General features: G+C 42.2%; 174 protein-coding genes, 1 tRNA gene and 1 pseudogene (2 of these 176 cut by a window edge). 88 read left to right on the top strand and 88 right to left on the bottom strand.

Going from position 1 to position 230686, the window contains the following annotated elements; all coding sequences use genetic code 11:
- The 4 genes in view from F5613_RS12165 to F5613_RS12150 are tightly spaced (at most 24 nt apart) and all read left to right on the top strand, a layout consistent with a single transcriptional unit that may run on beyond the window.
- Positions 1-1385 carry the 3' portion of a S9 family peptidase gene (locus F5613_RS12165; protein WP_246303410.1) on the top strand. 769 nt of this gene lie to the left of the window's left edge, so the window shows 1385 of its 2154 coding nt (coding positions 770-2154); the start codon falls outside the window, past its left edge; it ends in the stop codon at positions 1383-1385.
- Between the two features lie 24 nt (positions 1386-1409).
- Positions 1410-2678, top strand: a complete 1269-nt coding sequence (gene purD / locus F5613_RS12160) for a phosphoribosylamine--glycine ligase (protein ID WP_179399945.1) — start codon at positions 1410-1412, stop codon at positions 2676-2678.
- Positions 2679-2680: 2 nt separating this feature from the next.
- The gene (locus tag F5613_RS12155; RefSeq protein WP_079684042.1) at positions 2681-3688 is read left to right on the top strand and encodes a hypothetical protein; all 1008 of its coding nucleotides are present in this window, start codon (positions 2681-2683) and stop codon (positions 3686-3688) included.
- Complete coding sequence (locus F5613_RS12150; protein WP_079684043.1) at positions 3673-4122, top strand: YqaA family protein; 450 nt, start codon at positions 3673-3675, stop codon at positions 4120-4122. Before F5613_RS12155 ends, F5613_RS12150 begins: the two co-directional genes overlap by 16 nt.
- A 71-nt stretch (positions 4123-4193) precedes the next feature.
- Here the strand turns inward: F5613_RS12150 and F5613_RS12145 are convergent, their stop codons facing one another.
- Complete coding sequence (locus tag F5613_RS12145; RefSeq protein ID WP_179399944.1) at positions 4194-5273, bottom strand: mannose-1-phosphate guanylyltransferase; 1080 nt, start codon at positions 5271-5273, stop codon at positions 4194-4196.
- A gap of 157 nt (positions 5274-5430) precedes the next feature.
- On the opposite strand from F5613_RS12145, the gene F5613_RS12140 reads away from it, so the two are divergent.
- The 4 genes from F5613_RS12140 (at position 5431) to F5613_RS12125 (ending at position 9030) form a co-directional block, all read left to right on the top strand.
- A tRNA-Leu gene (locus F5613_RS12140) sits at positions 5431-5517 on the top strand.
- A gap of 96 nt (positions 5518-5613) precedes the next feature.
- Positions 5614-6819 carry a hypothetical protein gene (locus tag F5613_RS12135; RefSeq protein WP_179399943.1) on the top strand — a complete coding sequence of 402 codons (1206 nt, stop codon included), beginning with the start codon at positions 5614-5616 and terminating at the stop codon, positions 6817-6819.
- A 263-nt stretch (positions 6820-7082) separates the two neighbouring features.
- Positions 7083-8471, top strand: a complete 1389-nt coding sequence (locus F5613_RS12130; RefSeq protein WP_068187175.1) for a C10 family peptidase — start codon at positions 7083-7085, stop codon at positions 8469-8471.
- Between the two features lies 1 nt (position 8472).
- A complete protein-coding gene (locus F5613_RS12125) occupies positions 8473-9030 on the top strand; it encodes a hypothetical protein (protein ID WP_068187173.1) in 558 nt (185 codons plus the stop codon).
- 38 nt (positions 9031-9068) lie between these two features.
- Here F5613_RS12125 and F5613_RS12120 read toward each other — a convergent pair.
- A pseudogene (locus F5613_RS12120) lies at positions 9069-9908 on the bottom strand (PDDEXK nuclease domain-containing protein); the annotation flags it as partial.
- 412 nt (positions 9909-10320) lie between these two features.
- On the opposite strand from F5613_RS12120, the gene F5613_RS12115 reads away from it, so the two are divergent.
- Positions 10321-11061: a protein-L-isoaspartate(D-aspartate) O-methyltransferase gene (locus F5613_RS12115; RefSeq protein WP_246303403.1), complete on the top strand. Its 741-nt coding sequence runs from the start codon at positions 10321-10323 to the stop codon at positions 11059-11061.
- A gap of 49 nt (positions 11062-11110) precedes the next feature.
- On the opposite strand, the gene F5613_RS16610 is transcribed toward F5613_RS12115, so the two are convergent.
- Positions 11111-11242, bottom strand: a complete 132-nt coding sequence (locus F5613_RS16610) for a hypothetical protein (RefSeq protein ID WP_262497024.1) — start codon at positions 11240-11242, stop codon at positions 11111-11113.
- Between the two features lie 198 nt (positions 11243-11440).
- Between F5613_RS16610 and F5613_RS12110 the strand changes: the two genes are divergently transcribed.
- Positions 11441-13060, top strand: a complete 1620-nt coding sequence (locus tag F5613_RS12110) for an RluA family pseudouridine synthase (protein WP_179399942.1) — start codon at positions 11441-11443, stop codon at positions 13058-13060.
- A 233-nt stretch (positions 13061-13293) separates the two neighbouring features.
- On the top strand, positions 13294-13890 hold the full coding sequence (locus F5613_RS12105; RefSeq protein ID WP_179399941.1) for an HU family DNA-binding protein: 597 nt from the start codon (positions 13294-13296) through the stop codon (positions 13888-13890).
- A 199-nt stretch (positions 13891-14089) separates the two neighbouring features.
- Here F5613_RS12105 and F5613_RS12100 read toward each other — a convergent pair whose 3' ends face one another.
- The gene (locus F5613_RS12100) at positions 14090-17098 is read right to left on the bottom strand and encodes an FAD-dependent oxidoreductase (RefSeq protein ID WP_179399940.1); all 3009 of its coding nucleotides are present in this window, start codon (positions 17096-17098) and stop codon (positions 14090-14092) included.
- Positions 17099-17274: 176 nt separating this feature from the next.
- Between F5613_RS12100 and F5613_RS12095 the strand changes: the two genes are divergently transcribed.
- Positions 17275-20076, top strand: a complete 2802-nt coding sequence (locus tag F5613_RS12095) for a TonB-dependent receptor (RefSeq protein WP_179399939.1) — start codon at positions 17275-17277, stop codon at positions 20074-20076.
- 89 nt (positions 20077-20165) lie between these two features.
- Positions 20166-21392, top strand: a complete 1227-nt coding sequence (locus F5613_RS12090) for an MFS transporter (RefSeq protein WP_179399938.1) — start codon at positions 20166-20168, stop codon at positions 21390-21392.
- A 35-nt stretch (positions 21393-21427) separates the two neighbouring features.
- Here the strand turns inward: F5613_RS12090 and F5613_RS12085 are convergent, their stop codons facing one another.
- Complete coding sequence (locus F5613_RS12085; protein ID WP_079684059.1) at positions 21428-22321, bottom strand: carbohydrate kinase family protein; 894 nt, start codon at positions 22319-22321, stop codon at positions 21428-21430.
- 92 nt (positions 22322-22413) lie between these two features.
- Positions 22414-23247, bottom strand: coding sequence for a helix-turn-helix domain-containing protein (locus F5613_RS12080; protein ID WP_179399937.1), 834 nt, complete (start codon positions 23245-23247; stop codon positions 22414-22416).
- A gap of 412 nt (positions 23248-23659) precedes the next feature.
- On the opposite strand from F5613_RS12080, the gene F5613_RS12075 reads away from it, so the two are divergent.
- From F5613_RS12075 to F5613_RS12065, 3 genes are all read left to right on the top strand, one after another.
- Positions 23660-24925 carry a tetratricopeptide repeat protein gene (locus F5613_RS12075; RefSeq protein ID WP_179399936.1) on the top strand — a complete coding sequence of 422 codons (1266 nt, stop codon included), beginning with the start codon at positions 23660-23662 and terminating at the stop codon, positions 24923-24925.
- 53 nt (positions 24926-24978) lie between these two features.
- The gene (locus tag F5613_RS12070; RefSeq protein ID WP_079684062.1) at positions 24979-25224 is read left to right on the top strand and encodes a GlsB/YeaQ/YmgE family stress response membrane protein; all 246 of its coding nucleotides are present in this window, start codon (positions 24979-24981) and stop codon (positions 25222-25224) included.
- Positions 25225-25336: 112 nt separating this feature from the next.
- Complete coding sequence (locus F5613_RS12065; protein ID WP_179399935.1) at positions 25337-26521, top strand: acyltransferase family protein; 1185 nt, start codon at positions 25337-25339, stop codon at positions 26519-26521.
- 276 nt (positions 26522-26797) lie between these two features.
- Here F5613_RS12065 and F5613_RS12060 read toward each other — a convergent pair whose 3' ends face one another.
- The 3 genes from F5613_RS12060 to F5613_RS12050 form a co-directional block, all read right to left on the bottom strand.
- On the bottom strand, positions 26798-27577 hold the full coding sequence (locus F5613_RS12060) for a radical SAM protein (protein WP_179399934.1): 780 nt from the start codon (positions 27575-27577) through the stop codon (positions 26798-26800).
- Positions 27578-27650: 73 nt separating this feature from the next.
- Positions 27651-29669: a helix-hairpin-helix domain-containing protein gene (locus tag F5613_RS12055; protein WP_179399933.1), complete on the bottom strand. Its 2019-nt coding sequence runs from the start codon at positions 29667-29669 to the stop codon at positions 27651-27653.
- Positions 29670-29683: 14 nt separating this feature from the next.
- Entirely contained in the window at positions 29684-30490 is an 807-nt protein-coding gene (locus tag F5613_RS12050) for a PorV/PorQ family protein (protein ID WP_179399932.1), read from the bottom strand.
- 218 nt (positions 30491-30708) lie between these two features.
- Between F5613_RS12050 and F5613_RS12045 the strand changes: the two genes are divergently transcribed.
- Positions 30709-31236 (top strand): DUF4294 domain-containing protein, encoded by a 528-nt coding sequence (locus F5613_RS12045; RefSeq protein ID WP_394333166.1) that lies wholly within the window; start codon positions 30709-30711, stop codon positions 31234-31236.
- Here F5613_RS12045 and F5613_RS12040 read toward each other — a convergent pair.
- Complete coding sequence (locus F5613_RS12040; RefSeq protein WP_068187140.1) at positions 31228-31758, bottom strand: RNA methyltransferase; 531 nt, start codon at positions 31756-31758, stop codon at positions 31228-31230. The two genes, F5613_RS12045 and F5613_RS12040, sit on opposite strands and share 9 nt — an antisense overlap.
- A gap of 721 nt (positions 31759-32479) precedes the next feature.
- On the opposite strand from F5613_RS12040, the gene F5613_RS12035 reads away from it, so the two are divergent.
- Both F5613_RS12035 and nadA read left to right on the top strand, forming a co-directional pair.
- On the top strand, positions 32480-34336 hold the full coding sequence (locus F5613_RS12035; RefSeq protein ID WP_179399931.1) for a biotin/lipoyl-containing protein: 1857 nt from the start codon (positions 32480-32482) through the stop codon (positions 34334-34336).
- 452 nt (positions 34337-34788) lie between these two features.
- Positions 34789-35775, top strand: a complete 987-nt coding sequence (nadA, locus tag F5613_RS12030; protein WP_179399930.1) for a quinolinate synthase NadA — start codon at positions 34789-34791, stop codon at positions 35773-35775.
- Positions 35776-35818: 43 nt separating this feature from the next.
- Here the strand turns inward: nadA and porZ are convergent, their stop codons facing one another.
- Together porZ and F5613_RS12020 are read right to left on the bottom strand one after the other, a co-directional pair.
- Entirely contained in the window at positions 35819-38137 is a 2319-nt protein-coding gene (gene porZ / locus F5613_RS12025) for a type IX secretion system anionic LPS delivery protein PorZ (RefSeq protein WP_179399929.1), read from the bottom strand.
- 24 nt (positions 38138-38161) lie between these two features.
- Entirely contained in the window at positions 38162-38749 is a 588-nt protein-coding gene (locus F5613_RS12020; protein ID WP_179399928.1) for a non-canonical purine NTP diphosphatase, read from the bottom strand.
- Positions 38750-38802: 53 nt separating this feature from the next.
- Here F5613_RS12020 and F5613_RS12015 point away from each other — a divergent pair, with 53 nt between their 5' ends.
- On the top strand, positions 38803-40350 hold the full coding sequence (locus F5613_RS12015; protein ID WP_179399927.1) for a phosphoethanolamine transferase: 1548 nt from the start codon (positions 38803-38805) through the stop codon (positions 40348-40350).
- Between the two features lie 14 nt (positions 40351-40364).
- On the opposite strand, the gene F5613_RS12010 is transcribed toward F5613_RS12015, so the two are convergent.
- Both F5613_RS12010 and leuS read right to left on the bottom strand, forming a co-directional pair.
- Positions 40365-41243 carry a YitT family protein gene (locus F5613_RS12010; protein WP_179399926.1) on the bottom strand — a complete coding sequence of 293 codons (879 nt, stop codon included), beginning with the start codon at positions 41241-41243 and terminating at the stop codon, positions 40365-40367.
- Positions 41244-41316: 73 nt separating this feature from the next.
- Positions 41317-44106 (bottom strand): leucine--tRNA ligase, encoded by a 2790-nt coding sequence (leuS, locus tag F5613_RS12005; RefSeq protein WP_179399925.1) that lies wholly within the window; start codon positions 44104-44106, stop codon positions 41317-41319.
- Positions 44107-45144: 1038 nt separating this feature from the next.
- On the opposite strand from leuS, the gene rsgA (F5613_RS12000) reads away from it, so the two are divergent.
- From rsgA (F5613_RS12000) to F5613_RS11920, 17 genes are all read left to right on the top strand, one after another.
- The gene (gene rsgA / locus F5613_RS12000; RefSeq protein WP_179399924.1) at positions 45145-46200 is read left to right on the top strand and encodes a ribosome small subunit-dependent GTPase A; all 1056 of its coding nucleotides are present in this window, start codon (positions 45145-45147) and stop codon (positions 46198-46200) included.
- A gap of 161 nt (positions 46201-46361) precedes the next feature.
- Positions 46362-49238, top strand: coding sequence for a ligand-binding sensor domain-containing protein (locus F5613_RS11995; RefSeq protein WP_179399923.1), 2877 nt, complete (start codon positions 46362-46364; stop codon positions 49236-49238).
- Between the two features lie 145 nt (positions 49239-49383).
- Positions 49384-52338: a SusC/RagA family TonB-linked outer membrane protein gene (locus tag F5613_RS11990; protein WP_179399922.1), complete on the top strand. Its 2955-nt coding sequence runs from the start codon at positions 49384-49386 to the stop codon at positions 52336-52338.
- Positions 52339-52350: 12 nt separating this feature from the next.
- Positions 52351-53868, top strand: a complete 1518-nt coding sequence (locus F5613_RS11985; RefSeq protein WP_068181199.1) for a RagB/SusD family nutrient uptake outer membrane protein — start codon at positions 52351-52353, stop codon at positions 53866-53868.
- 11 nt (positions 53869-53879) lie between these two features.
- Complete coding sequence (locus F5613_RS11980; protein ID WP_179399921.1) at positions 53880-55373, top strand: glycoside hydrolase family 30 protein; 1494 nt, start codon at positions 53880-53882, stop codon at positions 55371-55373.
- A 31-nt stretch (positions 55374-55404) separates the two neighbouring features.
- The gene (locus tag F5613_RS11975; protein WP_179399920.1) at positions 55405-56730 is read left to right on the top strand and encodes a DUF5125 domain-containing protein; all 1326 of its coding nucleotides are present in this window, start codon (positions 55405-55407) and stop codon (positions 56728-56730) included.
- 6 nt (positions 56731-56736) lie between these two features.
- Positions 56737-58203 (top strand): glycoside hydrolase family 30 protein, encoded by a 1467-nt coding sequence (locus F5613_RS11970; protein WP_246303402.1) that lies wholly within the window; start codon positions 56737-56739, stop codon positions 58201-58203.
- Between the two features lie 93 nt (positions 58204-58296).
- Positions 58297-60540, top strand: a complete 2244-nt coding sequence (gene bglX, locus F5613_RS11965; protein WP_179399919.1) for a beta-glucosidase BglX — start codon at positions 58297-58299, stop codon at positions 60538-60540.
- Positions 60541-60680: 140 nt separating this feature from the next.
- Positions 60681-63554 carry a helix-turn-helix and ligand-binding sensor domain-containing protein gene (locus F5613_RS11960; RefSeq protein WP_179399918.1) on the top strand — a complete coding sequence of 958 codons (2874 nt, stop codon included), beginning with the start codon at positions 60681-60683 and terminating at the stop codon, positions 63552-63554.
- Positions 63555-63698: 144 nt separating this feature from the next.
- Positions 63699-66854 carry a SusC/RagA family TonB-linked outer membrane protein gene (locus F5613_RS11955; RefSeq protein WP_179399917.1) on the top strand — a complete coding sequence of 1052 codons (3156 nt, stop codon included), beginning with the start codon at positions 63699-63701 and terminating at the stop codon, positions 66852-66854.
- A gap of 18 nt (positions 66855-66872) precedes the next feature.
- Entirely contained in the window at positions 66873-68375 is a 1503-nt protein-coding gene (locus F5613_RS11950; RefSeq protein ID WP_179399916.1) for a RagB/SusD family nutrient uptake outer membrane protein, read from the top strand.
- A gap of 27 nt (positions 68376-68402) precedes the next feature.
- A complete protein-coding gene (locus tag F5613_RS11945) occupies positions 68403-69857 on the top strand; it encodes a PKD domain-containing protein (RefSeq protein WP_179399915.1) in 1455 nt (484 codons plus the stop codon).
- A gap of 3 nt (positions 69858-69860) precedes the next feature.
- Positions 69861-70931, top strand: coding sequence for a family 16 glycosylhydrolase (locus F5613_RS11940; protein ID WP_179399914.1), 1071 nt, complete (start codon positions 69861-69863; stop codon positions 70929-70931).
- Positions 70932-70962: 31 nt separating this feature from the next.
- Positions 70963-73203: a beta-glucosidase BglX gene (bglX, locus tag F5613_RS11935; RefSeq protein ID WP_179400034.1), complete on the top strand. Its 2241-nt coding sequence runs from the start codon at positions 70963-70965 to the stop codon at positions 73201-73203.
- A gap of 162 nt (positions 73204-73365) precedes the next feature.
- A complete protein-coding gene (gene fsa / locus F5613_RS11930; protein WP_179399913.1) occupies positions 73366-74022 on the top strand; it encodes a fructose-6-phosphate aldolase in 657 nt (218 codons plus the stop codon).
- Between the two features lie 216 nt (positions 74023-74238).
- Complete coding sequence (mutS, locus tag F5613_RS11925; RefSeq protein ID WP_179399912.1) at positions 74239-76824, top strand: DNA mismatch repair protein MutS; 2586 nt, start codon at positions 74239-74241, stop codon at positions 76822-76824.
- Positions 76825-76977: 153 nt separating this feature from the next.
- Positions 76978-77814, top strand: coding sequence for a hypothetical protein (locus F5613_RS11920; RefSeq protein WP_179399911.1), 837 nt, complete (start codon positions 76978-76980; stop codon positions 77812-77814).
- A gap of 247 nt (positions 77815-78061) precedes the next feature.
- Here F5613_RS11920 and F5613_RS11915 read toward each other — a convergent pair whose 3' ends face one another.
- On the bottom strand, positions 78062-78520 hold the full coding sequence (locus tag F5613_RS11915) for a hypothetical protein (protein WP_068181229.1): 459 nt from the start codon (positions 78518-78520) through the stop codon (positions 78062-78064).
- Between the two features lie 191 nt (positions 78521-78711).
- On the opposite strand from F5613_RS11915, the gene F5613_RS11910 reads away from it, so the two are divergent.
- Positions 78712-79101 carry an HU family DNA-binding protein gene (locus F5613_RS11910; protein ID WP_079682288.1) on the top strand — a complete coding sequence of 130 codons (390 nt, stop codon included), beginning with the start codon at positions 78712-78714 and terminating at the stop codon, positions 79099-79101.
- A 9-nt stretch (positions 79102-79110) separates the two neighbouring features.
- On the opposite strand, the gene F5613_RS11905 is transcribed toward F5613_RS11910, so the two are convergent.
- The 7 genes from F5613_RS11905 to polA form a co-directional block, all read right to left on the bottom strand.
- A complete protein-coding gene (locus tag F5613_RS11905) occupies positions 79111-80010 on the bottom strand; it encodes a TolB family protein (protein WP_179400033.1) in 900 nt (299 codons plus the stop codon).
- Positions 80011-80136: 126 nt separating this feature from the next.
- Positions 80137-80787 (bottom strand): DUF6448 family protein, encoded by a 651-nt coding sequence (locus tag F5613_RS11900; protein WP_218858921.1) that lies wholly within the window; start codon positions 80785-80787, stop codon positions 80137-80139.
- 108 nt (positions 80788-80895) lie between these two features.
- Positions 80896-82044, bottom strand: coding sequence for a helix-turn-helix domain-containing protein (locus F5613_RS11895; protein WP_179399910.1), 1149 nt, complete (start codon positions 82042-82044; stop codon positions 80896-80898).
- 140 nt (positions 82045-82184) lie between these two features.
- Positions 82185-83189, bottom strand: coding sequence for an inorganic phosphate transporter (locus tag F5613_RS11890; RefSeq protein ID WP_079682292.1), 1005 nt, complete (start codon positions 83187-83189; stop codon positions 82185-82187).
- A 15-nt stretch (positions 83190-83204) separates the two neighbouring features.
- Positions 83205-83855 carry a DUF47 domain-containing protein gene (locus F5613_RS11885; protein ID WP_179399909.1) on the bottom strand — a complete coding sequence of 217 codons (651 nt, stop codon included), beginning with the start codon at positions 83853-83855 and terminating at the stop codon, positions 83205-83207.
- 161 nt (positions 83856-84016) lie between these two features.
- Positions 84017-85120, bottom strand: a complete 1104-nt coding sequence (gene ychF, locus F5613_RS11880) for a redox-regulated ATPase YchF (RefSeq protein WP_179399908.1) — start codon at positions 85118-85120, stop codon at positions 84017-84019.
- An 85-nt stretch (positions 85121-85205) separates the two neighbouring features.
- Complete coding sequence (polA, locus tag F5613_RS11875; protein WP_179399907.1) at positions 85206-87971, bottom strand: DNA polymerase I; 2766 nt, start codon at positions 87969-87971, stop codon at positions 85206-85208.
- Between the two features lie 98 nt (positions 87972-88069).
- Here polA and F5613_RS11870 point away from each other — a divergent pair, with 98 nt between their 5' ends.
- Positions 88070-89044 (top strand): polyprenyl synthetase family protein, encoded by a 975-nt coding sequence (locus F5613_RS11870; protein ID WP_079682415.1) that lies wholly within the window; start codon positions 88070-88072, stop codon positions 89042-89044.
- A gap of 178 nt (positions 89045-89222) precedes the next feature.
- On the opposite strand, the gene deoC is transcribed toward F5613_RS11870, so the two are convergent.
- The 8 genes from deoC to F5613_RS11830 form a co-directional block, all read right to left on the bottom strand.
- Entirely contained in the window at positions 89223-90086 is an 864-nt protein-coding gene (gene deoC / locus F5613_RS11865) for a deoxyribose-phosphate aldolase (RefSeq protein ID WP_179399906.1), read from the bottom strand.
- 2 nt (positions 90087-90088) lie between these two features.
- The gene (locus F5613_RS11860; RefSeq protein WP_179399905.1) at positions 90089-90421 is read right to left on the bottom strand and encodes a nucleotide pyrophosphohydrolase; all 333 of its coding nucleotides are present in this window, start codon (positions 90419-90421) and stop codon (positions 90089-90091) included.
- Between the two features lie 2 nt (positions 90422-90423).
- The gene (gene dtd, locus F5613_RS11855) at positions 90424-90876 is read right to left on the bottom strand and encodes a D-aminoacyl-tRNA deacylase (protein WP_079682297.1); all 453 of its coding nucleotides are present in this window, start codon (positions 90874-90876) and stop codon (positions 90424-90426) included.
- A gap of 8 nt (positions 90877-90884) precedes the next feature.
- Positions 90885-92702 (bottom strand): excinuclease ABC subunit UvrC, encoded by a 1818-nt coding sequence (gene uvrC, locus F5613_RS11850; protein ID WP_179399904.1) that lies wholly within the window; start codon positions 92700-92702, stop codon positions 90885-90887.
- Complete coding sequence (gene ade, locus F5613_RS11845; protein WP_179399903.1) at positions 92699-94336, bottom strand: adenine deaminase; 1638 nt, start codon at positions 94334-94336, stop codon at positions 92699-92701. Before ade ends, uvrC begins: the two co-directional genes overlap by 4 nt.
- 45 nt (positions 94337-94381) lie before the next feature.
- Positions 94382-96259 (bottom strand): tRNA uridine-5-carboxymethylaminomethyl(34) synthesis enzyme MnmG, encoded by a 1878-nt coding sequence (gene mnmG / locus F5613_RS11840; RefSeq protein ID WP_079682300.1) that lies wholly within the window; start codon positions 96257-96259, stop codon positions 94382-94384.
- A gap of 74 nt (positions 96260-96333) precedes the next feature.
- On the bottom strand, positions 96334-96768 hold the full coding sequence (gene ybeY / locus F5613_RS11835; protein WP_179399902.1) for an rRNA maturation RNase YbeY: 435 nt from the start codon (positions 96766-96768) through the stop codon (positions 96334-96336).
- Positions 96769-96773: 5 nt separating this feature from the next.
- Positions 96774-98012, bottom strand: a complete 1239-nt coding sequence (locus tag F5613_RS11830; protein ID WP_179399901.1) for a nucleoside recognition domain-containing protein — start codon at positions 98010-98012, stop codon at positions 96774-96776.
- Between the two features lie 98 nt (positions 98013-98110).
- Between F5613_RS11830 and F5613_RS11825 the strand changes: the two genes are divergently transcribed.
- From F5613_RS11825 to F5613_RS11805, 5 genes are all read left to right on the top strand, one after another.
- Positions 98111-99073 carry a 2-hydroxyacid dehydrogenase family protein gene (locus tag F5613_RS11825; protein WP_179399900.1) on the top strand — a complete coding sequence of 321 codons (963 nt, stop codon included), beginning with the start codon at positions 98111-98113 and terminating at the stop codon, positions 99071-99073.
- Positions 99070-99786, top strand: coding sequence for a DNA alkylation repair protein (locus tag F5613_RS11820; protein ID WP_179399899.1), 717 nt, complete (start codon positions 99070-99072; stop codon positions 99784-99786). The genes F5613_RS11825 and F5613_RS11820 overlap by 4 nt, the downstream gene beginning before the upstream one ends.
- 591 nt (positions 99787-100377) lie before the next feature.
- The gene (locus F5613_RS11815) at positions 100378-101619 is read left to right on the top strand and encodes an MFS transporter (protein ID WP_179399898.1); all 1242 of its coding nucleotides are present in this window, start codon (positions 100378-100380) and stop codon (positions 101617-101619) included.
- A 32-nt stretch (positions 101620-101651) separates the two neighbouring features.
- The gene (locus F5613_RS11810; RefSeq protein ID WP_079682306.1) at positions 101652-102098 is read left to right on the top strand and encodes a YhcH/YjgK/YiaL family protein; all 447 of its coding nucleotides are present in this window, start codon (positions 101652-101654) and stop codon (positions 102096-102098) included.
- 16 nt (positions 102099-102114) lie between these two features.
- On the top strand, positions 102115-102873 hold the full coding sequence (locus tag F5613_RS11805; protein WP_179399897.1) for a creatininase family protein: 759 nt from the start codon (positions 102115-102117) through the stop codon (positions 102871-102873).
- Positions 102874-102987: 114 nt separating this feature from the next.
- Here the strand turns inward: F5613_RS11805 and F5613_RS11800 are convergent, their stop codons facing one another.
- Positions 102988-105192: a beta-glucosidase gene (locus tag F5613_RS11800; protein WP_246303401.1), complete on the bottom strand. Its 2205-nt coding sequence runs from the start codon at positions 105190-105192 to the stop codon at positions 102988-102990.
- Between the two features lie 234 nt (positions 105193-105426).
- Between F5613_RS11800 and ruvB the strand changes: the two genes are divergently transcribed.
- Genes ruvB through F5613_RS11780 form a run of 4 tightly spaced genes read left to right on the top strand, consistent with a single transcriptional unit; the run spans position 105427 to position 111510 of the window.
- Entirely contained in the window at positions 105427-106455 is a 1029-nt protein-coding gene (gene ruvB / locus F5613_RS11795; RefSeq protein WP_079682417.1) for a Holliday junction branch migration DNA helicase RuvB, read from the top strand.
- Between the two features lie 47 nt (positions 106456-106502).
- Complete coding sequence (locus F5613_RS11790; RefSeq protein ID WP_179399896.1) at positions 106503-107996, top strand: lipopolysaccharide biosynthesis protein; 1494 nt, start codon at positions 106503-106505, stop codon at positions 107994-107996.
- Positions 107997-108002: 6 nt separating this feature from the next.
- Positions 108003-109361 (top strand): TIGR00341 family protein, encoded by a 1359-nt coding sequence (locus F5613_RS11785; RefSeq protein WP_179399895.1) that lies wholly within the window; start codon positions 108003-108005, stop codon positions 109359-109361.
- A gap of 7 nt (positions 109362-109368) precedes the next feature.
- Positions 109369-111510: a S46 family peptidase gene (locus F5613_RS11780; protein ID WP_179399894.1), complete on the top strand. Its 2142-nt coding sequence runs from the start codon at positions 109369-109371 to the stop codon at positions 111508-111510.
- A 100-nt stretch (positions 111511-111610) separates the two neighbouring features.
- On the opposite strand, the gene F5613_RS11775 is transcribed toward F5613_RS11780, so the two are convergent.
- From F5613_RS11775 to F5613_RS11760, 4 genes are all read right to left on the bottom strand, one after another.
- The gene (locus tag F5613_RS11775) at positions 111611-113389 is read right to left on the bottom strand and encodes a DEAD/DEAH box helicase (RefSeq protein WP_179400030.1); all 1779 of its coding nucleotides are present in this window, start codon (positions 113387-113389) and stop codon (positions 111611-111613) included.
- A gap of 126 nt (positions 113390-113515) precedes the next feature.
- Positions 113516-114571, bottom strand: coding sequence for a tyrosine-protein phosphatase (locus tag F5613_RS11770; protein WP_179399893.1), 1056 nt, complete (start codon positions 114569-114571; stop codon positions 113516-113518).
- Between the two features lie 65 nt (positions 114572-114636).
- The gene (locus tag F5613_RS11765; protein WP_179399892.1) at positions 114637-115566 is read right to left on the bottom strand and encodes a carbohydrate kinase family protein; all 930 of its coding nucleotides are present in this window, start codon (positions 115564-115566) and stop codon (positions 114637-114639) included.
- A 24-nt stretch (positions 115567-115590) separates the two neighbouring features.
- Entirely contained in the window at positions 115591-116202 is a 612-nt protein-coding gene (locus tag F5613_RS11760) for an SIS domain-containing protein (protein ID WP_179399891.1), read from the bottom strand.
- 96 nt (positions 116203-116298) lie between these two features.
- Between F5613_RS11760 and F5613_RS11755 the strand changes: the two genes are divergently transcribed.
- Positions 116299-117528, top strand: coding sequence for a M16 family metallopeptidase (locus F5613_RS11755; RefSeq protein WP_079682314.1), 1230 nt, complete (start codon positions 116299-116301; stop codon positions 117526-117528).
- A gap of 19 nt (positions 117529-117547) precedes the next feature.
- Here F5613_RS11755 and F5613_RS11750 read toward each other — a convergent pair whose 3' ends face one another.
- From F5613_RS11750 to F5613_RS11735, 4 genes are all read right to left on the bottom strand, one after another.
- Positions 117548-118264, bottom strand: a complete 717-nt coding sequence (locus tag F5613_RS11750; RefSeq protein ID WP_179399890.1) for a ComEA family DNA-binding protein — start codon at positions 118262-118264, stop codon at positions 117548-117550.
- Positions 118265-118308: 44 nt separating this feature from the next.
- Positions 118309-119673 carry a sodium-dependent transporter gene (locus F5613_RS11745; RefSeq protein ID WP_179399889.1) on the bottom strand — a complete coding sequence of 455 codons (1365 nt, stop codon included), beginning with the start codon at positions 119671-119673 and terminating at the stop codon, positions 118309-118311.
- 17 nt (positions 119674-119690) lie between these two features.
- Complete coding sequence (locus F5613_RS11740) at positions 119691-120344, bottom strand: ABC transporter ATP-binding protein (RefSeq protein WP_179399888.1); 654 nt, start codon at positions 120342-120344, stop codon at positions 119691-119693.
- A 140-nt stretch (positions 120345-120484) separates the two neighbouring features.
- On the bottom strand, positions 120485-122338 hold the full coding sequence (locus F5613_RS11735; RefSeq protein ID WP_179399887.1) for an endonuclease/exonuclease/phosphatase family protein: 1854 nt from the start codon (positions 122336-122338) through the stop codon (positions 120485-120487).
- 178 nt (positions 122339-122516) lie between these two features.
- On the opposite strand from F5613_RS11735, the gene F5613_RS11730 reads away from it, so the two are divergent.
- The gene (locus F5613_RS11730) at positions 122517-124760 is read left to right on the top strand and encodes an inorganic phosphate transporter (RefSeq protein ID WP_179399886.1); all 2244 of its coding nucleotides are present in this window, start codon (positions 122517-122519) and stop codon (positions 124758-124760) included.
- Between the two features lie 24 nt (positions 124761-124784).
- Here the strand turns inward: F5613_RS11730 and F5613_RS11725 are convergent, their stop codons facing one another.
- Genes F5613_RS11725 through dapB form a run of 4 tightly spaced genes read right to left on the bottom strand, consistent with a single transcriptional unit; the run spans position 124785 to position 128406 of the window.
- A complete protein-coding gene (locus F5613_RS11725) occupies positions 124785-125408 on the bottom strand; it encodes a WbqC family protein (RefSeq protein WP_079682320.1) in 624 nt (207 codons plus the stop codon).
- Complete coding sequence (gene lepB / locus F5613_RS11720) at positions 125408-126268, bottom strand: signal peptidase I (protein WP_179399885.1); 861 nt, start codon at positions 126266-126268, stop codon at positions 125408-125410. Before lepB (F5613_RS11720) ends, F5613_RS11725 begins: the two co-directional genes overlap by 1 nt.
- Positions 126269-126273: 5 nt before the next feature.
- Complete coding sequence (gene lepB / locus F5613_RS11715) at positions 126274-127674, bottom strand: signal peptidase I (protein ID WP_179399884.1); 1401 nt, start codon at positions 127672-127674, stop codon at positions 126274-126276.
- 15 nt (positions 127675-127689) lie between these two features.
- Entirely contained in the window at positions 127690-128406 is a 717-nt protein-coding gene (dapB, locus tag F5613_RS11710; protein ID WP_179399883.1) for a 4-hydroxy-tetrahydrodipicolinate reductase, read from the bottom strand.
- A 107-nt stretch (positions 128407-128513) separates the two neighbouring features.
- Between dapB and F5613_RS11705 the strand changes: the two genes are divergently transcribed.
- The 3 genes from F5613_RS11705 to F5613_RS11695 all read left to right on the top strand — a co-directional run bounded on the left by F5613_RS11705 (position 128514) and on the right by F5613_RS11695 (position 132638).
- Positions 128514-129779 (top strand): DUF2851 family protein, encoded by a 1266-nt coding sequence (locus F5613_RS11705; RefSeq protein WP_179399882.1) that lies wholly within the window; start codon positions 128514-128516, stop codon positions 129777-129779.
- A 107-nt stretch (positions 129780-129886) separates the two neighbouring features.
- Complete coding sequence (locus tag F5613_RS11700) at positions 129887-131794, top strand: Ig-like domain-containing domain (RefSeq protein WP_179399881.1); 1908 nt, start codon at positions 129887-129889, stop codon at positions 131792-131794.
- The gene (locus tag F5613_RS11695) at positions 131739-132638 is read left to right on the top strand and encodes a DUF3108 domain-containing protein (protein ID WP_179399880.1); all 900 of its coding nucleotides are present in this window, start codon (positions 131739-131741) and stop codon (positions 132636-132638) included. Before F5613_RS11700 ends, F5613_RS11695 begins: the two co-directional genes overlap by 56 nt.
- A 100-nt stretch (positions 132639-132738) precedes the next feature.
- On the opposite strand, the gene cysS is transcribed toward F5613_RS11695, so the two are convergent.
- Positions 132739-134217, bottom strand: coding sequence for a cysteine--tRNA ligase (gene cysS, locus F5613_RS11690; RefSeq protein ID WP_179399879.1), 1479 nt, complete (start codon positions 134215-134217; stop codon positions 132739-132741).
- A gap of 135 nt (positions 134218-134352) precedes the next feature.
- Here cysS and F5613_RS11685 point away from each other — a divergent pair, with 135 nt between their 5' ends.
- From F5613_RS11685 to F5613_RS11675, 3 genes are read left to right on the top strand one after another with little or no spacing between them, the layout of a single operon-like run.
- The gene (locus tag F5613_RS11685; RefSeq protein ID WP_179399878.1) at positions 134353-135255 is read left to right on the top strand and encodes a metal ABC transporter solute-binding protein, Zn/Mn family; all 903 of its coding nucleotides are present in this window, start codon (positions 134353-134355) and stop codon (positions 135253-135255) included.
- Positions 135239-136021, top strand: coding sequence for a metal ABC transporter ATP-binding protein (locus F5613_RS11680; RefSeq protein WP_179399877.1), 783 nt, complete (start codon positions 135239-135241; stop codon positions 136019-136021). The genes F5613_RS11685 and F5613_RS11680 overlap by 17 nt, the downstream gene beginning before the upstream one ends.
- Positions 136000-136203: a hypothetical protein gene (locus F5613_RS11675; RefSeq protein ID WP_068181352.1), complete on the top strand. Its 204-nt coding sequence runs from the start codon at positions 136000-136002 to the stop codon at positions 136201-136203. Before F5613_RS11680 ends, F5613_RS11675 begins: the two co-directional genes overlap by 22 nt.
- 190 nt (positions 136204-136393) lie before the next feature.
- Here the strand turns inward: F5613_RS11675 and ltrA are convergent, their stop codons facing one another.
- A complete protein-coding gene (gene ltrA, locus F5613_RS11670; RefSeq protein WP_179399435.1) occupies positions 136394-137650 on the bottom strand; it encodes a group II intron reverse transcriptase/maturase in 1257 nt (418 codons plus the stop codon).
- Positions 137651-137871: 221 nt separating this feature from the next.
- The gene (locus F5613_RS11665) at positions 137872-138201 is read right to left on the bottom strand and encodes a hypothetical protein (RefSeq protein ID WP_179399797.1); all 330 of its coding nucleotides are present in this window, start codon (positions 138199-138201) and stop codon (positions 137872-137874) included.
- A gap of 524 nt (positions 138202-138725) precedes the next feature.
- Here F5613_RS11665 and F5613_RS16455 point away from each other — a divergent pair.
- On the top strand, positions 138726-138929 hold the full coding sequence (locus F5613_RS16455) for a type I restriction-modification system subunit M N-terminal domain-containing protein (RefSeq protein WP_068181358.1): 204 nt from the start codon (positions 138726-138728) through the stop codon (positions 138927-138929).
- Position 138930: 1 nt separating this feature from the next.
- Positions 138931-140340 carry an RNA-binding domain-containing protein gene (locus tag F5613_RS11655; protein WP_179399876.1) on the top strand — a complete coding sequence of 470 codons (1410 nt, stop codon included), beginning with the start codon at positions 138931-138933 and terminating at the stop codon, positions 140338-140340.
- Between the two features lie 273 nt (positions 140341-140613).
- Here F5613_RS11655 and F5613_RS11650 read toward each other — a convergent pair whose 3' ends face one another.
- The 16 genes from F5613_RS11650 to F5613_RS11575 all read right to left on the bottom strand — a co-directional run bounded on the left by F5613_RS11650 (position 140614) and on the right by F5613_RS11575 (position 155673).
- Positions 140614-141822, bottom strand: coding sequence for a 6-bladed beta-propeller (locus tag F5613_RS11650; RefSeq protein WP_179399875.1), 1209 nt, complete (start codon positions 141820-141822; stop codon positions 140614-140616).
- Between the two features lie 139 nt (positions 141823-141961).
- Positions 141962-143089 carry a BF3164 family lipoprotein gene (locus F5613_RS11645; protein ID WP_179399874.1) on the bottom strand — a complete coding sequence of 376 codons (1128 nt, stop codon included), beginning with the start codon at positions 143087-143089 and terminating at the stop codon, positions 141962-141964.
- Between the two features lie 261 nt (positions 143090-143350).
- Positions 143351-144493, bottom strand: a complete 1143-nt coding sequence (locus F5613_RS11640) for a 6-bladed beta-propeller (RefSeq protein ID WP_179399873.1) — start codon at positions 144491-144493, stop codon at positions 143351-143353.
- The gene (locus F5613_RS11635) at positions 144490-144642 is read right to left on the bottom strand and encodes a hypothetical protein (protein WP_179399872.1); all 153 of its coding nucleotides are present in this window, start codon (positions 144640-144642) and stop codon (positions 144490-144492) included. The genes F5613_RS11640 and F5613_RS11635 overlap by 4 nt, the downstream gene beginning before the upstream one ends.
- 158 nt (positions 144643-144800) lie before the next feature.
- Positions 144801-145988 carry a hypothetical protein gene (locus F5613_RS11630; protein ID WP_179399871.1) on the bottom strand — a complete coding sequence of 396 codons (1188 nt, stop codon included), beginning with the start codon at positions 145986-145988 and terminating at the stop codon, positions 144801-144803.
- A 123-nt stretch (positions 145989-146111) separates the two neighbouring features.
- Entirely contained in the window at positions 146112-146933 is an 822-nt protein-coding gene (locus tag F5613_RS11625; protein ID WP_179398646.1) for an IS3 family transposase, read from the bottom strand.
- Positions 146930-147229, bottom strand: a complete 300-nt coding sequence (locus F5613_RS11620) for a transposase (RefSeq protein WP_179398645.1) — start codon at positions 147227-147229, stop codon at positions 146930-146932. Before F5613_RS11620 ends, F5613_RS11625 begins: the two co-directional genes overlap by 4 nt.
- 275 nt (positions 147230-147504) lie before the next feature.
- On the bottom strand, positions 147505-148608 hold the full coding sequence (locus F5613_RS11615; protein ID WP_179399870.1) for a 6-bladed beta-propeller: 1104 nt from the start codon (positions 148606-148608) through the stop codon (positions 147505-147507).
- A 110-nt stretch (positions 148609-148718) separates the two neighbouring features.
- Positions 148719-149888 carry a 6-bladed beta-propeller gene (locus F5613_RS11610; RefSeq protein WP_179399869.1) on the bottom strand — a complete coding sequence of 390 codons (1170 nt, stop codon included), beginning with the start codon at positions 149886-149888 and terminating at the stop codon, positions 148719-148721.
- A gap of 178 nt (positions 149889-150066) precedes the next feature.
- A complete protein-coding gene (locus tag F5613_RS11605) occupies positions 150067-150210 on the bottom strand; it encodes a hypothetical protein (RefSeq protein WP_179399868.1) in 144 nt (47 codons plus the stop codon).
- Positions 150211-150283: 73 nt separating this feature from the next.
- On the bottom strand, positions 150284-151348 hold the full coding sequence (locus tag F5613_RS11600) for a BF3164 family lipoprotein (protein WP_179399867.1): 1065 nt from the start codon (positions 151346-151348) through the stop codon (positions 150284-150286).
- A 302-nt stretch (positions 151349-151650) separates the two neighbouring features.
- Complete coding sequence (locus F5613_RS11595; protein ID WP_179399866.1) at positions 151651-151791, bottom strand: hypothetical protein; 141 nt, start codon at positions 151789-151791, stop codon at positions 151651-151653.
- A gap of 4 nt (positions 151792-151795) precedes the next feature.
- On the bottom strand, positions 151796-152875 hold the full coding sequence (locus F5613_RS11590) for a 6-bladed beta-propeller (protein WP_317171246.1): 1080 nt from the start codon (positions 152873-152875) through the stop codon (positions 151796-151798).
- 66 nt (positions 152876-152941) lie between these two features.
- Positions 152942-153085 carry a hypothetical protein gene (locus F5613_RS11585; RefSeq protein ID WP_179399865.1) on the bottom strand — a complete coding sequence of 48 codons (144 nt, stop codon included), beginning with the start codon at positions 153083-153085 and terminating at the stop codon, positions 152942-152944.
- Between the two features lie 16 nt (positions 153086-153101).
- Positions 153102-154208, bottom strand: a complete 1107-nt coding sequence (locus F5613_RS11580) for a 6-bladed beta-propeller (RefSeq protein WP_179399864.1) — start codon at positions 154206-154208, stop codon at positions 153102-153104.
- Between the two features lie 337 nt (positions 154209-154545).
- Positions 154546-155673, bottom strand: a complete 1128-nt coding sequence (locus F5613_RS11575) for a 6-bladed beta-propeller (RefSeq protein ID WP_179399863.1) — start codon at positions 155671-155673, stop codon at positions 154546-154548.
- A gap of 335 nt (positions 155674-156008) precedes the next feature.
- On the opposite strand from F5613_RS11575, the gene F5613_RS11570 reads away from it, so the two are divergent.
- Together F5613_RS11570 and F5613_RS11565 are read left to right on the top strand one after the other, a co-directional pair.
- Positions 156009-157112: a hypothetical protein gene (locus F5613_RS11570; protein ID WP_179399862.1), complete on the top strand. Its 1104-nt coding sequence runs from the start codon at positions 156009-156011 to the stop codon at positions 157110-157112.
- Between the two features lie 200 nt (positions 157113-157312).
- The gene (locus F5613_RS11565; RefSeq protein ID WP_246303400.1) at positions 157313-158845 is read left to right on the top strand and encodes an AbgT family transporter; all 1533 of its coding nucleotides are present in this window, start codon (positions 157313-157315) and stop codon (positions 158843-158845) included.
- Positions 158846-158923: 78 nt separating this feature from the next.
- Here the strand turns inward: F5613_RS11565 and F5613_RS11560 are convergent, their stop codons facing one another.
- The 5 genes from F5613_RS11560 to F5613_RS11540 all read right to left on the bottom strand — a co-directional run bounded on the left by F5613_RS11560 (position 158924) and on the right by F5613_RS11540 (position 166142).
- On the bottom strand, positions 158924-161737 hold the full coding sequence (locus F5613_RS11560) for a M16 family metallopeptidase (RefSeq protein ID WP_179399861.1): 2814 nt from the start codon (positions 161735-161737) through the stop codon (positions 158924-158926).
- A gap of 323 nt (positions 161738-162060) precedes the next feature.
- Positions 162061-163167, bottom strand: coding sequence for a DNA-processing protein DprA (gene dprA / locus F5613_RS11555; protein ID WP_179399860.1), 1107 nt, complete (start codon positions 163165-163167; stop codon positions 162061-162063).
- Between the two features lie 22 nt (positions 163168-163189).
- Entirely contained in the window at positions 163190-163597 is a 408-nt protein-coding gene (locus F5613_RS11550; RefSeq protein ID WP_068181428.1) for an acyl-CoA thioesterase, read from the bottom strand.
- Positions 163598-163681: 84 nt separating this feature from the next.
- On the bottom strand, positions 163682-164941 hold the full coding sequence (locus F5613_RS11545) for a peptidase U32 family protein (RefSeq protein ID WP_179399859.1): 1260 nt from the start codon (positions 164939-164941) through the stop codon (positions 163682-163684).
- 97 nt (positions 164942-165038) lie between these two features.
- Positions 165039-166142: an SGNH/GDSL hydrolase family protein gene (locus tag F5613_RS11540; protein WP_179399858.1), complete on the bottom strand. Its 1104-nt coding sequence runs from the start codon at positions 166140-166142 to the stop codon at positions 165039-165041.
- 290 nt (positions 166143-166432) lie between these two features.
- Between F5613_RS11540 and dusB the strand changes: the two genes are divergently transcribed.
- The 3 genes from dusB (at position 166433) to F5613_RS11525 (ending at position 169403) form a co-directional block, all read left to right on the top strand.
- Complete coding sequence (dusB, locus tag F5613_RS11535) at positions 166433-167446, top strand: tRNA dihydrouridine synthase DusB (RefSeq protein ID WP_068181436.1); 1014 nt, start codon at positions 166433-166435, stop codon at positions 167444-167446.
- Between the two features lie 290 nt (positions 167447-167736).
- Positions 167737-168585: a head GIN domain-containing protein gene (locus tag F5613_RS11530; RefSeq protein ID WP_068181439.1), complete on the top strand. Its 849-nt coding sequence runs from the start codon at positions 167737-167739 to the stop codon at positions 168583-168585.
- A gap of 26 nt (positions 168586-168611) precedes the next feature.
- On the top strand, positions 168612-169403 hold the full coding sequence (locus tag F5613_RS11525; protein ID WP_179399857.1) for a head GIN domain-containing protein: 792 nt from the start codon (positions 168612-168614) through the stop codon (positions 169401-169403).
- Here F5613_RS11525 and F5613_RS11520 read toward each other — a convergent pair.
- From F5613_RS11520 to F5613_RS11510, 3 genes are all read right to left on the bottom strand, one after another.
- Positions 169400-170413 carry an NAD-dependent epimerase/dehydratase family protein gene (locus F5613_RS11520; protein WP_179400027.1) on the bottom strand — a complete coding sequence of 338 codons (1014 nt, stop codon included), beginning with the start codon at positions 170411-170413 and terminating at the stop codon, positions 169400-169402. The two genes, F5613_RS11525 and F5613_RS11520, sit on opposite strands and share 4 nt — an antisense overlap.
- A 111-nt stretch (positions 170414-170524) precedes the next feature.
- A complete protein-coding gene (locus F5613_RS11515) occupies positions 170525-172600 on the bottom strand; it encodes a beta-galactosidase (protein WP_179399856.1) in 2076 nt (691 codons plus the stop codon).
- Positions 172601-172705: 105 nt separating this feature from the next.
- Positions 172706-174511 (bottom strand): Na/Pi cotransporter family protein, encoded by a 1806-nt coding sequence (locus tag F5613_RS11510; protein ID WP_179399855.1) that lies wholly within the window; start codon positions 174509-174511, stop codon positions 172706-172708.
- An 84-nt stretch (positions 174512-174595) separates the two neighbouring features.
- Here F5613_RS11510 and F5613_RS11505 point away from each other — a divergent pair, with 84 nt between their 5' ends.
- Positions 174596-176266, top strand: coding sequence for a nucleoside kinase (locus tag F5613_RS11505; protein ID WP_179399854.1), 1671 nt, complete (start codon positions 174596-174598; stop codon positions 176264-176266).
- Positions 176267-176268: 2 nt separating this feature from the next.
- Here the strand turns inward: F5613_RS11505 and F5613_RS11500 are convergent, their stop codons facing one another.
- On the bottom strand, positions 176269-178110 hold the full coding sequence (locus F5613_RS11500; RefSeq protein WP_179399853.1) for a lamin tail domain-containing protein: 1842 nt from the start codon (positions 178108-178110) through the stop codon (positions 176269-176271).
- Positions 178111-178256: 146 nt separating this feature from the next.
- Here F5613_RS11500 and F5613_RS11495 point away from each other — a divergent pair, with 146 nt between their 5' ends.
- A complete protein-coding gene (locus F5613_RS11495) occupies positions 178257-179267 on the top strand; it encodes an aspartate-semialdehyde dehydrogenase (RefSeq protein ID WP_079682345.1) in 1011 nt (336 codons plus the stop codon).
- Between the two features lie 558 nt (positions 179268-179825).
- On the opposite strand, the gene porW is transcribed toward F5613_RS11495, so the two are convergent.
- The 4 genes from porW to F5613_RS11475 are packed head-to-tail and all read right to left on the bottom strand — an operon-like array spanning position 179826 to position 185844.
- Entirely contained in the window at positions 179826-183329 is a 3504-nt protein-coding gene (porW, locus tag F5613_RS11490) for a type IX secretion system periplasmic lipoprotein PorW/SprE (RefSeq protein WP_394353468.1), read from the bottom strand.
- 43 nt (positions 183330-183372) lie between these two features.
- Positions 183373-184182 (bottom strand): metal ABC transporter permease, encoded by an 810-nt coding sequence (locus tag F5613_RS11485; RefSeq protein WP_068181460.1) that lies wholly within the window; start codon positions 184180-184182, stop codon positions 183373-183375.
- 3 nt (positions 184183-184185) lie between these two features.
- On the bottom strand, positions 184186-184608 hold the full coding sequence (locus F5613_RS11480; protein WP_079682347.1) for a phospholipase: 423 nt from the start codon (positions 184606-184608) through the stop codon (positions 184186-184188).
- Between the two features lie 12 nt (positions 184609-184620).
- Positions 184621-185844, bottom strand: a complete 1224-nt coding sequence (locus F5613_RS11475) for a 3-phosphoshikimate 1-carboxyvinyltransferase (protein ID WP_179399852.1) — start codon at positions 185842-185844, stop codon at positions 184621-184623.
- Between the two features lie 123 nt (positions 185845-185967).
- On the opposite strand from F5613_RS11475, the gene ribF reads away from it, so the two are divergent.
- Genes ribF through F5613_RS11460 form a run of 3 tightly spaced genes read left to right on the top strand, consistent with a single transcriptional unit; the run spans position 185968 to position 189263 of the window.
- Complete coding sequence (ribF, locus tag F5613_RS11470) at positions 185968-186900, top strand: riboflavin biosynthesis protein RibF (protein ID WP_179399851.1); 933 nt, start codon at positions 185968-185970, stop codon at positions 186898-186900.
- Between the two features lie 23 nt (positions 186901-186923).
- Positions 186924-187979 carry a M20 family metallo-hydrolase gene (locus tag F5613_RS11465; RefSeq protein WP_179399850.1) on the top strand — a complete coding sequence of 352 codons (1056 nt, stop codon included), beginning with the start codon at positions 186924-186926 and terminating at the stop codon, positions 187977-187979.
- A 3-nt stretch (positions 187980-187982) separates the two neighbouring features.
- A complete protein-coding gene (locus F5613_RS11460; RefSeq protein ID WP_179399849.1) occupies positions 187983-189263 on the top strand; it encodes a lipopolysaccharide biosynthesis protein in 1281 nt (426 codons plus the stop codon).
- A 53-nt stretch (positions 189264-189316) separates the two neighbouring features.
- On the opposite strand, the gene F5613_RS11455 is transcribed toward F5613_RS11460, so the two are convergent.
- The 13 genes from F5613_RS11455 to F5613_RS11395 form a co-directional block, all read right to left on the bottom strand.
- Positions 189317-190672: a murein hydrolase activator EnvC family protein gene (locus F5613_RS11455; protein WP_179399848.1), complete on the bottom strand. Its 1356-nt coding sequence runs from the start codon at positions 190670-190672 to the stop codon at positions 189317-189319.
- On the bottom strand, positions 190669-191511 hold the full coding sequence (locus tag F5613_RS11450) for a DUF4292 domain-containing protein (protein ID WP_179399847.1): 843 nt from the start codon (positions 191509-191511) through the stop codon (positions 190669-190671). Before F5613_RS11450 ends, F5613_RS11455 begins: the two co-directional genes overlap by 4 nt.
- Positions 191508-193259 (bottom strand): tetratricopeptide repeat protein, encoded by a 1752-nt coding sequence (locus tag F5613_RS11445; RefSeq protein WP_179399846.1) that lies wholly within the window; start codon positions 193257-193259, stop codon positions 191508-191510. The genes F5613_RS11450 and F5613_RS11445 overlap by 4 nt, the downstream gene beginning before the upstream one ends.
- A 33-nt stretch (positions 193260-193292) precedes the next feature.
- The gene (dut, locus tag F5613_RS11440; protein WP_079682354.1) at positions 193293-193727 is read right to left on the bottom strand and encodes a dUTP diphosphatase; all 435 of its coding nucleotides are present in this window, start codon (positions 193725-193727) and stop codon (positions 193293-193295) included.
- A gap of 40 nt (positions 193728-193767) precedes the next feature.
- Positions 193768-195603, bottom strand: coding sequence for a 4-hydroxy-3-methylbut-2-en-1-yl diphosphate synthase (locus F5613_RS11435; protein WP_179399845.1), 1836 nt, complete (start codon positions 195601-195603; stop codon positions 193768-193770).
- 83 nt (positions 195604-195686) lie between these two features.
- Positions 195687-196193, bottom strand: coding sequence for a 5-(carboxyamino)imidazole ribonucleotide mutase (gene purE / locus F5613_RS11430; protein WP_079682356.1), 507 nt, complete (start codon positions 196191-196193; stop codon positions 195687-195689).
- A gap of 3 nt (positions 196194-196196) precedes the next feature.
- Complete coding sequence (gene gcvH, locus F5613_RS11425; RefSeq protein WP_079682357.1) at positions 196197-196577, bottom strand: glycine cleavage system protein GcvH; 381 nt, start codon at positions 196575-196577, stop codon at positions 196197-196199.
- Between the two features lie 15 nt (positions 196578-196592).
- Positions 196593-197213 carry a phosphatase PAP2 family protein gene (locus tag F5613_RS11420; protein ID WP_079682358.1) on the bottom strand — a complete coding sequence of 207 codons (621 nt, stop codon included), beginning with the start codon at positions 197211-197213 and terminating at the stop codon, positions 196593-196595.
- 10 nt (positions 197214-197223) lie between these two features.
- Positions 197224-198681, bottom strand: a complete 1458-nt coding sequence (rpoN, locus tag F5613_RS11415) for an RNA polymerase factor sigma-54 (RefSeq protein WP_179399844.1) — start codon at positions 198679-198681, stop codon at positions 197224-197226.
- Between the two features lie 91 nt (positions 198682-198772).
- A complete protein-coding gene (locus F5613_RS11410) occupies positions 198773-200368 on the bottom strand; it encodes a S41 family peptidase (RefSeq protein ID WP_179399843.1) in 1596 nt (531 codons plus the stop codon).
- A gap of 63 nt (positions 200369-200431) precedes the next feature.
- Positions 200432-200890, bottom strand: a complete 459-nt coding sequence (coaD, locus tag F5613_RS11405; protein ID WP_068181506.1) for a pantetheine-phosphate adenylyltransferase — start codon at positions 200888-200890, stop codon at positions 200432-200434.
- Entirely contained in the window at positions 200887-202749 is a 1863-nt protein-coding gene (locus tag F5613_RS11400) for a DNA topoisomerase IV subunit B (RefSeq protein ID WP_079682361.1), read from the bottom strand. Before F5613_RS11400 ends, coaD begins: the two co-directional genes overlap by 4 nt.
- A gap of 14 nt (positions 202750-202763) precedes the next feature.
- Positions 202764-203894 (bottom strand): hypothetical protein, encoded by a 1131-nt coding sequence (locus F5613_RS11395; protein WP_079682362.1) that lies wholly within the window; start codon positions 203892-203894, stop codon positions 202764-202766.
- 279 nt (positions 203895-204173) lie between these two features.
- Here F5613_RS11395 and F5613_RS11390 point away from each other — a divergent pair, with 279 nt between their 5' ends.
- The 20 genes from F5613_RS11390 to rsgA (F5613_RS11295) form a co-directional block, all read left to right on the top strand.
- On the top strand, positions 204174-208196 hold the full coding sequence (locus F5613_RS11390; protein ID WP_179399842.1) for a glycoside hydrolase family 2 TIM barrel-domain containing protein: 4023 nt from the start codon (positions 204174-204176) through the stop codon (positions 208194-208196).
- A 174-nt stretch (positions 208197-208370) separates the two neighbouring features.
- Positions 208371-208934, top strand: coding sequence for a DUF2179 domain-containing protein (locus F5613_RS11385; RefSeq protein ID WP_079682365.1), 564 nt, complete (start codon positions 208371-208373; stop codon positions 208932-208934).
- Between the two features lie 83 nt (positions 208935-209017).
- Entirely contained in the window at positions 209018-209893 is an 876-nt protein-coding gene (locus F5613_RS11380) for a 3-keto-disaccharide hydrolase (RefSeq protein ID WP_179399841.1), read from the top strand.
- Positions 209894-210100: 207 nt separating this feature from the next.
- Complete coding sequence (locus tag F5613_RS11375) at positions 210101-210838, top strand: 3-keto-disaccharide hydrolase (protein ID WP_179399840.1); 738 nt, start codon at positions 210101-210103, stop codon at positions 210836-210838.
- Between the two features lie 217 nt (positions 210839-211055).
- Complete coding sequence (locus F5613_RS11370; RefSeq protein WP_179399839.1) at positions 211056-213782, top strand: substrate-binding domain-containing protein; 2727 nt, start codon at positions 211056-211058, stop codon at positions 213780-213782.
- 168 nt (positions 213783-213950) lie between these two features.
- Positions 213951-217061: a SusC/RagA family TonB-linked outer membrane protein gene (locus tag F5613_RS11365; protein ID WP_246303399.1), complete on the top strand. Its 3111-nt coding sequence runs from the start codon at positions 213951-213953 to the stop codon at positions 217059-217061.
- 11 nt (positions 217062-217072) lie between these two features.
- A complete protein-coding gene (locus tag F5613_RS11360) occupies positions 217073-218794 on the top strand; it encodes a RagB/SusD family nutrient uptake outer membrane protein (RefSeq protein ID WP_179399838.1) in 1722 nt (573 codons plus the stop codon).
- A 191-nt stretch (positions 218795-218985) separates the two neighbouring features.
- Positions 218986-220569: a glycoside hydrolase family 32 protein gene (locus F5613_RS11355; RefSeq protein WP_179399837.1), complete on the top strand. Its 1584-nt coding sequence runs from the start codon at positions 218986-218988 to the stop codon at positions 220567-220569.
- A 46-nt stretch (positions 220570-220615) separates the two neighbouring features.
- Complete coding sequence (locus F5613_RS11350; protein WP_179399836.1) at positions 220616-221470, top strand: carbohydrate kinase family protein; 855 nt, start codon at positions 220616-220618, stop codon at positions 221468-221470.
- A 37-nt stretch (positions 221471-221507) separates the two neighbouring features.
- Positions 221508-222653 carry an MFS transporter gene (locus tag F5613_RS11345; RefSeq protein ID WP_179399835.1) on the top strand — a complete coding sequence of 382 codons (1146 nt, stop codon included), beginning with the start codon at positions 221508-221510 and terminating at the stop codon, positions 222651-222653.
- A 162-nt stretch (positions 222654-222815) separates the two neighbouring features.
- A complete protein-coding gene (locus F5613_RS11340) occupies positions 222816-224078 on the top strand; it encodes a DUF2264 domain-containing protein (RefSeq protein WP_179399834.1) in 1263 nt (420 codons plus the stop codon).
- A gap of 249 nt (positions 224079-224327) precedes the next feature.
- The gene (locus F5613_RS11335) at positions 224328-224507 is read left to right on the top strand and encodes a hypothetical protein (RefSeq protein WP_179399833.1); all 180 of its coding nucleotides are present in this window, start codon (positions 224328-224330) and stop codon (positions 224505-224507) included.
- Positions 224508-224992: 485 nt separating this feature from the next.
- Positions 224993-225691, top strand: a complete 699-nt coding sequence (locus F5613_RS11330) for a hypothetical protein (RefSeq protein WP_179399832.1) — start codon at positions 224993-224995, stop codon at positions 225689-225691.
- On the top strand, positions 225681-227279 hold the full coding sequence (locus F5613_RS11325) for a hypothetical protein (protein WP_179399831.1): 1599 nt from the start codon (positions 225681-225683) through the stop codon (positions 227277-227279). Before F5613_RS11330 ends, F5613_RS11325 begins: the two co-directional genes overlap by 11 nt.
- A gap of 1 nt (position 227280) precedes the next feature.
- Positions 227281-227700, top strand: a complete 420-nt coding sequence (locus F5613_RS11320) for a hypothetical protein (RefSeq protein ID WP_179399830.1) — start codon at positions 227281-227283, stop codon at positions 227698-227700.
- A gap of 4 nt (positions 227701-227704) precedes the next feature.
- Complete coding sequence (locus tag F5613_RS11315) at positions 227705-227962, top strand: hypothetical protein (protein WP_179399829.1); 258 nt, start codon at positions 227705-227707, stop codon at positions 227960-227962.
- Between the two features lie 98 nt (positions 227963-228060).
- A complete protein-coding gene (locus tag F5613_RS11310) occupies positions 228061-228366 on the top strand; it encodes a YkvA family protein (protein WP_179399828.1) in 306 nt (101 codons plus the stop codon).
- Between the two features lie 10 nt (positions 228367-228376).
- Complete coding sequence (locus tag F5613_RS11305; RefSeq protein ID WP_179399827.1) at positions 228377-228595, top strand: DUF6140 family protein; 219 nt, start codon at positions 228377-228379, stop codon at positions 228593-228595.
- Positions 228596-228625: 30 nt separating this feature from the next.
- Positions 228626-229528: a WYL domain-containing protein gene (locus tag F5613_RS11300; RefSeq protein WP_246303398.1), complete on the top strand. Its 903-nt coding sequence runs from the start codon at positions 228626-228628 to the stop codon at positions 229526-229528.
- Positions 229529-229632: 104 nt separating this feature from the next.
- Positions 229633-230686: the 5' portion of a GTPase RsgA gene (gene rsgA / locus F5613_RS11295; protein WP_179399825.1), read on the top strand. It continues 53 nt past the right edge of the window; the window shows 1054 of its 1107 coding nt (coding positions 1-1054); the start codon lies at positions 229633-229635; its stop codon lies off the right edge, out of view.

The following is a 230686-nucleotide window of genomic DNA, read 5'->3' as shown; positions in this document are numbered from 1 at the left end:
TATTTCTACAGACTGGTACACCAAAGGACAAGTATCTGACCAACCTTGCCTGGAGTCCCGACGGACAAAGCATCTACCTTGCAGAGGTAAACCGCGAACAGAATGTGTGCAACCTGGTTCGTTACGATGCCAACACCGGAAAACGCGAAGTCATTCTCTTTACGGAAGAAGATTCCGCCTATGTGGAACCACAGAATCCCGTCTTGTTTTTACCTCAAAATTCCGATCGTTTTATCTGGCAAAGTATGCGGGATGGTTTCAACCACCTATATTTGTATGACATCAACGGTAAATTGGTAAAACAGCTTACCAAGGGTGATTGGATTGTGACGGATGTTGTAGGCTTTGATGCCTCAGGAAAGAATCTGTTCTATATGTCTACCGAGGTAAGCCCGATGGAACGTCATCTGTATAGTGTCAACCTGGCATCGGGAGTCATAAAGAAACATACCACCCTGGAGGGAACACACCAGATTAAACTGGCTCCCGGCGGAGAGGCTTTTATAGATCAGTTTTCAAGTCAGCATAACCCCCGTACCATACAGGTTACGACTGTTGCCTCGGGTCAATCGCTCGAATTGCTGAAAGCATCCAATCCTTACAAAGATTACGCATTTCCGGAAATTGTAACCGGCACCATCAAAGCTGCCGACGGCACGACCGATCTGTACTACCGACTTGTAAAACCGGTGGGAATGGACGAAACAAAAAAATACCCCGCTGTAGTTTATGTATATGGAGGTCCGCATGCCCAGCTGGTGAATAACACCTGGATGGCCGACGCACGGGGATGGGACTTATACATGGCTCAAATGGGATTTGTTGTATTTACGGTAGACAGCAGAGGTTCTGCCAACCGTGGTGCAGCATTCGAACAGGTGATTCACCGTAACCTGGGTGTAAATGAAATGGCCGATCAGATTAAAGGAGTTGAGTTCTTAAAATCGCTTCCTTACGTAGATGGCGACAAACTTGGTGTACATGGATGGAGTTACGGCGGGTTTATGACCACCAATCTGATGCTGAGCTATCCCGACATATTCAAGGTAGGTGTTGCAGGTGGTCCGGTGATTGACTGGCAATATTACGAAATAATGTACGGCGAACGCTATATGGACACACCCAAAGAGAACCCGGAAGGCTACAAAAATGCCAACCTGAAACTGAAGGCAGGCAACTTGAAAGGACATCTTTTGCTTATTCACGGAGATATTGATCCGGTGGTTGTATGGCAGCACAGCCTTACCTTCCTGAAAGCTTGCGTGAATGAGGGAACCTATCCGGACTATTTCGTCTATCCCGGACACGAACACAATGTGATTGGAAAGGATCGTCCGCATCTGTCGGAAAAGATCACCCGCTATTTTATGGATTATCTGAAATAATAAACCGAATAAATACATAGACAAATGAATATACTACTCGTTGGCTCAGGAGGTCGTGAACATGCACTGGCCTGGAAAATAAGTCAGAGTCCGAAAGTGGACAAATTATTTATAGCTCCCGGAAATGCCGGAACATCCACTGTGGGCATCAACGTACCGATGTCTGCAACCGATTTTCCTGCAATCAGGGAATTTGTATTGGCCAATCAGGTCACCATGGTGGTGGTTGGTCCGGAAGATCCGTTGGTAAAGGGAATCTACGACTTCTTCAAAAACGATCCACAACTGGTATCCATCCCGGTTATCGGCCCCAGTAAGGAAGGTGCCCAGCTGGAAGGTAGCAAAGACTTTGCCAAAGCCTTCATGATGCGCCATAACATTCCTACCGCAAAATATAAAAGTATTTCTGCCGGCAACCTGGAAGAAGGTTATGCCTTTCTTGAATCGTTGCAGGCTCCTTATGTGTTGAAAGCCGACGGACTTGCAGCCGGAAAAGGTGTGTTGATTATATCCGACCTGGCAACAGCCAAAAACGAACTGAAAGAGATGCTTGACGGAATGTTTGGCGACGCAAGTAAGACCGTGGTGATAGAAGAGTTCCTATCCGGAATTGAGTGTTCTGTATTTGTGCTGAGCGACGGCAATTCATATAAGATCCTTCCCGAAGCAAAAGATTACAAACGCATCGGAGAGGGAGATACGGGCTTGAATACCGGAGGTATGGGAGCTGTTTCTCCGGTACCTTTTGCCGATGAAGTATTCATGAAAAAGGTGGAAGAACGCATTATCATTCCTACTGTACAGGGACTTAAATCCGAAGGTATCGAATACAAAGGCTTCATCTTCATCGGTCTGATTAAAGTGAACGGCGAACCGATGGTTATCGAGTACAACTGCAGAATGGGCGACCCGGAAACCGAGGTTGTGATGTTGCGTATCAAGTCGGACCTGGTAGACCTGCTGGAAGGTGTTGGTCAGGGAAATCTGCAAGACCGTGTGCTTGAGCAAGATCCGCGCTCCGCTGTAACCGTTATGTTGGTATCCGGAGGCTATCCCGGAGACTACGAAAAGGGAAAAGAGATAAGCGGACTCGATAAAACTGCAGGCAGTATTGTATTTCATGCCGGTACAAAAGAAGCAAACGGACAAATAGTAACCAACGGCGGACGTGTAATTGCTGTTAGCTCTTACGGAGAAACAAAAGCTGAAGCTCTGGCACAATCGTTCGATGTGGCCAATAAAATCTCGTTCGATAAAAAATACTTCCGTAGCGATATCGGATTCGATTTATAAATATGAGAAGAGATACGATAAGAAGACGCAATAATATATGCGGACCGGTACTGTTTACAAGCACTTTACTGGCCTGTATTCTTTGTTGGGCTGTAGGTTATTATTTTGCCGTGGGGTTTCCGCTGACTATCAACAGCAGCGACACTCCCCTGTGGAAAGTAGTCTGCCAAAGCCTTACAAGTAAAGAATCTGCCTACCTTATCGGATTTATCCTTACTATTGGCGGAGCGTTTTTATTGCACCGGGCCAATTATGCCCTGGGACTCATCCGCGAGAAAACGCTCCTGCCTTTTCTGTTTTATCTGTTGTATGTAAGCACCAATCTGGGCTTCTTTCCGTTAAAGTCGAACTCATTGGCTGTATTCTGCCTGATTTTGGCTATCTACGAATTATTCACCTCGTATCATAACCCCGAATCAAAGTCAAAAGCTTTCAACATCGCCTTTGTACTCGGTATCGGAAGCCTGTTGTGGATCCAGATACTCTGGTACCTTCCGCTGTTTTGGTGGGGTATGTACCAGTTGCGCTCCATCAGCGGAAAAACAATCCTTTCATCCTTTATTGGTGTGATTTCCGTATATTGGTTTTTATTGGGATGGAGTGTCTGGCAGCAGAATATTACCCCATTTGTAGAACCATTCGGAGAACTGCTGGATATAAAGTTCTCGCTGGTGAAAAATGCCGGATGGATCGAGTGGACCGGAATAGGCTATGCTGCATTGCTCACTGCCATCGCATCCTTTAATATCCTTACCCACGAATACGACGATAATCTCCGTACCAGGCAGTTTCTTTCGTTTTTGATCGCCCTTTCGGTATGGTCGGCTTTCCTTTTCTTTCTGTACGACCACACGTCGGAAGAATTTATGGGAATGGCCTGTGTGCCTTCGGCCATACTCGTCTCTCATTATTTTACGGTTAACAAAGGCAAGGTGGTTAACTGGATCTTTTATGGCTCCATCCTGTTTTATTTTACCCTTATAAGCATCCAGCTATGGCAGAACTTATAGAATGGGGATACATCGGCGTCTTTATCGCCTCGTTTCTTGCAGCAACCGTACTTCCCTTCAGCTCCGAAGTGGTACTTACAGGCGTATTATTTGCGGGAGCCGACTACTGGCAATGTATGGTGGCGGCCACATTGGGAAACTTTCTGGGAGGAATGAGCTGTTACTATCTGGGTATGCTGGGAAAAATGGAATGGATTGAAAAGTACCTTAAACTGGATATAAAAAAGCTTGAAAAGGTACAGAACTGGATAAAAGGGAAAGGTTCCGTTATGGCTTTCTTCGTATTTTTGCCGGGCATCGGCGACTTTATCGCAGTTGCTTTAGGCTTTTTACGGGGTAACGTATGGATTGTTGCCATTTCCATGTTTCTGGGCAAAGCCATCCGTTATTGGGTATGGATGGAATTTGTATATAAAGTACAGGAATTCATATAAAAAACGTGAATCTCCAAAGCTACCCGGGTAACCTCGAAGATTCACGATTCTATTCAATAAAACAATGTTTCTTAGTTGTATTCTTTACCGAACTTCATCTGAGCATCGGCTACAAACTGTTTGATACGCTGTTCGTCTTCTTTTTTGCAAATCAGCAATACATTATCGGCTTCGGCCACAATGTAATCATGCAGTCCCTGTATTACAGCCAATTTACCCGGATCATCCAAAGCCACCACATTTCCAGAGCTTTCGTATAACAGAGCCCGGCTCTTCAATGAAGCATTATTCTGGTCATCTTTACGGGCAATATCAAATAAAGAACCCCAGGTGCCTAAGTCGGCCCAACCGAAATCCACACATAGCATAAACACATTATCGGCTTTCTCCATAATTCCGTAATCGATGGAGATATTGAGACAATAAGCAAAGTTCTCTTTAATGAAATCGACCTCCTCATCGGTGTTGAACTTGTCTTTACCCATATCAAAACGGGTGGCGATATCCGGAAGGTATTTTTCAAAAGCCTCCAGAATGGTATTTACATTCCATAAAAACAACCCCGAGTTCCAATAGAACTCACCACTTTCATAAAAGACCTTGGCAAGATCCAGGTTAGGCTTTTCTGTAAAAGTCTTCACCTTTGTAAAATCGTCGGCCATCACCCCGCTGCTCTGGATATATCCATACCCCGTTTCAGGTCTGCTGGGCTTGATACCCATGGTAACCAGTGCCCGGTTCTGTTTTACAAATTCCAATCCTTTGGAAACATCCTTCAGGAAGAGATCTTCCTTCAGAATTAAATGATCCGATGGAGCCACAACTATGTTGGCATTTGGATTACAGGCACGTATATGGTAAGCTGCGTAGGCAATACAGGGAGCCGTATTTCTGCGGGCAGGTTCAAGCAAAATCTGGCTGACAGACAATTCCGGCAGCTGTTCGTGTATTAGGGTTGCATATTGTTCATTGGTAACAATAAAGATGTTCTCCACTGGGATGATCTTGGCAAACCGATCGAAAGTCATTTGTAACAACGAACGTCCGGTTCCAAAGAAATCCAGAAACTGTTTCGGATAGCTTTCTCTGCTAAATGGCCAGAAACGACTTCCAATCCCGCCACCCATGATGACACAATAATTATCTTTCATGATTTAGGTTGATTTAATGTATTCAAACAGATACAAAGCTAAATAAATAATCTGTGATTTAATCTGCCTTTGAATTATATTTAAAAAAAAGTAATCAAACGTTTGCGCATTTAGAAAAAATCCATACCTTTGCCACGCATTTGAAAACAAATCAAATGCCCAGATGGCGGAATTGGTAGACGCGCTGGTCTCAAACACCAGTGGATTCACTTCCATGCCGGTTCGATCCCGGCTCTGGGTACCATAACCCAAAAAGAAAGCCTGTAAATGAAACATTTACAGGCTTTTCTTTTTTCAACCACCAGGTTTGATTTACAGATAAAAACTCAACTCAGATTCTATGAAAAAGGTCACTTTATTATTGATTTACCTCTTGCTGACAAGCCTATCTTACGGAAATTCAAGACCCCATCCCGATAAGATGTATGTAAAACGCTTAGGCGATACAATTTACATCGGCACAAAGTTCGATGAAAAATCCGATCTGCTAATTTGTTTCAGGAAATGCCTCAACAATAACCTGATGGGCTTCTATCAGGTAGGTATAGCAGCAAATACAACCGACAGCCCACTTACAGATGTAAGCAGAAATCCCGATAAGGTAATCAATCTTGCCTATAGCGACAACATAGGTCCGATCAGTATAGAAGGTAACTTCTGCGGGGCCAATCATTGCTACAAAGAAGATTATACCAAAAAGATCAAAACGGCCACATGCGATTGGTTCACTTTTACAGCAGACGGAAAACCATTGGATAATAATCGGTTGATTGCTTGCAACGAAGTACAAATAAACGTCGTAAATACCATCTACAATCCTCTTTTACCCACGTATGGTGCAGATGGGACGACTGTTATTTCGCTCGATTCGGTTTTATGTCTGGAAAAGGTGGAGTATAGAGTAGCAGGAGGAAGTATCTCTGTAAATACGGAGCACACATATGCTCAGAGGGACCCCGTAAAGGTCACAACTTATTATGGCATGCAGTCCATGGCGAAAGGAGACGAAATATACTTTCCGGGAGGAAGCACGGCCGATTTTGTTAAAAAACAGGCAGGCATCAACAACCCCAAATCCGCCTATCCCGAATTAAGCTCATGGATTCAGCGAGACAGCGCCGGAAGCTGGTATGAAGCCTGTTGGATGAATCCATCTTATGAACTGGGGAAAAGAGCGTTGATAACCGAAGACAACAATATGGCCTTTACCAGTGGCACTAAAGTATACCACCGGTTGATAAACGGTCAGGTAGCAAAAAAAGGCACAATCAATAAGTGGAGCGGTTGTTATACCTGGTTTACTCCTCTCATCGATAATGACCGGCTGTTGTGCTACGAAATGACATATAATGGCGGCAACTACCTTTTCATTCAGACCAAAAAAGCTGTGAGCACCGTGGTTGACTTACCTGCCGGGTACACTAACCACGTCTACTCTGTATGGCACACCGACAAAACACAGTCAGCAACCACACATTCCGGCAAAGCCCCGATAAAACTAGTATCCAAAGGCCCCGGCACAACTATCTTGAAAATAGAGAATTAATCAGTAGCAGATATGAAAACTGCCCTTCTTCTTTGACAGAAGATCAAGCTCTTAATAATTGAATACAAAATTACTCCATCTTTCGTTTCTCATATAACATGGAGTAAATATTCAGAATATGATAGTTTATTACTTCCTTTTTAACAAACAAACACTCTATTAATGATTATTAACCATATCATATGTTTATTATTAATCAACATAGGCAAATAAGTGTATTAATTGTTTATGTTTGCAATTATTAATTTAAAAACCCAACTCAAATGAAAAACCTCCTTTTACTATTAACCATGTTATTCTTAATTTCATGTACTGAGAATGAAGATTTATTTAATAAACAAAATAGAGTTTCTACGTCAGAATATTTCGACAAAAGACTAATAAGCAGAAGTACATCAAACATATCAAAGAATGATGCAGAAAATATTGCAAACATTTTTTTTTCTCCATCTATCACTAAGGCTCAACCATCAAATATTTCTATAAAAGAAGTTATTTGTATTAAGGATAAGGAAGATGAACCTGCTTTTTATATTTTAAACTATTTATCAAACAATGGATTTATAATTGTAAGTGCTACAAAAAACTATCCACCCATTTTAGCATACTCAAGCTCAGATAATATAAGTCTAAAAACAAATACTGCTGCAAGATTAATGATTGATGAGTATATAGGAAATATAGAAAGTATAAACTCAGGAACAATTGATAGTTTGAGAAATAAATATGCTATTGAGTGGTCTATATTTGAAGAAAAAGACCCCATTACAAAATCGGCAACACAATTAGCTCTTTCAGTAAATTACAATAAAGATGAGGAAAAAATAAAATGGCAACAACAAGGCTACGAATGCCATGACATATCTGCTATAAATTATTTTCTTACTCCAGAGGAAGCTCAAAAATTTATTCAAGATATTTGTTCTCATTCAGATCCCAATGTAAATTGTATGGATGCCTCCATTCTTCTTATAAAAAGATCAAATAGCAAATACGGACCTCTAATAAATACAAACTGGAATCAATCAGCACTACCCTTTAATATTGATGCATCAAACGGACATGCAGGTTGTGGCCCGATTGCGGCAGCACAAATTATGAAATTTCATCAATGGCCAAATACTTACAATTGGACTCAAATAGGCCTTAATCCATCTTCAGATAACTCATCAGCACAAAAAATGATTACTGATGTAAGAAATGCTTGCGATGCAAAATATAACGATGAAGGAACATCTACAACAATAAGTAATGTAAGTAGTGCTCTTGATAAAAATTTCAATTATTCAACTAGTATATACAACTACTATGGATTTTCAGAACGATTAAAGACTGCGAGAGAAATCCAAGCAAATAGACCTGTATTTATGAGAGGTACAAATATTTCTTCAAATGAAGGGCATGCTTGGGTGTGTGAAGGTTATGAAGAGAATATAACACTTTATGCCGCTGTTTATATATCAAATGAATTTGGCTTGGGAGAATATGAATATTATTCTGGCGTAAGAAAAACAAATAGTGAATATTTCTACATGAATTGGGGATGGGGAGCTGGTGCAGGGAATGGTTGGTTCTACTCAGATATGGTTTCTCCCAATAGTTACAACTTCAGTAAAGACAGAAAAGTATTAACAATTAACCCACGTAAATAACATGAAAAATTTAATTGCAATTTTAGCACTCTTATTGCTTGTTAGCTGTGATAAAATGAGTGATGGTAATTTTCCACCTCCATTACAAGTTCTTCAGGAAAGTATTTATATTAATAGATCTGGAACAAATATAATAGACAGCGTGGCATTTAGTGACATAGATCCTTTCCCTCATGGAAACGAAAAAAGCATTAGAGTAGTATCTAAAACAGAATATGAACTTATAGTTTATTTCGATGAAAAACAAGTCCCTTCATCAGAATGGCTTATCGAACATATTGTAATTAAAGAAGATAAGGATGGAAAAAGATACATTGTATTCAAAAATTCCTTAGAGTGGGGCTGTGATGTATATCAGAAAAAAGCAGAAAATCACAGTATTACATACGAATTAAAGTGTAAAACAATTTTTGGAGATGACAAGTTCCACCAAATTGTTTATAAGTTTATACGTGAAAACCGTAACATTCACAGAGAGAAACTTTTAATTGACGGTAAAAGTGGAGAAATTGTAAGTCAAAATAATTACGAATCTGTATCCATATTAACTATGCCATAGATCTCATTAGTACTTACGGGGTGTAAATTAAACGGTACAAGGTACATATTCAGTTTGGAGGCATATTCATGGTGGAATTTATCAATCTTTAATTCTACAATGACATGGCATTTTAAGATGCGATGATAGAAAACAAGGTCGGCAAAGAAATAATCTTCGTCTATCAATATACGTTTTTGCCGGGCTTCAAAGCAGAAGCCATGTCCCATTTCTAACAGGAGATGTTGCAGGTTATCGAGAATGGATTGTTCCAAATCGTTTTCTGTCAATAATGCACGTTCATTCAGTTCTAAAAACTCCAAGGTAACAGGGGTGTTGATAACGTCTTTAGGCTGTAATAAGGTCGCTTGCTGTTGTACTAAAGCGGAGAGGGCTTCTTTATTTTTGGATAGTCCGCTACGCTCGTAGTATAAAGAAGCTATTTGTCGTTCCAGCTCCTTTACCGACCAACAGCCACGAATAGTTTCCATTTCATAGAAAGCACGTTTTACCGGATTTTCAATTCCCGACATGGTATTTAAATGGGTAGAAGATAATTTGTTGAATAATCTATCAGCCGGAATCATCCATGTTTAGGTTTGTGGGTGTTCTGTTGATAGTTTCCAAACATCATTTTTAGATTCTTCGGTTGATGACTGCCGAATTGGTTCAGTGAATTCGGCGGTCAATGAATGCCGAATTTGAATTTGAGAGGTAATGTATTGTACAATAGGCTCTTTTAGTTGTGGATAAACAAGATACAATAGCCTAAATTCACGGAATCTACGCTCATTCAATCCTTTAGTTTTCAGTCGTTGTTCCAGTTTCTTCAATAACTGTTCACCGTATGCTGCACGCTCTTCTCCGTTTTGCTCAAACTCTACAATATAACACCCCATAAGCCAGTTACGGGAAGTCAGGGCTAAATTGACAGCGTGGGCAGCTTAATTTACATCCCCTTTGTCGGCTTTCAACAAAAAGTTTGCAAAAAAATCCTTCACATCCTTCACTTTAAGCGTTAATAAATTGATTTATAAGTCTTAACGATTTTAAAAAGTATAAATATCCTTCACTTTTACATCCAATTTTACTAAAACCAGACGATATATTCATCCGATACTATGCAAATGCGGATCGTTATCCATAACCTTATAACAAAAACGAAGATACTTATTTTCAGTAAAATCCTTTCTATTATACTTCTCATAAACTTTTGTCTCTTGAAATGAGGCTAATAAAATCGTAATAGCAACACTATTGAGTCTGTTTTGGACTCATTTGGAGGGCATTTACACTTATTATTTCCTTTAAATGAGCGATATTGCTTTCTCAATTGTTCTAAAGGAAACATACCGGATGAAAACGGACAAGATTCCGGTACCGGGTACTGTTTTTGAGAATAATTTGAAAGAAAGGCTTATGAATAGCTCGTTGGAAGATTTGGAAAGACAGCGTATGGTAAGAGAACAGCTGGAATGCAGGGGGATACGCAGCAGAATGGTTCTGGACGCATTGGCTAAAGTGCCAAGGCATCTGTTTGTTCCTGCGGATATCCGCCATCTGGCCTATACGGATCACGCCTTGCTTACCTATTGCGGACAGACCATCTCGCAACCATTTATTGTTGCAAAGATGACAGAGATGCTTTCCCTCGAACCCAACCACCGAGTACTGGAAATCGGTACTGGCACAGGGTATCAGACGGCTATACTTGCCGCACTGGCCGGCGAGGTTTATACAATGGAACGCATCAAAGAACTTCACGACCTTGCCCGCGAGAACTTAAGTCCGTTTCATTATTCAAACATTCATTATCTGTATGGAAATGGTTACAACGGTTACCCCGATGCCGCTCCATATCATGCCATTATCGTAACAGCCGCCCCGCCTTCCATTCCGCAAAGCCTTATCGACCAGCTTGCTCCGGGTGGACAAATGGTAATTCCTGTTGGCACAGACTTCCAGATTCTGTATCTGGTTACTAAAGATGCCGACGGACTGATTCATGAAATCCCCGTCTTCAGTGTAGTATTCGTTCCTATGGTTAAATAATACATTCAAAATAATAAGGATAAATCCATTTCAATCCTAAACAAATACTTTATTCCTCTTTTTTCCTGTATTCTTTAATGGCAAAGCGGATTAATGAACGAAGAGCCAGATACACTGCTCCAAGTATAATCAAGAAGGTAAACAAAGGGATAAAAATCATAGCAACACTAATATTACCCATGTTTTTCTTTTTTAAGGTTAATAAAATAATACAAAATCCCGGTTCCGTTTACGGGTCAGCTACAAATATACAATAAATTATTTAAGAACCTTCTGATAAAGAATATATTTTACAAATAATGCAGCCGGATGATCTTCCTTTTTTAAATTCGTATCTTTGCCGGACTTTTTTATCATACACAGCATAATGTTCCATGCAATGATACATCTTTTTCCCCGATCGGTTGAAACCTTTCCCTTACCGGAAAAGTTCACCTTCCCGTTCCATTATGAACCGCATCCGCTGTGTATTTCGGCGGCCAACGAGGTACAAGCTTACCTGAAGGAGCAGAAAGCGTGGACCGATGAGCTGCAGCAGGGAAAGATGTTCGGGGTGCTGGTGGTACAGACTACGGAAAATACGTTGGGATACCTGGCGGCCTTTTCGGGCAACCTGGACGGAAAAAGCCGTCACCCGTGGTTTGTTCCTCCCATCTGCGATTTTACAGATCCGGATGGTTTCTTCAGGGTGGAAGAGAGAAATATATCAGCGCTTAACAGCCGTATCGAAAGATTGGAGAATGACCCGAAGTTCCTGCAGCTCAAAACTCAACTTCAAGAAGCCATCGATGAGGCTGGCAACAAACTGGCTGATGCTAAAAAAGAGCTGAAAGCCGGGAAGGAGGCAAGGGATAAACGTAGAAAAGAGGGGTTGGATGAATGGAAAAACCATCAATTAATCCGCGAAAGTCAGTTTGCCAAAGCCGAATTTAAACGGTTAGAGCGTTTTTGGCAAGAAAAGATTGCGCTTCTGCAGCAGGAAGTGGGTTTGTTTGTTCAGGAGATCGAATCTCTATGTTCGGAAAGGAAGACGCGTTCGGCAGCGCTGCAACAGCAATTATTTGATTGTTTTGTATTGATGAATGCCTACGGAGAGAGGAGGGCCTTGCGAACCGTATTTGAAGATGCTACCGGAAAGATACCTCCTGCCGGAGCAGGCGAATGTGCCGCACCAAAATTGTTGCAGTTTGCTTATATACATTCGTTGAAACCGATTGCCATGGCCGAATTCTGGTGGGGTGACTCGCCAAAGACGGAGATTCGCCGCCATGGGAATTATTATCCTGCCTGCAGCGGCAAATGCGGACCTATTCTTAATTTCATGTTGCAGGGGCTCACGGTGGAAGAGAATCCGCTGACGTGCGACAAGCACCGCCATTCATCGCCCGAGGTTGTGTATGAAGATGCCTGGATGGTAGCGGTAAACAAACCGGCCGGCATGTTGTCCGTTCCCGGAAAGCAAGCCGTTTATTCGGTGTACGACTGGATGAAAAGCAGCTACCCCGATGCCGATGGTCCGCTTATCGTTCACCGGTTGGATATGGCTACATCGGGACTCCTGTTGCTGGCTAAATCCAAAGCGATTCACAAACAACTCCAAGCCATGTTCAAAAACCGCAAGATGGAGAAGCGTTACATCGCCATCGTGGATGGAGATTTGGTTTGTACACAGGGAACGATAGAGCTTCCCCTTTGTCTGGATCCGGACGACCGGCCCCGGCAAACCGTTAATTACCAGCATGGCAAACCGGCCATTACCCGATACGAGGTTGTTCAGCATGAAACACATGGTACCCGGGTGGCTTTTCATCCCCAGACGGGCCGTACTCACCAGTTACGTGTTCATGCGGCGCACCCTTCCGGGTTGAATGCTCCCATTGTGGGCGATTCCCTTTATGGGAAAGGGGGCGGCCGACTCTATCTTCATGCCGAGAGTCTTTCATTCAGGCATCCGGTAACCGGACAAGAGCTCTGTCTGCAAGCGAAAGCACCCTTTTAACGAATGCTTCTGTTTATTAGCCATTTCTATACGTATAAGTAAGGCAGATACAATAATTAATTGTATCTTTACAAAGCATACTTTTGTTATACTGCGGCTGTAGTATGATCATTCCACAGTTGGTGAATGATAATACCTCAACTGTAGAATGACTGTTTATCAGCTAAAGTATGACCAGCTTATGCAAGTATCAGAAAGAATTGTTCACCTTAAAACCAATAAAAAACAACTGTATGGCCGCAAATTATAAGTTAGTACGTAACCCAGACCCAGCTAATAGCGAAGAACTAAAACCATTACACCCCCGCATCAAATCACTTGGAACGCTTAGCATCGAGCAGTTGGCCGACCGCGCACAAGGCCGAAGCAGCCTGTCGCCTGCCACCATCAAAAGCGCCTTATTGGTTATTTCCGATCTTTTGCAGGAAACGCTGAGAGAAGGTTACAATGTAAATCTGAATAACATTGGCTATTTCAGCGTATCCCTTAAGTCGAGGCCGGTAATGGAGAAAAACGAAATACGGAGTGAATCCGTACACTTCAGTCACGTGAATTTCAGGTGCTCACAAGAATTGAAAGACAAGCTCTCAACCATGGAGGTTACCCGCGCCCAATCCGTAACAGTACCCAATCTGAGTCAGGCAGAAAAGGAGTTGCGGCTAAAAAAGCATTTCGAACAAAAGCTAAATCTCACTACCACAGAGTATATGAATCTTACCTATTGCAGCAGGCAAAAAGCCCTGAAAGAGCTGAAAAGCCTGGTCCAAGAAGATAAAATCACTAAGATAGGATCCAAAAACGCCACCCAGTACCTAAACAAGTCTCTGTGACAAAACAAGACATAAATGGCACACAAACGGCTGTTACATAAGCCATAAGCATTACATAACAGCCGTTTGCCTACATTTTTCAAAGCTGACAGATGACAGATCAAATTGCATCTATCACCCCCATCTGTCATTAAACATCACCCTGTCATACAACAATTTAACCCTAAAAATGATAGATAACAGATCAAATTCGAGAAAATCAGATTTGATCTTGTAAAATCTCATTCGCATAGCGGGCATAATGTCCCTGTAAACCTTCGGCATATTTTTTCAGTATCTTCTCTCCCATTCCATCTTGATCGCCACAACCGTACAATGCCCGGGCAAGATGCAGCTCCTTGAGCGCCCTGTTACGGGTACTAACATCGTCCGATCCCGGAACTACCCGGTTCCGGGCATCTTTTAAGTTGGCTATGTGATGGTACCTGATACCCGGTTTGGAAAGCAATTCGGCCAATACAGCGACTGCCTCTCCGGAGCGGATCGATTCAGTAGCCAAAGCAATAGCCCTAAAGTGAGAGAAATAGTCATCCGGCTCCAGCAATCGGGCCTTTTCCAGAATAACAGGAAGTGATGAGGTCTGTTTCGCTTTTCCCAAGGCGATGATAAGGGCATCGAGGGTGCTCATACTCATACCAAACTGCCCCATACCCGTATAATGCCATCCTTTATCCCATTGCGGGTAAGACTTGATTTTATCTTCCAACAAAGTAACATGACTGCTTTCGCCTAAGATACAAAGTATGCTTGCATATTTCACCTTAGCCTCGGCATCGGAGCATAGTGAAAGCTGTTTGTTTACCAATGGGATACATCGTTTGGTGTCGGTAAGCAGCTTTTCCAATCCTTTAAAATCATCGGGAATACTTTGTGCTGCAAGCTCCATCTCCTTATTGGAAAAACCTTTGAACTCCTTGTCGGTTAATACCCTTTGGGGTAAATTACCTATACCGACCAGATGACGTTGCACTTTCTTGAAGTCGACTTTCCGGACCGTCTTATTCTCTTTTGCGGCCAATGCGGCCAGATAACCTACGGCATACCCCTGATTCTGCAGGCACGATTGCATACGGATCACTGGCATGGCATCCCGATGGGCGCTGGCTCCTAATCCGGTAGTAAGAATGCCGTCCAACCCTGACGGAAGCAGACTACGCAACGGAACATCTGCTTCGTAAATGGTATGACGGGCCAAAGGCGGACTTAAAATAAAAAAGGGGTCAACAATCATCCCATGGGTATCGAAGGAACTTTTATGATACGAAATGGTATCCGGATAACGACGATGATTAAGTACATCGTAAACAGATACGATATGGTCGCCAATAACACGTCGGCGCTCTCTGGTTTGAGGAAGTTTTACAATATCGTATGCTCCCTCGTTCTTAACCTTGGCCTGTACAAACATACGAGTTACGTCAAGCATATCCGAATCATCGATAAAAGCCCAGTCGTTGTTATTGTAATAGTCGGTCGGAGATATATGAGACAATCCCGCACCCTGTACGGCAATACTTCTTTTTCCGGTATATTCGAATGGAGCCCCTGCAGCAATGGCAATATCAGCACTACCTGTACTGTCGATAACCGTACGGCACAAGATAACACCTCTGCCCCAAGGGGTAGCTACCACCACTCCGGTAATCACATTATTCTTTATCACTGCGCCACATCCAATGGCGCCGAACCAGATTTCGCCTCCGGCACGGCGTATTTCCCGGCGATACCACTCCTGCTTCCAATCGGAGTTGTAATCGTTTTTCCAGTTCTTTTGCTGACGGGGATGATCTTCTGGCGCCATATTCTTTACCCCCAAATCTATTTCGGAAGAGAACCCATCCCGGTATCCATCCCAATAGCGGCCTATCAATCCGAGCGTTCCCATACCTCCTAATCCGTGCAGTTGTTCAATAACCAATGTTCTGGCACCCTGACGGGACGCAGCTATACCGGCAGGAGCACCCACAGTTCCTCCGCCTAAGATAACAACGTCGTAAGTACCCAATACAGGCAATGCCCCCCTTTCCGATTGAGCAAATCCAAAACGCATGGAAGGCCGAAGCGGATTAAGCAATTCGCCCACCAGACCATAATCCGATGCCATGGCATTACTTTGTACCGTGTGCAGTTCTGATGGCATTGAAGTATCTGCTAACCGGGCCGCAACCAATTCACCCATAATATCTCCCAGAAGCAATGCGTTAACCGGTCGCATCAGTACCTCGGCAATCTTACGATCGGCATCCAGCGAAGGTCCCAGAATCCAGATATTTTTCTTGTTTTGAGGGGTAAAGGCTTGCAGCGGAATATCCCGTACAGATGTAAATGTATTAGTATAGGATTGCTGACCAATAATTTTCTGTTGCGGCACATACCACAGCAGATCGGAACTATCTCCCTGATCTGCGTCCCAGGTGATATCCCGGATCTTCTGCTCAACCTCCATAAGTGATGCATAAGTGTCACTTTTCAGTTCATGTTCAAACGCATAGTTTACAACCGGGAACTCCTTCCCCTTGGCTTTCATCTTATATGGTAAAAGTTCGGCCGACAGAAGTTCGGGAGCTTTTTTGATCGAGTTACCCACAACAGTAAATTCAAAACGTTGTTTGCCCGTAACAAACGGAGAGAATTGCAGTCCGAACATACGTGCAGCTACAGCCGTTAAAGTTGCATCGATCACTCCTTTGCAGGCAACCGCCTGCCGTCCGGATCGATTGGCAAAGACCACACCGGCTGCTGCATGGTTGTTATCCTGAAGCACATTGGTTAAGAAGCAATTATATAGAAAGACAACATCATTGTCTATCAGTTCATTTTCAAGGATTTGCTTAACATGCAACGGCGTTGGCTCCTTCTTTTGCACAAAGATTTTTTGAGAAAGAGCCGTCACCGGTTTTTCGTCCTTCTTAAGATGGTATTGAAACGAACCGCAAATATCGTCACCCAGATACGAAAGCGGGGTAAAAAGGAAAACCTTTCTTCCCGCTTTGGATGCTGCAGTCGCCGCAGCTACTGCAGCCGAGCTTCCACCAACCACAACCAGATCGACCTCGGCTATAACAGGTATTTTCTTTTCTGATTCATAACAATAAGCCGGATCGGGCACAATAGTCTTCACTGCTGCCTTTGCTTCCGGCATATCTCCCAACGTAGCCAAAGCCCCGCCAGCTGCCGCTACCTTAATAAAATCTCTTCGTGTTATCATAATAGGATGAACAAATTTAAGGTTAAAAGCAAGTCTTGCTGAAAGATCAGCTTAACTCGAACCGTAAAAATAAGAATAAAAACACGAAATACTTTCCTTCCGATTAAACCTTTTCGTTTTGTTTCTATCTTAGTTTAAAGATAATTGATTATTCACAGGTTTTAATTCTACTTATTTTGAAAAAGTCATTTCTTATTTTGCTTTTGTCTGCTTTCAGTTCAGTGTCTTTTGCCCAATCTTCGGGTACAATTTCCGGACAAGTTGTAGATGAATTCAACAAGCCCATAGAACACGCTACAGTTGTTGTGTTAAATCTTCCTGATAGTTCGATGGCAAAAGGTGCCGTTACTTCTTCCAATGGAAACTTCAGCATCAATCAGATAAAAAATGGTAATTACGTAGTCAAATCATCCTATATCGGATATGTTGCAAACACAAAAAACATCCGTATAACATCTCAAAATAACAAACATACGTTGGGGGTTATAAAACTGTCGACCGACAATGTTTTACTGGATGGTGTAACTGTGGTAGGAAAGGCTGCCGAAATGGTGATCAGGAATGATACGGTAGAATATAATCCGGAGGCTTTCAAAACACAAGAGAATGCCGTGGTTGAAGATTTATTAAAAAAATTGCCGGGTGTTGAAGTAGCAAGCGATGGAAAGATAACCGCCGGAGGAAAACAGGTAAAGAAAATCCTAGTAGACGGTAAAGAGTTTTTTGCTGATGATCCAACCATGGCTACCAAAAATCTCACGGCAGACATGATTGATAAACTTCAGGTTGTGGAACGTAAATCGGAGATGGAACGGCTTACAGGAATAAGCGATGGTGAAGAGGAAACGATTATCAATCTGCAGATTAAACCCGAACGGAAAAAGGGATGGTTGGGTAACTTCGGTGCCGGTGTTGGAAATAAAGAACGATACGAAGGAAACGGTATGTTCAACCGGTTTGTAGGTAATAACGTCTATTCGGTTATCGGCAATGTGGGCAATACCAATTCCGGACGAGGTGGAAACCGTAGTTACGGTGGAGGAAATGGAAATACCGAAGCCGGATCTCTCAATTTCTCTGTAGGTACAGAAACCAGTCCCAAGCTTAAGATTGAGGGAAGCGGACAGTATTCGTTCCGGAATACAGACGCCGAATCCAAAAGTTACACCGAAACATTTCTGAGTAATTCATCTCAGTTCTCCGACAGAAATTCATTCAACCTTTCTGAAACAGACGATTTCAATACAGAGTTTCGTCTGGAATGGAAACCCGACGAATATAATACATTCCGCTTCAAGCCCAGAGCAGGCTATTCCAAATCGAACTCCTTTTCGCAAAGCGATAACAACACCTATACGGAAGCAGGAAATCCGGAAGATTTCCTGAATAAAAGTAATTCTAAGTCGTCTTCAGAATCATCTTCACAAAGTGGAGGAATGGACGTGGACTATAGCCATTCTTTTAAAAACAAGCCCGGCAGAAGGTTTAACCTGAGTGTAAGCGGAACGGTGGGTGAAAATGAATCGGAATCGTTTTCACGCTCTACCGCCATATACACCATCAATCCGGATGCGAATAATACAGACCTTATCCGCAGGGTTGAAAATATCACATCGTCTTATAATTACCGGGTGTATGCCTCGTACGTAGAGCCGGTGTTTACCAACCGGTTTCTGCAGTTATCTTACTCTTATAGGTTTAACAACAGAGAAAGCGATAAAAAAACCTATGCTCGTAAATCGGAAGAGGATCTGATCGGTGAATTGGATGAAAGCATCAGTCTGACCAACAACTTTGAAAACGACAATATCCGTCAGCAGATTCAGGCAAGCTTCCGTACCGTAAGAGATAAATACGAATACCAGCTTGGCGTGAATATCGAACCTCAGAAATCAACCAGCAGGCGTTCATATCTTGTTGAATCGGAAAATAAGGTATTAAGCCGATCGGTTACAAACTGGGCTCCCACTGCAAGGTTTCAGTATAATTTCTCCAGAGAAAAGAATCTGCGTATAAACTACCGGACCAATACCTCTCAACCAGACCTCAGTCAGCTTGACGAAACCATAGATGATTCAAATCCCAGCAACATCCGGTATGGAAATGCCGGACTGAAACCCAGTTTCAGTCAGTCGCTGGAAGTTCGCTTACAGTTGATGGAACGCAAGTCGCAGCGGTCAATCATGGCAAGTCTGGAAGGTAGCACCACAAACAACAGCATTGTTTCGAAAGTAATTTATGCCGAAGATGGCTCTGGTAAAAGAGAGACTACTTACGACAATGTGAACGGGGTTTGGAATACATCGGCTTTTCTGATGACCAACCTTCCTTTTTCAACCAAATTCCGGTTTAATTCATTTACCAGATTCAGCTTTAACAACCACGTGGGTTACACATCCGACCGGTTGGCTACAATCCCGACCAAGAATATAACAAAGAATTCCATATTGAATCAGAATCTGGGTATACGGTTTATTACACCGGTAATCGAACTGGCAACCAACGGCTCTATCGGGTACAACGGTGTTCGAAGTACAGCCAAGACCAGCAGCAACCAGGATGTATTTACCTACCGTGTAAACGGCAATGTTACTTTGTTTCTGCCGCTCAGTATTTCTCTTTCAAGTGATATAGGTTATCAAACCAGTTCTGGATATTCCGCCGGATACAGTCAGAATCAGACAATATGGAATGCCAATATACAGAAATCAGTATTGAAAAATGCCGGAATGATAGCCTTCCGTATCTACGATATCCTCCAACAAAGACAAAACATAAGCCGTTCTGTGTCAGAAACGGCCATCACTGAATCTATCAACAACAGCCTTACAAGCTACTTCCTTGCGTCGTTCACCTACCGATTCAACCTTTTTGGAGGAAAAGGAGGAAACATGCCGGGCGAGAGACCCGAAGGTATGAGAGATGGCATGCGTGAAAGAAGATTCGACAGAGGCGGACAAGGGCATGGCCGGTGGTAATTTTGGGAAATTAAAGGCTGATAGTTGATAATAAAAGAAATAAAAGATGTAGTTTCGCATGTTTTTCGTTTAACGTTTTTAAATTTATCATGGAAAATACTTCAACTAAGGCAGTATACCCCAAGGGGCTTATACGATATGCCGTGCTTTCTTTTTATCTTGCCCAGGGGCTGTGCTTCTCTAGTTGGGCAAGCCGTATTCCGGATATCAAGGATTTATTTGCAATCGACTATGCCTTTTATTGGGGAATGATTTTGTTTCTGATTCCTGTGGGAAAATTTACCGCTATTCCTTTGGCCGGCTATCTGGTTACAAATCTGGGAAGCCGTATTATGGTACAGATAAGCATCCTTGGATATGCACTTTCTCTTTTTGCCATCGGATCAGTATCCAATGTATATCTGCTCGGCCTCTTCTTATTCTGTTTCGGTGTTTGCTGGAACTTATGCGATATTTCACTTAATACACAAGGTATCGGTATTGAGAAACTGTATGGAAGAACAATCATGGCCTCCTTTCATGGAGGATGGAGTCTTGCTGCCTGTTTAGGGGCCTTGATTGGTTTTATCATGATTGTGTGGGAAGTTGCCCCTTTCTGGCATTTTACTATCATCACTGCGATCATTACATGCATTGTTTTGATCAGCCGGAAATATTTACAGGATGACGTGGAAGCAGAAGAAAAAGATACTAAAGAACCGGTGGCCGATAAGATGAGCTTTATACGAAAACCCGAAAAACTGCTTATTCAGTTGGGTATTGTGGGCTTATTTGCATTAATTGTAGAAAGTGCCATGTTCGACTGGAGCGGACTATATTTTGAGTCGGTATTGAAAGTTCCGAAATCCCTCCAAATTGGATTCCTTGTATTTATGGTGATGATGACGGTAGGAAGATTCCTTACCAACTATGCTTATAGTGTGTTGGGAAAACAGCGTGTATTGCAAGTAGCTGGAGCACTTATCTTTGCCGGTTTCATGGTTTCGGCCCTGTTTGGTGGACTATTCGAATCGATGATCGTAACGGTTGTGGTTAATTCGCTTGGATTTATGCTGGTAGGTCTGGGTATTTCGTGCATGGTACCTACCATTTACAGTCTGGTTGGAGCTAAATCAAAAACACCGGTAAGCATTGCTCTTACCATTCTTTCAAGTATCAGTTTTATCGGATCGTTGGTTGCTCCGCTGCTTATCGGGGCTATCTCGCAGGCATTCAACATGAAATATGCCTATATGGTGGTTGGATTATTGGGGCTTTGTATCTTACTGATGACCAGCTTCAGCAAGGCATTCAAGGTTGAAGAATCTACAAAATAATATACTTTTATTGAAAACAAAGAATGCCTGAACTATTAAAGTTCAGGCATTCTTTGTTCTGCTGTTTCAAGGCAGTGTTCGATATCTTCTTTAGTTCCTTTAAACGGTCCCAGACATTCTATCTTAAGCGTCGACATGGCTGCAGCAAAACGTCCTGCTTCTTCAATTCCTGCCCCTTTGGCACGTTTATACAAATAGCCGGTCATATAGGTATCTCCGCATCCGGTAGCATCCACCACCTCTTTGGGTTTATAGGCCGGAATCTTATGGAAAGTGGTACCATCATAAATTACAGACCCCATGCTACCAAGGGTGATCAACACCTCTTTAACACCCCAATCATAAAGTTGTTTTGCGGCCATCGCCACATCATCGTAACCGGTAAGAACCTCCATTTCGTGTTCATTAGCCTTCAGAAAATGAATGTATTGAAGCGCCTCCTTCTTTTCGGTCCAATCCACAGCATACACGTTCTGCTCCCTAACCTCCCTCAGATAACCTTGTGAGTCGACCGAAACTAGTCCTTTTTGAGATAAAAACCGGATAACATCCAGTGAGAAGTCGTCTGCTAACAAGCTACCTAAATGATAAATACGGGCATCTATATCCTCCAGATAATCAACCGTGAAGGGATCAGCTTTAGCTAAAACCCGTTGTGTACGGTTATCCTGATTTTCTCCGTATATATTTTCAAAATAAACCGAATGCTTACTGGGCATTACCTTTACATCGATGCCTTTCGACTGTAAATCATTAGCAACAGCCATTTCCGATTCGGCTATGGCTGTTACCAATGTATAATTAATATCCTTGAGATTTCTTATGGCATGTGAGAAATAAAAAGAGGTACCTCCAGGCATGTGGACGGTATTCTTCGGTGTCACAACTTTATCCAAAGTGATGTGGCCAACGCAACAAAGATCATGCATAGTTACAATTCTTATTTTATTGATTGATGCAAAAGTAAAAATAAATATCCGTTGTCAAATAAGAATTAGATAATAATAATACTACACTACAATCAGGAATTGAAACGATGATTATCCCTAAAGGCCCCCGGAGTAAAACTGGTATGAAGTATAAAATACTTGTTGAAATTTGTCACTTCGTCAAATCCCAGATCAATACTGACCTCTCTTACGGAAGCATCGCTGCTTGCCAACATTCTTTTGGCTTCCAGCACCACCCGTTTGATCAGATATTTTTTGGGAGTTATTTCGATGTCGTTCTTCAATTGCCTTGTCAAAGTCTTCTCACAGACATTTAACATATGCATATAAAACTCTGTGTGCTTCAACGTATGGAAATTCTTTTCAACCGCATTACAGAAACGACGGGTCAGATTATCACTTAGGCTATAACGAACTGCTGGCTGACCTGCTTCGAGGATACGTTCGGCTTCAAATAGCAAGGTACGTAGGTATCCATATACAATCTGTGTCTGAAAATTATCTGCCTCGTTTTTCAACTCTGCTTCAGCAAGAGAAAAGATCTTTTCTACTTTTTCTATGTCCAGCTTCACTTTCTGGTTCGGACTATCCGGATTCAACAGTTCGGCAACTTGTTGAAAATTATCATCAAGTTCCGTTTGCTTAAAAAATGCATCCGAAAACAGTATTTTCTTGCCGTTAAAAGATGCATTAGTGTTCATTCTGTAAACCTGACCTATATAAATAACAAGAAGTTCACCGGCTTTAATTGTAACTTCATTAAAATCTATATCAAAAATAGCTTCACCTTCGGATACCCAAATCAGTTGATAAGAAGTTGCTCTCAATGGTCTTGTGTAAATAAGTGATTTCGCCTTCGCATCTGCCAGGTTTTGAATCTCCAACTCTAAAGGTAGGTTTTTCATAATTTTACTTAGTTAGTTAGCTTTATAATTTATAGTAAACGAAGATACAACAAGTATTCGGTATAAAAAAAAGAAAAGGAGCTTGTACACATGAAAGCAGCTGGTTTGTTATCCTAAGCTATACATTTGTTATCCAGATAGAAATACTATATAACAACAAGGTTTATTTGTATAAATAATTAACACAATTTAATTGTATTTACAATGTAAATAACTATTCGTTTCGTAGATTTGTCTTTAAAGCGTAATACAGCCCACCATGAACAAACTTATTTAGCTTCTCTGTTGCATTGCATTTACAGCCAACGCTCAAAAAAACTCCTTACGTGAACTAATCAACAGGAAACAATTTGAAGAGGTTCTGTCGCAGACCAAACTGTTGACCTCATCCGATTCAACACATGCAGAAACCATGTATTCAATAGGTGAAGCTTATGAAGGGCTGCTCAAATATAAAGATGCCTTTCGTACCTATAAAATTTGCTATGCGCAGGATTCATTAAACAGGGATTTCCTGTATGCCATGGCCCGTACAGCTACAAATCTGGGTAAAGTTTCGGAGGCAAAGAGAAGCTATGGAAAGATTCTGGCCATGGATAGTACCAACTTTTATGCCAGCTACCAGCTGGCCCGACTCCATTATCAATTGGACGAATTGAAGAATGCCATGCAAATTTACTCCAGGTTGCTTGATAAAGATCCGGATAACAGTGCCCTGTGGAGAAGCATGGGCGATTGTTATACGCGTACCAGACAAAATGAAATCGCTGCCCTATCGTATTTTAAAGCCTATTCGCTAAACCGCGAAAATGGTAGTCTGGCCAATACACTTATAAATACGTTGCTTCGGCTGGGAGGTAAGGATGCTGCAGATGCATTAGCTATATGCGATACGGCTTTGTTCTACAATCCGGGAAACATACAGCTACGCCAGAGTAAAGGAATGGCTCTGTATACAAATAAACAATATGCAGCGGCAGATTCAGTTTATACCGCATTGATGGCCGAAGGAGATTCTTCCTATACAACCGTTTCTTACACCGGAGTGTCAAGATATAACGCCGGATTGTTTCTTGCATCTATCGAACCTCTGGAGCTTGCTTATCAAATGGATACGACCAGTGCCGAAATTTGTCTTTTACTCGGATCATCACTGGGAAAAACGTACGACAGGGAAAGAGCTTTTGTCTTTTTCGACAAAGCCGAGAAAGCCATGCAACCAAGCGAACTTCTTGTTAATCAGTTACTGTTGTTCCGTGCAGATATACATATGAAAGCACGGAATTTCGAGGAATCATCCAGGCTATACTATCAAGCCTACCAGAGAAATAAAAAACAAATTGATTACCTGGCTCAGATTGCATTTATGTATTCAGCTAAAAATAATGAAAGCTACCGTACTGAAGAAGAAAAGCAGAGGGGACTATTTATCCATTATTACTATGCATCGGAAATGCTGAAAAACGGACCAAACACCGGACAGTTGCGTTACCTTACCAATCTCTTGCAATCCTTCCATCAGGAATTATTCTTTAAAGGAATAAAGGAACTTCCCATGTTGGCTCCGGATGGAAAAAAATCTATGCTAAGTGCCGATGATCTGCAGGCTGTGATTAAAGCCCTTGAGATAAAAAACAAAGAATCAAAAAGCGATAACAACAAAAACGAAGCTCTATAGGTTAATAATAAAGAGATTAGTAAATCTATTTATCACATTTAAATTATAGAATTATGGGATTTCTTTGGTATATCATTATCGGAATAGTTGCCGGTTTTGCCGCCGGTAAGATTATGAGAGGAGGAGGTTTCGGATTAGTGGTTAATCTGGTACTCGGTATTATCGGAGGTGTACTTGGAGGCTGGCTATTCAGTATATTGGGAATCGGTGTAAATGATAACAGCATTATTGGAAGTTTGATAACCTCGACAGCCGGTGCTATCGTTCTACTCTGGGCAGTTTCTCTCTTTAAAAAGTAAAAGAGTTGGCATAATAGCCTTTCTGAGCTAAAAGTAAACCATATTTTTGTGATTTAATATTCTTTGCACTACTTTTGGAGCTGCTTAAATCTTTAAATCACATTGAAATACTATGGCACAAACAGGAAGACTCCTTTCTTTGGATGTAATGCGAGGAATAACAATCGCAGGAATGATTATGGTTAATAACCCGGGCAGCTGGGAATTTGTATTTGCACCTTTAAAACATGCTTCGTGGGACGGATTAACCCCCACGGACCTTGTATTTCCATTTTTTATGTTCATCATGGGTGTTTCCATGTTTCTTTCACTCAGGAAATATAATTTCACTCTTAGCAAAGAGAGTGTAAGTAAAATTCTGAAACGTACACTACTTATCTTTCTGGTGGGTTACGGTTTAAACTGGTTCGGACATAGTATGGGGTATATGAAATCGCTGCAGGCAGACGGTGTACCTTTGCTTGAAAGTATCGGGCGCGGTTTCACCCATTTTGAAAATGTACGTATTTTGGGCGTTATGCAGCGTCTGGCACTTGCCTATGGTATAGGTTCGTTGATAGGGCTATCCATTAAACATAAATATATTCTACCATTGGTAGCTTCTATCCTTGTATTCTACTGGGCATTGCTTGGCTTTACCAACAGCATGGAGCTTTCGGAGAATAATATCATAGCAGTTGTCGATAAAGCACTTTTTGGTGCTGACAGAATGTATAAGGATACATTAGCCGATGGAACTCGAATTCCTTTTGATCCGGAAGGTCTGCTGAGTGTATTAGGAAGTATCGGCCATGTTTTATTGGGATTTTATGCCGGGAAACTGATTATGGACAGTAAAAAAGACAACGAACTTATTATACGACGTCTGTTTATTTTCGGAACCATTTTACTGTTTTCCGGACTGCTTCTTCAATACGGTTGTCCCATCAACAAAAAAATATGGAGCAGCACATTCGCTCTTACTACTTGCGGATTAGGTTCATTATTCCTCGGATTATTAATTTGGATTATCGATATAAACGGTAAAAAGAAATGGAGCCTGTTTTTCGAATCATTCGGTATCAATCCGTTGTATCTGTATGTACAAGCCGCTTTACTTTCTTCAATAATAGGTTTCTGCAACTGGTTCCCTGCCGCAGAGGGTACAACCACTTTTAAAGGATTCATGTACAACGATGTGTTCAGTCCTATTTTTGGAGCGTATGCAGGATCTCTGGCCTGGGCATTATTTTATGTGATTCTAAACTGGATACCCGGCTACTATCTGTATAAAAAACAGATCTACATTAAACTGTAATTGAAATTAAGAATACCATATAATAGCACAAACTATCCGGTATTTAGACTAAAAAGCATGATATATTTAAAGAACCCTGGAAGCTATGCTAAAAGCTTTCAGGGTTCTTTTTTGTATAGTCAAAATACTTTGTATGATAAGATTTGCTAAACAGTACGATAAACCTACCCTATAATGGGAGAAATGTCCTTTAAGCAACTTTAATTCAATAAGCTTCGCAAAGTATAAATGAAGTTTGATTGAGCCTCTTTGTTTCTCATTTTTAACCGAAGCGAATCAGGCGGAGACTGAAACCTCAAAACCCTGTATCCTTGCATACTCTGCAATTACCTCCAATTCTTCTTTTGTTACCTTATGCAGATTTTTTACAGGTGTTTCCCTGTCTATCGTATAAATCATCACCTGTCTTGGTTGTATGACTTTGAGTGCATCAATCCAACCCTTGATCTCTTCATCTGTGGTATTGTCTACCGATTCACCCTGCAGATTCCCTTTTAAAAACATGGTCTGTATAATCGCCTTTCCGTTAAATCGGGATAATTGTTCAACCAATTCTTTACTGCAGAAAGAAGGTGAATTAGGAGCATTGATCTGACGGATCCTTCTGTCACTAATCGAATCCAGCTTCAATATGGCATCATCCACCTGTAATAATGCATTAAAAACCTCACGTTTATGAAGCATGGTAGCATTTGATAAAACAGCAATTTTAGCTTTCGGAAAAAACTTGTTTCTTAAACAAATCGTATCGTCAATGATACCTTCAAAGTCGGGATGTAATGTAGGCTCTCCGTTTCCCGCAAAAGTTATTACATCGGGAGCTTTACCAGTTGCGAGCATCGAAAGAAGAGTCTCCTCCAATTCCTTTTTTACACATTCGCGGGTAGGTAGCTTGCTACCCGTACGACCATCCCTGTTAAGTCCGCACTCACAGTAGATACAGTCGAAAGAACAAACTTTACCGTCCACCGGCAGCAAATTTATACCCAGTGAAACACCTAATCTTCTGCTATGGACTGGTCCGAATACGATCTTATCAAAAAGTATGGTAGACATGATAATTACACTTGATTTTATGGGCTACAAAAGTAGCAATAATCCGCTTGCTTACACCCTAAAGCCTCCTAAACTAAAACTTCCATCCCACCAAAACATTCAAATCTGTTTTATCAGAACCTTCAATCAGCTCCATATCAGTTCCTATTTCATTCCGGTCAAAGTAATGTACCCAACCCAATTTTGCAGATAAATACAGATTATCCAAAACAGACGCTTTAAAAGAAAACGCACATCGGATGCCTTGTCCGTAAAAAGAAGGCATCGAAAAAGCATACAACAGATTTTTTTCATAGGAAGTAATCCTGGTGGCATAATCATCCGTATCAAAGTATGAAAAATAACCATCCATTTGTATAGGTAATGAAGCCGGTTTATATCCTGCACTTTGGGAAACCATCCAACCGTAACTTCTCTTATTCAACGGATCAGACAATATACCATTCAACGTTGTTCGTAAGGAAATCGTTTCCGATGGCGAAACTATTGCTTGTAAACGCATCCGATGTTGTTTGGAAACCGATTCAGCCTCTTTTTCTTTATGCTGATAACGAAAGGAAACCGACCATGCATTTCGGGGAGCATAGGTGGCTTCGGCCATATATTCTTTTCCCGAGGAAGGCGTATTCATTCCATACTTCAACCAAGGAGAAGAAAAAAGATCGGCGTACATTGATAATTTCCAGTCTGAAGCTGGAAATAACTGCAATCCGATATAAACACCCTGTTCATTCTGTACATTACTGTTCTGTCCAAAAGCATTACCATAAAAAGCATGGTACCGTCTATCATAATAGCGATGCGTAATAAGCCAGGATATAAAAGATGCCGGAGTTACCTGTAAACAATTTAAAGTAGCCAATGCTCCATTTCTACTAAATGCTGTTTCACCATACAGAGTCATTTTCCTGAATTTTAATTCGTAATCCAGACTCATATTCATATTGAAACTACCTCTAAATGCATGTGCCGTATAAGGCTTAAACTCTGGTTCAACCCGTCTGTTTCCAAAAGAATATCCGATAACGGTAAAACCGGCCGAAAGAAGAGGCGATGCATACCGTATATTTCCACCACCGGTATGGGTGGATACCACCCCTTTCTTATCCAATTCCCTTTGTATACGATGCAGTCCATCGGTTTTAAACGAAGTTATCAACAAGCTGTCTGTTGTGGCATCAAGCTTTCGAAACGAATAAAACAAACTCATATCCAACTTACCTAAAGTCACCGTAGATCCAATTCCCCTGAAAAAGTCGGTTTCATTGGTTGAAAAATGACGACGGAATCCGTTATTCCTTCGTTTTGTCTGCAGAACCATCGAACTACGGGATGGAGAAAAGTCGTTACTGATAACCAAACCTTGTCCAAATGATACTTTATAATCTCCCAAAGCCAGACACTTTAAAACACCCATCTCTTTAATTATCAGATGCGCCGAATAGTAATCATACCCTTTCTTCTTTCCGGAAAGAAACGATTCGCCCGCATCCTTCTCTCCCACTATACCCAATTGTATATTCGATCCTTTAGAATATGAATAGCGGAGCGAGTGGGCAAAAGGTTCACCCAAATACTTTTTATTCGGATTTACATTCAACAAGGAATCCGAGTACTCACCATATCCCTTTTTCTGTTGAAAACTTCTATCATAACGAAGATACAACTCATTCTTTCCATACGTTCTCATTCTTTTTCCGTTGTAGGAAGGCTCCTTTGCTTCTTCAACATAAACAAAAGGAAGCAGAAGTCCGATTGATGAAAAATCCAGTGAAACAAGCTGCTTAAGTTCGTACAGACTTACAAATAGTCCGTATTTTTCACGATACGAAACTATTTCATCTATCTGTTGGTCGGATAAAAACGGTAATCGTCCCAACTCCTCCGCAGTTACTTTATTTATATCAAACGGATGTTCAGCCAAATAAGACAGTTCGGCAAACAAAGTCTCAATCCGTTCCTGATCATCCGTATCCCCGGCCATCGATTCCACATAATCCATCCAGTTATCAACAGATGTATTAATCTGTGATTTAGCATCATAACTTGTAATCAACAAGGATATCAACACAATTATAAACAACCTTTCCATAGCATCCGATTGTATTAAAAAAGAGCTTTTAACCCCAATCCTGTACAAGTACCCAACAAAGGATGAAACTGCGTAGCCAATTGAAAAGAAAACCTTGAAAAAACATATCCTATACCACAGGTAGGCATTCTGAAATTATCCTGCAGGCCGGCACGTAACGAAAAAGAAGAGTAGGGATAGTATTCAACACCCATATTAACAGTCAGGGGACTCTCTTCGGAACAAATCAATTCCGACGTCAGCATACATGACTCTATAATGTTCCAATTAAACCCAGCGCGTAGGTTATAAACAGGTGTTTGTTTAAACTGTTCATTTCTAACTGTCAGATTTACAGAAGGAAAATTAAGAATTGAAATTCCAATCAACAGCTTATCAACAGTTTTAATAACAACACCGGCATCGATAGCAAGGCGACTCGGATTCTTATCCACACCTTCACTCTGAATAAATAAATAGGTTGAAGCAATTCCTAAAGTAACCATTTCACTAATCTGCTTTCCAACAGCAAGCATAAAACAGGTTTCTCTGTAGGCATCGTTACCAAAGGAAGAGATGTTAATACCCGCCGGCAATAAATCGTTAGAGTAGATAAATGATGCCTGAAGCGTCTGCAAACCACTTACATTAAATCGATTAAAGATATCAACACCAGCCTGTTTATTTGTTGATAAAACCAGAAGAGCCGGATTAAAGGTAAATGTATGGGTAACTCCTGCCCCACCCAATCCAAGAGACCGGGTATCTCCAACACGTAAAAATTCGGAAGCCTGACAAGGAAATATCAGAAATATTAAAAACAGAAAAGAGGTGGTTTTCATACTATTATTATAAAGGCTTTGGTATATATTTCACAAAAATAACTATATTAATAATGCATTCAAAGTAAATTCAGATCCATTCCTGAAAATAAATTAAAAGAGGTACAAGAAACCAACAATTGATATACATTTGCAATGTCATGAACAGAAGATATTTAGTTGGACTTTTGCTGGGAATTATTCTAAGTTCTGCAAGTACATTTGCACAGGATGTTTCCATGAATTCCGCTCCCGCCGGTTTTCAGCCTGCGTATGTGGTTGGCGAAGATACTTTTGCCATTGTAAACCTGCCCGGTGTTTATATCTTTCCGGAAATGAAATTCAAAAATAAAAAAGAGCAGGATAATTATTACAAGCTTATACGCGATGTAAAGCGCACTTTACCCTATGCCAAGATGGTCTATTCAACCCTTATAGAAACATACGAGTATATGGAAACCCTGCCTAATGAAAAAGCTAAACAACAACATCTCAAAAGGATGGAAAAAGAGATGTTTAAGGAATATAAACCTCAGTTAAGGAGACTATCCTACTCTCAGGGCAAATTACTTATCAAACTGATCGACAGAGAATGTAATCAATCGAGTTACAACCTATTGAAAGCTTACCTGGGATCATTCAGAGCAGGATTCTGGAACTTCTTCGCAAGCATGTTCGGTGCCAGCCTGAAGTCCCAGTACGATCCGAAAGGAAAAGACAAAGTAACGGAACGGGTGGTGGTATTGGTTGAAAACGGATTACTCTGACAATTGCTTGAAAAAATCCCAGATAACAATTCCTGCCGTTACCGAAACGTTTAACGAATGCTTGGTACCGTATTGAGGTATTTCAATACAATAATTACAGTTATCAACAACCGATTGTTGAACTCCCTTTACCTCGTTTCCCAACACAACAGCATATTTTTTTGTATTGTCCAACAGCAACTTATCTAACATAATGCTGCCATGAGCCTGTTCAATGGCACATACTTCATACCCTTCATTCTTCAACTTATCAACAGCCAGGTGTGTATCTTCAAAATAGATCCAGTCAACGGATTCTTCTGCTCCCAAAGCCGTTTTATGAATTTCCGGATGAGGAGGTCTGGCAGTAATTCCACACAAGTAAATAGCTTCCACTCTAAAAGCATCGGATGTACGGAAAACGGAACCAACGTTATTCAGACTCCTAACATGGTCTAATACAACGATTAAAGGAATTTTTTTACTTTCTCTGAATGCCTCCGGTGTGAGGCGGTTCATTTCTGTAATTTTTAATTTGCGCATACCATTCTATTTGAATACAAAAGTAAATAAAGAATGTTGAAATACTATGGGATAACTGTTGAAATGGTATTGATAAAGTGTGTATAGAAAATGATAAATAATCCTTGATAATCTCATAAAGTTGATTAAGCACGACACAAACCAACAAAGCAAGAAATAATACAATCTATTTATGATGTTCTTTCAACAAGGGTTTTACACATTTAAACAGTGTTTTTTCAAATAAACTTATCTACATACCAGGTTATCAACAATTTTACAAAGAATCACTTAAGTAACTGATTGACTGAATACAATGTTGTTTATTATCTGTTTATAACCTTTATAAAAGGTTCACTCGTCATTTGATAAAATACTAACCAAATCTTTTTGATAAAATCTTTAAACCATATCAACAGGACATCATATTCATACTTTTTTTTTTAAAAATTAAAGAATAAAAGAATATAATATATAAAGTGTTGATAAGTGGATATGAGGGGATAAATGGTGCGATGAAATTTAAGCAAAATGATATTGCCCTTTTTGTTTAAAGAATGAAAATAAATAGAGAAATATAATACTGGATTATAAGTATTTACGGGGTATAAATTTTGATTTGACATAGTGATATTAAAAATTACAATTTACTAATTATTATAAGAAAAATTAGTATATTTGAACTCATATTTCGACTACTTTTGCTTACAAATTGAAAAAGGAAAAATTAAATTTTAAACGTATGTCTACAAAGCTACTAATCAGAGATCTAACTCTCAGAGATGGGCAGCAGTCTGCTTTTGCTACCCGCATGAATCAAGCTCAGGTTGATCGTGTACTTGATTATTATAAGGACGCAGGTTTTTATGCAATGGAAGTGTGGGGAGGAGCAGTTCCCGACTCAGTAATGCGATACCTGGGTGAGAATCCCTGGGACAGACTCGAAAAAATTAAGGAAGGAGTAGGAAACGTCTCTAAATTAACAGCTCTTTCCCGTGGTCGTAATTTGTATGGATATGCACCATACACAGACGAGATCATCGACGGTTTTTTTAAGAATGCTGTTTCTTCCGGTCTGGATATCATGCGAATATTTGATGCGCTTAACGATGTTGAGAACATCAAATCAAGTGTAAAAAGCATCAAGAAGTATAACGGTATGGCCGATTGTGCTGTTTGTTATACGGTTGACCCGCATTTCACTACCATGGAAAGAATCAAAGCCCGGTTAAAGGGTAAACCGCTTCCTAAGGAGGTGTTCACAGACAGCTATTTTTTGAACAAAGCCAAGGAAATGGTTGCGTTGGGCGCCGATATGATCACAATTAAGGACATGAGCGGCCTTATTCCTCCATTAAGGGTAGCCAGACTCATTGATTTATTTAAGAAGCACCTGAACGTTCCTATCGACTTTCATACGCATTGTACACCCGGATATGGTTTAGGATCTGTTTTGTCTGCCATCATTCATGGAGTAGATATCGTTGATACAAATATATGGAACTTTGCAGGCGGTCCAGCTGCACCTGCCATTGAACTTATCTATGTTTTTTGTAAAAAATTAGGTATTCAGATGGATGTGAATATGGAAGCTGTTGCAAAAATCAACAACGAATTGTATTTCATCCGTAAAGAACTGGAAGCCTTCGATGCTGTTAAGCAGTTTCCAAAGCCCTTCAATCCGTTAACAGATACACTTCCTGCATCTGTTGATAAAGAGTTCGACAATGCCATTGCTGCAGCTAAGAACAACGACGAAGAGGGCTTATTAAGAGCTTGTCATGCTATTGAAGCTTATTTTAATTTCCCGGCTCCCAACGAACTTGTAAAAAAGGCCGAAATACCGGGTGGTATGTATACAAACATGGTAGCCCAGTTGAAGCAATTCAATTCATTGGATATCATCGAAGACGCTATGGCTTTGATTCCAAGTGTAAGACTGGATGCAGGTCTGCCTCCATTGGTTACACCAACCAGTCAGATTATCGGTTCGCAGGCTGTTAACTCGGCACTAGCGGCAAAAGCTAATCGCGAAAAATACTCGAACGTTTCCAACCAGTTTATTTCATTGGTGAAGGGCGAATACGGTAAAACACCCGTACCGGTGGATCCTGATTTCCGTCTAAAAATTGCGGGAACACGTGAAGAAATTCCGTATGATACTTCCAATTATCAACACCAACCCAATCCGGTTTTACCTGAGTTTGGTGATGTATTGTTGGCAAAGGATGAAAAAGAACAGCTTTTGCTGGAACTATTCCCTACGGTAGCTCTTAATTACCTGAAAGGGGTGAGAGAAAAAGAATACAACGAGCTTAACCAGCAAATTGCCGAACAAAAGAAACAGGAAGAAGTTGTAAAAGAACCGGAAGTGGTTATCACCGGAAAAGTGATAGAAAGCCCTATGCCTGGTACTATTTGGAAAGTACTTGTAAAAGAAGGTGATACTGTTAAGAGAGGTGATTCTGTCCTTATTCTTGAAGCGATGAAGATGGAGAATAATATCGCATCCGAATACAATGGTACTGTAAAACGTATATTTGTAAAAGAAGGATCGTTTGTAAAAGCCGAATCCGTAATAATGGAAATCGAAGAGTAACAACAACAGGTATATTACTTGAAATAACAGAAGATACGGGATTCTTATAGTCCCGTATCTTTTTTGTTTAAACACTATTGATAACCTGTTTATAACCTGTAAAAAAGAAAGGATAATTATTTATTGGATAAATGATATTTCTGTATATACGGAGCGTCCATTTATCTGACAAAATAAAATATAAGGCTATTATTCATTTCTTTTGAGCTTGTTTCACACAGTTTTAATTGAAAGTAAGAAAGAAAGTTTATAACTTTGTAACTTATAAACAGTATGTTAATAACTAATATAATTTACAGATAATCAGTAGTTAAAAGTTTAATATAGTTGTTGATAACCGGTTAAGGAAATTTGGACCTCCATAAAGAGGTTTATTTATCAACACTATCAACAGGCTATTATCATCATTATTTATTTCTTTATTAAAACTAATAATAAAATATATAAAAGGTATGTTGACAAACCAATCGATAGGATATATGAATGTGCCGGTTCCCGAAAATATAGATTTAGCCAAAGCCATTGATCAGCTTCGAAAAGAAAAGAATGCTGTTATACTGGCTCACTATTATCAGACAGGGGATATACAAGACATTGCCGATTTTGTAGGAGATAGTCTTGCTTTAGCGCAATGGGCTGCTAAAACGAAAGCGGATGTGATTGTTTTGTGCGGTGTACATTTTATGGGTGAAACCGCCAAGATATTATGTCCCGATAAGAAGGTACTGGTTCCGGATCTGAATGCAGGCTGTTCACTGGCGGATAGCTGTCCGGCTACCGAATTTGAAAAGTTTGTAAAAGCCCATCCGGATCATACGGTAATATCGTATGTAAACACAACGGCTGCCGTTAAGGCATTGACCGATGTAGTGGTAACATCCACCAATGCTAAACAGATTGTTGAAAGTTTTCCTGCCGACGAGAAGATAATATTTGGTCCGGATCGTAACCTGGGTAATTATATCAACAGCATTACCGGACGTAACATGTTGTTATGGGACGGAGCTTGTCATGTACACGAACAGTTTTCGTTGGAAAAGATTCTATTGCTTAAAAAGCAATATCCGGAAGCAGAAGTGATAGCTCACCCGGAATGTAAGAAAGTGGTGCTAACAGTATCCGATTTTATAGGTTCAACGGCTGCATTGCTTAAACATACCATTCAGTCAGACAAGAGACAGTTTATTGTGGCAACAGAATCGGGTGTGATCCATGAAATGAGGAAAAAGAGTCCGGATAAGGAATTTATTCCCGCTCCTCCCAACGACAGCACCTGTGCCTGCAACGAATGTAATTTTATGCGTCTTAATACCATGCAGAAATTATATAACTGCCTTAAATTTGAACTTCCTGAAATACATGTGGACGAAGCTGTACAGAAAAAAGCAGTTTTACCCATTCAACGCATGTTGGAACTTTCAGAAAAGCTTGGTTTATAACAATAGTAAATAACAATAAAGGCGGTATCAACCGCCTTTATTGTTATTTGATAATCATAATTTTGGTAACTACACTTTCACCAGCGTCTGGAGTGGCTGCCAATACAAGGTAAATACCCGAAGCCACCCGTTCTCCTTTTCGGTTCCTGCAATTCCAGGTAAGCTGACCGCCAACCGATGTTCCCTGGTAAATAATATGTCCGTTCAGGTCGGTTATCTTTACATTAGACCGTTCCATCAAACCGGTAATGGTAACCCTGTCGTCCGATTCGGGTCTAACCGGATTAGGGAAAGCCCTTATTTCCGAATAATCATCTTTACCTTCAACTGCATCACCCATATAAGAAACCAAACCCTTGTCGGTTCCAATAAACACTTCGCCGGTGGCACTGTTTATCGCTAAACACTTAATATTATTAGATAGGATAGGGGAGTTGTCTGTGGTGAAGTGAGCAATCGTCTCCATCCCATCTTCGCTTACCAGTAAGATACCAGACGACTGGGTACCGATCCACTTTCTGTTACCTCCATCCACTGCAATGGCATTTATCCGTTCGTTTTCAAGCAAACGGTACCCATTGGAAGAACCATCCTCGAGGGGGCGGATAATATTACTGCAATACAGATTTCCCGGATTTTCGATGGCTCTGTCCGGTACGGGACAAATAACCGGACCTTTGTCCGTTCCCATCCAAATTGTACCGTTTTTATCCTCTGTCATGCAATAATAACTGCTAACCTCAATCGTCTTACCATTGGAGTCTGTAAATAGGTTATAGAAGTTGGAAACATCGTCACTCACATCGTCCAGAGTTCCTTTATCATCAAAAACAAATATACCGGGTGTTTCCCTGGGTATGTTCACCCACTTATATCCTTTTTTGGTAATAAGAATCTTATCAATTAAGCTTTTATTGTTCAATACTTCATAATATAGCTTCGACCACGAACCGTCTGCTTTCAGCACATTTATACCATCTTTTACTCCGCTGCTGGTCATCCATAAATTTCCTTTTGAATCGTAACAGAGTCCGTCTACACGAACATAATTTCTTTCCGAGCTACCCGGTAAAGCCGATTCCAATGAACTGTTCCCCAACGAATAGAGATTCACAAATTCATTGTTACGGAATTCGAACACCCCTTCTCCCCACGAGGAGGCATAATAGTGAGCAGGATCTTTGGGATCGACTACAACGGATGTGATGTCCGAAAACTTGATTCCACTCTGCTTTTCAATTTTATTTTCATCAAAATTATACCAGTTTATTCCATCGTATACCATCAATGTGCCAGGCTTGAATCCTCTGTCGGCCCACCTTTCGCCACCTGTAACCAATAATTTAGAATTACTGAAGGTCATATAAGCCGTCAGGTTTCTTTTGATGCTGTTGGATATAATACCCGATACAATTGATTCGTAGCTTCCGGCATTGCTCTTCTTAATGGCTTTCAAGCCCTCATCGGCGGCGGCGATCCATAGAACCGTATTATCTTTAAGAGACGATATGTGATTTACGATACCGGCATTTACTTTTTCTTTATCTGTGAGCGAAGTATAAATGGTAAGAGAAGTTGCAGAGTAGGGGATAAGCAATCCATTTTGATGCACCATGTCTTTCAATGTGTTATCTGCCAGCAGGCGGACAGTAGCACCGCTGCTGTTGAGGTAAAAAACGCCGTTTCCGGGAACGATGAAGCATAATACCCCGCTGAAATAGGCAAGTTTTTTAATTTCTTTTTCATTAAGTTGCGATGCATCCAAAACAACTTTCTGCCAGTTGTTATGATCCAGCAGATTGGAGGAAGTGTCGGCTGTAAACAAACCACCTGACGTGGCGGCATATATTTTGTTTCCAACAATACCCACATGCAATACAGCCTTATCAAATTTATATGTATCCTTAATTTCCCGTTTCTTCATGTTAACCACCATGATGCCGAATTCCGTGGACAGGTAGGCAAACTCGTTGTGGAAATAGATGGAATTGATGGTTTTATCCTGAATACTTACAGACGATTTAAGGAAAGGAATATTATAAATACCCTGTTCATTGAGCAGGTCCAGATTCCCATTGGCATAGGTTATCAACAATGTGTTGATAGATTCGTTGAAGCCGATGTGCCCAATCTCATTATCGCTCAGTCCGTTCTCCTTGGAATAGTATACAATCTCCTGATCCGTTTTATTGTAACTGAACATGGAGCCGTCGGCAATGGCATAAACCAGGTTGTTTGCCTCGGCACATTCTGTAGTATTCGTATAGGCAAGATACGATTTCCAGGTTCCAATGGCTTGTCCGCATACGGATTGTACAACCACCATAAGTAACCAAAGCAAACAACCAGTTCTTTTTTTCATATGAGTATTAATTTACGGCTTGTTTCATTTATCGGAATAGGTCAGCAAAAAATCGTGCAACTTTATTACCGCTCTGGCACGGTGGCTGATGGAATTCTTTACAGAGCTGCCCAACTGAGCAAAGGTCTGATCGTATCCTTCGGGAACGAAAACCGGATCGTATCCAAAGCCCTGATCGCCTCTTTTCTCTTCGATAATAGTTCCCTTTACAATACCTTCAAACAAATATTCCTTACCATTCAATATAAGAGCGATAACCGTTCTGAAACGGGCATGGCGGTTATCGGTACCTTTCATATAATCAAGAAGCTTTTGCATGTTGGCTTCAGAATCGTGTGCCACTCCGGCATAACGAGCCGAATAAACACCCGGAGCATTGTTCAGCACCTCCACTTCAAGGCCCGTATCATCGGCAAAACAATCAAAACCGAACTTCTCTTTAATATACCTTGCTTTCAGCAAAGCATTACCCTCCAGAGTGTCGGCTGTTTCCTCAATATCATCGGTACAATTGATGTCAGAAAGACTCACAATCTCTATTAATCCTTCTGTAATCTTTTTTACTTCATCCAGCTTATGCTGATTATTTGTTGCAAATACAATTTTCTTCATTCGTTATTTAGCTTATATTTCTATTTTTGTACAAAAATAGCATCTATACTACAATGAAAAGCATAAAAATACCTTTAAATAGACTTTCCGGCTTACTAAACATCCATAAAAGATACTACCTTTTTGTATGTATCAGCACCCTGTTTATAGCACTCATGTTTACGTCGACCGACTTTCTTACCATTCCTGTAAATTCATTTAATGACGTTTGCATACTATTTATGCAATGGATTGTTGTAACCCTCAGTCTCTTTTTTGTAATGCTTATTTTATCGGTAAACCGTTACATTTTCCTGTTCCTTATGCCGTTGCTAACCTTGGTATCGGCAGTGCTGGCCTATTTCAGGTACACCATCAATGCTACCTTGACTCCCATGTTGCTGGATGCGGCGCTGGATAACGACCTGGGAACCTCTGCGCAACTGGTAAGCGGCGGACTTATATTGTTTCTATTGGCAGCCCTGCTTTTGTCGGCAGGCCTTGTTTACCTGCGTTTTAAACTAGGCATTGTCCAATATAAACCGGGTCTCCTGCTTACTGGAGTGGCAGGCATGCTTTTCTTAACAAACGTAAGCGCCTTTCAAAGACCTATATCAGAACGTATACCATTCAATATTTATTATACTGCAAGCAAATACAACGAAGAAAAACAAAGCATAAAGCAACAGCGGATCAGCTTAACAGAGCAAAGTAAATGCACAGACGATAAACCCCTCACGGTGGTGTTCGTATTGGGTGAGTCTTTGCGTCCAGATCATTTGGGACTGAACGGATACCAGCGAAATACCACCCCTTTGCTAAGCAAGGAAGATATTATCTCCTTTAAAAACATACACACGGAATATACCTACACCAATCGAAGCCTGCCGCATATACTCACCAGGGCGGACAGTCTTAATCCGGACAGAGCCTTTACCGAAGAATCTTTCGTAAGTATGTTTAATTCGTGCAACTACTATACAGTCTGGCTGGCCAATCAGGAGTCGGCCAAAAGTTATGCATACTTTATGCACGAATGCGATTCTTTGTTTTATGCCAATATAGAGAAATCTTCCTATGTGTTCGATAAATGGGTGGACGAATCTCTTTTTCCCCTATTTGATTCAGCGTTGAAGTCGGCCGCCGATAAAAAACTGATTATTCTTCACACAATCGGATCCCATTGGTGGTATAATTCCCATTACACCGATTCATTTGCCGGTTATCAACCGGTAACCAAAAGCAAAATTATCTCCTCCTGCACAAAAGAAGAAATGATAAATTCGTACGACAATACTGTTTTGTATACCGATTATTTCATTCATAGCCTTATCGGAAAGTTGAGAAATGAAAGAGCTATACTCGTGTACTTGTCGGATCACGGCGAAGCTTTGGGTGAAGACGGAATCTGGCTACATGCATCTCAATCGCCCGTCACGCAGCAAACGGCAGGCATGGTCTGGATGTCGGCATCCTACAAAGCCGATTACCCTCAAAAATACGAGAAGGCTATGCAAAAACGTGATAAAAAAATGAGAACCGATTTCCTTTTTCACAGCTTGCTGGATGCTGGAGGAATCGATTCTCAATATAAAGATTATACGTTAAGTATCTTCAGGTAAGATAACCGGAACATTTAAGTCTTGATTGGGTCGAAACCCTCTCCGTAAACTCCCCTGACAGTACTTTGGGAGATAAACGCCTTATTGTCTATCTGCTTTACGAGTCGGAATATGGCCACGGATTCCGACTTCTTTGCAAGTACCACCACCACCTTTACCGATTTGTGCGAATAGCCGCCGGTACCGTCCAGAATGGTACAACCACGGCCTATATCCGATATAATCCGTTCGCATATTTCGTCGTACTTGGGCGAAAAGATGAAAAACTGAACAGATTGGCGGTTCCCGTTCAGCACCATGTCGAGCACATAGTTGCACACCAGCATTTCTACAAAGGAAAAAACAATCTTATCAACACTGTGAAACAGAAAATAGGAGGAACCGATAATAATGAAATCGCAAAAAATCATAGCTCTTCCTATGGATATATTTCTATACTTGTTTACAACGGATGCAATGATATCGGTTCCACCCGAACTACCGTTACCCGAAAAAATCAGACCCAGACCCGCACCGCATAAAATACCACCAATAACAATGGCCATGGCCGGTTCGCCTTTCAGAATTGGTTCGGTAAATACATATTGAAACAAAGTAAGCAGAACCGAGAGACCTACAACTCCAAAGACAGTCTTTATCAGGTATTTGGCTCCCAGCACCTTAAATGCTATAATCAGCAAAACGATGTTTATTGCAATATAAGATACAGAAACCGGCAATCCTGTAGAGAAGAAGATAAGGGCGCAGATACCCGTCACCCCGCCGGTAACAATTTCGTTGGACAATATAAAGGCGGTCCAACCAAAAGCATATAAAACCAATCCCAGTGTAATCAGCAGGTAATCGTTAATGGAATAATATAATTGCGTAATTTGTTTTCTTTTCTTTCCCATATGTATTTTATATCAAATTAAGTAAACCGTTTCAGGAACTATGAATCATACTCCTGAAACGGTTGTTTTATTATCAGATTACAATATTAACAATCTTCTTCGGAACCACGATGACTTTTTTGGGAGTTTTACCTTCCACCCATTTGGCTGCGCTTTCATGGGCAAGAGCCATCTTTTCCACTTCGCCGGCCGGCATATCAGCCGGCAGTTCGATGTTGAAACGAGCTTTTCCGTTAAATGAAACCACGTAAGTAGCCGTATTTTCTACCAGATAAGCTTCGTTACAAACGGGCCATTGAGCATCGCAAACCGTCGACTCGTTACCTAATACATGCCATAGCTCTTCTGCGGTATGCGGTGCGAAGGGGGCAAGCAAAGTAATAAGCTTTTCCAGTATAGCACGCTTACGACACTTCAGAGCACTCAGTTCGTTCACACAGATCATGAATGCACTTACCGAAGTATTGAACGAGAAATGTTCTATATCGAAAGAGATCTTCTTGATAAGTTTGTGCAGAGACTTCAACTCTTCGGCAGAAGGTTCTTCATTAGTAACCTGCAGCTGATCGTCGTTGGTATAGAACAGCCCCCACAACTTGCGTAAGAATCTGTGTACACCATCAATACCGTTGGTATCCCAGGGCTTCGACTGCTCAAGCGGTCCGAGGAACATTTCGTATAAGCGAAGCGTATCGGCACCAAATTTTTCAACAATCACATCCGGATTAACCACGTTGAACATGGATTTAGACATCTTCTCAACCGCCCATCCACATACATACTTGCCATCTTCCAGAATGAATTCGGCCGTCTTGTATTCCGGATTCCAGTTTCTGAATGCTTCGATATCCAACACATCGTTGCTCACAATATTAACATCCACGTGGATAGGAGTAACTTCGTACTGATCTTTTAGGTTCAACGAAACAAAGGTGTTGGTCTCCTTGATACGATATACGAAATTAGAACGACCCTGAATCATACCCTGGTTGATAAGCTTTTTGAAAGGTTCGTTTTCGCAAGCAACACCCAGGTCGTAAAGGAATTTATTCCAGAAACGGCTGTAGATAAGGTGACCTGTGGCATGTTCCGTACCACCTATATATAAGTCCACGTTACGCCAGTACTCGTTGGCTTTTTTGGAAACCAGCGCTTCGGTGTTTTGTGGATCCATGTAACGCAAATAGTATGCAGACGATCCGGCAAAACCAGGCATGGTACACAATTCCAATGGGAAGCCTTCGTCGGACACCCAGTTTTTGGCACGTCCCAGAGGCGGTTCACCCTGTTCGGTAGGTAAGAACTTATCCACTTCGGGCAATTCCAATGGAAGTTTGGATTCATCCAGCATGTAAGGCATGCCATCTTTATAGTAAACAGGGAACGGCTCGCCCCAATAACGCTGGCGGCTAAAAATAGCATCGCGCAAACGGAAGTTAACCTTTACCCGGCCAATTCCCTTTTCGGCGATATAAGCCTTTGTCTTTGCAATAGCCTCTTTCACCTGCAAGCCGTTCAGCACCAGTCCGCCTTCTATCTCGTGACCAGCACGCGGAGAGTTCATCATGATACCCTCTTTGGCATCCAGACTCTCTTCAGAAACATCGGCACCTTCAATCAAAGGAATGATAGGCAGATCGAAATGTTTGGCAAAAGCATAGTCGCGGCTGTCGTGCGCCGGTACAGCCATAATGGCACCGGTACCGTAACCTGCAAGTACATAATCGCTTATCCATACCGGAATAGCCTCTTCGGTAATAGGATTGATGGCATACGAACCTGAAAATACCCCCGTTACACGACGGTCGGCAATACGTTCGCGTTCCGTTTTCTTCTTGGTAGCCTGCACATAATTGGTAACTTCCGCACGCTGCGAATCTGTAGTAAGCAGATCGGTAAGCTCACTTTCCGGAGCCAGCACCATAAAGGTAACACCATAAATCGTATCGGCACGGGTGGTAAATACGGTAAACGAAAGATCCGAATCTTTTACCTTGAAGTTCATCTCCGCACCTTCGGAACGACCTATCCAGTTTTTCTGAGTCTCTTTCAGCGATTCGGTCCAATCGATCTCGTCCAGACCATCCAGCAATCGCTGCGCATAGGCAGATACACGTAAACACCATTGACGCATCACCTTTTGTTCTACCGGGTAACCTCCGCGAACCGAAAGACCTTCGCTCACCTCATCGTTGGCAAGCACGGTACCCAATTTAGGACACCAGTTAACCATGGTGTCGCCCAGGTAGGCAATACGGTAATTAAGCAGGATAGCCTGTTTTTCCTTTTCCGGCTTGGCATTCCATTCGGCAGCTGTAAAAGAAAGTTCTTCGCCGCAGGCAGCCTGCACACCTTCGGTACCATTTGCAGCAAAAGCAGCTTCCAGTGTAGCGATAGGCATTGCTTTTTGTAAAGCGTTATCGTAATAGCTGTTAAACATTTTAATAAAAGCCCACTGCGTCCATTTATAATAAATAGGTTCGCAAGTGCGTACTTCGCGGCTCCAGTCATAGCTGAAACCTATTTTGTCCATCTGCTCGCGGTAGCGGGCGATGTTGTTTTTAGTAGTTACTTCGGGATGCTGACCAGTTTGAATGGCATATTGTTCGGCCGGTAATCCGTAGGCATCATATCCCATGGGATGCAATACATTGAAACCCTGCAGACGTTTGTAGCGTGAATAGATATCGGAAGCAATATATCCCAGCGGATGTCCTACATGTAAACCTGCTCCCGAAGGATAAGGAAACATATCCAATACATAGTATTTGGGTTTACTTTCGTCTTCCACCACTTTGTAAACATTATTGGCAATCCAATATTCGCGCCATTTCTTCTCAATCTCTCTGAAATTGTATTCCATGTCAGTATCTAATTTTTTATTATTATCGACGGTAACTATGTGTTTAAAAATCAAATCCTTGAATTTCTGTGCAAAAATAAGAAAAAAAAGTACTCACTATCCCTAATCATGGCTAATGCTTCAAGATTGATGCTTAATTTTATCCTTTCCGCTCCATTAAAACCGATTTTTTTCAAAAACATCTGTCATCTCTCATTTTTTGAGTTTAATAGACTGATATTCAAATATAAAAAACATGACAGATCCCGTTTTCATCTATCATGCCGTCTGTCATCTGTCATACGGATGGTAAGCGTCCTGCCAATTGGCTGCGTATAATTTGTTTTTATTTCCTTACCTGTTTGGCTTTTCATTCCTATATGATTGGAAAACAGTTCCTATATCTTTGAGAAACAATTCATATATCTTTGGAAAACAGTTCCTATATCTTTGAACAGCGAAAGTCATAATAAATCATCCAAAATGTATATACATTTTAGATAAAAAGTACCGATAAATGAGAAGAAAAGTACCGACAAAACTTTCCTTAAGTATAATTTATTTTTTCCTTAAGTAAAGTTTTTTTTTCACTTAAGGGAAAATTTACGTAGAAGGGGTGTTGGAAACCAGACATATAAGAAATGATTCTACTGATAGTCTGGACACTTTCACAAAATCCAGCCTAAAATAATTTACACCCGATGGACGACTCTTTTAATTTGTAACTTTCTTTTGAAAATTCAGCGCGCTTATCAGACTCAAATTTTCTGAAATACAAAAGATTATGTATTTTTGTGGCATGACTACAATGTTTAAATCGGATTTGGTGTAACAAACAATCTGTGTTTCTTATACAGATTGTCCCTTTGTTTGTTCTCGGATATTCTTTCCGGGAGTCGTTTCTATGTCAATTATAATTTGATTTGTATACAATGATTTAAGGCATTGGTATGCCCTTTTGTATATACTTACACTGTCAAGAAATGACTTTTGGGAAGAAAATTAACAACAATCAGGGAGATTGCCTCCATAGAGTCTCCTTATTTAAAGATCAAAACAATGCACGATTTACATTTATATGGTTGGAATGACGAGCTTTTCCAACAAAAACAAAATTCCGGTTACAAAGAATTCATTCACGGAAGGATAACAGTTACTCATAAAACCTGTTATGAGGTAATTTCTGAAACAGGGCACTATTCCTGCGAAATGACAGGGAATATGCTCTACGGGAGGGATGTATCCGATTATCCCTGTACAGGCGACTGGGTTATTTTCCAGGTAACAGACACGGACAAGGGAATCATTCTGGCTATGCTACCTCGGAAGAAAACCCTGTATCGCCTTAAAAGCGGTTCCGTATCGGAAAGACAGGCTATAGCATCCCATGTTGACAAAGCATTTATAGTTCAAAGTCTGGATAACAGCTTCAATGTACGCCGTATTGAGCGCTTCATGCTGCAACTTTCATCCGAAAGTATTCAGCCGATATTGATCCTGACGAAAACAGATTTAGGATTTGATGCCGATGAGATAAATAAAGCGATAAAACATCTTTCCCATAAGATGCCGGTTTTCTATACCAGTACGCAATTGCCTGAAAGTATCGATATGTTGCGTGAAACAATCCATACAGGCGAAACCGTCGTATTTACGGGCATGTCCGGCGTGGGGAAAAGTACTCTGATCAATGCTCTTTGCGGCAGGGAACTTCTGCAGACAGGAACAATCAGTGATTCTACAGGTAAAGGAAAGCACACTTCTACACGGAGGGAAATGGTACTGTTGCCGGGTTCCGGTGTGCTGATCGACACTCCGGGGGTAAAACTTTTCGGTGTTACAAACGATAATACGGATAACCTCTCAGAAATATTAGATATCTCAGCTTATGAGGGCAAGTGCCGGTTTAAAGATTGTAAGCATGTAAATGAAAAGGGTTGTGCCGTACTGGAAGCGGTCAATACCGGAGAATTAGACCGTGGCGTATACGAAAGCTATCTTAAGCTCCGCAGGGAAGCCTGGCATTATACGGCTTCTGTCCACGAGAAAAGAAAACAGGAGAAATCGTTTTCTAAAATCGTAGACGAGGTAAAGAAACGCAAAGGCAATTACTAAGTTCTATCTATCAGTGCAGGTATTCTGTTAAAGAGTACCTGCACCAGGTAAATAGGATAGACTGCAAACGTACATTATAGACGAAACCAGCCTTTGATGTTTTCTTTTGCGCGAAGTTTATGTACATTTGCGAGGTGAATAAACCAGAATAGTGCTGATACATGTTTAAAATCCGTATTCTTTACACGCTATGCCTGCTTATGTTGTTTACTGCAAACCTGTTTGCGGAATGGAACAACTATGTCACAAATTATAAAAAAGAGTTGTTCGGTAAAGGGTCGCAAACCTGGCAGATCAATGCATTCAACGAAAACTGGGTTTACTTTGCCAATAAAAACGGACTGCTTCAATACGAGGGAAGCAGCTGGAAATTATATCCGCTCCACAACGAAGCAGATGTGCGTTCGCTGCATATATCGACTAAATTGAAACGTATTTATGTGGGAGGTGAGGGAGAGTTCGGTTATTTCCATGCAGATGCTTCCGGAAAACTGCTCTATGTGAATCTGTCGGATTCCCTGCCGGCGCAAAGTAAGTTCAATGTAGGGTACTGGGGGGTATTTGAAGTGGATAATATATTCTACTTTGTTTCGGATAACTTTATTGTAAAACAGTTGGGCGATGAGTTTACGCTGATTCCGTCCGTGCACAAAATAGACCGTTCCAATGTGGTGAACGGCTCGTTATACATCGGTACCTATAAAGGGGTGTTCGTTTTAGTAGGAAATAGTTTCTTCCCTCTTTCAGGAGGGGAACTGCTGGAGGGAAAACATATTCGAAGTATTGAACCTTATCAGTCGGGGATGCTGATTGCCACAGCGGTGGATGGATTATTCTATGCAGAAAACGGAAAGGTGACTCCCCTGATTACCGGAGCCGAACAGTTTATGAGGGAGAACGAGGTTTTTACGATGGCTGTTTCGGGTGATTACATCGCCATAGGTACAGTGCGAAGAGGCCTTGTTCTTGTAAACCGCCGGTCGCGGTTGATCAAGTATTTCAACGAGCGGAACGGTTTGCAGAATAATACGGTTTTATCTATCAGTTTTGATAAGCGGAATAACCTATGGCTGGGGCTGGACAATGGAATCGATTATATTTCGCTGGATACTCCGTTTACCAATCTTTATACCTATCCCTATTCGTCGGGTGCAGGTTATGCTTCGGTCTTGTTTCAGGGAAAATTGTATCTTGGAACCAACAGCGGAGTCTACCATACCAGTTGGCCGGTACGGTTTACCGAAACCTCTGCCGCCATCGATTTTATCCCTCAACTGAGCGGACAGGTGTGGGATATGCGTATAATTGACGGGAAACTTTTCTGTATGCACGACAAAGGGCTATTTATCCTGGACGGGAAATCCATCGAACAGGTAAGCGGATTACGTGGTGTGTGGAGCTGTGTACCGCATTATACCGATCCGGATAAATTATGGGTGGGTACCTATGAGGGGCTTTATCTGATACAACACATGCAGGGAAAATGGCAGGTATTAAAGGAATTGGAAGGGGTTTCCGACTGGTTTAAGAATTTCGAGTTCGAATCGCCCGAAGTTCTTTGGGTGCGTAACACCAACGAGGGGGCTTTGCGGGTTGTACTGGATACGGTAAACTATAAGGTGAAGAGTAGCCGATTCTACACTTCGAGGGATGGATTGAAATCTATTCGGAATCTTTTTATCTCTAAATTAGAGAACAAACTCTATTTCTCGTCCGATTCCGGATTGTTTGAATATGATAAGGCGGCCGATCGTATGGTGCCTAACCGTACCATTCCGGTTGCTTTCCCGCATTCGGTGCTTAAAAAAGGCCGAACGGATCTGTATGGATTAAGCAGGAATGGTCTGGGTATATTGAAGAAAAACCGGACCGGCGACAAGATGTTTTCTGTTATCTATCCCTTCAATCACAAGCAGCTAGACTTCATTAAATACTATGAGAACTTTGAAATAATTGGAGATTCAGTCGTAATTATCCCCAACGAACATGGGTTCTCTTTACTCGATCTGGCCTTTAAAGAGAAGGTGGAAACCGGCAACGAGCTTTTTATCAAGAGTGTCTATTCTACCTATCCCAAGGATTCGTTGTTGTTTAATGCTAACTTTACAGGAAATTCGTACGTTCCGGAAATTCCTTACAGCCAAAACTCCCTTCGGTTCGAGTACACCATGCATGCATTCGATCTGGAGAAGGTGGTACGTTACCGTTTTATGCTGAGTCCCGCCACCGAATGGTCCGAATATACCACCTCCGAGGTGAAAGAATACAGTGGACTGAAAGAGGGAAGTTATACCTTCAGGGTAGAGGCGCTGATGAACGACGGCAAGGTTTCGTCGGCTACTTTTTCTTTTGTAATTCTGCCTCCTTGGTACCGTTCCATGTGGGCCTACTTTGTATATTTCCTGCTGTTGATGGCATTCTTGTATTTTCTGTATCAATGGGACGAATGGCGCATCAAACGTAAAAAACAGCAGGAGGTGGCCATAAAGGAGAAGGAGATGTGGTTGAAGGAACAGGATTTTATCAAGGCTGCTGCACGACAGGAGAATGAAATCATTTCTCTAAAGAACGAGCGGCTGGAGTATGAGCTGCGCCATAAGAGTCAGGAAATGGCCAACCTTATGATGAACTTTGTCCGCAAGAATGAGATTCTGATGGATATAAAGAGCGAGCTCTACAAAATAATGGCCGAATTGAAGTCGGATTCCGACGTGAGGGCCAAACGCATGCTGGTAACGCTTAACAATAGCATCGATACCAATATGCAATCCGACGATCTGCTAAAAAGATTTGAAGAGCAGTTCGATCTGGTTCATAACAATTTTATGGCAAAATTAAGTGAAAAACATCCCGACTTATCCGTTAATGAGCGTAAGATGTGTGCCTTTTTGAAGATGAATTTGTCGTCTAAGGAGATTGCTCCCTTATTAAATCTTTCCGTACGCGGGGTAGAGACGCTCCGCTATCGTTTGCGTAAAAAAATTGGTTTGGAGCGTGAAGAAAATTTATTGGAGTATTTAAATGCTATTGATATTTAAATACTTACAATTTTATAACGAGTATTTGACGTATTCTTATTTTGTCTGTGACGTATTTGAAGGTAACCAAAATGTAACTTCCGCACCTCTTATTGCCCTATGTTTGCATCGTTTCAGACTAAGAAATCTTTAATTTAATTATTTTATGAGAAATTTGTTAACATTTGTGCTCCTGTGGTGCACGATCCTTTCTGCTTATGCGCAAGACGTGCAGATTAAGGGTGTTGTTATTTCCGGAGAGGATAACCTTCCTTTACCCGGCGTTAATGTGGTAGTGAAAGGTACTACCATCGGTACTACGACCGATTTCGACGGTCAGTTTTCCTTTGCCGCACCGGCAAAAAGTCTCTTAGTGGTTTCTTATATTGGTTACAAACCTCAGGAATTGGTTGCCGATGCAACAAAATCCATGCGCATTGTTCTGAGAGAAGACTCGGAAGTGCTGGAAGAGGTTGTAGTGGTTGGTTACGGTACTGTAAAGAGAAAAGATGTTACCACTTCGGTAGCTACTGTTTCTACTGAAGACCTGGATCAGCGTCCCCTTATTTCGGCTGCTTCGGCTATTCAGGGTAAGGCCGCAGGGGTAAATGTTATTCAGCCCAACGGCGAACCGGGTGCAGGCATGGTGGTGCGTGTACGTGGTAATTCATCCATCAATGCCAGCAATGATCCGTTGTATGTAGTGGACGGAGTGCCCATGAGTGAAATCAATTTCCTTAGTCCCAACGACATCGAAAGTATGCAAATCCTGAAAGATGCCTCTTCGGCAGCTATTTATGGTTCGCGTGCATCCAACGGGGTTGTATTGATTACTACAAAGGCAGGCGCAAGAGGCGATGCCAAGATTGCCTTTACTGCACATGTTGGTATCACCGATGTGGCCAAAAGAGTTGAATCTCTGAATGTAGCGCAGTATGCCGATTTAATGAAGGAAATCGGACGTGTTAATCTGCCTTCCGGACTTACAGATCAGACAAACTGGTTCGACGAAACGTATCGTACGGGTGTTACACAAAACTATCAGTTGTCGTTCTCTAACGGTAACGATAAGATGAGGTATTATGTTTCAGGAGGTTATACCAAAGAAGACGGGGTTATCAAAGTAGCCTTCTACGAACGTTATAACATGAGAGCCAATCTGGAGAACCAGATCCGTCCTTGGTTGAAATTCAACACCAATGTGGCTTATTCTGATTATTCAAGCAACGGTATCGTTTCCGGTCAGGGTTCCAACCGTGCCGGTGTTGTTCTTTCTGTAATCAACACACCTACCTACGCAACCATCTGGGACGCGCAGAATCCGGGACAGTATAACAATAACTTCTACGGAGCAAATATCACCCATCCGGTGGAAAATATGTCGCGTACGGCCGACAACCAGACAAACAACAACCGCCTTATCGGTAGCGTGAGCGGCGAAATTACCTTCCTTCCGGAGTTGAAGCTTAAGTCTACCACCTCCATCGACCGTGTTTACTTCCATAAAACCAGTTTCCTGGATCCTAAAAAGACAGAATACGGCCGTTCTCAGTACGGAAATGCTACAGACGATCGCTCTTTAAGTACGGTGATGGTATTTGATAACATCCTGACGTACGACAAAGCTTTTGGAAAGCACAGCTTCAATGTAATGGCGGGTACTTCCGGTACCACTTCCAAATGGTCGGAAAGCTACCAGACTGTAAGTCACTTTATGAATTCTGAAATCAAGACACTGAATGCCGGAAATAAAGTTTCACAGGGTAACGGTACACGTGCCGCCGACTGGAGCATCATGTCTTACCTGGGCCGTGTTGCCTATAACTACGACAGCAAGTATCTGTTTACCGCCAACTTCCGTTCAGACGGTTCTTCCAAGCTTTCTCCGGCCAAACGTTGGGGCTATTTCCCCTCTTTCTCGGCTGCATGGCGTATCTCTTCCGAAGAATTTATGAAGGATATCACCTGGATTGATGATTTAAAACTTCGCGGTGGATGGGGACAGACCGGTAACCAGTCGGGTATCAGTGACTATGCCTATCTTCAGAGATACAACATCACCCGTCAGAACTGGTGGGAAACAGGAAAGGAAAACGCCATGGTGATCCTTTCGCCTGCTAACATGAAGAACAAGGACCTTACCTGGGAAACTACTACACAAACCAATATTGGGGTGGACCTGTCTATTTTCAACAGCCGTTTGGTGTTTAATGCGGACGCTTACTACAAGTATACCACAGATTTGTTGATGGATGTTCCATTGCCTTCTACTTCCGATGTGGGTTCAATTACCCGTAACGAAGGCGAAATGGTGAACAAGGGTATCGAGTTTGCCGTAAGTTCGAAGAATTTTGTAAAGGCTTTCAAGTGGGATACCGATTTCAATATCTCTCTGAACCGCAACGAGGTAAAGAAGTTTACTTTGCAGAATGTGTACTATTATGCACAGACATCCGAAGCTACCAGCGAGAATGTAGTACGTATGACACCCGGTCAGCCTTTAGGTATGTTCTGGGGTTACATCAGCGACGGAGTTGATCCTGAAACAGGCGACCTTATGTACCGCGACCTGGATGGAAATGGAAAGATTACCTCCAGTGATAAAACATACATCGGAAATCCAAATCCCGATTTCACCTTTGGTCTTACAAACAACCTTTCTTACAAAGGTTTTAACCTGAATATATTCTTCCAGGGTGCCGTTGGAAATGATATCTACAACGCATCACGTATGGAAACAGAAGGAATGTATGATGCCAAGAATCAATCTACGGAAGTACTTAACCGCTGGAGAATACCCGGACAGATTACGGATATGCCGCGTGCGGTTGCCACTACGGATAACCTGAAGGCTTCCACCCGTTTTATTGAAGATGGTAGCTTTGTACGCCTGAAAACGGTAACTTTATCATACAATTTTGCTGGCGGATTACTTAAGAAATGGGGTGTAAGCAGATTACAACCTTATGTAACAGCCCAGAACCTGTTCACAATTACCGGCTATTCCGGTTTCGACCCCGAAGTGAACCAATGGGGTGGCAGTGCTACTGTTCAGGGTATAGATTGGGGTACCTATCCTCAGGTTAGATCGTATGTTTTTGGTGTTAATGTTGAATTTTAATAGAATCGTATTATGAAAAATAGAATAAAACTAGGTTTATTCATGGGAGCGGTGCTTTTTGCAACATCTTGTTCCCTTGATCAGGATCCTATCTCCGACTTCAGCGAAATAACGGTAGGCGGTAAGGATACGACAGATACTTCTGTCAAGTTCAAGACAAAAGAAGAGATGAAAACGCAGTACGATGGTATCTATAAAGCTATTCAGAATGCACAGGAGGCTTGGTATGCGGATATGCTTGTACTGAATGAGACTCATTCCGATAATGCTTATTGCGGCTCTTCGGGCGCCGAGCTCACCTCCCTCGAGCAACAGACTCAGGATGGAACCAACAAGAATATTGAACGTGACTGGAATGCATTTTTAGGGTATATCAACACGGCCAACCGTGTGATTAATAACGTGGATCTGGTTCCCGACCAGTCTCTTACCCAGGCAGAACGCAAGCAGTGGAAGGCGGAAGCCAAGATTTGGAGAGCCTGGATCTTATTCGATATGGTAAGATTATGGGGCGATGTACCGGTTGTAACCGAAGAGGCTCCGGATATTACTGCCGAAAATGTGGAAGAGGTGTATCCTCTGTTGTATCCGTCACGTAAACCGGTTGCCGAAGTGTATGCACAGATTATCAGCGACCTGAACGCAGCTCTGGAACCCGGTGGTGCACCTGCTGTGAATGCCGGTAATAAATTCCTGCTTACCAAGTCAGTCGCCAATGCGTTGCTGGCCCGTGTTTATGCAGAAAAACCGGTACGCGATTACGCTAAGGTAATTCAATATGCAGAGGCTGTACAGAACGATGGTTTCAAATTGGTTCCCGATTTCTCCGATCTGTTTTCTGTTAATGATGCAAAAACCGATGTGAATTTCCGTAATACATCCGAATCGATCTTTGAAGTTACCTACCCTGTAGGTAGCGGCAATTGGGTAACCTGGATGTTTGGTATCGACCATGTGGACCCGAACAGTACATACAACTGGGCTAAATGGATCACTCCTTCGAGGGATCTGATTCAGGCTTACGAAAATGAAGGCGACAATGTTCGTATGAACCAGGCCATTGTATGGGGACAACCTTCCTGGAGTAACCACTATCCTTCGGATCATTATCCTTTCATGTATAAGACCCGTTCCAAGTACAACAGCATTATCAAGATCCGTTTGGCAGATATTTTATTGTTGAAGGCCGAAGCGTATGTGGAAACCGGAAACCTGCAGGCTGCAGCCGCACTTGTTAATACAGTTCGCAACCGGGCCAAATTAGCTGATTTACCTGCAACTACTGTAAGTTCGAAAGAGAAGATGGCGGATGCCGTATTGAATGAACGCAGACTTGAACTGGCTTATGAAGGACAACGTTGGTTCGACCTTGTACGTACCGGTAAGGTGTTCAGCATACTCAATAGTCTGAATACACGCGATTCGGGCCGATTACCGATGACTCCCGTTACCGAAGAGACTGTTCTGTTGCCTGTACCGCAGACTCAGATCGACAAGAATCCTAATTTGACTCAAAACAAGGGTTATTAATGAGCATCAGCATGTTTGCAAAATTACCGATCGTATTTTTTACCGCTCTTTTGCTCTTCACAGCTTGTGGCAGTGATCCTAAAGACAATGGAGGTGTACCGGATCCGGATCAACCCGGAACGGTAGCTTCCGACGTGGATCTGTTTATCACCACGGCCAACGGCAGCAGAAAGTTTTTCCACGACTCAATCGCCTTCAATAGCAAGCCGAATATGTCGCCATATACCATTACGCTCAATCCGGCGGAAAGTTATCAGGTGATGGAGGGCTTCGGTGCGGCGATCACGGGTTCTACCTGTTATAATTTACTTAAGATGTCGGCCGGCGACCGTGCCAGACTGCTTAAGGAAACATTCGATCCGGTTTCGGGGATGGGTTACAGTTATATAAGGATTTCCATGGGTTGCTCTGATTTTTCACTGAGCGAATATACCCATTGCGATACCAAAGGGATTGAAAACTTTGCCCTGCATACAGAGGATAAAACCTATGTGATTCCTGTGCTGAAAGAGATTCTGGCCATCCGGCCGGATATCCGCATCATGGCATCGCCGTGGACCTGTCCGAAGTGGATGAAGGTGAACAACCTTACAGAGAAGAAACCTTTCGATTCGTGGACAAGCGGACAACTGAATCCCGCTTATTACCAGGAATACGCCACCTACTTTGTGAAGTATATCGAGGCAATGAAGTCTGAAGGGATCAATATTACTTCGGTAACGATCCAGAATGAGCCTTTAAACCGTTACAACTCGGCTTCGTTGTATATGACCTGGCAGGAGCAACGCGACTTTATCAAGACTGCACTCGGACCGGCTTTCAGAAGTGCGGGTATACAGTCTAAAATCATCGTGTACGATCATAACTACAACTATGATGCCGATAGGGCCGAAAACAAGGATCAGATCGATTACCCGCTTCACATTTACAGTGATCCCGAGGCGGCTCAGTATATCGACGGGGCGGCATACCATGCGTATGGCGGCGACAAGTCGGAGCTGGCGGATGTGCATGCAAGGAATACCTCCAAGAATTTATATTTTACGGAGATATCCATCGGCAGCTGGGGCTATAGTTTTGCAGACGACCTGATGTGGAATATGAACGAAGTTTGTCTGGGTACGATCAATAACTGGGCAAAGGCGGTGATTGTGTGGAACTTTATGCTGGATGCAAATCACGGACCGAATCGTCCCGGAGGATGTACAACCTGCTACGGAGCTATCGATATTCAGTCTGATTATAAAACGATGACCCGCAATTCGCATTACTATACCATCGGTCACCTTGCCAAGGTTGTTGCTCCCGGAGCAAAGCGTATAGCTACTACCGGTTACAAGGCAACCGGATTGTATTATGCCGCTTTTGTGAACCCGGATGCCTCTTATGCGGCCGTTATGCAAAACGATACGGATAAACCGCTCAATATTACCCTGGCAGACGGATCACATACATTCACTTTCGAAGTCTCCGCCAAATCGGTGGTCTCCGTCAAGTGGAAATAATAAATCTTTTACTTTTAAAAATAACAGAATCATGAAAAAATATAAATCATTAGTTTTTGCTCTTGCAGGTTTGTTAAGTTTAGCGGCTTGCGAAGACGACGATCTGGTTCCGGGTAATCCGGTTATCAACCCCACAACACAGATTGGGGCGGCTATGTTTGGCGACAGTCTTGCATTCAGTGCCGAAGTGGCGGATAACGATGTGCCTCTTTCAACACTGAAGGCCCAGCTCTTTTATGGCGACGAGAAGGTGTCTGAAACCGTAATCCGTACAAAGACCAAAGGCGACTACAAAGGAAAGATATTTGTTCCTTTCTACGCCAATGTGCCCAACGCAACGGCTACTCTGAAACTTGTACTGCAGAACATCAACTTTACCATCACCGAACAGGAATTCAATGTTCCTCTTACCCGTCCGGATTATCCGTACCTTACATTTGTAACGGCAGGAGGTGAGTATCGTATGGAGCGTGCAGGTTTATATCAATACAAGGCTACTTCGGAATTTCCACAGAAGATTAAAGGGTATATCAAGACTCCCACCGTTACTCCTGCCGGAAATGAAATAGTATTCGGTTTTGCAAATGGTGCCATTGTTGAGGGGACTACCAACGGTATCTCGTTTTCAAACTCTACGGCCGGAACCTACGATATCGAATTCAATACGCTTACCTATGCAGCTGCACCTTTTATCAAGTTGATGTTTGCCGGAAGTGAAATGGCCATGGTGGACGACAATAATTACAAGATTGAAAAGGAGTTTACAAAGGGACAGATTATCGAGGTGTCGGGTATAGCTGATTATGATGAGTGGTGGATTGATTCCGATTACTTCACCAAAGGTGCGGACGGTAAGCTTACCTTCTTGCCGGTTAGCGGTAAATACAGGGTTACTGCCAATTTTGAACGTAAATATTTTAGTGTCGAACATATGAACGGCAATGATCTTTCTGCCCTTGACAAGGATGGAAATGCAATCTGGGTAATTGGCTGGGGTATCGGTAAGCCTACCCACGAAAACAATGTAAACTGGAATCCCGACAAGGCGCTTTGTATGGCTAAGATCGGAGATAAAAAGTTCCAGCTTACCTTTAAGCCTTATCCGGTTACCTTCAACGAAGACGGTACAATTGCCAATAAATACGACTTTAAGTTCTTCTATCAGAAGGGTTGGGGCGGCGAATTCGTAGGTGCCGATTACGTTTCTACACAAACGGATATGATTTATGTGACTGACTCAGGTAACTTCCAGGCTGCTGCCGATCTGATTCTGGATCCCAACAAGTGGTATGTTATTACGCTGGATGTTTCACAGGGCAATAAAAAGGCGGTGATGACGCTTACAGAAAAAAAATAAGATTTTATGCGAATTAGTAAATTAACAACCCATATGGCCGGTCTGGGGCTGGCAACGTCCATTCTGTTTTCTGCTTGTACTGCGCAGAAGAATGTGAATGCGTTTGTTACCACCGCAGACCAGTCTATGGTCTTCAAACCATTATCCATTCCATTGGATAATGGTTCATCTGCGGATGCGAATACAATTGTTCTGAATCCGGCGGTAAAATTTCAGGAGATGGATGGCTTTGGTGCGGCAATCACAGGTTCAACTTGCTACAATTTGTTGAAGATGAAACCCGAAGACCGTACGGCATTGCTTAAAGAGACATTTGATCCGGTAGATGGATTGGGGTATAGCTACATCCGTATCTCCATGGGCTGTTCCGACTTTTCGATGGACGAGTATACGCATTGCGATTCGGTAGGTATCGAAAACTTTGCCATCCACGAATTGGATAAACGGGACCTGTTTCCTATTCTGAAAGAGATTCTGGCGATTAATCCCAAGGTAAAGATTATGAGTTCGCCGTGGACTCCTCCAATCTGGATGAAGGTGAACAACCTGAAGGATTTAAAACCGTTCCCTTCCTGGGTAGACGGACAGCTTAATCCTGCATACTACCAGGATTATGCTACTTATTTTGTGAAGTTTATCCAGGCGATGGAGAAGGAGGGATTCATGATTGAGTCGACCACCATTCAGAATGAGCCTCTAAACAGAGGGAATTCGGCTTCTTTGTTCATGACATGGCAGGAACAACGTGATTTTATTAAAACGGCATTGGGACCGGCCTTCAAGGCTGCGGGTATCAAGACCAAGATTGTTGCTTACGATCACAACTACAATTACGATTATCCTGACAAGGAAGAGTGTGCCGATCAGGTAGGCTATCCGGAGCATATCTATGCAGATGCGGATGCAGCACAGTATATCGACGGAGCTGCTTTCCATGCCTATGGAGGCGACAAGTCTGAGATGCTCCGCATTCATACGGTTCGTCCGGACAAGAATCTCTATTTTACGGAAATATCTATTGGCGAATGGGGCGACGGCTATTCGTTTGCCAATGATTTGATGTGGAATATGAGGGAGGTAGGTATCGGTACTATCAATAACTTCTGTAAAGCGGTTATGGTATGGAACCTGATGCTGGATGAAAATCATGCTCCCTACAGACCTCATGGTTGCAACATGTGTCTGGGTGCCATCGATATCAGTTCAAAAGATTACAAGACGATGGTTAAAAACAGCCATTATTATGCAATGGGCCATCTTTCAAAGGTAATCAAGCCGGGTGCTTACCGTATAGAGACCAAGGGTATGCAACAGGATGGGGTATATTATACCGCTGTTTTGAATCCCGACGGTACCTATGGGTTGGTATTGCAGAACGATACGGATGCCGAAGTGGACATCCGGGTTTCGGCAGATGAGCAGACATTTAACTGTAAGGTGCCTTCCAGGAGTGTAAGCTCTTTTATTTGGTAAGGAACATCAACTATCCTGTAGAGGGTTATTCTTTCGGTGGGTCGGGATATGGTTGGAATATGTTGAACTAAATGTATAAATAAATTAGTATATATGAACAAGAGAATTATCACAGGTTGCTTGCTTTTGGCAGCATTGGTTTCATGCCAAAGCTCCACTTCGGTAAAAAGCAACGATGTGGAGAAGAGGGTGGAGGCCTTGCTTTCCCAGATGACGCTGGAAGAGAAGATCGGCCAGATGAATCAGATCAGTCCGTCGGGTGATGTAAATACAACCGCCGAGCTGATCAAGAAGGGTGAAGTGGGCTCTATCCTCAATGTGGCCGATGCCAAAACCATCAATGCCTACCAACGTACGGCAGTGGAGCAGTCGCGCCTGGGCATTCCGCTGATTGTGGGCCGTGATGTGATCCATGGATTCAAGACGATTTTCCCTATTCCGCTGGGACAGGCGGCTTCGTTCAATCCGGATCTGATCGAGAAGGGTGCGCGCATTGCCGCCATCGAAGCCTCTTCGGTAGGGGTGCGGTGGACTTTCGCACCGATGGTGGATATCTCCCGCGATCCCCGCTGGGGCCGCATTGCGGAGAGTCTGGGTGAAGATACCTACCTGACCTCGGTATTGGGTGCCGCCATGGTGAAGGGATTCCAGGGAGATTCTTTGAACAATCCCACCTCCATCGCAGCTTGTCCGAAGCACTTTGTGGGCTACGGGGCAGCAGAAGGTGGCCGCGACTATAACTCCACCCATATTCCGGAACGGTTGCTTCGCAATGTGTACCTGCCCTCTTTCGAGGCGGCAGCCAAAGCCGGAGCAGCTACCTATATGACCTCCTTTAACGACAACGACGGCATCCCTGCCTCGGGCAACGGTTATATCCTGAAGGATGTACTGCGCAAGGAGTGGGGCTTCGACGGTTTTGTGGTATCCGACTGGGCTTCGGTAGGGGAGATGATCGCCCACGGCTTTTGTGCCGACGGGAAGGAAGCGGCGCTTAAGGCTGTGAATGCGGGTGTCGACATGGAGATGGTAAGCTACCATTACGTGAACCACCTGAAGGAACTGATCTCGGAAGGTAAGGTGAAGGAGGAGACGATCGACAATGCAGTACGTAACATCCTGCGTGTGAAGTTCCGTCTCGGGTTGTTTGAGAATCCGTATGTGGATGAGAGCAAGGGAGAGGTGCTTTACGCAGCTTCACACCTGGAGGCAGCCAAGGAGGCAGCCATCGAGTCGGCCGTACTTCTAAAGAACGAAGGTTCGGTGTTACCTCTGGGAGAATCCGTAAAGACCATCGCCGTAATCGGTCCGATGGCGGATGCACCGCACGACCAGATGGGTACGTGGGTGTTCGACGGGGACAAGAACTATACCCAAACGCCCCTGAAGGCATTGGAATCAGCTTATGGCGATAAGATCAAGATCGTGTATGCCCCGGGCGTAAGCTACAGCCGGGATACGAATACGGGCGGTATCGCCGCAGCGGTACGTGCCGCATCATCGGCAGATGTGGTGTTGGCTTTTGTAGGAGAGGAATCCATCCTGTCCGGCGAGGCCCACTGTCTGGCCAACCTGAACCTGCAGGGCGCGCAGAGCGCTTTGATCGAGGCGGTAGCCAATACGGGTAAACCTCTGGTTACGATCGTAATGGCGGGTAGACCGCTAACTATCGGTAAAGAGGCAGCCTTGTCCGATGCCTTGCTTTACAGCTTCCATCCGGGCACGATGGGCGGCCCGGCCCTGGCGGATCTGCTCTTCGGCAAGTCAGTACCCAGCGGCAAACTGCCAGTGACCTTCCCGAAAGAGGTAGGTCAGATTCCGCTTTATTACAGTCACAACAGCACGGGCCGTCCTTTCCAGGGCACGGAGACGATGCTGCAGGATATCCCTGCGGAAGCTGGACAGACCTCGCTGGGTAACACCTCGTTCTATCTGGATGCGGGTAACGATCCGCTGTATCCCTTTGGTTACGGCTTGTCTTACAGCACATTCAAATACGACAACCTGAAGCTATCTTCAGAGAAACTGAAGGAGGGCGACGTACTTACGGTAAGCTTCGATCTGACCAATACGGGTAAATACGATGCAACGGAGGTAGCGCAGCTGTATGTTCAGGACCGTTTCGGTTCAGTAACGCGTCCGGTAAAGGAGCTGAAGCGCTTCGAACGCATCGCGTTGAAGTCGGGCGAAAGCCGCAGTGTAAGCTTCAGTCTGCCGATACAGGAGCTCGCCTTCTGGAACATCGATATGAAGAAGGTTGTTGAGGCCGGTGATTTCAACCTGTGGGTAGGAGGCGACAGCCGTGCGGCTTTGAAAGGTTCTTTCGTTGTTGAATAAGAATAAAACAGTAACTGAGACAGTTGATTGATTATGTACCGGCCGGGGGATCACCTCCGGCCGGTTTTGTTTTATTAACGGATTTGTATCGTTTGTTTTTGTACATTTGTGCTGTTAATGAATTTCAATACTATCGAACCATGTATAAGAACCGAATCATATATACCCTGAGCTTGCTATTATTACTCTCTTCCGATTTGCTTGCGGAATGGAACCATTTTGTCACAAATTACAAGAAAGAGCTTTTTGGCAAAGGTTCTCAGACATGGCAGATAAAGGCATTCAACGAAAACTGGATCTATTTTGGTAATAAGAACGGACTGCTTCAATACGATGGGAGCGAATGGAACCGTTTCCCCATCCACAACGAAACGGATGTAAGATCTGTATTTGTTTCCGAAAAGCTGAACCGTATTTATGTGGGTGGCGATAGTGAATTCGGATATTTTACACCCAACGCGAGCGGCAATCTGCAGTATGTGAACCTTTCGGATTCACTTCCTCCTACCCAGCGGTTCAACGGGGCCTACTGGGGTGTGTACCATGTTGAGAATCTATTTTATTATGTGGCCGACTGGGTGGTCGTTAAGCAGTACGGCGACGAGTTCAGCCTGGTGCCTTCGGTTGGAAAGATCGATTGCTCGGCAGTTATAAACAGCACGCTGTATATCGGTACCACAAAAGGAGTTTTTGTATTGGTGGGAAATAAATTCTTTCCTCTTTCGGGAGGTGATAAACTGATAGGGAAGCATATCCGTAGCATAGCCCCTTATCAATCCGGTATGTTGGTGGCTACAGCGCTGGATGGACTTTATTACGTGGAAGGGACGACGGTGACTCCTCTTGTAACAGGTGCAGAGGCTTTTCTCCGATCCAATGAGGTCTTTTCCATGGCTGTTTCGGGAAATATGCTGGCCATCGGTACGGTGCGCCGGGGACTTGTACTCGTGAACCTGCAGAATCATAAGATAAAATTTTACAATGAAAGGAACGGTTTGCAGAACAATACGGTTTTGTATATCGCCTTTGATAAACGAAACAATCTTTGGCTGGGTCTTGATAATGGCATTGATTATATTTCGTTGGATACCCCTTTCACCACGCTGTATACCTATCCGTATTCGTCCGGTGCAGGCTATGCCTCCGTTATTTACAAAGGTTTTCTCTATCTGGGTACCAATAGCGGCGTTTATCGTACCTCCTGGCCTGTCCGTTTTGGAGAATTATCGGCCGAGATAGAGTTTATCCCTCAGTTTAGCGGACAGGTCTGGGACTTAAAGGAGATAGACGGAAAACTATTTTGCATGCATGACAAGGGCCTCTACATTCTGGATGGTAAAACCATTGAATCCGTTCCCGGGTTAAGGGGGATGTGGACCTGTACAAAGTCGCCGGGCAATCCGTCCAAGTTGTGGGCAGGAGGTTATGAAGGGATGTATGTATTGGAAAAAGTTGCTGATAAGTGGCGTGTTAAAGCAAAGCTGGAGGGGGTGAACGACTGGTTTAAGAACTTTGAGTTTGAGTCGCCCGAAGTAGCCTGGATCCGTAATACTTCTGAAGGCCCCCTGCGTATTGAGATTGATACGGTTGCCTGTAAGGTGACCCGGAGCCGGTTTTATACCCTGAGGGATGGATTGATGTCCACCCGCAATCTTTATATCAGCAAGCTGGGGAAGACTCTCTATTTCTCAACCGATTCTGGGCTATACACTTACAATGCCGGAAAAGATAAAATGGAACTCAGTTCTGCTATTCCCCAGTCTTTTCCTCATTCGATATTGAAGCAATACGGCGATTCGGTCATCGGGCTGGATCGCAACGGCATCGGGGTGCTTAAGTTCAACAAAGAGGGAAGGGTGCTTTCATCGATGATGTTCCCTATTAACCACAAGCAGATGGATTTTATCCGCTACTATGAAACCTTTCAGCTGATAAACGATTCGACGGTGATCATTCCCAATGAATATGGCTTTTCTCTGCTGGATCTGACGTACAACAAACCGAAAGAGGATAACAACGAACTGTTTATTAAAAAGGTTTACACCTCTTTCCCCAAGGATATCCTCCTTTACAGCGCCAATTTTATGGGAATGGAGGCTGTTCCGGAAATTGAATATAGGAACAACTCCCTTCGCTTTGAATATACGCTTCATGCCTTCGACAGGGAGAAAAGTGTGATGTACCGCTACAGACTGAGTCCTAATGGCTCATGGTCTGAGCCTTCGGCTTCCGAATCAAAGGAATTCAGTAATTTAAGGGAAGGCAGTTATACCTTCGAACTTGAGTCCATCGATTCGGATGGTTCGGTATCGCAGACCTCCTTTTCCTTTGTTATTCTACCTCCGTGGTATCGTTCCATGTGGGCCTATTTTGTGTATTTTATGTTTTTGGTTGTTATTGCCTATTTTGTCTATCGTTTGGATGAATGGCGAATCCGCCGTAAGAAGCTTTTCGAACTGGCCGAAAAAGAAAAAGCTATGCGTCTGAAAGAAGAGCAGTTTATTAAGACGACCACCCTTCAGGAAAACGAGATCATGCGCCTGAACAACGAGAAACTCCAATACGAGTTGAAGCATAAGAGTCAGGAGATGGCCAATCTTACCATAAACTTTGTAAGGAAGAATGAGATTCTGACCGACATAAAGGAAGATCTTTTCAAGGTGATGGAGGAGATGCGGGGAGAACCTTTTGTAAAGGTGAAACGTATGCTTGTCAACGTTAACAGCCGAATCGATTCCAATATGCAGTCCGACGATCTGCTCAAACGGTTCGAGGAGCAATTCGACCTGGTTCATAATAATTTTATGACCAAGCTGAGCGAAAGACATCCCGATCTTACCCTTAGCGAACGTAAGATGTGTGCCTTCCTTAAGATGGATTTATCATCTAAAGAGATGGCTCCGCTTCTAAATATATCCGTAAGAGGAGTAGAAGCCATGCGATACAGATTACGCAAACGAATTGGTCTTGAACGTGAAATAAATTTACTTGAGTATTTAAACTCAATTGAATAACAGGCTGTTAACTTTTTGAATCGAATTGTTGTCGTATTAATTTTAGTGCTTTGCCGTATTCGCGTGTAGGACATTTTTAAATTTATCATTTCTTATTAACTTATGTTTGCACTGTTTCAACAGTCAATCTTAATTTAATAATTTATGAGAAATTTATTAGTCATTGTGTTTCTATGGTGCACTGCCTTTTCTGTGTTCGCCCAAGATATACAGATTAAAGGAGTAGTGGTGTCGGGAGGGGATAATTTACCGCTTCCAGGAGTAAATGTAGTAGTTAAAGGTACCTCTATAGGTACGATCACTGACCTGGATGGTCAGTTCTCCTTTGCCGTTCCGGCAAAAAGTATGCTTTCCATAACCTATATCGGTTATAAACCTTTAGAGGTTGCAGCCGATGGATCCAAACTTATGAATATCACCCTTCAGGAAGATACAGAAACCCTTGATGAGGTGGTTGTAGTTGGTTATGGTGTGCAGAAGAAGAGTGTGGTTACGGCAGCAATCAGCCGTGTGACTGCCGAAGATCTGAATAATACAACCCCTTCTCGCATTGAAGATGCCTTGAAAGGAAAGGTATCCGGTGTGCAGATCACCCAAAGCTCGGGTCAGCCGGGAGCCGATTCGAAGGTGCGTATCCGTGGTGTAGGTACGGTAAACAACAGTGAACCTCTTTACATTGTGGATGGTATGCCGGTTGACGGAGGTATCAACTACCTGAATCCTACAGATATCCAGTCTGTGGAAATATTGAAGGATGCTGCATCGGCAGCCATTTACGGTGCACGTGCAGCCAACGGGGTTATTCTGGTAACCACCAAGTCGGGTGTATCCGGAAAGACAAATATTACGTACGACTTTACCTATGGATTGCAGAATCCATGGAAGAAAAGATCTGTTCTGAATGCAACCGAGTACATGACGCTGATGAATGAAGTGGCGGTAAATGATGGCAATGCGCCTAAATACCTGCCCGAACAAATCGCATCAGCAGGAAAAGGTACAGATTGGCAGGATGAAACATTTAATTACGACGCACCGGTGCAGAGTCACCAGGTAAGCGTTAACGGCGGATCAGACAAGATTGTTTATTTTCTATCACTAGGTTATTTTGATCAGGAAGGTATTGTGGGTGGTAATTATGGAAAGTCCAACTACAACCGCTGGTCATTAAGAACCAACAGCACATACAACGTATTTGAGACTAAAGATCGTTCCTTCCTGAATAAAATGAGGGTTGGAGTGAATATCAGCTATGCAAGAGCTAAATCATCGGGTATCGAGACCAACTCTGAATATGGATCAATACTTGGTAGTGCATTGGCTTTCGACCCAACAGTACCTGTATATGCAACCAATCCCGAATCGGTGCTGGCTTCTTATCCACATGCTGTTAAAGATAAAGACGGAAAGGTCTACACCATTCCTGCCGGAGGCTTCCAGGAAATCGCCAATCCGGTCGGGATGCTTAATGCACCTACTTCCTCCACATTGAATGAAGACAAGTTTGTTGCCAGCTTCTGGGGCGAACTGGATCTTTATGAAGGTTTGAAGTTCAAATCAAGCTACGGCGCCGACCTGGCTTTCTGGGGTAACGACGGCTATACATTCCCTTACTTCCTGGCTACGCAGGGTAAGAATATCACCCAGAGCTCTGTATTCTCAAACATGCACCGTGGTTTTACCTGGCAGGTTGAAAATACACTTACCTATACCAAAACATTCGACGACAAGCACAACCTGACCGTTTTGTTGGGTCAGTCGGCCAAGGAATACACCCTGCGTGAATTGTATGGCGACGATTTTGACCTGCTGGAAACCAATCCCGACAAGGCTAATATCAATTCGGCCATTGCAGATCGTGATGAAGAGCGCGTGGCAGGTGGAACAGGAGGATTCTCCAACCAGACGCTGGCATCTTATTTCGGTCGTATCGACTACAACTTCGACGAACGTTATATGATTCAGGCTACAGTACGTCGTGATGGTTCGTCCAATTTCGGACCCAATCATAAATGGGCTGTTTTCCCTTCAGTATCTTTAGGATGGAACGTTACAAACGAGGCCTTTATGGATAGCCGTCCCGATTGGTTCAGCAACCTGAAGCTTCGTGCCAGCTGGGGTAAGAACGGTAACGAGCGTATCGGTCAGTTCCGTTATACCAGTTTGATGGACGGCGGACAGAATTATTACTTCGGTTCGGGCGATCATGCAACGATGCAATACGGTAGCAGTCCCTCTAAAATTGCCAATCCGGATGTTAAATGGGAAGAGTCTGAACAGCTTGACTTAGGTTTTGAATCTCGCTTCTTTAATAATTCGCTTACTTTCGGCTTCGACTATTTCAAGAAGAATACCAACGGTATGTTGATGGATCAACCTATTCCTGCCTATGTAGGAAAGGGTGCTCCTATTGCCAATGCGGGTGATATGCAGAACTGGGGTCTCGAATTTGAATCAACATACAAACTTAAGATCAACGATTTCTCGTTCAACGTAGGAGCCAATGCATCTTACCTTAACAATAAGCTCATCAAACTGGGTAATGCATCGGGCGAAGCTATCTATGCTGATGCCGGAGCATCGGGTGTGGGAAGTTATGTAAAAGGTAGAAACGGTGAAGTATACCCCTACTTCTATGGTTACAAAACCGGCGGAATTCTGCAGAACCAGCAACAGGCCGACGAGTATAACAGCAAATATGGCGAAAAGGCACAGCCGGGAGATGTTATCTTCCTGGATATAGCCGGCGAGAAATCCAACACGCCTGATGGTAAGATTACAGATGCCGATAAGACTAAGATTGGTAAGGGAATGCCCGATTGGACCTTCGGTCTGAGCCTGGGTGCCGATTGGAAAGGATTCGATTTGAATCTGTTCTTCCAGGGAACAGCCGGTAATGATGTCTTCGATTTCTCACAACGTGGAGATATCCAGGCAATGAACCGTCCGTCCTGGATGCTTGACCGCTGGATCGGTGAAGGAACATCCAATAAGATTCCGCGTATGACCGCTGTCAATCCTAACCGTAACTGGCGTTCGTCCGACCTATACATCAAAGATGGTTCCTATGTACGTCTTAAAACCATTCAGTTGGGTTATTCGTTGCCAACCTCCTTGCTTGAAAAGGCTTCATTACAACGTTTACGCTTGTTTGTAACAGCCGAAAACCTCTTCACATTCACCTCATATGATGGATTTGATCCGGAAATTGCAGCGGGAGATTACTTTAATATCGGAGTAGACAAAGGTATCTATCCTCAGTCGAGAACAATTTCAGTAGGTGCAAACCTTACTTTCTAATCTTAAAAAAGTATGTATATGAAAAAGTATAAATTCATTTTGTTACTAGCGGCCGTAATCGGATTCAGTTCCTGCGGCGACGATTTCCTTACCAATCACCCTACCGAATCGCAGGAGGCGGGTGGTGCAGCTACGGAGGGAGCCATTCTTTCCAACTTGGGAGCTTGTTACCAGATATTGCTTTTCGACAGCTACGCCAACGGCAATTACAACAGTATCCCGTTGTTGTCCGACCTTCGTTCGGATGATATCTTCAAGGGTGGCGGCGATGCCGGCGACCAGGGACAACTGTACCGCTTGTCGCAGTTGGATGCAACATCAACAGAGTTGCCCATGGGTTTGTGGCAAATTTATTACAGCGGATTAAGCCGTTGTAACAATGTAATCCTGGCATGCGAAAACGCCGTGGATGTTCCCGAAGCCAAACTGAACCAATACAAGGCAGAGGCTCATTTCTTACGTGCCTACTATGTACATTGGTTGTGGAAATTCTGGGGTAATATTCCCTATTTTGAACAAGATCTGCCTGCTCCGTATATGGCTAAACAGTATACAGCCGACGAAATATACAAGGAAATTTTAGAGGATGTAGACTTTGCCATTGAAGGCGACAAGCTTCCGATGCGTACCACGGCTGTAAACGATGGTCGCGTTAACAAAGCGGCTGCCATGATGTTGAGAGCCCGTGTGGTTATGTACCAGAAGGATCAGACCAGATATGCTCAGGTGTTGAGTGATATGAATGAGATTATCAGCAGCGGTAAATACCGTCTGATGGATGACTTTGCCAGTATCTGGGTGAAAGAGGGTGAATTCTGCGACGAATCCATCTTTGAATCGAACCAGCTTCCCGAAGGAAAGACATGGGGCGCCAGCTGGCAGGGTTACGGAACGAATCTTCCTGCCTTCATATCTCCCAACGGATTGAGCGGATCTGATACTTTTATCGGAGGATGGGGATTTGCTCCTGTTCGTGCTGCTGCGTGGAATATGTTTGAGGAAGGCGACGAACGCAGAGAAGGTTCAATCAACCATTTTGAAGACGGAACCTATACCGTACGCTTCCAGAACACCGGTTACTTTATGGCTAAATATGCTGCCCGTAAAGGATATAACCCTCCTCCCGGAGACATCGATCTTAACTTTGAAAATAATTTCCGTATTTTCCGCTATGCCGAGGTATTACTGAATGCTGCCGACCTGATGGCTATCCAGGGTGTTGCACCCAGTGGCATCACTGCACAGGAATGTTTGGACCAGATCCGCTTCCGTGCCGGCCTTCCTTCCATTCCGGCAACAGCCGCAAATGTTAAGCTTGAGCGTCGCCGCGAATTCTTAGGCGAGGGACTTCGTTTCTGGGATTTGGTTCGTTGGGGAGATACTTCAATTCTGAGCGAGAACCTTCCGGCGTATTCTTCCAACAGAACATGGAAAGACTATTGCAAGTACCTTCCTATTCCTCAATCTGAAATTGAGAAAACAGACGGCGAATTCTTGCTTAAGCAGAATACCGGTTATTAATTTTAAGAAATCTAATAAGCATATCATATGAAAAATAGCATAAAATTAGGGGTATTTGCATTTTTGTCCATCTTATTGATGATTGCGTGCGAGCCTCAGGATAGTTCGGATTATTCATTGGGCGCGAAGCCTACAGCCGACCAATTGGATTTTGATGTGACCCCGACGGCGTCTAAAGCCAATGTGATTGATTTCAAGAATACATCCAAAATCAAAGGTGTCGCCACTTGGGATTTAGGTGATGGAACAAAAGCCAAAGGAGAAACTGCCCAGGCAAGCTTCCCGTTCAAGGGCGATTATACAATTGTAATGACGCTCTATACCACAGGGGGTTCGGTAAGTATCTCTAAAACGATCAGTGTGGCCAACGACGACATGTCATTGCTTGACACACCGATGTACAATGCACTTACGGGTGGTGCAGCCAACCTGAATGGTAAGACATGGGTATTCGACCAATACCACGACGGTCACTTCGGGGTAGGTCCGGTTGCCGACAGTGGTCCGAGCTGGTGGAGCTGTCCGGCCGAAGGCAAGACAGAGAGCTCTTTGTATACCCAGGAGTTTACCTTCACGCAGGTGGGAGTAAAGTTGGAATGGAAAAACAACGGTAAAGTATATACCAACGAAAACGGTCGTGCCGCTCTGGCTGCATTAGGTTTTTCAACATCGGTTGTTCCGGGTGCGGGCGATTTCGATGTAACTTATGCTCCGAAGCCTGCCTATACCTTTGCCTTGAATGAAGCTGGTAAGACAATCACCTTGAGTGACGGTGCTTTCTTAGGACATTATGCCGGAACCTCTACTTACGAGATCTTGAAACTTACGGCAGACGAGATGTACCTTAAATGTGCAAGTACGACCGAGAACGGAAACGGATGGTGGTATCGTTTGATTCCTAAGGAAAAGAATATCAAACCGGTGGTTGTTATTCCATTGAAGGCACTTCCTCTTTCCGACGATTTCGAATCGTCTGTTCCTAAAGTTGTATTCGGACAAGAGGATATGGGCTCTTTATTCGATCCTTATTATTCAAATCCGGCTCCTCTGGGTATAAATCGTTCGGGAAAAGTATTCCTTTACGAGAAATCGGATGCTTTCTATTCCAATATCTTCTTTACCGCTAGCGGATATAAGTTTGACCTTACCGAACAGAACAAGGTTTCCATCAAGGTTTACCTTCCTTCTTACAACGACTATGTAACCGACTTCCCTGTTGCGGGCGACTGGATTACCAATGCCAAGCTGAAACGTCAGGTTGCAGTTAAGCTACAGGATTCAAGCAAGGGCGGTAACGCATGGCAGACGCAGACCGAAATTGTGAAAGCCGATCTGGAAACCGACAAATGGATTGAACTTACCTTCGATTTCAGCGGCGTAAGCACCCGCCAGGATTACGATAAGATTGTAATTCAGTTCGGAGCCGAAGGACATGCAGGTCCGGGTATTTTCTTCTTTGATGACTTTCGTTTTAAAAAGTAAATAATGTGTTATAGAAGTGTTTTAGTACAGATTATCCTTCTGGGGTGCTGCTGCCTGCTTGGTCGGGCGCAGGCCCCCGAGGGCTACTCGTTGGTTTGGTCCGACGAGTTTTCGGCTTCCACACCTTCGTTGCCAGACACCAACAAGTGGTGGTACGAAACCGGCGGAAGCGGATGGGGTAACAATGAGCTGCAGTATTATGTGGCCGGTGTGGCACGGGAAGACACGTTGGCCCTTATTTCGGATGGAACGCTGAAGATCAGAGCGCTCAAGAAGCGTTATTTCAGTATGGATTACGTTTCCATCCGGATGAATACAAAAGAAAACTGGAAGTACGGATACTTCGAAATGAAAGCCAAAGTGCCGGGCAAACGAGGTTCGTGGGCTGCCTTCTGGATGATGCCTCAGAATTTTACCGCATGGCCGTTGGACGGAGAGATCGATATCATGGAATATGTGGGATACAGGCCAAATGTCACCCAGTCGTCCGTACATACTCAAAGTTACAATCACGTGGCGCATACGGAAAAAACGGCGACTAAAAACATTGCCAATGCCGAAACGGAATTTCACGTGTACGGACTGGAGTGGACGGAAGATAAGATAACAGGATATGTAGATGGGATTCCCTATTTCACCTTTGCCAACGATAAGTTGGGAGATAAAAACACCTGGCCTTTCGATGCTCCTTTTTACCTGAAGCTGAACCTGGCTATCGGAGGAAACTGGGGGGGACTGATGGGCATAGACGAGAATGTTTGTCCTGCTACCTACGAAATTGATTACGTACGTGTCTATCAATCGGTCAAAACCGACCGTCCTGCTCTTGACGCGCAGGCGGATTCGCCCTTCACCATTACGCCTACGCTGGCACGGGACAGGGTAGTGGTGTCGTCGGACAATTCGAGGAAATATACTGTAAGCGTAACCGATTTACAGGGCAGACTCATTGAAAAGCTGACCAATTGCATGGAAGATACCATCATTGATTGTTCCGGATGGGCCAAAGGATTGTATGTGTTTACAGCAACCAACGGTGTAAACAGTCATTCGGACAAAGTAATAAAGAATTAAAATAAAGAATGTACAGATGAAACGAGCAAGTATGAAATTGAACGTACTGATTGCCATATCATCGGCCATATTGGTTTCATGCCAAAGCTCCACTTCGGTAAAAAGCAACGATGTGGAGAAGAGGGTGGAGGCCTTGCTTTCCCAGATGACGCTGGAAGAGAAGATCGGCCAGATGAATCAGATCAGCCCCTGGGATGATCCTAAAGCAATCGCCGAGCTGATCAAGAAGGGTGAAGTGGGTTCGATCCTTAATGTGGCCGATCCGCAGACCATCAATGCCTACCAACGTACGGCAGTGGAGCAGTCGCGCCTGGGCATTCCGCTGATTGTGGGCCGTGATGTGATCCATGGATTCAAGACGATTTTCCCTATTCCGCTGGGACAGGCGGCTTCGTTCAATCCGGATTTGATTGAGAAGGGAGCGCGCATCGCCGCCATCGAAGCCTCTTCGGTAGGGGTGCGGTGGACTTTCGCACCGATGGTGGATATCTCCCGCGATCCCCGCTGGGGCCGCATTGCGGAGAGTCTGGGTGAAGATACCTACCTGACCTCGGTATTGGGTGCCGCCATGGTGAAGGGATTCCAGGGAGATTCGCTGAATAATCCCTCCTCCATCGCCGCTTGTCCGAAGCACTTTGTGGGCTACGGGGCAGCAGAAGGTGGCCGCGACTATAACTCCACCCATATTCCGGAACGGTTGCTTCGCAATGTGTACCTGCCCTCTTTCGAGGCGGCAGCCAAAGCCGGAGCAGCTACCTATATGACCTCCTTTAACGACAACGACGGCATCCCTGCCTCGGGCAACGGTTATATCCTGAAGGATGTACTGCGCAAGGAGTGGGGTTTCGACGGCTTTGTGGTATCCGACTGGGCTTCGGTAGGGGAGATGATCGCCCACGGCTTCTGTGCCGACGGTAAGGAAGCGGCGCTGAAGGCTGTGAATGCGGGCGTCGACATGGAGATGGTAAGCTACCATTATGTGAATCACCTGAAGGAGCTGATCTCGGAAGGCAAGGTGAAGGAGGAGACGATCGACAACGCAGTACGTAACATCCTGCGTGTGAAGTTCCGTCTCGGGTTGTTTGAGAATCCGTATGTGGATGAGAGCAAGGGAGAGGTGCTTTACGCAGCTTCACACCTGGAAGCCGCAAAGGAGGCCGCCATCGAGTCGGCCGTACTTCTAAAGAACGAAGGCTCGGTATTACCTCTGGGAGAATCCGTAAAGACCATCGCCGTAATCGGACCGATGGCGGATGCACCGCACGACCAGATGGGTACGTGGGTGTTCGACGGGGACAAGAACTATACCCAAACGCCCCTGAAGGCATTGGAATCAGCCTATGGCGATAAGATCAAGATCGTGTATGCCCCTGGCGTAAGCTACAGCCGGGATACGAATACGGGCGGTATCGCCGCAGCGGTACGTGCCGCATCATCGGCAGATGTGGTGTTGGCTTTTGTAGGAGAGGAATCCATCCTGTCCGGCGAGGCCCACTGTCTGGCCAATCTGAACCTGCAGGGCGCGCAGAGCGCTTTGATCGAGGCGGTAGCCAATACGGGCAAACCTCTGGTTACGATCGTAATGGCGGGCCGACCGCTAACTATCGGCAAAGAGGCAGCCTTGTCCGATGCCTTGCTTTACAGCTTCCATCCGGGCACGATGGGCGGCCCGGCCCTGGCGGACCTGCTCTTCGGCAAGTCAGTGCCCAGCGGCAAACTGCCAGTGACCTTCCCGAAAGAGGTAGGTCAGATTCCCTTGTATTACAGTCACAACAGCACGGGCCGTCCTTTCCAGGGTACGGAGACGATGTTGCAGGATATCCCTGCGGAAGCGGGACAGACCTCGCTGGGTAATACCTCGTTCTATCTGGATGCGGGTAACGATCCGCTCTATCCCTTTGGTTACGGCTTGTCTTACAGCACATTCAAATACGACAACCTGAAGCTTTCTTCAGAGAAACTGAAGGAGGGAGACGTACTTACGGTAAGCTTCGATCTGACCAATACGGGCAAATACGATGCAACGGAGGTAGCGCAGCTGTATGTTCAGGACCGTTTCGGTTCAGTAACGCGTCCGGTAAAGGAGCTGAAGCGCTTCGAACGCATCGGTTTGAAGTCGGGCGAAAGCCGTAGTGTAAGCTTCAGTCTGCCGATAGAGGAGCTCGCCTTCTGGAACATTGATATGAAGAAGGTTGTTGAGGCCGGTGATTTCAACCTGTGGGTAGGAGGCGACAGCCGTGCGGCATTGAAAGGTTCTTTCGTTGTGGAATAAGAAATTTTTATTCTGAATTTAGATTTATCTGATTAACCAGGACTAATGTAAGTGTGTGTGTAGGCCGGTAAGGGATTCAACCTTACCGGCTTTTTTTCATTTTTAACTATCAATCTTTCAAAACTTATCTATCTTTGTTTCAATCACTTTAAATTATATGCTATGAAGTTCTTTCTTGACACAGCTAACTTAGCCCAGATACGCGAGGCTAATGCTTTAGGCGTACTGGATGGCGTAACCACCAACCCCTCGTTAATGGCCAAAGAGGGTATAAAAGGTGCTGAAGGGTGTAAACAACACTACCTGGAGATTTGCGAAATCGTGAACGGCGATGTGAGTGCCGAGGTACTTGCAACTGATTTTGAAGGCATGGTGAAGGAAGGAAAGGAGCTGGCTTCACTGCATCCCAATATTGTGGTAAAGATACCCTGTATTGCCGAAGGCATTAAAGCCATCCGTTACCTGTATGGCAAGGGCATCCGTACCAACTGCACACTTGTATTCTCGCCCGGTCAGGCTTTGCTGGCCGCCAAAGCCGGTGCAACCTATGTATCTCCCTTTGTAGGCCGGTTGGACGATATATCCAGTGATGGAATAGACCTGGTACGTAAAATTGTGGAGATGTACTCCATTTACGGCTTCGACACCCAGGTGCTGGCCGCTTCCATCCGCCACACCCAGCATATTATACAGTGCATAGAGGTGGGTGCCCATGTGGCGACCTGTCCGTTGAGTGCCATCGTGGGATTGCTGAAGCATCCGTTGACCGACAGCGGACTGGCTACCTTCCTGGCGGATTCGAAGAAGTACATGGAATAACCTGCAGGACCCTATACCGGACCACGCATATTGAGACGGTAGAACCGGCATGCGGGAAGTACATATCATACAGGATGCACCTTTTTTAGCCAAAGGGTGCATCCTTTTTTAAAAGAGGTTGTATCCATTTTCGGTAAGAAACCCTATCTTTGTCATTTACATAAGAACATTTAAAAGAGATATCCCGTGGCAAAGCAAGTGGTTGAAACCCCTCTGATGAAACAATATTTTGAGATTAAGGCAAAACATCCGGATGCAATTCTGTTGTTCCGGGTGGGCGACTTTTATGAAACCTTTTCGGATGATGCCATTGCTGCGGCAGAGATTCTCGGGATTACCCTGACACGCCGGGCCAACGGAGCCGCTCAGTTTGTAGAACTGGCCGGATTCCCTCACCATGCCCTGGACACCTACCTGCCCAAACTGGTAAGAGCCGGTAAGCGGGTGGCCATCTGCGACCAGCTGGAAGATCCCAAACTAACCAAGAAGCTGGTTAAAAGAGGGATAACCGAACTGGTTACGCCGGGTGTATCCATCAACGACAATATACTGAATCATAAAGAGAATAACTTCCTGGCCTCGGTCCATTTTGCCAAAGAGGCCTGTGGTATCTCTTTCCTGGATATATCCACCGGCGAATTCCTTACGGCGGAAGGGACGGTCGACTATATCGATAAGCTGCTCAACAACTTTTCACCCAAGGAGGTGCTGATCGAACGCACCAACCGCAAACGGTTTGAAGAGTGTTTTGGTCCCCGTTACTTTGTATTCGAACTCGAAGACTGGGTATTCACCTCCGATGCGGCCAACGACCGGCTCACGAAACATTTCGAGACCAACAACCTGAAAGGCTTCGGAGTACAACACCTCAAGCTGGGGGTGATAGCCGCCGGAGCCATTTTTCAATACCTGGATATTACGCAGCATACCCAACTGTCGCATATCACATCGCTGGCGCGTATTGAAGAAGACCGCTACGTACGTCTGGATAAGTTTACGGTACGCAGTCTCGAACTGGTGGGAACCATGAACGACGAAGGATGCAGCCTGCTTCAGGTACTGGACAAAACGGTATCGCCCATGGGATCGCGTATGCTAAGACGATGGATTGTGTTTCCGCTGAAGGATGTTAAGCCCATCGAGGAACGCCAGAATGTGGTGGAATACTTTTTCAGACATCCGGATATCAAGCTGTTGTTCGACGAGCAGCTCAACCTGATAGGAGACCTGGAGCGTATTATCTCCAAAGTTGCCGTGGGACGGGTATCGCCCCGCGAGGTGATACAGCTCAAGGTAGCCCTTAAAGCCATCGAGCCCATCAAGAAGGCCTGCATGGAAAGCGAGGATGCCAGTCTGCGACGCATCGGCGAACAGCTCAACGCCTGTACCATCATAAGCGAACGGATCGAAAAGGAGATCAACCCCGATGCCCCTTCACAGATCAACCGCGGCGGAGTGATACGCACCGGCGTGAACGAAGAGCTGGATGAGCTGAGAAACCTGGCATTTTCGGGGAAAGATTACCTGCTGCGGGTTCAGCAGCGCGAAATAGAAAATACAGGCATAACAAGCCTTAAAATAGCATTTAATAACGTGTTTGGGTACTACATCGAGGTGCGCAATACGCATAAAGACAAAGTCCCGGCCGGATGGATCCGTAAACAGACCCTGGTCAACGCCGAACGGTACATCACCCAGGAGCTGAAAGAGTACGAAGAAAAGATATTGGGAGCCGAGGAAAAGATCCTTTCCCTGGAAACCCGCCTCTTCAATGAACTGGTACTTTGCCTGATGGAGTACATTCCGCCTATCCAGAGCAACGCCAACCTGATTGGCCGGATAGACTGCCTCCTCTCTTTTGCCAAGGCTGCCGAGAGCAACCGGTACATGCGTCCGGAGGTGAATGATACGGATGTGATAGACATAAAGGCGGGCCGGCACCCTGTAATCGAAAAACAGCTTCCGCTGGGTGAGACCTACATTGCAAACGATGTGTATCTGGACGACGAGCACCAGCAGGTGATCATGATTACCGGTCCCAATATGGCGGGTAAGTCGGCTTTGCTCCGTCAGACCGCCCTCATCACCCTGATGGCTCAGATCGGATCATTCGTTCCGGCCGAGAGCGCCCGCATCGGACTGGTGGATAAGATCTTCACCCGTGTAGGAGCTTCGGATAATATCTCCGTGGGCGAATCTACCTTCATGGTGGAAATGAATGAGGCGGCCGATATCCTGAACAACCTATCGCCCAAGAGTCTGGTACTGTTCGACGAGCTAGGAAGGGGAACCAGCACCTACGACGGTATCTCCATCGCCTGGGCGATTGTGGAGTACATCCACGAGCACCCCAATGCCAGGGCCAAGACCCTCTTTGCCACCCATTATCACGAGCTGAATGAGATGGAGCGTACCTTCCACCGCATTAAAAACTACAACGTGTCTGTGAAGGAGCTGGGAAACAAGGTGATTTTCCTGCGTAAGCTGGTGCCCGGAGGCAGCGAACACAGCTTCGGTATCCATGTGGCGAAGATGGCCGGTATGCCCAAAAGTATCGTGAAACGTTCCGGAGAGATTCTGAAACAACTGGAGACCGAAAACCGTCAGGGAGGCGTTGTTTCCAAGCCGGTTAAAGGAATTGCGGCCAAGGCCGAAGGTTATCAGCTAAGTTTCTTCCAGCTGGACGATCCCGTGCTTTCGCAGGTGCGCGACGAGATACAGAATATCGATGTAAACAACCTCACTCCGCTGGAGGCCCTCAATAAACTGAGCGAGATCAAGCGAATCATTAAAGGGAAATAACCGGAATTGCCTGCGTCAGGGGGTGTTCATGCGATATTTATTAGTATTTAACACTTTTCCTGTAGGTATAATTAAATGAATGTGCTTACTTTGCCCCTTCTTAATTAACAGTGGACATGCACGAATGTGTCCTGTTCTAAAAAACCAGGAAAAATGAAGACAATTGCCCGATTCATGGCATCGGCTTTACTTGCCCTTGCAGGCTCAGGAGCTCTTTTGGCTCAAGATGTGATTTACAGAATTAACCCGTCGGACACCATCCCTTGCAAAATTGTCGAGATAGGAGAGGAGCTTGTCAAGTATAAGGCCGATACCTATTCGCAGGATCTCACCTTTACAGTCGACAAAAATAAGATTACCCGTATTGTATTTGGCAATGGCAAGGAGATGACCTTTGCCGATTCCATGTTTGGCAAAGAGAATTACGAGACACAGCGTAAGAATGCCATCAAACTAAGCTTGATGTCTCCCTTGATGGGAGCTACTCTTCTTTCGTACGAACACAGCGTGAAGCCGGGACAGTCCATGGAGTTCGGTCTGGGAATTATCGGTGCCGGCAGAGATGTTGATGATGTGAATCCTTTTGGAGCCGTTGCCAAGTTCGGATATAAGTTTATAACCTCTCCCGACTGGTACGACCGCCGTCAGCGGTACGCCCATATCCTGAAAGGATCGTATATCAAGCCCGAAGTAACCTTCTTGCATTATACATCCGAATTCTATCGTGTCGATTATATCGGAAGCACTGATACCTATAGAATGGTTAAGGATAAGACCGCAACCACCATGTTCTCTGTGATGCTGGTAGGTGGCAAGCAATGGGTCTTCAATGATCTGTTTCTGGTGGATCTGTTTGCCGGTGTAGGCTACGGGTTCGGTCATAATCCACAGAATGAATCCTGGCATTACGGATTTTTAGGAGCTGATAACGATACGCCGCTTTCGCTTACTGCCGGAATAAAGATAGGATTCTTATTGGGAAAGAAATGAACCGTAAGGCACGGATAAGCAGGAACTAAGTTCCAGATAAGGCATAATACCCCAGCGGGCCCATGGAGACGTTAAATCGCGCCCATGGGCCCGTTTATTTGTCCCCATGGGCCCGTTGGTGCAATGTGATAACTTTTATGCTTAAAACAAGCGGAAACGGGGTTAAAACATATCCTTCCTTCGGCTTACTTATAACATAAACCGCAGGAAGGATATACATACTTTCGGGAGGGATGATACGGATAGGTCAGAGGGTGTTCATCTCGTCCATCCGGAAGGTAACCTTTGCCCCTTTGGGGAGTTTCTTTACAATGGAACCGTACATGAAGGTATCCGGACGGATCATACCTCCGGCCACTTCCACGATGTAGGCATAGGTCTTTTTGGCTGTACGTACAAAGCGGTGCTGAATCTCCTTGACCTGACTAAAATAGGTATCGACTCCGATAAGGAGGCTGTATTTGGAAAAGTCGATGTCTTTTAGTTGGGAGAGCGATTCAAGCTCTTCGGCGGTAAACAGCCACTCCAGCTCCTTTCTTGAACGTATCACCTTTTTCTCGCCGGCATTCAGGTCTCCTTTCACATGCATTAGGGGTAGTTCCTGTACGATGCATGCCTCCGGCTCTCTCTGCAGATTGGCCGTTCTCACATATCCCTGTACCGGGAAGAAGGAGGCCAATTTAATCAATAGCTTTATTGTATTCATATGGCATTGGTTTATATGGTTTTCTACGAAATCCGACTTAAATATACAAACTAAGATGCAGTTTTTATCGCAGATGCTGCATGAATTTTCTATTTCAGAATGTTAAATATTTGCCTTATCTTTACAAATAAATGCCTGTTTGAGGTAACCTTAACGGCAGGTAAAGTAATATATAATTAACTATTAAATCTATGGCTATCAACTATCTTATGGAGGAGTGTTCCCGAAATCTTGCAACATCTACACGTAAAGGATTAATACCCAGAGTATACAGGAAAATGAACATCACAATAGGCAAGCTGGTCTCCCGACTGGCAGGAGGCTCACACATCCGTAAAACAGAGCTTAAGCTGGCAATCGAGCTGGTAAGAGAGCAGATTATATTGGAGCTGCTGGATGGAAACAGCGTAACATTAGACGAGTTCGGTACCTTTTCCGTATCCGCAGCCACCGATAAGGCGGTGACCAATCCCGATGAGATACGGTCGGCATCCATTTATGTGAAAAACGTAAACTTTATCCCTTCGCCCAGGTTGATGAAGCGGATGGAGACCGCCCGGTTTGAAAGAAAAACGAAGTAGGGGAGTCCCCTACTTCAATCTATAGCTTACAAAGGCAATCTTCTTACTGTCCGGCGACCATGAATTGACATTGATGGTTCCTTGTCCGCCAAAAAGCTTTGCCAGCATACGGGTTTCGCCACCCCCGACAGGCATGATCCGGAGTTCAACATTCTTATTGGCCAGGTGCTCATTCGGTTTCAGGTCGCCTTTATAGTAGGCTATATAAACCACCTGCTTGCCATCGGGCGATATATGAGGGAACCAGGCGTTGCGCGTATCATCGAACGTAAGCTGTGTCTGCTCGCTTCCGTCGGCTTTCATACGCCACACCTGCATGAGTCCGCTTCGTACCGAATTAAACCAGATGTAGTTTCCGCAAGGCGAATATTCGGGCCCGTCGTCCAGTCCCTCGGCTGTTGTAAGCCGTACCTCTTCGCCTCCTTCGGCCGGTATTACATACACATCGTAATTACCATTCCGCTCGGCACAATAGGCAAGCTGTTTCCCGTCGGGCGACCAGCCGTGGAGGTAGCTCGGTCCCATCGGGGTGACAAGACGGGGTGTTCCTCCTTCGATCGGCAAGGTATAGATGCGGGATCTGCCGTCTTCTCTGGTTCCGTGACTGATTGCAATTCCTTTGCCGTCGGCCGACAATACATGGTCGTTATTGCAACGTGTGGCAAATCCGGTGGGGATAACTTCGGGCTCGCCGGGGTTCTGGGGAGACAGGCGGTACAGTTTACCGCCGCTGTTGTAAATAAGCCATGCCCCGTCTACCGTCCAGTTGGGCGCCTCGATCAGATAGGGAAATTCCTTCACTACCGTACGGTTGCCGCTTTGAACATCCAGTATTTCGAGGATGCTGGTAACCTTTTGCTGGGCACTTACAGTCCCTATAACAAGCGAACAAGCCATGGCACAAAGCATTTGTTTCATAAAGCACAAGAATTTAAGAATTTACACAAACATACAAAAAAAGAAATATAAATAAGGGATAACCTGCCTATTTTCAAGTTATCCCTTTTCTGTGCAAAACAGTCATACCCGGGAAGATCAGTGTCCGTGTTCGGCATGACCGGAAGCCACCTTTTCGACTATGTCGTGGATCGCTTCCAGCGAGTGGGTATACATCACGTAGGCTTTTACATAGTCGCGCCCCTTTTCCGGAGATTCATTTTTTACCTTTTCCAGCTCTTTCACTGAGTTGTATTTATCTTCTACAACCTTTGCGATGTGACCGTTCAATTGGTTGATCAGGTTTTCTATATTTCCGGTTTCAATGGCTTTGTCGCTCAGCTGAACGATGGGTTTCGTAGTACCGGCCGCTTTGATTCCGTCGAAACCAAAACCTTCAGTCTGCCGGTGCAGTCGGATCAAGGTTTCAAGAAAATGCTTCTCAACCAGACTGTAGATCTCCTTATCTCCCTTTTTCAGGTTATAGGTTTTAGTGAACAAGGCGGATATTTCGGCTTCCTGTTCCGTGCTGATCCATTTATAAACCAACGCTACGTTGTTTGTTTCGAGGGCCTGCAGTGCGTCTTTAACAACCGGACCGTCGTACGAATCGCAATGGGCAAAGGCAGGGGATATCACGAGCATGGATAGCACAGCCGTTACAAGGAACGTTCTTACTCTGGAAGGCATTAATTGAATGAATCTTTTGGTTTGATTCTCTAAAACGGAGGATTTTCTTTTTGTTCTCATACTTGTATCGTTTTAAAATGTATATGAGACAAAAGTAGTAGAACGGCATGTCCCCATCGCCCCACTTGCTAAAGTGGGACCTGTTTGGGCTGCCTTATTGGTGCCGGTTTACAGACTGATACGTTGTGAATTATGTGTTTTTTTATATTCGGTAGGTGTTAAGCCCGTCATATGCTTGAATATACGATTGAAGGCAGTCTTCGAGTTGAATCCGCATTCCAGAGCAATGCCCAGTACCGAGTAATTGTCGTATTTGGGATTGAGGATCTTTTGTTTTACCTCGTCCACCCTGTATCTGTTTACGAAGTTGAAGAAATTTAGTCCGAATACCTCATTAATGACCTGCGAAAGGTGATGGGCCGGTATCGCCAATGCATCCGAAAGCTCTCCCAGCGTGAGATCCGGATTTAAGAAGGGCTTATCCGACTGCATAAATAATCTGATTTTTTCGGCAAAAGCTTCGGCCTCCTCCTGTTTAAGGGATGAACCGGCATATTTAACTGTCTGCTCTGCTGTTTCCGGTAGCGTGGGCGGCATCGTCTGTGCAAAGATGGTTCGCTGCTTTAATCCGAAGTAACCGATCAGAATAATGAATATGGATAACAACAGAAAGAGTCCGTTGGTGCAAAACGTAGATGAAAACAGATAGAACCCATGATGAATTATTACTACGACAAGCAAAGCCGACCAGACAATACCGAATATCAACACAAGTTTTCTAAGCCAATAGAGGTCTATCTCTTCGGTGTTGGAGAAGTTATTGAATATATTGACGTTGTGCTTGCGTAGCAGCATAATGGTCTGCAGAAAGTATACGGGACCCGACAGAGCCGTAATGGTGAGGAAAAACAGAAGGAATGCCGATGGGTCGGTCTGATTATCTACATACATCATATTCACCCCCTTAACCAGGGATGGAATCTGGGATGCAATTGCCAGGTAGGTATTGAAAATCAGAAATGGAACGAAATGAAGCAATTCTTTTCTGGTAAGCCGGCTCTTTTCTGTAACCAGGGCCGAGGCATACAAATACATAAAAGGCCCATGCAGCAGAAACAGAGAAATGAATGCCGCAGCTAAAATAGGATGAAGCGTAAAGAGTGTGGATGAAAAGAAGGCATAGCATCCTGTATAGGCCCCCAGGTACAGGAGCCAGCATACCAGTATCTTATCGCGAAAAGCCCTCGGTTTCTTTTGCCAGATCAATACGGTAAAGAAGAATGCGTTGAACGCAGCTATCAGGTAAATGTATTCCATCGTACTGCAATATTACTTTATTTTCAGTGATATGTCAACTTTCGGCTCCGGATTAATTTAAATTGAAAAGCGGAGATACGACCATCAGGGTGTATCTCCGCCTATAGATTAGTTGCATGAAGGTTGTCCGGTTACCGGGGTTACTTTATTCCCAGAAGAGTGATCAGTAAATAGATTACTGCCGCAAGAGCCGCACTAACGGGGATGGTAAGAATCCAGGCCCATAGCAGGTTGATGGTAACTCCCCAACGTACCGCCGATAGTCTCTTTACGGCTCCAACCCCCATGATTGCTCCGGTAATGGTATGGGTGGTACTTACCGGTATCTTAAGAATCTCGGTGATAAACAGGGTGGTGGCACCGGCTGTTTCGGCACAAACACCTTCCAGCGAGGTTACTTTCGTAATCTTGGTCCCCATTGTCTTAACAATACGCCAGCCCCCAGCCATGGTTCCGATACCGATGGCGGCGAAACAGGTTAATGGAACCCAGTCGGGCATGGTGTTTACCGAGTCGATATGTCCTGCGGCAATCATAGCCGTGGCAATGATACCCATCACTTTCTGCGAATCGTTCATCCCGTGTCCGAGGCTAAACAGCCCGGAGGATACCAATTGCAGACGCTTAAAGGTCGTTTCGGCCTTGCGGTTGTTCACGTTTTTAAATAACCAGAGAACACCGATGGTTATTATTGAAGAGATAACCATACCAATCAGCGGTGCCAATACGATGAAAGAGGCAATTTTGATGATGGTTGCTCCGTGGATAGCCTGAAATCCGGCACCGGCGATGGCTGCACCCGCAAATCCACCGATCAGTGTATGGGAAGAAGAGGAGGGGATACCCAGTCTCCAGGTAAGTAAATTCCAGCTGATAGCAGCTATAAGGCCGGAAAGGATGATGGGAAGCGTAATATATTCCCGTATAACCGTCTTCGCCACAGTATCTGCAATTCCAAATTCGCCAATGATATACTTGGCTACAAAGAAGGCAAGAAAGTTAAACGCTGCCGCCCAGAGCACTGCCTGAAAAGGGGTAAGCACGCGGGTAGTAACAATGGTGGCAATGGAGTTGGCTGCATCGTGAAAACCGTTGATAAAATCAAATATAATTCCCAGAACTATTACAATAATGAGTAGCGTCATATGTATTTTGATTTATCAGGCGTATTTTACTAAGATGGACTTGATTACCTTTCCGGTACTGTTTATTTTATTCACAGCCTTTTCAAGCTCTTGCGTAATTTCTTTCATTTTAATGAGTTCCACCGAACTTGTCTCTTCCTTGAAAAGACTCATGATGGCTGTTTCGTAGATACCATCGGCTTCTTCCTCCAACCGCTTGATCTCGCGGCAGTGGCTGCGTAGCTGTGTATCTGTTTTCTTGAGGTTTTGCAGTTCGGTTACGGCATGTTGAACTTCGATACATCCCTTATAGATGATATCTACCAGCAAAGCCGAATTCTTATTTAACTTTTGTGGTGAATAAAGAAGAACCTTCTGTCCGCATCGGTTAATAACATCAATTACATCGTCCAGAATATCTGCCAGCTCATGAATATCTTCCCTGTCGAATGGCGTAAGGAAAGTATCATTTAGCGCCTTGAAAGTCTGTTTCGTGATCTTATCACCCTTCACTTCTTCAGCTTTGATCAGGCGACATAATTCATTTCTGCGTTCCGGGTTTTCTGTAGAGAAGAGCTCTTTCAGCAAAACGGATGATTGTACAAGGATGGATGTTGCTTCGTCGAGCAAAGGAAAAAATTTAACATCTTTCGGAGCGAATACGCTCAACAGAGTATTAATTTTCATCTGTAGTAAATTAATTTTTAATTATGCAAATGTAGAATAATTCTTAAATATTTTGCTATTGAGTCTTTCTTTTTCTAACCATAAAAAAGAAGCTCTGCCAGTAGTTAAACAGGAATAAAAAAAAAGCTGCCGGCACGAGGTTGCCAGCAGCTTTTAATTATTTATACGTTGAAACGGAAGTGCATGATGTCGCCATCTGCAACCACATATTCCTTACCTTCCACACTCATCTTGCCGGCCTCTTTCACTGCCGCCTCCGATTTAAGTGCAATAAAGTCGTTGTATTTAATCACTTCGGCCCGGATAAAGCCTTTTTCAAAATCTGTATGAATTACACCGGCACATTGCGGAGCTTTACTGCCCTTTAAGAATGTCCAGGCGCGTACTTCCTGTACACCTACTGTAAAGTAAGTTTCCAGGTTCAGCAATTTGTAGGCCGACTTGATCAGACGTGCTACTCCGGATTCTTCCAGACCGATCTCGGCCAGAAACATGGAGCGTTCGTCGTATGTTTCAAATTCGGCAATCTCCGATTCTATTTTAGCTGCCACCACCAGGATTTCGGCATCCTCATCTTTCACAGCTTCCCGTACCTGTTCTACATACTTATTGCCGCTTACCGCACTTGCTTCGTCTACGTTGCAGACGTACATAACCGGTTTGCTTGTAAGCAGAAACAGTTCTTTAGCCAGCTTTTGTTCGTCTTTTGTATCGAAAGTCACCGTACGTGCACTCTTTCCCTGCTCCAAAGCTTCCTTAAACTTTATAAGCACTTCGTACATCATTTTGGCTTGCTTGTCGCCGCCTGTCTGCGCCTGTTTCTGAACCTTGGCGATGCGCGACTCGATGGTTTCTAGGTCTTTCAACTGTAGTTCGTAGTCGATAATCTCTTTATCGCGTACCGGATTTACAGAACCGTCCACGTGTGTTATATTGTCGTCGTCAAAACAGCGCAGCACATGCAGAATGGCGTCGGTTTCGCGAATGTTTGCAAGAAACTTGTTTCCCAATCCCTCTCCTTTGCTGGCTCCTTTAACCAGTCCGGCTATGTCTACAATTTCCACCGTGGTAGGAACAATCCGCTGGGGATGTACCAGATCGGCAAGTATGGTAAGACGTTCGTCCGGAACGGTAATCACACCCACATTGGGCTCGATGGTACAAAAGGGAAAGTTAGCCGATTGCGCTTTTGCATTCGATAAACAGTTGAATAATGTAGACTTGCCAACGTTTGGTAAGCCTACAATGCCACATTGTAATGCCATTTATTAGTCGATTTTTAGTATATACTTCTCTGTTTGAGGGTGCAAAGATACGAAATATTCTTTTTCATGCCACACCGGGTGCACCTTAATGTGCTTCAAGCCAGCTGTATCCTTCGCCGCAATCTGCTATTAATGGAACCCGCAGTTTGCAGGCACCCTCCATCTCCTCCAGTACAATCTTTTTTACCTGTTCTTTCTCTTCTTTGTACACATTGAAGTTAAGTTCGTCATGTACCTGCAATATCATTTTACTACGTAGCTTTTCTTCTTCAAACCGTTTGTAGATCCGTATCATGGCAATCTTGATTATGTCGGCCGCACTTCCCTGGATGGGTGCGTTGATGGCGTTGCGCTCGGCATAACCCCTTACGATGGCATTTCCGGAATTGATATCCGGAAGGTAACGTTTCCGTTTGAAAATGGTCTCTACGTATCCCTTCTCTTTTGCCAGATGGATGCATTCGTCCATGTAAGCCTTGATGCGTGAATAGGTTTTGAAATAACCGTCTATCAGTTCTTTGGCCTCCCCGCGTGGAATGTTGAGTCGCTCCGACAATCCAAATACCGAAATTCCGTAAATGATGCCGAAGTTGGCTGTTTTCGCCTTTCTGCGCATATCGCCGGTAACCATCTCGAGTGGTACATTGTATATCTTGGCTGCCGTTGCTGAATGAATATCCGCACCACTGTTAAAGGCTTCGATCATGTTTGGGTCTTCGCTAAGATGCGCCATGATACGTAACTCGATCTGCGAGTAGTCGGCCGAAAAGAAGACGCATTGGTCGTTATCGGCTGTAAAGGCCCTTCGGATCTCTTTACCCATTTCGTCTCGGATAGGAATATTCTGCAAGTTGGGGTTACTCGACGATAATCGTCCCGTTGCTGCCACCGTCTGATTGAAGGAGGTATGTATCTTTCCTGTTTGCGGATTAATCAGTTCGGGTAGCGAATCGATGTATGTACTTAACAGCTTCTTTATTCCGCGGTATTCGAGCAGTTTCCCTATTATGGGATGCTTAGACCGGAGTTTTTCCAGCGTTTCCTCGTTGGTGGTATAGTTGCCTGTTTTAGTCTTCTTCGCCTTTTCCATAATTTGCAGGCGATCGAAAAGAATTTCACCTACCTGTTTGGTCGAATTGATATTGAAAGTTGTACCTGCCAATTCGTAGATTTCCTCTTCCAGACGGATCAAGGTTTGGGTAAGTTCCTGCGACGATTGCTTCAATGCTTCGGTATCCAGGGCAATACCCGTAACCTCCATTTCTTCCAACACATGTATCAGAGGCATCTCCATATCGTAGAATAGCGATTCCAGTCCTGCTTTCTTCAGTTCCGGAGCAAAGAAATTTTTGAGCTGCAGGGTGATGTCTGCATCTTCGGCTGCATATTCCGCAACCTGAGCTACCGGAACCTGACGCATCGTTAATTGATTTTTCCCTTTTGCACCAATCAGCTCCTCTATGGAAACCGGTTTGTACTTTAGGTAGGTCTCCGACAAATAATCCATGTTATGCCTTAATTCCGGATTCAGCAGGTAATGGGCGATCATGGTATCGAATAGGGGACCCTGTACCTTGATTTGGTATTTGCGTAAGACCACCGTGTCGAATTTAATATTCTGACCGATCTTCTCGATCTTCTCGTTTTCCAACGCCTCTGCAAATTGAGATACAATTTTCTTGGCTTCATCGAAATTTTCGGGAATCGGTACATACCAGGCCTCCTTTTCCTTTACGGCGAAGGACATACCAACCAGTTTTGCTGTAAGGGGATCTATACCGTCTGTCTCGGTGTCAAAAGCAAAAAATTCCTGTGTTGCTAAAAAGGAGCTTAATTCTTTTATTTTATCCTGATTATCAGTAAGATGGTAGGTGTGTTGCGTGTTTTTTATGTCTCTGAGATTTGAATATTTTTCTTCAGCTGCATCCTCGGTCGGAAATATCGCAAAGAGATCGCCTTGAACCGGACCCTGATTTTGGACTTTTACGGGCTCTGCTTCTAATTTGTTAATAAATGCTCTGAATTCTAAATCTGTGTAAATTTCTCTTAATTTATCTATATCCGCTTTTTCACGCAAACAGCTTTCTGCACTGAACTGTATGGGGACATCCGTTTTAATGGTTGCCAGAAAACGGGAGAAGATAATCTGTTCTTTGTTTTCTTCCACCTTTTTTTTCAAGGCTCCCTTTAAGTGATCCGTATTTGCCAGCAGATTGTCGATACTACCAAATTCGGCCAGTAGCTTCTGTGCCGTTTTTTCACCTACACCCGGGCAACCTGGAATGTTGTCGGATGAATCTCCCATAAGACCCAGCAGATCGATCACCTGCTCGGTGGAAGTGAGTTCGTATTTTTGTAATACTTCCGGAACACCCAATATCTCGTAATCGCCGCCGAATTTAGGACGATACATAAAGATATGCTCGCTAACCAGCTGACCATAGTCTTTATCAGGCGTCATCATGTACACATCGAAACCCTCTTTTTCGGCTTGCTTGGCAATAGTACCTATCACATCGTCGGCTTCGTAGCGTGGTACTTCCAATATGGGTATATTGTACGCCTGAATAATCTGCTTGATAACAGGAACGGATGCCCGGATTACTTCGGGAGATTCTTCACGCTGGGCCTTGTATTGTTCGAATGCTTCGTGACGGAATGTGGGGCCCGACGGATCGAATCCTACGGCGATATGGGTTGGGCTTTCCCGTTTTAATATATCTTCGAGGGTATTTACAAAGCCAAATATGGCGGATGTGTTTACTCCTTTGGAATTTATGCGGGGTGCTTTAATAAAGGCGTAATAGGATCTGTAGATCAGCGCATAGGCATCTATGAGGAAAAGCTTCATTTTTTTACAAGTTTTTGAGACATAAACTTCGGTAAATGTACGAAATTTATCGCTTACTTGTAAGATTTTGCTACTTTTGCATATCTTTGAAGGTAAGTATGAATACACGAAGTAAAATAGAAGAGCCGGTTGCTAAAGAGTTTCAACAGTTCAATGATGAATTTGCCAACTCCCTTAAGAGCGAAACGCGCAGGCTACAGTCGGCTATCATTCAGATACAGCATGCTGTCGGTAAGCATGTGCGTCCTTTATTGGTGCTTTTAACAGCAAAAGCATGCGGTAAGATTACAGAGCATACGATAAATGCGGCCGTGTTACTCGAACTGCTTCATACGGCAACGTTAATTCATGATGATGTAATTGATGAGACCAAAGAGCGCAGGGGGTTGCCTTCCCTGAATGCTATATTTGATAACCGCGTATCGGTGCTGGTTGGAGACTATATTTTGTCTTCTGCTTTGATCCGAGCCATTCAAACACGCAATCTTCAGATTATATCCATCGTGTCCAACTTGGGGCGCGACCTGTCCGAAGGCGAGATTAAACAGCTTGAAACGGCAGAAGAGTCCATCGTGGATGAAGAGGCCTATATGCAGGTTATTAAAAAGAAAACAGCTACGTTATTGTCGGCTTGCACCGAAATAGGAGCCATCTGTGCCGATGCACCGGCCGATATCGTAGAGAAAAGCAAGTTGCTGGGAGAGTATCTTGGCTATGCTTTCCAGATAAAAGACGATATATTCGATTACTATAAGAACGAAGACCTGGGTAAACCTACCGGAAACGATATTCGCGAAGGCAAAGTTACCCTTCCTTTGCTTTACGCCCTTCAGCATGCCGGCCCTGCCGAACTAGAAACCTATATGACGTTGTTACGCTCAAAAGTGTTTACTCCTGTTCAGGTAGATCAGTTGATTGATTTTGCAATTCGGAAGGGTGGGATAGAGTATGCAGAAAATCGCATGCGCCATTATCACTCCAAAGCTATTGAACTGGTAGATTCATACCCCGATTCGGATGCAAAAGAGGCATTGATTCTTTTGGCTAACTATATTATCGAACGGAAAAAGTAAGGCTGGAAACGACAAAAGGGGTGTTTTTTGACTTGTGTCCAGTTAAGAATCTGACAAAAAAGTCTACTAATGCGTAAGAATGATTTAAAGGAAGCGCAGCACTAAACAGTACAAAATAGTAGCATTGATAATAAAAGAAAGCGGGAAGTTCTGGCTATTGAACTTCCCGCTTTCTTTATTATTTACCTAAACGATTTTCGATATCTTTTACCAGACTGCTGGCTCCGATTCTGAAATAATCTTTTGTCAGCCATTCGTCTCCAAGCTTTTCTTTCACGATAGTGTAGTATTTAACAGCCTCTTCAGCTGTACGTACTCCTCCGGAAATCTTGATGCCGACTTTGTTTCCTGTAAGCAGGTGATAGGCGCGTATCGTTTCGCAGATGGTATACACTGCTTCTGGTGTAGCTCCGGGGTATCCTTTTCCTGTAGATGTTTTAACAAAATCTGCTCCGCAATACATGGCAACCAAGGTGGCTCTTTGTATATTGGTAGCCGTAGCCAATGCTCCAGTTTCAATGATAACTTTGAGTTTGGCATTTCTGCAGGCTTCTTTAATCTCGGATAGTTCCTCCGTAAGTTCCTCGTAGTTTTCTTCCAACAGATACCCTAGATTCATCACCACATCGATCTCATCGGCTCCATCGGCAACAGCTAATGCCGTCTCAGCAATTTTAATTTCTGTAAATGTCTGTGAGGCCGGAAATCCACCAGCCACCGATGCAATTGATACATCTTGTGCCGTGAGTGCCTGTTTTACAGTATCCACAAATAAAGGAAATGTACAAATGGCTGCTACATTAGGGACATCCGGACGGGTTCCTTCAAAGTCGTTTACCGAATCCACCAGCTTCCAGATACTTTCTTTGCTGTCCAGGCTGGTCAGCGATGTTAAATCGATGCAGCCATGAATGTTTTTCAGCACTTCAGGTGTAAAATTAGCCTGGTATTTCTTTTCCAGCAATGCGTTTACCTGTTCTGCTATTTTAGCATCGGGTAGGGGAGTTGCGTATTTATTGAATACTTCCTGATATTTGTCCATGCTTATAATTTTAAATTGTTTTGATGTCTTTCTTTATCCCTGTTTGTTTTCTTTTCAAGATTTTTGCGGAAGGCATCCGTAAGATCTACGCCGGTTTGGTTTGCCAAACAAAGTAATACCCATAGTACATCTGCCATTTCATCGCCCAAATCTCTGTTTTTATCACTTTCCTTAAACGATTGTTCTCCGTAGGTTCTGGCAATGATTCGTGCCAACTCACCTACCTCTTCCGTAAGAATGGTCATGTTGGTAAGTTCGTTGAAATACCTCACTCCATAGGTTTTTATCCATTGATCTACCTGCTGCTGCGCTTCGCTAATACTTAGTGCATCCATATTTATTCCTTGTTTTGAGAATCAATTAGTATTGTAACTGGACCGTCGTTCAGGATTCCTACCTTCATATCTGCTCCAAACTGACCTGTGCCGATTGTTTTACCCAGTGCAAGGCTCATTTCATCGCAGAACTCGTTGTACAAGGGGATAGCCTTCTCGGGCTTCGATGCTTTTATGTAGGAGGGTCTGTTCCCTTTCTTAGTAGAAGCGTGTAATGTAAACTGACTTACAACTAATGCTTCTCCATTAACCTCGATAATTGAACGATTCATTACTCCGTTTTCATCATCAAATATCCGTAAGTTGACGATCTTCTTTACGAGCCACTCGATGTCTGCTTCACTGTCTTTATCTTCAATTCCCAAAAAGATTAATAACCCTTTTCCAATAGCAGATTTTATTTCGCCGTCGATAGTCACCGAGGCTGATTGTACCCGCTGAATCACAGTTCTCATGTTGTCTTTTAATTTCTTTCTTTGCTACCTAAACCCTCTGTCAGAATTCTTGCTTTAGCGCTTCCTATCAGCTTTTCAAGCTCTCCCAGAGAGGCTTCACGTATCCGTTTTACACTTTTATATTGCTTCAAAAGTAATACTTTTGTCTTATCCCCGATTCCTTTTATAGCATCTAATTCGGAGACCGTTTGTTTTTTGCTGCGAAGCGACCGGTGGAATGTTATACCGAAACGGTGTGCCTCGTCTCTTAATTGCTGGATAACCTTCAGCGTTTCCGAATTCTTATCCAGAACCAACGGAATTGAATCGCCGGGAAAGAATATCTCTTCCAATCGTTTGGCTAGTCCCACAATGGTGATTTTTCCGAGAAGGTTCAGGCTTCGAAGCACTTCAGTAGCTGCATTTAACTGACCTTTACCCCCATCAATGATGATTAGCTGAGGCAGAGGCTCGTTTTCTTCTACAAGACGCGTGTATCTGCGTGTAACAACTTCAATCATGGATGCAAAATCATCAGGCCCTTCCACAGTCTTGATATGAAAATGGCGGTAATCCTTCTTAGATGGTTTTGCCTTCTTAAATACTACACAAGCTGCAACAGGATTTGTCCCTTGTATATTGGAGTTATCGAAGCATTCAATATGCATGGGTAATTCATGCATATGAAGATCTTTCTGAATGGTACTCAATATACGTGTGGTACGTTGTTCCGGGTTCAGTTTTTCGGCTTGTTTAAGACGATCTACCTTAAACTGACGAACGTTTTGTAAGGAAAGATCCAGCAGCTTTCTCTTATCGCCCTTTTGAGGTATTGTAAACGCATATTGTTCCATCAGCTCTGTGTCCGGGAGGAAAGGTACGATAATCTCCCTGGCAGAACTTTTAAACCGCATACGCATTTCGATGATACCAAGTCCCAGAAGTTCCTCTTTCGATTCATCCAAACGCTTTTTATATTCGAATGTATAGGCTTGCACAATAGCTCCATTACCTATATGAAGATAGTTGATGAACGCAGAACGTTCGTTTTCATCGAAGGAAAAAACATCAATATTATGTAAAGAGGGGGTAACAACAGTCGATTTGGATCGATAATTCTCAATGGCGAGGTAGCGCTCCTTCATCTTTTGTGCCTCTTCAAATTTTAATTCGGAGGCCAGTTGTTGCATTTCATCGTACAGTATTTTACTTACTGTAGCGATATTTCCCTTCAGAATTTCTTTAATTTCTGCAATGTTTCTGTTATAGTTTTCGGTGGATTGGAGTCCTTCGCAAGGTCCCAGACAACGTTTGATATGATACTCCAAACATATTTTGTATCTACCCTGTGCGATGGATTCGGGTGTTAAAGGGTATTTGCAGGTGCGTATGGGATACAATTCCTTAAGAAGTTGAAGCATTACCTTGGCTGTAAAAACAGATGGGTAAGGTCCAAAGTATATGGATCCGTCGCGCACAATGTTTCTTGTTTGGAACACGCGAGGGAAATACTCGTTCTTTATTACGATGGAAGGGTAGGTTTTGTCGTCTTTAAGCAGAACATTGTATCTGGGTCTGAATTGCTTTATAAGGTTGTTTTCCAATAAAAGTGCATCTTCCTCCGTGTCTACTACAACATATTTTATGTCTGCAATGTGTTTAACCAGCACCCGGGTTTTATTATTATCATGTTCTTTGTTAAAGTAAGAACCAACCCTCTTTTTTAAATTCTTAGCCTTACCAACGTATATAATTGTTCCCTTTTCATCGAAGTATTGGTAACATCCTGGCTTCTCCGGAAGTATAGCCAGCAAGGCAGAGAACCTATTTTCCTTTTCCTTCGTCATACAAACAGGTTTGTAAAACGGAAATTTTTACCATCAAACAGACCTTTATCTCCTAATTTTATTGCTGGAATTACTAGCAAGCTCATAAAAGATAAAGTCATCTGCAGAGACGAAAGGGTGGTTTCCAGCTCCACCATCTTTGATTCCAGTTTTTTATATTGAATGTCGATTTGATCGAGTGGGAGGGGACTTATCAACCCTGCTACAGGCAACGAAAGAGTTTCTTTCTCTTCTCCGTTCACAACACTTATACCCCCTTTATTTATAATAACTTCATTAATTGCATCGGCTAACTCCCGATCTGTAGTTCCAATTGCAATGATATTATGACTGTCGTGAGTGATGCTTTGAGCCATAGCCCCACGTTTAATCCCAGTTCCTTTTATGAAGCCAATAGCCGGTGCTGCCTTCTGATATCGGTTCAATACAACCATTTTAATAACATCTTTGGTAGTATCAGATACGGCATATCCCTCATTTGTAGTAGGCTCCATAATCTCTTCAAAAGTATCCAGGTTTCCGTCACTGCAAACAATTACCCGCATTTTATCTGATATTGCCTTAATTCCCAAATCGGATACAGTGATGGGATCTATAGCAAAACGGTTGGGGCGACTGGTTTCTTTTGCAGGAAATGATACATTAGAGCCATCATAAATACAAACACCCTTCACGAAAGTCGATTTTACAGTAAAGCTGTAAAGATCTTCTGTGATGATAAAATCGGCATTGTCGCCAACCTGCAGGAACCCGGCCGGAATACTATAATGCTTTGCCTGATTGTAAGACGCTGCGCGCAATACGTCGAAAACATCATACCCAAGTCCGACAGCTCTTTTTACAAGGCCGTTTATGTGTCGTTCCATTAGTGTGTTTGGGTGTATGTCGTCGCTGCAAAACATTACCTTCCCCGGAAATTCCTTCAGTAATGGATGAAGTGCATTGAAATTCTTTGCGGCACTACCTTCCCTGATCTGTACAAACATACCATTACGGCATCTGTCCCGACCTTCTTCAAGGGTGGCACATTCGTGATCTGTACTAATGCCATTGGCTATATAGTCTTCCAAAGCCTTCCCGTTTCCGGTAGGAAAATGTCCGTCCACTGGCTTGTTTGCCCTTTTGGCGGCATTTAGTTTTCCTATTACTTCTGGGTCCTTATTTAATACGCCGGGATAGTTCATCATTTCTGCAAGAAAATGAAGGTCCTCGCGTTTCAGTAATTTTTCTGTTGTTGCAGCATCGATAACCGCGCCTGCAGATTCGAAAGGGGTTGCCGGTACACAAGAAGGAACTCCGATCCAATAATAAAACGGAGCCTCTTTTGCATTGTTTACCATAAAATCGATTCCTTCAACTCCTAATACATTCGCAATTTCGTGAGGGTCTGCAACGATCCCTATTGTTCCGTGCTTGCATGCAGCCGCTCCAAAATTAAGAGGTGTGCACATACTGCTTTCAATGTGTACGTGCGCATCAATAAATCCAGGTAAAATATAGTTAGATTCCACTATCCCAGTCCTTTCTGTTTTTGATATTTTCCCATCGCTTATGGTAACAACGGCCCCATAGATTTCCCTGCTAATAATATCAACCAGATTCCCTCTTACTAACTTTGTGTCTGTTTTATTCATCTTTTTCTTTTTTTTGCAATGTGTTTCACGTGGAACAAAACGGCATTATCTTCCTAAAAGAACCAGTAATATGTTGATGTCGCTTGGAGAAATGCCAGGAATCCGACTTGCCTGAGCAATGGTGTCCGGATCGATCTTTGTAAGCTTCTGTCTGGCTTCTGTCGAGAGCGATTGAATGTCGTTGTAAACAAACTTCCCTTTAATCTTAATATGTTCCAGTCTGTTTATTTTATCGGCAATCAGTTGTTCTCTTCGAATGTAGCCATCGTATTTAATCCGTATTTCGGCTGCTTCAATAATTTCTTCCTTACGTGATTCCGGAAGCTTGTCCAGAACTTGTCTGAATGAAGGAACCAGCTCGGACAGATTGTTAATGTTTAATTGAGGACGTGTAATAAGGTCGATAAGTTTACATCCTTGTTTCAAGGGTGTAGCCTCTAAAGCTTCTAATCCAGGATTTATGTATTGAGGCTTTATAGAGTAGTTGTTTGCAAAACTTATTATCATATCACACAGGGCCTCTTTATCTTTCAGCAGATCCAGCCTATCCTGTTTGGCAAGTCCGATTTCGGCTGCTTTTTGAGTAAGCCGCACATCGGCATCGTCTTGTCGAAGCAGGATTCTGTATTCGGCCCGTGATGTGAACATACGATAAGGCTCGTCGACACCCTTGGTTACCAAATCATCTATTAAAACCCCAATGTATGCCTCGTCTCTGCCAAGGATAAACGGATCCCCGCCATGGCATCCGATGTGGGCATTGATCCCCGCAATGATACCCTGTCCCCCTGCTTCTTCGTATCCTGTTGTGCCATTAATCTGACCCGCAAAGAAAAGATTCTTGATGAGTTTGGTCTCCAGCGAATGATGCAGCTGGGTAGGCATAAAGAAGTCATATTCGATGGCATAGCCCGGGCGGTAGATGTGAACATCCCTAAATGCCGGAATTTCTCTGAGTGCACGTAATTGTATGTCGAGAGGCAGCGAAGAAGAGAATCCGTTCAGGTAGTATTCCTGAGTAGTCTCCCCTTCAGGCTCGAGGAAAAGCTGGTGTTGCGTTTTGTCGGCAAACGTTACAATCTTTGTTTCAATACTTGGACAGTAACGCGGACCTATACTCTGGATTTGTCCGTTGTACATCGGTGAATCAGCCAGTCCGCTCCTCAGTACATCATGAACAGATTCGTTTGTATAAAGCGTCCAGCAACTAAGCTGTTTTAACTTTCGGGGTTTATAGTCGAGGTACGAAAATTTATGGAAATCATTTTCTCCTTTTTGTTCTACTGTTTCTTCAAAATGAACACTGCGTCCGTCAATTCGTACAGGTGTTCCGGTTTTCATTCGTCCGGCCTCCATACCTAAGCTAACCAGCTGTTCGGTTAATCCGAATGCAGCAGGTTCCGACATTCGTCCTCCTCCTAATTGTGTGCGACCGATATGGATCAGTCCATTGAGAAAAGTCCCATTGGTAAGCACTACCGCACCTGCCCTGAACTCTACATTCATATATGTTTTTACCCCGCATACCCTGCCATCTTCTACGATTAGCTCACGCACAGTATCCTGCCACATGTAAAGGTTGGGGAGGTTTTCGAGAATTCCCCGCCATTCCTGTATAAATTTGGCACGGTCACTTTGGGCACGAGGACTCCACATGGCCGGACCTTTCGATCTGTTAAGCATTCGGAATTGGATAGCCGTATTGTCTGTAACAATACCCATATATCCGCCCAGGGCATCTATTTCGCGAACAATCTGCCCCTTGGCAATACCACCCACAGCCGGATTGCAACTCATCTGTGCGACTTTGTTCATATCCATTGTGATGAGGAGTGTCCTGGATCCCATATTAGCAGCAGCAGCGGCGGCTTCACAGCCGGCATGACCTGCTCCCACAACAATTACGTCATATTTAAAATTCATTGTATAAACTTTTATTGTATCAGTAAGCGATTGCTGTTTGATGCATGTAAATATCTGTAATACAGAGTTATAGGCTATGATTTCCTATCTTCCCCAGGGAGAAGTGCCAGTGCCTCATTTTCTTTTTGAGTCATTATTTCCCTTTCACCCGGCCCTTTGTCGTTTATGCCGCAAAGATGTAATATGCCGTGAATAATAATACGATGCAACTCTTCAGTGTAATCTGTCCCGAAATTTTCGGAATTGCTTTTTACTGTATCTAAACTAATAAACAAGTCACCGGATATTTTAGTTCCCTCAGTATAGTCGAAGGAGATTATATCTGTATAATAATCGTGTTGAAGATACTGTTTGTTAACCTCCAGAATCTTCTCGTCCGAACAGAAGATGTAACTGATATCGCCTGTTCTTTTGCCATAAAGCGAGGCCACTTTTCTGATCCAGTCGCCAACCGCTTTCTTTTTTATAGCGGGAAGTTTTACCTCTTCCGCGTAATAAGCTATTGCCATTTTTGTTAAGTGTGTGAAAAGAATAAATAAGCAAGTACGATGGCTGCAATGGCTCCTGCCAGATCTGCCAATAAAGCACACTGTACGGTGTAACGTGTATGCCGGATACCTACGCTTCCGTAGTATAGGGCAACCACATAAAATGTCGTGTCGCAGGCTCCCTGCGCAGTGCAGGCCAAACGGCCTACAAACGAATCGGCTCCATAGGTATTCATTGCATCCAGCATCATCCCACGGGCACCGCTTCCGCTTAGCGGTTTCATCAATATGGTAGGCAGTGCTCCAACAAATTCGGTATCGATACCCATAGATCCTATCCCGAATTTAACACCTTCTATTATGAAGTCCATCGCTCCGGAGGCACGGAATACACCGATACCTACCAGTATCGCTATAAGATACGGAATAATGGTTATCGCTGTTTTAAAACCCTCCTTTGCCCCTTCGATAAACGCATCGTAGACATTTATTTTTTTGCGCACTCCACTTATCAGGAACCCGCAGATAATAGTAAATAAAAGTGTATTGGCGAACACCGTCGAATAAAGCGATATCTGTTCCTGCTGGAGCGTACTGAAGTACCAGATGATACCTCCTATAAAAAGAGCAAGTCCCCCGAAAAAGAGAACCAGCTCCTTTTGCAACATATTGATCCGTTGTTTCAAACACACCGTAACGATTGCCACAAGGGTGGAGATAAATGTTGCCAACAGGATGGGCAGAAATACATCCGAAGGATTGGCGGCTCCTAATTGCGCCCGGTACATCATGATGGTTATGGGAATGATTGTAAGCCCCGAAGCATTTATGCATAAAAACATGATCATGGCATCGCTGGCCGTATCTTTCGATTTATTGAAAGACTGCATCTCCTGCATCGCTTTTAGTCCCATGGGGGTGGCGGCATTATCCAATCCCAGCAAATTGGCCGAAAAGTTCATGAATATGGCCCCTGTAGCCGGATGTCCGGCAGGAATCCCCGGGAAAAGTTTACTGAACACCGGCGCAGCCAATTTTGCAAAGCGCTGGATAACCCCGCCTTTCTCTCCAACTTTCATAATCCCCAGCCAAAGCGAAAGGATACCGGTTAGTCCTAAAGATATCTCAAACCCGGTTTTGGCTGAATCGAAAGACGCGTTAATTATATCTGTAAATACAGCTACGTCGCCGCCAAATATTAATTTGCCCATTGCCACCATAAAGGCAACAAGAAAAAAGGCGATCCAGATGTAGTTCAATACCATAGTAATCTCTTTTAACCTACAAAAGTAGTAATTCTTCTTTGTATTAAGGATTTGTTTTGTTTAAATTTGGCGCCTGTAAAGAATTTATAACGAACGATATGAAGAAGATACTTGTTACATTCGATATGTTCAGAGAGGGTTTTACCGAATTGGAAAACAAATATGAGGTGACATTCCCCAATGGCCGGGATTTTTCTTACGATGAAATTTCGGAAATGATACCCCAATACGATGTACTTTGTTCCATGTTTGACTTTCCGGTGGACAAGGCTTTGATTGATCGGGGAGTCAACTTGAAACTGATTGCCAATTATGCTGTTGGATATAACAATATTGATGTTGCCTATGCCCTGTCCAAGGGTCTTACAGTAGCCAACACCCCCGACCCGGTTACAGCTCCTACCGCGAATCTTGCCTTGGGATTGATGCTGGATACGGCCCGCCGGATTACAGAATGTGACAGGAAACTCCGTGCGTTGGGAAAGGCTATGAAAGTGGGAGTCCTTGAGAATCTCGGGGTTTCGATAACCGGACAAACTTTAGGAATTATTGGCCTTGGACGTATTGGCAAAGCCCTTTGTAAAAGAGCCCGTGCTTGTGGAATGAATGTGATATATAACAACCGTCGTCCGCTGTATATCGAAGAAGAAACAAAGCTGGGAGCTTCTTTTGTGTCAATGGAAGAGTTGCTGGCTCAATCCGATTTCGTATCGTTAAATGTTCCGTACAACCAGGATACGTATCACATTATAGGCGAACCGGAATTGAAGCAGATGAAACCTTCGGCCATCCTAATCAATACAGGCAGAGGCCCGCTGGTTGACGAGCATGCTTTGGTGAAGGCTCTGCAAGAAGGAATCATACGTGGAGCCGGACTGGATGTATTTGAGTTCGGAGATTATCCGCTTCCCGAATTGCTGGAAATGGACAACGTGGTTCTTACACCTCATATCGGAACCCAAACCATGGATGCCCGCATTGCCATGGCCCGTGCAGTGGCCAATAATGTAATTGGCTTTCTTGAAGGCGACCGTGCCGTATCGCGCGTATTACGCCCATGACAGCCACTTTCATATTGCAAGAGCTGCTGTCTGTTGCAAATCCGGAAAAAGCGTCGTTCCTGCAGCGATTCTTCAAGACCGGAGAAGGGCAGTATGCAGAAGGAGATCTCTTTCTGGGCTTGGTGGTTCCGCTTACACGAAGCATCGCGAAGGCAAACAAAAATACACCCCTTTCGGAAATCGAACTGCTGATACAAAGTAAATACCACGAAGCCCGTCTTTGTGCTTTACTTATTCTGGTGGAACAATTTAAAAAAGCCAACGAGCTCCAAAGAGGTGTATTATACGACTTCTATCTGAATCATATCGATTATATTAACAACTGGGACCTGGTAGATATCAGCTGTCCATACATTGTAGGTAATTACCTTTTGGACAAAGACCGCTCCCGCTTGTATGAGCTGGCAGAGAGTAAGCACTTATGGTCACAACGTATCGCTGTTGTTTCGACCATCGCATTTATACGTAAAGGCGAGTTTCTGGATACGTTCGCTCTTTCCGGGAAGTTACTGAATCACGAACACGATCTTATGCACAAAGCTATTGGATGGATGTTGCGAGAAGTAGGAAAAAAAGACCGGTCTGCGCTTACCGATTTTCTTGAGCGTAATGCAAGTCTGATGCCCCGCACTTCGTTAAGATATGCCATTGAGCACTATCCGGAAACAGAAAGAAAAGCGTTTTTATCTGTTAAGCAGATCAAAAACAAGTGATGTTCTTGTCAGCCGACGCCTCCCGGATGAAGGATAAAGGGTAAAATGAAACATAAAGTGAAGGAAAATAGCTGAAAAGTGAAGGATATTCATGAAAAAGTGAAGGATAATTAAATCCGTTCGACACCTATGTGACTTACATATAGTTGTTTAGATTGAAAAGTGAAGGAAGTGAAGGATATTATTGCAAATTAATTGTCGGAATTGAGCAGGACAGCAACTGTTTTGTATCCCTGTTCCGAAATCTGATGCAACCGGGTATCTTAATTTCATTACCCATTATTTGGGCAGTGTAAGCCTTATTCCATGCGAGTCACATGTATCCCTTGTTGTAAAATTTGTTAGTACTTTTTGAATAAAAAGTATATACTTATTCACCAAAAAGTATATACTTTTCTCCGCGAAAGATATAAGAAAAGTTGAGACATATAATGGGGTTGCTCAACATTAACCAATAGATGCCCATTTAGCTTGCATTACGATAGTATTGTTATAAATATGGGTTAATATAATAAAAATATTTATTTATTATTGGTTGTTTATAGAAAAACATTTATAAATTTGTGACTTCTAATTATAAAACACGGTATTATGAAAAACAAAAACATTTATCCATGGCTTGTAGTTGCGATGCTTTGGGGGGTTGCATTACTAAATTACATGGATAGACAAATGTTATCTACAATGAAATCTGCCATGCAGGTTGATATTATAGAATTACAATCGGCTACTAATTTTGGCCGGTTAATGGCTGTATTTCTCTGGATTTACGGATTGATGAGTCCGATTTCAGGAATCATTGCTGACCGTATGAACCGAAAATGGTTAATTGTTGGAAGTTTATTTGTCTGGTCGGTTGTTACATCCCTCATGGGTGAGGCGGAAACGTTTCAGCAGATTTATTGGCTCAGGGCACTGATGGGAGTTAGTGAAGCTCTTTATATTCCAGCCGGATTATCGTTGATTGCCGACTATCATACTGGTAAATCACGGTCGCTGGCCGTTGGGATACATATGACCGGTTTGTATACCGGGCAGGCTATCGGAGGATTCGGGGCAACCGTAGCAGCTGCATTCTCATGGAACACCACCTTTCATTGGTTTGGGATTATTGGAATTGTATATGCTCTCCTGTTAATGATTTTTCTGAAGGATAAAAAAAGTTCTTTTGCAGAGACTAAAACAGAATCTTCTGCTTCGCCTAAAGAAAAGAAGTCATTATTTAAAGGACTGGGAATGTTGTTTTCAAACCTTTCTTTCTGGATTATCCTGCTTTACTTTGCAGCTCCAAGTCTGCCGGGATGGGCTACCAAGAACTGGTTGCCTACACTCTTTGCCGACAGTTTGAATATCCCCATGTCGCAGGCTGGACCCATTGCGACTATTACCATCGCCGTATCCTCTTTTATAGGGGTTATTGCCGGAGGAATCTTGTCGGATAAATGGGTACAGAAAAATATACGTGGCAGGGTTTACACCGGAGCCATCGGATTAGGCATGACAATCCCTTCACTGCTTCTGCTGGGATATGGAAGTGGATTAATCAGCGTAGTGGGGGCAGCCCTTTGTTTCGGTATCGGATATGGTTTGTTTGATGCAAATAATATGCCTATTCTCTGCCAGTTTGTATCATCCAAAAATCGTGCTACAGCCTATGGGGTGATGAATATGGTGGGGGTGTTTGCCGGAGCATTTATAACCGACCTGCTTGGCCGGTGGGCTGATGGAGGCAATTTGGGTGCCGGATTTGCGATGCTGGCCGGTATCGTTTTTATTGCCCTGGCAGCTCAGCTGTTCTTTTTACGACCCAAAACAGACAATATGCTGGAATAGTATAATACGTAACATTTTATAATAGCAACAAAATGATTGTATCCAATTTATCGAATAGTAGCCGGGTGGAGGCACTTCATCCGCTATTCAAAACGCTTTTTGATTACGTAAAGAACAACGACCTTCTGCATGCCGAACTGGGACGTATTGTGATTGATGGCGACAACCTGTTTATCAACAATGTGAATCCAGAATGTGTGCCGGCAGAGAAACAGGTACTAGAGCTGCACCGCGACTACATCGATGTGCATATCCTGCTTGAAGGAGCCGAAACTATTGGCTGGAAGGTAATTGAAGATTTAAAACAGGAAATAAAACCATACGAAAAAGAGGGCGATTGTGCGCTTTATTCAGATAAACCAAGTACATTTGTACATCTTCAACCTGGTGAATTTATGATTGTGTACCCGGAAGATCCGCATGCTCCCCTAATTGGAGAGGGAAAAATCCGGAAGCTCATCGCCAAGGTGAAGCTATGAAATAAACTTGCTGATTATGAATAAAGAAATTGATTTGTCTGTTTCCTGTTACGGTAGCGTAAAAGATCTTTCTTATGATGTGGCTATTCTTCCCTGGGGAGCTACCGAGCCGCATAATTATCATTTGCCTTATCTTACCGACTGTATCTTGTCTCATCGTACTTCTGTGGATGCAGCCGAAAAGGCATTTAGTGAATCGGGAGTACGGTGTATGGTGCTTCCTCCGGTTACGTATGGTTCCCAGAACCCTGGTCAGAGGGATTATCCGTTTTGTCTGCATGCACGTTACGAAACCCAAAGGGCTATTTTGGGTGATGTTGTTGCCGCATTGCATTTACAAGGTATCCGGAAGCTGATAATTGTAAACGGGCATGGAGGAAACAGTTTCAAAAACATGATTCGCGATTTGTCTGTCGATTTCCCCGATTTTCTGATTGCCATCACCAATTGGTATGGTATAGTTCCCCAGGAGGGTTACTTTGAAAATAAGGATGATCATGCCGGAGAATTGGAAACTTCAGTAATGATGTATTATCATCCGGAGCTTGTAAACCTGGAAGAGGCGGGTGAGGGGGCTTCTAAGCCTTTTGCTTTGTCTTCGCTGAATGCTCAAATAGCATGGCTGCCTCGTTACTGGAGTAAAGTTTCTGCAGACACCGGTATTGGAGATCCCCGTAAATCGACTCCCGAAAAGGGCGAGCGATATGCTAAAGCTGTTATAGAGAAACTAGCGCTTTTATTTACGGAAATAGGATCCAAAGAGGTTTATCTCTGAAAATTTCCGAACAGTTCAAATTGAAAATAGGTGGTAAAGTAATAGAAACGGCTCCCGGAATAATCTCGTAAAGATTGCCGGGAGCCGTTGTTTTATAGTTTCAGACTATATTTTTTACTTAACCAGAATACGTAAAGTTTGCTTGATGTCTTGTGCCGATGTAGCCAGACTAAGGATGAATTCTCCCGGTTCCACAACAAATTTGTTCTCGGCTTCACTCCAGAAGGCAAAACTGCCGACTGGCACTTTCAGGATAACTTCCCTGCTTTCACCCGGATTGAGGAATACCTTTTCGAATGCCTTCAACTCTTTCGCAGGGCGCATTACCGAGCAAACAGGATCACTTACGTATAGCTGTGCTACTTCAGCCCCTTTACGTAGCCCCGTGTTTTTAAGGGTAAAGCTCACCTCAATGGAATCGTTTACAGTATATTCTGTTTTATCCGTATTCATCTGTCCGAATTCGAAGGATGTATAGGATAATCCGTACCCAAATGGATATACTACAGGCAATTTTTTTGTGTCGAACCATCGGTAGCCTACCAGAATATCTTCGTCGTAACGAACTACCAGATCCTGACCCGGAAAGTTGTTATATGCATGGGCGGGCGACTGATCCAACGAAACCGGAACTGAGAAAGGCATTTTGCCGGTCGGAGTTTCCTTTCCTGTAAGAATATCGGTAATGGCATTTCCAGCCTCCATACCGTTAAACCATCCCCAAACTACTGCAGGAGCACAGATGTCTATTGCAGCCATATCAACCGGCGACCCGGCGATAATCACCACGATGGTACGCGGATTCACTTTGCATACCTCCTGGATAAGCTGTACTTGTCCGTAGGGTAGGGCATACCCTTGTTTGTCCGACGATTCCGTATCATAGTCGTGGTTCAGTCCGGCATAGATAATAGCAATATCCGATTTCCGTGCAGTCTCGATAGCCTCCTTGAGAACGGCTTTGTCCAGTTCGCCTCCTCCTTTAAAATTTCCGGGATTCTGTCCGTTGTTAGAGCCTTCCACAAAGGTTGATAGCTTTTCGTATCCCTGCGCATAGTTGATCTTTATTCTATCACCCAGTTTGTTTTGAATTCCCTGTAACGGTGTAATTTCGTATAATGCTTTGATTTCTGAACTTAATCCTCCGTTGGCATGCAATCGGGTAGCATTATCACCCAGAACTGCGATGGAATTGATTTTATTCACATCCAGCGGAAGCAGGTTGTTCTCATTTTTAAGAAGAACAATGGATTCTACGGCCGACTGATAAGCGGCTTGCTGATGTTCGGGGGTATTCATGCTTGCCTTGTTGAAACGCTTCTTCGGGTCCAGGACATTGGTCTGTATCATCACACGCAATACATTGGCCACCTTTTCATCTACAATACTTTCCGGAACAGCACCGCTTTTTACAGCCTCAATCAGAGGATCTGCAAAATACCACTGATTGTAATCGTCCACCATGGTACCCATCTCCAGGTCGAGGCCGGCTAAAGCAGCTTTAACTGTGCTGTGTGAGCCACCCCAGTCGGTCATTGTCACCCCCTTGAATCCCATTTCATCACGGAGCAGCGTGCGGTTGATATAGATATTTTCAGAACACCAATCTCCTCTGAACTTATTATATGCATTCATGATGGTGTAACTTCCACCTTCTTCAACTGCTGCTTTAAAAGCCGGAAGATAGATCTCCCGGAGTGCACGTTCACTCATAAGCACATCGACCGTGGTACGGTTGGTTTCCTGGTTGTTTGCCAGGTAATGCTTTACACTGGCTGCCACATCCCGCGACTGCAGTCCCTGAATATAAGGAACAGCAAGACGGGCGTTCAGGTACGGATCCTCGCTCATGTATTCAAAGTTCCTTCCTCCAAGCGGACTCCGGATGATATTTACTCCCGGACCCAGAAGCACATCTTTTTTACGGAACCGGGCTTCTTCACCCAGAACCTCTCCGCGACGACGGGCCAATTCGGGATTCCAGGCAGCAGCAAAAGCTGTACCCGTAGGAAAATAGGTTGCCGAGTCGGTCGTCCAGTTTGAATACCCCCAGTCGTGACGATTAATTTCGGCACGTACACCGTGGGGGCCGTCCGAAAGACTCCATTCCGGGATACCTAGACGAGATACACCCGATACAAAAAACTTGGAATTGCCGTGCAACAAGCCGGTTTTTTCCTTCAATGTCATCTTACTGATGAGTTTCTGAATGCGCTTTTCCATTTGTGGATTTTCTTTTTTTGAAACTTGTCCCTGTAAACCTCCATGCATTACAAGGAAAGTGGCTAAAAGAGCCGTCATTAATTTCTTAATTTTCATTCTTCTACTACGTGTTTTTACTCATGTGATTGATATTCGAAATACAAATGTATAGGATAACCTTAAAAAGGAGCTGTTGAATTGCCAAATTCGAACGCCGATGTCTCTCATTGTTTACAAAACATCCCCTTACTCTCCATTATAGTAGATAAAAACACCTCCTTTTTGTTTATTTTTAACGAGTCTTATCGTACATATTTATAACTTTGCAGGTTAATTGGTTAAAAGGAAATGATGGAAGACGATTTTGATATACGCGAACCTCGCATAAACGATAACGAACGGGAGTATGAAAATGCACTTCGTCCGTTAACGTTTGATAGTTTTAGCGGACAAGATAAAGTGGTTGAAAACCTTAAAGTCTTTGTCATGGCTGCACGCATGCGTAAAGAGGCGCTGGATCATGTGTTGTTACACGGTCCTCCCGGCTTAGGAAAAACGACATTAAGTAATATCCTGGCTAATGAATTGGGTGTAGGATTTAAAGTGACCAGTGGTCCTGTGCTTGATAAACCGGGAGATTTAGCGGGCGTGCTTACTTCCCTCGAAAAAAACGACGTTCTTTTTATTGACGAGATACACCGGCTTAGTCCCGTCGTCGAGGAGTATTTGTACTCGGCCATGGAAGATTACCGCATCGATATTATGATTGACAAAGGACCGAGTGCCCGTTCGATTCAGCTGGATTTGTGCCCATTTACATTGGTTGGTGCCACCACCCGAAGCGGATTGCTTACCAGTCCCCTCCGTGCCCGTTTCGGTATTAATATGCATTTGGAATATTATGATATGGATACGCTGACTAAAATTATTTTGCGTAGTGCGGATATTTTGAATGTTAAATGCGAACTGAATGCAGCCCGCGAAATATCATCCAGAAGTAGAGGCACACCCCGTATTGCCAATGCCCTGCTTCGTCGTGTAAGAGATTTCGCCCAGGTTAAAGGTAATGGAAATATTGACAGCGATATTGCTTGTTATTCCCTGGAAGCATTGAATATAGACCGCTATGGGCTCGATCAGATCGACAACAAATTGCTTACTACCATTATCGATAAGTTTGGTGGCGGACCGGTAGGCATAACAACCATCGCAACTGCATTAGGCGAAGATCCTGGAACTTTGGAGGAGGTGTATGAGCCATTTCTTATCAAGGAGGGTTTTATTAAACGGACACCAAGGGGCAGGGAAGTTACAGAACTTGCCTACCGCCATCTTGGACGTAAACCGGGGTCATCGCAGGGATTTCTTTTTGACGAATAACACTAATCTGGTGAAAAAACAATCAGACTGAACGATTTTATAAAATTATGGCAGGAGGAATGAAACGGCTGGCTAAAGACACAGCTGTATATGGATTAAGCAGTATATTAGGCAGGATGCTAAACTGGCTTCTTGTTCCTATGTACAGCCGGGTTCTGGCAGGCACAGGCGAATTTGGTGTTATGACCAATCTTTACGGATGGACAGCCCTTTTACTGGTGCTGCTCACCTATGGAATGGAAACAGGCTTTTTCCGGTTTATCAATAAAAAAGAGATCAAGAATCCGATGCAGGTATACAGTACAACACTTATATCCGTAGGGTTTACATCTGTTTTATTTACAATAGCCGGATTGATCTTCTTACTTCCGATAAGCAATTCACTTGGGTATGCCGAACATCCTGAATATGTCGCCATGCTTATCCTTATTGTCTCACTGGATGCCTTTACTGCCATTCCGTTTGCCTATTTAAGATATGCAAACCGTCCAATCAAATTCGCCTCTATCCGATTGTTGATTATATTCCTGAACATTGCTTTAAATATCTTTCTTTTAGTGGTATGTCCCTGGATTTATACGAATCATCCATCGTTGATAAGCTGGTTCTATATTCCTGATTATGGCGTTGGCTATGTATTTATTGCAAATCTGATAGGCTCTGTATTGTGTTTACTACTGTTGGTAAAAGAATTGAGAGGTTTTACATATTCTTTTGATGCCAGCTTGTTAAAAAAGATGCTTCGCTATTCGTTACCTATCCTTATTCTGGGATTGGCCGGAGTCTTTAATCAGACAGCCGACAAGATATTGTTTCCATTTCTGTTCGAAGACAAGGTGTACGCTACAGAACAATTGGGAATTTATGGAGCATGTTTTAAAATAGCAGTTATCATGGTTATGTTCACCCAGGCTTTCCGCTTTGCCTATGAACCATTCATTTTTGCAAAAAACAAAAGTGAAGACAACCGAAAGTCCTATGCGGAGGCAATGAAATATTTTATTATTTTTTCGCTGCTTATTTTCCTCGGGGTTATGTTTTATCTGGATATTTTAAAATATTTCGTTGCTCCGGATTATTACCCCGGATTAAAGGTTGTCCCCATTGTCATGCTGGGAGAACTATTCTTCGGAATCTATTTTAATCTGTCTCTTTGGTATAAATTGAGCGATCAGACTCAATGGGGTGCCTATTTTTCAACATTGGGATGTGTGGTTACGGTCTGCATCATCGTGTTTTTTGCCCCTTTGTATGGCTTTATGGCCTGCGCATGGGCCTCTTTCGCCTGCAATTTGTTAATGATGGTTATCTCGTATCTTGTAGGCCAAAAGAAGTTCCCAATTAAGTATGATTTACGGTCTGCTTTTATTTACTTTGTGGCAGCAGGAATTCTATACGCTGTCGGTATGTTGCCGGTGATTAGCTCTGAAGCAATCAGATTACTGTACCGCACGTTACTGTTAGGAGTGTTTATAGCATTTGTTATAAAGCGAGATTTACCCTTGCGTGAACTTCCTTATATTGGTCGTTTTCTAAAATAGAGAGATATGGATAAAAGAGTATTTCGTAGTAAGTTAGCCGATTTTTTTGTTCGGAATTTTGATGTCCGTCAGGATAAGGAAGACGAACTGGAAACAATTGATACTATTAGCAAAGGAATTGAATTCAAAGGAACAAACCTTTGGGTCCTGATTTTTGCTACGTTTATCGCCTCTTTAGGTCTCAATACGAACTCTACAGCTGTAATAATAGGTGCCATGTTGATTTCTCCTCTTATGGGGCCAATCATGGGTTTTGGAGTTGGATTGGGTATATCTGATTTTGATATGATCAAACGGTCGTTCCGTAATTTTGCCACAGCAACCATTTTCAGTGTAATTACCTCTTCTTTCTATTTTATGATTTCACCCATCAGTGAGGCGCAAAGTGAATTGCTGGCAAGAACTCAGCCCACAGTATACGATGTCCTTATCGCTTTTTTCGGAGGTTTGGCAGGCATCATTGCCAGCTCTACCAAATCCAAAGGAAATGTTATTCCGGGGGTTGCCATTGCAACAGCGTTGATGCCGCCTCTTTGTACTGCCGGATACGGTATAGCTACCGGGAATTTGTATTACTTTTTTGGTGCTTTTTATCTCTTCTTTATCAATACCGTTTTTATCAGTGTGGCAACCTATCTGGTAGTTCGCGTGTTGAAATATCCCAAGAAAGTTTTTCTTGACAAGGCCAGAGAGAAAACGGTACACCGCTATGTAGGCATAATCGTATTTTTCACATTGGTCCCCAGTCTGTTTTTAAGCTATAATTTAATTCGTACCAGTTACTTTAACGATCGTGTTACAAGGTATATAAACCAGGAGCTGGTCTTTCCTAATACGCAATTGTTGAGCAAATCGGTTACCCTGACCAGAGATACTCAGGAGATAAAAGTTGTGTTTATTGGTCAGCATGTACCTCAGGAGCTGATTGATAACGCCCGACTTCGAATGAAAAACTATGGGTTGGATGGAACTTCACTTATTGTTGAACAAGGGTTTGGGGAAAAGGCGACTGATGTAAATGAATTGAAAAGCTTGCTTCTGCAGGATTTATATAAAAATAGTGAAGAGGTGCTTCGTATACAGTCTTTCACTATAGATTCCCTCAAGAAATCGTTAGACCAATATAAAAGTTATGGCTTATTGACATCGCAGCTTCTGCCTGAAATGCGGGTATTATTTCCAACCGTTCAGGAGGCTTCCTTCTCTCGTTCCTTTGTAATGAAGACTGATAGTCTTAAACAGGATACTGTGATGCTTGTTTATCTTAAAAGCACAAAACAAATCAGTAAAACCGATCAGGATAAGCTAAGGGAATGGTTGGTCGCCAGAATTAAAATGAAGAATATTAAATTACTAATTGAATAACTAAAGAATGACGTTTATGAGAAGATTGTGGCCTTTATTGCTGCTTCTTATTGCAGTAAGCAGTGTACGGGCCGATGAAGGCATGTGGCTGCTAAATGAGTTGAATAAACAAAATCTGGAACGGATGAAAGAGCTTGGCTTCAATCTTCCGTACGACAGCTTACACAGTGAAGAACAGGCTAGTTTAAGCCAGGCAGTGGTCATTTTTGGTGGTGGCTGTACCGGTATTGCTGTTTCAGAGGAGGGATTGATTTTTACCAACCATCATTGTGGATTTGGTTCTATCCAAAGCCTTAGTAGTGTTGAACATGATTATTTGAAAGATGGATTTGTATCTCAAACCAAGGAGGCAGAACTCCCGGTTCCGGGACTGTCCGTTAAATTCCTGAAGAAAACAATCAATGTTACAGACCGCATTATGGCTGTTATTGATACAATTACTGATGAGGTAGCACGTATTCAGGCTGCAGATTCAATCAGCAATGTTTTGTGTGATTCTGTGGGTAATAACGCAACACAGTATGCCGAGGTATATCCCTATTATAATAACAATGTTTATTACATGCAGGTATACGATGTGTTTAATGATGTTCGTCTGGTGTTTACTCCTCCCAGCTCTGTAGGTAAATTTGGAGGAGATACGGATAACTGGATGTGGCCGCGTCATACAGGCGACTTCTCTGTTTTCCGGGTATATGCTTCGGAAAGTAATGAACCGGTCGAATATGCGGCTGGAAATAAGCCATACAAGCCTCGTTACGTACCTGAAGTTTCTTTGCAAGGGTATCAGGATAAGGATTATGCCATGACCATTGGTTTCCCGGGTAGCACTGATCGATATTTGTGTTCATGGGGCGTACAGCAACGTGTTGAAAATAGTAATAAGCCTCGTATTGAAGTTCGCGAAATCAAGCAGGATATCTGGAAAGAGGCTATGCAGGCAAGTGATGCTGTACGAATCAAGTATGCTTCTAAATATCAGGGAAGTTCCAATTATTGGAAAAATTCAATCGGAATGAACCGTGGATTGGCTAACCTGAATGTTTTCGAGCGTAAACAAGAACAGGAAAAGGAATTTGCTGCCTGGGTTGCGCAGTCTCCTCAACGTCAGGAAAAATATGGAGAAGTGCTGACTCTGCTTGAAAAAGGATATACAGGAAGTAATGAATATCGTCAGATTGCAACCTACTTAAGCGAGGCTTTCGCCGGAGGTGCAGAAATTATTAAGTTAGCCCGGATGGTTCAATCGGTAGATGTACAGAACTCAACACCCGAAGAAATAGACTATATCTTAGAAAATCAGATTAAAGATTTCTTCAAGGATTATGAAGCTTCTTTAGATCAGAAAGTCCTGGGAGCAATGATGGAGGTGGTTAAAAAGCGTGTGCCTGCTCAATATCTGCCCGATATTTATCCTTCTATCGATAAAAAGTACAAAGGTGACTATGCCCGTTATGCTGCAGATTTATTTAAGAAAACTTCATTTACTTCTATTAATAAGGTAGCTGAAGCTCTTAAAAATCCGGCTAAATATGAAAAGTTAAAGCAAGATCCTGCTTACAAATTAAGCCTTTCGGTACTGATTTCTCTTTTTGAGATGCAGCAGTTCCTGGGTGAGACCCAATTCGATATAGCGAAAGGGGAACGCTTGTATTTTGCGGGACTTAAGGAAATGTATCCCGATAAGGCTCTGTCTTCTGATGCTAATTTTACCATGCGTGTAAGCTATGGTTCAGTGGGAGGCTACCAACCTTACGATGCTGCATGGTATACTTACTATACAACCACCAAAGGTGTTTTTGAAAAAGAAGATCCTAAAAGTGATGAATTCTGGGTGCAACCAGAGATTTTAGACTTACTTAAACGTAAGGATTTTGGCCAGTACGGCAATGGCAATGGAGATATGAATCTCTGCTTTTTGTCCAATAACGATATTACCGGAGGAAACTCGGGTAGTCCGGTTTTTGATAAAAACGCCCGTCTGATAGGACTTGCATTTGATGGAAACTGGGAAGCTATGAGTGGAGATATTGCTTTCGAACCGGAATTACAGCGAACCATTTCGGTAGATATCCGCTATGTATTGTTTATGATCGACAAATGGGGTAAATGTCCTCGACTGATCAACGAACTAAAACTAGTGAAATAGGCTTTATAAAGCTGCCTGTTTAACGTAAAATAGCCACCTGTTCAAATTCTCTGATTGAGAATTAACAGGTGGCTATCTTTATTTTATAGAAAATGTTTTTTTACCGACGGTATCTGCTGTTGCTCGGTTTGCGTGAATTTCTGTCTTCACTGTTCCGTCTCCAGGGTTTGTCGCCACTCTCTTCTCTTCTGTTTCCGTAAGAAGAGCGGCTTCCATACTCTTTGCGGTCGCCAAAATCTTTACGATCCCGTCTGCCTTTGTATTCTCCTCCACCGCGGGGACCTCTGTCACCACCTTCTTTCTTTCCCTGTGCAGGTTCTACAGAGATACGTCTGCCTTCAATTTCAAAACCGCACATGCTTTGAATTACACGGTTTGCTTCGGCCGATTCTACCTCAAAGAAGGAGAAGTTGTCGCGTAAATCTATTTTTCCAATTTGCACTTTACCCGGAACACATTTGTTGATTAGTTCGATCAGCTGATTCGGATATAATCCATCTGTTTTTCCGAAATTAAGGAATAATCTTGAATAGCCTTCCTGAGCCAATGACACACGGCGTCCGCCACGATCTCCTTCGCCAAATTCCTTACGTGAGAAGCGGTCGTCTGTTACATCCTGAATCTCCTGTGCATCCTTGTAATAATCGATTAAACGGTTGAATTCGAGTGAAACCATACGCTTGATGATGTCCTCTTTTTCCAACCATTCCAGCTTACGGTAAATGGCAGGCATAAGCGGACTTATCTCCTCTTCATTTACTTTCACTTTCTCAATTTGATCTACCAGGTTAAGCAACTGTTTCTCACAGATAGCCTGACCTGAAGGCATTTCACCCTTGTCAAATTTTTTGTTGATAATCCGTTCGATGTCTCGTATTCTGCCTTTTTCCTTGATATGACAGATTGCAATAGAAATCCCGGTTTTGCCTGCACGACCGGTACGACCGCTACGGTGCGTGTACGATTCCACTTCGTCAGGTAAGCCGTAGTTGATTACATGAGTAAGATCATCAACATCCAATCCGCGAGCAGCCACGTCTGTTGCAACTAATAACTGGATGTTCTTTACACGAAATTTTTGCATTACGTAGTCACGTTGCTGCTGACTTAATTCTCCATGCAATGAATCGGCATTGTATCCGTCCTGAATGAGCTTATCTGCAATTTCCTGTGTTTCTTTACGTGTACGACAGAAAATTATACCATAGATGTTGGGATAATAATCCGCAATACGTTTCAATGCAAGATATTTGTCCCGTGCGTGAACAATGTAAGCAACATGACGTATATTCTTGTTTCCTTCATTCTTATTCCCAATCACAATCTCTTTTGGATTATGCATGTATTTTTTAGTAATACTTGCAATTCCCTGAGGCATGGTAGCTGAGAATAAAAGCATGTTTCTTGAGGCCGGAACCTCAGCCAGAATAGCATTGATGCTGTCAGTAAAGCCCATATTGAGCATTTCGTCCGCCTCATCCATGATGACAGAACGAACAGTTCCCAAATCAACCGTTTTACGGTTCATAAGGTCTAATAAACGGCCTGGAGTGGCTACTATGATGTGTACCCCGCGCTTTAAAGCCTTGATCTGACTTTCAATGCTTGATCCTCCGTAAACGGGAAGAACCTTTAAATTGTCAATGTATTTTGAATAGTCATTCAGGTCGCCTGCAATCTGCAGACAAAGCTCACGCGTCGGACATAGAATGAGAGCTTGTGGTTGATATTCGGATACATTAATTTTCTGTAGAATAGGAAGGCCAAATGCTGCCGTTTTACCTGTTCCTGTTTGTGCCAATGCAATTACGTCGTTGTCTTCTCCCAGTAAGAAAGGAATCACTTCCTCCTGTACGGGCATGGGCGATTCGTAGCCCATCTCTTGAATTGCCTTTAAAATCGGTGCGGCAACTCCTAATTCTTCGAATGTTTTCAAAATGTGATAAGTGATTATATATATAATTAATCTGAGCCTGCAAAGGTACGTAAATTATTCGAATTCACGCTAGTATAACATTATTTCTTTGAGTTTTTCCCGTTTCTTTTCATCCATTCCTATTTCCTTTTCAAGGTATTTATCCATCGAACCATAATCTTTTCTGATTTTCTTCAGAGCCAGATCCATGTAGGCTTCATCGGCATTGAGCAATGCCGTAAATGTTTCCTGTGCGTCCGAATTCAGACCGTTGGCCATTTTAGCAATTTTGGTTATATCCATACAGTCGTTACTCGATGTATAGTCTTTTAGTATAGTGCTTTCGGAAGCTCCCAGCGAAGCCAGGATCAATGCCGAAACATAGCCCGATCTGTCTTTGCCAAGTGAGCAGGTAATAAGCACCGGATAATTTTCTTTATTTAGTAATTGCTCCATAACCGAAGCATATTGGCTACTGTTCCCTTCAACAAATTGTAAATACATATCCTGAAGAAAAAGAATGGCATCGCCTTTCCGCATTCTGCCTTCCATTATGAGTCTGCTTATATGATCTTCATCAACTGTAGGAATTGGTATATTAACGACCTTTATTTTCTTGTAGAGTATGGGTGATTTTTGAATTTCATCCGTACCTCTCAGATCGATGATGGTTTTAATTCCCAGGTTGTTAAGCCGGATAGAATCCCATTCGCTTAATCTTGAAAGCTTGCCGCTTCGATATATTTTTCCCCATCGGGTAGTGAGATTCCGGTTGTTGGTATAGCCTCCAAGGTCCCGAAGGTTTTGTATGCTGTCCATAACAACACCCCTTGAGCCTACAATCTGATATACTTTATCGTTGAATGAAAGCATAAAGTATTTTCTTGTCATATTGTCGTTGGTAATGTAGGTTGTTACCCCATCGTTGATGTTTACATTTCCAACAGGAGTGTTTATATTGAAATTATCTGGGTTGTCTGATACAAAAAGTTTTACATTCCCTTGCATCGGAGGATTGCTTTCCCATTTGATAACGTAATTACCGATATCATCACGTAAGCAAAGCGCCCGTATTTCGGGTGCATTTGAGGAGCAGGCTGTAAAAGCAGCTGTGCAGATAAATATGGATAAAATTTTTACTAACATCTTTTCCCTAGCTATAAGGCAAAGATAACAAAAAATCAAGCTCATAGTGCTGGGGTTAAAGATATTTAAGACTGTTGGGTATAGCTATGCGCAAATTCCCTCGAAATGTAATTGTTATAACTTTGGCATACCTCGGTCGACAGGTCTATCCCGCAGCCGATTATTTTACTCCAGGTCTCTTTGTCGAGTGTTTTTAAATCCTGATGTCGTATGTCATATTTAAGTAAGCCGTAGATGATTCCAGCATTGAAATTATCCCCGGCACCGATTGTGCTTACCGGCACGACTGGTTTCGAGTCAAAATGATGGCTGAAGCGGTCCGTAAACAGATTGACTCCCTGAGGACCATGTGTGGTTATAAAATCATGGCAGTAGAACTTTATATGTTCTTCATAGATATGTGCTGATTCTGTTTTGCTGAACAGGTTGTGAAAGTCTTCGTCAGATCCACGAACAATATCGGCATACTCAAGATTGTCCAGAACGGTTGGTATAAGCCTGATGGCTTCGTGTGCATGTGCTTTGCGAAAGTTAGGATCATAATAGATAATCGCTTTTCTTTCTTTGGCATATTGCAGAAATTCGACCATACGTTCTCTTAGTACCGGATTGAGCGCATAGTAAGATCCGAAAACAAAAATATCATCTTCGTTGATGCGAGGTAGCGGCACGTCCAGACGTTGCTTAGGATAATCTTTGTAAAAGATATAGTTCGCATTGTTGTCATTATCAAGAAAGGCCAGGGAAACCGGACTTTTACCATCGGGAAACCGGTCTACATAATCGGTGGAAATCTTGTTTTCTTTCAGAAAATCAGCAATAATGTCTCCTACATGATCATTCCCAATTTCGCTGATGAATGAAACAGGTATATCCAGACGGCTAAGAGAGATCAACCCATTAAATACAGAACCACCGGGAACGGCTTTGTAGGGTTGATTTTCTTTGAAAATAATATCGAGGATGGTTTCTCCGATTCCAATTACCTTTCTCATAGTGTTACTATATGGATCTGAATACTATTCTTTCAGACTCTGCTCGCGGGATTTAGATCCCAGATACCCTCCATGGTGACGCTTGGCATAGTCCTTGTTGCTGAAATTGATTCTTTTCATTGTATTCACAACCAGAATATCGCCTATAACCGTCATCACCGTAGTTGAAGTTGTGGGTGTAAGTCCCAGAGGACAAACTTCCTTAGGTGCCCCTGTTGGCAGACAGATGGTGGCTTCTTTCCCAAGAGGGCTGTCCGGATCGCTTGTAATAACAATAAATTTCATGTACGGAGCCAGACCAAGGGTAAGTCTCGTAAGTTCAATCAATTCTCTTGTCTTCCCCGAATTGGATATAAGCAACATAATGTCATTGTCGCGAACAATTCCCAAATCGCCGTGCTGAGCCTCACTTGGATGCAAAAAGAAAGCTGGTGTGCCTGTTGAACTGAAAGTTGTTGCCAAATTGGAGGCGATTTGTCCGGCTTTACCCATTCCGCTGGTTATCAGCTTTCCATTCCGGTTATGTACATACTCCACAATCAGTGTTACAGCTTCATTATATTCGGCTACCACCGGGATGTTAAGCACTGCTTCTGCTTCCTGTCTCAGGATAGACGAAATATCTTCAATTACCATAGTTACTTTCTTATTTTTTACAATATTACCAAAATCAATCGATTTGCAAAAGTATTTATTTTAATTTTGCCTGCTATTATAAAGTGAAGAAAAAATATGAATTACTTGTCTCATGTCCTTTCCAATGGTCTCCGGATCGTCCATCTTCCCGTAGAATCTCCTGTTTCGTATTGTGGCCTTGCCATCAATGCCGGTACAAGGGATGAAAGTGCCGACGAGTTTGGAATGGCCCATTTTGTTGAACATATGCTTTTTAAAGGTACGCTTAAGCGTAAATCCTGGCATATTTTAAACCGGATGGAGAATGTGGGAGGAGAGCTGAATGCTTACACAACGAAGGAGGAGACCTTTGTGTATTCTGTTTTTATGGAAGAGCATTACGGCAGGGCGTTCGAACTTATAACCGATCTTATCCAGCATTCACAATTCCCTAAACAAGAAATAGAGAAGGAGGTAGATGTAATTTTGGATGAAATTAATTCATATAAGGATAATCCGTCTGAATTGATTTTTGATGAGTTTGAGAATCTTTTGTTCGAGAACCATGCCTTGGGGCATAACATACTTGGAGACGAAGCATCTCTGACTCGTTTTACCTCTGAAACCGGACGTTCATTTGTGGAACGTTTTTATACGGCAGATTCAATGGTGTTTTTCTCAATGGGCAGGACAAAGTTTTCACGTATCGTTAAAATGGCCGAAGAGGAGCTGGGTAAGCTTACTCATCTATCTTCCGAGAAAAAAAGAATTGCTCCTCAATCGTATCTGCCGGTAAGCAGGCAAATTCATAAAGATACCTATCAGGCACATGTATTAATGGGGGGGAGATCGTACAGTATGTACGACGACCGTCGTACAATCTTGTTTCTGCTAAACAATCTGTTGGGCGGACCGGGAATGAACAGCCGCCTTAATGTGGTGCTGAGGGAAAAGCATGGGTTGGTTTACAATGTTGAATCAAATGTGACCACTTACACCGACACTGGCCTGTATAACATCTATTTTGGGACCGACCCCAAAAATATGGAGAAGAGTATCCGGCTGGTAAACCAGGAAATTCAGCGTTTACGCAATAACAAACTGACTACATCCCAACTTGCTTCGGCTAAGAAGCAGCTGGTGGGACAATTAGGCGTTTCCAGTGATAATAAGGAGGGCACCTTCCTGGGACTTGGGAAAAGTTTTCTTCATTACAACCGATACGACACCTTGCCTGAAGTATTCCAACGGATTGATAAGATTACTGCAGAACAGATGCTGGCAGTAGCCAATGAGGTATTTGATCCGGCCCAGTCGTTCAGCCTTATATATGCTCCCAAAAGTTAAATGTTGGAATAATTGGCATTTAATCGAACGAAAGATAGGGGGTAAGTCTGGACTTGTCGGCTTCTGTAAATTCTTCCAACAACAGTAAATTATCCCAGCCGGATAGCTTCCCGATTTTCTTTCGTAAGCGGACTAATACTTTTGCTTGCCGGTAATCAATATAGGGATGCTTGCGTATCGAGTCTTCCGGGAGTTGATTCACCAACAGTTGTTTAAGTGTATTTTCGTTAACAGTAAACCACTCTTTCAGGGTGTCAAACTTTTCTTCGTCAATGCCATATACTTCTTTAAGCTGTGCTACGGAGTAAAATCCTCCCAGTAAGTTACGAAACTTTACTATACGCGTTGCGTAGGTACTGCCTATGCCTGGAATGCATTTAAGCTCACTTGTGTCTGCCTTGTTTAAATCGACAACTGTGCCCAAGGGATATTTCTGCTGCTTATTTTCATATTTTCCCGGTTTGTCAGCCACATAAGATTTATACTGTTTCGGATAACGTACCTGCGGGGTTGAATTTGGGGAGTCTGCCGCTTTCATTGGGTCAGATAGGTCTGGTTTGTCCTGCTGCTTGCTTGTTTCATAGCTCATCGGCTGCTTCGAATAGGGCGGCTCTTCGATTTCGGTCCGGGGGCTGTCTGTAAAGATCAGCAACCCCAGTGATACGGAGAGCAACCCCACTAAAATAAGCAAGGCTCTCCTTTCTCCTTTAGAAAAATACAAATAGTCTTTCCACATATAAAGTAAATAGATAGGTTTTGATTATTGAATAAAAGGATCCACTATCCCATCAGCCATTGAATGATTCCGAGTTCATTCAGGAAAATCATTCCGATGGCAATCGGGGCAATGTATTTCATAAAAAATGCATACGTATTGAAAAAATAAAAAGGAACTGTGCCTTTGTTGGTTAATTCTTCCTTCAAAATTTTCCTGTCTACCCTGTTCCCTAAATAGATACAAATAAGCATCCCTCCAAAAGGTAGCATTATTTTCGCAGTTAAATAATCCAGTAAATCGAAAAAGGTAAGTCCGAATAAAGTATATTCTTTCCAGATGCCGATCGACAATGAGCTAAGAATCCCTAACACCATTACGCCTCCGGACACAAACCATGCAGCCTTTGTCCGTGTTATCTGGTACTCTTCGTGAACATAGGCAGTGGCCACTTCATGAAGTGATATCGTTGAGGTTAGGGCTGCCAAGGCAAGAAGTAAGAAGAAAACAAGCGACCAGATTGCTCCCATGGGAAGTTGCTGAAATATATTGGGCAAGGTAATAAATACAAGTTCCGGGCCGGCAGTTGGGGCGATCCCAAAGCTAAATACAGCAGGAAAAATCATAATACCAGCCATTACAGCCACTAGTGTATCCAGAATGGTTACCTGTAAAGCTGTAATTTGCATTTTGGTATCTTTCGAGAAATAAGATGAATAGGTAATGAGACACCCCATTCCGATGCTTAATGAAAAGAATGCCTGTCCCATAGCACTTAATACTACAGCCGAAGTTATCTTGCTGAAATCGGGCTTAAACAGGAAATAAAGACCTTCAGAAGCATTGGGTAAAGTTACCGAACGGATACATAAAGCTAGTAATATTAAGAAAAGAATGGGCATCATTACTTTGGATGTGCGTTCAATACCCTCCTTAACCCCAGAGACAACAATAAAATGAGTGAGTCCGATAAAAGTTACGGTCCATAAGATTGGTCGGAAAATTTCGGTACTGAACAGCTTGAAGTCCTGTGCAAATGCTTCCGGAGCCTTATCACTTAATGATCCTGTAACAGCCTGCATTATATATTCCAAAGTCCATCCTGCCACGACCGAATAAAAACCTAGAATCAGAAACGAAGCCAGCACACCGTTGTATCCGATTAACGACCATTTGGTACCGGGAGCAAGCACCTTAAATGCCCCGGCTGCATTTTTTCTTGTGTATCGGCCAATAAAGAACTCCGAGAGCATTACCGGTAATCCAAGCAAAATGATACAAATGATGTAAATGGCAAGAAATGCGGCTCCACCATTTTGTCCTATCATATATGGAAATCGCCATATATTTCCTAAACCTACGGCACAACCAACGGTCGCCATTATAACGCCTAATTTACTTCCAAAAGTAGCTCTGTTTTGTTCGGTCATATCAATGATAGGTCTTGTTAATGTTGAATTACTCCGTCAATCAGATGAATCACCCGATCCGTATTGGCTGCCAGCTGCTCATCGTGGGTAACGATTACAAATGTTTGATTAAATTCCTTTCTCAGTTCGAAGAACAGCTGATGCAGCTCCTCCTTGTTGTGCGAATCCAGGCTTCCCGAAGGTTCATCAGCCAGGATCACTGACGGATGATTGATTAACGCCCTTGCTACGGCAACCCGTTGCTTTTCGCCTCCGGAGAGTTCGGCCGGCTTATGTGTCATCCGATCCGAAAGCTTAAGAAAATCGAGCATCTCTTTGGCCTTTTTCTCTGCATCACCGGCTTTTACCTTTCCAATAAGTGCCGGAATCATTACATTTTCGAGAGCCGTAAACTCGGGTAGCAACTGGTGAAACTGAAAAACAAAACCAATGTTCCGGTTTCGGAAAGCAGCCAACTCCTTTTCTTTCAGTTTACTGGTTTCTACGCCATTAATGGTAAGTTTTCCCGAGTCGGGAGAATCCAATGTCCCGATAATCTGCAGCAAGGTAGTCTTCCCCGCACCGCTTGGACCTACAATGGAAACGATTTCCCCTGGTTTTATAGAAAGATCGATCCCCTTTAGAACTGTAAGGGGACCGAAGCTCTTAAATATCTGCTCTGTTTGTATCATAGTCTATATAAGCTACCCAATTGAAGCCTCTTATTCCTTTTTAGATTACAAAAGTAAGCATAAATCCAAATAAATCTGTTACATGGATGCCATTATATTCTGTACATTATCATTTGTATATTATGCTTAATACTTTGCAGTTACAGTATCTCTTTTCGTAATACTTTGCCCGCAGCGTCCAGTACTTCAAGCGAAAGCTCACTCCCTTTTTTGCGGAGAATCATAACGGTTCCGGTGGAAGCATTATTACCTCCGCCTACCACTACCGGGAAATTATTGTCGGCCGCACCTTTGGGATACCATGCAAAACGATGCATATGCGCATTGATGGCCACGTTGAATGGAGCTTTGGTCAATGCTTTTCCCCATAATTCAAGACATGGGTTAAAGCGCTCTTCTTTCATTCCATAAATCGGAATATGATGAATCAAGACCCTTTTAGCAGCACTTCGGAATGCCTTACCCGCCAATTCGGTCTGTAGAAACGCCGCCTGGTCTTTTCTAAGTTCGTCAAAATTGTTCAGATTGTAATAAACCGATGTTGAATCTGGCTTATCTTCTCCGCAATCCAGCATTACGAAACGGGTATCCCCCCAGTTGAATGCCCCATAAGTACGGTCACCCACATAGTCAAACAGGTTACGCAGCTGAATGGAGTATGCATTCCGGATTTCGTGATTGCCGCGGAGGAAAAAAACCGGCAACCTGTCGGCTTTAACCTTTCTGTTTATATAGGAGATAAAATCTACAGCCTGTGCTTCATTCTTCGGATCGTCAATGCAGTCGCCGTTAAAGAATACAAAGTCGTAATCAATATCCTTCACCACATTACTCAACTTATCCATTAGATCTTTGTTTTTATGAAGGTCATTAAAGATAAGTGCCGTAAAATCACTTTCTGTATTTCGGGGAAGAGTGAACGATTGAATTTCGGAGTAAGCAGTTTCTCCAAATTCCTTTTTGTAAGCCTCGTATAAAGTAATTTCACGCGAGCAGACACGGTAATAATAGGTAATTCCCGGTTTCAAGTTATTTAGACGAATCTTGTGATGCTTATTATTTGCAATCACCTGTCCGTCAACAACAGTCTGCTGCGTCAACCCCAGCTTTGCGTCTGTTCCGTATTCCACCCAGCTGTGCGTAGGAACATTTGTCATCCACGATACAGTAATTCCATTACCTACCGGATTTTGCAGGAAAGGAGTTGTTCTCAAAATATCCGATGCTTTCGCAGGAAAACGGATGTCAACAAAAAGCGGAAGATGGTCTGATGCTACAGGCTCTGCAATTACATGTCTATTCAGCACGGTACAACTCTTGCCATTAGTAAGCTGATATATAAAGTCGATACATTCTTTGGGTTTATCCGATGGAAAGGTGAACTGTTTTGGATTATTCAACGTTGTGAAGTTTATTCGCATGGCAGCCTGAACCTGCGAGTCGTATTCGGAATTCATGTCTCCAGCCAGAAAGACAGGCTTACGTATTCCTTCCAGAGCCGTAACAAGTATTTCCACCGAGGCCTGCTGATCCTCTTCCGTAAGAGAAAAATGGGTGCAACAAACCACATAATCGGCGAACTCAACCAACAGCAACGAGCGTTTTTCCTCTCTGCCGGGAAGGGGTACGCGTTTATAGCTTACGGGCTTCTCTTTAGAAAGCATGCCGATGCCATATTTTCCTCCCTGATAGTCTATTGATCCAGCATAAGTTGCATGCATCAAGGTACGTTGTGCCAATTCACCCAGACTATAAACACCATTATTACGCTGAGTAACACTGTCCAGTTCCTGCACGGCGACTACGTCTGGAGCTATACGGTTAATAACATCCGCTACCCGTTGGTAGTCGGTAGTGTTGTCCATTCCTTTCCCATTTCGAACATTGTACGATAAGATCCGGATGGAATTATCTTCTTTAGGAAGTACGGACTGTGCCACGGATGTAAAACAATAAGAAAGGAGCAGTAAAAGAGAAAGCAAACACGTTTTCATAATTTTAAAACTAAGATTAATACAGTATGTAAATTACTGCAAATATATGATAATCTTGTTAATATAAGAGTTGTATTCAATTTGTAATATATATTTCGTATGTAACATCATTGTAATATGGTTGTAACACATGTTAAAATGCCTGTATCTATCTTTGCCGCAGTTTAAAAAATATTTCATGGAAACATTCTATTTATTCATTGTTATTTTCCTTTTTATATTAGCAATTTTTGATCTGTCAGTCGGCGTTAGTAATGATGCCGTCAACTTTCTTAACTCTGCAATTGGATCAAAAGCAGCATCTTTCAAAACAATTATGATTATTGCTGCTGTAGGTATTTTTGCAGGAGCAATTCTTTCCAATGGAATGATGGAGGTGGCGAGGCATGGTATTTATCAACCTCAGTATTTCTATTTTTCTGAGATCATGTGTATTCTGTTGGCAGTGATGTTGACCGATGTCGTGCTGCTTGATATTTTTAATTCTCTTGGAATGCCTACTTCCACTACGGTTTCATTGGTGTTTGAACTATTAGGCGGAACTGTAGCTCTTGCAATCATCAAAATTATAAACACTGATGGAGCCCTGCAGTTTGGAGACTTGCTCAATACAGACAAAGCGCTAACCGTTATTTTGGCAATCTTTGTTTCCGTAGCTATTGCTTTTTTCTTTGGGACGGTAGCTCAATTTCTCTCCCGTACTTTATTTACCTTTAATTACAAACCCCGGATGAAATATTTCGTTGCGGTATTTGGAGGTATTGCTGCTACTTCAATCCTTTATTTTATGCTCATAAAAGGTTTGAAAGATACCACTTTTATGAGTGGGGCTCTGAAAGATTGGGTTCATAATAATACTTCATTTATTGTCTGGAGTTGCTTTATTGGTTTTACAATATTGATGCAAGTACTGCATTGGTTAAAAATAAATGTATTTAAGATAATTGTTCTACTCGGAACATTTGCCCTTGCACTTGCTTTTGCCGGGAATGATTTAGTTAATTTTATCGGCGTTCCATTGGCCGGATTCTCCGCTTATCTCGATTTTACTTCCTATGGGGGATCTATTGATCCGGAAGCATTGCTTATGACGTCTTTGCTGGGACCTGCTAAAACTCCCTGGTATTTTTTAATTGCTGCTGGCTTAGTAATGGTAATTGCATTACTTACTTCCAAGAAAGCGCAGAATGTGGTAAAGACGTCTCTTGACCTTTCTCGACAGAGTGATGGAGAGGAAGCATTTGGGACTTCTCCCGTAGCCCGGGTTTTGGTTCGTACTTCAAGTAATATGGCCACAACACTTATGAGTGTGGTTCCCGAAAATATTAAACAATGGATGGATACTCGTTTTAACCAAGATGAGATTATTTTGGAAAATGGTGCTGCATTCGACTTGATAAGGGCATCTGTAAACCTCGTTCTTGCGGGTCTTCTTATAGCTTTGGGTACATCACTTAAATTACCATTATCAACTACCTATGTTACCTTTATGGTCGCAATGGGGACCTCTTTAGCTGACCGTGCCTGGGGACGTGAAAGTGCTGTTTATCGAATAACAGGTGTTCTTTCTGTTATTGGTGGTTGGTTTATCACAGCAGGTGCTGCTTTTGTAATATGTTTTTTGGTTGCAACTATTATCTATTTCGGAGGTACTGCTGCTATTGTAGCATTAATTGGTTTAGCGACTTATTCGCTTGTAAGAAGTCACCTTGCTTTCCGTAAAAAGTCAAATAAACAAACAGTCAGTCCTACTGTAAAGCAACTCATGAACACAAATGATAGCTCTGAAGCTTTGGTTTTGTTCCGCGAACATACACGCAATGAACTTGAATCGGTACTTGCCTTTGCCGGCGAAAAATTTGATAAATCGGTTCATGGTTTTATGAATGAAAACCTGCGCGACCTACGTAAGGTACTGGCTGCTATTGAAGAACAGAAGTTCCACCTCCGTCAGGTAAAGCGAATCGGTACGCTGGGTGTTACACAATTGGATAGAGCCATTGCGGTAGAGAAAGGACTCTATTATTACCAGGGTAACGATTTTGCCAGCGAGATTGTGTTTAGTCTACGTCGTATGACCGAGCCTTGCAAGGATCACATCGACAATAATTTCAAGCCATTAAACGATGCACAGAAAGATGAATTCGGCAAAATGGCCGATGAGGTGATTACATTCATCTCCCGTTGTATGCTTGAAATCAAACGAAACGACTATACAGCATTTGATCAGCTTGTAGAAAAAGCTGTATCCATTTCAAATGCACTTACTCAGCTTAAAAAGAATGAGCTGAAACGTATCCAGGGACAGTCGGGTAGTACCAAGGTGAGTATGGTATACCTCAATATGATTCAGGAAACTCAAAACGTAGTATCCTTCACCTCAAACCTGATTAAGGTGAGCCGGAAGTTCCAGATGGAATAATTCTCCCGGCTTTACATTATAGAATTATTCGGAAACGAAGGAATCTCTCAAAATGAGAATTCCTTCGTTTCCTGTATTAAAGAGGAGGTCTATTATGCTGAGGTTGGGCAGGAAGCCATGCTTATCCTGGAAAACCTGGTAATAGGGTTTTAACAGAAAGGAAGGATCGGCTATATCCTGCTTCGGACTTATCCATCTGAAGTCGTTTTCCACATCCGCTTCAAAAGATGTGGTATATTGTATCTGAGGCTGGATATCCAGCAGTTGACAGATCAGCATCCGAAGTTCTTCATTAAAGTCGAACAAAAACTCATATTTCTTTTCATAAAACGGCGCAAAATCGTCTTCGTAATACTCAAAGAAAGGGGTCGAATTATAGGCTGAGACAATGGCGTTCCAATGCAGGTGACGCCAATTTCCATGATCGGAAATACGGATGTCTTTAGTCAGACATTTAAGCGTATCCGGCTTCACAATGGGGACGGAGAGGGGAAGCGGACCGTTTGCTCCGGCTATGATACACCGGTTCCGGTAGCTTTGCTTCAGGTAATTCTCGGATGTTTCTATTCGTACCTCCGGAAAATGGAACATTTTACTGTATTGTTGTACCGGACCCAGATAGGCCGTCGAAATATAGGCTGGCTTCATTAATCAATTGTTTTAAACATGCGTTCGGGGTCGTTGCTTTTCCAGCAGAACCAAACGTTACCAAGGATAAGATTGTCTGGTATAAAACCCAGATGACGCGAATCCACGGCATACTTTGCATGATCGGAAAGCACCCAGTAATAATCGTGTTTGAAGTAGAAGAAGTTGGTTTCCCTTCCATCCAGGAAGAGTTTATTATCCCGGAATACCGCTTTGCCATTGGTTTCATGAAGCAAAATTTCACGGCATGCCTTGAGAGAGGTTTCATTAATCCGGTATGCTATCCCTTTCTTAGGTACGATGATGCTGTATTCTTCGGCAGGTTCCTGAACAAAATGCTTGTTGGCACCATCGGGCAGCTCCTCCCTCAGTTTATACTCTTCGAGGGCTGTAATTGTGAATGTAAAACCGAAAGTCTCACTTTTCCATTCCCGTAAAGGGATTGCCAGCTTATTGGCCAGACTTCTGATAATACCCTCCAGCTCCTTGCTCACAAAATAGGTAGCCATGGTGGTAGGTGCTTTGGGCAGCTGCTTTCCATTTATCAGAAAGAGATTCTCTTCAACCGTTACCGTATCGCCCGGCATACCGATAAGGCGGCTTACAAATAACGGAGCGGCAACCGAATCCCGACGGAGGGGACTTTTAAAAAGAATAACCCGGTTTCTGCCGGGATTGGCTTCTGTAGGGAGTTTGTTTACCAATACATAATCACCCGAAAGAATGGCCTGCTCCATGGCATTGGTCGAAATACGCAGAGACTCGATACAGTACCGGCGTATCCCTAAAACAACAGCGAGGAGAAGCAAAGCTCCTCCTCCTATTTTTGCAATCGTTATTCCAATCCGTTTACCGTTCATATAAATTAATCTGCGTGAACCATACGGAACATCCGGTTCCAGCGGATGCCGCCATCAAACAAACTCCTGTCCTTGTCAAGCGAAAGCCAGATCAGAATAGGTTTTCCAACAATATGATCCTCCGGAACGAAACCCCACGAACGGGAGTCGGCCGATTTGTGGCGGTTATCGCCCATCATAAAGTAATAGTCGTATTTAAACGTATAGGTTGTGGCCGGTTTTCCGTTAATCAGAACCTGGTTCCCGTTTACTTCCAGCGTATTGTTTTCGTAATTCTTAATGCAACGGCTGTAAATAGCCAGGTTGCGTTCATTAAGTTCGATGGTAGCTCCTTTATTCGGAATCCAGATCGGCCCGTAGTTGTCGCGTGTCCATCCAGTTTTATAACCGGCTGGATAGTACACATCACCGCCCAATGCATCAGGCTCCACCACAACCTTCTCAACAAATCCCAGCTTTTTAGCAATGGCAAGGGCCTTCTTGGTAAGAGGCAAATGATAAACCGGGTTGTATTGTCCGTTTTCTTTTGGAACGAATCCCAGAAATGAGAGCAAACCTTGAGAATTACCACTGTCATTGGCCAACATCCGGTCTTCTTTGCTCACTTGCATCAATCGGAATTGCTCTTCGGTAATGGGAGTACCGTTGGTCTGAACAAAATAATTGAGCTGCATATCTTCGGGTTCTAACGCCTTTTCACCGTCAATGTAAACCACATTGTTCCGTACTTCCAGGCTGTCGCCGGGCATACCGATACAACGTTTTACATAGTTCTCTCTTTTGTCGACCGGACGATAAATCACTTCTCCAAAATATTCCTTATCCAACAAGATCCTCTCGCGGCCGTACATCTCCAGCAGAGTGTAGTAATCGGGGTTCTGTTGTTTGATAGCCACCGTATCACCTGCAGGAAAATTGAATACAACGATGTCGTTCCGCTTTACCACTCCGGTACCTTTCACCCGTTTGTAACCCCATTCGGGCCAGTCCAGGTACGACTTGCAGTTCAGTATCGGGAAGGTATTCTGCACCAGAGGGAAGGAGAGGGGGGTATTGGGCACACGAGGTCCGTAGCTCAGTTTGCTTACAAACAGGTAATCGCCCACTAATAAAGACTTCTCCAGCGAAGAGGTGGGAATCTGATAGTTCTGGAAAACAAACAGGTTAATGAAGTATACCGCAATGAGGGCAAACAAGATGTCGTCCACCCATTCCACTACCGAACGCAGTGTCTTGTTTTCGGTTTTTTTCCAGGCACCCCAGGGAATGTATTTGGTCAGAAAAATATCTGCCAGCACCACAAGTCCCACTAAAAGCCAGAGGTTTTCCATCCAGATGGCAAATAAAATGTACAAGGCAGCCCATATGCCGAACTTGATCCATTGTTTTTTTGCAAATGTTTTCATTTGATATGTTTCAGATTAAAATTTAAAGAGATCCTTCATTCCCAGAAAACCCATTTTTCCTGCGGTGAATTCGGCTGCAACCACTGCACCAAGGGCAAAACCCGCACGGCTTTTGGCATCATGCTTGATACTTATGTAATCTGCTTCAGAGTCGTAAATAATTTCATGAATACCCGGGACTTCCCCTTCGCGAATGGCATGGATGGCCAGGTCGGTCGGCTTTTCTTCCGTCTCCAGTACCCAACGCTCTTTGCGGTCCACCTGCTCCAGGATACCTTCCGCCAGCGTGATGGCTGTACCGCTTGGGGCATCCAGTTTGTGGATATGATGTGTTTCCGTCATTCGTACGTTGTACGAGGGAAAGTTATTCATAATTCTGGCCAGGTAACTGTTTACAGCAAAAAAGATGTTTACGCCAATGCTGTAGTTGGATGCGTAAAAGAAGGTTTTTCCCTCTTTCTCGCATTTTTCTTTTACTTCGTCCATCCGGTCCAACCACCCGGTTGTACCCGAAACCACCGGAACATTGGCTTCAAAACATTTCATATAATTGCTCAAAGCTGTAGACGGAACAGTGAACTCTATAGCCACATCGGCACTTTTGAATGCAGCTGAGTTGAAATCTTCCGGATTAGAGACATCGATAACCGAAACAATCTCGTGTCCTCTTTCCAATGCAATCTTTTCGATGGTTTTTCCCATCTTTCCGTAACCGATAAGCGCTATCTTCATGACTTATATATTGTAAAATAATACGTTGGTTGAATAAGTTAACCTTTTGACTGCAAATATAAAGAAAATCAATTAGATTTGTGTTGTTAATCTTAACCTTTGAGAAAATGGAACAATTATTACATTATGTATGGATTTTTAAACTTTATCAGCCCCACTTAACCACTACCACCGGAGAGCAGGTGACCGTAATAGACGCCGGTATCCGGAACAGCAACGCAGGTCCCGACTTCTTTAATGCCAAAATCAGGATAGGAGCTACCCTTTGGGCGGGAAGCATCGAAATACATACCCGGTCGTCCGACTGGAAAACCCATAAGCATCATACCGACAAAGCCTACGATTCTGTTATCCTGCACGTGGTAACCGATGCCGATACCGAGGTTTATCGTACCAATGGGGTCGTTATTCCTCAGTTGGAGATAACCTACCCGGATAATATTGAAGCAAGACTCGAATACCTCCTTCGAAGAGACATCGCCATCCCTTGTCTTGCCCGCTTGCCGGAAATAGAACCCCTGCACATCACTTCGTGGATGGAAGCCTTGCTGAGTGAGCGGCTGGAACGGAAAATGCAGGATATTCTTAAGCTGCTGGAGTTTTATAAACAGGATTGGAACGAGGTTTTTTACATTCTGCTCTCTCGCAATTTCGGGTTTGGTGTAAACAGCGATGCCTTCGAACGCCTGGCCCGTAGCCTGCCGTTCCGGATCATCCGTAAACAGCGCATCAGCATTACACAGGTTGAGTCACTGTTGTTCGGACAAGCCGGTATGCTGGAAGAGACCGATATCGATTGCTACCATTACAAACTGCTTCGACGCGAATATCAGTTTCTGAGGCACAAATACCAACTCACCCCACTGGACGAAAGCCTGTTTAAGAACCTGCGTATCCGTCCCAATTACTTCCCCCATCTTAAGCTGGCCCAACTTGCAGCCATTTGGATGCAGCACGACACCCTGTTTTCTGTAATGCTGGAGGCCGGTACTCCCCGCGAACTTAAAAACTGCTTCCGTGTACTGCCGTCCGATTACTGGGAAACCCACTATCATTTCCGGCATGTATCGCCTAAACAGGAGAAACCGTTGGGCGAGAATGCCCTTAACATCGTACTCATCAATACGGTAGTGCCTCTGTTCTTCGCCTACGGAGTGGTGAACAACCGCCCCGAATACAACGAAAGGGCTCTTCGGCTGCTGGAAAGCATTCCGGCGGAGCGAAACCATATTGTATCCGCCTTTGCAACAGCGGGCATACGGGTAAATAACGCCTGCGACAGTCAGGCACTCATCCAGCTAAAGCGGTGCTATTGTGAAGCAAAAAAGTGTATGTATTGCCGCATCGGATTCCGGTTGTTAAAGCAATTATAGGCTATTCGCCGCTTTTCAGGTAAAGCGATTTGATTAAAAGGTGTTTAAATGCTTTATCTGTCGGCATATCTTTGTACTTTTGTCCCATTGCATAAAAGACTGAGTCAATGAACCCACAATTTATTAGAAATAGCATTCTTGCACTGATTGGCATTTTTTTGCTCGTGGTAATGTATTCGTGTGCGAATATGGCATCACCCAACGGTGGTCCGTACGACGAGAAGCCGCCCCGTTTCATCGCCAGCAATCCTTTGCCTAATCAAACCAATTTCAAAGGCAATAAAGTCGAAATAGAATTCGACGAACTTATCCAGATAGAGAATCCGATGGAGAATGTGATTGTAACACCTCCGCAACGTATGTTGCCGGTTATACAGGCCAGGGGACGGAAAGCTGTGGTGGAGCTTAACGACACCCTCAAACCCAATACCACCTATACAATCGACTTTACCAATTCCATTGCCGACAATAACGAGAAAAATGTATTCGAGAATTTCTCGTTTGCATTCTCAACGGGTAATGTGATAGATTCGCTTGAGGTTTCGGGAACCCTTCTGAATGCAGAAAACCTGGAGCCGATGCCGGGTATAACCATCGGTTTACATAGCAACCAGGCCGATACCGCTTTCAGAAAACTCCCCTTCGAGCGTATCTCGCGTACCAACGATAAGGGTAAATTCACGATCCGCAACATAGCTACCGGAAGCTATCATATATTCGGGTTGAACGATATAAACCGCGATTACAGATTTGATCAGCCCGGAGAGGAGATGGCCTTTGCCGATTCACTCTATACTCCCACGTTCCAGTTTACCTCGCGCAATGATACTGTTTGGAAAGATTCGATTACGGTAGACTCCATCAAGGTAGTCAACTATACCCGCTTTATGCCCGACGACGTATTATTGCTTCTGTCCAAGGAAAAATTCGAAAGACAATACCTCACTAAATCGGAACGGACTCAAGACAATCGGTTTACCATACGCTTCAATGCTCAGATCGATTCTATACCCGCGCCAAGGCTGCTGCAAGCCGAAGCGGTGCAGGATAAATGGTATGTAGCCCAAAAGGCAGAAGAAAACAAGGCAGTACATTATTGGCTTACCGATTCGCTTTTGTGGAAGCAGGATACCATCCGTGTAGCCCTGGATTATCTCAAGAGCGACTCCCTCAATGTGCTGAGACCGCAGACCGATACCTTGCAGATGGTGTTGCGTAAACGACCGGAAGTAAAGAAAAAAAGAAAGAAGGGCGAACCAGAACCTATCGTATTTCTGGGGATGAATGTAGATGCTCCTTCCTCCATGGATGTGTTTGATACCGTTTCTGTGGTGTTTGACGAACCGGTGCTGAACATCAAGAAGGAGGCCTTCTATCTGGACCGGAAGGTAGACACCCTGTGGCAGGAGGTGGACTTTAATTTTATCCCCGACAGCACCAATGCGCTCGGTTTCTTTATAGACCGCGACTGGAAGTACGGCGAAACCTACCGTCTTGAGGCGGATTCGGCCACTATATACAGCCTGTACGGAAAGTGGAACAACGTATTATCCACCCAGTTTACCATAAAGAAGCAGGACGATTACGGAAATCTTTATATTAACCTGCCGGGTGTAGACACCACCGCTTTTGTACAATTGCTCAATGCAAGCGATCAGCCGGTGCGTAAAGCGCCTGTAAGGGAGGGAGGAGTACTGTTTATGGACCTGAAACCCGATAAGTATTATGCCCGAATCATTCTGGATTTGAACAATAACGACGAATGGGACCCGGGTAATTTTGCGGAAAAACGTCAGCCCGAACCGGTGTACTATTATCCCGGATTCTTTACGGTGATGCAAAATTTTGATGTGGAGGAAACCTGGGATGTAACAGCTACACCTCTGATCAGGCAGAAACCGCTTGAAATAACCAAGAACAAGCCCAAGGAGGCTACTAAAAAGAAGAGAGATTACAAAAATGAAGGAAGACAATCGTCATCAGGAAACAATTCAATGCCCGGTATGCCTTTCTAACGCATTCCTTTGGCTTCTCATAACCCTTCTTGCACTTCCTTTTGCAGGTGCTAAGGGACAGTGTGTAATGGAGAACAATGCCTTTCTGCCGGGCGAACGCCTGCAGATGGATGTGTATTTTAAGTGGGGACTTATTATGCCTAAAGCAGGCAACGTGGAGCTGTTGATCGATAATGCCGTCAACGGCCCAAGAAACGGTAACGGCCAGAACGGAGCTGCCTATCGTTACCGGCTGCTTTTTAAAACCACCTCCATGTTCGACCATATTTTCAAAATGCGCGATACCATCGACTGCCACTATTCGAAGGAGATGCAACTTTTACGTAGCGAGAAACGCGTAAACGAAGGAGGCAAATACCTGGTGGACGACCTCAAATTCACTTACAACGAAGGACTTACACGGGTGCGTTCCCTCCGCTATAACCTGGAGAAGACCAAAATAGACACTGTCCTTGTGAGCGAAGATTGTATGACCGATATGCTGGGTGCTACACTATTCCTCCGTACACACGATATTTCGGCTATGCGGGTGGGAGATGTGATTCCTTTCCGTATTGCCGTAGGACGCGACCGTGTAAATGTGCGCTTCCGGTATGCGGGTCAGAGTATCGTAGAGCATGGCGACAATGTGAAGTTCAAGACGAAACGCTTCTATATGGATATCTTTGACGAAGCCTTTACGGAGACCAAAGAGGCCATCGAAGTGTGGGTGAGCGACGACGGGAATAAGATTCCCATTAAAATAAAGGCCAAACTTAAAATAGGATCGGCCGAAGTCAAGTTCCGGAGCATTTCGGGCAACCGCCATCCGCTGACCAGCCGGATTGTAATCCCTTCCAGATAACAAGACATAACGGCCTGTAAAGTCAGCCTCAGCGTCATTTTAGTACAAAGAAAAAGGGCGGTCAAGCCGCCCTTCATCTATCTATATTTTCCAGAAACTGTTAGTTGGATAACTTCCACTCTGCACCGTCTTTGGTATCTTTTATCTCAAATCCAAGCGCTGTGAGCTCGTTCCGTATCTTGTCGGACGTAGCCCAATCCTTGTTATCTTTGGCCTGTTTACGGATGGTGAGCAATAAATCCACCGCTTTTCCGAATGCTTCGGTATTGGCGCCCGCAGCTACCACTGCCAGATCCTGCATACCTAATATATCGAACAGAAACAGCTTGAATACGCTTTTCAGCTCTTCAATATCTTCGGTTGTAAGTGTAGCTTGTCCAGCTAATACGGAATTGATGCTTCGGGTGGCGTCAAACAAATGAGAAATTACAATCGGACTGTTCAGGTCGTCGTTCATAGCATCGTAACACTTGGAGCGAATACCTTTTACATCGACAGACGAAACCTCAGAAGCTTTCAGCTTGTCCAGGTGGCTCCATGCCTCCATCAACCGCGACAACCCCTTTTCCGAAGCCTGCAAAGCCTCATTGCTGAAGTCCACTGTACTGCGGTAATGAGCCATAAGGATAAAGAAGCGTATTGTCATCGGACTGTAAGCCTGTGCCAATGAAGCATGGCTGCCGGTAAAGAATTCATCCAACGTAATGAAATTACCCAGACTCTTACCCATCTTCTGTCCGTTAATGGTGATCATATTGTTGTGCATCCAGTAATGAACCGCCTCTTTTCCCTGCGAAGCCACAGCCTGTGCAATTTCGCATTCGTGGTGAGGGAAGATCAGATCCATTCCGCCTCCGTGGATATCGAAACTCTCGCCCAGGTACTTCTTACCCATGGCAGTACATTCGCAATGCCATCCCGGAAAGCCATTGCTCCAGGGCGAAGGCCAGCGCATAATATGTTCCGGGGCCGCACACTTCCATAAGGCGAAGTCAACGCTGTTGCGCTTCTCTTCCTGTCCGTCCAAAGCCCGGGTGGTATTTAACATATCCTCCACGTTACGCCCCGACAGTTTGCCGTAATTATGCGATTTATTGTATTTTTCAACATCAAAGTAAACAGAACCTTCGCTTTCGTAAGCAAATCCGTTGTCGATAATCTTCTTCACCAGTTCGATCTGTTCGATGATATGCCCCGAGGCATGTGGTTCGATGCTGGGAGGAAGCACATTGAGTGCATCCATCGACTTGTGGTACCTGTTAAGGTAATATTGAACCACCTCCATGGGCTCAAGCTGTTCCAGTCTGGCCTTTTTGGCAATCTTGTCTTCTCCCGCGTCGGCATCATTTTCAAGGTGACCCACATCGGTAATATTGCGTACGTATCTTACTTTGTATCCCAGGTGCGACAGATAGCGGAACAACAAATCGAATGTAATGGCCGGCCGGGCATGACCCAAATGGGCATCGCCATACACTGTAGGTCCGCATACATACATTCCCACATGCGGTTCATGCAAAGGTACGAACTGTTCCTTTTTTCTCGTAAGCGTGTTGTAAATGCTTAATGGATGTTCCATAACTATATAAAACTTTATTGAGGTTACAAATATACATATTCCGGCTGATATACCTCTCTTTTTGATGCCGTCAAATAAACCTTCTGCGATAGAAAGAAATTATTCTGTATATTTGTGGTTTAAAACAATATAGACATGAAGCAGATTACACTTCTATTATTCTCTCTTCTTTTATTCTCGTGTGCAGAAAAAAAGACGTCCGAAAAGATGGTATCCGTAACCATAGAACCCCAGAGATACTTTGCCGAAAAGATTGCCGGCGATAAATATACAATCAACTGTGTGGTGCCTGCCGGTCAGAGCCCCGAAACCTACGATCCCACACCCCAGCAGATGATCAAAGTGGGACAAAGCGTAGCTTACCTGAAGATCGGCTACATCGGATTTGAAACGGCCTGGATGGACAATATCGTAAAGAATAATCCCAACCTGAAGGTGTTCGACCTGTCGGAAGGTATTGCCGTAATTGATAACCCGGATGCCGAAATGCACGAGGAGCACGATCACGACGGCGAAGATCACGGACACGACCACGGTCATAAGCACACCGGAATCGATCCCCATACCTGGAGCTCAGTTGCCGGAGCCAAAGCAGTAGCTTGGAATACCCTGCAGGCGTTTATCGCCCTCGACAAGGAGAATACCAAGTTTTACTTCGACAACTACAACGCCTTATTGGCCGAAATCGAAAAGACCGAGGCAACCATCAATCAATTGCTGGAGGGACTTAGCAACCGGACCTTCATTATTTATCATCCGGCCTTAAGCTATTTTGCCGCCGAATACCAGCTTACACAGCTATGCATTGAAATGGACGGTAAAGAACCCAGTCCCGCTCAGTTGAAAGAGCTGGTAGACACCGCCCGTGCCAACAATACCCGTGTTGTATTTATCCAACAGGAATTTGATCAGAAGAATGCAGAACTTATTGCCCGCGAAACCGGTTGTAAGCTTGTGCGAATCAATCCGCTATCCTATAATTGGCACGAAGAGATGATTCTGATTGCCCAATCTTTAAAAGATGCAGAAGCTAATTGAGATAAAAGATGTAACGGCCGGATACGGCAACAAGACCGTATTGAAAGATGTGTCGCTGGATGTACTGGAAGGCGACTTTCTGGGTATAATCGGTCCCAACGGAGGAGGTAAAACAACGCTGCTTAAGGTTATCCTTGGTCTGCTGCAACCCAACTCCGGAACCATCCGGTTTTATCAGGACGGCAAACAGGTACCTTTTCTGCGAATCGGATACCTGCCTCAGTTAAACAATATCGACAAGAAATTCCCCATTACCGTAAGAGATGTGATATCCTCCGGACTGGCTTCGGAAAAGCGATGGATTCGCGGATTTAACGACCAGCAGCAAAAGCGGATCGACGAAGTAGTGGCACAGATGGGCTTGGAAGAGCTTGTAAAACGCCCCATCGGCGAACTTTCAGGCGGACAGCTTCAGCGGGTATTGCTGGGACGCTCCATCGTGTCTGATCCGCAGGTGCTCATTCTGGATGAACCTAATTCGTATGTCGACAAGCGGTTCGAGTCACACTTTTACCGGTTACTCGACGAAATAAACAAACGGAGTGCCATCGTACTGGTTTCGCACGATATCGGCACCGTGCTTTCTATGGTGAAGAACATTGCCTGTGTAAACGAAACTGCCCACTACCATGCCGGATCCGATATCTCAGAAAACTGGCTGAACGAGAAGTATGCATGTCCCATCGAATTGATAGGCCATGGAAACCTGCCCCACCGGGTATTGAAAAAGCACGACGACGAAACATGTACCCACTCGCACTCATAGGACTGCCCGAAATAGGCTACATTATTGCCATTGCAAGTGTTATCTTCGGGGTAACCGCCGTATTGCAGAACCCTTTTATCAGTAAAGGACAGAAAGGATTGTGGATTCTCACTATCCTCGCCCTTAACTGGATAGGGCTGTTATGGTATTACTACGTTTTTTACTTCAAGGATAAGCAATAAACTGCAAAATGATCTGTCATCTATCATTTTCACCCTCAAAACCCTTTATTGAAGCGGGTTTTGGAAATGACAGATGGCTGTGACAGATCCATTTCAGTCGAGTAGGCCTGAGCATTTCAGCTCAAGCCTCTCACAGAACCGTGCGTGACAGTCTCCCATCACACGGCTCTTCTTATTCAGTCTGATAAGATTACCATTTCTTGTTAGCTGTTGGAGTTACTCCCCACTGCCAGTGGTAAAAGAGTTTAGACTCTTTCCGGGAGATGTTTCCCAGCCAGTAGTAAGCCCGATAGGGTTTCCCCTTGAAGCGCTTGAACTTGGCTGTAACCCATCTGGCAAGATGTCTGTTTACTTCATCTAACAGGATTTTGAGTCGGGTAGGATAAAATTTACCATAATAAGTAATCCATCCCCGAAGCACCGGATTGATGCTTTTCGCCAGGGTTTCCAGCGATAGAAACAGTTGTTTCCTTGTTTTCCAGCTGCGCATCTTTTCACGGATGCGGTTGCAGGCCTTGTTGCTGATTGCCGGCAGAAAGCCTGTAAAGTTGATGCCATTTCTGCCTTTTGCCTTCCGTGGTCGGAAGGTGTAGCCAAGGAAATCGAAAGAGATTGTATCAAACTCTCCCTTTCTGCGGCTGTCTTTACAGTACACAATCTTTGTTTTGTCATCGTTCAACATCAGTTTACATTGAGCAAACCGTTGTTGAACAGCTACTTTCAGTGCTTCGGCCTGGGATTGGGTGGCGCAGTGACAGATGGTGTCGTCTGCATACCTTTCGAAGGGAATGTGCGGATAATACCTGCTCATCCACTTGTCGAAGGCGTAATGCAGGAACAAATTGGCCAGCACAGGTCCGATTACGGACCCTTGCGGGACCCCTTTGTCCCGGTCGATTTTACTTCCATCCTGCAGTTCGTAGGGAACTTTGAGCCACCGTTCGATGTAAAGCAGCACCCATACACAATCGGTGTGAAGTCTGACTGCTTTAATCAACAGTTCGTGGTCAATAGAATCGAAGAACTTGCTGATGTCCATATCCAATACCCAGTTGTACTTCCAGCACCGCTCGCGTGTTTTGGCGATGGCATCGTGTGCAGAGCGGTTGGGCCTGTAGGCATAAGAATCCTCGTGGAAACAGGGTTCAATCTGTGGCTCCAGCATCATCACTGCTGCCATCTGAGCAATCCTGTCTCCTACCGTAGGTATACCTAACGGACGTTTGTCTCCATTGGGTTTAGGTATTTCTACCAGTTTGACCGATGGAGGGAAGTAGCTTCCCGAACTCATGCGGTTCCAGATTTTGTAGAGATTGTCTTTGAGATTTTTCTCAAACTGCTCAATCGATACGCCGTCAATACCCGCACTTCCATGGTTTGCCTTGACTCGTTTGAAGGCATCCATGATTAAAAATTTAGAAATCTCATGCGACTTTGCGTCTTTCATTTGCATCCTCCTGTTTTAATAGTTGTACATTTACTACGCTTGAATAAGCTGTTCCCTTGGCTCCATTTCCATTACAGAAACTTCGTCGCTACTACGGAACAGTCCGCCCCTGCCTCCGGTCCTCGGTACGCTGGTTCTTGCAGGGCTTCTGCTTGAACTTCTCCCTTCACATCCCGGCGCAGGTTCCTGCGTTCCGTGAAAAAGCCTCTGTACAAGTCATGCTATCTTTGCACCGGATGCCACCCGGACCGTAAACAGGTTCCTTCCGGATTTATCCCGGGTCTGACAGAAAAGACCCGGTTCTGACATCGTCTGAACAGTTTTCGATGCTTCATCAATAATTCCCTTGCGGTCATCTCTTGTACAGTTACCTGACGATTTACATCGCCTTTTGGTGTATCGCTCACCACCTTGTCTCTTAAACAAAGCAGCATACACTGGTTTGCAACCATCTCCTGCAAGACGGTTACGAGGGGCCTGCCCTCATCTCTTTCACAGTTACAAACATTGCCGCCTGCAATGTTTTCACAGCACACTCTGTCATCTGTCATGCCGGAGCGTAAGCGGCTCGTAAGCGACTCCGCCATTCCATCCTGTAATCTCAAGCGAGAACCATTTACCTTTGCTTTCTACGTCCTTACCTGTTTGGTTTTTCATTCCTATATCTTTGAGAAACAATTCCTATATCTTTGGAAAATTGTTCCTATATCTTTGAACAGCGAAAGTCATAATAAATCATCCCAAATGTATATACATTTTAGATAAAAAGTACCGGTAAATGAGAAGAAAAGTCCCGACAAAACTTTCCTTAAGTATAATTTATTTTTTCCTTAAGTAAAGTTTTTTTTATACTTAAGTAAAGTTTTTTTTTCATTTAGGAGAAGGGAAGACGAATAAATCATGGAATGAAAACAACTAATCTATGCCTTGAACGGAGCTAATTACTTAAATGAAATCCTTTATTGATGTAAGACAAAATGAGAAGTCTCCCTATTTTATTTATTCTTGAAAAATAGTCTATCTTTGTAGTTATTGTAATTTTAAGATACAAGGTTGATAATTAAAAGATGATTCAATGAATACTGCAGCACACAACAAAATAGTATCCTTTATCTGGTCAATTGCAGACGATTGTCTGCGTGATGTATATGTACGTGGTAAGTACCGGGATGTAATTTTGCCAATGTTTGTACTCCGAAGATTGGACGCATCTGCCGATATTCTGGCTTTGGAGAACCAGAGCGATGGATTGATTCGTGAAATTCTAAATATGAACTAAAATGAACGAATCCAACCGTATCGAATTGAAACGTGAACTAAACGACGGCCTCGAAAAAGAGATTGTAGCTTTTTTGAACAGCCGCGAAGGAGGTATACTGTATCTGGGCGTCGACGATAACGGACGTGCCATTGGTGTGCCTCAACCGGACGAGGTACAACTTAAAGTAAAGGACCGTTTAAAAAACAATATACTGCCCTCTTGTATGGGCTTGTTCGATATCGTACAAGAAGTAAAAGAGGGTTACCAGATCTTAAAGATAACAATCCTTTCCGGACCCGAAAAGCCTTACTATCTACGCAAGCAAGGCATGTCCGAAAAGGGATGTTACCTGCGGGTAGGCTCGGCTGCCGAACCTATGTCTAACCGGATGATCGAAGATCTGTTTGCTAAACGTACCCGGAGTTCACTACGTAAAATCAAATCGCCCCGCCAGGACCTTACCTTCGAGCAGCTTAAGATTTATTACAATGAATCTGGGCATACGTTGACTGACCGGTTTGCAGCCAATCTCGAACTGCTAACCGAAGCACGAGAATACAATTATGTGGCTTACCTAATGGCAGACAACAACGGTAATTCCATGAAAGTAGCCAAATATGCCGGGACAGACCGGGTGAACCTGATAGAAAGCAACGAATATGGTTATTGCTCGTTGATAAAGGCAACCAAGCGAATACTGGATAAGCTGGAAGTAGAGAACCGTACGAAAACCCTTATAACTTCCAAAGAGCGGATTGAGTCGCGCTTGTGGAACTCCATTGCCCTGCGCGAAGCAGTAATCAATGCCATAGTTCATAACGATTTTTCCAACGAAGCTCCTCCCAAATTCGAAATCTTTGCCAACCGCATCGAAATTACGTCGGCCGGAGGATTGATACAGGGCTTAAACGAAGAAGAATTCTACGAAGGCTATTCGCTGCCCCGCAACAAGGAAATTATGCGCATTTATAAGGATATTGATCTGGTGGAATACCTTGGATCGGGAATCCCCCGTATTCTGCAAACCTACGATCGGAGCTGCTTTAGAATTACCGACAACTTCATCCGCATAGCCCTACCCTCGTCCGAGCCGGTTTATATGGAAGAGACTGCTTTAGCACAATCACAAACCACACCAGAAAGTAGCAGTCAAGGTGGCTCAATAGGTGGCTCAATAGGTAGCTCAATAGGTGGTACAATAGGTGGTACAATAGGTGGTACAATAGGTGGTACAATCGAGTTATCCGAAAGACAAAAAGAGGTTTTGACGTTGATAATGAATAATAACCGAATAAGTGTCAGATCCTTGGCAAAAGAGCTGAACATTAATAATTCTGCAGCACAATCGCACATCGACCTATTGAAAGAAAACGGCTTCCTAACCCGTATCGGCGGAACCCGAGGCTATTGGGAGGTAACAATAAAATGAATTCGATCTGTATCGGATGATATTTCAAGATTCCAGTTTCAAATTGACAATGAAAGATACTATCAAGAGAATGATTGCTACAAATATCAATCCATAAGAAGTAAACCATGGAATGAAAACAACTAATCTATACCTTGAACGGAGCTAATTACTTAGATGAAGACATCTATTTTCATATACCGGATTGTATAAATTATATGAGTATATTTGTTTTTAGCATTTAATTAAGCCTCACTTGTTTAACTTGGATAATGTTCATCTTATTTATATATATTATTTCAGGGTATATTTTATTACTATTGGATTTGAATCGCTGTCCAGTTGATCGAACAATGTATTGTTCTTCCTCTTCTCTTCATTTTCAGAGAGGTAGTGATTTATAGCTTGTGGACTGATGGCTCCAATAAATTCATTTTTGTAAGCAGTCAACGGATAGCTGAAAAAAGGAATACTGTCATTCAGAGTAATTTTATTTCCTCCTATAAGTTTTCCGCTTTCCTTATCTCGAAAAATGAATGTTTGGAATCTCTTTTTATTATATCTGTTATAAAGAGCAAAATATTCATGTGTATCATTTTTTATATAATTCCCCATGAAATAATAAAAGTCATTGTTTTTTAAAGTATCAAAAATATCATTGCTGCTTATTCCTAGATATTGGTCAGGTAGTTCTTTATCCGAAAAGTCTAATTGATATTTTTCTTGTATACTAAGCGTATCCACATATTGGTATATTTTATTGGAAAATTTGAAGGCAAAATTTGTCTCATTCATAAGTGAGCTAGTATAATCTGTTATACCATAACTGATATTTTCTGAATAGTGAAAGGGAAGTCCGGCTGTGATAATACGAAAATTCCTGTCAGTAATGAGAACTTGCATTTTTGATAACTCCTTGAGATGATTGTTTTGATTTGGAGCAATAATGAATAGGAATCCATCAGGTATTATTCTGAAATTTTTAAAATTGAATGGCAATAATTCCCTCTTAATAAAATTCCCTTTATAATCGTAGTAAGAAAGTCCTTTTCTATTGTACACTATCAAATGGTTTTGCTCTTCATCAATGGCAATATCTCCTGGATTATAAATCTCTTCAGGACCTTGACCTGTAGGTATTCTTTTTATGAATGTCCCCTCACTGGAAAAGATAAAAACATTTTTACCGATATCTGAATCAAGTATGAAATAATGATGTTCTGTACAGATTAGCTTGTTGACTTCTGCTATAAGGGATTCTTCTGTTGTTTGAAGGGGTATTAATTTTACATTGTCAACAAGTTCGTTTATTGAGATCTCTTTTTCAGTTAAAAAAACATTGAAGTCTAATAGTAGCTTGTCCTTATCGAGAATATTTATTGGTTTGACATTACTTAACTGTAATTGTTCTATTTGGTCCATGGAGAAATTAGAATTATGTTCTTTTTTACTGGAGCATCCTAGAAATAAAAATATAGAAAGAATGAATGATACTTTTTTCATGATTTAAGATATTAAAAAGATTATCTCAAATAAAGGTTGTGTGTTCCACATAATAGATCTCTAGATTGTTACAATGTGATTTAACGGCTTTTTCCCCATTAAATAAGCATATGTTTGGTTTTGCTGATCCTTTTTTTGTTTATTCGGGTAATTCGATTTCAGATATGATGTAATCTTTTGTCTCAGAACTCGTACCCAATAGAAGAATTCTCTTATTTTCCTCATCTATAGCTAGATTTGTGTATTGTTGTTCTAAAACAATTAATTTTATAGGATTACCTTTCCAGTCAAATATTAGTATTTTATTCCCACCATAATCATTGACCTCTGTTCTTACTTCTCCAGAAAAAAGACAAATACAGTAATTTGAAGAAGATTTAATGTCAATAAATCCATTTTTGCTGTCTTTAGAGAAAATAACAGGTTGTTCATTATCACCAGTCAGATCATATTGGGGATGATCGAATGTAAACTCTCTTATTAGATGTGGATTGTTTTTGTTATTTAAGTCATAAAACATGATTGATTCTCCAATTCCACATGCCGCAGCAAATACCTTTTTTTCATTTTGAGAAGTCAAAAGACATTGATATATTGCTCCATTTTCTATGTCTGTATTGTTTGGCTTATAATCTTTAGGATAATTGCCGAATCGTTTCAGAATATTTCCGTTCTTATCTAACAAAGCAAAACGATGATTTTTGATTATGCCTGTAGCGACAAACAGATCTTCCTGCAGAGGTATTACCTGGAAAACCGAAAGTAGTGTAGTATCTTCTTTGATTTTTATATTTTGGAATGTTGGGGACAATATATTATTGTGATCTATTCCTGCAAATGTCAATGTCGATTTCCCTGCATCCCATAAACTTATTTTATCATTAATACAAGAAATATTACCTATATGAACGAACTCATCAGGACCTACTCCTTGTGAAGCAAAATCACCTAAAAAGTCTCCGTTGTATCCATCAAATATAGATATGAATTTAGGTTGAAAAATATCTCCAAAAACCAACATCCCATTATGATAATTCATTATGTAAGGATTTCTGACGCTATCAGTTTTTATTTGGGATATTTTTGTTTGTTCATTACTCTTGTTTTTGAACAAGCCTATCATGGAGTTGTCCGGTCTTTCCATGCATGAAGTAAGACCGATGATGGATGATAATATATAAAATACTGCTTTCATACTACGATGACGTTTAAAAAAATGAAAGGGCATAGCAGCGATAATAGCTACCCCGAAGATCATTTGCTTCATGTTCTTTTTCTTTTATTAAATTGTAAGTTAGTTTATTCTCTACCTTTGCCTACTGTTTTTAAGCTCAGAAAGTCGAATGATATGATTCATTCTGTTTGTCGGTTATATTACCATCATTCCCGAACATTCCCCTTTATCTTTACTTTGACGTGCTGTTCGCTATTTACAGTACCAGCAGAGTATAGAACTAATATCCGGTCGTTCGGGTATTCTGTAAGTGTATTGGAGGATAAACAGTCTTGGAGTTTGTTGCTCATGGTGTTATAGTTTTAGTTTATATTTAATAATGCATGGATTATCATCTTCTTTTATTGTTTGAAGAATGTTTTTATTTGTAATTAGATCATTGTCTATAAATTGACCGATATCAGTAGGATAAATGATGGCATAGACGGTTTTTCCTTCAATAGAAAAGAAGGAAGGTAAATTAGGACTTACATTTTTATCTTTTTTGAAAGTCTTATTGTTGTTTGTTTCTAAATTATAAATGTTAATAAATAATTCTTGCTGTTTTATATATGTTGATATAATATATTTTTCATTGTATAGCCTGTCTATAGGAGAATATTTAGGAGAGTCTCTGAGTATAAATTCCGATTTTTCTTCTACCGAATTAAATGTATTTAAATCTATTTTGTCTATGCTTTTATTCCCTCCTTCAATGTAATAACTAGGTATTAACTCCATTTCTTTTTCTTTATATATAAAGAGATAATTGCTAACCTCTGGAGGTGTAAAATATGATATGTCTTTTGAGAAATTGAAAGGAGAGGTAATCGCTGTTGATTCTGCAATTAATCCTGCGTATGATATTTTTTTAATTGTTTTATTATTATTTAAATCATAAATGGTAAAAACACCTTTCTCGGCATTGTCAAAAAGAATATATTGACTTTTATTCAGCGCAAATAATTTTCTGAATCTATCTTTTGTTTGTGCTTTAATTTTATCCTTTGAGATAAAATTAAAATTTATGTCATAAATAGAGATATTTCCAAAAGGATCAAGTATGTCGAGTGTGTTATTATGATAGTTATATACTACATCTTGTAATATGGAATATTCTTGAGGACCTTGACCAATACATTTGGATGAATTCGAAATAAATTCTCCTTTCATATTGAAAATATGAATTACATAGTTGCCGTCAATGACAACATAATATTTATTTGGTATATATAAGGCTTTTTTAGTATTGAAAAAATTACCAATGAGAGAGGAACTATTTGTTTCTAAAGGACAAATTTCTATAGAACTAAAAATTTCTTTAAAATCTGGATTACTAATCTTTTCTAAATTGACAGATATTAATCGTTCATTTGTGTCTCCATTTTTTGCTATATCGTTACATGAACAGATAAGTAAAAAAAGTACGCTTGACAATATGGCTTTTATATAAATCATTTAATTATATTTTTAAAGGTTGTTTGTTGTAAAAAGATGAATTGGGCATTGTTCGATACTTCCACTTCATTTGTGCTCTTGTTGAAATTCCAGCCGTCTGCAACAGCCATAGCAGCGATAATGGCTACCCCGAAGATCATTTGCTCCATTTTCTAAATATGTTATTAAATTTAAAATCTGTGTATTTTCTATCTTTCTTTGTCTACTCTTATTCGGCGTAGATATTCGAAAGATACAAGTATCAGTTGATGCCGGTATCTTCGTACGCTGACCGGTGCTGCGAAAGTTGCGTTTAGATGTTATAGTTTTATTTTAAATAGTATTTTACGATAATGGGATTGTCTTCATCATTGATTTTACTAACAATACTTTGATAATCTGCATGAATAAGATTTTTATCTACGTATTCTTCTAACTCATAAGGTTGAATTGCAGAGTATAAACAATTGTTATTGATACCCAGACAGAAGATTAGTTTTGTTTGAGAATTATTGGTTTGCATATAGCTTTGTTTATTTTTTCTATTATAAATGTAACTTATTCTATTATTGTTTTGTATACTGTATGTATATATGTATTGTTCATTAAAAAATTTTATGATGGGGATAGATGCACTTGATTTTAATAGAAAAGAGTTTATATCATTTAATGTTTTTAGATTTCTTTCTATATCTTCCCGATTCTCATTCTCTTGAGAAGAGTTGCCAAATTTTTCGATTAATGATTCTTTTTGTATAGTATTATCACCGAAATCAAGCTTTATTATAGGCGAGATATCCTGATTGACTCGATCTACTTGGTAAAAACTATAATTTAAACACAATGGGGAAAATATAAGGTTATTATTGGAGGTGAAGAATGGGTTATAGTTCATTGTTATAGAAGAAATACAATCTTCTTCATAACTAATACTTTTGATAATTTTCTTTTTGTTATAATTGCAAAATACTATGGTAGCATCTTTGTATCCAGACATCACAGGGGTAAGAATGTATTCATTATTACTAATAGATACAAATCGGGAGAATATTTTACTGTTCTGTTCAAGACTAATTTTCTCTATAAATTGAAAAGATGTATTGTATCTATATATTGTTCCATATGGATTTAGTATTTCTATGGCTCTTGAAAAGGGATTGTAAATAACGTCGACTGCTGTTCTATACTCATTCGGACCTTCCCCAATTACGTTTTTTGAATTAGCAATGAATTGGCCATCCCCTGAAAAAAGAGAAACAACCAATTCCTTGTCTAATATTATAAACATATCAAGTTCATCACAATAGTCTATTTTTTTGTAAGTAGAAATAATACTATTCGTATCCGTATGTAGAGGTACGAGCTCTATTTTTTCAATAAACTCAGACATTTCTTCATTTTCTTTTTTATCTAGATTTATAGAAATAATATAGTACTCCCTCTTTTTCGACCACTTGATCAGCCTTTTACCTATATGAAGGCCTTTTAATATTTTTATTCGTTTTTTTCTTTTCAATGCTTTTTTAAGGTATGAGTAGATTCATGCAAGGCCAGCCCGTAGCTTTAGCGAAGGGTTGTTCATTTTAGCCTTTCAAGAATCGGAGCATACCTTTTCTTTGCATTTAAAAGAAAAGAACGCTCAGGCAACCGTTTTATACACCACACCGGGAATTTGTCTTCCTATCCCCTGATGCGCCCGGTTGTAGTTGTAATATTGCATATATTTCCTGATTCCTTTATAAAGCTCCAGTCCGTCATCACACGGATTCAAATATACATACTCTTGTTTGATCGTGCGCCAAAATCGTTCAATCCAGATATTATCCTTGGCACGTCCTTTTCCATCCATGCTGATTTTAACGCCTTTTTCTTTAAGCGTTTGGATCCAGGACGGATTGGTGAACTGAACACCTTGATCCGAGTTGATGATTTCGGGTGCACCATATTTTCTGATCGACTCTTCAACCAGATCCAGGCAAACACTTTTCTCAAGCGTATTTGACAAGCTCCAGCCCACAATGTAGCGACTTCGCACATCCATGATAGCTGTTAGATACATAAATCCCTGTTTCATTGGAATGTAACTGATATCTATGGACCATACCTGATTCGTCTTTACAATGTCAAGACCTCGAAGCAGATAAGGGAGGATGTACTTGCGGGCACCCGGATTACTCAAGCTTTTTTGAGGATATTTGACCCGGATATTCATCAAGCGCATCAATCGTCGGATTCGTTTGTGGTTTATCTGAAATCCATTTAAACGAAGCATATCCTGCATCCCCAACACGCCACAAGTGGGATGTTCAATATGGTGCTTATCCATCTTTTGCATTATTTCCAAATTTTCAGGACTTTCTCCTATCGGTTTGTAATACAGTGTACTTCTTGGTATTTCCAATAATTCCGTTTGTGAACGAACGCTGAGCTCTTTATGCCTGGGATTTACAAGTTGTCTCATTTCTTTTTTAGACCGGCTCTCTTGCAGGCATCTGCTAAAAAATCCCGTTCGACGGTCAGGCGGCCGATCGTAGCATGTAGTTTTTGAATTTCCTCCTCACTGTCCTCTTTTTCAGCTGATCCAGCTCCCTCAAAAACCTTGCTGCTGCCATTTAAAAACTCTTGTTTCCATTTACTGATCGTCATGGCACTTACTCCAAAGCGATGAACCAACTCACTTAGCGTTTCTTGTTCCTTTAAGGCTGCAATAGCAACCTTGGCCTTAAATTCGGCCGTGTAATGTGTTCTTTTCCCCATCTCTAAAATACTCTTTTTTGATTCAAATTAAACCCTTTTTATTCGACTTCACAAGTGGTCCAGGTTTTGGGGAGTATTATATAACTTCTATTGATAAATTGTCAGCTTTTTGATTTTGGCTACACGATAATAAGACCAATAGAGGTAGCAGATAAAATATTATTTTCATTTTAGTTGGATAGTTTTTTAATGTATTAAAAATTTCTTTCGTGTTCATTACTAGGTGTTTTACCTCCCTGCTTAACGGTTGCTTTTTCAGTTATAAACCTTTGATATTAAATAGATTTCAAATTATAAATCACCAAGACTGGATGTTCCGGCTCAAAACACTCAGCAATCGAATCTTCTTTTACTTGTTTATAATCTTCAAAATAGTTTTTCACCGCTTCGTAACGACTTATAGCTATCAATTGATTCCCGTTTTGCCATTGAGGGAAAAACGGTATATCATATTGTCTATCTTTAACAATGCCAAACTTTGGACTATCACCTGATTTGGGGATAAATCCATAATATCTATGCGACTTGTAAAAAAAGCTGGGAACCAGTATTTCAGAAAAAACAAAGCTGTTACTATGGAACGCATATGGTTCCTCAAAAAGATCTGTTCTATTCTTATTCACATTCAGTGGCACATTTAATTTTCCAAAATCTATTCGATAAATAGGAATAAAGTTTTCCTTCTCCCATTTATAAATAATATTACTATAAGATTCAGACACAAAAACTTTATCATTTTCATCTTTCACGAAAGGCTTTCCAAGGTTTCCAAATGAATTATTATTAGGGGAATGATTTTTATCTACTGGAACAAAACTAGTTATACATTCTCCTTTATTGTTGAGATAAACATATTTGTTCAACTCACTGTTAGGAGCCAGATTATACAATAAGAACCCTGTATTGATTGCTATAAAGTCAGAAGAAGGGAAATTAAACTTAAGATCTCTTATAGGATTCAGACTTTTATCAAATTCTATTATACGAGATGTTGGCATATCAAGCACATATAATTTTCCTGAATCTGCAGACAAAGCCACTGGATTTACATACTCATTCGGTCCATTTCCTTTTTTACAAATACGGCCAATACATTTTCCATCTTTCATATCGAAAGAATATATAGAAGCTGTCATCTCATCCAATAAATAAATAGTATCACCAATAAAACAGACATCTTTGATTTTTCCAATCAACTGGTCAGTACCTAATTTTAACGGTAATAATTTCATTCCAGAAGCAAGCTCATCAACCCCAAGCACTTTATTCTGAAAGTCTTCAATAAAAAAAGTGTTCAATGCTTCCTGCTTTTTAGTCTCATACTTACAAGAAGAAAACACAAGTATAAACAAAAACAGTAATGTGTTAAAATATCCCATATCTCTATATTATTAACAAAAGAAAGAATATGCTAAGAAACGAATATTAAGATCTAAAAGCTATAACTACTATAGTTTTCAGATTAGATAGTCGAATGATGTGATTCATTCTATTTTAATTTGTAAAAAACAAGAACCGGATTATCTGACTCTTTTATATCTTTATATTGATTAAGGTTGATTTTTTTCATGTATTGAGGAGACAAACGATCAAATTCAATTTTGAGCCAGTTAGCTTCAATAGGCATAACCAGTTGATCTTTAGTTATAGTGTATGCTCCCCAATAACGTATCTCATCCGGTTTCAGATTTTTATTTGCAGCACTCAAAAGAAAACATTTTTCTTTTTCTTTATTATAGAGAGCACTAAAGACTGTGTTTTGATATTGAAATGTTAAATGTAGCCATTTGTCTGTTTCGAAAAAATCATTAAAACTTAATACATAATTACTTAGATCTTCATATGTTTCTCTTTGATTCTTTTTAGGTATAGGGATCTTTTTTCTATATGCATTTTTTCCAAAATTGAGAAAATAGCGTGAGGATACAATCCCTTTATTATCAATTTGATATATATTGTAGTCGCCAAAATGAGGATCAATAATTATATTATCATTATACTTAGTAAAACGATTATGTGATGAGCCTGCTCCATGTTCAATGAGAAAATATCCTTTTTGAATTTTGAAATCATTGTTGACATGATACATCATATATCGATCATATTCAGCACCGAACTCTTTTATTCCAAAGGTTCCTCCCCATAAATAGTATCCTCCTAATGGTGAATAATTGAAATGATCTGGATTACAATATTTTTTAGGATCAGAAAGATCGAAGCGTTTAGTACTTAAATGTTTTCCTTCAAAATTGTATGTTTCTATTTTTTTGAAATCAAGTATTTCTATATTATCTTTATTAATAATAAAATCTTTTAAATCTAAGAATTCTCCAGGACCTTCCCCCGATTGTCCGATTTGAATTTTGAATTTTCCATCCTTTCCAAAGATTAATAATCTTCGCCTGTTATCATTGATGAAAATAAGTGAATCACTGATTTTTAATGTAGATATACGAGAAATTAAACATTCTTCTTTAGTCTCAAAAGGAAGAAATGTTACATCATTAAACACAGAGTCCAAATGTGATATTTGTTTTAAATCTTCTTGTATATTAATAATAGAAGTGCTCTCATTGGTATATAAATTTTTTATATCATTATTTTGACTACATGAAATAAAAAATAATAACGAATATAAGGAAAGATATTTTGTTTTCATGATCTATAATAGATGTGATTTTATTAATTTTTATAATGAACTCATCTGAACTTTATTTTTCTTTAAACTATTAGTTAAAATAGTTGTTTATTAGGCTATTTTCTATCTTTGACTACTGTTTTTCAGCTCGGATACTCGAATGGCATCTGTGTCATTCTGTTTGTCGGTCATATTACCATCATCCCAGAACATTCCCCTTTATCTTTACTTTGACGGGCTGTTCGCTATCTACTGTGCCAACAGAGTTTAGAACTAATATCCGGTCGTTCGGGTATTCTGTAAGTGAATTGGAGGATAACCAGTCCTGGTGTTTGTTGCTCATGGTGTTAAATTGTTTATTTTTTAAAATATAATTATATTTAATGATAGGGAATCTTTTTTATTCTATAACCAACTTATAATTTGTATGATATGATAGACCAGCCATAAGAGGCATCTTTTACTGCCGCATAAAGCATTTGACGATCCTCATTTATGCATATATAGTAAGCTTCATTTGTTAACTTTAGCTTTCTGATGGGATTACCATTCCAATCAAATACTAATATAGTATCTGAATTATAATTATTGCTTTTGTTGTCTGTAAATCTCTTTTTGTCTGCATATAAAGCATATATGTATTCTTTTGTAGCGCAGATATCAAGGTAACCGATAATATTTTCTTTTGATGGTATTACTCGATTTAAGTTGTCATTGCTTACTGGTTGATAATTTGGATTAGCAAAATGGAGAGATTTAATTAAATGTATTTTATTATTGTTTATTTCCACAATATCTAAATTTGAGGAAAAGTTCAGTGAATATACAAATTGATTCCTGTTAGGGCGTTTTTTTAAGTTCCCCTGATTTGATAAGAATTTGTGGTATTTATTGAAATCTTTACTATTGGAATTGTATATTTCTATACCGTAATCTAAAATATTGTTGTATTTATTGAAAAGTGTGTATTGAAATTTAGACTTATAAGTACCAGCTCCTAAGAAAATAGAATCATTTAATGATATTGCTCTTGATAACTGAGTTTCTTCCAATTGATATTTGGCTAATCTATGAGGATGTGAAATGCTTTTTGTATTACACAAAGAATCTATTGAATACTTTCCTATGTATCCAATTTGGTCGTAAAAAAGATAAAAATACTTATCTTCAATATATCCGTATGTTCCTAATGGTATTTCATTAGGCCCTTGTCCTATTGCTCCAAAACGCCTAATAATCTTTCCTGAATTTATATCAAAAAGAGTGTAACTGTCACCTGAATGGAAGTCCAAAACAATAAGTACACTATCATTACAATGTATTCCTTCTATTTGAGCTAAATCTTTTTCTTCAATATTAAAATCACTTTGGGATAACTCTAAAGTAGTAGAGAATATTGAGTCTGGAAAATCCTTTTCTCTCTTAGAACATGACGTAGAGAGTAATATAAATGATATAATAAAAATATATATATGTTTCATTTTACGTGTAATATGGGATTGATTGCTACTTAGTCTGTTATTTTCAGTGTTTATCTTGTAATTTGCCTTTTATTTCATTTCCCGAATCTGAAGTGCATATGTCTGTATATCCACAGCACCAATAGTGTTCATTACAACTTTCACTATTTACTAAAGCTTCAATGTTTTCTAAAGCCAACTTCGTGAACGTAACGATTTATTCAGTTTGTCGGTTATATTACTATCAAACACTTACTTTCCGGGTCTCTGGGAGTTTGCTTGTTCAATTTCGACGTTGGTACAGCAAACTCCCACTTGTTTAATCACTGATCATTCCCTTTTATCTTTACTTTGACGTGCTGTTTGCGATTTACTGTACCAGTAGAGTTTAGAACTAATATCTTGTCGTCCAGGAATTTTGCAAGTGTATTGGAGGATAAATAGTCTTTGAGTTTGTTTCTCATGGTGTTATAATTTTAGTTCATATTTAATGATGCATGGATTATCATCTTCTTTTATTGTTTGAAGAATGTTTTTATTTGTAATTAGATCATTGTCTATAAATTGACCTATATCAGTAGGATAAATGATGGCATAGACGGTTTTTCCTTCAATAGAAAAGAAGGAAGGTAAATTAGGACTTACATTTTTATCTTTTTTGAAAGTCTTATTGTTGTTTGTTTCTAAATTGTAAATGTTAATAAATAATTCTTGCTGTTTTATATATGTTGATATGATATATTTTTCATTATATAGCCTGTCTATAGGAGAATATTTAGGAGAGTCTCTGAGTATAAATTCCGATTTTTCTTCTACCGAATTAAATTTATTTAAATCTATTTTGTCTATGCTTTTATTCCCTCCTTCAATGTAATAACTAGGTATTAACTCCATTTCTTTTTCTTTATATATAAAGAGATAATTGTTAACCTCTGGAGGTGTAAAATATGAAATGTCTTTTGAGAAATTGAAAGGAGAGGTAATCGCTGTTGATTCTGCAATTAATCCTGCGTATGATATTTTTTTTATTGTTTTATTTTTATTTAAATCATAAATGGTAAAAACTCCTTTCTCAGCATTGTCAAAGAGAATATATTGACTTTTATTCAGAGCAAATAATTTTCTGAATCTATCTTTTGTCTGTGCTTTAATTTTATCCTTTGAGATAAAATTAAAATTTATGTCATAAATAGAAATATTTCCAAAAGGATCAAGTATGTCGAGTGTGTTATTATGATAGTTATATACTACATCTTGTAATATGTAATATTCTTGGGGACCTTGACCAATACATTTGGATGAATTCGAAATAAATTCTCCTTTCATATTGAAAATATGAATTACATAGTTGCCGTCAATGACAACATAATATTTATTTGGGATATAAAAGGCTTTTTTAGTATTGAAAAAATTACCAATAAGTGAAGAATCATTTGTTTCTAAGGGGCAAATTTCTATAGAATTAAAAATCTCTTTAAAATCTGGGTTACTAATCTTTTCTAAATTGACAGATATTAATCGTTCATTTGTGTCTCCATTTTTTGCTATATCGTTACAAGAACAGATAAGTAAAAAAGTACGCTTGACAATATGGCTTTTATATAAATCATTTAATTATATTTTTAAAGGTTGTTTGTTGTAAAAAAAGAGTTGGACTTTGTTCAATACTTCCACTTTTTTTTTGCGCTGGTTGAAATTCCAGCCGTCTGCCATAGCCATGATATTGATAAGGACTATTCCGTAGATCTTTTTCTTCATCTGATAAGTTTCAGTTTTATTTGATAGAAAATAAGACTAAAACTGGATTAGATTCCTCATTCCATGATTTCAATTTGCTATTATCTTTTTGTAATTTAGCTTGTAGTTCTGAATAATTCATAAGAACAAAGAATTTATTTTTCGCAACGCCCTCAATTTGTGATGTTCCTTGAAGTGCCATTTCGTTCATAAGGTCTATTTTTTTAGTTTGTAGGGCTTTGTTTTTAGGTATAAGCACATAGGTCGCGGATGGTGTAATGAAGGGCATACATACGAAATACTCCTCATTTTCATATAGGCTGATAATATCTTTGACATGATCGGTCTCCTGTATGAACTTACCAGGATTCTTCTCAAGCTCTTTTAGTCCATCTTCTGAAATGTAATATTTTGAAAAAACTGTATACTGATCAATCAGTTCGCCTTTTGGGGAAATAGAATATATAGTAGGTGTGAATCTTTCATTATAATAGATTTTTCCGTTAGAGCGATAAAGATAATGTTTTGAACACCTCATGATATCCATTTCATTGATGTTTTTATACTTACTATCCAGGATGGACGTAACAGAGTTCTTTGCATGATTGAAACAAGCTAATTTCATTTTTTGTCCTTCCGGACCGAAAACATCTCTTAATATGAAGGATTGTTTATCAAGATAGCAGAATTCCAAAAAGTGTTCTCCCACATGTATAACTTCGTAATTATCCGGATCTGCTTGTGCATATTTGATAATATTAGATTGGGCATTATCGGCAACATAGATATTGTTTTCATTATCAACGTCCATATCAATTATTTCAATATATTCTCCGGCCCCTTCTCCTTGTTTGTTTATGGAAGATATAAATTTCCCATCTTTATCAAAAATGTAAACCCCTTTGTTTTGATCCCTATCCAGAATATAAAATTTATCGTTCTTGTAGATGATTTTATTGATATCTCCTAGTAAACAATATTCTTTTGTTTCCAAAGGGATGTATTCGATATCTTTGATTTCGAATTCACTGTCACTTAGATTGTCGAAATCAATAATATTACTTTCTATTTGTTTGTTGTTTAATTGGTTACAAGATGTCAACCAGATACATAAGATTGAAATAGTAAAAAACAGCTTATTCATATTGTTGATTTTTTTAGAAATTGTTGTAAAATAAATGTAGCATACTGCTTTTACAACAATTTCTTGTGAGTTGCTTAATTAATAGGAGCAAGTCATGGTTAATGCAAAAATATAGATAAAATAGACTTAAACAACAGTTAAAAGAGCAGTCAAGAGTGAGTTTTGGTAACTGGCTGAACTACAGCATGTATGTCAGCAAATTGTCAGAGAAATGTCATCAAATTGTCATCGACCTTAATCCGGATCAATGATAAATTGAGATTCAAAAAAAATAAACCGATATTAAACAGTAAAAATAGGCTGCACGCACTTTAAAATTATAGTGTTGATTTCCCCTTCATTTGAACCAATATTTAATCAGTATCGGATTTTGTTCTCTATCCGCCTGTAACAGTTTTTCCAAAATAATTTGTTGCTTGTCGTTCAGCATCTCCTTGGTCACACGTTTTTCTAAATCAACCCATTGGATAGGCATCATGGCATATTGGTCTGTAACTATGATTTCTTCTCCACGATACGAGTTAAACCACACTTTTTCATCAAATTCTATGATATATTTGGATTTGCCGGTGGATTTGTCATAGATGATATTTGCCCTATGGTCGTTATCTTTCCACAAAACAGATGCGAATATATATTTGTCGTTATGTCTTACAGCCTGTATCATGTAAGAATATTGAGCATACATTTCTTCTATATTCTTAGTAAAATTCATTTTAGCCTCTTGCGAGAGAACAGCAGTTCTACCATCTTTGGTGTATTTCTCAAAATCAAATTTAAAAAAGGCTTCCAAATGCTTTTTTCCTATTTTATAAACAATAGGATGGAACGGTCGGTAAAAGAACCATTCATCTTTATATTGATAGGGTATTTGTGAATAACTTCCGATAGATATATCTTCTTCAAATTCTTCATGTAATAATTTTTGTTTATTCAAATCGAAATAAGCAATTTTTTTAGGTTCAAACAGAGAATGAGACACATAAATATCATTATCTAAAGCTGCAAGCGAGTGAGCCACCTTAAACTCCGGATAAGAAATTCGTTTGGTTTCAATAAAATCCCCCAATAAACTATAGACATGTATTCGTCCATAAGGTTCCAATATTTCCAGATTGCCGGAAAAGGGATTAATATTAAAATCCGAAATAAATGCATATTCTCCAGCTCCTTGTCCCTTTGTTCCTATTTTATATAGAAATTTACCGGCCTTATCAAACACAAAAATAAGACATTGGGGCTTATCCAATGCATAATACTTATCATCATGTTCAACCACTTTGGTAAGTGCTTGGACAAGAGCATCAGATGATGTTTCCAACGGAATAAGGTCTATGGAACGGAAGTAGTCGAATAAAGAGGCTTTCTCTGGGTGATCTAAGTCAACAGAGATAGTGTTATCCGATTGTCTGGGGGCACACATGACAAAGCATAGTGTAAAAAGCAAGATAAAGATATTTCTCATATTACTATTAAATTAAAATAAGATAAAGCAACTGATAAATGAGGGATTATCTCATTTGCAATAGTATCTTTGTTAAGTCCTTTATACATAGGGGCGTTGTTATTTGTTGTTTTGCAATTACAAAAACGCTTCCTTTTTTATCAATTATTAAAAAAGCCAAGATTACTTCAGTAGCAAGTATGGTTAATGCAAAAGTATATATATAATAAACTTAAACAACAATTAAATGGACGGTCAAGGATTAATTGAGGTAACTTTCTGAACCACAGCATGACTGTCAGCGAATTATCAGAGAACTTAATCTGGAATCAATGGAAAAGTGAGATGAAATGAATATGAAACAAAAGATTTTGATGATAGTATGTTGTGTAGGGCTGACCTTTTTATTCGGCTGGTGGCTGCAGAGTGCTTTTCATATACAACAAAATAAGTTGTGTTCAGAGTCTTCTCTTGTGTTTACAGATGTGTTGCAGCGAGAAAAAACGTTACAGATAGGGAGAGTGTTCGGGAACTATAATCCCCAAAAATCTCCTAATGCAATATCGGGTGCTGAGAAAAGTGAATGGTGTGATCAGGATTTTTTATTTTACCGTGATTCAACCCGTACTTTGTTGGACAGTCTCTTTCGTACTACACTTTTAGAACGTAAAATTGAGGCAAATACAGCTATTCGTTGTAAGTGGAATGGTCATGTTATTAATACTTCCTCCGACAGTATTTTTTATGAAGAAGCGATTCCCTTAAAACAATTTATCTATCGGATTGATGAGAATCCCGATAGAAATATCATGTTACAAGCCTATATACAATTCCCTTTTGGAACGGTTTGGCGACATAGTCCGCTAATGTGGATTATTGTGGGAGGATGGCTTTTATTGTTTGGTTCGGTTACTGGTGGCTACTGTTTCTGGTATCGAAAGATGCAGAGGGTTGCAGAGCAAGAATTGCAGTTGAAGCAAAAAGAGCAAGAACAGCTGGTATTAAATCAACAACAAGAAGAAGAGAGGTTAGAACTGCAACGGCAACAAGAAAATCTGAAACAACATCAACAGGAATTGCTGGAAAAGGAAAAACGCTTACCAATTCCTGAGCCATTAATCCAGGATAAAAGAATCAAGTGGGTGGAATTATCAAAAGATTTGTTTTTTAATGAAGAACATGGTGATTTATGCTATAAAAATGACACGAATATCCGTTTGACAGAGAATTCATTAAGACTATTTTGTTCTTTCATTCAAGTTGAACAACAGAAATTGACTTATGAAAATATATGCATAGACGTATTGTCCCGATCGATAAAAAATGGATTATCTAAAACGGATCGCGATGCTGTAGCTAATGCGATTCGACATTTACGAACACATTTGAAACAAATAGCTGTCATCAAAATAGAACCGATCAGGGGTATAGGATATCAAATGATTTTCCTGAATTCTTAAGTGTGTAATTCTTAATCACAAAAGGATAATCCAAAATCAGCTATCGCAATCTGGTAAAGTTGTTATCTGCTTGTATGTTTGAAGTTTAAGGGTTTTATTGTATATTTGTTCAGAAGGGGCGTGATTTGTTACATAATGTATCCGGTTTGTTACGGATCCTGTCTTTTTTGAATAATCTGCTTCCAAAATATATGAATAGAATGATGAAATTTTTTGACAAAAAAATTTATAACCTTAACCTGATGCATATGGTGGAGAGGGTTGGAAATGCGTTACCTCATCCTGCGGCATTGTTCGGGTTGTTTGCTGGATTTACGTTGGTGTTTTCGGGTGTGGGACATTGGTTGGGTTGGAATGGTATCCATCCGGCTACCGGTGAGTTGGTTGAGGTGGTTAATCTTCTTTCAAAGGAGGGGCTTCATCGCATATTGCTGGATATGGTTGATAACTATACAGGATTTGCTCCGTTGGGTATTGTAATGGTTGCCATGTTGGGAATCGGAGTGGCCGAAAGTAGCGGCCTGATCCGGGCGGCTATCAATGCATTGCTGATTAAGGCTCCCAAAAGTTCGATTACATTTATGGTGGTGCTAACCGGAATTCTTTCAAATGTGGCTTCCGACTTAGGATATATCCTGATAATTCCTTTGGCTGGTGTGATTTTTCATTCGTTGGGCAGACATCCCATCGCCGGTATGTCTGCAGCTTTTGCCGGTGTTAGCGGTGGATTCAGTGCCAACCTGATTATTGGCACTATCGATCCGCTATTAGCGGGATTATCCACCGAAGCGGCCCGTATCCTGGATCCTGATTATTATGTAATGCCCACGGCCAATTACTATTTTATGGCTGTGTCTACCATCGTGATTGCTGTGACCGGTACCTGGGTTACCAAACGGTTTGTGGAACCGAGATTGGGCCATTATTCCGGGGATGTACCCAAGGAGGAGATTACCGATCTGACTTCAAGAGAGAAAAGCGGTCTGCGTTGGGCGGGAATTACATTGGCACTTTTTATGGGGGTGGTTGTCTGGGGATTGGTGCCCGACCATGGGTTCTTGCGTGGAGCCGATAATCAGGTACTGCATTCGCCGGTTCTGAAGGGATTCATATCGTTCTTGTTTATCCTTACCGCTGCCTGTGGTATCGTGTATGGCTATGTGGCCGGCACTTTTAAAAAGCACGAGGATGTGATAGCCGGAATGAATCACAGCTTTAAGGGATTGGTCTCTTTTCTTGTACTGGTCTTTTTTGCCGCTCAGTTTGTAGCTTGGTTCAAATGGAGTAACCTGGGATTGCTGATTGCTCTGAAGGGGGCTGCCTGGTTGCAGGCTGTGGATATGGGTATTATTCCTTTGGTGGTGCTGTTTGTGATACTGTCTGGTTTTATAAATATGTTTATGGGGAGTGCATCGGCCAAGTGGGCTATCATGGGACCCGTCTTTATTCCTATTTTTATGCTGTTGGGTTATTCGCCCGAACTGTCGCAGGCAGTTTTCAGAATAGGGGATAGTGTAACCAATATAATCTCGCCGATGATGAGTTTCTTTGCTTTAATTATAGTGTATTACCAGAAATACGAACCCAAGGCGGGTATAGGTACATTGATGGCAACTATGCTGCCTTATTCGTTTGCCTTTTTCTTGGTATGGAGTGCCTTGATGATTGTCTGGATATGGCTGGCATTGCCGCTTGGTCCGGAAGCCGGCTTGTTCTATACAACCGGGCAATAGTATTTATTTGAACATTGTGGATAAAATAAAAAGAGCAAATGGTTTTCCATTTGCTCTTTTTGTATGGGGTGCCTTACCTTAGTGCGAGGGTTCCATAACCACTTCGACGGTGTTGCCTTGTTTTAACAGAGACTTGGCCAGGTTTTGAATACTTGTAGGGGTGATCGCATTCAATGTTGCATCATAGGTGCTGTGATCGTCACGTTTCTTAAAGTAATAGGTGTCGATCGTATTTAACCAATAGCTGTTTTCCTGCAATGCTTCGGCATGTTTCTTTAGCAGGTTTTCCTTCGTCTTATTGAAATCTTCCGGACGAGGACCAGTTTCCGCTATTCTTTTTAGCTCATTGTGTACGATGGAGTTCATCTGGGCACGCTTGGCAGGATCTGTATCGAAATAGGTCTGCAAAACGGTGCGTCCTTCGGGGAAGCTCGAAATTTGAGCCGAAGTCTGCACTCCGTAGGTTCCTCCTTCATCTTCGCGTACTTTCTCCATGTACACCAGATCAAGAATCTGCTTGAACATGGTAAGTGTAAGCCGGTTTTCGAGGGTATAAGGCAATTCGCCGCTGAAAAAGTTCACTACCGAAGCCTTGGGAGTTTGAAGTGAACGGGCAAAATGGTTCACCGCCGAGCCTTTACGTATAGCCGGTACCTCGTTTACATTTCCTTTTTCCACTCTTTTGAGAGAGGGAAGGGTGGCCAGATATTGTTTGGCATATAGCTTGAGGCTGTCTTGATTTATATTACCCACAAAGGTGAAGGTAAAGTCGGATGCATCGGCAAAGCGTTCCTTATACATATCAAGGATGCGTTGGTAGCTTATCTTCTCGAAATCACTCTCTTTTAGTCGCACCGTCCTTGGATTATTATTGTAAATTTCCTTGGTTATGGTGTCGCTGAAGGCAACCATCGGATTGAGTTCGTAGTTTTTTAACTGAGCTTTGGTACGTCCCTCAAAAGATGTATAGGCTTCGGTATCGGGGCGCAGGGCTGTAAACTGAAGATAGATCAGCTGGAAGAGAGTTTTCAGGTCGGCCGGAGTTGATTGTCCGTTCAGACTTTCGTTATCCATACCCAGACTTGCTGATACGGAGGCTTTCTTCCCGGCAAGGACTTTGGGAAGATCCACTGCACTGAAGTTACCCAAACCGCCCAGTCCAATCACATCGTTAAAAAGTTTCAGGTTGGCTGCATCTTCTTTGCCAAACAGTGAACTACCACCCGGACTGGTGGCGGTCATCAATACCTCATCTTTTTTCAGTTCAGTAGGTTTCACAACTACCTTAACCCCATTTCCAAGGGTAAGAACGGTTGCCCCGAACAAGGGGTCTTTCTCTTCTTTCAGAATGGTTCCAGGAGTAGGTTCTCTGGCAATAAGAGGTTCGTTTGAGACAGTTTCCTTGTACGCTTCAACCTCTTGCTTCTGGGCTTTCATAAAGGTACGCAGCAGATCGTCTTCGGTGGGGTAGGTGAGTCCGGCTTTTTCGGGACCTGTAAGAGAGATAACGATATTTTTATCGCCAATCATGTCCTGTATATACTGGTTTATCTGCTCAACAGGTATACCCGGTGCAATCTGGTTAATCAGCGCATACTCGGTCTCGATACCCGGAATATATCCTCCATCGGTAAAGTGAGTAACATATTCGTTGGTGTAGGCATCGTTTTTCTGCTTATCGCGTTCGTTGAAATGTGTTTCGTAGTTCTTAAGCACATTGATGCGTGCCCGTTCGTATTCGGATGCTGTGAAGCCGAATTTCTTGAGTCGCTGTGTTTCCACCACCATGGCCGTAAGGGCTTCGTTTATGTGGTCTTCCTTGGCCAGGCAGGCAACTGTCCACGCGTCTTTAGATTTGGCTATCATATATTCGCCGTCGGAAGCCTGGGCATCCACAAAGGGAGGGTTCCCTTTCTGAAGCAGCTCGTTGAACCGGTCGTTCATCATACTGCTGGCTACATTGCGGATGTAATCCATCACAAGGCCCATGGGGGTTGCATAAAGGTCGCGGGGAAGCTTGTCGTGTTTGTAGAAGAGGTACAGAATGGTGTTGGATGCCTCTTTATCCGTTGCTACCGAAACTAGCGGAAGATCGTTATCCGGCACCTGGTGCAAGACGCGTTCGGCGGGATTAACCGGTTTGGGGATATCGGTAAACATCTGTTTCAGGCTGTTCTCAACCTGGTCTACGTCTACATCGCCTACGATAATTACTGCTTGCAGATCCGGACGGTACCATTTTTTGTAATAGGCACGTATTTCATCGTACTTAAAATTATTGATTACGTTGATGGACCCGATGGGCATGCGGTTGGCATACCGGCTACCGGGAAACATTTTGGGTAACTGTTGCTCCCACAGACGAGCCTGGGCATCCTGACGGGTACGCCACTCTTCGCGAATTACACCGCGTTCTTTCTCGATGGCGGAGTCTTCCAAGGCAATGAATCCTGACCAGTCGTGCAGGATCAACAAGCAAGAGTCTACCACTTCGCGGCGGTTTACCGGGGCGTTCATAATCATATAAACGGTTTCATCGAACGAAGTATATGCGTTGAGGTTTTCGCCTCCGCGTATTCCAACACTTTCAGTAAAATCGTCTATGCCATGCCCGGGAAAATTCTTGGTTCCGTTAAAGGCCATGTGCTCAAGAAAGTGTGCCAGTCCGGCCTGATTGTCTTCTTCCTGCATGGAGCCAACCCGTTGGGCGATGTAAAAATCGGCTCTTTCCTTGGGTTGTTCGTTGTGCCGGATGTAATAGGTCAGTCCATTGGCCAGTTTGCCATAACGTACTTTAGGGTCGATGGGAAGGGGTTGCATTTGTTGCTGGGCTGTTATTGGAAGGATAAATCCCAGCAGCAACAGCCAGACTAAATAACTTCGATTTTTCATTTTGATCAAATTCTTAAATTGTTTTCGTGGGGATATGGTACAATAGAGTAACAAACATAACTAATAAAATTCAAAAATTAATATATTTTGACTATTTTGTGATATAATTCGGTTCGATTAAGTCTTTTTGACATAACAGCGCATGTTATTTAACATGTTTTATTTGAAAAAGACTTGACAAAAGGGCTTTTTGCCTGTATCTTTGCATCGTGGTTTTTTCATAATAGTATTAGATTTAAGGTTAACAAAGTTTGGTTAGGGGATGTCGGGATGACATCCTTTAATTGTTTATAGGGGGAGCTATCTCCCTTTTTTTATTATAATCATCTTACAAGTCTGAACATACCCCCCGGCATGGTTTTTATTTTTCCCTCCATCTCCAGTTCAAACAGCTGTGTGGTTAGGTTGCGTATCGGAATATTCAAGGCGATGGCCATCTGATTTACGTGCAGCTCTCCTTTTTCCTTCAGAAGTGTGACTATCGGATGAGCGTTTTCTTCTTCAAATGCAAGGCTGTGCTGTACATTGCTTGAGGGGGATTCGTTACTTTCCCAGCGCAGGGCCGCAATCAGATCGGCGGCACAGGTGATTAGTCCTGCTTTATTTTCACGGATCAGTTTGTTGCAACCTTTGGATTGCTCGTCAGCTACTCTTCCCGGAAAACAATAAACATCCCGGCCATAGGAGAAGGCGATGTCTGCCGTAATGAGTGATCCGCCTTTACTGGACGATTCAACTACGAGGGTAGCATCTGATAACCCCGCTACGATACGGTTTCTTTTTATAAAATTCTGTTTGTCGGGATTTGTTCCGCTGGGGAAGTCGGTTATTAATCCTCCTTGCTGCAACATTTCAATGGCGGTGTTGCGGTGTATGGCCGGATATATCCGGTCAAGTCCGTGAGCCAAAACCCCGATGGTAGGCAATTGATTCTGCAGGGCGCTGCGATGTGCACAGATGTCGATTCCGTAGGCTAGTCCGCTTAGCACCAGAAGATCTGGAAAGTGTAACGCCAGATCCCGGATCAAGGATTCAGTGAGATCCTTGCCGTATGTAGTGGCGTTGCGCGTACCCACAACGCTGATTACCCTCTGTACATCCGGTTTGATATTGCCTTTGCTATAAAAAAGGATGGGAGCGTCTTCGCACTGCTTAAGGCGGTGTGGGTAGGTACTGTCTGTATAGAAATGGCAGTCGATTTTGTTTTTCTCAATAAAGGTGAGCTCCTTTTCTGCTTTCTGCAGTACATCGGCGCGCAGGATCTCGGTCGACAGGGTAGGACCGATACCTGTTATTTTTTCGAGTTGGGATTTCTTTTCAGTAAAGATGGCCTCCTCGTTTCCTAGAGATTCCAAAAGATGGTGGGCAAGAATATCGCCCACCCCGTTAATCATCGTAAGTCCTATCTGGTAAATTCGTTTGTCGGTCATGGTTATTTCATAATGTGATTTACTAAAGAAGATTATGCCGTTGTAACAGGTCGTCGAAATATTCGCCCCGGGTAAGCCGCCCGTTGTCTACCACCACCGATTCAACAACGCCTTTAATTGCCAACGCACCATCGCTGTCGCGGTAAATGTCTTGCAGGAATTGTAACCGGGGACCGTTTTTTACGATGTTTAGGCAGGAGGTGAATGTATCGCCGCTGCGTAAAGGGGTTTTGTATTGGATATCCACCCTGGAAACAAAGGCGTCTATGCCCTTTTCGTGCATGGCTCCGAAGTTTTCGCCCAATGATTCGAGAAATTCATGACGGGTATGTTCCAGGTAATGCTGGTAATTGGCATTGTTTACAACACCCTGAAGATCGCATTCGTAATCGCGTACCTTCATTGATAGTTTAAAGATGTATGATTTCATTGCTTATACAAGTTCTGATTATGGATATATAAGAAATCAGATCCTTGCCGCACAAGGGCAGGAATCTGATTTTAGTAGTGTTTGTTATTTTAACTCTTTTTTCTGTTCTACCGGAACCATCTTGTACAGACGATCCGATGGACGTACTTTTTCTCCTACCTTGAACGAGAAGCGTTCGCCCTTTACGGTTTCCTGAACCGGATTGAGTTCTACGCGAATCTCATCGATGGTCTGCATCACTGCTCCGGTGGTGGGACCGGTAATCAGGATTTCGTCGCCTACCTTGAGTGAACCCGACTCCATTTCGAATTCGGCTACGCCCAGAGAACTGAAATACTTGATCCCCTTAGCCACATATACTTTGCGTTTGGTAGAACCGGATCCGTACTTGCTGCTCCATTCGCCCAACCGTTGTCCCAGGTAATAACCGTCCCAGAAGCCCCGGTTGAATACCGAACGTAACCGCTCGTCCCATGCCTCAATCTTTTCGTCGGTATATGTTCCGTTACAATAGGCTACTACGGCCTCTTTGTAGCAGGAAGTCACGGTGCGTACATATTCGGGTCCGCGAGCACGTCCTTCTATCTTGAATACACGCACCCCTGCATCCATCATTTTATTCATGAAATGAATCGTCTTCAGGTCCTTGGGCGACATGATGTACTGGTTGTCTATATCCAGTTCGATGTTGCTCTCCTTGTCCTTCACGGTATAGCCACGGCGACAGATCTGCATACAGGCTCCACGGTTGGCCGATGCATTCATCTCGTGCAGGCTCAAATAGCATTTACCGGAAACAGCCATGCAAAGAGCTCCGTGGGCAAACATTTCGATCCGTATCAGCTGGCCGTTAGGACCTTTAATCTGTTGCTCCTGTATCTGTCTGAATATTTCGCTTACTTGTTCGAGATTCAGTTCGCGGGCCAGAACAACCACATCGGCAAACAGCGCATAAAACTTAAGAGCTTCAACGTTCGATATGTTTAGCTGTGTGGATAGGTGCACCTCCACCCCGATGCTTCTGGCATAACTCATGGAAGCTACATCCGAGGCAATGATAGCCGAAACATCTGCCTCTTTGGCGGCATCGATAATGGTTCGCATTAATGAAAGATCCTCTCCGTAGATAACCGTATTTACGGTCAGGTAGCTTTTGATGCCGTTCTCTTTGCAGATGGCGACTATTTTGTGTAAGTCTTCCGTTGTAAAATTGTTGGACGAACGTGAACGCATGTTCAGTCCCTCGATGCCGAAATAGATAGAGTCGGCACCTCCCTGAATAGCAGCCATCAATGATTCGTATGAACCGACAGGCGCCATTATTTCAAATTCTTTTTCGCTCAACTTCTTGATGTTTTAATGGTTACAGGGTGCAAAGGTACATAAATTTGCCCTGTAACCATTCCAAAACTTCTTAATATACATAAATTCGAACGATCGGTTAATATTCCCATCCGGTGATGGAACGCAGGAAAGGAACCAGCTCGTCGGCCCCTTTGTACTGCTGTGCCTTGGATGGATGCCAGCTTGCGCCGTAACCCAGACTTCCGTCGGCGGGAGTAAGGTTGAACCGGTATACCTGGCTGTCGCCTGCTTCATTGGCTTCGCGTGCAACACGGTTCAGGGCAGTCTGGACATCTTCAAGCGGTTTTCCTTTTAACATGCAACCACTTAATAGTACAATCTTTGCTTTGGGATAGTAGCCCCGAAGCGTTTTAAGAAAATTACGATATCCCTGCTCTAATAAACCGGTATCGTAAGGTTGGGTGCTTACGTCGTTTGTTCCCAGATTAACACATACCACATCAGGGGTATACCGGCTGAAGTCCCATACCTCGGTCGTATCTGTAAACAAAGTCTGTGTGTACATGGCTGGCATACAATCTTTGTTGCCCGTCTTTGGACCATTGTAATTGCGGTAGATTCCGATGCCAGAACGGGCAACAACCAGACTTTGTGCATTTAATGCGCGGGCAGTGGCGGCAGCATAGGTGTAGTAATGATTTTCAGTCTCGTCCTTGAAGGGAGCGTTAGGATCGGTAACTTCGGTTCCGTATCCACAGGTAATTGAATTGCCGATGAATTCGATCTTCCTTTTGGGAAGCAGTGGCAATTGGGGGATGGTTCTTCCTGCATCCAGCAGGAAACCCCTGAATTCGGGTCTGCGCAGATAGCCTTCGTAGGCAAGCGTGATGGTTATTTGATGCAGGATATCGTCCAGGTTGTCGGCCAACTGTACAACTGAATCGTTTTCGAGGGATGCAACCTTGAAGGGTTCGCGGTTGTCTATTTCAACCATAAAGTAACCACTATTTGGCTTTACACGCATTGCAATGGAAGTTCCTTCAAAACAGGCTCGTATCTGTACCCCCGGATAGGTAAAACAGGGCGACTCCGGGTTAGTGAAACTTACCCGGCCAACATAGGCTATGTTTGGATTGCTGGCGGTGATAATTGTTTGGGATGTGGGTTTCTGCGCCTGAGCGGCGGCGATTGTAAGTAGTCCGAAAATGAACAATACTAGCGAAAATCGGTTCTTTCTCATGAGTTTATATTGAATTATATCTGATATTTATACAAACTAATTATAGACAATATACGATTGATCCGGCAACATGCTTCATTTTTCGTGCTTGACGTGGATATGAACAGGGTGGCCGTTTCATAACATTAAGAATTGATAACGTGGCAAATATACTGCTTTCTTGTAAGAAAAGCAGTACTTTTGTCCCCAATATACAATCTATCGGAGAACACGGATCGTTTGGATCAGGGTATCCCTACGAAGTACATCCGGAATGTTTTCTGTTCTTTTTTTAATAATACATTACAATAATGAAAATTGGTTCTATAGATTTAGGCGAACGTCCGGTTTTTTTAGCTCCCATGGAAGATGTTACAGATATCGCATTTCGGTTGATGTGCAAGCAATTTGGTGCCGACATGGTTTATACAGAGTTTGTTTCCAGTGATGCGTTGATTCGTAACGTATCTAAAACCCATCAGAAGCTTACAGTATCTGATGAGGAACGACCCGTGGCGATTCAGATTTATGGCAGGGAAGTTGAACCCATGGTTGAAGCAGCTAAGATTTGCGAAACGGCAGGGCCCAATATTATTGACATAAACTTTGGTTGTCCGGTAAAGAAAGTAGCAGGTAAAGGAGCCGGTTCCGGGATGTTACGTAATATCCCGATGATGCTTGAAATAACTCGTGAGGTTGTTAAGGCGGTGAATCTGCCGGTAACGGTGAAGACCCGTCTGGGATGGGATCACGACAGCAAGGTGATTGTTGAGCTTGCTGAACAGCTGCAGGATTGCGGTATTGCAGCTCTTACCATTCATGGCCGTACACGTAGCCAGATGTATACCGGTGAAGCCGATTGGGAATTAATCGGTCAGGTTAAGAACAATCCCCGTATGCATATTCCTATTATCGGTAACGGAGATGTTACCTCTCCGGAAATATGTAAAGAACGTTTCGATACCTATGGTGTGGATGCCGTAATGATTGGCCGTGGAAGTATCGGCCGCCCCTGGATATTCAGAGAGGTAAAGCATTTTATGGAAACCGGGAGCAAACTGCCTGCCGAATCTTTTGAATGGTACCTGGATGTGCTGAAAAGACAGGTGATGCAAAGTATAGAACGGTTGGACGAGCGGCGCGGTATTTTACATATCAGGCGACATTTGGCTGCGACTCCCCTCTTTAAGGGAATAGCCGATTTTAAGTCTACACGCATAGCCATGCTTCGGGCAGAAACCATTGATGAGTTGTTTGGTATCTTGAATAATATACCTGAACAGTTCAATATTGGGGCCGAAAAAATTGATTTACATCAAATTTAAGAATTTATATGACAATATAACAATTAATTGTGTTAATACTTGATTGAATATGGAAGAGTTCGTTTTATATTTGCAACGAGTTTTTTTCATAGTATTTTAGATCTAAGGTTAACAAGTCTTTGCAGGGAAGGAGTCGGGAGACTGTTTCGTTGAAAAGCAAAAAGAACTGCCTGCCTGACTTTGTGTTAGGCGGGCTTTTTTTATTTTTGTAAAAAACTTTGTTCTTTGTGTAACCATTGAAGTATATTGTACGTCTTATCAACAAATAGAAACCATAAATATTCAACGATATGTGTAATAAGAAAATTATCTGGGTAGTTGTTCTGGTGATGGCTTCCCTTAGCAGTTGGGCCTCTGCAAACATTAAAGGGAATGGTTCTGTAGTTACCAGGGAAATCAAAGTCTCGGATTATTCATCCATTCGTTTGGGAGGAAATGTATCTTCTTCTTTAGGAGAGAGTATTAAAAAATTGTTCTCGGGAGAGAAAAACAGCGGTTCCACGCCCGTATTTATTTATAGTCAGACTGATGCGCCTGCTGCGCTTAAGGTAACTTTAGATGAAAACCTGATCGAATACCTTGAGATCAAGGTTGAAAACCGTCAGCTGATTGTACAGACCAAAAAGAATATCCAGGTGAATCCTACACGCTTCGAGTTACGTGGACATTCGCCTTCCTTGCAAGAGGTGAAGGTGGGAGGAAGCTATGATTTTCGCATTGAAGGCCGTTTGGATTCCGATAAGCTGTTGCTTTCTGTTTCAGGGTCGGGTTCTGTACGCGCATCCGAAAATATTAAAACTTCGGTATTCTCGGCCAAAGTGAGTGGCAGCGGGAATCTTTATCTTAAAAATATTTCAACGAATCAATTGGAGACCAAAATATCGGGTAGCGGAAATGCCAACCTGGGTGGTATAGCCAATGTAGGAGACTTTGCTGTGTCTGGAAGCGGAAATATCAATGCGTTTGAATGCCGGGTTGGCGACCTTTCTTGTGCTGTGTCTGGTAGCGGCGATATGAAAGTGCTGGCTTCCAATAAACTTAAAGCGTCTGTTTCCGGAAGCGGCGACATTCAATATAAAGGAGCTCCCGATGTGGATTTTCATACCTCAGGATCGGGATCTATTCGTAAAGCTAATTAATGAAAAAATTTACAAAACGAACTAAAATGAAAACAAAAGTATTTTTCTTTTCGGCGATTGTTACGCTGCTGCTTGCTACCGGATGTTCGATGCATGTTATTCAGGGAGATGGAAATCTGGTTACAGAACAGGTAGCGATTGGAGATTATTCCGAGATTGCCGTGAGTGGGGGGCATTTGGATTTTACTTACCAACAAGTGGATTCGTTACCATCGCTGGAAATAACGGTGGATAAGAATATAAAAGAGGTCCTTGAGGTGAAAGTTGAAGGAAGTAAGCTTATTATAAGACCGTTGCGCAGAGGAATGAATCTGCGTCCTACTCAGTTTGTGATCAAGAGTAATTCGAAAGAATTACGTAAGCTCGACCTGGCAGGAAGTGGCAAGTTTATAGTAGCAGGTCCTTTCAGATCCAATGAGCTGGAGGTGGATGTTGCCGGTAGCGGAGATATCCTGTTGCAAGATACTGCGTTTGTAGACAAGGTGAAGATTGATTTGGCCGGTAGTGGAAAGTTTAACGCCACATATCTGACAGGAACGGAAGTGGACGGTGATATTGCAGGTTCCGGAGCCATCAATCTTGCAGGTAAAGTAAAGGCTTTAGTGTTGGATATCGCCGGAAGTGGTGAGGTAAACGCCTTTGATTGTGAAATAAACGATCTGAGTTCCAGCATTGCCGGAAGTGGAAAGGTGGATGCTACTGTAATGAACAGTATCAAGTCGTCTGTAGCCGGAAGCGGTAAAATCCGCTATAAAGGCACAGCTTCACAAATTGAAAGTAAAAACATGGGGTCGGGAAGCGTTACAAAAGTAGATTAATGTTTTAACCAACCCTCCTTACGATACCAGTCAATGCTCTCTTCCAACCCTTTTCGTAAAGGATAAGAGGCTTTGAAGTTCAAGTCATCCTGCAGTGGCGTAATATCACAAATCCAGTTACGCTGCTTCAGGATGATGTATTTATCGGTGTTGAGCGTCATCTCCTTACCGATGATTTTGCCAATCATCTCCGAGCACCAGCAGGCTATTTTAACGACGCCAAGAGGAAGCCGTCCGCGTAATACCCATTTTTTGCCCAGAATATCCTGAATCATGCGGGCAAAAGACTCGTCGGTATGTACATCGCCGTCGGCCACAAAATAGGCTTTGTTTAGCGCCTTTTCGTTTTCAATGGCCAGAAATGCAACCCGGGCCAGGTCTTTTACATAGATGAAGGTGATTTGCTGCGGAGTAAATCCGGCGGCCATATCTATTCCGGATTGGATACTTTGTATCTCCATGAAATAGTCTCGTTCGCCCGGTCCGTATACTCCTGTAGGATAAAGTATCACGTATGGAAACCCGGTCTGTTCGCGAACATACTTTTCTGCCAGCATTTTACTTTTTCCATAGACTGTATTGGGCCTTTGCGGATCGGTCTGTTTGATTGGCGTGAACGTTTTTTCGTCGCCCGGTCCAAAACTACTGAGACTGCTCATCAGAATAAACTTTTTGGGAGAACATCCCGATGCTTGAAGGGATTGCAGAAAGATCCGGGTCTGCTCGGCATTAACCTTGTAGAAATTTTCTTTTTTCAATGTTTTGATTAATCCTGCATTGTGAATAATATAATCCCAGGCTCCATGCAGGCGGACGTGTTCGGTAAGTTGTTCCGTCAGCTTTGCGGGGTCGTCGTACGGTAAATCGATAAACCGGATACGGCTGTCCTGTAATCGCTTCCTGTTACTGGAGGCACGGATGCCTGCCCAGGTTTCGTATCCTCTGCGTAGTGCTTCTTCCACCAGAAATCCGCCAATAAAACCACTAGCTCCTGTTATTAATACTTTCATCATGCGTTCATTTTGGGCAAATGTACATATTTTTATTAAAAAGTGAACGGTCTGCCGCCAGCTCTGTGAGCATGGACCGGCAGACCGTTGTCTTTCTTACGTTAGTTGAGGTTATTCTTCCCAGACTAAAACTCCGGCAAGAGGAATCTTCTTTTCCCCAATCACGATTCGTGCTTTGTTGTTAAGAGGGAAATCGAATGCTTCGGGTCCGTAATTGACAGCAATACCGAATCCATCGCGGTATTCCATCCATACTCCCTGAGGCAGGTCCATCAATGAAGTCCCGTTTAAAGCATAGACGCGTTTAAGGACATCCTTTTCCAAAGATCCGTCGCTGCTGTCTACTCCGATGTAAGTTACACTTCCTTTGCCTAACTTGCGATGCAGTACTGCTGCTTTGCCTGCATAGAAATCGTTCACATAGGTACCCCATACCTCGGTTTGACTATCGGGAGTAAACACTTCTCCCCAGCTAACCCAAGGGTAGTTCTTTTCATTCATTTGTACAGTACCTGGATCTGAAGGTACAAGCAAGTCGAAGAAATCCATTTTTGCCCCGATCAGATTGACCATCTTTCCGCCAAATGGCATTTCAAACAAGCGGTCGAAGCGGTCTTTCTGTCCACTACGGCAAGACAATACCAAATGTCCGCCCTGTTTGGCATAATTTGTCCACTTCTCGATCAGCTGATCGTCTACCAATTGATAAGCCGGGGCGATAAGTACCGGATATTTGTTCCAGTCGGCTTCTTCATTAACCACATCTACCGGAGCGCCGAAGCTCTTTAATGGCTTATAGTATTTCTGAATATGGTTATCGGTATTCCATTCGACGGTTTGTTTTTGTTTACTCATACTCCATGTGTTGTCTACATTATGCAGGATAGCGGTTTTTCGTTTGGTATATTCTGCCGGAAGTTGAGCTTTGGGATTATATAGTTTCCGAAGCTTGGCTATGTCCGTAATAAATTGCTGATACTCCAATCCTCCTCTTGAAGGTGTGACACCATCAGTCCCAACAATTCCTGCATGATACTGTTCGTCGCCATAGATTGGCTGGCGAAAACGATAGGTACACGTAAAATCGCTTCCTCCGGCAAAAACTGACCATAACCACAATCGGACAGCACCCGGATAAGGTTGCGGATTAACTGTACCCCAGTTTACCTGACCCGGTTGAAGTTCCATTACACCGTACATACCACCAATCGGACGGAAGTAGTCGTTGGCAAAGGGAATTAGCATCGGATCCCCAATACGGTACCCCTTTTGTCCGATTCCGAGTCCCCCTGAAACGATGTAGCGTGTGTAGCTGTAAAAGTCGAACAACTTGGATTTTCCTATGTGTCCAGCCCAATAATCCGGAATATAGTTAGAGGTGATCCATTGTTCAGGAGTACTATATTTACGGATTTCAGCAGCTTGTTCATCAAGGAAAGAGGCCGATTCGTAGGCGGTAAACCTTCTATAGTCCAGCATTTGATGGGGATTTTGTCCCCAATTTGACGGAAGTGGGAAATTAATCTGATCAAATGAACTGTAAATCTGACTCCAGAAAGCTGTTCCCCACGCCTTGTTGAGCTCTAGGATTTGGTTGTTGTATTTATTCCGTAAAAATGATCGGAAACGTAATAGCGCATCGGTGTTATAGTCCTGACGAACACCCGGTTCATTGTCAAGCTGCCACCCCATTATCCGGCTGTCTTTACCATACCTTTTAGCCAGTTCAGCAATCATCTTAAGCGAATACTGGCGGTAGAAGGTGCTTGAAAATGAGGCGTGCTGACGGGCCCCATGGTCCACCGTCGTTCCGTTTTCATTCTTTATCAGGATTTCCGGATGTTTACGTGTCAACCATACCGGTGGAGTTGCGGTGGAGGTACACAATATAACTTTCAGGTTGTGCTTAGCGGCGATAGCTATAGCCTTATCCAACCATGCAAAATCGTACTTCCCTTCTTCGGGCTCGAGCTGTGCCCATGCAAATTCGGCAAAATGGGTAAACTCAAATCCCATTTCGGACATTTTCCTTAGATCGCGGTCCCATTGACTCTCATCCCAATGTTCCGGATAATAGTAGGCTCCAACGGTAGTCAGATTCTTTTTTGGGAAAAACTCTTTTTTATCCCGGGCAATCAATCCCCAGGAAATACATAGCGAAATAACAATACAAAATACTCTGATCATGGTTTTTACAATTAAATAAATACTCAAAAATTCATTAGTCTATTTGTGGTTGAAAAAAAAGGCACAACCCTGAAAGCTGTGCCTTTTTCTGATTAAAATACAGCTTTAAATTTTCTTTTCTATAACTGCCTGAACAACATTAAGAACATAATCACCCAGTTTTTCACATTCGGCTACCATATCCATATAGTATACCCCAACCTGGTAATCATAGGCTTTGTTGTTAACATCTTCCATATTCTTGATCTTAAGCTGGTTCCGGTAATTGTTGATTTCATTCTCTACGTTATAAGAGACATTGATGTCATCATGAACTGCTTCCGGTTTATGTAAGATCACATTCATTTGTTGTAAAGCCTGATCTACTATCGCAAACATCTGGTCCATATTATGGTTCAACGATTCGGTGAACTCGCCTTTCCCTTCATTGCGTCGTTTGATGGCACGGGCCAGGTTATTGCACGAGTCGGCTATACTTTCAATCTCCGTAACAGCCCGAAGCATGATACGGATCTCCTCCTTGCTTTCGGAACTTAAACGACCTTCCGCCACAAAGGTAAGATAATTTGCTATTTCAACTTCCATCCGGTCGCTTATGCTTTCATACTTTTCAATCCGGCTGTAAATTTTAAGAAACTTATCTTCGTTTTTCTCATAGAACAACTCTTTCACCATGCCAAGCATACGATAGGTCCGGTCTCCATAAACGGCTATCTCCTTCTTTGCCTGCATCAACGATAACTCAGATGTGGAAAGCATTCCCGAAGGGATATACCGAAGCTGGAATTCTTCTTCTTCGGCTACGTTTTTGGGCTTGATAACTGCCGAACAAACGTAAACATAGAATTTGACAAACCATACCATAATACATACATTGAGGATGTTGAATACCGTATGAAACAGGGATAATCCGTACGATACAGAAACTTGTAAGGATAATAGTTGTTTTTGTAAAGCTACCAATGATGGATCTGTAAGCTCCATATTGGAAGTAATCAGCGATATTGTACGTGGATCTAATTTACTTAGGAAGTGGGTAATTCCATTTGGATCTCCTGGTCCGAAATTAGTCACTATCCAAGAAATCATTTGGATGAATGGATAAAAAACCACTAAAACCCAAAATACACCAAACACATTAAACATCAAATGAGCTAATGCTGCACGTTTTGCAGAGACATTGGCTGAAATAGCAGCAATATTTGCCGTAATGGTTGTACCAATATTCTCTCCCAAAACCATTGCTGCGGCCATTTCAAAAGGAATCCATCCTTTGGTGCACATAATCAAAGTAATTGCAACTGTTGCGCTGGAAGACTGAACAATGATTGTTAAAATGGTTCCAAGGAAAAGAAAGATAAGTAGGGAAGGAAATCCCATTGATGTATAATTCTGTAAAAATGCAAGAACCTGAGGGTTACTTTGGAGATCAGGGACAGATGATTTTAGAAATGAGAGTCCCATGAAAAGAAAAGAGAAGCCTAGAAAAAATTCCCCCCAGGACTTTCGTTTACTTTTTCCTGAAAATATCAGAGGAATACTTATCCCTATTAAGGGCAATGCAAAAATACTGATATCTACTTTAAATCCAAACAGAGAAATAATCCATGCAGTAACGGTTGTTCCCACATTTGCCCCCATGATTACTCCGATGGACTGGGCCAGCGAAAGCAGACCTGCATTTACAAAACTTACAACCATAACGGTTGTTGCACTAGATGATTGAACGAGTGCAGTAATTAATACCCCTGTAAGAATTCCTGTAACCCGATTGGTTGTCATTACCGACAGGATAGAACGAAGTTTATCCCCAGCGACTTTCTGGAGCCCTTCACTCATTATCTTCATTCCATAGAGGAATAAACCTAATGATCCGATAAGGGTCAGAAAATCAAAAAATGAATAATCCATTTAAAAATCGTTTAATTGGATAGTAAAATCCGATTTATATTCCTAACTTTATCATGCAAATCTATAAATAAATATTGAATAACTATGACAGAAACCATCACAATTTACTGTAAGAATAACAACGTATATAAAGATGTACCCCTGGGAGCCACCCTGCTGGATATTTATACTGCAGTGGGATCACCGCTTAAGAACCGGCCCATGAATGCCCGGGTAAACAATAAAGTGGAAGGACTTACATTTCGTTGTTATTACCCTAAGGATGTGGAATTTATCGATTATACACAATTGTCTGGTCAGCGTACCTACGTCCGTTCCCTCTGCTTTGTTTTTTCCAAAGCAGTTCACGATGTATTGCCTACGGCTACGCTCAATTTGGAGCACCCCGTTTCCAAAGGGTATTTTTGCAAGATACATAATGGGAAATCAATAGATCATCAGACCATCGAAAAGATCCGTACACGCATGCGTGAGATTATCGATGCCGACATACCTTTTCGCTTTAAGAACACCCGAACATCCGATGCAGTCAAGCTCTTTCATGAACGGGGTTTGTTCGATAAAGAGCTGCTTGTGGAAACAACCGGGATGCCCTATACAATGTATTACGACCTGGATGGCTATATCAATTATTTTTATGGTTGTCTAACACCTTCTACCGGATATATCCAACTGTTTGACATTGTTCCCTATTTCGATGGCGTTTTGCTTCGAATACCCCGTAGGTCCGACCCTCAGGAGCTTGAACCTGTAATTAAGCAGGATAAGATGTTTCAAGCTTATAAGGAGCATCTCACGCTGCTGGATACGGTGGGGCTGAATAATGTTGGCGATCTGAACAAGGCGATACGAAAAGGGATGACTCCCGAAATTATTATGGTTTCGGAAGCCATGCAGGAAAAATCTGTAGCCAAAATAGCAGAGGAAATAGCCTGCCGTTTCCGCGACAATGGGGTGCGGATGGTCCTTATCTCGGGTCCTTCTTCTTCTGGAAAAACCACCTTTTGTAAACGTCTGCAGATTCAATTGATCACCAACCTTATTCATCCGGTGAGTATTTCGCTGGACGATTATTTTCTGGACAGAGAGCATACACCTAAAGATGAAAAGGGTGAATATGATTTTGAGTCGCTTTATGCACTGGACCTTCCTTATTTTAATAGTGATCTGCAAAAGGCCATCAACGGTGAGGAAATTGCATTGCCAACATTTAGCTTTGAAACAGGTTCCCGAATTTACAAAGGCAACAAATTGAAAATGGGACCGAATTCTATTCTCATAATTGAAGGTATTCATGCGTTGAATCCGGAGCTCACCTCAATTTTAGATGATCACTATAAGTATAAGGTATACGTATCTGCGCTTACCTCAATTTCGCTGGATAATCATAACTGGATTCCAACAACTGATAACCGGTTGTTGCGAAGGATCGTACGTGATTATCGTTTCAGAGGCTATTCGGCCAAAGACACGATCGCAAGGTGGGAGAGTGTGCGAAAAGGCGAAGATAAGTGGATTTTTCCCTATCAGGAGAATGCCGATGCCATGTTTAACAGTGCTATGTTGTATGAACTGGCAGCCTTGCGTAAATATGCTGAGCCCATTTTGATGGAAGTGCTCGAAATAGAAGAAGAGAATGCAGAGGCTTACCGTTTGCTACGCTTCTTACGTTATTTCAATTACATTCATGAAACTGAACTTCCTCCTACATCCCTTTTACGGGAGTTCTTAGGCGGAAGCAGCTTCAGTTACTGATATCAGAAGTACGAGAATGCTTTCTTAGAGCGGTAGATTACTCCCGAAGGGTGATAAATCTCTGCATACAGAATATACAGGCCGGCGGAAAGTTTTTTTCCGCCGTTTCCTTTTCCATCCCAAAAGAGAGAACCTTTTTGGCCGATTAACTCGTGGTTTTTCAGGATTGCCACTTGTCTTCCGGCTGGATCAAATACCATGATTCTACAACTGTAACCCGATTGATCTGTATGGTAAGCTAGATTCCAACAATTATTATCTGGCGAGAATACCGGAATTTCAATACTGGTTTGAGGACCGTCTTTTATTACTCCATATTGAGTATTTTGGAATCCTGGGGTTCCATGACCGGCTTCTGCCGCTGCTGTTGCCCAGTTGCGCTGGTCTTGAGTGGTCGATTCCGGATCTATCCTTTCCAATGCAAAACCTTTACTGTCTGACACAAAGGCGTTGTGCCATTTGTGACTGTAGGAGATTTCATCAATAACCTCTTTGGTGTGATGATTCAACAATACTACTGTGGAAGAGGTATTAGCCAGGGTCGGAAGTTTTACAGACCGGATCAATTCCGGAGTAGGGGTATCGTAATGCATGAGAACACCCTCCTTGTCTTTCGTTAAAACCAGATATGAATCCTTTACGATTGTAACCTCTAACCCGGATAGCGGATAAATAGTAGCCAGGCTTCCATCAATCTTACGGATGGCAATGGACAGGCTGTCTGCTCTAAGATCTCCTCCGCTGCGATTATACAACTCGATGTACTCACTTCCTCCGGTATGCGGATCGGGCAGAATTTCGTTGAATACAATGTCAAATGGTTTTACACTGAATGTAACTCTGTGATCTTCTTCATTTGGGTTGCCGATCTCGGGATTGTCGGGGGCAGGAGGTATTTCTTCCAATGAGAAGGTGAACTGAAAGCAGTTGTCGACCAACACGTTTCCCGACAAATCAGTCAGATTTTCCCAGCACAACGTATAATCTTTCCCATTTATCATAGTGTCGGGAGTTACAACAAGCAGTTGATTTGCGTTTGCCGATACAGTCTTGATTGATACCGGTCCCATTTCATCTATAGAGCAGGAAGCCGCAGATGATTCTATAGGTTCGTCGAAGGTAAATCGCAGAATCGAATCGGATATGGCTTCTATTGCAGTGATACAGGGAGGCATGGTGTCGGCCATATCAATTGAATCGCCGGTAATTAACAGATTGTCGAAAGCAAAATGATAACTGCGGGTTTTGCTGTAACGGCAATTTATCTTGAAAGTACCTGATGGAGGAATCACTACTTGTTTCAGGATGGTATCTCCTTCGAGGCGATAGGACGTTTCGTCCGAAAGGCGGCTATATAATTTCCAGTGTGTTCCGTTTTCTAATCTTAGCTTTACATTCACTTCAACATCTTCCTTGTCCAGCAGTCCCAATCGACCTTTGATGAGTCGTTTGGCTGTTGCCGTCCCTTTTACGCTGTATAAAGATATATTATCGTCGTTGTGACCTACCTGAACATAATAATGCGTTTCATCCGGATCTATATTTTCGCCCGACGAGAGAACATAGAGACGTACATTATTGGCATTGGATGAATTAAAATAAAGTTGAACATCTAGTTCCCATTCCATGTTTTTATTATAATTGACAGGCAATTGCAGTGAAGCATTTCCCTGTTCATACAAATCGTCAAGTTGTAGCCATCCATCGGTTGTAACATAAAATGACGCTGTATCACCTGTCCATGCATTGGTTGCAGTGATATATGACGACGAAAAAGTGTCTGAAGTCTGCGATTTTGTTAAAAAAGAAAGGAAACAGAGTAAAAAAAGAAAAATATGTTTCATAATAGTAAGGTTTTGTAGAAATAGGTATATCTTTGCAAGCCGAATGTTAACTTCGGATACTGTGCCTTGTAAAGTACAAAGATATAAAACTATTTTGCATAGAACGAAATAGTACTAATTATTTTTAATTTTAAATTGTGCTCAAAATGAAAGTAGCAATTGTTGGTGTTAGCGGAGCAGTAGGACAAGAATTCCTACGTGTGCTAGACGAGAGAAACTTCCCGATGGATGAGCTGATCCTTTTTGGTTCATCCCGTAGTGCCGGACGTGTTTATACTTTTAAAGGTAAACAGTACACCGTGAAAGAGCTCAAGCATAACGACGACTTTAAAGGGATCGACATTGCTTTCGTTTCGGCAGGTGGAGGTACTTCCATTGAGTTTGCAGAAACCATTACCAAACATGGTGCGGTGATGATAGACAACTCAAGTGCTTTCCGTATGGACGCTGATGTTCCATTGGTGGTTCCCGAGGTGAATCCGGAGGATGCATTGAACCGCCCGAAGGGGATTATTGCCAACCCTAATTGTACGACCATTCAGATGGTTGTTGCATTAAAGGCAATCGAAGGTATTTCTCACATTAAGAAAGTACATGTTTCAACCTACCAGGCTGCCAGTGGAGCAGGAGCTACTGCCATGGCAGAGTTGATAAAACAATACGAAGAGATACTGAAGGGAGATAAACCTACAGTAGAAAAGTTTGCTTATCAGCTGGCTTATAACCTGATTCCTCAGGTGGATGTATTTACCGATAACGGTTATACAAAGGAAGAGATGAAGATGTACCACGAAACACGTAAAATCATGCACTCTGATATTGAAGTCAGCGCCACATGTGTTCGTGTTCCGGTAATGCGTGCTCATTCTGAATCTACCTGGGTGGAAACAGAAAAGCCCATCAGTGTGGAGGAAGCCAAGGAGGCATTTGCCAAAGCCGAAGGAATTGTTTTACAAGACAACCCTGCTGCAAAGGAATATCCAATGCCATTATTTGTAGCTGATAAGGAACCAGTTTATGTTGGTAGAATCCGCAAGGATCTGACTAATCCGAATGGTCTGACTTTCTGGACGGTAAGTGATCAAATTAAAAAGGGAGCAGCTTTAAATGCTGTTCAGATCGCAGAATACCTTATCAAAGTAAAAAATGTAAAATAAGATTTTCTTATAAAATAATCAACAGGCCGTCCCCATAAGAGACGGCCTGTTTTTTTATTCTTCATTGTCGTATTCTTTCTCTCATCCTCTTTAAAGTGAAGGATATCTGCCGGAAAGTGAAGGTTATTTCTCAAAAAGTGAAGGATATTGGTGAAAAAGTGAAGGATATCTGATTGTTTAGTAATTGTAATTAATTGATGGATAGCATTTTATGTGTACAGGTGAAGGAAGTGAAGGATATTTTCGTGAAATCTGTAAGGTAATTCAACAAGTAAGGCCTGTTGTGCGGAAACCCGGTACTTTTTATCGGCAAATATATATCTTTCAATCCCCAAAGATATATCTTTGAGAAACCGTTCCTATATCTTTGAACATTCAAACATATAGGAATGAAAACCGGTCCGGTACCAAATTCATTACGAATCAAAAGAAAGACATGCCTCAAAAAAATCAGGTACATTTTGGACAAGAAGTATATACATTTTGGTAAATAAGTATATACATTTTAGGCAAAAAGTACTAACAAAACAGAGAAGATTTTTATATGTCTGCGATTGGTTACTTCTGTTTTAATGCTTCTCTACGTGCCTTTTCGCGGTCTCTAAGTTTTTGCTGATAGAGTTTCTCCTTTTGTTTACGTTCGGCTTCACGCTTTTTGAGTTGCTCTTTATAGGCCCGTTCCTTTTCTTTAAGGAGTAATTTCCGTTCCTTGATCTTCTGTTTACGGGCAGCTTCTGCTTGCTTCAACCGATCTTTTTGTTCCTTTTCAAGCGCTTTCTCCCTGTCGGCTTTAGCTTTGAGCAAAGCTTGATTTTCAATTTCCTGCTTTTTCAGGATATCTGCACGTTCTTTCGCCTTTTGTTCCTGCAATTCCTTATCAGCCTTTTGTTTGGCTTCAAATTCTTCACGTTGCTGTTTCTTTCGGGCCTCTTCTTCTGCAGCTTCCTTTGCACGGATTGCCTGAATTTCTTTCAGAGTCAACTCTTTTGATTCAGGAACAATTGATCCAATGCTGTCTGCGCCAAATTCGGATTCCGGGAGCGTATCCTGTATTATTTCATTCACCCGGATACTATCCGTTGGAATAACTGTCGCCTTTTCTGTTCGATCTAGTAGAAGAGAATCAATTGGTCGTTGTATGAGTTGAATTGAATCCGGAACGGCAGACTGTGTATTCGTAGAATCTGCTTGTTGATCTGTAACATCAGATGCGATAGACGGTGCCGGAATCTCGGTTGTTTCGTCAGCTTGATCCATTAGCCGGATACGCCAGCGTGATACGATTTCGGGAGCTGATTCGCCAAAGTTTTCATTGAAAAAAGTAATGTATTCGTCTAATGTCTTGCCATGAATCAGCACCTCATAATTGGATTCGGAGATGGGTAGGATACCTACAGCTTTTTCGATATTTGCAGCATATCCGGAATCTGAATGGATCATACGGTAATACTGCAGAATTTCTTCCATCCCAACAAAACCACGTATAAAGAGCATATTCATTTCTCCAAAAGATTCGCTGCTTAAGTCGAATTCCTTTATCATAAAGTTGGCAAAATTATAGGAGGCTACAGTGAAAAGGAGTTGATTCAGTTCCACTTTTCCTGCCGGGTAAATTAGTAACATCCGATAAGGCTCATTTATTCCGGCAGTAAAGGTACGGGTTGAATCGATAGCGCCTGGCTCGATCCCATTTTGAAGTCCGAAACGCATATTCCATTTCATCCCGGTAACATCCCCTTGTACCATAGAACGTCCGCGCAGGACTCCCTTGAGCATTTCGCCTGCCAGTTCAGTTACATCGGCTTGAGGATATTTCTCTACCAATGCTTTGAGAGCCTCTTTGAAACGGTTGGCATCGCCTGACTGAACATATGTTAGAGCCTCAAGGAATGTGAATTTCGGTAATAACTTGGATAACGGATAGGCGGTTGTTACCTTCCTGTAATTATCTCTTACATTGGTTGTGTCGCCGACCAGGTATTGGTTATAGGTTCTTTCGTAAATGGAATCCTGTACACGGTCCATCATACGGATATTATAAGCATAATTGGGGTCTGCGACTGCCAGAGCATAATCACTTTCCGGAAAAGTTTGCATAAGCTTACTTTTATATTGGGCTGCAAGCGAACGGTCTTCCAATCGTAATCCCATCAGATACAATTGATAATAGCTGTCTAAACGATATTTATTTTGAGGAAAGCGTCTGTCCAACGTTTCAAAGGTTTCAATAGCCAGCGGAAGGTCTTCCAGTTTGTCTTTATATATCTTTCCCATGTTAAAGAGCCCGTCGGCAATTATAAGATCCGATGCCTGCAGGTCTTCTTCCGTTAGTGGGATCTGCTGGAGGTAAAATGCCGGATCTTTTGGATCTTGAGAAGCTACAGGCGAAGGTAGAGAATCTACAGAAACTACCTGATTTCCCCTGTCGGGAGCAGTGTCTTGTACATTGTCTGAAAGTACATTACTATCCTGATTATCAACGAAAGTATTCATTGCTTTTTTAAGCCTGCGCCAATTGTCTTCAAGTAATCGTCTTCCCCAGCGGGTCTGAAACTGTCTTTTTCCATCGGCAACAGTTTGAGGATTGTAAAAATAAAACGAATTCTCTCCTGTTGCTACCGGCATGGTAACTGTTTGGGTTCCTGTGCCAGTACGGTTTATTCCACTTCCTTTGGCATCCTGTTCGGCTAAGAAAGCGGCTTGTTCAGCTGCTCTTTTTTGTTCTTCCTCGTCCTTTTTTACTTTATCAATAATTTTACCAATAACGGCAAGTCGTTCCGGTTCGCTCATTTTGGCAAGGGTTTGCAGACTGTCTTGCAGATGAACGGCTTCAGTATGGATAACAAGCTCGTCCAGAATGACAGACTGTTTAGCAACCCGTTCGTAATCGCGGTGTTTTTTATCTAGAGCAGTTAATGCTCCCAGGAAACAGGGCTGTGCTTTTTCGTAGGCACGTTGTTTGAAATAGATATCTCCGAGACGAAGTTGACAGATCGCTTTATCCAATCCGTTCCGTTTACTTTTTTCGATGGCTGATTCGTAACTTTCGATGGCACGGATTGTGTCTTGCTGACTCATATACACATTCCCGATAGCATAATACACCTGATCTAAGTAATCTACATTCTTTTCGCTACGGGCCATACTCTGCAATCTGCGAATTATTTTAGTTGCATTTCCTCCGGGAAAAACTTCGGTCTGACGGATACGCGCTGCAAATTCCATTTCGTATGGAGGATTTGCACTGATAACCTGGCCAAAAGTTTTATAAGCCAGACCATCCAATCCTTCACCAGCATATAATTGACCTAGAAGATATTTCATTCGGGTACGCTGTTTCCTGTTTTTCTCAGCTTTGATGGCAGTTATAAGGTAGGGGATAGCCTCTTTGCTCTGCTTGCTTTTAATCAGATAATCTGCATATACTGAAGCATACCTGCGTTGCTTACTTTTGGGAATACCATTGATATTTAATTTATTCAGGATGTCTTCCGACTCATACATCCACCCCAGCTCAGCATATGACCTGGCTTGCCAGAGTTTTGCTTCGGCAACCATTTCTTCATCCTGGGCATAATGACGGGCGATATAGGAAAAAGTGGCCGATGCCTGCAAAAAGTCAGCATTGTAAAATTGACTTTCACCCAATAGCAGCCAGCACTTCTTTAAAAATGGGTTGTACTCTTCCATCTCCTGCAACGCTTTTTGTTTGGGGTCATTTCGCCAACCTGGTTTCTTAAGCGGTTTCGTCTGTATGGAATGGAGTTTAATGGCTTTGTTACTCTTCTCTATCGCACGGTCGAAAGATCCTCCTGTAGTTTGTTTCTCTTTAGAGAGTCCGCTTACCGGATACATAAGCAGCTGTTCGGTATAATTATCTTTATGTCCGTCTTGAAGCGATTTCATTGATTCGTCGAAGGATGTCTTGCCGTTGAAGTAGATATTATACCGGGAGGTAAAGGCATGATAAAACCTACTGGACATCGTATTTTCTTTTGTACTGCACGATGCCAGCAACACAAACACACATAATGCGCTTATATAGCCGGTCTGTTTTTTCAATGTTGCCTGTTTTAACAACTTAATAAACAGAAATGAACCTGTTTTATTGTTTTTTACGGAAGAATAATAGCCCTTTTGCCACTAAAAAGAAAATGACCAATACCAGAATGATAAAAGCTCCCGAAGGTACGTTTAATAAATAGGACAAGATTAATCCTGACAAACATCCAATAAATCCTATAAAAATACTTCCCCAGATAATCTTATTAAAATTGGATGTGAAGAGATTGACGGTTATCTGTGGCAGAGTTACCATAGACATAAGCAGCATAATTCCAACCAAACGGATAGACAGTACAATCGTAATGGCAATAAAGCACATCATGGTATATTCCACCAGTTTTACCGGCAAACGTTGGGTTAACGCAAAGTCGTTGTCGAATGCTACATAAAGAATTTCCCTGTGGAAAAGCACGAAAAAAACAATGAGTACAACCGACAATATACTTATCCAAAGGATATCGGTATATGAAATTGTAAGAATATTTCCGAAAAGGTAGGCGGATAGGTTAGGAGCAAACCCCGGAGTCATAAATATGGCGATAACTCCCAAAGCCATACCCAGAGACCAGAACCCGGCTATAGCCGAATCTTCCCTCACCCCCTGTTTGCGGCTAACCCATTCTACTCCGAAGGCGGAAAGAATAGAAAAGATCAAAGCCGAGAGAATAGGATTTATGCCGGCAAAAAAGCCGATACCTAATCCTCCGAATGAGGCATGGGTGATTCCGCCGGTAATAAACACCAACCTTCTGGATACGATATAGGTGCCAACAATTCCACAGGCAATCGCTGTTAGAAAGCTTCCTATCAAGGCGTTTTGAAAAAATGCATATTGCAGTAGATCTGTCATACGTTAGGCGTGTATACGTCGTTCACCAAGAATCAGAAATGCTTCATCTTTCAGGGCATCGGGCAATTCGATACCCCGTAAAAGCAGGCTGCGGATCCATCCGGCCACTTCAACTTCCTGAAGCGTATAGAGAACTTCACGGAATTCTTCAACTTCATTTTCCGAATATGCATCTGCAGCAGTACCGATGAAACGATCCAGATCTTCATCTTCGTAATATTCTATTTTCTTGCTTACAGCAGCAAGCAGGCTGTCTTTTTCGCAGGTTTCATGCTGTCCGCAGCATCCTTCAGATATCTCTTTCGGCTCGGGAATTTCTTTGATTTCTCCCCTCTCCAACATCCCCTGCAATTTCTTATTCCGCAAATGACCAGCAATGGCGGCAAGGATGCCCAATACAATAATTCCAATAACGATAAACCACATAGAGCCAATAATTTAATCTTTAATTTCAAAACCAGCTTTTAGTAAATCATTCCAAAAATTTGGATATGATTTGCTCACCACCTCCGGATCAGCAATACAGATACCCTGAGGGAGTGCAAGAGCTACCGGAGCAAAAGCCATGGCCATACGATGATCTTCATAGGTGTTGATCACCGGGTGATCCATTGGTTCGCAACGCTCTCCATTCCATTCCATCACACTGTTTCCTTCAACATGAATCAGATAGCCAAGTTTTCGCAACTCGTTACATAAGGCTTCGATGCGATCGGTTTCTTTTATTTTCAAACTCTGCAATCCAGAGAAACGGAAGTGTACGTTAAGTAACACACAAGTAACCACAAAGGTTTGTGCAAGATCGGGTTCATTCACAAAATTATGATTGAACTTTGTGCATCGGTTTCCGTTCTTTTTTAAAAGAACTCCCTTGTTTGTGTAAGAGGTTGTAATACCCAGTTGCGTAAATAATCCGGCTACAGCCGAGTCACCCTGTAAACTATTTTTAAACAACCCTAACAATTCAATTTCAGCATCTTTGTTCAGGGCTGCCATTTGATACCAATACGAGGCGGCGCTCCAATCGGATTCCACGGTAAAGGGCACCGGCTTATATTCCTGAGGCAATACTTTTATAGTCTGACCAGACCAATTAGCCTTCACCCCGAACTGTTCCATCAGCTGAAGGGTGAGTTGGATGTAAGGACGGGATATTATGTTACCTTCCAGATGGATGGTAAGTCCTTTTTCCATAAGCGGGGCAACCATGAGAAGTGCCGAAATATATTGTGAACTGATTCCTCCGGACAGAGATATCTCTCCGCCCTGCAATGCACTACCAAAAATCCGCAACGGAGGATAACCCTCTTTCTCAATGTACTCAATACGGGCACCTAAGGAGTTCAAGGCATCAACCAGTAGCTTGATGGGACGGTTCTTCATGCGTTCGGTTCCGGTTATTGTCCATTCTCCCACAATTTTTGAAAGGAAAGCGGTTAAAAACCGCATAGCGGTTCCTGCTGCTTTAATGTCAAAATCGCGGCCATCCGAATTAAGGGCATTTACCATTACTTTTGTATCATCGCAATCGGATAAATTAACGATGTCGTAAGCACTGTAACTTAATGCATGTAAGATCAGTGCACGGTTACTGATGCTTTTGGATGCCGGTAACTGAATGGATGCCTGTAATTTGGAAGGCGCTTTTATCTGATATTCCATTGTCTCATCTCTGTTCGTTAGGAAGTACAAAAGTACGGATTTTTATCGGATTGTCTCCTGTTTGTTAGGAATTATGCCATCTCTTTCTTTACCTTTGTAATTCAACTGGAAAAGAACATAGGTATGATTGTGACGAGAGATACTGAGATATTGAAAGACATTGAGCTGGTGGCCACCATTGGATTCTTTGATGGAGTGCATTTGGGACATCGGTTCCTGATTGAAGAAATGCTATCAGTAGCAAGGTCCAGAAAGCTTCCTGCAGCTGTAATTACCTTTCCCGAACATCCCAGAGCAGTGCTTCATGCCGATTACCAACCCAAATTATTGAATAGCTTTGAAGAGAAGCTGATGCATCTGGAATCTACCGGAGTAGATTATTGTATCGTACTTGATTTTACTCCTGAACTTTCTCAATTGTCGGCCAAAGAGTTTATCCAAGAGATCTTGTGTAAGCGGATTCATGTGAATACATTGCTGATTGGGTACGATCATCGTTTCGGCCGTAATCGGGCGGATGGTTTTGAACAGTATGTAGAATACGGAAAGAGTTGTGGGATGGATGTGATACAGGCTTCACCCTACAGCCCCGGAATGGAGCATGTTAGTTCGTCTGAGGTCCGTAAGCAATTAGACCATTGTCGTGTAGACAAAGCTGCGGCTTTGTTGGGCTATCCATACATGATTAAAGGAAGTATTGTAAGTGGTTATAAAATTGGTAGAACAATTGGTTTTCCTACTGCCAATATAAGGGTAGACGAGCCATTTAAAGTTTTGCCGGGAATCGGGATCTATGCGGTTTGGGTAAATTTGAACGGGGTACGTTACAAAGGAATGCTGTATATCGGATGCAGGCCAACCATAGATAATAATCTGGATATGGCTCTTGAAGTCAATATTCTGAATTTTAGCGGCGACATTTACAACGCTCAGCTGGAGGTTGTATTTGTTCGTTTTATGCGCGAAGATATTAAATTTGAGAGTCTGGAGGCTTTACGCGCCCAGTTGGAAATTGATCGGGAAGAGGTGGATGCGCTTCTGTCCGGATTGGAATAAACTAGTAATATTAAAACAGCAATATGGAAGCTTTTTATGATGCCTTGGATTTACTAAGCGGTATGATTCGCATTCCTTCATTTAGCCGTGAAGAAAACGATGTAGCCGATTATCTTTTTTCTCAATGGACAAAGGCTGGCCATAAAGTAAACCGCGCAGGGAATAATCTTTGGATAGTTGCTCCGGGTTTTGAATTGAGGAAACAAACCATATTGCTTAACTCCCACATAGATACGGTAAAGCCTGTAGCTGGATGGAGCAAGGATCCGTTTGCTGCCGATGCCGGTAAAGACGACCGCCTGTATGGGTTGGGAAGTAACGATGCCGGCGCCAGTGTTGTTTCATTGTATGAAGCTTTTACGATTTTAAGTAAAAAGAGCCAACCATCCAATTTGATTTTCCTAGCCTCATGTGAAGAAGAAGTTTCTGGAAAGAATGGTCTGGAATTGGCTCTTGCCGAGTTACCTCCCATTCATTTTGCAGTGGTGGGCGAACCTACGGAGATGCAACCGGCTGTTGCCGAAAAAGGATTGATGGTGTTGGATTGTATCGCTTCGGGAAAGGCTGGTCATGCTGCCAGAAACGAGGGGGTGAATGCTATTCTGTTGGCTATGAAGGATATCGAATGGTTTACTACGTATCAATTTCCAGAAAAAAGTGATTTTCTGGGCCCGGTAAAAATGTCGGTTACGGTAATTCATGCCGGAAGTCAGCATAATGTAATTCCCGATAGATGCGAATTTACGGTAGATATCCGGACCAATGAGTGCTATACGAATGAAGCATTGTTTAATCATATAAAACAACATATAGATAGTGAAGTGAAAGCCCGGTCTTTCCGATTAAACTCTTCACGAACCGAGGTTACCCATCCCTTCGTTCAAAGGGCGATCCTTTTGGGTAAAGATCCTTTTGGGTCTCCTACGTTGTCGGACCAGGCACTGATGCGGTTCCCTTCGGTCAAAATCGGACCGGGAAAGTCCTCCCGCTCGCATACAGCGGACGAATTTATTTGTCCTTCCGAAATAAGGGAGGCCATTGATACCTATATACGGTTATTAGACGGATTACAACTCTGATGCATGCTTCGTAAAATAATAGAAACCATTGGCACACGTTACCTGGTAGCTTTCCTTAATCTGATACTTCTTGTTCTCAATGCACGCGCCTTGGGAATTCATGGCGTAGGACTGATTGGGTTGGTATTGGCTGCAGTAAACATCGTAATGATGTGTAACAGTGTGCTCAGTGGAAACACTATCGTTTATTTTATGAACCGGTATCCTTCTTTTCAGGTCTTTATACCGGCCTATCTGTGGACAATTAGTATGGGAGCTTTAGCTTCTTGTATGATGTGGGTAAGCGGACTTATCCCCGAAGGGTACGGAATGCATGTCTATCTGCTATCTTTACTCCTTTCTCTTACAGCTGCCAATGCACGCTTTTTACTTGGAACAGATTGCATACGAAAATTTAATCTGACATATACATTACAGGGCGGATTGCTCTTTGTTGCTGTTCTGATTCTTTACTATGTATTTGATGTGAAAACGGTAGATGCCTATATCTGTGGGCTGTACATTGCAAATGTAACCGCATGGATAATAAGCTTACTATGGGTGATGCCTTTATTGAAGCGGGGTACATGGAACGAATTGCCATCCTTAACCTGGAATATGTTTTTGTACGGTCTTTGGGCCGGAGTTGATAACCTTGCAGAGCAATTCACCAGCCGCATTAATTACTTTTTACTGCAACGATTTAGTGGAGTTGGAAGTGTCGGCCTGTTTGATGCCGGAACCAAGGTGTCAGAAAGCGTTTGGAATATTAGCAGAAGTATTTCTTTTATCGTTTTTGGCAAAGTTGCACAAACAGAAGATGCAAATATTCAAAAGCGTATCACCATTCAGTTGGTATGGCTTACCTTGTTGGCTACTACTATTGTCATGTTGTTCGTTTTACTTATTCCGGAATTCGTATTTACATCCTGGTTGTTTGGTCAGGAATTTTCCGGTATCCGGAAAGTAATCATATGCTTGACTCCGGGGGTGATTGCCTTAGCCTGTAACAGTATATTCAGCCATTTTTTTATCGGAAGCGGAAGAGTCCGTATAAGCACAATCAGTTCATTACTAGGTCTCTCTGTGTTATTGCTGACAGGCTCACTCCTTATTCCCATATCAGGGGTTCCGGGAGCTGCTTTATCTGGAAGTGCAGCTTATCTGTCGATGCTTTCGTTTTCTATCATTCAGTTTTGCCGCATTACAAGTACCCGAGTGGGTGAATTGCTGCCTGATAAAACTGATATTACCTCCATCTGCAGAAGAATTCGGAATTTGGGTTCCCGTTCCGGACAATCCTGATCTCTTTCTTTCTCAGGCAACCGTTTGTTGCCTGATTTAATTTATGATTTGAATTAGTCCAACCAGGGGGCCGGATTTAGCTTCGTTTTTTCTTTCCAGAGTTGAAAATGCAGGATTGTTGCATTGCCATCTTCACTATCCGTAAAGATCTTCCCGATGGATTGACGGGTCGATACCCTGTCGCCGGCTTTTACATAAACCTGACTCAGGTTGCTGTAAACTGTAAGGTAATTACCATGACGGATAATTACGGAATTGTTATACCCGGGAACAACAAATACACGGGTTACCTCTCCATTAAATACGGCACGCGCATCTGCTCCGGGTGAGGTCTGGATATCAATACCGCTGTTGTTTGTACGAACATATTTCAGATCCTGGTGTTGCTGTTCACCAAAGGTGCCAACAATCGTGTGTCTGCCGGTTACAGGGTAGGGCAGGCGACCTTTATTATTGGCAAAATTATCCGATAATTTCTTTTCTTCACGGGTCATGGCATAACCGCCTTTTACATCCGCTACACGTTCCTCCCGTATGGGTTCGGGAGCTGGTACCTCTTTTTCTTCAACATATTTTTTACCTGAAGCTTCGGCTTTTCTTTTTCGCTCTTCGCGTGCAATACGAGCTTTTTCGGCACGTTCACGTTCAGCCTTTTCCCGAGCCAAGCGAGCCTCTTCTTCGGCTTTAGCAATTTCAAGAGCAATCTGCTTCTCGATTTGTTGATTTAACGCTTCGGCCTGTTGCTTCTTTTTCTTCAGTTGAGCCTGCAGATCGCGTTGTTTCTTATTAAGTTGCTGTACTTCGGTTTTCTGAGTAGACTCTTCGTTCTCCAGTTTTTTATTTTCGGTTTCCCTTACACCCAGCAAAGCCTGCTTTTCACTTCTGGTTTTTTCCAAAGTGCTGCGTTTAAGTTCTATCTCTTTCTGTTTTTCTGAAATTTCGATAGCCTGACGTTTTTGCCAGTCGGCATATTCTTTCAGATAACGCATCCGGCGAATGGACTGCGCGAAGTTGTCGGCGGACAGGATGAAGAGCAGCTTGTCTTGCGAACTTCTTCTCTTGTACATGCCACGTACAGATTTACCGTAGTTTTTCTGTTTAGTTTTAAGCTCTACTTCAAGACGACCGATTTCCCGGCGCATTCCATTTATTTGAGAATCTATTCCTCCGATCTCCTGATTCAGAATACTTATAACTTTTTTGCGCGAAAGGATTTGCTTGGAAAGCAGGTTAAGCCTGTTCAATGAGCTACGGGTTGATAATTTAGTTTCATTCAATAGTTGGCTTGTCATCTCAATTTCTTCCAGCGCTTTTTTTCGCTGATTTTCCAACTGCTTGACCCTTGCGGAATTCTGACTGAAAGCTACCAGTCCTGAAAGTAAGAATAATGCAATCCAACCGTATCTCATTTGCTTAAATTACTTAATGCTTTAATAATCTGCGCATAGGTGATGCGCGTATATTTAGAGGGAATGGTGAAATCCATTCTCACGGGAACGTCTGGTTCTATTTTATTGAAATTGAGAGTAAGACTACCCTTGTTTTCGTTGCCTGAAACTACCTGAGCTTTCATTCTCATTGGGAAAGATTGCGAATTGGCCTGCTGAAAATCGGTATAATCCCATTGAAGCTTCTGGCTTCCGGTAGCATTGGCAATCAGCGTTGATACTAATTTTTCTTCGTTATCAGCGGTAAATGTGTAGTGCAAGCCGGTCTCGTCTTTTGTTCTTAATTCCGCCAAACCTTCATTTTCAACATAAAAAAACTGAATGAATTCTTCGGGACTGATACTCTGCTTCCCTGGTAAAAACAGGTGGTTTGTAAATAATGCCTGTAGATTGTAGAAGTTGAAGTCGACCGGAGTTTCGCCCTTCAGGGATTCATAGCTTTCCAATACATAGCGTTTATTCATCCGGTCCATCATCTTTACACTGTCAATGCTGAACTCCATCCTAAAAACCTCAATACCCAGAAAAGGCTGTACTGACAACTGAAATACGCTGTCTTTAACTATCTTCATATCCACTCTGGAACTTAAGCTCTTTCCGGGTATGTTCAAGTCTGCATTCATTCTTGCCGAAAGGGTTTGGAATTGCAATGCTTTCTGTTGAACAGAAGACATAAATACTTCTTTTTCTTTAAAAATACCCTCTCTTCCGGATGTTGCTTTACGTGCTGTTTTACACCCGCTTACAAGTATAAGTGTAGCAGTAAGCAGTAAAAGTATATATTGTTTGTTCCGTTTCATTTTACAACCTCTTCAATGTAAATCTTTTCTGCAATCTTCCGGTCCAGAATTTCACTTTCCTTTCCTAGTTCTTTTGCTTTAATCCATTGTTCCACAGCTTTCTCCTTCTCTCCGCTCATGTACAGGATATCCCCGTAATGGTCGGCCAATTCCGGACTTTTGGTAGTATCTTTACTGATGGCGCTTTCAATATAAATTTTAGCCAAAGTGTAGTTGCCCTGCATAAAAAATACCCATGCGTATGTATCCAGATAGGTACTGTTATCCGGCTGCAGTTTAATGCATTGTGCACTCATACGCTCAGCTTTTTTCAAATCTTTCTTGTCCAAAGTAAGAAAATAACTGTAATTGTTAAGTACAACAATGTTTTTGTCGTTATATTTCAAGGCCTCTTCATAGGCTTCATATGCCTTTTCCTGATTTTTCATCTGATAATGGATGTCTCCTATCTGTCCGTAGAAATCGGAGATCAGGGAGGTGTTTTCTTTATCAATAATCTGAATTCCGGCCTGGTATGTTTCCAGAGCCTTCTCATATTCCTTTAACTGGTAATGGGCAATACCAAGGTAGAAATAGTATTCGGGGGCATCAGGGAACAGCTCCTGGCATTTCAGGCAAATCCGCTTTACCTCCTCCATATCGTTTGCCTTGAGAGACAGATTAAGCAACTGTTGCCAGGCACTGGCATTATCGGGTTCCATTTCAGTAACCAGTTGGAACTGGAACCGGGCCTCTTCCGTTTTTTCCTGAATCGCAAGCAGACTTCCATACATGAGTTTGAGTTGAGTCTCCTCCGGATGCTGTTCGAGTAATGTCTGAAATAATATATTGGCCCCTTCAACATCCTGCTTGTTTTGTTGCAAACGAACAATGTAACGTGAAAGGATATTCACTTTGGTTTCCACGTCCAGATCGTTATTTACCAATGCACTGCGAATCTGAGTCTCGGCGGCTTCTTTATCTCCAACCATTTCGTAGTAGTTGGCCATCGAAACTATATAATATGGATTTGCTGGATCAATCTCATGGGCTTTGTTATAGCAAAGCAGGGCTTTGTCTGTATTATTCTTTTCCAGATACAAATCTCCCATTACAATCTGGTAACGGGGTTCCATAGGATATTTTGCGGCCAGCTTTTCAATCTCTTTCATAGCCTTCTCAGGCTCATTCAACGAGTTGTAAAGCTTGTATTTTTGTATGGAGATCGCCTCATTCATACCTACACTGTTTTCCAGAGCATCGTAAGCATCAATAGCTTTTCCTATTTCTCCCTCCTGTGTAAGCGATTCGGCCAGGTAATAGTTCAGGTCCGTCTTGTCAGGAAATTTCTGAATCAGGGTTTCGTATTCAGCACTGGCATCCGAAAACATGCCTAATCCCCTGCTTACTGTGGCCAGGGCCATGCGGTAGGTGAAGTTATCCGGTGCATGATCTACCGCCTTTTGGAGCAAACCTACCGCTTTTTCAGGCTTATCCATCTCAACATAAAAAGAGGATAACTCAAATAGCACGGGTGAAGATGTAGAATCAATCTCCAGACAATGTGTAAACAAATCAAATGCCGCATCGTACTTTCCTGCGTTTTTTTGTTTTACTCCTTCATAAAAGAAATAATCCAATTTGCGCTGGATGTCGTTTCCCGGTTTCACATAAGTTGTCTGACTTTTTATTTGATTGGTTGCCGGAACCGGACTTACTGAAGCCAGAAGCATGAATATTAAGCCGGAAGGTATGATTCGTTTCAACATGTGCAAGCTTATTTTCGTATGTTCTTAATCTGATTAATGCTTTCCGGTGTGACCAAAGCCTCCGGCTCCCCTTTCGGTTTCATCCAACAATTCAACCGGCTCCCATGCAACATGTGCATGTGCAGCAATTACCATCTGGCAAATCCGTTCGCCATCCTGAACAGTAAAAGGCTCATTGGAAAGGTTGACAAGGATAACTCCGATCTCCCCTCTGTAATCGGCATCAATTGTTCCGGGGGTATTCAGAAGCGTGATGCCATGTTTAATGGCAAGACCGCTGCGGGGCCTCATCTGGGCTTCGTAACCTTCGGGCAAGGCTATAAACAGACCTGTTGGTATAAGCTTTCTCTCCAATGGATTAAGCACCACCGGTTCAGAAAGGTTTGCCCGGATATCCATCCCGGCCGAAAGAGGCGTCGCATATCCGGGAAGCGGATGATGCGACTTATTTACTATTTCTATTTTCATCTGTGCTTATTGATTAACAGGCACGAAGATACAATATTTCTCAGTTCTTCCAATCTCCGTTCTCTTTTATTAACTCAACTAAGCGTTCTACGGCCTCATTTTCAGGAATATTTTTTTGTACACACACTTTCCCTTTATATAAACTGATCCTTCCAACCCCTGCACCAACATATCCGTAGTCGGCATCCGCCATTTCACCGGGTCCGTTTACTATACAGCCCATAATACCTATTTTTAGTCCTTTGAGGTGAGAAGTTGCCTTTTTTACCTTTGCAATGGTAGTCTGCAGGTTGTAAAGCGTTCGTCCGCAACCCGGACATGAGATAAATTCGGTCTTACTGATACGCACCCTGGTAGCTTGAAGGATACCAAACATACAGTTGTCCGTTACCAGAACATTCCCATCCTGATTTATCAACATGATCCCATCGCAGAATCCATCTAAAATTAATGCCCCCAAATCGGCAGACGATTTTATTTGAAGTGTTTCTACATCCGTTTCCTTATACTCGCGGTGTAAAATAACAGGTACATCGCATCCGGAGGCCATAAGCTTATGCATAAAAGCTCGTTGAGCTCCTAATCCGTTTGCATGGTGAGAACTTAAAATTACGACCGCAGATGGGTCATTCTTTAAAATAGCAAGCATCTCTTCATTTAAATCCGCATAGGTCAGACGAATGAACTTGATTGATGCATTGTAGTTATGCATTTCTGCTGCATTGGAAGCAACAAAATAGGGGAACACATTCTCTTTTTCTTTCCATCTATGGGCATCAACAATAAACTTAATATTATATGGAAGACTATCTGGGTCTACTGCTCCCACGTAAACATAGTCGGGCTTAGCTTCTGGATTGAATTCAAAGCTTAATCCGTTGCTCCTGTCCGACACAACAACGGGAATGCCCTCACCCCCAATACCTTCTACGATCCTACTTTTTCTGCGTGCCGGTTTTATCTTGTCGAATCCCGGGGCGACAGTTCCCTCCACACTTGGAGCTCCAGCTCTTTTTTGTACATATTCTGCTAATTTACGAGCTACCGGAACTTCTGCCTCGGGCTCTTCGCTGAGTGAAACCCGTATAGTGTCGCCAATTCCATCGTGAAGCAATGTGCCTATGCCTACAGCCGATTTGATTCGTCCGTCTTCGCCGTCGCCTGCTTCCGTAACACCTAAATGCAAAGGATAAGCCATTCCCTCGGCATCCATGGTCTTAACCAACAGACGTACAGTCTGAACCATAACCACCGTGTTGGATGCTTTGATTGAGATTGCCACATTATGAAAATTTTCTTCCCGGCAGATTCTCAAAAATTCCATGCAGGAAGCTACCATGCCTTCAGGTGTATCGCCGTAACGGCTCATAATACGGTCCGATAAAGAGCCATGATTTATACCGAGTCTGATAGCGGTGTTGTGTTCCTTGCACAAATGAAGGAAAGGAATGAAGCGTTCCCGGATTTTTGCGATTCCGGCATTGTATTCCTCATCGGAGTATTCTCTGATATTAAATATCTTACTATCCACATAATTACCCGGATTGATACGTACCTTCTCCACTACCTGAGCAGCGGCATCTGCAGCTTTGGGGTTAAAGTGAATATCGGCAACAAGCGGATTTGTATATCCTCTGCGGGTGAGTTCCTGTCTTATCACACCCAGGTTCTCGGCCTCCCTGATTCCCTGAGCCGTGAACCGGACATAATCTGCTCCGGCATCGATGATGCGTATGGCTTGTTCGACACATGCATTGGTATCCAGGGTGGATACATTGGCCATTGACTGAATAAGGATGGGGTTGTTGCCACCCAGTTGTTTGTTTCCTATCTGAACAACCGACGATTGCCGGCGACTATAATTGAAATAATCCATCTGTATTATGCATTAGTGAATAACAAGGAGTCTTCTCTTTGTTAATTAACAAGGGGCAAACCTTTTGGTTCGCCCCTGATCTGTTAATTTGTTTTATAGGTGTAAGAAACCTTGGCGAGATCTTCATTCGCCTGAATGATTTTTTTCTTCAGATCCTCCTTATATTGATCCAATTTTTCCTGCAGTTTGTCATCTCCCACAGCAAGCATCTGGACAGCCAGAATACCCGCATTTAGTGATCCGTTGATTCCAACGGTTGCAACAGGAATACCCGGAGGCATCTGTACGATGGCCAGCAATGCATCCATGCCGTCGAGTGAGGCATTGATAGGTACTCCAATCACCGGAAGGGTGGTCATGGAGGCGATCACGCCACACAGATGGGCAGCCATGCCTGCAGCAGCTATTATAACCTTAATGCCGCGTCCTTTGGCATTTTTGGCAAAAGCTTCAACTTCTGCTGGCGTACGGTGCGCCGACAAAGCATGCATTTCGAAAGGAACCTGCATCTCGTCCAGGAATTTGGCAGCCTTTTCCATTACCGGAAGGTCGGATGTGCTACCCATTATTATACTAACTATCGGAGTCATTTTTTATTTAGCAATTAATTGTTCATAATCAGCTGCGGAAAGCAAGCTGTCCAATTGAGCCGCATCTGCAACAGAAATCTTAATAATCCATCCTTCTCCGTATGCATCTTCATTGATAAGCTCAGGCTTTTCTTCCAATGCACCGTTTACTTCAAGCACTTCGCCGGAAACAGGCATAAACAGATCAGAAACTGTTTTAACCGCCTCAATGGAGCCAAACACCTCTTCAATTTCGACGGTTTCACCTTCTGTCTGAACGTCAACATATACAATGTCGCCTAATTCACTTTGTGCGTAATCAGTAATACCCACATAAGCCACGTTGCCTTCAACGCGGATCCATTCATGATCCTTTGTGTACTTTAGTTCTGCAGGGAAAATCATAATTCTAGTATTTTATTAGATGAATAAATAGATATAACTCAAAATCGATGCTGTAAAGGTACAGAAAAATCCCAGTATAAAACCAGCATAAACCTGCATTGGTGTATGTCTGCCAAGAAAAATTCTGGAAGTGCCAACCAACCCGGCAATAATGAAAAGCAGGATAAAGGCCCAATAAGGATTTTGCTGATGCAGGCGGCATATTCCCATTATGGCACCGATGAGTCCGCCAATCCCCATAAGGTGGGCACTTATTTTCCAGAAAATATTGATCGCCATGCCGATAAGTAAACTAATCGCTGTTGCTCCCAGCAATACAAGAATCCATACGGGCATCATCAGTTTTAGCATAAGATAAAAACAGGCTCCTATGGATACTATAAAAATGAAATAGGGCACAAAGCGCTCCTTCCGGTCCGTCAGTTCCAAATCCCCTGCTGCTCCGCTTTTAACAAAAAGAAGAATAAAGAAACCGGGCATTACAGCCGTGCTAATAAACGCACCCCCTGCAATAACGAGCTTCATGGATAATGGATAGATGGCCAGATAGGTAAAAGACAAGGCCAATATCATTCCATACGTAACCATTAACAGCGGATGGAAAAGGATGGATGTTATGTTAGCAAATAGTTTCATTGTATCTTAATTAAATTTCTTTTCTGAGTCTGGCCACAGGCAACCCCAGTTGTTCTCTGTATTTAGCTACGGTGCGCCGGGCAATCAGATACCCTTTTTCCGTTAGTATCTTTGTGAGTTCCTCATCTGTAAGCGGTTTCCGCTTGTCTTCTCCCTCTATGCATTCCTTTAGTATTTTTTTTACTTCCCGGGTCGAAATCTCTTCTCCGGTATCCGTTTGCGTAGATTCGGAAAAAAAATACTTAAGAGGATAGATCCCAAAATTGGTTTGCACATATTTACTGTTGCTCACTCTTGAAATTGTTGAAATATCGTAGCCGCACTTTTCTGCAACGTCCTTAAGAATCATAGGACGGAGCGTTGCCTCATCCCCCGTCAGAAAGAATTCGGTCTGCAGCATGATGATGGTTTCCATAGTTCTGGTCAATGTTTCCTGACGCTGGCGTACAGCATCGATGAACCATTGGGCCGAATCAAGCTTTTGTTTTACAAACTGAACCGCATCGCGCATATCGGATGTCTGGTTTGCCTTGTTACCCGTATAATCCTGAAACATGGCGGCATAATCTTTATTGATTCGCATTTCCGGAATTCCACGGTTGTTCATCGAAAGCGTAAGTTCTCCGTTGGAAGCCTCTACTAAAAAATCGGGGATAACCTGACTAAGTACGGTGTCCATACTGTCGCCCCACGCTGCTCCGGGTTTCGGATTAAGGGATGTGATTTCGTGAATTGCTTTTTTTAAAGATTCCTCGTCAACCTGCAATCCTCTTACTATTTTATCGTAGTGCTTACGGGTGAATTCATCGAAATATTCTTTCAACACCCTTATTGCCAACTGGCAATCGCTGTTATTATTTCCTTTCTCCAGTTGAATCAGCAAACACTCCTGCAGGTTCCGGGCTGCTACGCCTACAGGTTCTAAGTCCTGAATCACCAGAAGAACCCCTTTCACCTGATCGATGGTCACCTCTTGACCCGCCTGAAAAATCAAATCGTCGGCAATCGCTTCCAGATCCCGGCGCAAGTACCCGTCATCATCTATATTGCCAATAATATATTCGGCAATCTTCATTTCTGTCTCCGGTAATTCACGCAATCCAATCTGCTGTAAAAGGAACTCGTTCAGCGACTGACTTACCGAAAATGGAATATCCTCCTTTTGTTCTGCTTTTCCTCTGATCTCCTGAAGTTTGTAATCAGGGATATCCTCCTCACTCAGGTAATCGCCTAAGGCCAGATCCGTTTCCGATTCGGACACACTCCCTTCATCGGAGAAATCTGTATCATCAGACTTTTCAAAGTCATCCTGTATCTCTCTACCTTCCTCCAGGGCCGGATTTTCTTCAAGTTCATGCTTAATGCGCTCTTCAAGCTCGATGGCCGGAAGTTCAAGAAGCCTGATTAGCTGAATCTGCTGAGGCGAAAGCTTCTGTTGTAACTTTTGTTGTAACTGTTGTTTCAACATACCTGTACTCACTCTGAATTAATGCATACGCAAATATAACCTCTTTATCCGAAAAAGCGGAGAGATAAGGCCGAATAGTAACAAATACAGCTTACTTTTTAATTCCCAGTTCCTTTTCATAGGCTGCTTTGTCGTTTATCAGCTTCAATGCCTGATTGTATATTTCGTTGTCGTCATTAATAACCTGGAAATATTCATTCATGTCAAAAAGATCGCGGGCAATCAAGGCTTTGACCTGCAACGTAATCAATGCTTTGGAACGATTGAATTCGTCTTCCTTGTAAGGTATTTTTTCGCCATTGGCAAGCGAGATCAGCTCATCAATCAACGTTTGGGGAACTTCGAACTTTTCTTTGTAGGCGGCAATCGAGTCGAATTTTTTACCTAATTCCGTTCTGTTGTGGTCGATAAAGTTCATGGCCACCCTGTTTACCAATCCAGCAGCTACCAGGTTTCTATGATAATCGGTGTAGCGGGTTGTGTCTACCGGAACAAAAACATCGGGCATGATACCGCCACCGCCATACACATCTCTCTTTGTGATCAGTGTACTGTATTTCATAGAATCGGGGAAATGGATACTGTCTGCATTCGTAAGTTCTCCGCGGTTATATCTTTCAATCAGTTCCCGGTTATACAGAGCTTTATCCCCATTTTCGTATGGTTTCTGTATACAACGACCTGTAGGCGTATAGTAGCGCGAAACAGTAAGGCGGATCATCGATCCATCGGGTAGGGGAATGGGTTTTTGAACCAATCCCTTGCCAAATGTACGTCTGCCGATGATTACACCTCTGTCCCAATCCTGTACGGCTCCGGATACAATCTCGCTGGCAGAAGCAGAAGCCTCGTCCACCAATATTACAAGCCGTCCGTTCTCAAACAATCCTTTTTTGCTGGATTTGGCATCTTCCCGTCTTTGTTTCGATCCTTCGGTATAAACAATCAGTTTATCGTCTGCCAGAAACTCATCTGCCAGATCAATCGCAATATTTAAATATCCTCCACCGTTAGACTGCAGGTCCAGAATCAGCTGCTTCATGCCTTTTTTCTGTAGTTTCTGAACGGCTTCCCTGAACTCGTCGGCTGTGGAAGCTGCAAAACGGTTTAACTTAATGTAACCTGTCTGTTTGTCGGCCATATAGGCAGCATCCAGACTATATACCGGAATCTTGCCGCGAATGATTTTAAATTCAATCAATTCCGGATTGTTTTGTCTCAAAACCTTTACCCTTACCAAGGTTCCTTTGGGGCCTCTAAGCCGTTTCATAATGTCGGGTGTTTTCATCTTAACGCCGGCTATCAAGGTATCGTTAACCGAAATAATACGATCTCCGGCCATTAGTCCCACTTTCTCGGACGGACCACCGGGGATTACCTGAATCACATATAGTGAATCAGTAAGCATATTGAACTGAATTCCTATTCCTTCAAAATTGCCCTGCAACGGCTCAGTCATCTCCTTGGTCTCTTCTTTGTCCATATAGGTGGAATGCGGATCCAGTTTTTCAAGCATACCACGTATGGCATCTTCGGCCAACTTGCCTTCGTCTACGGTATCAACGTATAAATTAGATATGGCATATAGAGCCAGGGAAAGTTTACGGGCATCCTGGTTGCTGTTCTGAGCTGTTACAGAAGTAAAGCAAAAGGCTATCAGAAAAAGGGACAATAGGTGTTGTTTCATTGTTTTATATTTATGTCAACATTGCTAAACAAGATTCCCGGCTGTACGAAACAGCCGGTATCATTAAAATAATTCGGTTTCTTTAGGAACAAATAGTGAAATATCCTTTCCGTACCGCAGCAATTCGCGAACGATACTGGAGCTGATATGTGTATGTTCCGGTTCGGTAAATAATATGAAAGTTTCAATACCGGCCAGCTTCCTGTTTACGTCGGCAATGCTTTTTTCGTATTCAAAGTCATTTACGGTACGGATACCGCGCATAATAAATTCGGCTCCCATTTCGCGGGCAAAATCCACTGTAAGCGAATTATATTGTCTTACGCTTACCCTGGGCTCGTTTTTGTATAAAGCCTGAATGGCGGCAATACGCTTTTCCAGCGAGAAGTAGGTAAGCTTCTTATCGTTTATACCGATGGAAATCACAATTTCGTCTACCAGGTTAAGCCCACGGGTAACCAGCGACTGATGTCCGATGGTAAATGGATCGAACGTTCCGGGGAAAAGCGCTATACGTTTCATACTATATCTTCTTCTACAACCAGGTTGTCAATAATAAAGTTTTGCCGTTCCATTGTGTTCTTTCCCATATAGAACTCCAGCATATCTTTCACCAGGTCTTCTTTTTTCATTGTTACCGGATCCAGACGTATGTCTTTTCCGATAAAGTTTTTAAATTCATCCGGAGATATTTCACCCAATCCTTTGAATCGGGTAATTTCCGGATTTTTTCCAACAGCAGCCATCGCTGCCAACCGTTCCTCTTCACTATAACAATAGAAGGTCTTCTGTTTGTTGCGAACCCTGAAAAGAGGTGTTTGCAGGATGTACACATGGTTCCGTTTAATCAGATCCGGAAAGAACTGCAGGAAGAATGTGATCAGCAATAAACGGATATGCATCCCGTCCACATCGGCATCGGTTGCAATAATCACTTTATTGTAGCGTAAACCTTCCAGTCCGTCTTCTATATTCAACGCAGCTTGCAAAAGATTGAATTCCTCATTTTCGTAAACGATCTTTTTAGTGAGGCCAAAACTATTAAGCGGTTTTCCTCTTAAGCTGAATACGGCCTGCAGATTCGGATCCCGGCTTTTGGTGATGGAGCCACTGGCAGAATCACCCTCAGTTATGAATATGCAGGTTTCCTCTGTTAAGTCACCTTTCGGATCGTTCAGGTGGATACGGCAATCCCTTAGTTTCTTGTTGTGCAGATTAGCTTTTTTTGCTCTTTCCCTGGCCAGTTTAGTTACACCGGCAATGGCTTTGCGCTCTTTTTCGCTTTCCAGAATCTTCCGAAGCAATGCATCTGCCGTTTCGGCATCTTTGTGCAGGTAATTGTCAAGTTCCTTTTTCAGGAAGTCACCGATAAATTTGGCAACGGTTGGTCCACCCGGTCCGATATCCCTTGAACCCAGCTTTGTTTTCGTCTGACTTTCAAAAACCGGTTCTTCCACCTTGATACTGATAGCCGCCACAATTCCCGAACGAATATCCGAGTAATCGAAATTCTTGGAGTAAAATTCCTTGATCACACGGCTTACCGCCTCCCTGAAAGAAGATAGGTGAGTACCACCCTGGGTAGTATGCTGACCGTTTACAAACGAATAATATTCTTCGCCGTACTGATTGCTATGGGTGATCACCACTTCGATATCTTCTCCTTGCAGATGGATAATCGGATAAAGAGGATCGGTGGTCATATTCTCATTGAGCAGATCCACTAAACCATTTTTGGAATGAAACTTTTTCCCGTTGTATATAATGGATAGTCCGGAATTCAGAAAAACATAGTTCTTCAGCAAAGATTCGATGAATTCGCTTTTGTATTCGTATTCCCTGAAAATTTCTTTGTCGGGAACAAAATAAACCAGTGTACCGTTGGCTTCGCTGGTCGGCATAATGTCCGACTCTTCTGTAACCACGGCCTTGCTATATTCCACCCGTTTGCATTCTCCGTCCCGGTGACTTGTTATCAGGAAGTAGCTGCTCAGAGCGTTAACGGCTTTGATACCCACTCCATTCAACCCTACCGACTTTTTAAATGCCTTACTGTCGTATTTGGCACCGGTGTTCATCTTGCTTGAAACATCTATAACCTTTCCCAGAGGAACACCCCGGCCGTAATCCCTTACAGAAACGGCTCCCTCTTCTACGGTAACCTCGATAGATTTACCGTATCCCATCATATACTCATCGATAGAGTTATCCAGCACCTCCTTCAATAATACATAAATACCATCGTCTGCATAACTACCATCTCCCAGTTTGCCAATATACATCCCGGGCCGGCGGCGGATATGCTCCATCCAGTCCAGCGTGCGGATATCGTCTTCGTTATACGCAGTAAGCTGTTGTATTGTTGAATTCAGTTCATTCATAGTCTGTCTCTCTCTTATTTTAACTCTTTTATAAATGCACGTCTTGTTTTGTGATGCTCACGTTTGAAATAATCCCATTGAGCCTGAACAGCGCTGTTGGTCTCCAGTTCCGGATTACTTTCTCCGTACTCTACCCCCAGACTTCTGTAAATTGGAATCAGGTCGTTAAATATCAACGCATTTACACCTTTGTTCTGATATTCGGGCAACACCCCGATCAGGTAAAGATCCACAACTTTAGGTTTTGTCTTCAATGCTTTAAGCAGGTGGATAAACCCGAAAGGAAACAGACTTCCTTTTGCCTTTTTCATGGCTTCGGACAGGCTGGGCAGGGTAATGCCAAAACCGATCACCGCATCATCGGCTTCACGAATTATCAAAGTAACCAAGTCCAGACGGAGCATGGGGATATACATTTTTACATAATAATCGATCTGCTTTTGCGTAAGCGGAACAAAGCCATACAGGGGCGTATACGCCTTGTTAAGCGTATCGAATATTTGTTGAACGTAAGGCATAATGTCTTTGGTTCTGGTAAATTTCATCACCTTTAAACCATGTTTCGCCTTTACAATTTCGGCAATACGTTCGTGTTTCTCCGGAGTCTTTTCCGGAATATAGATTTTGAACTCGTGCCAGTCCTGATCTTTCACATATCCCAGCCGTTCAAGATGCACCGGATAATAAGGATAGTTGTAAATTGTAGCCATGGTAGCCAACTGATCAAATCCTTCAACAAGCATACCTTCCTGATCCAGATCGGTAAATCCCATCGGTCCGTGCACGGCATTCATCCCTTTGCTTTTGGCCCAGTTCTCCACAGCTGCAAAAAGGGCATCAACCACCTCCTTGTCATCGATGAAATCTACAAAGCCAAACCGGGCATGGTTTTGTTTCCAGATCTCGTTGCTTTTCCGGTTTATAATACCCGCAATACGGCCCACAATCCTGTTGTCGCGTAACGCCAGAAAATAGATTGTTTCACAAAGCTCAAAAGCCGGATTTTTATCCCGGCTTAAAGTAACCATCTCCTCTTCAATTATTCCGGGCACATGGTAAGGACAATCCTTATATAACTCTATGTTGAACTTAACAAACTGCTTAAGCTCCTTCTTGCTTTTAACTTCTTTAATTTCTACGCTCATCCGTTCGTACGTGTTTGACTGGCAAATGTAAACATTTATTTCAAAAGCAAGTGAAACAGATTGAAAGAAAAGCAATATGACTCATGCAGACTCTGCTTAGCTATCTTGCTAACATTCTTTAGATTCGGGGTAGGAATTTTTGTATTTTTATTATCTTTGTCGACAAATAATTTAAACGTTATAACATGCTGCAATGATAGCTGAATACGTTTAGATACGCCGGAAAGAAACAAATTAGTGGAAAAACTAAATTTTATAAACAACAAAACACAAAAAATCATGCGTAAAATCACATTTGGTCTTTTGCTGTGCAGCTTTGCCCTGCAAAGCTTCGCGGTACATCCACCATTGGCGGGGTTTAATTACGGAACGCAGTCTGCTCCTGCAGGCGACGAATGGCAATCTCCCGAGAATTTATCTTTGAACAAGGAGCAGCCGCGAGCCTACTTCTTTTCATTTCAGGACCGGGAAAGTGCCCGTAAGGTATTACCCGAAAACAGCAGCTACTGGCAATCACTTAACGGAAACTGGAAATTTAACTGGGCGCCCGATCCGGATTCTCGCCCGAAGGATTTTTACCGGACGGACTACAACGCCACTACGTGGGATAATATTCAGGTGCCTTGCAGCTGGAACATCGTTGGAATACAAAAAGACGGAACGCTCAAATACGGGGTGCCTATTTATGTAAATCAGCCGGTAATATTCCAGCACAGCGTGAAAGTGGACGATTGGCGTGGTGGAGTGATGCGTACACCGCCTGCAAACTGGACCACCTTCAAACACCGTAACGAGGTAGGTTCTTTCCTTCGTGATTTTGAAATTCCTCAAAACTGGGATGGCCGGGAAGTGTTTATCAGTTTCGACGGCGTTGATTCTTTCTTCTATCTGTGGATTAACGGTCAATATGTAGGCTTTTCCAAAAACTCACGCAATACAGCCAACTTCAATATCACCAAATACCTCCGTAAGGGAAAAAATATAATTGCTGCAGAAGTATACCGCAGTTCGGACGGCTCATTCCTTGAAGCTCAGGATATGTTCCGCTTGCCGGGAATCTTCCGCACGGTTGCACTTTATTCGACACCCAAACTACAAGTGCGCGACCTTAATGTGATTCCGGATTTGGACAATACCTATACCAACGGATCTCTTGCTATCAGTGCAGATATCCGGAACTTGGGGAATAAAAAGGCAAAAGGATATAAGCTGGTCTACTCGCTGTATGCAAACAAACTGTATTCGGACGATAATACGTTGGTATCCGAAGCTACCGCAACTGCCAGCATCCCTGTAGTGGAAGCCTCTCAGCAGGCCGATGCCCAAAAAGTAGTGATGCAGGTGCAGAACCCTAATAAGTGGTCGGCCGAATTCCCTTACCGCTATACGTTGGTTGCCGAACTGAAAGACGCAAAGAATAAAACCGTCGAAACTGTTTCAACCATTGTTGGCTTCCGTGAAGTTGAGATAAAAGACACACCGGCGTCTGAAGATGAATTCGGCTTGGCCGGACGATATTATTACGTAAACGGTAAAACCGTAAAATTAAAAGGGGTTAACCGTCACGAAACCAATCCGGGTGTTGGTCATGCCATTACCCGCAAGATGATGGAAGACGAAATTATGTTGATGAAGCGCGCCAATATCAACCACGTGCGTAACGCCCACTATCCGGATGATCCTTATTGGTATTTCCTTTGTAACAAGTACGGAATATATCTGGAAGACGAGGCAAACATTGAATCGCATCAATATTATTATGGAGCTGCCTCCCTTTCTCATCCGGTAGAATGGAAAAATGCCCATGTGGCCCGTGTTATGGAGATGGTACACAGTAACATCAACAATCCTTCCATCGTAATCTGGTCGTTGGGTAACGAAGCCGGACCGGGTAACAACTTTGTAGCCGCTTACGATGCTTTGAAAAAGGTTGACCTTTCCCGTCCGGTTCAGTACGAGCGTAATAACGATATCGTGGACATGGGCTCCAATCAGTATCCTTCAATCGGATGGATGCGCGGAGCGGTAAAAGGAACATACAATATCAAATATCCGTTTCACGTTTCGGAATATGCCCATTCCATGGGAAATGCCTGTGGAAACCTGGTTGATTACTGGGAAGCAATCGAGTCGACCAACTTCTTCTGCGGTGGAGCTATCTGGGACTGGGTGGATCAATCCATGTACAATTACGATAAGGAAACCGGAAAGAGATACCTTGCTTATGGAGGCGACTTTGGTGATACCCCCAACGATGGTCAGTTTGTGATGAATGGAATTGTTTTTGGCGATCTGGAGCCGAAGCCACAATACTATGAAGTAAAGAAAGTATATCAGCACATCGGAATTACAGCGAAAGATATTCGGAAGGGCGAATTCGAGATTTTCAATAAATATTATTTCAAGGATCTATCGGATTACGATGTAAAATGGTCGCTTTACGAAAACGGAAAAGAGGTTCAACAAGGTAATGTAAGTCTTGGCGAGGTTGCACCCCGTACCAAAACCACGGTATCGTTGCCATACCGTTTCGATAATCTGAAGGAAAGTGTAGAATACTTTGTAAAGATACAGTTCCTGCTGAATAAGAACATGCCTTGGGCAGCCAAGTCGTTTGTGCAGGCAGAAGAGCAGATTCAGGTTAAAGAGGCCGTAAACCGTCCAAGTATTTTGGAAGTTACAGGTAAGGCGGGAGCCATTCGCTTCATTGATTCTCCAACGGACATAAAAACGGTGAAGGGCGATCATTTTGAAGCCAAGTTTGATGCATCTACCGGAACATTGTATAGCCTTACTTACGGAAACGAGACAGTGATTGAAGAGGGTAAGGGTCCGAAACTGGATGCCTTGCGTGCATTTGTAAATAACGACAACTGGTTCTATTCACAATGGTTCGACCGCGGTTTGCATAACCTGGTACATAAAGCAACCGGTATGAATGTAAATGTAAAGGAGAATGGAACCGTAGTGCTTTCGTTTACGGTTGAATCGCAGGCTCCCAACGCAGCGAAAATTCATGGAGGAACAAGTTCCGGCAAGAACCGTATCGAGGAGCTGACCGACAAAATCTTTGGGGCAGACGACTTTAAGTTTACCACCAATCAGATCTGGACGGTTTACAAAGACGGTTCGGTGGAATTGCAATCCAGCATCACCTCTAACCAACCGGCACTTGTATTGCCTCGTTTGGGTTATGTAATGCAGGTTCCTCAGCAATACAAACATTTTAATTATTACGGACGAGGACCAATCGATAATTACGCCGACCGTAAAAGCGGACAGTTCATCGAGCAGCATACCAATACTGTGGAAGGCGAGTTTGTAAACTTCCCCAAACCTCAGGATATGGGTAATCACGAAGATGTACGTTGGTGTGCACTCACCAACGATGCCGGTAATGGAGCCGTATTTGTTGCAACCGACCGCTTATCGGTTTCCGCACTTCCCTATTCTGCCAAAGATCTTATCCTTGCATCGCATCCGTATCAATTGCCTCCGGTGGGAGATACCTATCTGCATCTTGATCTGGCTGTAACAGGCTTGGGAGGAAACAGTTGCGGACAAGGAGCTCCGTTGCCCGACGACCGTGTCAATGCTGCACATCATACCACCGGATTTATTATCCGTCCGGCTGGAAAAGATCTGGCTCAGACTGCCCAGGTGGCTCCTGCAGGAGACATTCCGCTCAGCATCATTCGCGACGGAGCAGGCCAGGTAACGCTTACCTCTTCTAAAAAAGATGCCGTAATCTGCTATACTGTAGACAAAAATAAAGCTAAAGAATACACAGAACCCATTGCCCTTCGCAACGGAGGAAAGGTAACAGCCTGGTTTAAAGATACGCCAGCCAATAAGATCAGCAGCACCTTCACAAAGATAACCAATATCCAGACAAACGTGATTTATGCAAGCAGTCAGGAAGCTGGCGAAGGAGATGCCAAGAACCTGACCGACGGAGATCCGAATACCATCTGGCATACCATGTATTCTGTGACCGTAGCTAAACATCCTCACTGGGTGGATCTGGACTGTGGAGAGATAAAGACCATCAAAGGATTTACGTACCTTCCGCGTCAGGGTGGAGGCAATGGCAACGTGAAGGATTATACCATCCATGTAAGTGTGGACGGGAAGGAGTGGGGCGAACCAATCCATAAAGCAGCGTTCGAAAACAATGCTGCCGAAAAGAAAGTAACCTTCAGCAAACCTGTTAAAGCCCGTTATATACGCTTTACTGCGTTAAGTGAACAAAGGGGACAGGATTATGCCACCGGTGCCGAAATTACAATTCAAGCCGAATAGGAACAACCTATCCTGAAATAACCCGAAAGGGGATGTCTGCCAAGGCATCCCCTTTCTTTTTTATACGAATTATATCCGGACATACATCCAATCCATTTATTTTGTATTTTTGATGCAGGAGAGTGATCTCCTGTCTTGAAACAATCGTTTAACAACTAAATAAACAACCAGGCCATGTTCGACTTTTTAGATCAGTATCCCTATTTATTGCCGGTCATCATCTTTTTTGGCCGCATAATAGACGTAACGTTGGGAACACTACGTATTATATTTGTTTCCAAAGGAGAGAAGTACAAAGCCCCTATTATCGGTTTTTTTGAAGTGTTTATCTGGATAGTCATAATTTCGCAGATATTCTCGAGGGCAAACGACCTGCTGGCTTACATAAGCTATGCCGCCGGCTATGCTACGGGCAACTACGTGGGTATTATCATTGAAAGCCGTATTGCCTTTGGTGTATTGGTATGCCGTATTTACACCAACAAAGAACCCTCATCATTGGTAAGGATGATTAAGAACCGGGGGTATGGAGTGACTGTTATGGAAGGAATGGGCTCCATCATGAAAGCATGGGTGGTTGAGGCCGTGGTAGAACGCAAAGCTCTAAAAGAGATTGACCAGTACATAACCAACTTCGATAAAAATACATTCTACACCGCCGAAGATGTACGTATACGGCAGAAAGGAATCTTCCCGGAGCCTACCTCATTTTTCAACCGTTGGAGACCTGGTAAGTAAAATTGCAAAAAACATCTGTCATCCAATTATATATTTGGTGTGAGTAAATTTTGAACCACTAGTAACCATTTTATTATTTAATTATGAATGTGAGTATCTTGAAAACTGCGATTGCTTGTATTTTGTTGAACTGCCTGGTCTCCTGTACTGCGAAGGATGAATGGACTTCCCTGATGGATAAAGACCTTTCTCAATGGGAAATGTATCTGAGTTATGAGCATAAACCCGATTACAATGGAAGTCAGCCGTTGGATGAAGCTGGTAATCCGGTTCAACCTATCGGCTATAATAAGAATGTGAAGAATGTCTTTTCGGTTGCCGAACAGGATGGTGTACCCGTGTTAAGAATCAGCGGCGAGATTTATGGATGTGTTTATACAAAACAGTCTTTCGAAAATTATCATCTTCGGATGAAGGTTAAGTTCGGAACTAAAAAGTGGGTTCCCAGACTTAATGAGCCAATGGATTCGGGGCTGTTGTATCATTCGCACGGCGAGTGTGGCGTAGATTATTGGCGTTCGTGGATGGAATCGCACGAGTTTCAGGTGATGGAAGGGGGCTTTGGCGATTACTGGCGCATTGCCGATACCGGAGCGAATATCAAAATGCGCGATCCGGATGCCAACAACGAAAAGGCCAACTATGATCCGAAAGGGATAGAGACATATATGGGAGTTGACGGTAAACGAAGTGGTTTTGTTCAGTTTAGCGAAGACCATGAGATTGCAGGCGATTGGAACACAATCGAGCTGATTTGTTTCGGGGATAAAAGTATCCATCTGGTGAATGGGCATGTGGTTATGGCCTTGTCGGGTTCGGTTTACAAGGAAGGAAACGAACTTAAACCCCTTACCAAAGGCCGGATTCAGTTGCAAAGTGAAGCAGCCGAAGTATTCTATAAGGAGATTCAGATTAAAAAGATCGAAGCCCTTCCTTCGGAGTATATTTCCCTCTTTTGATAAAAAAGTTTAATTCAATCAATCTAATATACCGAAATGGATTCATTCTATCTGTTTCGGTATATCTTTGTGTGCCTTATTAATCTATTTGAAATCTTTTTGCTCGTTGGCAATATCATTGCAACAGGGTTTGTAAGTGTTTTTTAAATTTATTAGTGTTCTCAGTTCTTAATTCATTAGTGTTAATTATCTAATATCTTAAAAGAGATGAAATTAAAGTTGTTTTATGTGTTTATGGTGCTGGCTATCGCTTCGGCATCCACAATGGTGCATGCTCAAAAGGCCAACAAGTTAACCTCCAAAGAAAAAAAAGCAGGTTGGGCTCTTTTATTTAATGGAAAAGATTTTTCCGGATGGAGACAATGTAATGGTACGGCAATGCCGAAAAACTGGACAATCGAAGATGGTGCCATGAAGGTATTTACTGCCGAAGGATCCAAACCAGGAAATGGTGCGGGAGGAGATATTCTTTTCGGAAACAAGAAATTCAAAAATTTTGAACTGTCGATAGACTGGAATGCAGGTAAGATGGCTAATTCAGGGATATTCTACAATGTTCGCGAAGTTCCGGGAAAACCTATTTACTATGCTGCTCCCGAAGTACAGGTGTTAGACAACGTGGATGCTACTGATAATAAGATAGACAGCCATCTTGCCGGTTCATTGTATGATATGTTGCCAGCCGATCCTGCTACGGTGAACCCTGCAGGTCAGTGGAATACCATTGTTATCCGTGTTGAAAACGGAAAGGTAACTCATACACAAAATGGTAAGAAGGTGGTAGAATATACTTTGTGGACCAGTGAATGGGATAATCTGGTACAGAACAGTAAGTTTAAATCTTTCCCCGGATTTACCGAAGGCATTTCTAAAGAAGGATTTATTGGTCTGCAAGATCATGGATGGCCAGTAAGTTTCCGTAACATCAAAATACGTGAGTTATAAAATAAAATAGGATTGCTAAGATCTTGAGAACCCAGGGATGAATCAATTACTGATTCATCCCTTTTTCTTGTATCATCTGTAGGCAAGTTTGAATCAAATATCTTATTCAATATATGAGCTCGTACCTATTTTTGCACACCTGTTTGTTATTTTGATACTTACTGTGGTACAGTATGTATCTTTTTTTTATATTTGTATTAAATCTTTCCTCAGAATTATGAAAAATCCGGTTGCCTATCTGCTCGTATTTTACCTGTTCTTATCTTCTTGTTCAGGAGTTGAGAAAGAAGAGCCATATGTTATAGCCTTTTCGCAATGTATGATGGATGATGTTTGGAGACAGGCCATGATGTTGGAGATGAATATCGAGGCATCCAATTACGACAATATACGGATTGTAATTGCAGATGCCAAAGAAAGCAATGAAACACAAATAAAACAGATTCAACAATTCATAGATCAGAAGGTAGATGTACTTATCATTTCGCCAAATCAGTCCGATTCGATAACTCCCATTGCAGTTGAAGCCTACAGGAAAGGAATTCCAACAATCATTGTTGACAGAAAGATTGGTTCCGAAGAATATACGGCTTATGTTGGAGGTGATAGTTACGAAATTGGCCGGATAGCAGGCGAATATGCAAGTGCATTTCTTCCTGAAAATGCTACAATAGCCGAAGTCTGGGGTACCAAACTGTCTTCTCCTGCACAAGAACGACACCTGGGATTTATAAATGGTCTCAAAAAGAAAAATGTAAATATCAAAACGGTAGTAGGTAACTGGCGCAGGGAAATAGCAAAAAAGGAAGTATCTCAATTAGAAGATTTCAATGATATAGATTTGGTTTATGCACACAATGATGTAATGGCGCTTGGGGCAAGAGAGGCCATCTCTGAACGTGATTCGGCGTTGGTTTCTAAAATTATATTTTTGGGTGTTGATGCTGCATTTGGGAAAGGAGCCGGACTTGAAGCAGTTGCAAACGGGTTACTTAACGCATCCTTTTTGTATCCATCCGGGGGCGATCAGGTGATTCGTGTTGCTATGAAAATACTGAATAAGGAACAAACGGATAAGAAGTATATCTTGAATACGGCTGTTGTCGAGAAAAATACGGCACGAACGTTGCTTTTGCAATCTGATCAGCTAATCAACTATCAGAACAGGATTGAGCAGCAAAAAAGGAATATTGATATGTTATTTCAAAAGTTTAGTATGTTGCGTCACTCTTTATTTCTGATATTGTCTTTGCTTGCTTTGTTGCTGTTTTTTGCAATTTATATATTTTATATAAACCGGAAGATTAACAAAAAGAATAAGCAATTACATATTAAAAACAAAGAATCGGAAGAACAACAGCAAAAACTAATCTGTCTGAATGAAAAGATTGAACAGGTTACATCCCAAAAATTACAGTTCTTCACCAATGTATCACACGAAGTACGTACTCCGCTTACTTTGATCGTGGGACCTTTAGAGAAATGGATCAAATTAACACCCGAATCTCCGTTGCTTTCTGATCTGAAACTGATGAAGAAGAATGCCGACCGGCTGATGAGGGTGATCAATCAACTGCTGGATTTCCGGAAGATTGAGAATAATAAAATGGGATTGACGATCAGTCAGGTTGATATAGTCGCCTTTACAGAAAACGTGATGTCTCTTTTTGAAGATCTGGCCAAGTCTAAACAGATCTGCTACGAGTTTGTTTCCGAGATCCCGACTTGTAAAATATGGATTGATCAGGATAAGATGGAAAAGGTTCTGACCAACCTTTTGTCTAATGCATTTAAATTTACAGCTGTAGGAGGGAAAATAAGTGTTCAAATTAAAGATGGTTCTGATAGAATTTACATTGTCGTTCGAGACAATGGGGTAGGAATTGAGAATAATGAAATTGATAAGATATTTGACCGGTTTTATACCGGATCTGTGTCATCTGGAGTTGGTGCAGGAATAGGCCTGCATCTTACCCAGGAATTTGTGAATATGCATCAGGGACAAATTCTGGTGGAGAGTGTCCCCAATGTCGACACGCTTTTTACTCTGGAGTTACTAAAAGGGAGAGATCATTTACCCGACTGTTTCCCGCTTGTAAATCCGGAGGATAGAATAGATCTTGTACCCACTTCAATGAATGTGGAGGTATCAGACGATCTATTAACTAAAAAATACAACTTCACTATATTGGTAGTTGAAGACGATCCGGATATTCAAGCTTATATTCAATCGGAATTTGCGCCCAATTTTACCACGTTAAAGGCTGGAAATGGGACTGAAGCACTCGCAATTCTTGAATCAGAAAATGTGTCGCTTGTTTTAAGTGATGTCCTGATGCCCGAAATGAATGGGTTTGAGCTTTGCAGGCGAATTAAATCGGATCCCGACTTATCCCATATTCCGGTTATTTTACTTACTGCGCTTATGGATGACAGTCAGCGTATATACGGAGTATCAGAAGGAGCGGACGACTACATACAAAAGCCATTTAATATTGACTTTGTGAAAGTAAAAATAATACGCTTATTGGAAGAGAGAAAGCGATTGCAGAAGCGGTTTATGCAGACCATGCAGGCAGGAGGTATTCCAATTATTGAAACAGAGGCTAAAATAGAGAGCCTGGATGAGCTGTTTATGAGAAAGTTTGTAGACTTACTGGATGTTTCATACGAAAATACGGAACTTAATGTGGAAAAAATCAGTGAAGAATTAGGAATTTCCCGTGTACAGCTCTACCGTAAAGTGAAGGAGATTTCGGGCTTGTCTCCTGTCGACTATCTTCGAAATTACCGATTAAGTAAGGCAACTACATTGCTTAATCAGAAAAGATATTCCGTAAGTGAAGTAGCCTATCGAACCGGCTTTTCATCACCAGCCTATTTTGCCAAATGTTTTAAGTCTGTTTTTAATATGACACCCACAGAGTACGTATCGCAAGAGTAGCAGCGTCAATATATTGCTAGCACAAATGATTCAAATCTGTTTCGATTGTTATAAATCAAACTAACTAGTTCTTTTATGTAATTATTTTGATCGTTTCTGATTCATATTTTATAGAGTTGGCGCTGGACATAGAGTAATATTGCGGCTCAATTAATTTTAAATAATAATATGATGAAGTCACATTCTTTTAAATGGAGTCTGCTTATAACTCTGTTTTTCTGGACACAATGGTCCTATGCTCAGCAAGTTCCTATTCAGGGAACCGTAATTTCTGAAACAGACAATCTTCCGATAATCGGAGCTTCTATTATTGAAAAAGGAACCACGAACGGAACAATAACCGATCTGGATGGAAATTTCACCTTAAATGCCTCTTCAGGCAGTGTTATTCAGATTAGCTATGTAGGTTATTTAACGCAAGAACTTCCTGTTAAAGGAATTCCCAAACAAATTCTGTTGAAAGAAGATGCCAAGGCTTTATCTGAGATTGTTGTGACAGGTTACTCAACTCAAAAGAAAGCGGATCTTACAGGATCGGTTTCTGTAGTGAAGATGGACGATATTGAAAATATCAGTACCGGTAATGCGATGAAATCCTTGCAAGGTCGTGTGCCGGGGGTGTTCATTCAATCCAGTGGAGCTCCGGATGGTGGTGCCACAGTACGGATACGCGGTATTGGTACATTGGGGAACAACGATCCTCTTTATATAATTGATGGGGTACCTAGTAAGAGATCAATGAACGAGCTTTCTTCAACCGATATTGAATCAATTCAAGTATTGAAGGATGCCTCTTCGGCCAGTATTTACGGATCAAGGGCAGCCAACGGGGTTGTTATCGTAACAACGAAGAAAGGAAAAAATAATGAAACAAAGGTCGACTTCAGGGCCTCCTTGACAGCGCAGGATTATTCAAAATCCCTCGAACTACTTGATGCAGAAGAAAGAGGCATGGTACAATGGCGTGCAGCAATGAATGATGGTGTGAATCCTAATTTTGGTGTGTACAATTTTGAATGGCACGGAGATGCGGCTACTGGATATATCCTTGATAAGGTTAACATGCCGGAGTACCTGGATCAGCAAAAAACTATGAAGCCGGCTAATACAAATTGGGTGGATGAAGTGGGTCGTACCGGACTGACGCAAAATTATAACGTGACACTTTCTACAGGAACTCAAAAAGGACGGGCCCTCTTTTCTCTCGACTATTTTAATAATCTTGGTACAGTTAAAGGCACGGAATACGACCGCTTTACAGCACGTATTAACTCTGATTATTCTCTGATAAATGATAAGCTGAAGATTGGCGAGAATTTCTCAATATCTAAAATGCGCAAATCACTGATTAATGCACAGAGTATTTTAAATATGACCCACGAGATTCAGCCTATTATTCCGGTTTACACATTGGATGGCGGTTGGGGCGGTCCGGTTGCAGGGATGAGCGACAGACATAATCCGGTGCGTATCATAGAAGATAATAAACAAAACCATGAAGATGTAGTGCGTCTGTTTGGGGATGTGAACCTTGACCTTGAAGTGCTGAAGAACTTGCACTTCAGATCAAAATTTGGAATCGACTATACCGGTTATTGGCAGCGAAATATGCAGCTCACTTACGTATCCGGATTTATGTCGGAGTCCACCAACCGGTTGGATAACTCTGCAAATTACGGAGGGAACTGGATATTAAGTAATACGTTGAGCTATAATTTCGAGTTGGGTAAAAATGTAGTGGATGTGATGGGCGGACAGGAGATGATGAAATATTCATTCAATGCAATATCGGCTGGCAGGGATGTATTTGCTTCGGAAGATCCGGATTATATGTACCTTGATGCAGGAGAATCAAACAAACGAAATGCCGGTTCTGCAACTGCCTATTCGTTGCTCTCTTACTTTGGAAAGGTAAACTATAGCTTTGATAATCGTTACCTGATATCGGCAACGGTCCGTTACGATGGATCCTCCAGATTCGGAGCAAACAACCGTTATGGAACATTCCCTGCATTTTCATTCGGTTGGCGTCTGAGTGAAGAATCGTTCTTTAAAGCTGCTTTCCCTTATGTCTCGGATTTGAAACTACGTTATGGATGGGGGCAGACGGGTAATCAGGAGATCGGTGATTTCGCTTCGCCGGCATTGTACCAGGCTTTATATGGAACAGACCCAACGTGGGACAGTGATCATGGAACGGCATACGACATCAGTGGAACCGGAACCGGCGATTTGCTATCGGGTTACCGTCGTACTCAACAGATGAATGCCGATTTGAAATGGGAAACTACTACGCAGAATAATATCGGTCTTGATTTTGGATTTATCAATCAGAAGTTCTCCGGTTCGTTGGATTATTTTACAAAAAGCACGAAGGATATCTTAATTAACCCTCCCTATATTGCTACCATCGGCGAAGGTGGAAGCCGCTGGGTAAACGGCGCAACGCTCGATAATAAAGGATTTGAATTCATCCTCTCCTACAATGATAAAATAGGAGATGTTGGATTGAGCGTAACAGGTAATATTTCGAGTTATAAAAATAAAGTGGTAAAGCTACCGGAAGATGTTATCAATTCGTATGCAGGTAATGGAAACGATCAGACAATTTTGGGGAGACCATTAAATTCAATGTTCGGATATGTGGCCGAAGGGATCTTCCAGAATCAGTCAGAGGTGGATGCTCATGTGGAGCAAACAGGTAAAGGGGTAGGCCGACTCCGATTCAAGGATGTAAATAAGGATGGAAAAATAAATGATGAAGACAGAACCTGGTTGGGAGTGGCGGATCCCGACTTTATCTATGGCTTGAATGTTGCCGTTAATTGGAAAAACTTCGATTTCAGTATGTTTTGGAATGGGTTGGTTGGCTATAACGTAAACAATGAAGTGAAGAGGTATACCGATTTCATTAGTTTCTTTGGCGGACATAATTATGGTAAAAGAACACTGGATGCCTGGACACCTCAAAACAGTTCATCTACTATTCCTGCATTATCATTAAATGATAACAACTATGAAAGTCGTTACTCATCCTATTTCATTGAGAATGCTTCGTACCTTAAACTGGCTAATATGGAGATTGGATACACCATTCCAGAGCATCTGTTAAAGTCGGTTTACATGAAAAATGCCCGAATCTATGTAATGGGGCAGAACTTGCTGACGGTTAAAAAGACCTGGGGCGACGATGCGTTTACCGGTGTAGATCCGGAAACTCCCAATTTGTCTTATCCAATTCCTTTTTCAGTAACTTTTGGTGTGAACGTAACTTTTTAATTGATAGAATTATGAAAACAATGCAATATATATTTACATGCTGCTCTTTGTCGGTTCTCCTTTTTTCATGCGATTCTTTCCTGGACGAGAACCCGAAAGGAGTTTTGAGCAACGAACAACTGAATACTCCTGAAAATGTGGAGAAAATGGTCATAGCAGCTTATTCGAGTTTAGGTAACGATCATTACACCGAACCAAACAGTCCCTGGCCCTACGGAGACCTTCGCTCCGGAGATGCCTATAAGGGAGGTGCAGGAACGGGAGATTTGCAGGAATTCCATTTTTATGAAACGTTTACTTACCTCCGAGACGATATAGGCTTGCTGGATAGTAAATGGTATAAGGAATATGTCGCCATATCAAGGGCAAATAATGCGTTGGCCAGATTGAATGCCATCGACGAAGCCGATTTTTCAAAGAAGATGATCCGGATAGCTGAAATGCGATTCCTTCGTGCTCATTATTATTTCGAGCTGAAGCTATTGTTCAAACAGATTCCTTTTATCGACGAAACAGTACCGGTGGAAGAATACATCAATGTGTCCAACGTAGAATTTACAAGTCAGCAGTTATGGGATAAAATCATAGAAGAATTCCGTTTTGCAGCTCAAACCCTTCCTGATAATAATGCTGAGGTGGGTAGAGCCAACAAATGGATGGCCAAATCGTACCTTGCCAAGGCATTATTGTATGCAGCCTACGAACAAGATGAAAAGCATAATGTGACTAACATCAACAAAGATAAACTAACGGAGGTGGTGAATCTGACCAGCGAAGTTATTAATTCCGGAAAATATGGCTTGAATGCCGATTATGCGGATAATTTCCTTTGCGAAACAGAAAATAGTAAAGAATCCATTTTTGCTGTTCAGCATTCAAGAAACGATGGAACATTACATGGCCGGTTGGATTGGGGTGCCATGTTAAATTATCCCATGAATCCGGAATATGGATGCTGTGGATTTCATCAGGCTTCTCAAAATCTGGTAAATTCATTTCAAACAGACGATAAAGGATTACCCAAGTTTGCCGATTTCAATAGTAAGAACCTGAATACTCCGGATGATTTATTACAAAATAATGTGGATCCGCGTCTTAATCACAGTGTGGCTATACCCGGACTTCCCTACAAATACAATCCTGAGTTTATTTTTGAAGCGTGGTGGAACAGACAACCTGAGGTTTATGGAGCTTTTATGTCATTAAAAGAGGTTGTATTGCCTGATTGTCCTTGCTTTGAAAAGGTAAATCCCTTTATGTCGAGTTCAAAAAACAGGGATATAATCCGTTATGATGATGTCCTGTTATGGAAAGCCGAAGCCCTAATAGAACTAGGGCGCGAATCAGAGGCATTGCCTCTAATCAATTCCATACGTGAAAGAGCCGCAAACAGCACCGCCCGTTTAGTGGATGTTCAAGGTGATCCTACAGGCAAGTTTGTGGTCGGTACCTATCAACCGGGAATTAATTGCACCTGGACAAACGACTTTGCCCGTCAGGCATTACGTTGGGAGCGCCGTATGGAGTTTGCAATGGAGGGATTCCGGTTCTTTGATCTGGTACGATGGGGAATAGCCGCCGAGTACCTCAACAGCTACTTCGCCGTTGAGAAAACTAGACGTGAGCATCTTCGCGAAGCAAAATTTACAAAAAACAGAGACGAATACTTTCCAATTCCGAAACAGCAGATTAACTTTAGCAAAAAGTTATATGTTCAGAATTACGGATGGTAAATAATATAGAAGGCAAACCAATTTTTTTACTATTTTTGGTTTGCCTTCAAATCTTACTAATCAATATTGTTAAATGCGATAGAATATTAATCTGATAAAGACGAGTCATCGTAATATGAAGTCTATGAGGATTAAAAGCATATAACTAATACTAATTATCTTAATATAAACATTGAGTTAAAACGATCTACATGAAAACAACGTATGTCTATTTGCTATCCATGTTATTTTTAACGACAGCATGTCTGCAGACTAAATCAAAAGATAACGAAGAGTCAGGTGCAGGAAATAAATTTCAGGAAAAGTTCCGCCCACAGGTTCACTTTACGCCGCAAAAGCATTGGATGAATGATCCCAACGGAATGGTTTATTACAAAGGAGAATACCATCTGTTTTATCAACATTATCCCGAAAAGTCGGTTTGGGGACCGATGCACTGGGGGCATGCTATCAGCACAGACCTGGTTCACTGGGAGCATATGCCCATAGCAATTTATCCGGACAGTCTGGGTTATATCTTTTCCGGTAGTGCTGTTGCCGACCACAATAACACCTCCGGATTAGGAACAAAGGAAAATCCTCCTTTAGTTGCCTTTTTTACCTATCACGACATGAAGGCGGAAAAAGAGGGCAGGTTTACCGAAATCGAATCTCAGGCTATCGCGTATAGTCTGGACAAAGGGCGTACCTGGTCCAAATACAAAGGAAATCCGGTTGTGAAGAATCCCGGAATCCGCGATTTCAGAGATCCAAAAGTTATCTGGCATAATGATTCGAAACAGTGGATTATGAGTATCGCTTCAGGGCAGGTTATTAAATTCTACTCATCTCCCAATTGCCTTGACTGGACTTATCTGAGTGAGTTCGGAGAGGGGCGTGGTGAACATGGAGGTGTTTGGGAATGTCCGGATCTGTTCCCGTTGCAGGTTAAAGGATCCAATGAAACCAAGTGGGTACTGATTGTCAACATTAATCCCGGAGGACCTGCCGGAGGTTCTGCAACCCAATATTTTGTAGGTGATTTTAATGGAAAAGAATTTATTTCGGCACAATCCAAAACCCAATGGATGGATTATGGGAAGGATAATTATGCAGGGGTAACCTGGAGCAACGCTCCCGAAAGCCGCAGGATCCTTATCGGATGGATGAACAATTGGGAATATGCAGGCGAAAAGCCTTGCATCGAGTGGAGCGGAGCTGCTACCTTCCCGCGTGAACTGGGATTGGTTAAAGAGCTGGACACCTACCTGCTTACATCCGAACCGGTAAAAGAGATTGAAAAACTGTACGGCGAAAAGGTGGAGTTTATTAATCAGGACATAAAAGGCATCATGACAATCTCGGATAGAATCCCGTTTGCCAAGTCGCCGGTAGACATCAGACTTCGATTTGACATTGCAGATAAAACAAAAATGGGATTCCCCTCCAAGTATGGTATTACATTGAAAAACTCGCGTGGAGAATATATTACGGTGGGGTACGATAATGTGGATTCATTCTTTTATGTAGACCGTACCAATGCCGTTGGTGAAGTTTTCTCGGAAAAGTTTGCTCTCACCCATATAGTTCCTTTTATTGCAAATGGTAATTACGCTGACTGGAGAATAGTGGTGGATAAAACATCTCTTGAATTTTTTGCAGCGGATAATAAAGTGGTGATCACGGATCTATACTATCCAACCGAAGATTTTGATATAATCGAGATCTTTGCCGAGAACGGACAGATACGGTTGGGCGAAGCCTCAATTACCGAATTAAAATCCATATGGAAATAAAAGTTTCAACCGATAATAGATACAACAAACAATAAAATGTACGCACATGAAAAATAAACCTGTAATTGTTGGAATTGGAGAGCTTCTGTGGGATATGCTTCCATCCGGGAAAAAAGCCGGAGGGGCACCGGTTAATTTTGTCTATCACGCCTCACTTCTGGGAGCCGAGAGCTACGCTATCAGTGCTATCGGTAAGGATGCTCTTGGGGATGAAATTTTGCAAGAGCTTGATAAAATAAAACTAAGCTATTTCATAGAAAGGGTGGATTATCCAACCGGAACTGTATTGGTGCAGCTGAAAGAAGGAATTCCCAATTATACGATAATAGAGAATGTGGCTTGGGATTATATCCCGGCAACGGATGAGGTGAAACAGCTGGCAAGACGTACCGATGCGATTTGTTTCGGAACATTGGCACAGCGTTCGGTAGTATCCAGAAGTACCATTCATGAAATTTTATCCCTGGTACCTCAAAGTGCCTATCGTATATTGGATATAAATATTCGTCAGCATTTTTATTCGAAGCAGATAATTGAAGAATCTCTTCGGTTGTGCAACGTTTTTAAAATGAATGATGATGAATTAGAGTTGCTGCGTGAGATGTTTCCATTGGATGGATGCGATGAGGACGCTGCCTGCAGATGGTTTCTCAACCATTTTAACCTGAAGGTAGTGATTCTTACAGCCGGGGCCGATTATAGTAAGGTAATTACAAAAGACGATTATTCCTGCATTCAAACAACCAAAGTGAAGGTGGTGGATACGGTAGGAGCCGGCGATTCATTTACGGGGGCTTTCATCTCATCGCTCATTCAGGGAAAATCATTGCAGGAGTCGCATCAGTTTGCTGTTGATAAAGCTGCATACGTTTGTACCAAAGCCGGAGCGTGGACCGTATGATAATTTACGCGAGTATTTACTTTATGCATTATAGTCTATGAAAAGTTCAAATTCCTATGCACGTATCATCCCGGTGATGTTTGCTTTCTTTTCGATGGGTTTTGTTGATTTGGTTGGTATTGCTACGAATTACATAAAGGAAGATTTTATGTTGACTGATACCATGGCGAATCTGATGCCTTCCATGGTTTTCTTTTGGTTCCTGATTTTCTCGGTTCCAACCGGCATGCTGATGAACAAGATCGGCCGGCGAAAGACAGTAGTTATCAGTCTGCTTGTAACAGCTCTGGCCTTGTTGATTCCGGTAGTCGGTTACAGTTTTGCATTTATGCTGCTTTCTTTTTCTTTGTTAGGAATCGGAAATACATTGATGCAGGTCTCTTTAAATCCGTTGGTTGCCAACATAGTTGCGGGCGACCGATTGGCCAGCAGCCTCACACTCGGCCAGTTTGTTAAAGCGATTGCTTCGTTTCTGGCACCAATTATAGCTGCTTGGGCAGTTATAACATTCGGCGATTGGAAGATGCTTTTTCCTATTTTTGGAGTCATCGCAATATTGGCCGCGGGAACTTTGTCTCTTACAAATATAAAAGAGCAGCCTATTGAAGGAAAACAGTCTACATTTTCGGAATGCTTTAGTTTGTTGGGTGATAAGCTTGTGTTTATGTTATTCCTGGGCATCTTGGTTCATGTAGGTATTGATGTAGGTATCAACCTTACGGCACCGAAGTTGCTGATAGAGCGTATGGACATGACCTTGGCTGATGCGGGATATTCAACCAGCCTTTATTTTCTGTTTCGAACACTCGGTTGTTTCTCCGGAGCTATAATCCTGGCCCGTTTTTCTGCCAAAAAATTCTTCATAATCAGTGTTGCCTCCATGGTTATTGCTGTTGGCGGACTTTATTTCGGACATAGCCTTTTATCGCTTTACATCTGTGTAGCGCTGATCGGGTTCGGTAATTCCAACGTATTTTCAATCATGTTTTCGCAAGCGCTGCTTCATTTACCTCAACGAAACAACGAGATCTCCGGTCTCATGGTAATGGGAATTTCCGGAGGAGCTGTCTTCCCCTTGTTGATGGGTATTGCTTCCGATGCCTTATCGGGACAGATCGGCGCGGTAATTGTTCTAACAATTTGTGTCATGTATTTAGTTGTTCTGGCCCCAAAGATTAAATAAAGTCACAACTCCCCGCTTCATGAATGAATCAGAGGCGGGGAGTTGTTTGTTTTCTACTATAATACTTGTTTTACAAAAAAGAGCGTTATTTTTGCAACGTCGTATTGTTCATTCTATCAATATTGCAGAAAACTAATTTAAGATAATAGGACCTGATACTACATGGAAAGACGGGATTTTGTAAAAACAATGGCAGCCGGCGCTGCATTAGGAATTATCACTCAAGACACGCAGGCTGTCGGCATACATAATTCTTCAGAAAAAACAGATGTAACAGATAGAAATGACAGAGCATACTGGTGCGACTTGATGTATAGAATGGCCGAACCCGTTTTATCTGCCATGGCAAAGGGTGAACTCAGAAAAAGAATGTCTGTTGAAGTCAGCCCATCCTGGGATGGAAGAGATAAATCCGTTACCTATATGGAGTGTTTCGGCCGTTTAATGTCCGGCCTGGCCCCGTGGCTTTCGCTCCCCGACGACGAGACTCAGGAAGGCAAACAAAGAAAACAACTTAGGGAGTGGGCTTTGCAGAGTTATGCTCATTCGGTAGATCCTAAAAGTCCGGATTATCTGTTATGGCATTCCGAAGGACAGCCGCTTGTTGATTCGGCATTCTTCTCCAATGCTTTAATACGAGCACCTAAACAATTGTGGGAACCCCAGGATAAGGTCACCAAAGAAAGAATCATATCGGAACTTAAACAATTGAGACGAGTTAAACCTCCCTACTCAAATTGGTTGCTTTTCGCAGCCATGAATGAAGCCTTTTTTAAGTCGGTTGGCGAATCGTACGATCCGATGCGGGTAGACCTTTCCATCAGAAAGATGAATGAATGGTATGCAGGTGATGGTTGGTATATGGATGGAGAGCGTTTCCATTACGATTACTATAATTCGTTTGTAATTCAGCCCATGCTGTTGGAGATTCTCGAAGTCTTTTCCGAACAAAGCGAATCGGAAAAGAAAGCGTACAATCAGGCTTTAAAAAGAATTCAGCGTTATTCGGAACAACTGGAGCGTATGATATCTCCCGAAGGGACTTTTCCTCCTTTTGGACGGTCACTCACTTACCGTACAGGAGCTTTCCAGCCCTTATCGTTGCTGGCCTGGAAAAAGTTATTGCCCGAAAAGCTTTCCGAAGGGCAGGTAAGGTCAGCGCTTACTGCTGTACAAAAACGGATATTTACGAATCCCACTAATTTTAATGCTGAAGGATTTCTGACTATCGGATTTGCCGGCAAACAGCCTGAGTTAGGTGATTCATATAGCAACAATGGAAGTATGTACCTTACGTCCGAATGCTTTCTGGCTCTTGGACTGCCTGCGACGGACTCTTTTTGGACAGCACCAGCAGCCGACTGGACAGCCAAAAAGGCATTTGCAAATGATAAATTCCCAAAGGATTATGCAGTAAACTATTAATACCCAAATCAGATCCAATATAAAATAAAATAGGATCCTTAAATAAACAGGATTTGCATTTAAAATGTTAATCCCGGACAACATACATTTACCAGGAAGTCCTTCGGAAAACATTTCCGGGGACTTTTTTTATAATTGTACATCATTTAATCTTAAATTAAATGATATGCCGCCAGGTATTGGCGGTTACTCTTGCGACTTTTGCCATGTGAATTAATATTGAATGTATAATTTAAAAATCAGAAAACTATGGCAAGCGAAGAAGAAAAAGGAAAAGCAGTTCTAACTACAACAACTATTGCCGGCATTGGAGCCACAGCTGGAGTTGGTATTGCTGCGGTATTTAGTGCTCCTCTTTTGGTTCCCGCATTGATTGGGGGAGCAATTGGATGTACTGCAGGTGCAATTATGTCCGCATTAAAAAAATAAAGAGAGCCGAAATTAACCCTTACCAATCTGACTTTCAGGTGGATGTTATGAATTAATTTTCTTAATTATCTGCCTGAAAGTAATGATTTACTCTTAAGGATGCTGTGTTTATCATTGGCGATAATTTGGTATAGACAGATTGTATACACAGGGATTGTAAGATATTTCGAGAATGATTGGATAAGTATGTTTCTGATTTTTTATAGTTGAATGTATTTAATTAAAATATTATTTTTTTTATTCAATTATATTAGTAGTTTTGCAGCATTAATAAATTAATAAATGAGAAATACAGAGAATTATTGATTACAACAGTTTTTAATGAACACTATTGACCGTAATATACTTTCTGAAACTTTATGAACAAACAAAGCCATAATTTAATACAGAATTTTTATTAAATGGTCAGATTTAGACCTTAACCTTAAATAGTTACCGTCAACCTTAAAATTCGTTGTTACAACTTCTCCTTAATTGATAGCGATATGATAAATGAACAACTAAACGAGCTCTTTAGTGAGTGGAAGAATGCTATGCTTCAAAATGGGCATCAAGGTTTTTGCTATGATGGCTTGATTTATCGAAAAGGTAAAGAAGATCTATTATGGAGAAACAGTAAACGTCGTATTGTTTTTCTTCTAAAAGAACAAAACGATAACGACGGCGAAGATGTTCGGGAGTGGAGTGGAAGCATAAACGGGCTCACTCCAAATGGAAACTTTTTTAATAGACTTTCCGCATGGCTGTATGGTCTAACTCATATTACAGCTTCAACCTATCCTTCCCTTGATGATGCATTCGATCCGCATAATCAGATGAAGGCTCTTCAAGAGTATCCTTATGCCTATGTTAATGTAAAGAAAGAAACCGGTGGTGCAGTTGCTAACGACAATGTGGTTTATACTCATGCAACCAAGTATGCTTCCTTTATCCGACGGGAGCTGGATATTCTCAATGGAAATATTATTGTTTGCGGTGGAGATGTAGTTTTCAGAGCCGCCCGGGATTTAGTTTATAAAGATGTTACTTTCAATGAGGTAAATGATTGGATATTTTATTCCCAATTACACAATCTACTTTTAATAAATAGCTATCACCCCGCAGCTCATAAAAGCAATGAAGTGATGTATGTAGGCATGATGGAGGCAATTTCTAACAATAAAATTCTAATATATGAAAAGTAAATATTTTATATTATTATTTCTTATAATTCTTTGTTCTTGTTCAAAAAAACAAGAACAAAAGGTAGAACCTTTAAGTAAAAATGCAATTGAAGCATTGAATGTGCTTAACGAGAAAAAAACTTTCGTAGACGACGCTTCTTTTTCAAACATAAAAAAGCGAATAGAAAATTATGATAGAGGAGGCAATTTTTGGAAGTATGCAGTCGTAGTATATGTTTTTTTAATGGGATTTATGGCTCTTTTGGTTTCATATCTTATGAGTTCCGAAGAAAGAAAACGTCCATTTCCAATTTGGAAGGGTTATTTATTGTTATTTACAGTTGGTTTTTTTGGTATTCATAAAACCGTGATTTGTCGTTGGGATGGATTCGTGAATTATATCTTATTCTTGGTCTTATTTATATTTAATTTCTCAACAATAATGATATATTGGACATATCCAAAACTATTATTTTATATTCCGGAATATAACCTTTTCACTAGAATTATTTTTTTGATACTTGTACTAATGCTTGTTTTAGATTTTCTCCTAATTCCTTATCATGTATTTCGTTATAATGCAAACTGTTTTAGAAAAAACAAAAGTGAAGATCGTATGTTGATTGGGAAATCTGATTCATATGATAGCGCTAATGAAATTGTAAATAAGGAAATAGGACAGGTTAATAAAGATCTTGAAAATATTAATATATATGTAAAGGAGGATTATTTTATAGAAGATCCAAATAAAGATAAGACTTTCTGGGGAAGTTTAACGCGTGGTGCTAAAAGTGTCATAACATTTGGGAATTCAAATAAGCTGGAAATGGAAATGAATAGACTTCGATGTTTATCTGCTTGTTGCGATGAATTAGGAGATCTTTATGATTCATGTCAATTTTGTAATGAGGAACTTTCTGATAGGTTAATCTCTTCTCGAATTGCTGTATATAGAAATTTGTATCTTGCAAAAGAGCTTATAGGAATAGTGAAAAATAAATTATCAACAAAGCAGCAGAGCTTGTTGGTTGATTACTATTTTAAATGTGACATGCCAAAATATCAAATGAATATTAATGGGATTGCAAATTTGGATGTCAGTTTTAATTCCGAAGTTTTTTTAGATAGCTTAGGGTCGGATTTAACTGTTATTTTTGATAACTTAAATACTAAGTTAGAAAATGAAAGTTTATCCAAAAAAGATTTTGTTGATGCTGCCGTTTTGACTGGTCTAAATGTTTTTGTTAATGGCTTATCTGCTATTATTGATTTAAATATTAGAACCAAAGAGGCTAGGAGTGAAGTTCAAACTCAAACATCTAATGCGCTTTTATACATAGATGAAGCTGTAATTGGAATTCAAGAGTATCAAAAATATATTTTACGACAAAAAGAAATTCTTGAAGCATTAGAGAAAGCCAATATAGCTTTTATTCAAGCCTATGTTCCATTAAGGGAGCAAGTATTTGGTAAACCTACCTTTTGGAAATTTTTAACAGGTATTCCTAAAAATAGAGAACTCTTTAAAACTAATGAATTTAGGGAAGATCTTCAGCATTTAATTCTTGTATGCACAGAATATAGTAAAATCAATCAATCAAAAATATAATATGGCTAAAAATGAAATTATAAAAAGCACAACGAAGGATAGATTAGCTGATGTGTTTATCGATACGATATCAGCGAATCCAGAATACTTAAATAAACTAACTGATATCTGGGCCGAAAACCAGAGGTTAGATAAGCAGATCCAATTTTTGGAAATGCAAAATGAGAAACAGATACTTGTGATAACTAAGAGATATGAAATGTTCAGAGATATTTTGACAGCAGTATTCTCTGAAAGACAAGTAGCCTTGTCCGCACATTATAAAACGCTGGATAATGCTTTAGCTTCAAATGATAAAGAGTTAATTATAGCATCTCTAAAAGGTATAAGTTCTATAGTTGAACAAAATCCGTTGAGCAGCTTGGCTGAGTTCACAAAGATTCTAGATAATGAAAATGATGTTCTTGAATTAAATTTTTAAAATTATGGCAAAATCAGACAAAGATTGGGCAAAATTATTTTGGCCCATGTTTATTTCTGTTGGAGTGACAGGCTTATTAACATTTTTAGCTTTTGGGAGTATTATCTCTTATGTAGCATTAGTTGTGCTAGGCTTGTGCTTTATGTATTTCATTTATGCGAGAATCGACGAACAAGATGCTACAGATGTCTATGTAACCATCGGAATGTGCATAATATTATGTTTGGGATATTTATTGCATTATTTATTTAACTGGTTTTAATCAGTAAATGTGAATAAGCATAATATCCCGCCCGAATTTGGCGGGATATTATGCTTATTTTGCTCCCGAGTTTATAAAATAATAAAATACGGGTAAAAATGGAAAATGAAATTCAAGAAAGAAAAAGCACACTTGGTGCATGGATAATGGCTGCTTTAGGATTTGTTTATATGCTTAGCCCTATTGATGTTATTCCGGACATACCAGTTGTCGGATGGGTTGACGATTTTTTTGTTATGACTTCAACTGGCTTCAATTTACTAGAAAAAGAGTTAGGACAGACGAATGACATGGTTCGTGGAATATTTAAAACATTGAAATGGATAACGATTGTAACAGGAATTATAGCTGTACTACTTGTTGGATTGTTGGGGGCACTTATTGTTAAACTAGTAATGGAATAATATAATTTTTATGGCTAAATACAGGATTACGGTTAAAATGCATAAGAATGCAAACGGGATGGTTATTGATAAGGGGATGAGCGTGGAGATGGTAACGATGGCGCCCAATTTAATGAGTGGACCGGCAGCAGTTCAGTTGAATGCTATTTTTAAAGGTGTTTATGGCGTTGACCTTAAGGCTATGAATGCACTGAGTGTTGGGTATTTGGATGTGAAACGAATTGGCTAGTCTGGTATGATATTTAAATATAAGTTCTGCATGTGGCTGATCGATACGCTAAGTACTTCGCCTCTTACCTTTTCTGACATTCAGAAGAAATGGCTGTACGCTTCGGCCAATGAAGATGGAGATCCATTATTTGAAAGAACATTCAACAGATATCGTAGGGAGGCGGAGTCTCTGATGTATGTAGATATTAAATGTGATAAAAGTGATGGGAATCTTTACAAAATTGTTCGCCCGGAAGGGTTTAAAAATAATGATCTCCAAGAATGGTTGTTGAGTGCTTTTAGAATTGCTAATCTGGCTGAAAGAGTACAGAATAGAGAGGATGTCATGATTGAGCAGGCGCCACCCGGAGCTTCTCATTTGCAGATAGTAATGGATGCGATTGATCGGGGACAAATGCTTTCATTCACATACAAATCACACTATAAAGATGCCCGAAAGATTGAATTCTTTCCTGCCTTTGTCCGTTTATTTGAACAACGTTGGTATGTTATAGGAGACTTATGTGACAACAATAATGCTATTACATGTGCTTTGGAGCGAATGAGTGAAATTTGCATTGTTGATGATAAACCTCGCTTGTTAAAAGGGGTTGCCCACAGTCAGTCTCCTGAGCAATATTTTGAACATTGTTTTGGAATTATTCGCCAGCATGAGCCAATTGCAATTCGCTTCAGGGCATTTTGGCCTCAAGATTCTTATTTAAGAGATGTGCCGTTACACGCTTCACAAGTAGAAATATTACATACAGATAAATATACAGATTTCGAGATATTTGTTCGACCCACCTATGATTTGAAACAAAAGTTTCTTTGGTGTAGGGATAAACTGGCTGTTCTTTCTCCAGAATCATTTCGTAAAGATATGATTAATATAATTAAAGCTACACTAATGAACTATGAGACAGGAGATAATCATTCCATAGATGAGTGACTTTTTATATTATATAATTTGCAGATTATATCCATATGAATGAGTTCTGTCTGAGAAAAGATAATGTTATTAATTAATTTAATTCAACTTAATAAATATAAAAAATGAATAATTTTGTAATTCCAACAGAAGAAATATCAAAGAATTTTGAAAATTCTTATAATACATTAAAAGAAAGTATAAAAGCCCCAAATGTTCTTCTTTTAGGACAAACAGGAGTCGGAAAAAGTTCTCTTATTAATACTATATTCGGGAATGATTTGGCCGCAGTATCTCATACAAAACCAGAAACAAGGGGGTTTCATGAATATAAATCGCCTAAAGTACCGGTTACTATAATTGATAGCGAGGGATATGAGTTAGTACAAAGCAATAGATTTATAGAGCTGTTAAATCAATATTTAAATGAGAATTTTGCAGATATATCAAAGCAAGTGCATATTGCTTGGTATTGTATTAGCCTATCTAGTGCAAGGGTTCTACCTTATGATTTGGATAATATTGAGTATATTCTAAAAGAAAGAAAAATACCAGTATGTGTTGTATTTACTCAATGCGATTTTGATGATAATGATGGCAGAGAAGCTAAAAGGTTAACAGATGTAGTCTCGAAACGTTTTGGTAATAGTGTATGTTGTTTTCAAACTTCAAATGATGAAAAAATAAATGAATTTTTAGATATTGAAAAGCTTGTTGATTGGTCTATGAATAATTTGTCTGATGATAACCTACGGATTGGATTTTTAATTGCTCAGAAGGCCGATTTGCAAAAGAAAGAGGAATTAATACAAGAAAAAATTAAAACTTACATGGCGGGTGCTGCTGCTATTGGTTTTACTCCAATTCCAGTTTCTGATGCTATTTTATTAACTGGTTTGCAAGTAAAGATGGCGTCTGATATTTTTACAATATATGGGATTAACAATAGCATGTCATTGATGTTAAGGAATATTATAGCAGGTCGAGTTGTATCTATGCTAGGAAAAAGTGTTGCAGGGAATTTACTAAAATTTATACCTGGAATTGGATCAGTAGCAGGTGGATTAATTAATGCTGGTGTAGCATCAGCAATAACCTTTTCAATGGGTAATGCATTAAATGTATTGTGTAAAAAAGCTGTAGAACAAGCTTGGAGCAATGATGTGAAAAGTTTTGATG

Source organism: Macellibacteroides fermentans (genome assembly GCF_013409575.1).
Classification (GTDB): domain Bacteria; phylum Bacteroidota; class Bacteroidia; order Bacteroidales; family Tannerellaceae; genus Macellibacteroides; species Macellibacteroides fermentans.
Note: the sequence above shows the minus strand (reverse complement) of the source record. Positions and strands in the feature narration are given on the sequence as shown.

Excerpts from the sequence above, each read along its gene's own strand:
- F5613_RS11570 (WP_179399862.1), top strand. The coding sequence starts at position 156,009 with ATGAAACAAAAGATTTTGATGATAGTATGTTGTGTAGGGCTGACCTTT.
- F5613_RS11680 (WP_179399877.1), top strand. The coding sequence starts at position 135,239 with ATGCAGAAGCTAATTGAGATAAAAGATGTAACGGCCGGATACGGCAAC.
- F5613_RS11400 (WP_079682361.1), bottom strand. The coding sequence starts at position 202,749 with ATGAATGAACTGAATTCAACAATACAACAGCTTACTGCGTATAACGAA.
- F5613_RS12115 (WP_246303403.1), top strand. The coding sequence starts at position 10,321 with ATGAGCGATATTGCTTTCTCAATTGTTCTAAAGGAAACATACCGGATG.
- F5613_RS12040 (WP_068187140.1), bottom strand. The coding sequence starts at position 31,758 with ATGCGCAAATTAAAAATTACAGAAATGAACCGCCTCACACCGGAGGCA.
- F5613_RS11345 (WP_179399835.1), top strand. The coding sequence starts at position 221,508 with ATGAAAAGTTCAAATTCCTATGCACGTATCATCCCGGTGATGTTTGCT.
- F5613_RS11635 (WP_179399872.1), bottom strand. The coding sequence starts at position 144,642 with ATGGAGCAAATGATCTTCGGGGTAGCCATTATCGCTGCTATGGCTGTT.
- F5613_RS11495 (WP_079682345.1), top strand. The coding sequence starts at position 178,257 with ATGAAAGTAGCAATTGTTGGTGTTAGCGGAGCAGTAGGACAAGAATTC.
- F5613_RS11410 (WP_179399843.1), bottom strand. The coding sequence starts at position 200,368 with ATGAAACAACACCTATTGTCCCTTTTTCTGATAGCCTTTTGCTTTACT.
- F5613_RS11685 (WP_179399878.1), top strand. The coding sequence starts at position 134,353 with ATGAAGCAGATTACACTTCTATTATTCTCTCTTCTTTTATTCTCGTGT.
- F5613_RS11745 (WP_179399889.1), bottom strand. The coding sequence starts at position 119,673 with ATGACCGAACAAAACAGAGCTACTTTTGGAAGTAAATTAGGCGTTATA.
- F5613_RS11480 (WP_079682347.1), bottom strand. The coding sequence starts at position 184,608 with ATGTGGTTTATCGTTATTGGAATTATTGTATTGGGCATCCTTGCCGCC.
- F5613_RS11585 (WP_179399865.1), bottom strand. The coding sequence starts at position 153,085 with ATGAAGAAAAAGATCTACGGAATAGTCCTTATCAATATCATGGCTATG.
- F5613_RS11895 (WP_179399910.1), bottom strand. The coding sequence starts at position 82,044 with ATGGAATACATTTACCTGATAGCTGCGTTCAACGCATTCTTCTTTACC.
- lepB (WP_179399885.1), bottom strand. The coding sequence starts at position 126,268 with ATGAACGGTAAACGGATTGGAATAACGATTGCAAAAATAGGAGGAGGA.
- F5613_RS11340 (WP_179399834.1), top strand. The coding sequence starts at position 222,816 with ATGGAAAGACGGGATTTTGTAAAAACAATGGCAGCCGGCGCTGCATTA.
- F5613_RS11755 (WP_079682314.1), top strand. The coding sequence starts at position 116,299 with ATGAATTACTTGTCTCATGTCCTTTCCAATGGTCTCCGGATCGTCCAT.
- F5613_RS11605 (WP_179399868.1), bottom strand. The coding sequence starts at position 150,210 with ATGAGCAACAAACACCAGGACTGGTTATCCTCCAATTCACTTACAGAA.
- F5613_RS11580 (WP_179399864.1), bottom strand. The coding sequence starts at position 154,208 with ATGAATAAGCTGTTTTTTACTATTTCAATCTTATGTATCTGGTTGACA.
- F5613_RS12155 (WP_079684042.1), top strand. The coding sequence starts at position 2,681 with ATGAGAAGAGATACGATAAGAAGACGCAATAATATATGCGGACCGGTA.
- F5613_RS11780 (WP_179399894.1), top strand. The coding sequence starts at position 109,369 with ATGACGTTTATGAGAAGATTGTGGCCTTTATTGCTGCTTCTTATTGCA.
- porZ (WP_179399929.1), bottom strand. The coding sequence starts at position 38,137 with ATGAAAAAAAGAACTGGTTGTTTGCTTTGGTTACTTATGGTGGTTGTA.
- F5613_RS11450 (WP_179399847.1), bottom strand. The coding sequence starts at position 191,511 with ATGAAACGGAACAAACAATATATACTTTTACTGCTTACTGCTACACTT.
- F5613_RS11515 (WP_179399856.1), bottom strand. The coding sequence starts at position 172,600 with ATGATCAGAGTATTTTGTATTGTTATTTCGCTATGTATTTCCTGGGGA.
- F5613_RS11940 (WP_179399914.1), top strand. The coding sequence starts at position 69,861 with ATGTGTTATAGAAGTGTTTTAGTACAGATTATCCTTCTGGGGTGCTGC.
- ychF (WP_179399908.1), bottom strand. The coding sequence starts at position 85,120 with ATGGCATTACAATGTGGCATTGTAGGCTTACCAAACGTTGGCAAGTCT.
- F5613_RS11615 (WP_179399870.1), bottom strand. The coding sequence starts at position 148,608 with ATGGGATATTTTAACACATTACTGTTTTTGTTTATACTTGTGTTTTCT.
- F5613_RS11330 (WP_179399832.1), top strand. The coding sequence starts at position 224,993 with ATGATAAATGAACAACTAAACGAGCTCTTTAGTGAGTGGAAGAATGCT.
- F5613_RS11460 (WP_179399849.1), top strand. The coding sequence starts at position 187,983 with ATGCTTCGTAAAATAATAGAAACCATTGGCACACGTTACCTGGTAGCT.
- F5613_RS11655 (WP_179399876.1), top strand. The coding sequence starts at position 138,931 with ATGAACGAATCCAACCGTATCGAATTGAAACGTGAACTAAACGACGGC.
- ybeY (WP_179399902.1), bottom strand. The coding sequence starts at position 96,768 with ATGGCAATAGCTTATTACGCGGAAGAGGTAAAACTTCCCGCTATAAAA.
- F5613_RS12150 (WP_079684043.1), top strand. The coding sequence starts at position 3,673 with ATGGCAGAACTTATAGAATGGGGATACATCGGCGTCTTTATCGCCTCG.
- ltrA (WP_179399435.1), bottom strand. The coding sequence starts at position 137,650 with ATGAAAGACGCAAAGTCGCATGAGATTTCTAAATTTTTAATCATGGAT.
- F5613_RS11620 (WP_179398645.1), bottom strand. The coding sequence starts at position 147,229 with ATGGGGAAAAGAACACATTACACGGCCGAATTTAAGGCCAAGGTTGCT.
- F5613_RS11805 (WP_179399897.1), top strand. The coding sequence starts at position 102,115 with ATGAATAAAGAAATTGATTTGTCTGTTTCCTGTTACGGTAGCGTAAAA.
- ribF (WP_179399851.1), top strand. The coding sequence starts at position 185,968 with ATGATTGTGACGAGAGATACTGAGATATTGAAAGACATTGAGCTGGTG.
- dtd (WP_079682297.1), bottom strand. The coding sequence starts at position 90,876 with ATGAGAACTGTGATTCAGCGGGTACAATCAGCCTCGGTGACTATCGAC.
- F5613_RS11560 (WP_179399861.1), bottom strand. The coding sequence starts at position 161,737 with ATGAAAAATCGAAGTTATTTAGTCTGGCTGTTGCTGCTGGGATTTATC.
- F5613_RS11305 (WP_179399827.1), top strand. The coding sequence starts at position 228,377 with ATGGCTAAATACAGGATTACGGTTAAAATGCATAAGAATGCAAACGGG.
- F5613_RS11905 (WP_179400033.1), bottom strand. The coding sequence starts at position 80,010 with ATGCTTTGTGCCATGGCTTGTTCGCTTGTTATAGGGACTGTAAGTGCC.
- cysS (WP_179399879.1), bottom strand. The coding sequence starts at position 134,217 with ATGGAACATCCATTAAGCATTTACAACACGCTTACGAGAAAAAAGGAA.
- polA (WP_179399907.1), bottom strand. The coding sequence starts at position 87,971 with ATGAAGCTTTTCCTCATAGATGCCTATGCGCTGATCTACAGATCCTAT.
- F5613_RS11520 (WP_179400027.1), bottom strand. The coding sequence starts at position 170,413 with ATGAAAGTATTAATAACAGGAGCTAGTGGTTTTATTGGCGGATTTCTG.
- coaD (WP_068181506.1), bottom strand. The coding sequence starts at position 200,890 with ATGAAACGTATAGCGCTTTTCCCCGGAACGTTCGATCCATTTACCATC.
- F5613_RS11675 (WP_068181352.1), top strand. The coding sequence starts at position 136,000 with ATGTACCCACTCGCACTCATAGGACTGCCCGAAATAGGCTACATTATT.
- bglX (WP_179400034.1), top strand. The coding sequence starts at position 70,963 with ATGAAATTGAACGTACTGATTGCCATATCATCGGCCATATTGGTTTCA.
- F5613_RS11920 (WP_179399911.1), top strand. The coding sequence starts at position 76,978 with ATGAAGACAATTGCCCGATTCATGGCATCGGCTTTACTTGCCCTTGCA.
- F5613_RS11320 (WP_179399830.1), top strand. The coding sequence starts at position 227,281 with ATGGCTAAAAATGAAATTATAAAAAGCACAACGAAGGATAGATTAGCT.
- F5613_RS11705 (WP_179399882.1), top strand. The coding sequence starts at position 128,514 with ATGGAACAATTATTACATTATGTATGGATTTTTAAACTTTATCAGCCC.
- F5613_RS12015 (WP_179399927.1), top strand. The coding sequence starts at position 38,803 with ATGAAAAGCATAAAAATACCTTTAAATAGACTTTCCGGCTTACTAAAC.
- gcvH (WP_079682357.1), bottom strand. The coding sequence starts at position 196,577 with ATGATTTTCCCTGCAGAACTAAAGTACACAAAGGATCATGAATGGATC.
- F5613_RS12105 (WP_179399941.1), top strand. The coding sequence starts at position 13,294 with ATGGCCGCAAATTATAAGTTAGTACGTAACCCAGACCCAGCTAATAGC.
- bglX (WP_179399919.1), top strand. The coding sequence starts at position 58,297 with ATGAACAAGAGAATTATCACAGGTTGCTTGCTTTTGGCAGCATTGGTT.
- F5613_RS11760 (WP_179399891.1), bottom strand. The coding sequence starts at position 116,202 with ATGGTAATTGAAGATATTTCGTCTATCCTGAGACAGGAAGCAGAAGCA.
- uvrC (WP_179399904.1), bottom strand. The coding sequence starts at position 92,702 with ATGACGAAGGAAAAGGAAAATAGGTTCTCTGCCTTGCTGGCTATACTT.
- F5613_RS12110 (WP_179399942.1), top strand. The coding sequence starts at position 11,441 with ATGATACATCTTTTTCCCCGATCGGTTGAAACCTTTCCCTTACCGGAA.
- F5613_RS11975 (WP_179399920.1), top strand. The coding sequence starts at position 55,405 with ATGAAAAAATATAAATCATTAGTTTTTGCTCTTGCAGGTTTGTTAAGT.
- F5613_RS16455 (WP_068181358.1), top strand. The coding sequence starts at position 138,726 with ATGAATACTGCAGCACACAACAAAATAGTATCCTTTATCTGGTCAATT.
- F5613_RS11485 (WP_068181460.1), bottom strand. The coding sequence starts at position 184,182 with ATGACAGATCTACTGCAATATGCATTTTTTCAAAACGCCTTGATAGGA.
- F5613_RS12020 (WP_179399928.1), bottom strand. The coding sequence starts at position 38,749 with ATGAAGAAAATTGTATTTGCAACAAATAATCAGCATAAGCTGGATGAA.
- rpoN (WP_179399844.1), bottom strand. The coding sequence starts at position 198,681 with ATGTTGAAACAACAGTTACAACAAAAGTTACAACAGAAGCTTTCGCCT.
- F5613_RS11825 (WP_179399900.1), top strand. The coding sequence starts at position 98,111 with ATGAAGAAGATACTTGTTACATTCGATATGTTCAGAGAGGGTTTTACC.
- F5613_RS11640 (WP_179399873.1), bottom strand. The coding sequence starts at position 144,493 with ATGATTTATATAAAAGCCATATTGTCAAGCGTACTTTTTTTACTTATC.
- F5613_RS11645 (WP_179399874.1), bottom strand. The coding sequence starts at position 143,089 with ATGAAGCAAATGATCTTCGGGGTAGCTATTATCGCTGCTATGCCCTTT.
- F5613_RS11960 (WP_179399918.1), top strand. The coding sequence starts at position 60,681 with ATGTATAAGAACCGAATCATATATACCCTGAGCTTGCTATTATTACTC.
- F5613_RS12045 (WP_394333166.1), top strand. The coding sequence starts at position 30,709 with ATGAATTCCGCTCCCGCCGGTTTTCAGCCTGCGTATGTGGTTGGCGAA.
- F5613_RS11815 (WP_179399898.1), top strand. The coding sequence starts at position 100,378 with ATGAAAAACAAAAACATTTATCCATGGCTTGTAGTTGCGATGCTTTGG.
- purD (WP_179399945.1), top strand. The coding sequence starts at position 1,410 with ATGAATATACTACTCGTTGGCTCAGGAGGTCGTGAACATGCACTGGCC.
- F5613_RS11380 (WP_179399841.1), top strand. The coding sequence starts at position 209,018 with ATGAATGTGAGTATCTTGAAAACTGCGATTGCTTGTATTTTGTTGAAC.
- F5613_RS11355 (WP_179399837.1), top strand. The coding sequence starts at position 218,986 with ATGAAAACAACGTATGTCTATTTGCTATCCATGTTATTTTTAACGACA.
- F5613_RS11445 (WP_179399846.1), bottom strand. The coding sequence starts at position 193,259 with ATGTTGAAACGAATCATACCTTCCGGCTTAATATTCATGCTTCTGGCT.
- leuS (WP_179399925.1), bottom strand. The coding sequence starts at position 44,106 with ATGGAATACAATTTCAGAGAGATTGAGAAGAAATGGCGCGAATATTGG.
- F5613_RS11750 (WP_179399890.1), bottom strand. The coding sequence starts at position 118,264 with ATGTGGAAAGACTATTTGTATTTTTCTAAAGGAGAAAGGAGAGCCTTG.
- F5613_RS11775 (WP_179400030.1), bottom strand. The coding sequence starts at position 113,389 with ATGGGCTACGAATCGCCCATGCCCGTACAGGAGGAAGTGATTCCTTTC.
- dut (WP_079682354.1), bottom strand. The coding sequence starts at position 193,727 with ATGAAAATAGAAATAGTAAATAAGTCGCATCATCCGCTTCCCGGATAT.
- F5613_RS11735 (WP_179399887.1), bottom strand. The coding sequence starts at position 122,338 with ATGAAAACGTGTTTGCTTTCTCTTTTACTGCTCCTTTCTTATTGTTTT.
- purE (WP_079682356.1), bottom strand. The coding sequence starts at position 196,193 with ATGACTCCGATAGTTAGTATAATAATGGGTAGCACATCCGACCTTCCG.
- F5613_RS11665 (WP_179399797.1), bottom strand. The coding sequence starts at position 138,201 with ATGACAGATGACAGAGTGTGCTGTGAAAACATTGCAGGCGGCAATGTT.
- F5613_RS11995 (WP_179399923.1), top strand. The coding sequence starts at position 46,362 with ATGTTTAAAATCCGTATTCTTTACACGCTATGCCTGCTTATGTTGTTT.
- F5613_RS11575 (WP_179399863.1), bottom strand. The coding sequence starts at position 155,673 with ATGAGAAATATCTTTATCTTGCTTTTTACACTATGCTTTGTCATGTGT.
- F5613_RS12010 (WP_179399926.1), bottom strand. The coding sequence starts at position 41,243 with ATGGGAAAGAAAAGAAAACAAATTACGCAATTATATTATTCCATTAAC.
- F5613_RS11810 (WP_079682306.1), top strand. The coding sequence starts at position 101,652 with ATGATTGTATCCAATTTATCGAATAGTAGCCGGGTGGAGGCACTTCAT.
- F5613_RS11695 (WP_179399880.1), top strand. The coding sequence starts at position 131,739 with ATGAAGGAAGACAATCGTCATCAGGAAACAATTCAATGCCCGGTATGC.
- F5613_RS11390 (WP_179399842.1), top strand. The coding sequence starts at position 204,174 with ATGCGTAAAATCACATTTGGTCTTTTGCTGTGCAGCTTTGCCCTGCAA.
- F5613_RS12060 (WP_179399934.1), bottom strand. The coding sequence starts at position 27,577 with ATGTCTACCATACTTTTTGATAAGATCGTATTCGGACCAGTCCATAGC.
- dapB (WP_179399883.1), bottom strand. The coding sequence starts at position 128,406 with ATGAAGATAGCGCTTATCGGTTACGGAAAGATGGGAAAAACCATCGAA.
- F5613_RS11950 (WP_179399916.1), top strand. The coding sequence starts at position 66,873 with ATGAAAAAGTATAAATTCATTTTGTTACTAGCGGCCGTAATCGGATTC.
- F5613_RS11900 (WP_218858921.1), bottom strand. The coding sequence starts at position 80,787 with ATGAGAACAAAAAGAAAATCCTCCGTTTTAGAGAATCAAACCAAAAGA.
- F5613_RS11725 (WP_079682320.1), bottom strand. The coding sequence starts at position 125,408 with ATGAAGCCAGCCTATATTTCGACGGCCTATCTGGGTCCGGTACAACAA.
- F5613_RS11885 (WP_179399909.1), bottom strand. The coding sequence starts at position 83,855 with ATGAAAATTAATACTCTGTTGAGCGTATTCGCTCCGAAAGATGTTAAA.
- F5613_RS11375 (WP_179399840.1), top strand. The coding sequence starts at position 210,101 with ATGAAATTAAAGTTGTTTTATGTGTTTATGGTGCTGGCTATCGCTTCG.
- deoC (WP_179399906.1), bottom strand. The coding sequence starts at position 90,086 with ATGGACAAATATCAGGAAGTATTCAATAAATACGCAACTCCCCTACCC.
- F5613_RS11870 (WP_079682415.1), top strand. The coding sequence starts at position 88,070 with ATGAATACACGAAGTAAAATAGAAGAGCCGGTTGCTAAAGAGTTTCAA.
- F5613_RS11610 (WP_179399869.1), bottom strand. The coding sequence starts at position 149,888 with ATGAAAACAAAATATCTTTCCTTATATTCGTTATTATTTTTTATTTCA.
- F5613_RS12100 (WP_179399940.1), bottom strand. The coding sequence starts at position 17,098 with ATGATAACACGAAGAGATTTTATTAAGGTAGCGGCAGCTGGCGGGGCT.
- F5613_RS12135 (WP_179399943.1), top strand. The coding sequence starts at position 5,614 with ATGAAAAAGGTCACTTTATTATTGATTTACCTCTTGCTGACAAGCCTA.
- F5613_RS11510 (WP_179399855.1), bottom strand. The coding sequence starts at position 174,511 with ATGGATTATTCATTTTTTGATTTTCTGACCCTTATCGGATCATTAGGT.
- F5613_RS11700 (WP_179399881.1), top strand. The coding sequence starts at position 129,887 with ATGAACCCACAATTTATTAGAAATAGCATTCTTGCACTGATTGGCATT.
- dprA (WP_179399860.1), bottom strand. The coding sequence starts at position 163,167 with ATGACCGACAAACGAATTTACCAGATAGGACTTACGATGATTAACGGG.
- F5613_RS12085 (WP_079684059.1), bottom strand. The coding sequence starts at position 22,321 with ATGCATGATCTTTGTTGCGTTGGCCACATCACTTTGGATAAAGTTGTG.
- F5613_RS11525 (WP_179399857.1), top strand. The coding sequence starts at position 168,612 with ATGAAAACAAAAGTATTTTTCTTTTCGGCGATTGTTACGCTGCTGCTT.
- F5613_RS11740 (WP_179399888.1), bottom strand. The coding sequence starts at position 120,344 with ATGATACAAACAGAGCAGATATTTAAGAGCTTCGGTCCCCTTACAGTT.
- F5613_RS11945 (WP_179399915.1), top strand. The coding sequence starts at position 68,403 with ATGAAAAATAGCATAAAATTAGGGGTATTTGCATTTTTGTCCATCTTA.
- F5613_RS11915 (WP_068181229.1), bottom strand. The coding sequence starts at position 78,520 with ATGAATACAATAAAGCTATTGATTAAATTGGCCTCCTTCTTCCCGGTA.
- F5613_RS11475 (WP_179399852.1), bottom strand. The coding sequence starts at position 185,844 with ATGGAATATCAGATAAAAGCGCCTTCCAAATTACAGGCATCCATTCAG.
- F5613_RS12050 (WP_179399932.1), bottom strand. The coding sequence starts at position 30,490 with ATGAAAACCACCTCTTTTCTGTTTTTAATATTTCTGATATTTCCTTGT.
- F5613_RS11465 (WP_179399850.1), top strand. The coding sequence starts at position 186,924 with ATGGAAGCTTTTTATGATGCCTTGGATTTACTAAGCGGTATGATTCGC.
- F5613_RS12090 (WP_179399938.1), top strand. The coding sequence starts at position 20,166 with ATGGAAAATACTTCAACTAAGGCAGTATACCCCAAGGGGCTTATACGA.
- F5613_RS11420 (WP_079682358.1), bottom strand. The coding sequence starts at position 197,213 with ATGAAACTATTTGCTAACATAACATCCATCCTTTTCCATCCGCTGTTA.
- F5613_RS12070 (WP_079684062.1), top strand. The coding sequence starts at position 24,979 with ATGGGATTTCTTTGGTATATCATTATCGGAATAGTTGCCGGTTTTGCC.
- F5613_RS11785 (WP_179399895.1), top strand. The coding sequence starts at position 108,003 with ATGGATAAAAGAGTATTTCGTAGTAAGTTAGCCGATTTTTTTGTTCGG.
- F5613_RS11625 (WP_179398646.1), bottom strand. The coding sequence starts at position 146,933 with ATGAGACAACTTGTAAATCCCAGGCATAAAGAGCTCAGCGTTCGTTCA.
- F5613_RS11365 (WP_246303399.1), top strand. The coding sequence starts at position 213,951 with ATGATGAAGTCACATTCTTTTAAATGGAGTCTGCTTATAACTCTGTTT.
- F5613_RS11395 (WP_079682362.1), bottom strand. The coding sequence starts at position 203,894 with ATGAGCGTAGAAATTAAAGAAGTTAAAAGCAAGAAGGAGCTTAAGCAG.
- F5613_RS11890 (WP_079682292.1), bottom strand. The coding sequence starts at position 83,189 with ATGACGCTACTCATTATTGTAATAGTTCTGGGAATTATATTTGATTTT.
- F5613_RS12075 (WP_179399936.1), top strand. The coding sequence starts at position 23,660 with ATGTATTCAATAGGTGAAGCTTATGAAGGGCTGCTCAAATATAAAGAT.
- dusB (WP_068181436.1), top strand. The coding sequence starts at position 166,433 with ATGAAAATTGGTTCTATAGATTTAGGCGAACGTCCGGTTTTTTTAGCT.
- F5613_RS11970 (WP_246303402.1), top strand. The coding sequence starts at position 56,737 with ATGCGAATTAGTAAATTAACAACCCATATGGCCGGTCTGGGGCTGGCA.
- F5613_RS11595 (WP_179399866.1), bottom strand. The coding sequence starts at position 151,791 with ATGAGAAACAAACTCAAAGACTATTTATCCTCCAATACACTTGCAAAA.
- F5613_RS11360 (WP_179399838.1), top strand. The coding sequence starts at position 217,073 with ATGAAAACAATGCAATATATATTTACATGCTGCTCTTTGTCGGTTCTC.
- F5613_RS11315 (WP_179399829.1), top strand. The coding sequence starts at position 227,705 with ATGGCAAAATCAGACAAAGATTGGGCAAAATTATTTTGGCCCATGTTT.
- F5613_RS11530 (WP_068181439.1), top strand. The coding sequence starts at position 167,737 with ATGTGTAATAAGAAAATTATCTGGGTAGTTGTTCTGGTGATGGCTTCC.
- F5613_RS12145 (WP_179399944.1), bottom strand. The coding sequence starts at position 5,273 with ATGAAAGATAATTATTGTGTCATCATGGGTGGCGGGATTGGAAGTCGT.
- F5613_RS11325 (WP_179399831.1), top strand. The coding sequence starts at position 225,681 with ATGAAAAGTAAATATTTTATATTATTATTTCTTATAATTCTTTGTTCT.
- F5613_RS11455 (WP_179399848.1), bottom strand. The coding sequence starts at position 190,672 with ATGAGATACGGTTGGATTGCATTATTCTTACTTTCAGGACTGGTAGCT.
- F5613_RS11565 (WP_246303400.1), top strand. The coding sequence starts at position 157,313 with ATGATGAAATTTTTTGACAAAAAAATTTATAACCTTAACCTGATGCAT.
- F5613_RS11770 (WP_179399893.1), bottom strand. The coding sequence starts at position 114,571 with ATGTTAGTAAAAATTTTATCCATATTTATCTGCACAGCTGCTTTTACA.
- rsgA (WP_179399924.1), top strand. The coding sequence starts at position 45,145 with ATGCACGATTTACATTTATATGGTTGGAATGACGAGCTTTTCCAACAA.
- F5613_RS11990 (WP_179399922.1), top strand. The coding sequence starts at position 49,384 with ATGAGAAATTTGTTAACATTTGTGCTCCTGTGGTGCACGATCCTTTCT.
- F5613_RS11550 (WP_068181428.1), bottom strand. The coding sequence starts at position 163,597 with ATGAAATCATACATCTTTAAACTATCAATGAAGGTACGCGATTACGAA.
- F5613_RS11790 (WP_179399896.1), top strand. The coding sequence starts at position 106,503 with ATGGCAGGAGGAATGAAACGGCTGGCTAAAGACACAGCTGTATATGGA.
- F5613_RS11800 (WP_246303401.1), bottom strand. The coding sequence starts at position 105,192 with ATGAAAATTAAGAAATTAATGACGGCTCTTTTAGCCACTTTCCTTGTA.
- F5613_RS11910 (WP_079682288.1), top strand. The coding sequence starts at position 78,712 with ATGGCTATCAACTATCTTATGGAGGAGTGTTCCCGAAATCTTGCAACA.
- F5613_RS11500 (WP_179399853.1), bottom strand. The coding sequence starts at position 178,110 with ATGAAACATATTTTTCTTTTTTTACTCTGTTTCCTTTCTTTTTTAACA.
- F5613_RS12065 (WP_179399935.1), top strand. The coding sequence starts at position 25,337 with ATGGCACAAACAGGAAGACTCCTTTCTTTGGATGTAATGCGAGGAATA.
- mnmG (WP_079682300.1), bottom strand. The coding sequence starts at position 96,259 with ATGAATTTTAAATATGACGTAATTGTTGTGGGAGCAGGTCATGCCGGC.
- F5613_RS11860 (WP_179399905.1), bottom strand. The coding sequence starts at position 90,421 with ATGGATGCACTAAGTATTAGCGAAGCGCAGCAGCAGGTAGATCAATGG.
- F5613_RS11310 (WP_179399828.1), top strand. The coding sequence starts at position 228,061 with ATGGAAAATGAAATTCAAGAAAGAAAAAGCACACTTGGTGCATGGATA.
- F5613_RS11650 (WP_179399875.1), bottom strand. The coding sequence starts at position 141,822 with ATGAAAAAAGTATCATTCATTCTTTCTATATTTTTATTTCTAGGATGC.
- F5613_RS11350 (WP_179399836.1), top strand. The coding sequence starts at position 220,616 with ATGAAAAATAAACCTGTAATTGTTGGAATTGGAGAGCTTCTGTGGGAT.
- ade (WP_179399903.1), bottom strand. The coding sequence starts at position 94,336 with ATGAATAAAACAGACACAAAGTTAGTAAGAGGGAATCTGGTTGATATT.
- F5613_RS11505 (WP_179399854.1), top strand. The coding sequence starts at position 174,596 with ATGACAGAAACCATCACAATTTACTGTAAGAATAACAACGTATATAAA.
- F5613_RS11730 (WP_179399886.1), top strand. The coding sequence starts at position 122,517 with ATGGAAACATTCTATTTATTCATTGTTATTTTCCTTTTTATATTAGCA.
- F5613_RS11435 (WP_179399845.1), bottom strand. The coding sequence starts at position 195,603 with ATGGATTATTTCAATTATAGTCGCCGGCAATCGTCGGTTGTTCAGATA.
- F5613_RS11765 (WP_179399892.1), bottom strand. The coding sequence starts at position 115,566 with ATGAGAAAGGTAATTGGAATCGGAGAAACCATCCTCGATATTATTTTC.
- F5613_RS11300 (WP_246303398.1), top strand. The coding sequence starts at position 228,626 with ATGTGGCTGATCGATACGCTAAGTACTTCGCCTCTTACCTTTTCTGAC.
- fsa (WP_179399913.1), top strand. The coding sequence starts at position 73,366 with ATGAAGTTCTTTCTTGACACAGCTAACTTAGCCCAGATACGCGAGGCT.
- F5613_RS11335 (WP_179399833.1), top strand. The coding sequence starts at position 224,328 with ATGGCAAGCGAAGAAGAAAAAGGAAAAGCAGTTCTAACTACAACAACT.
- F5613_RS16610 (WP_262497024.1), bottom strand. The coding sequence starts at position 11,242 with ATGGGTAATATTAGTGTTGCTATGATTTTTATCCCTTTGTTTACCTTC.
- F5613_RS11980 (WP_179399921.1), top strand. The coding sequence starts at position 53,880 with ATGTTTGCAAAATTACCGATCGTATTTTTTACCGCTCTTTTGCTCTTC.
- F5613_RS11385 (WP_079682365.1), top strand. The coding sequence starts at position 208,371 with ATGTTCGACTTTTTAGATCAGTATCCCTATTTATTGCCGGTCATCATC.
- F5613_RS12080 (WP_179399937.1), bottom strand. The coding sequence starts at position 23,247 with ATGAAAAACCTACCTTTAGAGTTGGAGATTCAAAACCTGGCAGATGCG.
- F5613_RS11540 (WP_179399858.1), bottom strand. The coding sequence starts at position 166,142 with ATGAGAAAGAACCGATTTTCGCTAGTATTGTTCATTTTCGGACTACTT.
- lepB (WP_179399884.1), bottom strand. The coding sequence starts at position 127,674 with ATGAAAACATTTGCAAAAAAACAATGGATCAAGTTCGGCATATGGGCT.
- F5613_RS11600 (WP_179399867.1), bottom strand. The coding sequence starts at position 151,348 with ATGAAACATATATATATTTTTATTATATCATTTATATTACTCTCTACG.
- F5613_RS11955 (WP_179399917.1), top strand. The coding sequence starts at position 63,699 with ATGAGAAATTTATTAGTCATTGTGTTTCTATGGTGCACTGCCTTTTCT.
- ruvB (WP_079682417.1), top strand. The coding sequence starts at position 105,427 with ATGGAAGACGATTTTGATATACGCGAACCTCGCATAAACGATAACGAA.
- F5613_RS12055 (WP_179399933.1), bottom strand. The coding sequence starts at position 29,669 with ATGGAAAGGTTGTTTATAATTGTGTTGATATCCTTGTTGATTACAAGT.
- F5613_RS11985 (WP_068181199.1), top strand. The coding sequence starts at position 52,351 with ATGAAAAATAGAATAAAACTAGGTTTATTCATGGGAGCGGTGCTTTTT.
- mutS (WP_179399912.1), top strand. The coding sequence starts at position 74,239 with ATGAAACAATATTTTGAGATTAAGGCAAAACATCCGGATGCAATTCTG.
- F5613_RS12130 (WP_068187175.1), top strand. The coding sequence starts at position 7,083 with ATGAAAAACCTCCTTTTACTATTAACCATGTTATTCTTAATTTCATGT.
- F5613_RS11370 (WP_179399839.1), top strand. The coding sequence starts at position 211,056 with ATGAAAAATCCGGTTGCCTATCTGCTCGTATTTTACCTGTTCTTATCT.
- F5613_RS12125 (WP_068187173.1), top strand. The coding sequence starts at position 8,473 with ATGAAAAATTTAATTGCAATTTTAGCACTCTTATTGCTTGTTAGCTGT.
- F5613_RS11830 (WP_179399901.1), bottom strand. The coding sequence starts at position 98,012 with ATGGTATTGAACTACATCTGGATCGCCTTTTTTCTTGTTGCCTTTATG.
- F5613_RS11820 (WP_179399899.1), top strand. The coding sequence starts at position 99,070 with ATGACAGCCACTTTCATATTGCAAGAGCTGCTGTCTGTTGCAAATCCG.
- F5613_RS12035 (WP_179399931.1), top strand. The coding sequence starts at position 32,480 with ATGTCTACAAAGCTACTAATCAGAGATCTAACTCTCAGAGATGGGCAG.
- nadA (WP_179399930.1), top strand. The coding sequence starts at position 34,789 with ATGTTGACAAACCAATCGATAGGATATATGAATGTGCCGGTTCCCGAA.